Below are 230,686 nucleotides of genomic sequence, written 5' to 3' on the forward strand. Positions count from 1 at the left end.
TCGAAGGCCACGGCCGCGAGGATCTGTTTGACGGCGTTGACCTGTCGCGCACGGTCGGCTGGTTCACCACGATGTTCCCGGTCGTGCTGCCGGGGTCTGAGGACTGGGGTACCGCGCTCAAGTCCGTCAAGGAGAGCCTGCGGGCCATCCCGCGCCGCGGCATCGGGTACGGCGCGCTGCGGTACCTCGTCGGCGCCGACCTCGGTGGCGACGCGGAGGTGTCGTTCAACTACCTGGGCCGCTTCGACGGAACCGCTGAACTCGCCCTCGACGCGCACCCGGACGCCCGCCGCCCGCACGTGCTCGACGTCGTCGGCCAGGTGCTGCGGGACCAGCTCGCGATCACCGTGTACTACAGCGAGAACCTGCACCGCGCCACCACCGCGGCCACCTTCGCCGAGTCGATCGCCGACGCGCTGCGCCTGATCGTGCGGCACTGCGCCGAGGGCGGCCGCGGCCGAACCCCGTCGGACTTCCCATTGGTGCGGCTGAACCAGACCGCCGTGGACGCACTGGCCACTGTGGATGTCGAGGACATCTTGCCGCTCACACCCATGCAGGCGGGCATGGTCTTCCACGGGCTGTCCCAGCAGGGGCAGGGCGCGTACTTCCAGCAGACGGCCTTCGTCCTCGACGACATCCACGACGTGCGGCGCTTCGCCCTGGCGTGGCGGCAGGTGGTGGACCGGGCGGCGATCCTGCGCTCGTCGGTCGTCTGGGAGGGCGTGCCGGAGCCGGTGTCGGTGGTGCACAAGCACGTCGACCTCCCGATCTCCGTGCGGGACTGGACCGGCGGCCGCCGCGAGGCGTTGCTGGCGGCCCTGCTCGACGCCGACCGGCGCGCCGGGTTCGACCTGGCCGCCCCGCCGCTGATGCGCTTGACGTTGGCCGAGCTGGGCGGCGGTCGCGTGCAGGTGCTGTGGACCTTCCACCACGTCCTGCTCGACGGGTGGAGCATCTTCGGTGTTCTGTCCGACGTCGCCGAGGCTTACGCCGGTCGCGCGCTGCCGGACCGGCCGGACTTCGCCGAGTACCACCGGTGGCTGTCCAAGCAGGACAGCGGCGCGGCCGAGCTGCACTGGCGGGCGGTGCTGGGCGACCTGCAAGCGCCGACGCCGCTGCCCTTCGACCGGCCCCGGGCCTCGGTCGCGCAGCCGAGCACCTCGGCTCGCACCGAGATCGCGCTCACCGCCGAGGACACCGAGCGGCTGACCCGCTTCGCCAAGGACCAGCGGCTCACCCTCGGCACGGTCGTGCAGGGCGCGTGGGCGCTCATGCTCGCCCAGCACAGCCCGTTGCACGACGACGGGTCGCGCCAGGTCTGCTTCGGCGCCACCGTGTCCGGCCGCCCTGCGGAGATCCCGCGGGTCGAGGCGATCACCGGCATGTTCGTCAACACCATGCCGGTGGTGACCACTGTGGACGGCACGGTGGCCGGGTGGCTCGCCGAGCTGCAGCGCGCCCAGGTCGACTCCCGCGCCTTCGAGCACACCCCGCTCACCCGGCTGCACAGCTACAGCGCCGTCCCCGGCGGCGTCGACCTGTTCGACAGCGCGGTCATCTTCGAGAACTACCCGGCCGACGGCCCGAAGCTGGGCGAGCTGACCGCGGTGGAGAGCACCACCTTTCCGCTCAGCGTCACCGTCTACCCCGGCGCCGAACTCCGCCTGCTGTTCGGCTACGAGCCCGGTCTGTTCGACGCCGAGACCATTGACGTGCTCGCCGGGCAGTTGCGCAGGCTCCTCGGTGAGCTGGTCGCCGACCCGAACCGCGAGATCGCCGACATCCCCGCGCTGGACGGCGCCGACCGCACCCAGGTGCTCGAGACCTGGAACGACACCGCGGTCGAGGTCCCCGACACGACCCTGACCGCGCTGCTGGTCGAGCAGGCCGCGCGCACCCCGCACGCGCAGGCCCTGGTCTGCGGTGACCGCCGCTGGACCTACGCGGAGTTCGACGCCGAGGTCAACCGCCTCGCGAACTGGCTGGTCCACCACGGCGCGGGCCCCGAGCGGGTCGTCGCGGTGTCGCTGCCGCGCTCGGCCGAACTGGTCATCGCGCTGCACGCCGTCCTGCGGGCCGGTGCCGCCTACCTGCCGGTCGACCCGGAGCTGCCCCGCGACCGCGCGGCGTTCCTGGTCGCCGACACCGACGCGGTGCTGCTGCTCGACAGCATGCCCGACACCCTCGACCAGCCCGAGACCGCGCCGGAGGTGTCGATCACGCCCGCCAACGCCGCGTACGTCATCTACACCTCCGGTTCCACCGGGCGCCCCAAGGGTGTCGTGGTCGAACACGCGGCGATCGTGAACCGTCTGCTGTGGACGCAGGCCCAGTTCGACCTGGGCGCCGACGACCGGGTGCTGCAGAAGACCCCGGCGAGCTTCGACGTGTCGGTGTGGGAGTTCTTCTGGCCGTTGACCGTCGGCTCGACCCTCGTGGTCGCCAAGCCCGACGGCCACCGCGACCCGGCGTACCTCGCCGACCTGATCCGCGCCGAGCGGATCACCACCGTCCACTTCGTCCCGTCGATGCTGCGCGCACTGCTCACCCACGCCGACCTCGCCGGGCTCGACGGGCTGCGGCGGGTGCTGTGCAGCGGCGAGGCGCTGCCCGCCGAGCTGGCCGAGCAGTTCCACGGCAGGCTCGGCGCGCAACTGCACAACCTCTACGGCCCAACGGAAGCCGCTGTCGACGTCACCCACTGGGCCTGCCAGCCCGGCGAGTCGACCGTCCCCATCGGGCGACCCGTGTGGAACACCCGGCTCTACGTGCTCGACGCCGACCTGAACCCCGTGCCGGTCGGCGCGCCCGGGGAGCTGTACCTCGCCGGGGTCCAGCTCGCCCGGGGCTACCTCGACCGCCCCGGCCTGACCGCGGACCGGTTCGTCGCCGACCCGCACGGCCCGGCGGGTGTCCGGATGTACCGCACCGGCGACCTCGTGCGCTGGGACCGCTCCGGCGCGGTCGAGTACCTGGGGCGCACCGACCAGCAGGTCAAGATCCGCGGCATGCGGGTCGAGCCGGGCGAGGTCGAGGCGGCGCTCACCGCGCGCGCCGAGGTCATCTCGGCCGCGGTCATCGCCCGCGACGGCAAGCTCGTCGGCTACCTCACACCAGCCGATGTGGACACCCGGGCGCTGCGCGAAGCCCTGGGCCGGGAACTGCCCGAGCACATGGTGCCCGCCGCGCTGGTCGCCATGGCCGCCCTGCCGCTCACCCCGTCCGGCAAGCTCGACCGGCGCTCGCTGCCCGACCCGGACTTCAGCCAGGCCACCGGCTACGTCGCGCCCGAGACCGGCACCGAGGAGGCCCTCGCCGAGATCTGGGCCGAGGTCCTCGGCGTGCCGAAGGTCGGTGTCGCGGACAGCTTCTTCGACCTCGGCGGCGACTCGATCCTGAGCCTGCACGTCACCGCGCGCGCCAACGCCGCGTTCGCCGTCGAGCTCACCCCGCGCGACGTGCTGACCGCCCGCACCGTGCGCGCCCTCGCGGACGTGGTCGAAGACCACGTGCTGCGCGAACTCGAAGCCCTCGCGGGCGAGACCTTCTGAGCCCCCGGAGGCACCCCAGATGACCACTTCAGACTCCCGCAGAAGCCGCCTCGACGCCCTCCCGGCCCACCTCCGCGCGCAGATGGAGAAGCGCCTGGCGGGCAAGGCAGGCGCGCCCGCCAAGGTGGAGACGATCCCGCCCGCTCCCCGCGACGGCGCGCTACCGCTGTCCTCGGCGCAGCAGCGCCTGTGGTTCCTCAGCGAGTTCAACCCGGGCGGCAACGACTACAACTCCGGCACCGCCCTGCGCTTCACCGGTGACCTCGACACCGCGGCCCTGATCGCGGGCGTGCAAGCGCTTGCGGCGCGGCACGAATCGCTGCGCAGCACGTTCAGCGAGGTCGACGGCCGCCCGGTGCAGGTCGTCCACGACTCGGTCGACGTCCCGATCGCGGTCCTCGACTGCGCCGCGGAAGCGCTCGCGGACACCCTGCAAGCCGAGTTCTCCCAACCGTTCGACCTGCGCCAAGGGCCGCTGCTGCGCGCCGTGCTGCTCCGGTTGAGCGACCACGAACACGTCCTGCTGCTGACCGTGCACCACATCGCCGTCGACGGTTGGTCGCTCGGCGTGCTCACCGAGGAACTGGCCGAGCTCTACGCCGGGCGCGACCTGCCCGCCCCGACCCTGCACTACGCCGACTTCGCCGTCTGGCAGCAGGGCAGGCTCACCGGCCCGTCGATGGACAAGCACCTGGAGTACTGGCGCGAGGCGCTGGCCGGGACCGAGCCGATCGACCTGCCCACCGACCGCCCGCGCCCGCCGGTTCGGACCCCGGCGGGCGCGGCGCGCCACGTCACGGTGCCCGCCGCGCTCGCCGCTCGGCTCACCAACCTGGCCCGCGCCAACGACACCACGCTGTTCACCACCCTCATGGCGGCCTGCAAGCTGCTCGTCGCCCGCTACGGCGGTGTCGACGACGTCGCGCTCGGCACCGTCACCGCCGGGCGCGGCCGGGCCGAGCTGAGCCGGGTCATCGGGTTCTTCGTCAACACCGTGGTGCTCCGCTCCACTGTGGACCAGCGGACCTCGTTCATCGAGTTCCTGCGCGTGGTCAACGGCACCGCCCTCGACGCGTTCAGCCACGACGAGGTGCCTTTCGACCGGCTGGTCGAGGCCGTCGGCGCGCCGCGCGACCCGAGCCGCAACCCGCTGTTCGACGTCTTGGTGATGCTGCAGAACGCGTCGAAGGGCCTCCCGGAGTTCCCCGGCCTCACCGTGGAGGAGGTCGACCTGCGCCGGTGGGCGGCGAACTTCGACCTCAGCGTCGAGTTCAGCGAGCTCAGCGGCACCGGCGAGCTGGACTGCGTGCTGGAGTACAGCACCGACCTGTTCGACGCCGAGACCATCGACCGCCTCGCCGGGCACCTGCTGACCCTGCTCGACGCGATCGCGGCCGCCCCCGACCGCCCGATGGCCGAGCTGCCCTGGCTGACCGGCACCGAGCTGCGCGCCGTCACGGAGGGGTGGAACGACACGACCCTGCCCGTCGAGGCGGCCACCTTCCCGGCGGTCTTCGAGGAGCAGACCCGCCGCACCCCGGACGCCACCGCGCTGGTGTTCGCGGGCGAGTCGCTGACCTACGCCGAGCTGAACTCCCGCGCGAACCGAGTCGCGCACCACCTGATCGGCCAAGGCGTCGGTCGGGAACAGGTGGTCGCCGTCTCGCTGCCGCGCTCGGTCGCCGCCGTGGTCGCGCAGCTCGCGGTGTTCAAGGCGGGCGCGGTCTACCTGCCGGTCGACCCGTCGCTGCCCGCTGAGCGCCGCGCCCACCTGGTCGAGGACTCCGGCGCGGTCCTGGTCCTCGACGGGGACCTGCCGTTGACCGACCCCGATCACAACCCCGACACAGGGCTGCGGCCGGACAACACCGCGTACGTCATCTACACCTCCGGTTCCACCGGCAAACCCAAGGGCGTCGCCGTCGAGCACCGGGCCCTGGTGAACCTGCTGCGCAGCCACCTGGCCGACTTCGCGGGCGGCGACCGGATGCGGGTCGCCCTGTCGGCCGTGTTCTCCTTCGACACCTCGTTGGAGGGCCCGGTCCTGATGGCGGGCGGCCACGAGCTGCACCTGCTCGGCGACGACGTGCGCCTGGACCCCGACGCGCTGGTCGACTACGTGGTCGCGCACCGGATCGACTTCCTCGACCTCACCCCGTCGTACCTGCGCAAGCTGCTGCCCGCCGGGCTCCTCGCGCACCCCGAGCACCGGCCCGCCGTGCTGATGCTCGGCGGCGAGGCCCTCGGCGACGACCTGTGGCGCGAGCTGGCCGCACTGCCGGACACCGCCGTGCACAACTTCTACGGCCCCACCGAGACGACCGTCGACGCACTGTCCACTGTGGTCGACGGGGATCGGCCGACGATCGGTCGCCCGCTGCGCAACCTCAAGGCTTACGTCCTCGACGCCGACCTGCGGCCGCTGCCCGTCGGCGTCCCGGGGGAGCTGCACATCGCAGGCGCGCAGCTCGCGCGCGGCTACCTGCACCGCCCCGGCCTGACGGCCGACCGGTTCCTCCCCGACCCGTTCGGCGCGCCGGGTGCCCGCATGTACCGCACCGGCGACCTGGCCAGGTGGACCACCGAGGGCACCGTCGAGTACCTGGGCCGCACCGACGACCAGGTGAAGATCCGCGGCTTCCGCATCGAGCCGGGCGAGATCGAGGCCGCGTTGCTGGCCCGCCCCGGCGTCCGGGAGGCCGCCGTGGTCGCCCGCGAGGACGGCGGCCACCGCAGGCTCGTCGCCTACCTCGTTGCCGACCGCGTCGAGGCCGCCGAACTGCGTGCGGGGCTCAAGGAGACCCTGCCCGATTACATGGTGCCCGCCGCGTTCGTCCAGCTCGACCGGCTTCCCATGACCCGCAACGGCAAGCTCGACAAGAAGGCGCTGCCCGCGCCGGAGTTCAGCGCCGCCGCCGAGGCCGAGTTCGTCGCCCCGCGCACGGAGACCGAACAGCTGCTGGCCCAGCTGTGGGCCGATGCCCTTGGCGCGGAACGGGTCGGGGTCACCGACAACTTCTTCGCCCTCGGCGGCGACTCGATCCTCAGCATCCAGATCGTCTCCCGGGCCCGCCAGGCCGGTCTGCGGCTGACCTCGCGCGATGTGTTCGTCAACCAGACGATCGCCGAACTCGCGCTGGTCGTCACCGCGGAGACCGCGCCGACCGAGCGGGCCGCGCCCGAGGGGCCCGCGCCGCTGACACCGATCCAACGGTGGTTCTTCGACACCCACGGCGCGCGGGACCATTTCACGATGTCCGTGCTGTTCGACCTCGCCGAGGACACCGACCTCGGCGCGCTGGAAGGCGCGCTGCGGGCCGTCGTCGCCCACCACGCCGCGCTGCGCGGCCGGTTCCGCCAGGTCGACGGCCAGTGGCGGCAGGAACCCGCCGACGTCGAGGTCACCCTCGCCCGCGGCGGCGGCATCGAGGCCGCCCGCGCCGAGATCGACCTCGCCGACGGGCCGCTGCTGCGCGCCCTGCTGCTCGACGACGGCAGGCTGTTCCTCACCGTCCACCACCTCGTGATGGACGGCGTCTCCTGGCGGATCCTGCTCGACGACCTGGTCACCGCCTACACCCGGCTGCGCGACCAGCGCCCCGTCGAGCTGCCCCCGGTCGGCACCACCTACGCCGACTGGGCCCACCGGCTCGGTGACCTCGTCGCCGGTGGCGGCTTCGACCCCGCGCTCGAGCACTGGACCTCGGTGCCCGACCCCGCCCCGCTGCCGGTCGACCGGACCGGCAGCAACACCGCGGGGAGCACCGCCTCGGTCACCGTGCGGCTCGATCCCGCCACGACCGACGCGGTGCTGCGCGCGGTCCCCGAGCGCTACCGCACCCGGGTCAACGACGTGCTGCTCAGCGCCCTCGGCCGGGTCCTGGCCCGGTGGACGGGCGATGACACGGCCATGATCACCCTGGAGGGCCACGGCCGCGAGGACGTCGTCGACGGCGCCGACCTGACCCGCACCGTCGGCTGGTTCACCACGCAGTTCCCGGTCGCGCTGGACGTGCCGGGCGCCGACTGGGGCTCGGTGCTCAAGTCGGTCAAGGAGCGGCTGCGCGCGGTCCCGCACAACGGGCTGAGCTACGAGGCGCTGCGCTACCTCACCCCGGACAGCCCGCTCGCCGGTCGGCCGTTGCCGCAGATCGGGTTCAACTACCACGGCCGCTTCGACACCGATGACGCCGCTGGTCTGCTCAGCGGTCGCCACGAGGCCGGACCCGAGGTCGACCCGGCGGCGGAGCGCGACTTCGTGCTGGAGGTCATCGGGCTGGTCGAGTCCGACGAGCTCGTGCTCACCTGGGAGTACTCGACCGCGCTGCACCACGAGGCGACCGTGCGCAGGCTCGCCGACGCGATGCTGGCCGCTCTGCGCGAGATCGCCAAGCACTGCACCGCACCGGGTTCCGGTGGCCGCACCCCGTCGGACTTCCCGCTCGCCCGGCTCACCCAGTCCCAAGTGGACCGACTGGTGGGCGGTGGCGGCGGGGCGGTCTTCGACGATGCGGTCGAGGACATCTACCCGCTGACCCCGCTGCAGTCCGGCATGGTCTTCCACAGCCTCGTCGACCCGGACGGCGGCGCCTACGTCGACCAGGTCCGCCTCGTCCTCGACGGGGTCACCGACCCGGCCGCCCTGGTGGCCGCGTTCCAGGCCGTCATCGACCGGACCCCGGTGCTGCGCACGGCCGTGGTCTGGGAGGACGTCGCCGAGCCGGTGCAGGTGGTGCGCCGCTCGGTCCGGCTCGACGCCGACATCCGCGACTGGCGGGACCTGTCCGAGCGCGACCGCGACAAGGCCATGGGGCACCTGCTCGCCGAGGACCGCGCCCGGCCGTTCACCCTCGACACCGCGCCGCTGCTGCGCGTGGCCGCCCTGCGGGTCGCCGACGACCGGGTCGTGCTGGTGTGGTCGTCGCACCACGTGCTGCTCGACGGGTGGAGCACCGCGCAGGTCTTCGGGGAGGTCGTCGAGCGCTACACCGACCTGGTCGAGCACCGGTCGCCCTCGGCGCCCGCGCGCAGGCCGTTCCGCGACTACCTGCGCTGGATGTCCGAGCAGGACAGCGCGGCCGCCGACGCGCACTGGGCCGGGGTGCTCGGTGGGTTCGCCGACCCGGTCGCCGTGCCGTGGGACCACGCGCCCGCGCAGGCGCACCGCACCGAGTCGAGCGCGTCGGTCAAGGCCGACCTCGACCGCGCCGGGTCCGAGCGGCTGCGGCTCGCCGCCCAGCGCGCCGGGCTGACCGTCAACACCGTCGTGCAGGGCGCCTGGGCGCTGCTGCTGGCCAGGTGGGCGGGCACCACCGACATCGTGTTCGGCACCACCGTGTCCGGCCGCCCGCCCGAGTTGGCCGGGGTGGAGTCGATGGTCGGCATGTTCATCAACACCGTCCCGACCCGCGTGCTCGCCGACCCGGCCCGGCCCGCCGGGGCGTGGCTGCGCGAGATCCAGGCCGGGCAGAGCGAGTCCCGCAGCTTCGACTACCTCGCCCTGCCGCGGATCCAGGCGCACAGCGCCGTTTCGCCGGGCGCCGCTCTCTTCGACAGCGTCGTGGTGTTCGAGAACTACCCCTTCGAGGACGCTTCTCGCGAGGACGGCCTGCGGGTCGCCGAGGTCACCGCGATCGACACGACCAACCTGCCGCTGACGCTGGCCGCGCACGTCGACGACCGGGTCCACCTCGACCTCGGCTACGACCCGGCGCTGCTGGACCGCGCCACCGCCGAGCGGGTCGCCGGGTGGTTGCGCACGCTGGTGACCGAGCTGGTCGAGGACCAGGACCGGCCCATCGGCGCGCTGCCCTGGGTGTCCACAGAGGACCGGGCCCGGGTGCTCACCGGGTTCAACGACACCGACCACCCGCTGCCCTTCGAGCCCCTCACCGAGGTGTTCGAGCGGCGGGCCGCCCGCACCCCGGACGCGACCGCGCTGGTGTTCGACGGTCGTGCGCTGACCTTCGCCGAGGTCGAGGCCGCCGCGAACCGGTTGGCGCACAAGCTGATCGCCGACGGCGCGGGTCGGGAGAGCGTGGTCGCGCTGACGATGCCCCGCTCAGCCGACACCGTGATCTCGATCCTCGCCGTCGGCAAGGCGGGCGCGGCGTTCCTGCCGGTCGACCCGACCCTGCCCGCCGAGCGCATCGCCTACCTGCTCGACGACGCCAAGCCGGTGCTGGTGCTCGACGGCACCACCGACACCGCCGGGTTCCCGGACACCAGCCCGGGCAGGCGGATCCACGCCGAGCAGACCGCGTACGTCATCTACACCTCCGGCTCCACCGGCCGCCCCAAGGGCGTGGTCATCAGCCAGGGCAACCTGTCCGCGCTGCACCAAGACCACCGCGTCGACATCACCGGCGTCGACCGCACCCGGTTCGCGCTAACCGCGACCTTCTCGTTCGACACCTCGCTCGAGGGCCTGCTGTTCCTCGTGGACGGTCACGAGGTCCACGTGATCAGCGAGGACCTGCGGATCGACCCCGCCGCTTTCGTCGAGTACGTCAGCGCCAACGGCATCGAGTACGTCGACCTCACCCCCACCCACGCCGCGCACCTCGCGGCGGCCGGGCTGCTCGACAGCGGGCTGAAGGTCCTCATGCTCGGCGGCGAAGCCCTGCCCGAGAAGCTGTGGCGCGACGCGCAGGCCAAGGGCCTGCGGGTGGTCAACTACTACGGCCCCACCGAGACCACAGTGGACGCGACGGTCTGCTTCTCCGGCGACGCCGAGCGACCGCTCATCGGTCGACCGCTGCGCAACACCCAGGCCTACGTGCTCGACGAGAACCTCGACCCGCTGCCGCCCGGTGTTCCCGGTGAGCTCTACCTCGCCGGTGTCCAGGTGGCCCGCGGCTACCTCGACCGCCCCGGCCTGACCGCCGCCCGGTTCATCGCCGACCCGTACGGCCCGGCGGGAACCCGCCTGTACCGCACCGGCGACCGCGTCCGGTGGACCGAGCACGGCCTGCTGGACTACCTCGGCCGCGCCGACGACCAGGTCAAGATCCGCGGCTTCCGCATCGAGCCGGGCGAGATCGCCGCCGTGCTGCGGGAACAGGCTGGCGTGAGCGACGCCGCCGTGGTCCCGTTCACCGACGCGACCGGTACCCGCCTGGTCGCCTACGTCGTGGGCGAGCCCGTCGGCGACCTGCGCGCCGAGTTGGCCCGCGAATTGCCCGACTACATGGTTCCTGCCGCCGTGATGGCGTTGCCGGTGCTCCCGGTCAACTCCAGCGGCAAGCTCGACCGCCGCGCCCTGCCCGCCCCGGAGTTCACCGCCTCGGCCACGCACGTCGAGCCGCGCACCGAGGCCGAGCGGGTCGTGGCCGCTGCCTGGGCCGAGGTGCTCGGGGTGCCGAAGGTCGGTGCGCAGGACAACTTCTTCGCGCTCGGCGGCGACTCGATCCTCAGCATCCAGGTCGTGTCCCGGCTGCGCACCGCGTTCGGCACCCAGATCTCCCCGCGCGCTGTGTTCGACCACCCCACGGTCGCGGCCCTGGCCCGCGCGGTGCCGGGCGAGCGGACCGACGCGATCCCGGTCATCGACCACAGTGGACCGGTTCCGCAATCGTTTGCGCAGCGTCGGTTGTGGTTCCTGGACCAGTTCGAGCCCGGCGACACCGAGTACGTCAGCCCGACCGCGCTGCGGCTCACCGGCCCGCTCGACGAGACCGCCCTCACCTCGGCGCTCACCGCGCTCATCGCCCGGCACGAGTCGCTGCGCACCACCTTCGACGAGGTCGACGGCGAGGCCGTGCAGATCGTGCACGAGCCGTACCCGGCCGAGCTGACCCTGCTCGACGGCGACGCCGAGCAGGTCGTCGCCGACGAGAGCGCGCGACCGTTCGACCTGCGGCAGGGCCCACTGCTGCGCACCGCGCTGGTGCGCGAGTCGGCCACGTCGCACGTGCTCGTGCTGACCCTGCACCACATCATCACCGACGGCTGGTCCACCGCCGTCCTCACCGAGGACCTCGCCGCGCTCTACCGCGCCGAGCTGTCCGGTGTGGACGCCGACCTGCCCGAGCTCCCCGTCCGCTACACCGACTTCACCGCGTGGCAGCGCGACCAGGGCATCGACCTGGACTTCTGGAAGGCCGCCCTCGCCGGGGTCGAGCCGCTGGAGCTGCCGACCGACCGCCCCCGCCCCGCCGTGCGGACCACCGCGGGCGCCAAGCACGAGTTCACCCTGCCCGCGGCGACCCTCGACGCGCTGCGCGAGCTGGGCCGACGGGTCGACGGCACCCTGTTCACCACCCTGCTCGCCGCCTGCCAGGTGCTGTTCGCCCGCTACAGCGGCCAGTCCGACATCGCCATCGGCACCGTGGCCTCCGGTCGCGAGCGGGCCGAGGTCGAGCGGGTCGTCGGGTTCTTCGTCAACACCGTGGTGCTGCGCTCCACAGTGGACCTGCGGGCCCCGTTCACCGACGTGCTCGCCGGGGCGCGGGCCACCGCGCTGGAGGCCTTCGCCCACCAGGACGTCCCGTTCGAGCGGGTCGTCGACGCGGTGGCGCCCGAGCGCGACACCAGCCGCAGCCCGCTGTTCGACGTCATGGTGCTGCTGCAGAACACCCCCGACGAGGTCCCGGTCATCCCGGGGCTGACCGTCACCGAGGTCGACATCCCGGTCACCACCTCCACCAACGACCTCACCCTGGAGTTCCAGGAGTCGACCGGCGGCCTGCGCGGCGCGGTCGAGTTCAACCCGGACCTGTTCGACGCCACCACCGTCGAACGGCTCGTCGAGCACCTGTCCGCCCTGCTCACCGCCATCGCGACCGACCCGGCCAGCGCGGCGGCCGACATCGACCTGCGGCACGCGACCGAACGCGAGCGGATCGAGTCGTGGCAGGGATCCCGCACGGATGATTTCCGGTCAATCCTGGGTCTGATTTCAGACTCTGCGACGCGCGCGCCAGATGCGGCGGCCGTGGTGTTCGGTGCGGATCGGCGCACATTCGCCCAGGTCAACGCCACCGCGAACCAGCTGGCGCGGCACCTCGTCGACAACGGCGCCGGTCCGGAGCGGCTCGTGGCGCTGGCCTTGCCCCGCTCGGCCGACGTGGTCGTCGCGATCCTGGCCGTGCTCAAGTCCGGTGCCGCCTACCTGCCGATCGACACGACCCTGCCCCGCGAGCGGATCGATTTCCTGCTCGCCGACGCCGCCCCCACCGTCGTGCTCGACACCTGGCCGGACCTGACCGGCCGGGATGATTCCGACCTCGGGATCGACCCGCACCCGCGCTCGGCGGCCTACGTCATCCACACCTCCGGGTCGACCGGCACCCCCAAGGGCGTCGTCGTCGACCACGGCAACCTGGCCGCGCTCGCCGCTCACCAGCGCGCCGAGCTGATCGACCCGCTCGGCCCCGGGCTCGACTACGGCCAGACCTCGGTGTTCTCCTTCGACACCGCCGTCGAGGGGCTGCTGTTCCTCGCCGCGGGCCACACCCTGCACGTCCTCGACGACGACACCCGGCTCGACCCGCACGCCCTGGTCGACTACGCCACGGCCAACCTCGACGTGCTGGACGTGACCCCGGCGCACGCCCGCCGCCTGGTCGAGGCGGGCCTGCTCGACGCCGGTCTGCGCGCGCTGACCCTCGGCGGCGAGGCCATCGACCCGGCGCTGTGGCGGGAGCTGGCCGCCGCGGACCTGCTCGCGGTCAACCTCTACGGCCCCACCGAGGTCACCGTGGACGCCACCTGGGCCACGATCACCGGCGACCGCGCCACCATCGGCAGGCCGCTGTCCACCACCCGCGCGCACGTGCTCGACGAGGACCTGCGTGAACAGCCGATCGGCGTGCCCGGCGAGCTGTTCCTGGCAGGCCCGCAGGTCAGCCGCGGCTACCTCGGTCGCCCCGGCCTGACCGCGGACCGGTTCACCGCCGACCCGTTCGGCGCGCCGGGCACCCGCATGTACCGCACCGGCGACCGGGCGCGTTGGCTCGCCGACGGCACGCTCGAGTTCCTCGGCCGCGCCGACGACCAGGTCAAGATCCGCGGCCACCGCGTCGAGCCCGGCGAGGTCACCGCGGCCCTGCTGCGCCACGACGCGGTGCGCGACGCGGCCGTCGTGGCCCGCCCGCACGGCGGCCACCTGCGGTTGGTCGGCTACCTGGTCAGCGACGCCGCCGACTCTGCCGACGCCGACTTCGCGGCCTTCCTGCGGCAGACCCTGCCGGACTACATGGTGCCGTCGGCGTTCGTGCGGCTCGACCGGCTCCCGGTCACCCACAACGGCAAGCTCGACCACCGCGCGCTCCCGGAGCCCACCGCGGTCCCGACCAGCCACGTGCCGCCGCGGCCGGGTACCGAGACCACGCTCGCCGAGATCTGGGCCGATGTCCTCGGTCTGCCCGAGGTGGGGGCGTCGGACAACTTCTTCGCCCTCGGCGGTGACTCGATCCTGAGCATGCAGGTCGTGTCCCGGGCCAGGGCAGCGGGCCTGGCGATCACCTCCAAGGACGTGTTCGTCCGGCAGACCGTCGCGGAGCTGGCCACGGTCGCCACGGAGTCCACTGTGGTCAGCGCGGAGCCGGTGATCACCGGACCCGCCCCGCTGACCCCGATCCAGCACTGGTTCTTCGCCACCCACGCGCCCGAGCAGCGCGACCACTTCACGATGGCCATGTCCTTCGCGCTGGCGCCGGAGGTGGACCACGACAAGCTGCTCGCCGCGGTCGAGCGGGTCGTGCGCCACCACGCCGCGCTGCGCACCCGGTTCGTCGAGACCAGCACCGGTTGGGTCCAGGAGCCGACCGACGCCGAGATCGCCGACGAGATCACCATCGGCACCGGCCAGGTGGTCCGCGCGGTCATCGCGGACGGCCACCTGCACCTGCGGGTGCACCACCTGGTGATCGACGCCGTTTCCTGGCGCGTCGTGCTCGCCGACCTGGAACGCGCCTACCGCGGCGAGTTCCTGTCCCCGGCCGTCCCGTTCGGACACTGGGCGCACCGGCTCGCCGACTTCACCCTCGGCGGCGGTTTCGACGCCGACCTCCCGCACTGGCAGGCGATTCCGGTGACCCCGCAGCTCCCGGTCGACGGGACCGGCGACCCCGACGTGGCGGCCGGGTTCAGCGTCTCCCTGGACGCCCCGGCGACGGACGCGTTGCTGCACCAGGTGCCGGACACCTACCGCACCCAGGTCAACGACGTCCTGCTTGCCGCACTGGCCCGCGCCGTCACCGACTGGACCGGGCAGCCGCACGCCCTGGTGACCCTGGAGGGCCACGGCCGCGAGGAGATCATCGACGGCCTCGACACCGGCGGCACCGTCGGCTGGTTCACCAGCCAGTTCCCGGTGGCGCTGCCCGTTGCCGACGAGTGGTCGGCGACCCTGAAGTCCGTAAAGGAGGCCCTGCGCGCGATCCCGCACAAGGGCTTGGGCTACGAGGCGCTCCGCTACATCAAGGGCAGCCTCGACCACACGCCCGAGCCGCAGATCGCGTTCAACTACCTCGGCCGTTGGGACGCGGGCGACGAGTCCGGTTCGATCCTGCGCGAGCAGGTCGCCGAACCCGCTGCCACCGGGCCCGTGATGCCGCGCAGCCACCTGATCGAGGTCACCGCCGCGGTCACCGACGGTGTGCTGACCCTGGACTGGGACTACGCGCCCGGCGTGCACCACGAGACGACGGTTCGCGCGGTTGCCGAGCGGGTGGTGGCCGCGCTGCGCGAGATCGTCGCGCACTGCGCCGAGCCCGGCACCGGCGGCCGCACCCCGTCGGACTTCCCGCTCGCCCGCCTCACCCAGTCCGAAGTGGACGCACTGGTCGGCGACGGCTCCGACGTGGCCGACATCTACCCGCTGACCCCGCTGCAGGCCGGGATGCTGTTCCACGGCCTGCTCGACGCCGACTCCTACGTCAACCGCACCCAGGTCCGGCTGCGCGGCGTGACCGATGTCCGGCGGCTGGGACAGGCGTGGCACGAGGTCGCCGACCAGAACCCGGTGCTGCGCAGCAGTGTCGTCTGGCAGGGCGTCGCGGAGCCCGTGCAGGTCGTGCACCAGCGCTCCCGGGTCGCGGTCGAGTACGGGCCCGCCACCGAGACCGGCCTCGACCTGGCCACCGGGCCGCTGACCCGGGTGGTCCTCGACGAGGTCGAGCCGGGCGTGGTCGACCTGCTGTGGGTCTCGCACCACCTGCTGCTCGACGGGTGGAGCACCGCGCAGGTGTTCGCCGACGTCCTCGCCCGCTACGCCGGGGCGACCCCGCCCGCGCGCAGGCCGTTCCGCGACTACCTCGCGTGGCTGGCCGAGCAGGACGTGGCCGCCGCCGAGCGGCACTGGCGGGCCGTGCTCGACGGCGTCGAGGGCCCGACACCGCTGCCGTACGACCGGCCGCCGGTCGACGCCCACCGCGCCCGGTCGGGCTCCCACGTCCGCGCCGCGTTCCCGGTCGGTGACGTCGGCGCGCACGGGCTGACCCTGAACACCGTCGTGCAGGGCGCTTGGGCGTTGCTGCTGGCGCGCTACAGCGGTGAGCGCGAGGTCGTGTTCGGCACCACCGTGTCCGGCCGGCCTGCCGACCTGCCCGGGGTCGAGGACATGGTCGGCATGTTCATCAACACCGTCCCCAGCCGCGTGCTGGTCGAGGGCCGCGGCAGTGCCCTGACCTGGCTGCGCGGGCTGCAGGCGGGCCAGGCCGAGTCGCGCCGCTTCGACTACGTGTCGCTGGCCCAGGCGCAGGCCTGGAGCGGGGTCGGCTCGCTGTTCGACAGCGTCGTCGCGTTCGAGAACTTCCCCGACGGCGCCGAGACCGACGGCGCGCCGGACGTGGAGACCGTGGACGGCGAGGAGGCGACCACCCTCGGCCTCAGCCTGTCCGCGCACCTCGACGGCGACCGGCTGCGGCTGGAACTGGGCTACGACCCGGCGCTGTTCGACGACACCACCGCCCAGACCCTGGTCGACCGCTTGGTGGCCTTGGTCGACGCGCTGTCCCGTGAGCCGTCGCGGGACCTGGCGGACCTGCCGTGGTTGACCTCGGCCGAGCGGGAACTGGTTGTCGGCAAGTGGAACGACACCGCGGCGGCGGTTGAGCCGGTCGCTTTTCCCAGCCTGCTCGCGGGCGTGTCCGGTGTGGCGGTGGAGCAGGACGGTGTCCAGCTCACCTATGCCGAGCTGGACGCCGCCGCCAACCGGGTCGCCAACCTGCTGCGCTCGCTGGGCGCCGGGCCGGAGCGGATCGTGGCGCTACGGCTGCCCCGCTCCACCGACCTGGTGGTGGCGCAGCTGGCCGTGCTCAAGTCCGGTGCCGCGTACCTGCCGGTCGACCCGAACTACCCGGCCGAGCGGATCGCGTTCATGCTCGAGGACGCCCAACCGGTGATCACCCTCGACCGGCTGCCCGAGGCCAGCGGGTTCCCCGACACCGCGCCCGAGGTGGACATCGCGGTCGACGCACCCGCGTACGTGATCTACACGTCCGGGTCGACCGGGCGCCCCAAGGGCGTCGTGGTGACCCACCGCGGGCTGGCGAACTTCGCCACCGCCGAGATCGACCGGTTCGACGTGCGCGCCGGTGACCGGGTGCTGGCGTTCTCCTCGCCGAGCTTCGACGCGTCGGTGCTGGAGCTGTGCATGGCGCTGCCCGCCGGGGCGACGCTGGTGGTGCCGCCCGCCGGGCCGCTGGTGGGGGAGCCGCTGGGGACCGCGCTGCGGGACTTGCGGATCACCCACACGCTGATCCCGCCGGTCGCGCTGGCGACCGTGCCGGAGGTGGAGCTGCCGGACCTGCGGACGCTGATCGTCGGCGGGGACGCGACCTCAGCGGACCTGGTCCGGCGGTGGGCGCCGCGCACGGCGCTGATCAACGCGTACGGGCCCACCGAGGTCACCGTGGTCGCCACCTGGACCGCGCCGCTGTCACCCGGCGCGGGCGCACCGCCGATCGGGCGGCCGTTGCCGAACACCCGCGTGTACGTGCTCGACGAGGACCTCCGTCCGGTGCCGCCCGGTGTTCCCAGTGAGCTGTACGTGGCCGGGGTCGGGTTGGCTCGCGGGTACCTGGGTCGGCCGGGTCTGACGGCGTCGCGCTTCGTGGCGAATCCGTTTGGTGGCGGCCGGATGTACCGCACCGGCGATGTCGTGCGGTGGACCGCCGACGGCGAGCTGGTGTTCGTCGGCCGGGCGGACGACCAGGTGAAGGTGCGCGGGTTCCGGATCGAGCTCGGCGAGATCGAGTCGGTCATCGGGGCACGACCTGAGGTGTCCGCGGTGGCCGTGGTGGTCCGCGAGGACGAGCCCGGCGTGAAGCGGCTGGTCGCCTATGTCGTCGGCTCGACCGGCGGACTCCGCGACGCTCTGCTGACCGCGCTGCCCGAGCACATGGTCCCGGCCGCGTTCGTCGAGCTGGCCGCGCTTCCGCTGACCGCGAACGGGAAGCTGGACCGGCGAGCGCTGCCCACTCCCGAGTGGACGGACGCGGCCGGGTTCGTGCCGCCGCGCACCGACGCCGAGCGGGTTGTCGCCGCCGCCTGGGGTGACGTGCTCGGGATCGCCCGAGTTGGCGCCACGGACAACTTCTTCGCGCTCGGCGGCGACTCGATCCTCAGCATCCGGGTCGTGGCCCGTCTGCGCGACGCACTCGGAACCGATGTGTCGCCCCGAGTCCTGTTCGACAACCCGACTGTGGAGTCGCTGGCGGGTGCGCTCGGTGGGGCACCTGCGGCGGAGTCGATCCCAGCTCTGGCCGATGGCGCCGACTCGCCGCTGTCGTTCGCCCAGCAGCGGCTGTGGTTCCTGCAGGAGTTCGACCCGGGCAGCACCGAGTACGTCACGCCGCTCGCGGTGCGACTGCGCGGATCGCTGGACCTGGGTGCCCTGGGCGCGGCGCTGACCGCCCTTGCCGCGCGGCACGAGTCGCTGCGGACCACCTTCCACGGGGTCGACGGGCACGGCACGCAGGTCGTGCACCCGCCGACCGACATCGCGCTCCCGGTGGTGGACATCGCCGAGGACGGGCTCACCGGCGCGCTCGACCGGGTGGCGACGGAGCCGTTCGACCTGGCCGCGGGTCCCCTGGTGCGGCCGGTCGTCTTCCGGGTCGGCGCCGAGGACCACGTGCTCGCGCTGACCATGCACCACATCGTCACCGACGGCTGGTCGGCCGGTGTGCTCATGGCCGACCTCGCCGAGCTCTACCGCGCGGAGGTCGACGGCGACGAGCCGGACCTGCCCGAACTCCCGGTGCGCTACCGCGACTTCGCCGCCTGGCAGCGCGGCCGCACCGAGGTGCTGGCGACGCAGCTGGAGCACTGGAAGTCCGCGCTGGCCGGGGTTCCCGCACTCGAACTGCCGACCGACCGGCCGCGCCCCGCCGTGCACACCACCTCCGGCGCGCAGGTGCCGTTCGCGGTGCCCGCCGCGGTCGCCGACCGGTTGCGCGAGGTGGCGCGGGCGCAGGACGCCACGCTGTTCGTGGTGCTGGTGGCCGCGACCCAGACGCTGCTGCACCGGTTCACCGGGCAGGACGACATCGCGGTCGGCACGGTCGCCGCCGGTCGCGACCACCCGGACCTGCACAACCTGGTCGGCTTCTTCGTCAACACGCTGGTCCTGCGCTCCACTGTGGACTCGGCGGAGCCGTTCAGCGGGTTCGTCGGCCGGGTGCGCTCGACCGTGCTCGACGCGTTCGCCAACCAGGACGTGCCCTTCGAGCGGGTCGTGGACGCGGTGGCGCCCGAGCGCGACACCAGCCGCACGCCGCTGTTCCAGGCGATGGTCGTGCTGCAGAACGCCGTCGGCCGCGCCTCCGGCCTGCCCGGGGTCGAGGCGTCGGACGTCGGCTTCCCGGTGGTGACCGCCGCCTACGACGTCACCGTCGAGTTCCACGAGGCCGAGGACGGCGGGCTGCACGCGACGCTGGACTACAACACCGACCTGTTCGACGACGCCACCGCCCGCAGGCTCGTCGCCGGGTTGGACGCGCTCCTCGCGGCGGCCAGCGCCCACCCGGGCGCCCCGGTCGGCACCCTGCCGGTGTTGACGGCCGCGGAGCGAGAGCGGGTGCTGACCACCTGGAACGACACCGTTGTCCTCACCGAGCCGCGGACGCTGCCCGCCATGGTGCGCCGCCAGGCCGCGGTGCGACCGGACGCACCGGCGATCATCAGCGGGGACGCGGTGATCAGCTGGGGTGAGCTGGACGCGCGCACCGACCGGGTCGCGCGGGCGCTGGTCGCCGGGGGAGCCGGACCGGAGCAGGTCGTGGCCGTCCGGTTGGGGCGGTCCGCCGAGCTGATCGTCGCCGAGCTGGCGGCGACCAAGGCGGGTGCCGCGTTCTTGCCAATCGACCCCGACTACCCGGCCGACCGGATCGCGTACATGCTCGACGACGCCAAGCCGGTGCTCGTCCTCGACGGCGAACTCCCGGAGTCCGACTCCGGCTCGCTCGTGGAACCCGGCCTGGCCAACCCGGCGTACGTGATCTACACGTCCGGGTCCACCGGGCGGCCCAAGGGCGTCGTGGTCACCCACTTCGGCCTGGCGAGCTTCGCGGCCGCCGAGGTCCGCCGGTTCGACGTGCGCCCGGATGACCGGGTGCTGGCGTTCTCCTCACCCAGCTTCGACGCGTCGGTGCTGGAGCTGTGCATGGCCCTCGGTGGCGGCGCGGCGATCGTGGTGCCGCCGCCCGGACCGCTGCTGGGTGAGCAGCTCGGCACCGTCCTGGCCGAGCAGCGCATCTCGCACACGCTGATCCCGCCGGTCGCGCTGGCGACCGTCCCGGACATCGACCTGCCGGACCTGCGCACCCTGGTCGTCGGCGGCGACGCCTGCTCGGCCGAGCTGGTGGCCCGCTGGGCCCCCGGCCGCTCGATGATCAACGCCTACGGGCCGACCGAGTCCACTGTGGTCGCGACGTGGAGCGCACCGCTGGTGCCCGGCGGGGTCCCGCCGATCGGGCGACCGATCGAGAACACCCGCGCGTACGTGCTGGACGCGGACTTGTCGCCGGTTCCGGTTGGTGTTCCCGGTGAGTTGTACGTTGCCGGTGCCGGGCTGGCTCGTGGGTACCTAGGGCGGCCGGGGTTGACGGCGTCGCGGTTCGTGGCGAACCCGTTCGATGGTGGCCGCATGTACCGCACCGGCGATGTTGTGCGGTGGACCGCCGACGGTGAGCTGGTGTTCGTCGGCCGCGCCGATGACCAGGTGAAGGTGCGCGGGTTCCGCATCGAACTCGGCGAGGTCGAGTCGGCCCTGCGCGCCCACCCCTCGGTGGTCGACGCGGCAGCCGCCGTGCACACCGACCCCGCGGGCCACAAGCGCCTGGTCGGCTACGTCGCCGGACCGTCCCTGCCGGACAGCGCCGCGCTGCGCGAGTTCCTCGCCGAGACCCAGCCCGACCACCTGATCCCCACCGCGTTCGTCACCCTCGACGCGCTGCCGGTGTCCCCCAACGGAAAGGTCGACCGCAAGGCCCTCCCCGCCCCCGACCTCACCACCAGCACCACCGTCTACGTCGAACCCACCACCCCCGTGGAGCAGGCCCTCGCGAAGGTCTGGGCCGACGTTCTCGGCATGGACCGCGTGGGCCTGGCCGACAACTTCTTCGCCCTAGGTGGTGACTCGATCCTGAGCATCCAGGTCGCGGCCCGTGCCCGGCAGGCCGGTCTCAAGGTCGCCACCAAGGACCTCTTCCTCCACCAGACGATCGCCGACCTGGCGCCCGTCGTGACCTTTGTGGACACCGTGGTCGACCGCGCCCCGGTGACCGGTCCGGTCGAGCTGACCCCCATCCAGCGCTGGTTCCTCTCCGCGCCGCGCGCCGCACACCACCACTTCAACCAGGCCCACTACGTCGAACTGACCGCCGCCCCGGACGTCGCGGCTCTCCGCTCCGCGCTCGCCGCTCTGATGTCGCACCACGACGCCCTCCGCCTGCGCTACGCCGCCGACGCGGACGGCTGGCGCCAATGGAACGCCGAGGTGTCCGACGAGTCCATCTTGGACATCGTGTCGGTCGCTTCCGAGGCCGAGGCGGAGGAATTCGCTGACACCGTTCACGCGAGCTTCAACCTGGAGACCGGCCCGCTGCTGCGCGCCGTGCTCCTGCGCTTCCCTGACCGCCACCGCCTCCTACTCGTAGCCCACCACCTGGTCGTCGACGGCGTGTCGTGGCGAATCCTCCTGGACGACCTCGACACGGCGTACCACCAGGCCCTGCGCGGTGACATCGACCTGGGCGCGAAGACCACCTCCTTCCAGGACTGGTCGAGCAAACTGTCCTCCTTCGTCCACTCCGGTGGCCTGGACGAGGAGCTCCCGTACTGGGAGTCCATTTCCTGCGACGTATCCCTCCCGGTGGACCGCCCAGCTGGGGCCGCGTCGATGGACGCGATCTCGGTATCGCTGGACGCTTCAGTGACCGACGCACTATTGCGCGGGGCACCGACCGCCTATCGAACCCGGATCAACGACGTCCTGCTGGCCGCACTGGCCTGGTCGCTGGGTCGGTGGACCGGTCGATCGCGGGTTGGGGTGCACTTGGAGGGACACGGCCGCGAAGACGTCCTGTCCGATGTGGACCTCTCGCGCACGGTCGGCTGGTTCACGACGATGTTCCCGGTGGTGCTGGACGTGCCCGAGGGCAGCTGGCGAACCGTGGTGAAGGACGTCCGCAAGCAACTGCGGAAGCTGCCGGGGAACGGTTTCGGGTACAGCGCACTGCGGTACCTGGGCTCGCTGAACTCCGACGTGTCGCCTTCGGTGTCGTTCAACTACCTGGGACAGTTCGACTCCCGTGCTGCCGCGGCCGACGAGAGCCTGTTCGGGGAGACGTTGGGGGCTATTGGTGCGGATCACGATCCGGCCGATCGGACGGGGCACCTGGTGGACATCGTGGGGGAAACCTCGGACGGACAGATGACGTTCGTGTGGTACTTCGCGGCAGACCAGTTCGAGCGGGCGACAGTGGAGGCGGCGGCGCGCGAGTTCGAGTCGGCGCTGATCGCGATCGCGCAGGACTGCGCCCGATGAGAACACTGATCGCCGAGCCGCCGGCTGAACTGGCTGCTGCCGAGTTGGCTGCTGTCGAGTTGGCTGCTACCGGGCTGGCTGCTGTCGAGTTATCCACAAGGGCTTTGGTTGCCCACAGGGAGTTTGTGCTGAGACTGTTTTGTCGGTGTTCCTCGGTAGGCTGTATATCGGGGGCTCTTGGCGCGGATGATCTTGTGGGCGGTGGGTTGTCCACAACCTCTGCGGCTATCCACAGGGCCTTGCTTGCTGCTGCCGGTTTGTCGGTGCTGCGCGGTAGGCTGTGTATTTGGGGGCTTTCGATCAGGTTGATCTTGGCGTCAGCCGTTGCTGGGAGTGCGGGGCAAGGGATTTGGGCCTCCGCCTTCGGCTCCGGGGGTCGGCCTCGTCGCCTGGCGGCGAGCTCGGCGACCCGGGATCGGACGCCTCGTCGCCTGGCGGCGACATCGGGCCCGATCCGCGACAATGCGGAAAGCTCGATGGGGCGAACTTGTTTTGCGCGGGGCCCTTACGACACCCGTGGCAGAACCGCAAAGCAGGGGCCCAAAAGCAGGCCCTGCCGCGTGAACAACGCTACGGGTGCCGTCCCCCCACACAAAACAAGTCCGCCCCATCGAGCAGGCTTGGCACCAGCGAGTCCGACTGTCCAGGTGCTGGGTTGGCAGGGCCAACGAGGGCGGGCTGGGTTGGCACCGCTGGGTCCGAGTGTCCAGGTGCTGAGTAGGTGGGCTGAGGCCGGACCTGACGGGAGCTGGGCTGGCACCAGCGAGCCCGAGGAGCGCGGGGCTGGGTTGGCAGGGCTGACTCGGGTGGGCTGGCCCAACGCCGGTGGCGGCCGGTGGTCATCTGGGGGGTCGAGCCGGCGGAACCGGTCTGGCGCTGCGACCTTCGGGAGGTGCAGGATCGGTACGGCTGAGGCGACGCCGCTGCTTGTCGATTCGGTGGCTCGGACAGTGGTGCGATCGGGCTCGAACCGGGTACTTGGACAGGGTGGGGGTGCGGCATGACCGTTGAGCGCGAGGTTGACCAGGCGGTAGTGCCGCTCTCCCGCAACCGCAACTACACCCTGCTTTGGGTGGGCCAAGCATGCGCCGAGGTCGGCTTCAGCGCCTCGATGATTGCTTTCCCCCTCTTGGTCCTAGCCCTCACCGGATCCGCCGCAGCCTCCGGCTTAGTCCTCGCAGCCGACGCGGTTGCGCAGTTGGCAGTCGGGCTCCCCGCAGGCGCACTCGTAGACCGCTGGGATCGCCGGAAGGTGATGCTGGCCTGCGAAGCCGGGAACGTCCTGGCGTTGGCTTCCCTAGTGGTTGCCATCATCGCCGGGGTGGCGACTATTCCGCACATGGTCGCTGTGGCCGTAGTACTCGGTGTGTGCCGGGCGTTGTTCGAGCCAGCCGAAGATGCCAGCCTGCCGTCGCTGGTCCCCGAGGAGCAGTTGGCGACAGCGGTGTCGATGAATGCGGCGCGGTCGTCGATTGGGCAGATGGCGGGCAATGCCCTGGGTGGGGTGTTGTTCGCGATCGGGCGGTGGGTGCCGTTCCTGGTGGACCTCGTCACCCACTTCATCTCCCTCGTCGCGATCTCCTTCATCCGGCTGCCCCGTCGCAAGACGGTGCCCGTTGAGAACACGCACCTCGGTCGGGAGATCCTGGCGGGCATGCGGTGGGTGTTGGCGCACCGCGAGGTCAGGGTGACGGCCGTGTGCGCGTTGGCGTTGAACCTGTTCTTCAGCGCGTACTACCTCGTCGTCATCGTGCTCGCTGAGCGGGCGGGGGTTTCCTCGGCCGAGATCGGGATCATGGCGGCCATGCTCGGCGTCGGTGGGATCCTCGGGTCCCTCGTCGCGCCTTACCTGCACCGGGTGCTCTCGCCGTACGTCTCCATCGCGGGGGTGTTCTGGGCGTTGAGCCTTTTGGCCCCGTTGGCCGTGTTCATCGACAGCGGCCTGCTGCTCGGGGCCTTGTTCGCCGGGATGGCGCTGTTCGCGCCGACCGCGAACACCACCATCACCACCCACCAACTCCTGCTCACCCCCGACGCGTTGCGCGGGCGGATGAGCGGGGTGATGAGCGTTGTCGTCGGCGGGGCGGCGGCGTTGGGGCCCGCGCTGGGCGGGGTGCTCGTCGAGTTCGTGTCGCCCGACACCGCGGTTCTGGTGGCGGCGGCGGGAATGGTGGTGGTGACCCTGCTCGTGACAGTCAACCCGACGCTGCGTCGGTATCCAGGGAACAGAGAGGAAGCACAGTGAGGGACGACATCGCCTACCAGGTCCTGGTGAACGACGAGGACCAGTACTCCCTGTGGCCCGCCCACCGCGACATCCCCGCGGGCTGGCGCGCCGAGGGCACCACCGGCACCAAGGACGAGTGCTCGGCCCACGTCGACCGGGTGTGGACCGACATGCGGCCGCGCTCCCTGCGCGAGGCCATGGACCAGGTCTGACCCCGGCACCTGGCGGCGGCACCGGCCGCCGCCAGGGGTCAGCTCGACCCGCGCACCACCAGTTCCGTGGGGAGCACGATCGACTGCGGCAGGTCCTGCTCCCCGGCCAGGTGCGCCGCCAACCGCCACGCCGCCGTCGCACCGAGGTCCTCCGGGGACTGCCGGACGGTCGTGAGCGCCGGGGTGCACACCCGGGCGAGGCCCGAGTCGTCGAAGCCCACCACCGACACCTCCTCGGGTACCGTTGTCCCCACCGACCGCAGGTAGCGCAACGCGCCGATCGCGATCGCGTCTGACGCGCAGAACACCCCGTCCACTTCCGGCGCCGACGCCAGCAGCCCCGCCATCGCCGCGGCGCCCGCCTCGGCCGTCATCGCGCACCGCAGCACCGCCGCGGGGGGCTGACCCAGCGCGCGGCGCACCCCGGCCACCCGGTCCACGCACGCCGCCACGTCGGCGGGACCGGCCAGCACCCCCACCCGCCGCCGCCCGCGCGCGACCAGGTGCCTGCCCGCCAGCACGCCGCCGCCCAGGTTGTCGGAATCCACATAGGACATACCGGTGCCCAGCGGTCTGCCGACGAGCACGACCGGGATCGGCAGCCGACCGGGGAGCGGGTCGTGGCCGTTGAGGCTCAGCACGATCGCACCATCCACATCGGACACCTCGAACGGGTTCATCGCGACCACCACCCGCCGTCCGGCCAGGCCCGAGGTGATCCCGCGCAGCACCCCGGCCAGGAACTCGCCGTCGAAGCAGCGGTCGGGGTCCTCCGAGACCACCACCGCCACCGTGTCGGTGCGGGTGCTCGCCAGCGACCGCGCCGCCTGGTTCGGCCGGTACCGCAGCGCGGCCACCGCCGACAGCACCGCCGCGCGGGTCCGCAGGCTCACCCCGGGGGAGCCGTTGAGCACGCGCGACACCGTCGACCGGGACACACCGGCCAGCCGGGCGACCTCTTCCAGGTTCACCCCAGCGCGACCCCGTCGACCGAGCGCCGACCGAGCACGGCGAACACCACGAGTACCGGCACAGTGGCCAGTGTGGCGCCCGCGAGCACGAGCGGGTAGTCCACGTAATGCCCTGACTGCAACCGTTCCAGTGCAAGTTGCACGGTAGGGTGGTCGGCGTCGAGCACCACCAGCGGCCACAGGAAGTCGTTCCAGCTGGCCATGAACGTGAACATCCCCAGCGACGCCAGCGCCGGGCGCACCGCGGGCAGGCAGACGTGCCAGTAGACGCGCGGCAGCGAGCAGCCGTCCACCCTGGCCGCGTCGACCAGTTCGGCCGGTACCGCCGAGACCGTGTACTGCCGCATCCAGAACACCCCAAGCGCGGTGACCAGGTTCGGCACGATCACGGCCTGCGGCCCGCCTGCCCAGCCCAGTTCCGCCATCGCCAGGTACAGCGGGATGACCCCGAGTTGGGTCGGCACCGCCATCGTCGCCACCACGAACGTGAAGAGCCAGTCGCGACCGGGGAAGCGCACCCGCGCAAACGCGAACCCGGCGAGGCTGGCGAACACCACCGTCGACACGGTAACGGTGCCCGCCACGACCACGCTATTGCCCAGCGCGCGCCAGAAGGGCACCGTGTCGAAAACCCGCCGGACGTTGTCCAGGAAGTGCCCGCCCGGGGTGAACGCCGCGGCCGACACCTCGGCCCGGCTGCCGATCAGGAACCCCCAGTAGAACGGGAACAGCGACCCGGCGACGAAGGCGACGAGCAGTCCGTAGACCCACGCCCTCACCGGCCGGTGCCCGCCATCCGCCTGGTCAGCCGGTAGTTCACCCAGGCGAGGCAGCCGACGGCGACCAGCAGGACCCAGGCCACCGCCGAGGCGTAGCCCAGGCGCTGCGTCTCGAACGCCGACTGGTACAGGTAGAGGGTGACCGTCTGGAACTGCCCGGACGCGCCGCCGTTGGCCGAACCGGTTTGCGCGTCGAGCAGCTTGGGTTCGGTGAACACCTGCAGCCCGCCGATGGTCGAGGTCACCACCACGAACAGCAGTGTCGGGCGCAGCATCGGCAGTGTCACGTGCCAGAACCGGCGCAGCCGACCCGCACCGTCCACAGTGGCCGCTTCGTGCAGCGACGGCGGGATGGCCCGCATCGCCGCGAGCACCACGAGCGCGTTGTAGCCGGTCCAGCGCCAGTTCACCATGACCGCGATCGCGACGTGGCTCGCCAGCCGGTTGGCCTGCCAGTCCACGGTGTCCAGCCCCAGCGCGACGAGCAGCTCGTTGACCAACCCGTAGCGCGGCCCGAAGAGGTTGGCGAACACCACCCCCACCGCGACCGCGCTCATCGCCGTCGGCGCCAGCACCGCCACCCGCCACCCGGTGGCCCCCCGCGGCGCCGCGTCCAGCAGCGCCGCGAGGACCACCGCCACCACCAGCTGCGGGCCGGTGGTGAGCAGGAAGATGCTGAGGGTGTTGACCGCCGCGGTCCCCAACCGCTCGTCACCGAGCAGTTCCGCGTAGTTGGCCAGGCCGACGAAGCTGGGCGCGTCGTCGACCAGGCCCCAGGAGAACAGCGAGACGTACCCGGTGTAGAGCAGCGGGAACAGCCCGGTGATGACGAACAGCAGGAAGAACGGCGCGATGAACAGGTACGGCGTGAACCTCACCGGGCGATCTTCTTGGCGCCGTCGACCAGTTGCCGCCACCCCGCTTCCGGGTCGGTGCCCTGCTCCACCGCCCACAGCGCGGGGGTCGCCACGCTCTCCTGGATGCGCCCGTCGCCGGGCCCCTTGTACTGCGGGGCCGACACCTTGCGGGCCTGGGCGGCGAACAGCTCACCGGTCCTGGCGCCGCCGAAGTAGTCGTCGACGGTGCCGATCAACCGCGGCGAGGTGAGCGCGGCGACCTGGCTGGGGAAGTTCCCGGTGCGGGCGAACGCCCTGATCTGCTGCTCCGGGGCGGTCAACCAGGCGGCGAGCGCGGCGGCCTCCCCGGGGTGGGCGCTCTGCTTGGGCACCGCCAAGTACGACCCGCCCCAGTTGCCGCCACCACCGGGGAACGCGTCGGTGACCGCCCACAGACCCGCGTTGCGCGGACCGGCCTGGGCCTTGATCACCCCCAACATCCACGACGGGCAGGTCTTGGTGGCGAACCCGCCCGCGCGGAACCCGGCCTCCCACTCGGCGGAGAACGCGGTCAGCCCGGCGGACTGCCCGCGCGCGCCCGCGGCGGTCACCGCGTCCCAGTTGCGCTTGATCGCCGGGTTCGACGCCACCACCAGGGTGTCGTCGGTGTCGAAGTACCCGGTGGCGAGCTGGTTGTGCATGGCGTTGAAGATCTGCCCGGTCGAGTCGAACCACGGCTTGCCGGTGCGCGCGACGTACTCGTCCCCGGCGGCGAAGTAGGCCTCCCAGGAGGCGAACAGCGGCTTGACCGCCTCGGGCGCGGTCGGCAGCCCCGCCGCGGCGAGCAGGTCCACCCGGTAGCACATGGCGAGCGGCCCGATGTCGGTTCCATAACCGATGAGCGAGCCGTCCTTGGCCTTGGCGGCGGCGTACTTCCAGTCCAGCCACCGGTCGCCGGTCACCTCCCGGGGCCCGATCGCGGCCAGGTCGTGGAAGCGGCGGGCGGCGGCGAGCGCGTCGGCGAGGTGGCCCTCCTCGATCGCGACCACGTCGGCCAGCCCCGACCCTGCCCCCAACCGGGTGAACAACTGCTGGTGGTAGGGGCCTCCTTGACCGGTCCGCTGGTGCCGGACCTTGATCCCGGGGTGGGTCTGCTGGTACTCGATGAGCAGGTCCTCGTAACCGAACTCGGTGAACGTGGCGATGGTCAGTTCCAGCGGGGCACCCGGATCGTGCGCGACGACCCCGGTGCCGCAGGCGGACGGTGTGGTGATGAGGGCGGTTGCGGTGGCGATGGCGAGGGCGCGGACCCTCCACGGTTGACGGCGCACGGGACCCCTCAGCAGTCGAGTCGGGGTTTGGGAGCGCTCCCACTGCGGAGCTGATGATCAGTGTGGCCTGGGTTACACAGCGGTGTCAAGATCCCTGGAAATCCTTCCGCACAAAGGAAAACCGCTGGGAACGCTCCCGACTACGCGGGGTTGGTGCTCTAGACCACTCGTTTACAGTTCGCCCGCCGGAGGTTGCTCGCCGGTCGTCGCGGCACCCACCATGGGCGGGCGGCCCAGGAGCGGGCAGGCCGCGCGGCGAAGGGGGCCGAGGGTGGATGACACGTTGGAGCGGACGGCTTTCCGACGGGCCCAGCGGCGGGTCCCCGACCTGTTCGCCAGGACCGGCCCACCGCGCACCGTGGTGGTGGTACCCAGCCTGAGCATGGACAGCGCGGGGTTGGTGAAGATCCCCGGCATCGAGCACTACGAGGAACGGCTGCTGTTCACGCTGCAGCTGCTGCACGAACCCGCGACGCGCGTGGTGTACGTGACCAGCGAACCGGTGGCGCCCGAGGTGGTCGACTACGCGCTGGACCTGGTGCCGTCGCTGCCGCGCGCGCACGCCAGGGCCCGCTTGACGATGCTCGACTGCGGCAGCCGCGACCCGATCCCGCTGACCGCGAAGATCCTGCGCCACCCCGGTGTTCTGGCCCGGCTGCGCGCCTTTTCCCGCGACGACGCGGTTTTGGTGACCTTCACCAGCTCCGGCTTGGAGCGCACCCTCGCCGTGCGGCTCGGCGTGCCGCTCTACGCGCCGGACCCCGACCTGGCCGAACTGGGCACGAAAACCGGTTCCCGCAGGCTGTTCCTGGACGCGGGGGTACCGGTCGCCGATGGCGTAGAGGGCTTGCGGGACCTTGGTGACGTCGTCGACGCCCTGGTGTCGTTGCGCCGCGCGGACCCGACGATGGCGCGCGCGATCATCAAGCTCAACGAGAGCTTCGGCGCGGGCGGGAACGTGATCTTCTCCTTCGCCGACGCGCCGGTGTCCGGTCTGGCGGACTGGGTCCGCCGGGAACTGCCGCGCCGCGCGGTGTTCGCGACCCCACCGGACGAGTGGGACAACTACCTCGCGCAGGTCGAGGTCATGGGCGCGGTCGTGGAACGGTTGGTGGAGGGTGATGAGGTCACCTCACCATCGGCGCAGGTGCTGCTGGGCGTCGGTGGTGGCGTCGGCGTCCTGACCACGCACGACCAAGTGCTCGACGGGCAGATCTTCGCGGGCTGCGCTTTCCCCGCCCGTGCGGAATACCGGCTGGAGATCCAGGACCTCGCGCTGCGCACCGGGCAGGCACTGGCGTCGCGATCGGTCGTGGGGATCGCGAGTGTCGACTTCGTGTCCGTCCGCTCGGGTTCCCAGTGGCGGCACTACGCGTTGGAGCTCAACCTCCGCATGGGCGGCGGAACCGCGCCGTACTTCCTGCTGCACGGGCTCGTCGAGGGCGGATACGACCCGGTGACCGGGCGCTATCTCACGCCGGAAGGCGCTCCCCGCGCGTATTTCGCCACCGACCGGCTCTACCGCGGCGAGTACCGGGCACTGTCCCCTTCGGACGTCGTGGACACCCTCGTGCGCGAGCGGTTGCACTTCCGCACCGGGACGCGGACCGGCGCGGTGGCCTACATGCTGGGTGGGCTGGAGATCGGCCGCTTCGGTGTGGTCGTGGTCGAACGGGACACCGCGGCCGCCGAGCGGGGGTACCTCGAGATCGTCCGCGCCATGGACGCGCGGGTGAGCCGGATCGCCCAAACGGGCTGACTCTGCGCCGATCGGCCCGCCGGTGGTTGATCATGTCGAGATCCGGGTAGCCGCGCCGAAGGCACCCGCGACCCCGCTGGAGGCACCCGTGGTGATCACCTTGCCCGCTCCCGGTCCTGGCGCCACCGACGACCTGAGCGGCCTGACCGTCGGCGTGGAGGAGGAGTTCCTGCTCGTCGACCCGGACACCGGGTACCCGGTGCCCGCCGCGGCCGACGTGCTGGCCGACCTGCGGGTGGGGCCGTGGACCGGGCAGGCGGAGTTCTTCCCGACCCAGGTGGAGACGGCCACCGGGGTGTGCACCGAACTCGCCTGCCTCGGCGACGAGCTCACCGGGGCGCGCCGCGCCGTGCGCGAGGCGGCGGTGGCCCACGGGGTGCTGCCGATGGCCTCCGGGGTGCCGGTCGTGGACGGTCCACCGCCGCCGCGCTCGGACAAGGCGCGCTTCGCCGCCATCCACGAGCGGTTCACCGCCGTGCTGGAGGACTACCAGGCCTGCGGCTGCCACGTGCACGTCGGCGTGCCCGACCCGGACACCGCCGCCGCCGTGGTCAACCACCTCGCGCCGTGGCTGCCCACGCTGCTCGCGCTGTCGGTCAACTCGCCGGTCCGCAGTGGTCGCGACCGGCGGCACGAGAGCCTGCGGCTGCTGGACCAGGCCCGCTTCCCGGGCGCCGGGTTGCCGCCGTACTTCGCCTCGGGCGCCGACCACGACGAGCAGATCGCCCGGTTGGTCGATTGTGGCGTCATCGTGGACAACCGGATGACGTTCTGGCTGGCCCGCCGCTCCGCGCACCTGCCGACCGTGGAGGTGCGCGTCGCCGACACGGTGCAACACCCGTGGGAGGCGGTGCTGCAGGCCGCGCTGACCAGGGCCCTGGTGCGGGTCGCGCTCGACGAGCTGGACCGCGGCCGCGAGGGCCCGCGGCTGGACCCGCAGCTGGGTGCCGCCTCGCTCTGGTCGGCCGCCCGGCACGGCATCGGCGCCGCCATCGACCCGGTCGCTGGCGTGGCCACCACCGCCCGCGCCCGCATCGACGCCCTCCTGCGGCTGACCGCCCCCGCCCTGCGCGAAACCGGCGACTGGGCCTTCACCCGAGCAGCGGTCGACCGCCTGCTCACCAAGGGCACCGGCGCCAGCAGGCAACGCGCCGCGCTGCGCAGGGGCACGCTGATCGCCGAGGTGACGGGTGTGGGGATCACCGGATCGGGGTAATCGCCGGGCAGCAGCCCGAAAGGACCCCCATGCACCTGCCCGCTCCCCGCGGCGAGCTCTCCGCCGCCGTCACCGCCGCGCTCGGCGGCCACCGAGGCGCGCTCCCGCCGGTGCGCGGGGTCGACCCGCACGGCGAGGACCTGACGCTGGCGCTGCACGTGCTCTACGAACTGCACTACCGCGGGTTCGACGGCGTCGACGAGGGGTTGGAGTGGGACCCCGACCTGCTGCGCCTGCGGGCCGCGCTGGAGCGCCCGTTCCTGGCGGCGGTGCGCGAGGAGGTCGGCACCGCCGAGGTGGCCGCGGTCGTCGAGGACCTGCTGGTGGAGCGGCTGCCGGGCAGCGGGGTCTCGCACTTCCTGCGCGAGCGCGGTGAGTGGTGGCACTTCCAGGAGGTGTTCACCCACCGGTCCATCTACCACCTGAAGGAGGCCGACCCGCACGCGTGGGTGATCCCCCGGCTGCGCGGCCGGGCGAAGGCGGCGCTGGTGGCGGTGGAGTTCGACGAGTACGGCGGGGGCCGCGCCGAGCGGATGCACTCCCGGCTGTTCGCCGACCTGCTGGACGCCGCCGGTCTCTCCAGCGAGTACCTGCACTACCTCGACGTGGTTCCCGCGCCCGCCCTCGCGACGGTGAACCTCATGTCGATGTTCGGGCTGCACCGGTCGCTGCGGGGTGCGCTGGTGGGGCACTTCGCCGCCACCGAGATCACCACCGGGCCCAGCGCGCGCAGGATGGTGAGCGCGTTGCGCAAGCTGTCCGCGCCGCGGGAGTGCGTCCGGTTCTACACCGAGCACATCGAGGCGGACGCGGTGCACGAGCAGGTGTTGCGGCACGAGGTGATCGGCGGGCTGCTCGAAGACGAGCCGCACCTGGCAGGCGATGTCGCGTTCGGACTGATGGCGACGGAGTTGCTCGAGGACAGGCTGTCCAACCACGTGCTGGGAGCCTGGCAGGACGGCGTCTCGTCGCTGCGTGAGGCGGCTGATGTTCTTGTGTGAAAAGGTTTCCCGTGCCGCTTGGTGAGGTAGACGGGGTTGTGGAAGCAACTGTGCGGGTGACGAGCGGACCGGTTCTTGTGGATGGTCCTGTGGTGGTGCACGGCGAGGACGGCTCGGTGGTGCGGTCCGAGCGGTTCGTGACCGCGGTGTGCACGTGTCGGCGGAGCAAGATCTACCCGTTGTGCGACACCAGCCATCGTGAGGTCCGGCGCGAGGGGTGAATCCCCTGTGCCCCGTTGGCGGGACACAGGGGCAAGGGGTGCTACGGGAAAAGCGGTTTGTCGGCCTTGCAGCCTGTGGTCGGCAGCACGCCGTTGAGGAGGTAGCGCTCGTAGGTCTTGCCCACGCACGAGATCCCGATGGCGCCGTGGCCGTAGTTCGAGACGGGGAGCAGGGCCGAGTTCGGCATCAGCCGGTGCAACGCGCGTGCGCCGCTGATCGGGGTGGACGGGTCGTGGGTGTTGCTGACGATCAACAGGGGTGCTGAGGTCCGGACCCGCCAGGGGCCTTGGAAGGCGCCGGGGGAGTGGGCGGGCCAGTTGCCGCAGATCGCGCCGAGCCAGGACCACAACGGACCGAAGTCCGGTGCGGTGCGGTTGGTCCACGCCGCCGAGCGGGTGGCGGCGTCGCGGTCGGTCGGGTTGTCGGTCTCACCGCAGGCGACGCCCTCGAAGAACGGGCTCACCGGTGCCGCCTTGCTCCGCAACGCCGCCAGCGACGGCGCCGCAACTGCCTTGCGGGCGGTGATGCCCTGGTACAGCTCCTCGATAAGGTTCGTGAGGAGCGGGTAGAAGTCTGCGGCCGTGAGCGCGCTGTGCGCGAGGCTGACCAGGGTCTGGTAGGTCAGCGGCCCCTCGGCGGTGGTGAGCGGCCCCTGCTTGGCCCGCTCGACGACGGTGGTCCACTTGTGCAGGGCCGAACCCGAAGCGGCGCACCGGCTCGGGCCGACCCGGTCGCACTCGGCCAGCGCGCTGGTGAGCGCTTCCCAGGCGCCGTCGGCGCTGTTGATCCGGGCGGTGACGAGGTACCGGGAGTCCGCGCCCTTGCCGGTGCTCCACTGGACCGGGTCGACCACGCTGTCGACGATCATGTTGCGGATCCGGTTCGGGTACAGCGCGGCGTAGGTGGCGCCGACGATCGATCCGTAGGACAGGCCGTAGAAGCTGAACGCGCTGTCGCCGACGGCCCGCCGCACCAGTTCCAGGTCGCGGACGGTGTCCGCTGTGGACATGTGCCCGATGATCGGGTTGGCGCCGGTGGCGCACAGGGCGCGCAGGTAGTCCGCGTAAGCGAGGTGCCCGCGCAACTCCTCCGGACTGGCCGGGAACGGCTCCACCGGCTTGGCGACCTCGGTGGGGCCACCCGGCGTCGGTGCGCAGGTGATGGGTTCGGAGCCGCACCCGGCGGTGACGCAGTTGCGCGACCCGGCGATGCCGCGCGGGTCCACCCCGACCACGTCGTAGCGGGCGGTGACCTTCGTGCCGAGCAGCGCGGCGGCGGTGAGGGTGAAGTCGGCCGCGGAACCGCCGGGTCCGCCGTTGTTGATGAACAGGGTGCCGATCTTGCGGCTCTGGTCGCTCGCGGGGAGCTTCGTCGCCCGCAGCGTGATGGTGGGGCCCTTCGGTCGCGCGTGGTCGAGCGGGACCACGATGGCGGCGCACTGGAGCACTGTGTCATCCGGACACTGCGCCCACCGCACCTGGACCCCGCGCTCCGCGGCGGCGATGCCTGGTAACGCCATCGCGGCGAGCGTGGCTGTCGCTAAGACCGCCACTGATCTCTTGAGCATGTCGATCCCCTCTATTGGGCTTGACCCACTTCTACGGAAGGTGGGTGTTGCCCGGACTCACGCCCCGGGCTGGTCCTGCCGTCATCCTGTGGTCGTAAGAGGCGCGATACTGGTCGCATGTCTGAGCGCTGCCCTTGCGGAACAGGTCTCCTCTATGACGAGTGCTGCGGTCGTGCCCACGCGGGCACACCCGCCGCGACGGCGGAGGCGTTGATGCGATCCCGCTACAGCGCGTTCGCCCTGGGTGACGTCGACTACATCAACCTGACCTGGCACCCCGACACCCGGCCAGCGGACCTGGCGCTGGACGCCGACCAGCGGTGGACGCACCTGGAAATCGTGTCCACGCAGGGTGGTGGGCCGTTCCACGCGAAGGGCGTGGTCGAGTTCCGCGCGCATTACCGGCAGAACCGCCAACGCGGTGTCCTGCACGAGCGGAGCCAATTCGTCCGCGACGGCGGGCGGTGGCTTTACCTTGATGGCGTAATTGCCTGAGCGGGTGCCATGACACTTTACTGTCATGTTTTTGTCGCGACTTCACCGATTCGCTGCGCGTGAAGATCAGGCATCGTTGTCCGGGTGACTACTGCACGGGTGTTCCTGAGCTACGCCCATGGCGACGAGGCGACCGCCGAGCTCATCGAGGCGGCGCTGCTGGCTCGGGGTGTCCCGGTGTCGAGGGGGCGCGACCTGACCCTCTTCGACGGCGTCACCGACAAGCTGCGGCAGGCGCTCGACGAGGCCGTGGTGTTCGTTGCCGTTTGTTCGCCGACCTACCTCGACCACCACGTCTGCCAGTGGGAGTTCACCAGGGCGCTACTGGCCGCCGAACGGCTGGGCGCGCCCCGCGACCGGGTCGTGGCCGTGGGCTGCACGGATCCCACCGGACTGGCCGACCTGATCGGCATAGAGGCGGTTGGTGACGCTGTGGTCGGGAAGGTCAAGAAGACGCGTGGAGTGCCTCTAGGTGAAGGAGGCCTGCCAGAGCGCGTGACGCGACCCCGGCGGTTCGTCGGTGGGTACTCGACACTGTGGGACCTCCACCGCGCTGTTAAGCCTGTCGTTGTCACTGGAGAGGCTGCGACCGGTAAGACAACCTTCGCTGAGCAGTACGGGGTCCTCTTCCGAACCGCTTACCCCGGTGGCGTCGAGTGGACAGGACTTGACCACCTCGACCCGCTTGCCTGGTACGCGGCAGACCTAAGGCGCGTCGCGGCGGAGCGCTTCGGTGTCGACCTGGGCGGGCTGGAGTTCGAACAAGCCCGTGACACGCTTGCCGACTTGATGACCGTGGCCGGCGTCGACGTCTGCTGGATCATTGACGACGTGCCAGCGGACTTCGACGCGGCGCGGTTGGTCCTACCGTCGCCTCGCGTGCGGACAGTGCTGACAGCTCGTACCGCGAGCCGCCGGTGGGGCTTCAATGAGATCGCTGTGCCGCCGTTCACGCCCGAGGCCCGCCGTGCGGACGGCGAGCACGCCCGTGCCGTGTTGGCGTTCGCTGCCGTGCTCGACTCGGTTCCGTTCACCGGTGACCTCTTGGTCGAAGGGGTGGCTCCCGCGTTCGGCTGCTCTGCGCCGATGCTGGTGGCGCGAGTACTCGACGAACTCGATGGGGTCCTGCACGCCGTCGACAACCCGGGTTGCGCGGGCAGGCAAACCTGGCGGTTGCACCCGCTGATCGCCGCTGAGGTCCGTCGAGGAACAGACGTAACGACGATGGTGCAGCGAGCCGCGCTCGTCCTAGAGCGGGCCGTGGCCGACCCCAAAGTCGGGCTGGACACTCTCCGGCACGCGGTCCGGGTCGCGCGCGAGCAGACGTTGCCCGCCCGGACCAGGGAGGCACTACTGCGCGCCGTGGCCGACCGTCTTGAGGAACGTGGAGACGTCGCCGCGGCTTACACGGTCCGGGTGGCTCTTGGAGACAACCTCACCGCGGCGTGGATGGCACTGGCCGCAGGTGACGCCAACGCTGTCCTCGCCAATGTCGCGACGCTCACCGGAGACCCAGTCACGGAGTACCGCGCGCGGTTCCTCCGCGCCGCGGCTCATGACCTCCTCGGCGACCACAACTCCGCGAACGCCGTACTAGGCGATAGGGGGATCGAGCCTGTCTGGGTGTCCGAGCCCGAACGCGGTCGTATGGCGTTGATTCGGGTAAGAGCTCTACGACTGCGCGGCCAGCACTGGCTGGCACGCGATCTCGTAGAGGAACTGCTCCCCAGGATCCAGCGCATGACCCCGGGACTGACACACCGTGGCGAATGGTCAGTGGCAGCGGTAGAGCACGCTCACCTCTTGCTGCTCACCGGGAGCGTTGACGCTGCCCGGGAGAAGGCAGAGGAGATCGTGAACGCGTTCACCGCCGCAGGACTATCCCGGCACCGGCTGGCGCTAGAGGCCAACGCGATCGCCATTGAAGCCACAGCAGACGCCCAGGCCGCGTGTCGCGCCGCTGACCAGGTGGAGCGCTGGTACGGCCGCACCGACCCGCTCACCACCCGCCTACGTGACCTCTGTGGCCGTTTGTCGCCACGACCGGAACCCGAGGAACCCACCCAGCCGCGGTGGTCGCGCGCATTGCGCGCCTTCCTCGGCCGGGACACCGGCCGCCGTCGGCAGCGGCCGGTGGTGTTCGGTCAGGACTCCGTGCTCGCCCAGGAGGTGGGCGCCCACCCGATCCCGTAAGACCGCGCGGGCCGCAGGTTGGTGAAGTCCGCGCGCACCTCACCGGTGTCGTCGATGCGCAGCGGCTGGCGCACCGGCGTCGGGTCGGCGACCTCTTTGGAGAACTCGCCGTCGATCCGCCACACCCCGCTCGGGCGCCGCTTGGGCTCGAAGCGGATGTTGAGGGTGAACCGCTCGCAATCGAACTCCGGGGTGCAGCAGTAGAACGGCGCGATCTCACCGGTGCGCACCCGGAAGAAGAAGTCGTGCTCGTCGCCGGGCTCCAGCGGGTGCGGCGGCCGCAGCGTGAACGCCACCCGGTCGGCCGACACCATGGCCGGGGACCGCACCTCGCCGCCGGAGATCTCGTCGATGCCCAGCGCGGCCAGGTCGACCGACCCGCCCGCCAGCCCGAGCCGCCCGACCGAGATGGCGTGCCGCACGTCGGTCAGGCCGCGCTGGTGGCTGACGATCCGGCGCGTCTCGAAGACCTCCACCTCCGCGCCGCGCAGCACCAGCCGGACCTGCAACCGCTTGGTGTGCCAGGGAACGCCCGGGTCCCCGCCCTCGCGCGCCGCCGCCGCGCAGGCCAGCTCCGCGACCAGGTAGACGACCTCGTCGGCGCGCCGCTGGATGGTCCGCACGTCCCGGTCCGCCGCGCGCCCGAACTCGGCCAGGCGGGTCGTGTAGCCGGCGTTGGTGGGGTTGTCCAACCCGAACACCACCCGCGCCAACGCCCGCCGCCCCTGCGGCAGCCGCTCCACGAGCCCGCGCACCGCGGCGACCAGCTTGTCGCGCACCGCGCCCGGCGCGTCGTCCGCGCGCACCCCGGCCAGTTCGCGCAGCACCGGGCCCGCCGAGGCCGGTAGCCCGACCTGGTGCACCCCGAGGCCCTTGCGCACGTGCTTGAGTTCCTGGTTGAGGATCTCGAGCCGACGATCGGTGTCCACACCCCTCACCCCCATCTCCCCGGCGGGCACCCGAGTGTACCCAGCGCGCCACCGCGCGCGAATTCCGCACCCTATTTCACGTTCGGCTCCGGAAACGGCTCCAGGTGTTTCCTGGTACAGGAAAAACCAGGAAACAGGAAACCCCTGTCGCCACCGGCCCACCCCGGAAGACCATTGGTGTGTCGGATTTACCGGCACCAGGCGAGAACTTCACGACAATGGAGGGGGGAGACCGGTGCACACCCACTACGTCACCATTGTGCTGCTGGCCGTCGGTCTGCTCGGATGACCGCGACCACCCGGGGGCGGCCGGAACCCGCCCCCGGGTGCGCCCAGCCGCCGGATCGAGAACCAGGAGCCATGACCGAGTTCGGAACCGCGTTGCGCCAGCGCAGGCACGCCAGGGGCATGTCACTGACGGCGCTGGCCGAGGCCGCCTACATCAGCCGCGGCTACCTCAGCAAGATCGAGACCGGGAAGGCAAGGGCGAGCCGCGAGGTCGCGGCCGCCTGCGACGCCGCCCTGCAGGCGCAGGGCGGCCTGCTCGCCCTGCTCGACGAGCCGGGGCAGCAGCCCCGGCGCGCCGGGGGCGGCCTGCGCGGCCTGCCCGAGGCCACCGGCCACCTGGTGGGCCGCGCCGAGGTCCTCGACCAGCTGTCCTCGGTGCTGCACGGCGACTTCGTGCGGATGTGCGTCGTGCACGGGCTCGCCGGGGTCGGCAAGACCACCGTGGCGGTCAGCGCGGCCCGCGACGCCGAGGACGCCTTCCCGGACGGGTCGGTGTTCCTCGACCTGCGCGGCCACACCCCCGGCGCCACCCCGGTGCACCCGCTGGAGGCGCTGCACGCGCTGCTCAGCCTGCTCGGCGTCGCCCGCGAGCGCGTCCCGCCCGATGTGGACGGCCGGTCGAACCTGCTGCGCGACCTGCTGCGCGGGCGGCGGATGCTGCTGGTGTTCGACAACGTCGCCAGCGCCGCCCAGGTCCGCCCGCTGCTGCCCGCCGAGGACGGCTGCCGGGTGCTGATCACCAGCCGGGGCAGGCTGCCCGCGCTGGACGAGGCCTGGCCGATCCCGCTGGGCATGCTCGACCCCGCCGACGCGGTCACCCTGCTGCGCTCGGTCGCCGGTGACCGGGCCCCCACCGCCGCGGAGGCCGCGGAGATCGTGGCCCTCTGCGGGTACCTGCCGCTGGCGATCCGCATCGCCGCCGCCCGCCTGGTCTCCGGCACCGGCGCGCGCCTGCGCGACCGCCTCGTCGACGAGCGCACCCGCCTGCTCGCCCTCGACGACGGCGAGCGCGCCGTCGCCGCCGCCTTCGCCCTGTCGCACGCGGCGCTGACCGACGCCGAACGCGCCCTGTTCGGGCTGCTGGCCGTGCACCCCGGCCCGGTCCTGGAGATCCCGGCCGTCGAGGCGATGGCCGCGCTGCCCGTCGGCGAGGCCGAGGTCCTGCTCGACCGCCTGCACGACGCCAACCTGATCACCGTCGAGGCCTCCGGGCACATCGGCGTGCACGACCTGGTGCGCGCCTTCGCCGCCCGCCACGCCACGCCCGCCGAGGACGTCCGGGCCACCGCCGTGGTCCGGCTGGTCGAGTACGCCCTGGCCAAGGTCCTGGCCGCCGACCAGACCCTCGAACCCTCCCGCTACCGCCCGGCGATCGAGCACACCCCGCTGCCGCCCTTCGCCGACCCCGAGGGCGCGCTGGGCTGGCTGCGCGCGCAGTGGCCCACCCTGGAGCGCGTGGTGGACCTGGCCGCGAGCCACGCCCTGCACAGCGCGTGCTGGCAGCTCGCGTTCGTGCTGCGGGCGTTCTTCTTCCGCGACAAGCTGTACGAGCCGTGGCTGGCGACCCACACCAGGGCCCTGCACGCCACCGAGGCGCTGGGCGACCTCTCCGCCACCGGGATGATCCTCAACAACCTCGGCATGGCCTACATCGACGCGGGCCGCATCACCGACGCGATCTCCTCCCACGAGCGCGCCCTGGCCGCGTTCACCGCCGCGGGCAACGAGTGGGGCCGCACCGACGCGCTCTCCAGCCTCGCCTGGGCCCGCCTCTACCACGACGAACCGGAGGTGACCGCGCGCGACCTGGGCGTGGCCCTGGCGGCGTACCGCAGCGCCGGGCGGATGCGGAATGTGGCCATCGCCTCCCGCGGCATCGCCCTGGCCCTGACCATGCTCGAGCGCTACGACGAGGCGCTCGAGTTCGCGGAGAGGGCCCGCGCCCAACCGGAACAACAACCGGTCGACGTCCTGATGGCCATCAACTGCCTCGCCTGGATCCACTACAGCGCGGGCCGCCTCGACGAGTCCGTCCGGCTGTACACCGAAGCGTGCGGTTTGGCTGAACTGGCGGGCAGCGCGTACGAGCGAGCGCGCGCTTTGACGGGCTTGGGGAATGTGGCCGCTTCGCGAGGGGACGTGGCGGCTTCGCGGGCGCATTGGGGGGAGGCGGACCGGCAGGAGACGCGGTTGTTGCCGGAGGTGTTGCAGGAGGAGAGGGTTCGGCGCGAGTTAGGGGGATGAAGGTGCGGGATTCAGCGATGCCCTTTTGCGGCGGCTGCCTGTGGGGCAGCCACCTCTGGCGGGTGCGCCGGAGTTGTCCACAGGCCCTCGCTTGGCCCACCCGCGTTGTGGGTGGGACTCGGTAGGCTCGATTCGGGGGCTGCTGCGCACGGTTTGATCTTGAGGGGCCTGGGTCCTGTGCACCCACCAAGATCAACTGTCCTGAGCAGCCCCCGAATCCAAGTCTACTCAGGGGGACTGACAATTCGGGCGGAGCGAGCGGGGTGCCTGTGGACAACTTGGTGCCCGCCAAGCGATCCAGCCGCTGGCAAGCTTGCTGCGTCGAGTTGTCCACAGGTCCGCGTTCGCTCGGCTCGGTCGCTGCTTTCTTCGCGTAGACTTGATTCGGGGGCTGCTCAGGACGGCGTGATCTTGGACTGTCGCTTGCCAGGAGCCCCGGAATGGTTGCTGCTGCAGGGATCGGAAGGCCGGATTCAGGTCGCCTCGGATGCTCGCCCAAGATCGAACCACGCTGAGCAGCCCCCGAATCCAGTCTACCCGAGGGGGCCGACAATCTGGGTCGAGCGAGCGGGGTGCCTGTGGATAACTTGTTGCCCGCCAAGCGATCCGACCGCTGGCGGGCCCGCTATAGCGAGTTGTCCACAGGCCTGCGTTCGCTCGGCTCGGTCGCCGTTTTCTTCGCGTAGAATTGATTCGGAGGCTGCTAAGGACGGTGTGATCTTGGGCTGCTTGTCAGGAGCCCTGGAATCGTTGCCGCTGCAGGGATCGGAAGGCCGGATCTAGGTCGCCTCGGACGCTCGCCAAGATCGAAACGCGCTGAGCAGCCCCCGAATCCAGTCTACCCAAGTGGATCGGCGGCCGGGCAGGTCAAGCGGCAGGCTTGTGGACAACTCGATATCCGCGTCTCGTGTCGGGACCTTCGGGTGCTCGCCAAGATCAAAGCGGGCAGAGTCGCCCCCGAATCCAGCCTACCCCAAGGGGATCGGCGGCCGGGCAAGTCGAGCGGGACGCCTGTGGACAACTCGGCGCCCAGGGCGCGTACCGGGCTCGGGTGTGTCTCTCAAGATCAAACCGCGCGGAGCAGCCCCCGAATCCAGTCTACGCAAGGGGGACTGACAATCGGGCAAGTCAAGCGGGAGGCCTGTGGACAACTCGCTGGCCAGTGCCCGCAGGGGCCACGAGTTGTCCACAGCCCCACGCTCACCCGGCCCGCTCATCGACTCTCCTTGGGTAGACTGGATTCGGGGGCTGTTGAACGCGATTAGCGGGACAGCAACTCCGCCGCGCGTTCGCCGATCATGACGGCCGGGGCGTTGGTGTTGCCGGTCGGGACGGTGGGGATGATCGAGGCGTCGGCGACCGCCAGGCCGGTCAGGCCGTGCACGGCGAGGTCCGGGCCGACGACCGCGAGCGGGTCGGTGCCCATCTTGCAGGTGCCGACCTGGTGGTGGTACGTGATCGCGGTGCGGCGCACGTAGTCCTCGACGTCGGTGCCCGCCGACGGGTAGAGCTCGCGGGCGCCCCACTGCTCGGCGAGGGCGGGCGCGGCACCCAGGCGGCGGCACTGCTCGACCGAGGCGACCAGGCTGGCGAGGTCGTCGGGGTGCTCGAGGGCGGCCAGGTCGATCAGCGGCTCGTCACCGGCGCCCGGCCCCGACAGGCGCAGGCTGCCCCGGCTGCGCGGCGTCACCATGCCCGCCATCAGGGAGAACCCGGTCGGCGGTCCGGACATCCACGGCTCGTACATCGGCACGCTGAAGTGGATCGGCTGCGTGTCGGGCAGCGCCAGCCCGGGCCTGCTGCGCCAGAACAGGTGCGTCTGGGTGACCGAGCGGCCGCTGACCGGGGGCTCGACCTCGCGCCGGTCGGTCGCGAAGATCACCGGGGCCAGCAGGTGGTCGTGCAGGTTCTCGCCGACCCCGGCCAGGTCGGCGACCACGTCGATGCCCAGCGCGCGCAGCTGCGCGGCCGGGCCGACACCGCTGCGGAGCAAGATCGTGGGGGACGCCAGGGCGCCCGCGGACAGGACCACCCGGTCCGCGCGCAACTCCCGGAGCTCACCGTCGACCTCGGCGAGCACGCCGACCGCCCGGGTCCCCTCGAACAGCACCCGGTGCACCAAGGATCCTGTGTGGACAGTAAATTTGGGATCGCCAAGAATTGGCTCCCCGTAAGCGATCCACGTGTTGATGCGGCGGCCGTCGCGGGCGGTGATCTGCTCGACGGACACGCCGTCGAGGTCGCCGTCGTTGTAGTCCGGGTTGAACTCGATGCCGATCTGCCCAGCCGCGTCCAAAATAGACTGCTGGACCGGGTGCAGCGGCTGGTTGGCGGTGATCGGGAGCAGGTCGTTCTCGATCCGCTCGTACACCGCCCGCACGTCCGCCCACGCCCAGCCCGGCTGCCCCCAGCCGTCGTAGTCGGCGGCCGCGCCGCGGACCCAGATCATCGCGTTGAGCGAGTGCGACCCGCCGAGCACCTTGCCCCGCGGCAGGTGCAGGCGCCGGTTGGCCGCGTGCGGCTGGGGCACGGTGTGGTGGTCCCAGTCCTGCGGCCCGTGCCACAGCTCCCCCGCCCGCGCCGGGTCGTGGATCGCCGGGTTGGTGTCCGGGCCGCCCGCCTCGAGCAGGGTGACCCGCGCCCCCGCGTCGACCAGCCGACGCGCCACGACCGAGCCGGCCGAGCCCGCTCCGACCACGATGACGTCCATGCGCCCCGCCTTCCCTGTGTGCCTGGCCACAGCTTGGCAACGGCACGCCCGCCCCGGCTGCCCCCGGCGGCGATCGATTCGCCCGCAGTCAACGACAGTGCGGCGCCGGACAAACCAGCCGGTCACGCTGGGTCACGACAGGATGCCGAGCACCCACCCCGTGATGAACCCGATGACCAGCAGCCACAGCCCGAACCGGGCGGCCTGCCCCGGTGAGAACAACATCGCCATCTCGCCCCTCCTCGATCCGCGGATCCCGACCCCTCCCATGGTGCGGCCGCCCGGCGGGGGTGACGAGGGGTTTCCTGTCGCCTGCGCGGTGCCTGCCCGGGAAACCCGCCCGGCATGACAAGTACCGGACAACTCCTGGTCAACAGGACACGCGCGGGCCCGCGCCCGGTTCAATCGGACCGTGCACCCACTCGCCGCCGACCTCAAGGCCCTGCGCCGCGGCCGGGCCGTGCACACGACGCCGCTCCCGCCGCGCATCGGCCCGGCCCTGCGCACCCTCTGCGCGATCACCCCCACCGACGACGACGTCGCCGCCCGCACCAAGGTGGTCGACACGCTCACCGAGCTGGCCGAGAAGCTGCCCGAGGACCTGCGGCTCTGCTTCACCGCCGCGTTCGCGCTGACCGAGGAGACCCGCCACCCCTTCTACGTCGACCGCCTCGCCTGGGCCGGTGCGCAGCTCAGCCGCGAGAGCCGCACCATCCGCCGCCGCGTCGACGAGAGCATCCTGACCGTCACCCAGCTCGCGCACTCCCGCCCCCGCGCGACGTGGCACACCGAGGAGTTGCGCACGGTGGTGACGCTGACGGCCGAGCCGGAGGTGTTCGAGTTCCGCAGGCTGGTCGCTGACACCGAGATCACCGACGTCGACCTGGGGTGGTCGACGAAGGCGGGGGTGGAGGACCTGGCGATCGACCTGATCCACGGTGGCGTGCTGACCGAGCGGGTGCGCAAAGCCCGCAATCGAGTCGCAACAACTGTCCGGCTGCCGGTGCCGTTGCGGACGGGACAGGTCCACGACCTCGCGGTGCGATTGCGCCCGCAGCCGATGCACCGGCACTACGTGTGCACACCCCACACCCGGTGCCAGTTCTTCACATTGCGCGTCGCGTTCTCCTTGGCGGACCTGCCGGAGCGGGTGCTGCTGGTGGACGGGGTGCCGCCCAGCGAGGTGGAGGACGACCTGGCCGACCACCACCGGCTGGCGCTGGACGGAACGGGCCAGATCACGGTGACGTTCACGGACCTGACGCCGCACCTGTCGTATGGGCTTCGCTGGTAGTTTCCCTTTTGTCCACAACGGGTTGCGCTGTCCACAGTGCGAACTTGGTTCTGGGCCTTGCTGTTGCCGGCCCGGTAGGCTGGATTCGGGGGCTGCTGAGCGCTTGTGGATCTTGCGGCTCGCGGTGGGACACCTCGGGGCGGGCACCGGTTCGCAAGATCAAACCGCGCTGAGCAGCCCCCGAATCCAGTCTACGCAAGGGACGGCCACTCGCGGGCAGGTTGAGCGGGGGACTGTGGACAACTGTGGCGAGTGCCTGGGCAGCTCCACTCCGCGGCAAGATCGAATCGCGCTCGGCAGCCCCCGAATCCAGTCTACTCGGGGGAGGTCGCGAGTGGGGCGGGCGAGCGAGGGGTCTGTGGACAACTCGGCGCGGCCGGGCACTTCGCGCGGTCTGGGTCGTGGTCGGCGGAGTTGTCCACAGGCCGCCCGCTTGACTTGCTCGATTGGCAGTCCCCCTCGCCTAGACTTGATTCGGGGGCTGCTCAGCGCGATTTGATCTTGGCGAGCATGCGCGGCGTCGCGTGCCTCTTCCCGTCGATCCTTTGCGCAGTCTTGATTTCGCGGCTTTCTGTTGGGTGGGCGGCGGTCCGGTAAGATCAAACCGCGTCGAGCAGCCCCCGAATCAGTCTACGTGGGGGAGGTCGCGAACGGGACCGGCCAGAGGGGGCCTGTGGACAACTCGCTGTGGCGGGCCCGCCAGCGGTCGGATCGATTGGCGGGCACCCAGTTGTCCACAGGCACCCCGCTCGCTCGCCCCAGATTGTCGGCCCCCTTGGGTAGGCTTGATCCGGGGGCTGCTCAGCGCGGTTTGATCTTGGCGAGCATCCGAGGCGACCTGGATCCGGCCTTCCAATCCCTGAAGCGGCAACGATTCCAGGGCTCCTGGCAAGCAGCCCAAGATCGAACCATCCTGAGCAGCCCCCGAATCCAGTCTACGCGAAGAAAGCAGCGACCAAGCCGGGCGAACGCGGACCTGTGGACAACTCGCAGTGGCGGGCTCGGCGGCGGTCGAATCGTTTGAGGGCACCAAGTTGGCCACAGGGGCCCGACTCGCTCGGCCCGGATTGTCGGTCCCCTCTGAGTAGGCTTGATTCGGGGGCTGCCGAGCGCGGTTTGATCTTGACCGGGCATCCAAGGCTGGCGGGCTGCTGCACCGTCCTCGACTGGCCGATCCCGTCGATCCCCTGCGTGGTCAGGGCTTCCCGAGCCGCCCGGGTGCGAGGCAAGATCAAACCGCGCTGAGCAGCCCCCGAATCCAGTCTACGCAAGGGAAGCGCGGGAAGGTATCGAGCGAGCACGGGCCTGTGGACAACTCGCCGGGGCAGCGGAACCAGGTCAAGGAACCAGGCCAAGGGGCTAGGCCAGAGGGCTAGTTCGGGCAGGGGGGTTCGTAGGGCAGTCCCGGCAGGTAGCGCTCCCACTCGGTGCGGGAGATCGCCGGTTCGGCGAGTGCGCACACGCGGCGAGCGGCTTCTTCCGGGTCGGTGTCCCAGATGCGGGCCGTGAAGTCGTGGCTGGCGGTGACCACGTTGCCGTTCATCGGGTTGAACGCGGCCATCAGGACGCTGTGCGGGTGGCCGGTGAGGGTGGCCAGTTCCTGCGGGGTGCCGCTGACGTCCCAGAGGCGGGCGGTGTGGTCGGCGCTGGTGGTGACCAGCATGCGGCCGTCGGGGGTGTAGGCGGCCGAGTAGACGGCGTCGGCGTGGTCGGTGAGGATGGGGCCCGCCCGGGGGTCGGCGGGGTTGGTCACGTCCCACAGCCGGACGGTGCGGTCGACGCTGGTGGTGACCATGCCGCGCCGGTCGGGGCTGAAGCGCACGGAGGTGACCGCGTCCGGGTGGACCCGCTCGGCGAGCCGGGTGGGGGCCTGGTGCGGGTCGCCGAGGTCCCAGGTGACGACCAGGCGGTCGGCGCGGCCCGCGGTGGCCAGGTGGCGGCCGTCGGGGCTGAAGTCGGCGGAGGTGACCGGGCCGCGGTGCGCGATCGTCCAGACCCGCCTGGGGTGGCGCGGGTCGGCGACCGACCACAGGTGGACCGTGCCGTCGTCGCTGGTGGTCGCCGCGGTGCGGCCGTCCGGGCTGAACGCGACCGAGGTGACCGGGCCGGTGTGGCCGGTGAGCGCGGCGATCTCGTGGATGCTCGTCGGCTCGGTGATGTCCCACAGGCGGGCCGTGCCGTCGTCGCCCGCGGTGGCCAGCGTGCGCCCGTCCGGGCTGAACGCGACCCACCGCACGACCGCGTGGTGGCTGCTCAGCACCGCGATCTCCGCGCCCCGGCTCGGGTCGGCCAGCAGCCACACCCGCGCCGTCCCGTCGCGGCCCGCGGTGGCCGCGACCCGCCCGCTGGGGTGCACGGCCACCCCGTACACCGAGTCGGTGTGCCCGGCCAGCACCGACCCGGGCACGTCCCACAGCCGCGCCGTGTGGTCCTCGCTCGCGGTGGCCAGCGTCCGCCCGTCGTGGCTGAACTGCACCGACACCACGGGCGCGGTGTGCCCGGTGAGCGTCATCAGCCCGGACACCGGGTCGCCCTTGCCGGTGTAGCGCCACAGCCGCACCCCGCGGTCGCTGCTGGCGCTGGCCAGCGTCCGCCCGTCCGGGCTGAACGCCACCGCCCGCACCGCGTCGTCGTGCCCCGCCACCACCGCGAACGCCCGCTGCGGCGCGGCGAGCTCCCACAGCCGGATCGCGCGGTCGTCGCCCCCGGTGGCCAGGGTCCGCCCGTCCGGGGTGAACGCCACCGCGTGCACCGTCCCGGTGTGCCCGACCAGCACCCCCGCCGCGCGCCCCGCCGCGACGTCCCACAGCCGGGCCGTCCCGTCCAGGCCCGCGGTCGCCAGGGTCCGCCCGTCGGGGCTGAACGCCACCGAGGTCACCCAGTCGGTGTGCCCGACCAGCTCGTGCCCGCGCACCGCCACCCGCCCGCCGATGTCCCACAGCCACACCGACCGGTGGTTGCCGACCGTGGCCAGGGTCCGCCCGTCGGGGGAGAACGCGACCGCGCGCACCGTCCCCGGCAGGTCGTCGATGGACAGCCGCAGGGTCGGCCTGCCCGGGTCGGTGATGTCCCACACCCGCACCGAGTGGTCCGGGAAGCGCCCGCCGGTGGCCAGCAGCCGGTTGTCCGCGCTGATCGCCACGAACCCGTACTCCACCGCGGTCGTGCGCAGCGACGACAGCAGCACCGGGCGCCGCCGGTCGCCGATCAGCCAGAGCTTGGTGTACCCGTCGACCCCGGCGGTGGCCAGCACGTGCCCGTTGGGGGTCAGCGCCGAGACCGCGGTCGTGGTGTGCCCGTTGACCGACGTGGCGAACGGCGTCGCGAACAGGCTCAGCAGCCCGCCCCTGGCCGCCGCGGTCGGCGACACCCGGTACGCGGCGAGGCTGAGCTGCGCGGCCAGCGCCGGGTTCGCCGCGTGCAGCGCCGCGGCCTGCCCGGACACCTTCTCCGACAGCGCGTCGTTGCGCTGGCGGGTCACCATCTGCTGGGCGTTGACCGCGAACACCGTCGCCGCGGCCGCCAGCACCAGCAGCACCGTGAGCAGCACGACCAGTTGGCGCAGCCAGCGGGTGCGCCGCCGGTCGGTCGCCACCGCGTCCGCCGCCGCGGCCGCGGAGGTCTCCAGGAACACCCGCTCGCGGCCGCTGAGCACCGTGTAGTCGCTGCTCACCAGGTCTTTCGCCACCACGAGCCGGGCGCCCCGGTACAGCGCGCCCGGGTCCTTGCCCAGCGCCTCCCACGCCTCGGTCGCCTCGGTGAGCGCCCGGTGCGCGCGCAGCGCCTCGCGGTCCTCGGCGAGCCAGTCGCGCAGCCGGGGCCAGGACCGGATCAGCGCCTCGTGGGTGATCTCCACCGTGTCGCGGCCGCGCGCGATCAACCGCGCCGAGGTCAGCTTCTCCAGCACCACGGCCAGGTTCGGGTCGTCGAAGTCCAATTCGGACTGGCTGATCCGGCGCTTGGTGTCTTCGGTCCCCTCGCCGAGCGCGACCAACCGCAGCAGCAGCGTCCGCATCAGAACCCGTTGCCGCGAGCCGAGTCCGGAGTGGATGGATTCGGCCGTCTGCGCCAACGCCCCGTCGATCCCGCCCGCCGCTTGGAAACCCTGCAGCGTGAGCACTTTCCCGCGCCTGCGCCGCCAGGTCTCCAGCAGCGCGTGCGACAGCAGCGGCAGCACCGCCACCTCGCCGTCCGCGTGCGCGAGCAGCGTCGCCAGCAGACCGCTCTCCAGCACCAGCTCCGCGCGCGTCGCGGGCAGTGTGATCGCCCGGCGCAGCTCGTCCATGCTCATCGGACCCACGGTGACCTGGGCGTCGGCCAGCGCCTCGACCAGCGCCGCCGAGCGGGCGCAGTGCGCGTAGAAGTCCGCCCGGACGCCGAGCACGACCCGGCAGCGGCTGGTCTTGGTCGCGGTGGCGGTGATCAGCGCCTCGATGAACCAGGCCTGCTCGGCCGGGTCCGCGCACAGCGTGAACACCTCCTCGAACTGGTCGACGACCAGCACCACCTCGGTGTCGGCCGGTTGGTCGACCAGCGCCAACCGCACCGCGAGGTGCAGGTTCGCCGGGTCCTCGGCCAGCCCGAGCGCGCCTGCCGCGGTACCGGTGTGCTTGGCCAGCTGGACCGCGCACTCCTCCAGCGGGTGCGGGCCGGGGGTGAACAGCACGACGACCTTGCCCGCCGCGCTCAACCGGGTCAGCAGCCCGGCCCGCAGCAGCGAGGACTTGCCCGCCCCGGACGTGCCGAACACGCCGACGAACCGCTGCCCGGTGAGCCGCTGCACCAGGGCGTCGACCAGGTGCTCGCGGCCGAAGAAGCGGTGCGCGTCCTCGGGTTGCAGCGCGGCGAGACCCGCGTACGGGGGCGCGCCGGTCGGCTCCGCGGGCTCGGTGCGCGTGGCGAGCTCGGCGGCGAGGCGGTGCCAGCGCAGCTCCCACTCGGCCGCGTCGCCGCGGCAGGCCCGCACGTAGGCGAGGGTCACCGCCAGGCTCGGCAGCCTGCGCCCCGCCGCCGCCTCGGACAGGCTCGCGGCCGAGTAGTGCGCCTCCGCGGCCAGCTGCCGGTAGGTCGGGCTCCCCGCCTCTTCCCGCAGCCGCCGCAGGCCGCCCGCGAACCCCAACAACGGACTGTCGCCCGCCTCCAGCGGTCGTTCGGCCCGTGGCATGCGCCCACCCCCCGGTCAGCCGCGTCCATTGTTCAGGTTCGGTTGTCCAGCACCGGGCGCACGCGGGTGAACAACCCGTTCGGCGTAGGCGGACCGCGCGCCGGATAACCGGTTGGTGGCGGGCCGGGTCCGCGCTTACGGTGGTCGGCGATGGCTATCACCTGCACCGATCTCGTGTTCACCTGGCCGGACGACACCCCCGTGTTCGACGGGGTGTCGTTCACCGCGGGCACCGGGGCCACCGGGCTCGTCGGTGCCAACGGGGCCGGGAAGTCGACCTTGCTGAAGCTGCTCGCCGGGCAGTACCGGCCCAGTTCCGGGTCCGTCGTCGTCGACGGGGTCGTGGGGTACCTGCCGCAGACGCTGCCGCTGGGCGACGACCTCAGCGCGGGGCAGGTCCTCGGCGTCGACCGGGTGCTCGCCGCGCTGCGCGCCGTGGAGTCCGGCGACGTCCGCGACGAGCACTTCACCACCATCGGCGTCGACTGGGACCTCGAGGAGCGCACCCGCGCCGAACTCGCCCGGCTCGGCCTGGCCGACGTCGAGTTCGACCGGCGGATCGGCACCCTCAGCGGCGGCCAGGTCGTGTCGCTGGGGCTGGCCGCGCAGCTGCTCAAGCGCCCGGACGTGCTGCTGCTGGACGAACCGACGAACAACCTCGACGCGGGCGCCCGCGCCCGGCTGCACTCGGTGCTCGCCGACTGGCGCGGCTGCCTGGTGGTGGTCAGCCACGACCGGGAGCTGCTGGACCTGGTCGACCGGATCGCCGAGGTCGACCACGGCGAGATCCGCGTGTTCGGCGGCAACTACACCGAGTGGGACGCCGCCGCGCGGGCCGCCCGCGAGGCGGCCGAGCGGACCCTGCGCGACGCGGAGCAGGAGGTCAAGCGCGAGAAGCGGGAGCTGCAGCAGGCCCGTGAACGCGCCGCCCGACGCGCGGGCAACGCGGCGCGCACCCTCGACAGCGCCGGCCTGCCGCGGATCTTCGCGGGAAACATGAAGCGCCGCGCCCAGGAGTCCGCGGGCAAGGCGGACGGCACCCACGCGTCCCGGGTCAGCGGCGCCCGCGCCAGGCTCGACGCGGCGAGCCGTGCGGTGCGCGAGGACGACAAGATCGTCCTGGAGCTGCCGGACACCACCGTCCCAGCAGGACGGACCCTGTTCCACGGCGAAGGACTGCGGGCGCGCGACCTCTTCGCGGGCGCCGGGCTGACCCTGGACATCCGCGGACCGGAGCGCATCGCGCTCACCGGCCCCAACGGCTCGGGCAAGTCGACGCTGCTGCGGATGATCCGCGACGCCGTCCCCTCCGCCTACCTGTCCCAGCGCCTCGACGTCCTCGACCCGGACCTGACCGTCGCCGAGAGCCTTGCCGCTGCTGCCCCGAGCATGGCGCGTGCCGACCTGATGAACCTGTTGGCCCGCTTCCTCTTCCGCGGCGACCGGGCGCACCAGAAGGTGTCCACCCTGTCCGGTGGTGAGCTGCTGCGGGCCACCTTGGCGTGCGTGCTGTTCGCCGAACCCGCGCCGCACCTGCTGCTGCTCGACGAGCCGACCAACAACCTGGACCTGGTCAGCGTCGGCCAGCTGGAGAACGCGCTGAACGCCTACCGGGGCGCGTTCGTCGTGGTCAGCCACGACGAGCGGTTCCTCGACGAGATCGGCACCACCCGGCGGTTGGAGCTGGCGGGCGGGACCCTGCTCGGCTGACTCAGGAGTCGGCGGGGCGGTCCCTGGCGAAGCGCTGGCCGAGCACGTCGGGCTCCGGTGTGGACAGTGCGGCGCGCAGGAACCGGCGCATCACCGGGGAGTGCTCGTCCGGCCGCCAGCACACCGCGGACTCGACGATCTCGGTGTGCTGGCGCAGCGGCCGGGCGAGCAGGCCGGGCCAGACCTGCGGCACGTGCTCGGTGGTCAACAACACCACCCCCATCCCCGCCTGCACCAACGCCAACGCGTGCGAGACCGACTCCGCCCGGTGCCGGGTGCCGCCGGTCGGGGTGAACTCGGTCGGGGTGAACTCGGCGATGTCGGGCACCACCACCCGGTCGTCGGGCAACTCCGCCAGGTCCACCCGCTCGGCGTCGGCGCACGGGTGCGCCTGCGGCAGCACCACCACCAGCGGCGCCCGGCTCACCACCGCGACCTCCAGACCAGCCGCCCGCCGCGGCGACGACCGGGACTGGCTGAGCAGACCGGCGTGCGCCTCGCGGTGGTGCACCCGGTCGAGCACCTCGGCGTCGGACACCTCGACCAGCGCCAGGTCCACATCGGAGCCCACCGAGCGCAGCAGCCTGCTGAGCAGCCGCGGCGCGACCGAGTGCCCGATCGCCAGCGCCAACCGGCCCCGGGTGCCCAGGCCGACCGCGCGCACCGTCTCGGTGGTCGCGGTGAGGTCCGCCAGCAGCCGCCGGGCGTGGTCGGCCAGCAACCGGCCCGCCGCGGTCACCGTCACCCCGCGCCCGTGCCGGACCAGCAGCTCCACCCCCAGCTCCCGCTCCAGGGCGCGCACCCGCACGGTCAGCGGCGGCTGGGTCATGTGCAGGCGCTCGGCGGCCCGGCTGATCGTGCCCTCCTCCGCCACCGCGAGGAAGCACTCCAGATCCCGCACATCCATACCCGCAGGCTATAGCAGGCGTCTGCAAGACGTATTGGACGAATGGCCCCCGGGTTCGCATCATCAGACCCACCGTTCAGCAGACCCACCGTGCGCCGCACCACCGCGCACCGACCCGGTCCCCACCGAAGGCGAGGCGGCGTGAGCACCCTGACCACCGATGTCCTGGTGATCGGCAGCGGTCCCGCCGGGGCCTCCGCCGCACTGGCCCTGGCCACCCATGGCGTCGACCACATCGTCATCACGAAGTACCGCTGGACGGCGAACACCCCCCGCGCGCACATCACCAACCAGCGCACCGTGGAGATCCTGCGCGACCTGGGCATCGAGGACGACGTGCGCGCCCAGGGCACCCCGCAGGACCTCATGGGCGACACCGTCTTCTGCACCAGCCTCACCGGCGACGAGATCGGCCGGGTCCGCACCTGGGGCACCCACCCGGCGCGCCGCGCCGACTACACGCTGGCGTCGCCGTCGAGCAACTGCGACCTCCCGCAGACCCTGCTCGAGCCGATCCTGGTCGGGCACGCCGCCGAGCGCGGCAGCCGCGTCCGCTTCGACACCGAGTACCTGGGCCTGGAGCAGGACGACGAGGGCGTCACGGTCACCGTGCGCGACCGGCTCAGCGGGCACACCTACCCGATCCGGGCCAAGTACGTAATCGGCGCCGACGGCGGCCGCAGCCAGGTCGCCAAGGACGTCGGGCTGCCGTTCGAGGGGCAGATGGACCTCGCGGGCAGCATGAACATCGTCTTCCACGCCGACCTGTCCCGGCTGGTCGAGCACCGGCCCAGCGTCCTGTACTGGGTGCTGCAGCCCGGCTCCGACATCGGCGGCATCGGCATGGGCCTGGTGCGCATGGTGCGGCCGTGGGACGAGTGGCTCATCGTCTGGGGCTACGACATCTCCGGTCCGCCGCCCGCGGTGGACGACGCGATGGCCACCAAGATCGTGCACGACCTCATCGGCGACGACACGATCCCGGTCACCATCCGCTCCACCTCGTTGTGGGGCAACAACAAGATGTACGCGACCCGCTACCGCGCGGGCCGGGTCTTCTGCGCGGGCGACGCCGTGCACCGGCACCCGCCGTCAAACGGGTTGGGCTCCAACACCTCCATCCAGGACTCCTACAACCTGGCCTGGAAGCTGGCGATGGTGCTCTCCGGCGCGGCGGGTCCCGGGCTGCTCGACAGCTACGACGCCGAGCGCGCGCCGGTCGGCAAGCAGATCGTGTTGCGCGCCAACAAGTCCATCGAGGAGTTCGGCCCGATCTTCGAGGCGCTGGGCTTCACCGAGTCCGACGACCCCGCCGAGAAGGTCGCCAACATGCGGGCCCGGACCGAGAACACCGCCAAGGCCGCCGACCAGCGGGTCGCGCTGCGCAAAGCGCTGGAGCTCAAGGACTACGAGTTCAACGCGCACGGCGTCGAGCTCGGACAGCGCTACCGCTCGGGAGCGGTCATCGGCGACGGCACGCCCGAACCGGAGTACACCCGCGACCCGGAGCTGTACTACCACCCCACCACCTGGCCGGGCGCGCGCCTGCCGCACTGCTGGCTGGGCCACGGCGGCCAGAAGGTCAGCACCCACGACCTGGCGGGCAAGGGCCGCTTCGCGCTGTTCACCGGCATCTCCGGTGAGGAGTGGGTCGCGGCGGCGGAGATCGCGGCCAAGCAGCTCGACATCGAGATCGCGGCCTTCGTCATCGGCGCGGGCCGCGACCACATCGACCTCTACGACGACTGGGCGCGGCTGCGCGAGGTCGAGGAGTCCGGCTGCGTGCTGGTCCGCCCGGACGCGCACGTCGGCTGGCGGGCGTTGACGCTGCCCAACGACCCCGCGGGCGACCTCACCGCCGCGCTCGCCGCCCTCCTCGACCGGCCCGACCAAGGCGCCGGGGAACGGACAGGCGCAGAGTAGAGCCCTAATGCGTGCGGCTCGATGGGGCGAACGTGTCTGCGTGGAGCCTTGACGGCAGCCGTGGCAAGACCGCGAAGCACGCCCTGCGGCGACGCTACGGCCGCCGTCTCACACAAGTCCGCCCCATCGAGCAGTTGGCCCGAACCGCAGGACCTGGAGCCGTTGTGTCTGATTTCCGCTACACCGTCCACCCGGCCCGCGTCGTGTTCGGGTCGCACACCCTCGCCGACGTGCGGCCGGAGGTGGAGCGACTCGGTCGTGAGCGGGTCCTGGTCCTGGCCGACCCCGGGCTGCCCGAGTTGGGCGACCGGATCCGGGAGGCGTTGGGGCACCTCGCCGTCGGGCGGTTCGACGGCGCCGCCATGCACACGCCGGTCGCGGTGACCGAGAAGGCGCTCGCCCTGCTGCGCGAGGTGGCCGCGGACTGCGTGGTGGCCATCGGCGGTGGCTCCACGACCGGGCTGGCCAAGGCGCTGGCCGTGCGGACCGGCGTCGACCAGGTCATCCTGCCCACCACCTACGCGGGCTCCGAGGTCACGCCGGTGCTGGGCGAGACCGACGGCGGCGTCAAGACGACCCGCTCCTCGCCCGACATCCTGCCCGAGACGGTCATCTACGACGTCGAGCTCACCCGCGGCCTGCCGCTGGACATCACCGTCACCAGCGCGGTCAACGCCCTGGCGCACGCCGTCGAGGCGCTCTACGCCCCCGACGCCAACCCGGTCACCGACCGGCTCGCGCTGGAGGCCATCGAGCGCATCGCCCGCGCGCTGCGCCGGATCAAGGCCGACCCCGGCGCCGAGGACACCCGCGCCGACCTGCTGACCGGCGCCTGGCTCGCCGGGACCTGCCTGGGCGCTGTCGGCATGGGCCTGCACCACAAGCTCTGCCACACCCTGGGCGGCGCCTTCGGCCTCCCGCACTCACCCACGCACGCCGTCGTGCTCCCGCACGCCCTCGCCTACAACGCACCGCACGCCCCAGATGCCGTCCGCCGAATCGGCGAGGCCCTGGGCAGCCCCGACGCCCCGGCCGCGCTGTTCGACCTGCTGGTCGAGACCGGCGCGCCCACGTCACTGCGCGAACTCGGCCTGTCCGAGACCGACCTGCCCCGCGCGGTCGAGCTCGCGGTGGCCAAGCCCTACCCGAACCCCGCGCCGTTGACCGAGGACGGCCTGACGGGCCTGCTGCGCGCGGCGTGGGCGGGGGAGCGGCCCACCTCCGGCGGCGTGCCCCGGCTGGACTGGCTGACCGAGCAGGTCGTGAGCACCCTCGGCGGCGAGCCCCGGCTGCGGCAACTGGTGGGCGACCTCGTTCGGCGCCTGCACGGGTTCGCTGTGGACAACGACCTCACCCAGGCCGAATGGCAGGCGGGCATCGACTTCCTGACCCGCACCGGGCAGCTGTGCGACGACAAGCGGCAGGAGTTCGTGCTGCTGTCGGACAGCCTGGGCGTGTCCAGCGTGGTCGATGCGCTGACCAACTCGCGCACCCCGGATACCACGCCCTCGGCGGTGCTGGGCCCGTTCTACGTCGAGGGCCCGCCCGAGCTCGAGCACGGCACCGACGTCGCCGACGGTCTCCCCGGTGTCCCGCTGCACGTCGAGGTCACCATCACCTCGGTGGACGGGACACCGCTGCCGGGCGCGGTGGTCGACATCTGGCAGTCCAACGAGGACGGCTTCTACGACGTGCAGCTGCCCGAGTTGGAGGGCCCGGTGCTGCGCGGCCGCTTCCGCGCCGACGCGCACGGGATGGTCCGGTTCTGGTCGATCCTGCCCTCGGCGTACCCGATCCCGGCCGACGGCACGGTCGGTGAGTTGCTCGCCGCGACCGGCCGCCACCCGTACCGGGCGCCGCACCTGCACTTCATGATCGCCGCCCCCGGCTACCAGCGGCTCATCACCCAGCTGTTCGTGGCGGGCGGCGACTACCTGGACTCCGACGCCGTCTTCGGCGTGAAGTCCGACCTCGTCGTGGACTTCCCGGCGGGGGTCGGCACACCCCCACCGGGTCGCCACGTCACCGGCGACTGGCGCGACCTGGCGTTCACGTTCCGGATCGCGCCCGCGCGGTGAGCGCTCAGCCCAGCGCCGGGTCGTACTCCTCGGGGTGCACGGTGTTGCTCAGCAGCCGCCCGTGCGCCCCGAAGGTGAAGTGCGTCTGGCCGTCGCCGCTCTCGTTGAGCCCGAACAGGACCCCGTGCGAGCGCAGCCGGTGCACGTCGCGGTGGTCGGCGACGGTCACCGAGGCGCAGTGGATGACCTTCTCCCGCCAGGTGAACACGTAGATGCCCGGCCGCAGCTGGTACACGGAGTTCTCGTCGGTGTCGGCCAGGCCCTTCTCGGGGCCTGCCAGGCACTGCCAGGTGTACCAGTGCGGGCTCAGGTAGACGTGCTCGTAGGCGTGCTCCTGGCTGTAGACCCACATCGCGCGGCGCCCGATGAGCGCGCGTGAGGGGGCGGGGGCCTCACCGGTGACGTCGGCGCCCTCGATGGTGGCCGGGGTGAAGACCTGGGTCACCCGGGGCGTCCCGCCGCCGTTGATGGTCGTGGTGATCAGCAGCGCCCGCCCGGCCCGCAGGTCCAGGAACAGCGAAATGGCCTCGTCCGGCCGCTCGTTGGGGTGGAACTGGGTGTAGTAGAGGTCCTCGTCCACCAGGAACGTCTCGCAGTCGTCGACCCCGTGGTCCCACACCACCCGCGCCCCGGTGAACGACGCCGTCAGCACCGGCCCCTGGGCCCCGAGCAGCGTCACCGTCCGCCCGTGCAGGTCCCCCACGGTCGGCGCCTTGTTCTCGTCGAACCCGGGCGCCAACCCGTCGAGCGGCAACCACGTCGAGGTATCGGACAACGTCATCGGCGTTCCTTTCTCCGGGTAGACGGCAGTCTTGGCCCTGGGAGCCCCCCGGTGGAACCATGTCACCCCGCCCCGTGCGGCACCGGACAAGGATGGTGCGCCGGAGACCAACCGCCCGTGCCCGGCTGACCGCAGGATGTGGACATGGACCTCGCTCTGGCAGGCAAGAAAGCCCTGGTCACCGGTGGCGCATCGGGGATCGGCCAGGCCTGCGCGCGCGCCCTGCAAGCCGAGGGCGCCGCGGTCGCGATCCTGGACCGAGCCCCCACCGCCCCCTTCGTCGCCGACGTCACCGACTCGGACTCCCTCTCCGCCGCGGTCAGCTCGGCCGTCGAATGGCTCGGCGGTCTCGATGTCGTGGTCGGGTGCGCGGGCATCTCAGGCCCAGTGGGCGACCTGCTCGTCGACACGTCCCCCGCTGATATCGCCTCGGTGCTGGCGGTGAACGTGCTTGGCCAATTGCTGCTCGCGAAACACGTGTACCCACACATGGGCTACGACGGCTCGATCGTGCTGCTGGGGAGCGACTCGGCCTTCGTGTCAGTACCGGGGATGGTGCCTTATAGCGCGTCCAAGGGGGCTGTCGTTTCCATGACGCGGGCGTTGGCGGTGGAGTTCTCGCCGGTGCGGGTCAATTGTGTGTGTCCGTCCATTGTGGATACGCCGATGGCTCGGGGGGATCTTGGGGATCGGGCAATTGATGAGGCTGAGTTTCCGGTGCAGGAAGCTGGGGATGTGGCCAACCAGGTGCTGTTCTTGGCCTCTGAGCGGTCTCGGACTGTGAATGGGCAGGCGATCCTGACCGATTTCGGCTACTCCGCGCGGTCGGGATTCCCCGCCTGAACCCTCTAATGGGGGACCTAAGCCCCGGGTGCGCGCAAGGTCGTACGTGATACGCTGAATTCCCTTGCTGTGTGCGAGAGGGAGTCACCATGTCGGCACAGGTGTGGACGCCGGATCCGGGCGCGACCTTCCACCGGCGACTGGGGATCGCCCCCACCGACCCGGGCAGCGGGCGCGACCCGGACACCACCGGCAGCGGGGGTGAGGGCGGATGTCCTGATATCTGGGAGCTCGACAACGGTGATGTCGCGGTGATCGGGCGCGACCTCACGGCGCACTACGCGAGTCAGCTTCCCGCGGGTGTCTCCGTTGGTCCGGGCGAGAGTCTCGTCATCATTCCCAGAGGGATGGCGCGCGCGGCGAAGAGGGATATACCTGATGCGTGACTCTTCAGTGATTTCCACGCTGGCGGCTGCCGAGGGAACGCGATTGCTCGGGGATGCCTATCTCGATGACTTCAACGAACGTTTCTGGCGAACCGGACCATCGGGGTTCTGGAAGTTGGAGCGGCTCCAAGTCTTCCGTGAGCCCACTGATGACAGTTGGGTGGCGTTCGACCAGGGCCGGTGGCAGGACGCGGTGGACGCCTTGCGTGAGCGCAGGGGAGCGCTGACCGAGCACTACCGCAAGATCTCCGAACACGGGTTCGAGACGTGGCGGATCAGGGTTGTCGAGTGGCCGCTCACCGACTACCTGCGGTGGGAGTCGGAGTTGCTGGCACTGCGCGATGAACTGGGTGGGCACACCAGGTTCCTGGACGCGAGCAGGGTCGAACACCTGGAGACGTCGGGTGTGCTGCCTGAACTGATCACTCTCGGCGACGAGACCCTGTATCGCCTGCTCTATGACGAGACCGGACTGCAGCAGGGTGGTGTCCGCTACGACGATGAAGGCCTCACGGTCGCCGTGCGCGAGTTCATCCAAGGGCTGTACAGCGTTGGTACCACTACTGAGGGGTTCGTGGAACGCGCGGCCGCTGACCAGCGGTCACCCCTCCCGCATGGGTGACCGTGATCGGCGTGAGGATCAGGTAGCCAACACCTCGTCCGAGGTGTCTGGTTCCGCTCATGATGTCGTGCAGGCCAATGCGGTACACGGAGATATCCATTTCCACGGCGGGCATACCCGCAATCCCGTGCCCAGTCAGTTGCCGGGAGATGTCAGTGGATTCGTCAACCGTGGGCACGAACGCCGGGTGCTCGACGCCGTCCTCGACGGCGGAGCGGCCGCGGGTGGGCTGTATGTGATCACCGGGACCGCGGGTGTCGGGAAGACCTCGCTGGCCCTGCATTGGGCGCACAGTGTGCGGAGGCATTTCCCGGATGGTCAACTCTATGTCAACCTGCGCGGCTACGACCCCGGGGTGCCGGTTAGCGCGGCGCAAGCCCTGGACCGATTCCTCCGCGCATTGGGGTTGCCGCGAGAGGGAATCCCGAGTGCGACGGACGACCGTTCGGCGTTGTTGCGGTCACTGCTGGCGGATCGGCGTGTGCTGTTGGTGCTCGACAATGCCGCCACAGTGAGCCAGGTGCGGCCGTTGCTCCCGGCCACGGAGCGCTGCCTCGTGCTCATCACCAGTCGCAGCAGGCTCTCGGGGCTGGTGGCCAGGGACGGTGCGCATCGTCTCCTGCTGGACATGTTGTCCGAGCGCGACGCGGTGGACTTGCTGCGCGCGGTGACATCCGGGTACCGCAGTCCGGACAAGGACGAGGACCTCGTCGAACTGGCTCGGTTGTGCGCCCGACTCCCCCTCGCATTGCGCATCGCGGCTGAGCGGGCCTCGAGCAGGCCGTTGATGCCGTTGCGCGAACTGATCGAAGACCTCAGGGATGAGTCGGCGCTCTGGGACGCGTTGACCGTGGAGGACGATGACGAGTCCGACGCGGTGCGAACTGTGTTCGCTTGGTCCTACAGAGCGCTCCCCGAACAGGCCGCCCGGCTGTTCCGGCTGCTCGGACTGCACCCGGGCCCGGAGTTCGGGACCGGTGCGGCCTCAGTTCTCGCTGGGACGAGCACGGCCAAGACCCGGCGGCTGCTCGACTTCCTCGTGGGCGCTCACGTGCTGGAACAGCACGCGCAGGGACGCTTCCAGTTCCACGACCTGCTCCGGATATACGCGGCGCAACAGGCGGTACAGCAGGAGACCGAGCAGGATCGCGCCGCGGCCCTCGGCAGGGCACTGGACCACTACCTGCACACGCTGGCAGGAGCCATCGCGCTCATCGCCCCGTTGGACCGGCCCGTCCCGCTGGAGTCCGTCCCGCCTGACGCGATTCCCGAGGAGTTCGCTGATCGCGACGGTGCCTTCGCCTGGTACGAGCGTGAACAGGCCAACCTCGTCTCCGCCGTGCGGTCTGCCGCCGCCGGGGAGAGACATGACGTGGCCTGGCGGATAGCCGCGTTGTTGCGGAGCGTGTACGTCTCCCACAACCCTTTCGACGAGTGGTTCGAAACGGCTCGGATAGGGCTTTCCTCTGCTCGGACGCTCGGCGACCAGCGGGGAGAGGCTGAACTGCTGGACAGTCTTGGTAAGGCGTACCTGCAGTCCCAGCAACTCGACGACGCGGCCGCCGCGCACACTGCGGCATTGCGAGTGCGGCGCGAGATCGGAGACCGCTATGGCGAAGGCGTCGCCACCAACGCACTGGGGTTGATCGCGTGGCGCCGCCGCGCGCTTGTCGACGCCCAACAGCGGTTCACCGAGACCCTGGCCGTGTTCGACGAGCTCGCCGACACCCGTTGGCAGGCACTCGTCCGCACGAACATCGGCATGGTCAACTACGACCTGCTCGACCTCGAAGCCTCGGTGGACGTGCTGCGCGAGGCCGTACAGCTCTGCGAGCAGCGGGGCGACCGGGCGTACACCGGCAACGCACTCTTCTACCTCGCGATGCCCTTGCGGGAACTGGGCGAGTTCGACGCCGCACAAGCGGCGATCGATCGCGCCCTGGTGATCGCCGAGGAAGACGCGCTGGTGGCATGGGGCGCGTTCTGGCTGCTGGAACTCGCCAGGATCCGACGTGCCAAAGGCGACCCCGGACAAGCCCTGACCGCCTGCCAGCGTTCAGCGGTGGCGCAGCGCCAGATCGGGGACCGCAACCGCGAGGCGGGTGCTTTGGACGGTGCCGGTGAGGCCTACCGGGACCTGGGGCGGTTCGAGGACGCGGCCAAGTTCCACCGTCGAGCCATCGCGATCTACCGGGATACCGGGGATCGCTGGCTCCTCGCCAACGCACTGGCCAACTTGGCCGACGCGGTGCGTGCTGTGGACGCGACGCACGACACCTCTGCGCTGGTCGACGAGGCGACCCTCGCCCTGCGGGGCTTCGCGGACACCAGGGCAAGTCGGCTCCGGCTCCGCATACTCGGAGAGCGCTAGTGGCAGCCGGCGTCCAGCAGGAGGTGGCCGCCCTGGTACATGCGCATGTCCGGCGGATGGGGCAGATCGACCCGGCTGCTGCCGCCTCTCCGACGCTGGCTGATCCGCAGGTGCGCATAGGTGATCGGGATCTGCTCGCGGCCTGCGCCATCCGCGACCTCGTCTTCACTGAAGACAGCTACGAGGCGATGTGGGGAGCGTTGCACCGGCACGTCCTCACCGTCGCCCTGGCAGGTCCCGAAGCCGACGGCGCGTTCGAGCAAGCCCTCACCAGAGCAGTCGACCTCGTTGTCCGACGGCGGGTTGCCTCATCCGATCGCAGCATCAGCCTGACCTGGCCCAGCATGGATCCGGCAGGCGCGGGTCCACTCGTCCGGCACGGGTTCGCCCCGCTGACCGTGCTGGGCACCGTGGACCTCACCTCTGCCGAGGCAGGCTCCTGTCCGGTGGCACCCCCCGAGCGGATCTCCCAAGCCGGGGACGAGCACGTGGACCAGGTTCTGCTGCTGGCGGAGCACTTGCATCAACACGAGTCTCGACTGGGCGCCCTTCCACATCGACCTGGGACACGCACGAGGTTGCGGAACGAGATGGCGGCCGCCATCGAAAGCTCCACGCAGTCCGTGCTCATCGCCATGAATGGCGCCGATGTCGTGGGCTTCGTCCAGGCCCAGCCACCACAGGGTGCGTGGATCGAGAAACAGGTGGCGGCGAACCACGCGGGCTACGTGTCGCGGCTTCTTGTCGAACCTGGTGCGCGACGGCGTGGCGTAGCCAGGGCTTTGGTCGACGCCGCGCATGGTCTGCTCCGAGAACAGGGTGCTGAAGTCGCCTTGGTGCACTATTCGGCGCACAACCACCCTGCTGCTTCGATGTGGGTGAGGTTCGGGTACCGGCCTGTTCTGACCACGTGGACCCGGCGGCTGTCGCCAAGCCAGGCCTGAAAGTGGCTGGTGACGCCCCCAGGGCGTCACCAGCCGGTCTTATTCCCCCAGGTAGGCGGAGTGGAGGGTTTCTGGGGCGGCCAGCAGGTCCTGGGCCGATCCCTGGTAGGTGACGCGGCCGGAGGAGACCACGATCGCGTCCTGGGAGACGCCCAGGGCTAGGTGGGTGAACTGTTCCACCAGCAGGATCGCGGCTCCCTCGGACGCGAAGCGGGTCACCATCGGCAGGAGGCGGGTGAACACCACCGGGGCGAGGCCGAGGGACATCTCGTCGATCAGGAGGAACTTGGGGCGGGCGGCGAAGGCGCGGGCCAGGACGACCATCTGCTGTTCGCCGCCGCTGAGGAGGGCGGTGGGGGAGTTGCGGCGCTTGTCGAGTTCGGGGAACAGGGCGAGCACCTCCTCCACCCTCGGCCACGTGCGCGCGGTCAGCTTGAGGTTCTCCAGCACGGTCAGGCCGGGGAAGACCGCTCGGCCCTGTTCGATGTGCGCGAGGCCCAGCTTCGCCCGCGCCACCCGGGAGTGCTTGGTGATCTCCGTGGACCCGATCCGCACCGACCCGCGGGCGGCCGGGACGACGCCGGAGATCGCCTCCAGCAGGGACGTCTTGCCCGCGCCGTTCGGGCCGACCAGGGCGGTGATGCGGCCGGGCTCCAGGGTGAAGCCGACGTCGCGGATCACCGGGCCCGCGCCGCGGGTGACGGTGATGCCTTGTACCTGCAGCGCGTTCACAGGAGCTCCGTTTCGCCCATGTAGGCCTTGAGGACCTCGGGGTTGGCGAGGACCTCGGCTTGCGGACCGCTGGCCAGCACCTGCCCGAAGTCGAGCACGGTGATCGTGTCGCACACCGAGCGGACCAGGTCCAGGTCGTGCTCGATGAGCAGGACCGACACGCCGAAGCGAGCGGGGACCTGGCGCAGGCGCAGGCCCAGGGCGACGTGCTCCTCGTGCGGCAGGCCCGCGGCCGGTTCGTCCAGCAGCAGGACCTTCGGCTTGGCCAGCAGGTGGCCGACGACCTCCACCAGGCGGCGGGCGCCGACGTCGACGCGGCGCAGCGGGGTCCTGGCCGGGGGGCAGCCGAAGAACTCCAGGGCGTCGGTGATCTCGGCGGTGGACAGCCTGCGGCGGGCCACGAAGCGGACGTAGGAGCCGACGGTCAGGCCCGCGGGGACGCGGTCCTGCTGGAAGGTCCGGCGCAGGCCAGCGCGGGCCCGGCGGGTGGGGGAGAGCCCGTTGAGCTTGAGGCCGTCCAACTCGACGGATCCCGTTGCCTGGGGCAGGAAGCCGCTGAGGATGTCGACCAAAGTGGACTTACCGGCGCCGTTGGGGCCGATGACGCCGAGGACGCCGTTGGACGGCACCGATATGTCCACATGGGACAACGCCTTGACCTCGCCGAAGCTCACGCTCAGGTCGCGGACCACCAGCACGGGCTCGCCGGGGGTCGGTAGCTCCACATCGGACGGTGGCGCGCTCAGCTCGATGCTCGCCGCGCCCTTGGACCGCCGCCGCCAGAGCTCGCGCACGGCGGTGCCCAGGTTGCCGCCGGTGGCGAGGGCGTGCGTGCCGAGCAGGCCGAAGACCACGAAGCCCCAGTCCTGCGGCACGCCCCAGCGCTTGAGCAGCTCGGGGACCGCGACCCACAGCACGGCGCCGAAGATGGCCATGTCGATCAGGTGCGCGCCGGACATGATGGCCAGCACGTAGAGCGCCAGCGACTGCATCGCGGTGAAGCTCGCCGGGAACGCCAGGCCGACCTGACCGGTCAGCAGGCCACCCGCGACGCCGCCGAGTGCCGCGCTCACCGCGAAAGCGCTCAGCTTCGACGTGCGCACGGACGCGCCAGCCGCCGCGGTGCCGCGCTCGGAGAAGGCCACCGCCTGCCAGCCGCTGCCCCAGCGGGTGCGGCGCAGGAAGTGCACCAGCAGGCAGCACGCGGTCAGCACCATGGTGCCCAACCAGAAGTAGCCGCGGTCGTCGGAGAACGCCTCCGGGCGCTCCACCGACACCCCGTCGACGGTCCCGGGGAACTGGATCTGCACCAGCGTCAGGTCCGCCGCGGCCGCCAGGCCCAGGGTCACCACGGCCAGGTTGATCCCCCGCAACCGCAACGCCGGGAGGCCGACCAGCACCCCGACCAGGCCCGCGGCGATGCCGCCGCACAGCAGCCAGACCAGGAACCCGCCCGGCGCGCCTGCGCGGTTGAGGTAGGAGACCACCCACGCCCCGACCGCGGCGAAAGTGAGCTGGCACAACGAGACCATGCCCGCGCTGCCGGTCACCACGCCAAGGCCGAGCAGGGCGATGCCCGCCACGATCGCGCTCATGCCCAGGTACACGAAGTACCCGTCGAGCCCGACGCTGAACAGGTAGCCGACCACGATGGCCGCCCCGGCCACCACCAACGGGACCCCGAAGCGGGTCAGCGGGCCGGTTTCAGCGCGCGACATCCCACACCTCCTTGCGCTGCGACCACAGCAGAAGACCGACGATGACCAGGAACGGCAGGAAGTAGCGGACCACCGAGAGGCTGTCGACCTGCGCGACCGCGCCCTGGGCCATGCCGAGCACGAGCCCGCCGACCACGGCGAGGTCGAGCCTGCGGAACCCGCCCAGCAGCGCGGCCGCCGAGGCGGGCACCACCAGCATCGACAGCGACGTCGCGTCGTTGGACTGCGACGGGGCGACGATCGAGATCACCAGGGTGCTCAGCAACCCGGTCGCCGCCCACACCGCGACCGCCAGCGGCTTGGCCGGGATGCCCATCAGCTCCGCGGTCGTCGGCCGCTCGGACAGCGCCCGCAGCTCCAACCCGAACGAGGTCTTGGTGAGCAGTGCTCGGCAACCCAGCGCGATCACCACGGACAGCACCACCGTCACCACCGTCACCTGGCTGACCACCACGCCGTTCACCGAGAACGCGGGGCCGTCCAGGATCGGGTGGAACGGCTGCGGCTTGTTGCCGAACAGGATGAACGACAGCGAGATCAGCAGCAGGAGCACGGCGACGGTGACCGCCGAGCGGGTGCCGATGTCGGCCTCCGCCAGCCAGGTGGAGATGATCCACCCGAGCAGCGCGCTCAGCCCACCGCCGAGCACGATGCCCACCACCGTCGCCGCCCACGTCGGGAGTCCCACGTGGACCGACAGCCAGACCGCGACGTAGCAGCCGAACATCCCGGTCGCCGACTGGGCGAAGTTGACCACCCGCACCAGCCGCGACATGAGTGTCAGGCACACGGCGAGCACCGCGTACAGCCCGCCCGCGGCAAGACCTGCCAGCGCTCCTTGCAGCATCTAGGAAACTCCCTTTAGCCGGTACTGCACTAGTTCTTCGGGATCCGCAGCCAGTCCTCGGCGGCCAGCTCCCACTTGTTGGTGCCCGACATCAGCTTGATCGGCCAGCCCGCGGTGTTGTCGTGGTGGGTCTGGCCCTTGCCGAACACGTACGGGGTGCCGACCATCGGGTCGGAGATGGGCTGCATCTCCTGCAGCGCCTTGGTGACCGATTCCCGCGTGATGTCACCCTTGATGCCCTTGATGACCTGCAGGAAGTACTTCGCCGCCAGGTAACCGCCCTGGCTGAACGAGGTCAGCGGGATGTTGTTCTTGGTCATCAGCTCCCGCCACTCCTTGTTCTGGGCGCTGCCCGCGTCGGTGAACGGGTAGAACTCGGCCGGGACGTAGACGCCCGCACCGGCGTTGCTCACGGCCTTGGCGTAGTTCTCGCTGTACACGCTGGTCAGCAGCAGCCAGGTGACGTCGTTCCAGCCCTGCGCCGCGGCGGCCTTGAGCTGGCCGATGGAGTCCGGCTCGACCGGGTTCACCGTGATCGCCTTGCAGCCCGCCGAGCGCGCCTTGACGATGTAGGAGGTGTAGTCCGAGCCGCCGTAGGGCACGGTGGCGTCCATGTAGGTCAGCTTCTTGCCGGTGATCTTGGTCCACTCGTCGATCGCGGCCTGGTAGGAGGGCAGCGTGTTGCCCGCGATCTCCAGCAGCGCGCAGATGTTGTCGAGCTTGAGCACCTCGGACCCGTAGAGCAGGGTCAGCGTCATGTCGTGGTACGGGCCGACGTTGGCAGGCGAGATGTTGGGGCTGTTGAAGCACGCCGGGTCCACGCCGATGCCGGAGATGGACAGCACCTTCTGCTGCTCGTAGTACTTGCTGTTGATCTCGCACTCCAGCAGGCTCGACGAGCCGACCAGGGCGACCGCGTTGTCCGCGCCGACGATCTCGCGGGCCGCCGCCGCGGCTGCCGCCGGGTCGCCCTTGTCGTCGAGCGCCTTGTACTGGATCTGCCGCCCGTTCACCCCGCCGGAGGCGTTGGCCGCGTCGAAGACGGCCTTGGCCGCCGCCGAGGACTCCGGGAAGGTCGCCGCGCCGCTGAGCGCGTTGACCGAGCCGACCACGATCGGCCCGCTGCCACCGCCACTGCCGCTGCTGCCGCTGTCGGCACACCCGGCTGCGACGAGTGTGACCGCGGCGGCCACCGCCACGCTGCGCATGATCTTTCTCATAGCGGTCCCTGTCTTTCTCGGCTGCGGTCGCTTGCGCGCGCAGGGCATGGGATTCACTCAATTCTTCGAAGGTGGAACGGACCCTATGAGTGGTCTGGCCCACGCTCCTTGACTTTGCGGGCACGCGTGTTGTCGTGCGCAGCACGGGGTGCGATCCAGGTCACTCGCCGACCTTGCCCGCACACGGCGCAGGCCGCCTCCCGGAGCGCACGAACGTGCGCGGGGAGACGGCCTGCTACCGCGGAGGTGACAACTGCTCACCCCGTCGGTGGTGGGGACCTCGTGGTGCTGCTGGCGCTACTGCTGGCCAGTGCGGCCAGACGGTGGCGCGCCTAGTCGATGGCGGCGGCCACCGGCACGGAGTCGACGATCTGCTCGAAGCTGGCGACGGTGTCGCCCTCGAACTTCCACACGTGCGCGACCCGGGCGGTGAACTCGCGGCCGGACTGGCGGTTCTTGGCGCGGTAGTGACCCAAACCGATGACGGTCTGGCCGCCGTCGACGAGCTCGGCGAGGGTGAAGGTGTAGCCGTCCCAGTCCCGCCCGATGGCGATGAACACGTTCTCGCGCACCTCGTCGGGCCCGGTGTAGGTGCCCGCGTAGGGGAACCCGGCGGCCTCGGTCCAGGTGGTGGTCGCGGTGATCGGGGCGAGCATGCCGTCGAGGTCACCGCGGTCGCTCGCCGCGTAGTGGGCGGCGACGACGTCCACAGTAGACAATGGGTTCTCCTCTGCTGGTACGGGTCAGACGGGCTGGACGTCGGGGTAGACCACGGCGCCGAGCGGGTAGATGTGGCCACCGCCGGTGGAGTGCTCGGAGGTGCCCTCGCCGTTGAGGCCGAGGAACACCCCGGTGGTGCGCAGCGCGATGCTCAGGTCGTGCAGCCACACGCTGGCCACGGCGATGCGGAACTCGCGGAAGCAGAACAGGTACAGCCCGTCGGCGAACTTCCAGACCGTGGACAGGTCGGTGTCGCCGTGCCCGCGCTGGATGCCCTCCAGGCACTGCCAGGTGTAGCGCTGCGAGGACACGTAGACGTGCTCGTAGAGGTGGTTCGGGCTGTAGCGGTAGAGGTTGCGCTTGCCGATCAGGTCGCGCGAGGGGCCGGGCGCGTCACCGGTCGGTTCGCCACCGTTGGTGGTCCCCGCCCAGAACGACTGCCGGACCCGGGGCTGGCCCTCGACGTCCTCGGTGCCGATCACCGACAGCACGCCGAGCGCGCGGTGGGTGGTGGTCGAGAAGACCAGGGTCAGCGATTCGCCCTCGACGCTGGTCAGCGGCAGGTTCACGAAGAAGACGTCCTCGCGCACCGCCACCGCGTCGTACGGGTCGCGCACGCCGTTGCACGTGACGTGCGTGGCGTCCTCGAACCGCAGGTCGAGGACCGGGCCGTCCTCGAGCGCGATCACGATCTCGCGCCCGGTCAGGTCGGCGTTGGGCAGGCGGTAGGTGGCGATACCGTCGGCGAACTCGTCGTAGGTGCGCCACTCGTCCTCGGCAGGAGTCGACATGCGCCCATCGTGCGAGCCCACCGCCGGGTCGGCCAGCGGACGCGCCCCGGCCGAGCGCTGGGGGGCAAAAGCTGGTCGCTCCCGGTCAATAGACTGGGCGGCATGCGACGAGTGGGGGCTTGGAGCGCGGCGGTGCTGCTCAACCTGGGGCTGGGGTACTGCGCGGTGTTCCCGATGGCCCTGGTGGCGGTCGCGGTGGTGGCGCCGGAGGAGGCCGACGAGATGGGCGGCCTGGCGCCCTACCTGATCTTCGTCAGCCTGCTCCTGCTGCTGTTCGCGGCGGTGTTCTGGGTGGTGAACCACCTGGTCGCGGCCGTGGGGCGGATAGGAGGGCGAGCCTTCTGGTGGACGGCGGTGGCCGTGCTGCTCGTGCCCACCCTGTTCGCGATGCTGCGGTGGGACCTCTGGCGGGAGATCGCCCTGTAGAGACCTGGATCGCATTCGGCGTCCGTGCGTCCCGGGCGGGAGTTCTCGGCCAACTAGCGTCCGGGGCATGCGTCAACTGGGGGCTTGGACCGGAGCCGCGCTGCTCAATGCGGCGATCGGCTACTTCGCGCTGTACGCGCTGGACTTGACCTTGGTCCCGGGGGAGGCGGAGTCCGCCGAGGGGGCCGTGAACCTGTACGTCGGGGTGTACTACGCCCTGGTCCTGTTCTACTGGCTGGCGGTCGCTGTGGTGTCCGGGGCGCTGACCTACCTCATCGGGGTGGCCGGTCGGGTGCTCGGCTGGTGGTACTGGCTGGTGGCCGCGGCGTTGGTGTCAGCGCCGAGCGTGGTGGCGGTGGTGTTCTCGGTGGACCTGCGGCAGGTGTTCGGCTGGCCTTAAGGCAATCATTGCCGGCGTTCACCCGGGTCACTGCGGATATCGGCGAGCCGATGCCCAAACGGCCGCATTGGGTCTGGGCGTTGTGTCGCTTTCATTCCCGGTCGGCTAGGGATATAGAGCGGGCGGGCACCCGGAATCGGATGCCCGCCCAGTTGGCTCTACCTGGTCAGCCCAGGGTGAGGGCCAGGTCGTCGAGGACAAAGGACGTCTGCAGTGACGCATCCTCGGTGCCGGTGAATTTCAGGGTGAACGTCTGTCCGGCGAGGCTGGACAGGTCAACCGTCCGCTGGGTGTAACCGGCGGCCTTGTTGGCGTTCGAGTAAGAGGCGACAGTGGACGAACCGGCCGTCACGGTGAGCTTGTCGTAGACCGTCGAGCCGGTCTCCGCGGTGTCGATGTGCAGGTAGTAGGTCAGCGTGGCCTTGCAGCCCGCCGGGATGGTCACCGACTGGGCCACGCTGTCGGTGTGCGCCGAGCCGTACCCGTTCAGCCATGCCGAGTAGGTGCCACCGTGCGCGGGCTGGTTCTGGCTGGCGAACTGGCCGATCACGCCGGAGGTCTGGGTCCAGCCGGTCGCGCCGGACTCGAAGCCCGCGTTGGTCAGCTTCTGGCCCGAGCAGCCGCCGGTGGGCGGGGTCGTGGTCGTGGTGGGCGGGGTGGTCGTGGTGCTGCTCGGCGGGGTGGTGCCACCGGTGCAGGTCGGGTCCGCGGACTGGGCGGGCACGCTCACCGCGTCCCAGGCGGCCTTGACGGTGTTGAACTCGGAGCAGCTGCCCGGGTACAGGTTCTTGGCCGCCTGCAGCGTCCAGGTCCGGTACTTCAGGTAGGAGCTGGCCGAGGTCTTCATCAGCATCGCGTTGTACATGATCTTGATGGCGGACTGGATGCCCAGGCCGGTCACCGAGCTGTTGTTGCAGGTCGGGCTGGTCGGCTTGCCGCCGCCGGGGTTGTTGCCCTCGGCGAGCAGGTAGAACCAGTGGTTGCCGGGGCCAGCCGCGGCGTGCACCTCGCCGCCGGGGACGCTGCTGGAGTAGCAGTTGGCGTTGTTGTTGACCAGCGACGGGTTGTACATGTTGCGGATCGGGCCGCTGCCGACCAGGTTGATCTCCTCGCCGACCAGGTAGTCCGGCGGGTCGTACTGCGAGGGCTCGTTGGCGAAGGCCTCGGTGGCCGCGCCGAAGGTGTCGGCGACGAACTCCTGGGTGCCCGCCTGCGAGATGCCGCCGGGGGTGTGGTCGTCGATGCCGTGGCCCATCTCGTGGCCGACGACGTCGATCGAGCTGATCCAGCCGTTGGCCTGGTTGTGCCCGATCTGGACCTGGCTGCCGTCGTAGAAGGCGTTCAGGTCGTTGAGGCCGACCTTGATCGGCCACGCGCCGCCGTTGCCGTCCATGCCGTTGCGGCCCAGCCACTGGGTGAGCATCTTGCGCTCGGTCTCGGCGGCGAACAGCGCGTCGACGCAGCCGGTCTCCCGGCTGGTGGCCTGGCCGTTGCCCCAGGTGTCGGAGGTCTTGCTGAACGGGGTGGAGGCGCTGATGTCCTGGCAGGACAGGTTGGTGGTGTTCGGGTCGCGCATGACGTAGTTGCTGCCCGAGTGGGTGGTGTCGATGGTGACCGGGCCGCTGTAGGCGGAGCTGCCGCTACCGCGCGCCACGTGCTCCTGGGTCCGCAGCACCTTGCCGTCGGCGGCGTCGACGTAGACGCTGAGCCTGCTCGGCTCGCCCTCGGCGGTCTTGCCGTCGACAGTGGACTCCCACGCCAGCCGCGCGGTGCCGAGGGACACGATGACGAGCCTGCTCGCCTCGGTCTTCTCGACGGTCTTGAGCTGCCCGCGGGCGGTGGTCTCCGCCTGCTCCTTGGTCACCTTGGCCGAGGTGGCCACGCCCTGGATGGTCTGCTCCTGGGCGACGGAGGTGTACTTCACGGTGCCCGCGTTGTCGGTGACCACGACGAAGTCGCCGCCGACGACCGGCAGGCCCTTGTAGGTGCGGTCGTAGGACACGTACTGGGTCGAACCCGCCGCGTAGACCTTGCGCTGGACGAACGCGTCGTCGGCCGAGGCGTGCAGTGCCGCGGGACGGGAGTCGACCAGGGCCGCCGCGGCGTGCGCGGCGTTGTCTTGCGCCACCTGGGCGGATTGCGCGGTCGCGTCCTGCTGGTTCGACGTCGCCGCGACGGCGCTGCCGATCACCACCAGGCCGGACACCAGCGCGCCACCCACGGCGAGCAGGCGATGACTGGGCTTCATGGGGAAATGGCTCCTTTCCCGGCCGTGTTCGAACGCACGGACCGGAAAATGCAGGGAAATGCGCTCGTGGCGCATCAGGAATCCGCCCACCGTCGCGTCGGTCGAGTGAGGTCCCTCGCCGCTCGCCCGCCGCCGGTGCCGGACGAATAGACGTTAACTCCGGTGAACTTCACGCGGAACGTCCAGATATTCACATAGGGCAAGTGTTAACGCGTCAATTCGGGCGACAGTGCGCAGAAAGGGCGGCGGTGCGTCCGATTCCTCCGAAAGACCCGGGAAAAGGTATTCACCGGAAATGGGCGGAGAAATGCCGAAGGCCGGTCGGCGGCCGCGCGCGGGCACCCGGGGTAGGGTCTGCGTCGAAGTGGACACCCCCGCGTGCCTGGTCCGACCCGGTCGAGCGGGTGGGCCGGTGGCGGGGAGGCGTGAGCGCGATGGGGAGCACCGCACCGGGCTGGTCGGACGCCGCCGGGCTGCTCGGCGGGCTCCCCGTGGTCGTGTGGACCGCCGACGCGGGCACCGGGCGGCTGAGCTTCGTGTCCGCGCGGGTCGAGGCCCTGCTGGGGTACCCGCGCGAGGCCTGGCTGGCCGACCCGGGGTTCTGGGCGAGCGTGGTGCACCCGGAGGACCGCGCCGCCGCCGTCGCGGCCAGGGCCGCGCTCACCGACCACGAACTGGACCTGCGGGTGGTCGCCGCCGACGGCTCGGTGCTGTGGCTGCACGACGTCGTGCACGTGGAGCGCGCCGCCGACGGCACCCCGGTCGGCCTGCGCGGGGTCTCCCTCGACATCACCGCGCGCCGGGCCGCGCACGAGCGGGAGCGCTTCCTCGGTGCCGTGGAGCGCGAACTGCAGCCGCTCGACGACGCCGAGGAGGTCATCCAGACCGCGGCCCGCAGGCTGGGCGCGCACCTGGGCGCCGACCGCTGCGCGTACGCCAGGGTCGAGCCGGACGAGGACCACTTCGTGATGAGCGGCGACCACGCGACGGGCCTGCCGCCGCTGCCCGGCCGGTTCGCCATGTCCGCGTTCGGCGCGGGCGCGCTCACCGCCATGCGCGCGGGGCTGCCGTGGGTGGTCGTCGACGCCGAGGACGACCCGCGGCTGGTGGCCGCCGACCTCGACGCCTACCGGGTCACCGGGATCCGCGCGGTGACCTGCGTGCCGCTGCGCAAGGCGGGCCGGTTCGTCGCCGCGATGGCCGTGCACCAGGCGACACCGCGGGCTTGGACCGCCGAGGAGGTCGACACCGTAGGCGTGGTGGTCGCGCGCTGCTGGGAGACCCTGCAGCGGGTGCACGCCGGTCGTGCGCTGCGCGAGAGCGAGCAGCGGTACCGGATGCTGTTCGAGCGGGCCACCGACGGCGTGTGGGTCGTGGACGAGCAGCTGCGCTACGTCGAGGTCAACCCGGCCGGGTGCGCGTTGTTCGGCGCGACCCGCGTGGAGATCCTCGGTCGCACGATCCAGGACTTCGTCGCCGTCGAGGAGGCCGGGCGGCTGCAGGAGCTGTGGCGCAGGCTCACCGCCGGTGACGTCGCGACCGAGGTGTGGGAGGTCCGCCGCGGCGACGGCGGCGTGGTGGCGCTGGAGCTGAGCATCCAGGCGACCCCGGCCGGGGTGCAGGCCATCGGGCGCGACGTGACCGCGCGCAGGCGGGCCGAGGAGGAGCGCGAGCTGCTGCTGCGCCGCGAGCACGAGATCGCCGAGGCGCTGCAGCACAGCCTGCTGCCGCGCGAGCTCCCCGGTCTGGCCCGCTTGGCGACCGCGGCCCGCTACCTGCCCGCCGCCCGGCACGCCCAGGCGGGCGGCGACTGGTACGAGGTGCTGCCGCTGACCCACACCGTGGTGGCCCTCTCGGTCGGTGACGTCGTCGGCAAGGGACCGACCGCGGCGGCGGTCATGGGTCAGCTGCGCAGCGCGCTCGCCGGGTACCTGCTCGACGGCCACTCACCCGCCGCCGCCCTGGAGCGGCTGGACGCCTTCGTGGCCCGCACCCCGGGTGCCATGGGCTCGACCTGCGCGTGCCTGACCTTCGACTGGGCGAGCGGGCTGCTGCGCTGGTCGCTGGCCGGGCACCCGCCGCCGCTGCTGGTCGACGGGCAGGTGGGCTACCTCGCCGGGGCCGCCGGACCGGTGCTCGGCGTGGCCGGGCGGGGGCCGTACCGGGAGGGGGAGGCGACCCTGCGACCCGGCGCCTCGGTGCTGCTCTACACCGACGGCCTGGTCGAACGCCCCGGCACGGTGATCGACACCGGCCTGGCCCGGTTGGCCGAGGAGGCCGCCGCGGGGGCCGGGCTGGACCCGGAGAGCCTCGCCACCCGCGTCACGACCGCCCTGCTCGACGGCGGCCAAGGCGACGACGTGGCGCTGGTCGTCGCCCGGTTCATCCCGCCGCCGCTGCTGGCGCGTGACCTGCCCGCAGTGGTCGCCGAGCTCGGGCCGCTGCGCGCCGCCGTAGACCACTGGGCCGACGCGGCAGGTCTACCGCGAGCTGTTCGCAATGACCTTCACCTGGCCCTCGGCGAGGCTGCCGCCAACGCGGTGGAACACGCCTACCCCGGAGACGCGGGCACCTTCGACGTCGAAGTGTCCCGCGCCCCCGACGGCGCCATCGTCGCCGAAGTCCGCGACCGGGGCCGCTGGCGCCCCGAACCCCCCGACAACACCCACCGCGGCCGCGGCGTCGACATGATCCACGAACTCGCCGAAGCCGTGTCCTACAAACGAGGTCCCACCGGCACCACCGTCGGCTTCCGCGTCACGGGCGCGGGCACGCACCCGATGCTGCCCGTGGTCGACCCGCACGCGGCGGCGACCGCGATCGAACTCACCGGCTCGCTCGACTTGCCGGGCGTGTCCACCTGGCGATCGGCGTTGCTGGCCAAGGCATCGGCTGGGCCGGTCGTGCTGGATCTCTCCACTGTGGACTACATGAGCAGCGCGGGAGTGGCGTTGTTGCTGGAGGTGGCGGCTGTCGCCCCGGTGACTGTCGTGGTGGCGGAGGGGAGTGGTCCCGCCCGAATCCTTGCGGTGTCGGGGTTGGTTGAGCTCCTGGCTGTGCGGTACGCGCGTTAGGGCTGTGTTGTGCCGGCCAGGTGAGGGGTGCGGTGCCGGGCGGTCCAGAGGGCGGCTAGGAGACCGAGGACGGCGTAGGTGGTGAGGGCTAAGGGGATCGTCGTCGGGTGTTGGGGGCTGGCAACTAGGCCGACCAAGAGCGGGTGCAGCGCGCTGCCGAGCATGCTGCAAGTCAGCAGGGCCGAGCCCGCTAAGTGCGCGTGCGGGGTGAGGTGCGCCAGCCAGGCCAGGGCGGTGGGGATGATCGGGGCCAGGCCGAGGCCCGCGATGGCGTAGCCGACGACCGCCAGCGGCGGGTGGGTCGCCAGGAGGAGTCCGGCGGTGGTGACGGCGAAGGCGGTGGGGACGATCACCGCGGGCCGGGTGGCCACGAGCGGCACCAGCAGCCGACCGACCGCCAAGCCCGCCCAGAACAGGGCCGTCAGCCGCGCGGCCGTGTCCGGCGCGGTGCCGGTCCAGGTCAGGTGGGTGCCCGCCCACGCGCCCGCCGAGGTCTCCACCCCCGCGTACAGGAACCCGATCAGGGCGAACGGCGCGAGCAGCACGACCGTCGCGCGCCCCACCGGCGGTGTCGGGGGGCGTTCGCGGACCGCCCCGGACACCAGCGGCACCGACAGCGCGACCACGGCCGCGATCGACATCAGGGCGGTCGACGCGCTGAGGCCCGCCACCAGCAGCGGCGCCGCGATCGCGCCGACGCCGAACATGGCGTTGACCAGGTTCGCCAGCAGCACCCCGCGCGGTCCGGCGGCGTAGGTGGTGTTCAGGTGCAGCGCCACCCCGCCGAACCCCACCCCGGCGACCAGGGCGCTGACCAGCAGGAACCCCCAGTTCGGCGCCTGCGCCGCGCCCACCAGGCCGCAGCCGAACGCGGCCAGCAGCCCGGCCAGGGTCGGCCTCGGCGGTAAGTACCGGGCGGCGAGACCGCAGCCGAGGACCGCCACCAGCGCGCCGAGGTTGAACGCGCTGATGACCTCCTCGCCGCCGGTCGGCCCCAGGTCGTAGCGCTGCCGCAACTGCGGCAGCGCCGCACCCCACGCCGCCGCCGAGGCGCCGAGCGCCAGGAACACCGCGAACGCGGACGGCAGCGTCCACAGTGGTCGGCGCACCGGCTCACTTCCCTTTTTGTCCCAGGACTGGATAAAATCAGACATCGCCAACGGTAGGCGAAGGAGACGCCCGTGCAAAGCCCCGCTAGACCCACCGCGGTGACCCGGCTGCTGCGGCTGCTGCACGACGAGGGACCCATGAGCCGCGCCACCGCGACCGCCCGGCTCGGTCTCACCAGGACGGCGACCGGTGACGCGGCGAGCTGGCTCGCCGACGCCGGGGTGCTCGCCGCCACCGTCGCCGAGCCCGCGGGCCGCGGTCGCCCGTCGCCGACGCTGGGGTTCGCCGAGCACGGGCCGGTGGTGCTCGCGGTGCACCTGCGGCCGCGCCGGGCGGAGGTGGCGGTCGTCGGGCTCGGCTCGGGCCTGCTGGAGCAGTGCGGGTTCGCCCTACCCGCGCAGGGGCCGCGCGCCGTGCTCAAAGCCCTGGCCGGTCGGCTCGCGGCGCTGGCACGACAACACGCGCGACCGCTGGTCGGGGTCGGGATCGGCCTGGCCGGGATGACCCGCCCGGGCGGGGTGGTGCGCAACGCGGTGCACTTCGGCTGGACCGACGTCCCCGCGCAGGACCTGCTCCAGTCGATGCTGCCCGACGGCCCGGCGGTGCGGGTCGCCACCGACTCCGGCCTGACCGCCCTCGCCGAACAGCGCCGCGGCGCGGGCCGGGGCGAGGGCCCGGTCCTGGTTCTGGTCGGCGGGCACACGGGCATCGGCGGCGCACTGGTGGGCGCGCGCTCGCACGTCCTGGAACCCGGGCACCTGTCCATCGACCGCAAGGGCCTCCCGTGCCCGTGCGGTCAACGCGGCTGCCTGGAGCTCTACGCCGACGGCCGCGCGGTGGCCAGGAACGCGGGGGTCCCGGTGGACCACCTGCCGCACGTGCTGGCCCGCGCCGAGGCGGGTGCCGCCCGCGAGACCAGGGCGGTGCTGACCGCCGCCGACCACCTCGGCACCGGCCTGGTCAACCTGCTCAACGTCCTGTCCCCGACGAAGGTCGTCCTCACCGGCTTCCTGGCCGACCTGCACCGCCTCGGCGGCGACCGCATCCGCGAACAACTGGGCCGATCGGTGGTCGCCCGCGCGGACGCCACCCCGGTCGTGGTCGGCGAGGTGGCGGGCCCGGTTCTGGTCGGCGCGGCCGAACTGGCCTTCGAGGACTTCCTGACCCGGCCCGCTGACCACTGTGGACTCACCTGATCGTGGTTGAACCCGCGCCACCGGTGGTACGTGTCCCACATCTCGCCCTGTCGCCAACTCCCCGGAGTGCGCCATGCCGACCACCGCACCGACCACCCCCCACCCCACCACCCCCATGGACGACGCCGAATACGACGACCTCTGCGCCTGCCGCTGCGGTCGCCTACCAGGCACCCACTCCGCGGGCCAGTGCACCCAACGCTGACCTTCGATCGCGCGCTCGTCACGGGTCTGCAGCTCGCGGCTGAGGAACCCTAGCTACTGCGGGCGAGCGGGCCTGACGCCATGGCGCCGTCAGGGGACTCTGCTAGCGAACCGCTGACAGGGTCAGGTCGGCGAGCATGGCTACTGCGACCAGTACCAGCACGACGCCGAAGGCGCGGCGTAGTAGGACTGGGGATAGTGAGATCGACAGTCGTCGGCCGTCCCAGGCGGCTAGGACGGCGGCTGCGGTGAAGGGGGCGATCACCGACCACTGGGGGCCGGTGGGGCCGGTGGCCAGGCGGGCGCCGAGGGCGACTGCCGAATTGACCGCGATGACCAGCAGGCTGGTGCCGATCGCCACGCGCATCCGCAGTGAGAGTGCGCCCACCAGGGCGGGCACCGCGAGGAACCCGCCGCCGACGCCCAGTAAGCCGGTTACCGCGCCGAGTCCGGCGCCCGCCCCCACCGCCCGCGCCGCGCGCACCGGCCGTGGACCATCCACAGTGGACTCGGTTGGCGCGCCCCCGATCATCGCCACCGCCGCGGCGATGGCCAGCAGGGCGAAAGCCGCCGTCAGCGACCACGCGGGCAGGTGGGTCGACAGCACGGCGGCGCCCGCGGAGACCGGGACACCCGCGCCCGCGAACAGCAATCCCGTCCGCCAGCAGACGTCCCCGCCGCGGGCGTGCCGGGATAGCGCCGTCACCGAGGTCGCCGTCACGATCAACAAGCTCGCCGTGGCCGCCATCGAGGGCGTCATGCCGAGCAGGTACACCAACGCGGGTACGGCCAGCACACCTCCACCGCCACCGAGCGTGCCCATCGCGAACCCGACCACCCCGCCCGCCGCCAGCGCCGTGAGGATCATCCTCGCCCCCCGGAGGCCACTCTCAGCCGCTGGCCGGTAGGACTCGGGCCGAGTAGCCGTCCGCGCAGAACGCCACGGTGGGCTTGTCCTCCGCGTGTGTCGATGGTGAGTCCGACCACCCTGCCTGCCGCTAGCGTCGTGGGGGTCATCCGCGCTCCCCGGCAACTGTCGGTAAGTCGCTGTCTGTCCAGGCCGAGAAGCCGCCCGCCAGGTCTGCGACATCGGCGAAACCGTTGGCGCGCAATGTCGAAGCAGCGACCGAGGATCGGTAGCCGCCTGCGCAGAACACCACTGTTGGCCGGTCGCGGTCCAGTTCGTCCAGTCGCGCCAGCAACTCCGGTAGTGGGATCAGCACTGCCCCGGTGATGGTGCCCGATGACTCGACTTCACCCGGACCGCGCACATCCACCAACTGCCGCTCACTCGCCACCAGTGCCAACTCCAGCGCGCTCAACCGCGTGGCGCGGCGCACCGCTTGTGGGCGGGTGTATCCGCGGACTCGGTCGAATCCAATGCGTGCCAACCGGTTGCGGGACTCCATCGCTTGTTCCGGCTCGCACACCAGCACGATCTCGTCCTCGGCCCCCAACACCGTCCCCGCGATCTCCGCGTACCGCCCGCCGAGCCCAACGTTCACCGACTCTGGTAGGTGCCCGGCGGCGAACTCCTCTGGGTCTCGCGTGTCCAAAAACACCGAACCCTCCACAGCGGACACTTCAGGTACAGGATCGTGCTCATCGAAGATCGGCCGAGAAGCGCGGTTTCGGCCTGCCGCGTAAGCGAAGTAGCGCGGTGCCGTCGGCTGTCCCGCGCACACCGCGCGCACGAACTCCCGCTCCGTGGTTGACGCCAACGCGTAGTTGGTGCGCCGCTGCTCGCCGATGGTGCCGATCGTCGCCGTCGACAGGTTCTTCCCGCATGCCGACCCGGCCCCGTGACCGGGAAAGACCCGCGTCTCATCGGGCAGCTCCAACAACCGCCGCGTGGAACGGTAGAGCGCCGAGGCGAGTTCCCGTGCGCTCCACCCGTTGCTGGACAGCAGATCCGGCCGCCCGACGTCGCCCAGGAACAGGGTGTCGCCGGTCAGCACGCCGTAGGGCACTTCGTCGTCGGCGTGCTCGCGCAGGACCAGGCAGATCGACTCCGGTGTGTGCCCGGGTGTGTGCAGGACCTCCAGGTCCACCTCGCCCAACGAGATCCGCCGCCGGTCGACCAGGCGGTGCACCGGGAAGTCCAGCTCCGCCGCGCTCCCGTACCCGATCACCGCCCCGGTCGCCTCGGCCAGTTCGAGGTGGCCGGACAGGAAGTCCGCGTGCACGTGCGTCTCCAGCACCCACTCGATCCGCAGCCCCAGGGCCTTGGCGTCGGCGAGGTAGGTCCCGATGTCGCGGCGCGGGTCGATCACCGCGGCCCGCCTGCCGCGCCGGTCGCCGACCAGGTAGGACGCCTGGGAGAGGCACTCGGTGTAGTACTGGGCGAAGACCAGGTTCGAGGTCATGCGCGCCCGCGCAGCATCAGGTTCCAGTACAGGAACGGCAGTCCGTAGCGCTTGAGGTACCACATGTCCGTGCGCTCCCGCACCGTGTTGATCACCGGTATCGACGGCGTCGGGCGCATCGTGTAGTCGAACTCGGCCAGCAGCATCCGGCGGCGCGCGGTCGTCAGCGGGCAGGACGCGTACCCGCCGTAGCTCGCGGTGGGTTCCTGCCCGCGCCGGACCGCCAGCAGGTTCGCCACCACGACCGGGGCCTGCTTGCGGATCGCCGCCCCGGTCTTGGAGTTCGGCGTGGACCCGGCGTCGCCGAGGGCGAAGACCTCGGGGTACCGGACGTGGCGCAGGGTGTGCTTGTCCACCTCGACGTAGCCGTTCGCGCCTGCCAGCGGACCGCTCTTGATCCAGTCCGGCGCGCTCTGCGGCGGCACCAGGTGGGCCATCGCGTACGGCAGCGCCGTCCCGTCGCTGAGCACCACCGAACCGTCGCGGACCTCGGTCACCTCGGTGGACAGGTGCGTGGTGATCCCGTAGCGGCGCACCACGCCCGCCAGCACCTCGGCGAACTCCGGCACCCCGAACAGCGCGGGCGTCGGCAGCACCAGGTGGATGTCGATGTCGCGCAGCACGCCCTGCTCGCGCCAGTAGTCGGCGGCGAGGTACGCGATCTTCTGCGGCGCCCCCGCGCACTTGATCGGCCCCGACGGCATCGCGAAGACGGCGGACCCGCGCCGGGTGCGCCGGATCAGGTCCCACGTCCGGGGCGCCAGTTCGGCGCTGTAGTTGCTCGACGCCGAGCCGGTGAGCGAGTCGGTGAGACCGGGCACCTCGTCCCAGTCGAGCTGGATGCCCGGGCAGACGACGAGCTGGTCGTAGCCGAGGTCCGTGCCGTCGTCCAAGCGCACCCGCCGGGCGTCCGGGTCGATCCCCACCGCGGCGCGGCGCACCCAGGTGACCCCCTTGGGCACCACCGACGCCTGCGGCCGCGCGCTCTCCCGCAGCGGCGCCCGGCCACCGCCGACCAGCGTCCACAGCGGCTGGTAGTGGTGCGTGTCGGCCGGATCGATCAGGGTGATGTCGCGCAGCCCGGCCCGCCGCAGCCGCGCCGCCACGGTGATCCCGGCTGTGCCGCCGCCCACGATCACGACCATCGTGCCTCCCTCAATGTTCGGACATTTACGGTACGACCGGGCGGGTTCATCTCGGGACCAAAAGTAGGTACATTTAGCGGATGGATCACGGAATCCGGTGGCGGCGCGTGCAGGACGACCTCCTGCGCAGGCTCCGCGACGGCGAGTTCGACGGCTTCTTCCCCAGCGAGGCGGAGCTGGTCGCGCACTACGGGGTCAGCCGGACCACCGTCCGGCGGGCGCTGAGCAAGCTGCGGGCCGACGGGGTGGTGACCGCCGAACGCGGCAGGCGCCCCCGGGTCCGCGCCGAGCAGGGCGTCGAACAGCCGCTGGGCACCCTCTACAGCCTCAACGCCTCGGTCCGCACCGCCGGGCTCACCCAGTGCAGCGTCGTGCGCAAGCTGGAGGTGCACGCCGACGGCGTCGTCGCCGACCACCTCGGCCTCGACGGCTCCGCCCCGCTGGTGCACCTGGAGCGGCTGCGCCTGGCGGGCGACGAGCCGCTGGCCATCGACCGGGTGTGGCTCCCGGCCGAGCACGGCCGCTGCCTGCTCAGCGCCGACCTGACCGACGTCGGCGTCTACGCCGTGCTCGCCCGCACCGGTCTGCGCCTGGACCGCGCCCGCGAGAGCATCCGCGCCGTCGCGCTGTCCCCGGTGGAGCGGGCGGTCCTGGGCTGCGGCGTCGGGTTCTCCATCCACCGGCTCAGCCGCGCCCAGGGCCAGCCCATGGAGTGGCGGCACACCCTGGTCCGCGGCGACCGGTTCACCCTGACCGCGGCCTTCGGCGGTTGACCAGCCGCGGCCGGGCGTTGTTCGGAGGTTGTTGTTCAGCGTCGCGGGGACGACGCCGAACACCGCCGGTCGGGTAGGTGTTGTCCTGCATCCCGACACCGGGGCCGATCGGGGGCGGCCCAGCACCGACCGGGGGGCCGGTGCGCCGGTGTCGAACCGAGGGGGGAACGAGCGGTGACTGGGGGTCCGCGATGGCTCGGGGCGAGCCGTCGCGGTGACCGCGACCACCAAGGGGGGTGTTGGTGGTGGCGTCGCCGGGGGTCGGCGCCACCACCAAGTGGGGTTCACCCCGGCGCGGTGATCGCGCATCATGGACCGCGGCGGATCAGCACACGGGAGGGCGTGCACGGGGTAGCCGAGCCGAACGGAGCCGGGTGCGGTGGGGCGAGACGAGGCCGCGGAACGGGTGGCAGCCACCTTCGCCGCCCTCGCCGTACCCGAGTTGTCGCTCCCGCTGCTCGCCGACACCCTCGGCTGGCCGCTGGACACCACCCGCCACGTGGTCGCAGAGCTGACCGCCGCCGGTGGCCTGGTCCGCACCCGCCCCGGCTGGTTCGCCCCGGCCGGGCATGCGCAGTCCAGCGCGGACCCGGCGCTGCGGGCGCGGTTCGTGACCGTCCTGACGACGGCCGCCACCTCGGCCGACTGGGTCGCCGAGCACCGACCACACCTGTCCTCGGCCTTCCGCGCCGTTGCGCAGGCAGGTGTCTCGGCGGCGCAGTGCGAACTGGCGCTGGCCCTCTGGGACCTCACCGCCGAACCCCCGTTGCTGCACGACGCGGCGTGGCGCGGCGAGCTGGGCCAGTGGGGGGAGGGCGCCGCCCGGCAGTGGGGGAATCGAGCGGCCCTCGCGGTGCTGCACGAGCGGTCCGGCAGGGTCGCCGCGGCGGCGGGTGACGTGGCGGTGGCGGAGTCGCAGCTGGTACGGGCCTTGCTGCTGTGGCACGAGACCGCCGAACCCGCGGCTACGGGCGTCTTGACGGCCCTGCTGGATCTCTTCCGCCGGACCGGGCAGTGGCACCGTGCCCTGGACGCGGCCTTCGAACTACACGGCGAACAGCGACGGCGCGGTGAGCCCGTGGGGGAGACCTTGCTGGCGATCGGCGAGGTCATGCTGAGCGCGGATCGGCCCGGGGCGGCGGCCCGGTACCTCCAGCGGGCCGAACTCGCCCTGGGCCCGGCGGTGGACCTGCTGGTCTCCCGCGCGGCAGCCGAACGCGGCACGGGCGCCGACGCGGCCTCCCGGCGTCACCTGCACCGAGCCCTCGCCTTGGCGGTGGACGTGGACGACGTCGCCGCCGCCCGCATCCGCGCGCTGCTGCGAGCGTGAACCTGTCGCTGGTGTCCACATAAGTCCGCGCGCACAGGCGAACCGGGCTGCCCGACCACCCGGCGGACTAGGCGGGATCACGCGGTCTCCGCGTTCGGTGCCCACCTCGGCTGAACTCAGCCTGCCGCGTGCCTGCTCTGCCCGGGGCGCTTGGTCGCGGTCGAACTGGACTGCGCAAGAGGCTGCGCAGCCCGGTCGCCGAGCCCGGCTTGCTGAGGGTCTACAGCGCCGCTTCCGGCAAGGGCGGGGTGGGCAAGCGCGGTCACCCTCGCGGTTGCCGTGGTGCAGTCGGTGCCGAGGCAGCCCACCTCCGCAACCTGCTAAGACACGCACACGAGGCGATCTGGGTTCTTGCGGAACAGGACCTCCCGGCACGCGGCACCGGTGGGGTGCGGACCTCGCACCCCACCGACTGGCTAAGGGATCAGCCGCGTGTCCGGGTGGCAGGGGGAGGACCCGGCGAACAGGTGCCGGTCCCAGCCCTTGAGGTGCAGGTCGAAGAAGCCCGCCAGGTAGTCGCGCTGCGCCGCCACCGACCGGGTCGGGTTGACCGTGCCGATCACCCGCTCCTGGGCGCCCGCGGGTAGGTGCGCCCGCACCTGCGGGACGATGAACTGCAGGTCGGTGAACGAGAAGTGCGTGCTGCGGTCCAGGTGCAGGTCGCGCTTCCAGCCGCGCTGGGTGGCCCAGAAGTCGGCCCAGCTCGGGTCCAGGTCGCGGTCCACGTGCGAGTGCTCCAGCTCCCGGCCGGTCACCGGGTCCACGTCGTCCCCGCCGAACAGCAGGAACGGGCGGTCGAGGCCCTCGGTGACCACCCGCCCGGGCAGGTACTGGCCGACCCCGTGGCCCAGGGCGCCGTCGATGTTCACGCCCGCCTTGACTCTGCGGTCGACGACCATGGTCTCGCCTGTGGTGTAGCCGCCGTAGGAGTGGCCCGCCATGCCGATCCGGCTGGTGTCGGCGAACGACAGGTCCGCGAGGCGGTCGAGGACGAACCGGGTGTCGGCGACGCGGGTGTCGATCGCCTTCTTCTTGTCCGCGCCGTTGCCCACGTCGGCCCGCCCGTACTCGACCCGGCCGTCCGGGAACTGCACCGCGGCGGACTCGAACGTGTGCGACATGGACACCACGACGTACCCCCGGCTGGCCAGGTCGTCGACCTTGTCGGCGTAGAACTCGCGCGGGCCCGCGAAGCCCGGCGAGAACAGCACCACCGGCCAGCGGCCGCGCGCGGGTGCCGCGTCCAGCACGGCCCGGCGGCGCACCGAGGTCCAGTCGACGGTCCCCGCGGGCAACCCCAGGAACTCCGGGCTCGCGGCGAGCTGGGTGAACGCGGCGGCCACCCCGCTGGGCAGCCAAGGCGCCCGCGGACCACCCGCCCGCGCCGCCGGGTAGCTCACGGTGAGCATCAGCTCGCGGCGCCGCTGCGGCACCCACGGGTCGGCCCGGCCCGGGTCGACCGCGTGCACCTCCCGGGTCCCCACCGGGTACCGGCCGCTGAGGCCCGGCGTGCTCACCCCCTGGCTCGCCGTCGCGGGCACGGCCATGAGCACCGTCGCGGTCATCGCGGTGACGAGCACCGCGCCGAGCGTTCGCCGGTTCATTGTGGACAAACTCCCCCCTGTTGTGGACCTGACCATCGTCTCGGCGGGTCCCCGCGGCGGGCGTCCTCCCGATGTCTGACGACGGCCTCCTCCGTCCGGGGGAGGGCCGGTCATCCGGGATCGAGTTGTCTCAACTTCAACAATGCAGCAGGCTCACCCTGACCGGTGTGCTCGCCGCAGACGGAGGACGACGCGATGGCACTGCTCGAGGACGGCGCGTGGCGGGGAAAGGTCTGGACCGGGGCCTGGACCGAGGGCGGTGGCGGGACGTACACCGCCGTGGAGCCCGCCACCGGGGAGCCGCTCGGTGAGGTCGGCAAGGCCACCCCGGCCGACGTGCACGCCGCAGCCGAGCGGGCGGTCACCGCACAGCAGGCGTGGGCGGCGGCACCGCACGAGCTGCGGGCCGCGGTGCTGCGCGGCGCGGGTGACCTGCTGACCCTGCACGCCGAGGAGATCAAGGACTGGCTGGCCCGCGAGTCCGGCGCGATCCGCCCGTTCGGCGAGTTCCAGGTCCACACCAGCGCCCAGGAGTGCTACGAGGCCGCCGCGCTGCCCTCGCACCCCTACGGCGAACTGCTGCGCACCGGGGCGCCCCGGTTGTCCTTCGCGCGCAGGCTCCCGGTGGGCGTGGTCGGCGTGATCGCGCCGTTCAACGTCCCCACCATCCTGGCCATCCGCGCGGTCGCCCCGGCGCTGGCCCTGGGCAACGCGGTCATCCTCAAGCCCGACCCGCGCACCGCGATCTCCGGTGGCGCCATCTTCGCCCGGATCTTCGCCGAGGCCGGGCTGCCCGACGGTCTGCTCCAGGTGCTGCCCGGCGGGGCGGACGTCGGTGAGGCGCTGGTGACCGAGCCCGCCGTGCGGGTCATCGCGTTCACCGGGTCGACCAGGGCTGGGCGCGCGGTCGGCGCGCTGGCCGGTCAGCACCTGAAGCGGGCGCACCTGGAACTGGGCGGCAACTCGGCGCTGATCGTGTTGCCGGATGTCGACGTCACCGCGGCCGCGTCGGTCGGCGCGTGGGGCACGTTCACCCACTCCGGGCAGATCTGCATGGCGACCAGCAGGCACCTGGTGCACGAGTCGATCGCCGAGGAGTACACGGCTGTTCTGGCGGAGAAGGTGTCCGCGCTGCCGGTCGGCGACCCGTACCGCGAGCAGGTTGCGCTGGGCCCGCTGATCGACCAGGGGCAGCGCGATCGCGTGCACGGCCTGGTCACCGCCAGCGCCGAGGGCGGCGCGACCGTGCGCACCGGCGGCACGTACGACGGCCTGTTCTACCGGCCGACGGTGCTCGGTGACGTGCCGGTCGACGTGCCCGCCTACCAGGAGGAGATCTTCGGACCGGTCGCGCCGGTGACGCCGTTCGCCTCGATCGACGAGGTCGCCGCGCTGGCCGCCGGGTCCGAGTACGGGCTGTCGCTGGGCATCCTCACCCGGGACCTGCAGGCCGGGCTCGACCTCGCCGAGCGCGTCCCGTCCGGCCTGGTCCACATCAACGACCAGACCGTCAACGACGAGGCAACCGCCCCCTTCGGCGGCGTCGGCTCCTCCGGCACCGGCTCCCGCCACGGCGGCGCCCAGGCCAACATCGAGGCGTTCACCGAGACCCAGTGGGTCACCCTGCGCGGGGACCTGCCCCGGTACCCCTTCTGACTTCCGGGTGGGCGCCGAAGCCGCTCGGCGCCCACCCGGTCCCCTTGCCCTCGCACACCCCCCACCCTCACCCCCCCGCTCTCACCCACACACACACAGCCCCAACCCCGCCAACCTGCCCCTGCCCCCTCCCACCTGTTCCTGCTCGATGGGGCAGCTGTGCACACCCCCACCTCCCCACCAACCCCGCCTCCTGTTCCTGCTCGATGGGGCGGACTTGTTTTGCGTGGGGGGGGGCACCCGTAGCGTTTCCTCGCGGCAGGGCCAGTCTTTTCGGCCCCTGCTGTGCGGACCTGCCACGGGTGTTGTAGGGGCCCCACGCAAAACAAGTTCGCCCCATCGAGCCCACCGCACTAGCAACCACCGCGGACCCTGTCGATGCCGCGCGCCATCGAGCCCACTGCGTTCCGAACCACCGCAGACCCCGTCGACACTGCGCCCCATCGAGCCACCCGCTCCCCGCACACCAGTTCCCCGGTTGTGGAGGAATGGTGAGGGTGTGCGGAGTCTGTGTGCGCACCCGGTTCTCCCGATGATCTCCGGCTTAAGCTCCGAACGCCCACTGGGGGCCACGCGGGAGTTGCTGGGGGTCAGGCGAACCATGGCCGATGTCAAGGTGCTGGAAGCACAACGCTGGGTCAACGCGACGTACGGCGCTGTGCCCGGGTACGTGCGCTGCCCGGAGGACGGGAAGACGGCGTGGAGCACCATGTTCTCGCTCACCCGTGCGCTGCAACGGGAACTGGGCATCGCGACGCTGTCGGACAGCTTCGGTCCGACGACGTTGTCCCTGCTCACCCAACGCGGCAACGTCGGGCCGGGGTACGCCAACGCCAACATCGTCCGCATCGTGCAGCACGCCTTGTTCTGCAAGGGTTACTGGGGCGGCACGACCAACGGCGTCTACAGCCAGGCGACGCTCACCGCGGTCACCCAGCTCAAGTCGGACATGGGCGTCGGCGGTGACGGGACCCTGCCGCCGAAGGTGTTCAAGGCGCTGCTGACCATGGACGCCTACGTGCTGCTCTCCGGCGGCGACGAGCAGGTGCGGCTGATCCAGCAGTGGCTCAACAACCGGTACCTGGCCAAGTCCACCTTCTTCGCGACCCCTTGCGACGGGCACTTCTCGCGGGACGTGCAGAAGGCGCTGATGAAGGCGCTGCAGTACGAGTTCGGCATCCCCGAAGACCAGGTGACCGGCAACTTCGGCCCGGCGACGCAGAGCGGGTTGCGCGCGCACCCGGTGTCGCTGGGGCAATCCGGGGTGTTCGTGCAGTTGTTCAGCGCGGCTTGCGTGTTCAACGGCCCGGTGCCCGACGACACCATCCCGGGCAACAACACGATCCCGATCCGCACCGCCTTCAAGTCCATATTCGACCCCGCGCTCAAGCAGTTCGTCGAGTTCTTCCAACGGTTCTCCGCGCTCCCGGCCTCCGGCTACGGCGACTACCAGACCTGGTCGCAACTGCTGGTCTCCAGCGGTGACCCGGACCGGCCCGCGACCGCGTGCGACACCCGGTTCCACATCAGCATCACCCGGGCGCAGGCGCTGCGCGCGGCCGGGTACACCGTCGTCGGGCGCTACCTCGACGAGGACGCCACCAGCACCCTGGACAAGGAACTGCAGCCCGGCGAACTGGAGGCGATCTTCGCCGGTGGGCTGCGGGTGTTCCCCATCTCGCAGTACAACGCCCGCGAACTGCCCGACTTCACCTACGAGCAGGGCTACCAGCACGCGTTGCGCGCCCACGCGCGGGCCGTCGGCTACGGGTTCAACCGGGGCGCGGTGATCTACTTCGCGGTGGACTACGACGCGACCGACGAGCAGATCGACAGCAACATCCTGCCCTACTTCCGCGGTGTGCAGGCGGGTTTGGCCAACCAGGGCAAGCGCTACCTCGCGGGCGTGTACGGGTCGCGCAACGTGTGCTCGCGGGTGACCGACGAGGCCTACGCCCGGTTCTCCTTCGTGTCCGGGATGTCCTGGGGCTTCTCCGGGAACCTGGGCTTCCCGCTGCCCGCGAACTGGTCGTTCAACCAGATCAAGGAGTTCTCGTTCGTCTCCGGGACCGACCGGTTCGACCTGGACCGCGTGGTGCACCGGGTCGGCGGTGATCCCGGTGTCGGGCCGGAGGGTGTTGGCGGACAACAGTCCCCTGTGGACACCTACCTCCGGTACGTCGACGACCTGTACGCGACCGCGGTTCGCTACGGCAAGGGCGATCCGAACCTGCTCACCGCTGAGTACCTGCGTTACCCGAACTACGTCGACCTCTACTCCGGCTGGCAGAACCTCATCGGCGACGTCAACCGCGACTGGATCGCCTATGCCGATCGCGCCGGTCTGAGCAAGGTGACCCGCTACCTCGACCCCTGCTACGGCGTGGAGATCGGCGTCGACCACTTCGGCGCGACCGCGAACGCCGTGCTGCTGCGCGGAACCGGCTCGCGAAGATCAACGTGAGCTCCTCGTTCCCGTTCGCCGACCTGGTCGAGGACGTCGACGGCTACCTGGTCGCCGCGGCGGTGCTGGCGGGCACACCGATCAACGTCGCCGTGCGCGACCAGCTGACCAGCGGCCACTTGTCGCGCTTCCGCCGGTTCGTCGACCTGCGCCACGGTGGCCGCGCCGACCACGTGGTGTCGACCGCGCGCAACCTGCTGGGCAGCGCGGGCGACACCGAACTCGCTGCCCTGCGCACGGCGGCGATCAAGCGGACCGGCGGGTGGGACACGCTGCTGCCCGGCCACATGCCCGACAGCAAGCTCGACCCGTTCCTGCAGGGCTACGCCGACACGCTACTCGGCCTGGTCGGCCAGGAGAACGCCCGCAGGCTGCGGCTGGGCTGATGGTCGGGGCAGTCGTCACCGCGGTACCGCTGGTGGCCATCGCGGGCGCGGTGGTCCTGTTGGCGCACCGCGCAAGCAGGCGACTGCCCCGGTCCGTCCGCCCCTGGGTCGTCGCTGGTGTCCTCATCGGAGTGTTGACCGTCGCGACGTATGGGTGGGGCGCCGCTCATCTGTACACACCGGACATCAGTGAGACCTGCGCGCTGGTGCACGGGATCGCCTGGGACGCCCGCGTCGGCGGAACGACTTTACTACCACTGAGCAGACAATGTGCCGCAGGCGTCGACCTGGTGCCCGGCTACGTCAACCCGGCACTGGCCGGACTCGCACTGGCGGTGACCGCCTGCCTGGGGATGGCGGCCCGCGCGTGGACAAGAACTCTGGGAGGAGTCCGAACATGACAACACTGGGACGACGGGGTTTCCTCGCGGGCGTGGGCGGTGTCGCGCTCACCCTCTCCGTCGGCGCGACCGAGGCCACCGCCGCGCCAACCGAGTGGCGAGGCCGCGACTCGGCGAACGGCTGGCCCATCCGCACCCGCGGCATGACCGAAGTCCGCGTCGAGGGCTCCACCGCCACCATGACCGTGTTGGCAGGCCCTGCCGCCATCCTCTTGGCGCATGTGGCCCGCCGCTTCCACTACGAGATCGCCCCTCTCGGCCCCGGTGACATCCTCGGCCACACAACAGACCGCCGAGTCGGCGCGCTCCAGTCCAACCACCTCTCCGGCACCGCCATCGCCATCCTCCCCGCCGCTTACCCTCTTTCTGTTGCCGGCGGCCTCTACCCGCATGAGATCGCCACAATCCGAGACATCCTCGCCGATTGCAGCCCGGCTGTTCGTTGGGGTGGTGACGATCCCAGTGCTCCTCAAGAGGGCCACTTCGCACTGGACGCCACTCCTGCGGCTGCCGCTCAGGCGGTTCGGGCTCTGGTGGCCGCCGGAACAATCCCCGATCCGTTCACCCCGCTCCGGCGGGCCCGCGCGCTGGACCTGGCCCGCCGTCAACGCCGCCGGTAGCACCTGGTCGGCTTCGGGGGTCGGCCTCGTCGCCTGGCGGCGAGCTCGGCGACCCGGGATCGGACGCCTCGTTGCCTGGCGGCGACCTCGGCGCCCGATCCGCGACAATGCGAAAAGCTCGATGCGGTGGACCTGTTTTGCGCGGGGCCCCTACAACACCCGTGCTGGGCCTAAAAGCTGGGGGCCAAAGAGCCGGCCCAGCCAGCCGCCGAGCGAGGCTACGGGTGTTGTCCCCCCACGCAAAACAGGTCCACCCCATCGAGCATTTGGCACCAGCGAGTCCGACTGTCCAGGGGCTGGGAAGGTGGGCTGGGGCGGACCTGACGGCAGCTGGGTTGGCACCGCCAGGTCCGAGTGTCCGGGGGCTGGCCGGGTTGGGTTGGCGTGTGGTTGTCCACAACGTGTTCTGTTGTCCACAGGCATTGGTCGCTGGCCCGGTTCTGTCGGGCTCGCTCGGTAGGCTGTATATCGGGGGCTCTTGCAGCGGATGATCTTGCGTGGGCGGGCAGGTCTCAGCGGCTTCCGGGTGTCCAGGGGTCGGCTAGGTGGTTGGGGCGGGTCGGGTTGGCGCCGCTGGGTTCTGGTGTCCAGGGGCTGATTCGGTGCCCAAGGGCTGACCTGACGGGAGCTGGGTTGGCACCGGCGGGTCCGAGTGTCCAGGCGCTGGGCAGGTGGGCGGTTGTCCACAACGTGTTCTGTTGTCCACAGGTCGCAATCGCTGGCGCGGTTCTGTCGGGGTTTCTCGTTAGGCTGTGTATCGGGGGCTCTTGCGGCAGATGATCTTGCGAGGCGGGCGGGACCCAGCGGCGTCCGGGTGTCCAGGGGCCTAAGTGCGGTAGGGCAAGGGGTCGGTGAGGCTGAGCAAGCGCAGGAGGTCTGGGGCGTAGTAGGCCTTGGCGTAGGGCTTTTCGTCCAGGCGGTGTAGGACTCCGGCGTCCACTAGGCGGGCGCAGAGGTCGCCCGCGTTCTTCGTCGTGATGCCGTGCAGTTCGGCGATCTGGCGGTGGTTGGTGACGGGGGTGGCGATGAGGCTGGTGAGGACCTTGCGGATGTTGCCGGTGCGTCGACCGGGGAGGCGGTGGTGCAGGGCTTCGTGCGCGGCCTCCAGCTTGGTGATCAGCAACAGCTCTTCCCTTGACACGGTGCGGATGCCGTTCGCGAAGAACGCAATCCACTGCTCGTAGTCGCCCTCGTCGGCGAGTAGGCGCACGCGTGCTCGGTACTCGCCGAGGTTGCGATCGATCCAGGTGGACAGCGGCAACACCTGGCCGCGCAGGACACCGGAGCGGGCCAGCTCCAGGCCGACGTAGAGCCGGGCGATGTGGCCGTTGCCGTGCCGGAACGGGCGGACGACCTCGTGGAAGAAGTGGCCGAGGGCGACCTTGGCCAGCACCGGGACCTCGGTCTCGCCGACCGACCACGCGGCGAACTGCTCGAACGCCGCCCGGCTCGCCGCCCCCGGCGGGCTCGCGAGCAGGAACGGGTCGCTGCCGCCGAGCCAGGAGTGGTGGGTGCGCCAGACCTCGGTCTCGCTGCCGCCGAACGCGGTCGCCACGGCCGACATCAGGGCGACGTGGTCGGTCACCCCCGCGCGCACGGCCGCGAACCCGGTGTCACCCGCGCGCAGGTAGCTGGTGATGGCAGGCTCGACCGCGGTCTCCGGCCGCACGCCGGGCAGTTGCGACACCAGCACCTCCAGCAGCGCCGTGCTGATCCCGTCCAGCCGGGCCGACCGCTGCACCTCGCGGACCTGCGTCGCGCGCACCAGTGCCGACGGGTCGAGCAGGCGCACGGTGGCCTCGTCCAAGCGCCCCAACGCTTCCTGCGCGTCGGCGAGTCCGCGGTGGGTGCGCGAGGACAGCAGCACGTCCGAGGGCAGCGGCTTGGGCAGGAACGCCCCCTCGGCCACCAGCCGCCGCGGCACGGTGTCCCGCCCGTCGCGCACCGGGATCCACATACCCGCGGGGGAAGACCGCACCGGGGAAGACCGCGTCGTCTCCATGGCCGGGAAGCCTCCAAGACGCGGACTGATATCCACAAACGGTGCGATCTCGGCTTCCTTGATCGACACCTGGCCCCGGCGGCGGGGATTGGTCCACTCGTCGACCGGTCGATTCGCCAGATCAACACGGCTGCGGGCAGGCGGCGCGCGCGTCCTGGCCCCGTGGTGGTCCACTCCCGTTGGGCGTTTTCCGGACAAAGGCGCGCGCGTCGCCGCCACCGCGTCCGGTGCAACCACCGAAGTTCACCCGAACGACGCAATTGTCCCCGGGCTGCTGGGCGAGCGCGCGGAAACGGCGCACCCCGTTCGGCTTATCGCAGCACCGGACGCCCCGCTCAGCGGACCAACCGGTCGAGGGCGTCGAGCGTGTAGCGGCCCACCTTCCGGCCCAACTCGACCCCCACCTCGTCGGCGACCCGCGTGTGGATCCCCGACCACACCCGAGCGTTCACGTTGTCCCGGCTCAACTCCCGCCAAGCCTGGTAGCGGAACACCACACCGGGCGCCGTCGGGCTGGTCAGCTCGAACGGTTCCCGGGTGCGCGGTCCGGTCAGCGCGGTCAGCACCTGCTCGGCCACCCCCGCGTACGTCCCGTGCCCGCTCGGGTAGTCCGGGTGCGCGGGCGTGACGTGCAACGGCGTCCAGTCCGGCAACCCGCCCGCCCGCAACGCGGTCACCGGCCGCCAGAGCAAGTAGGTGTACTTCGCGTCGGAAGTGGCGATTTGTGTGTCGACCGCGGCGATGTTGAACACGGCCACCAGGGTCACCCGGTCGGTCAACGACCCGCGCGACTCGGTCAGCGCCACCCGCAGCGGGGTCAGGAAAGCGGGCTGCGAACCCTGGTACCAGAACGACGCCACCGTCGTCTGGGCCTCGGTGCGGACCGTGCTCGTGCTCGACCCGAAGTCGCGCGCCTCGGCGAGATCGCGCTGGTAGCGCGCCGAGTCCAGCGCGGGTGGCGGGGCTGGCCGGAACTGGTCGGCCCGGCGCAGCGCGAAGGGCTTGGCCGCGCGGTTGCCGTACTGGATCGCGGGGGAGTACGCGGGTGGTGTCGGCCGCCAGGCGCCTGGTGCGGCGGGTGGTACTACGAATGGCGCGTTCACTGACGCGGGGTCTAGGCCGTCGCCTGAGCGCTCGGTCAAGATTCGCTTCGCTTGCGCTGAACCTTCGCTTGTGCCGCGGGATTTGCTTGGGCCGTTGGGGATTCTGGCGAGGGTGGTGGCTAGGGCGCGGTCTACTTCGGGGGCTTGGCTGGGTACCAGGTTGATCAGTGTGTCGTGCACGGCGGTGGCTACGGCTGCTTCGGTGAAGGTGCGGTCGTGGCCGTGGCGGGCTGCCCGGGCTGCGGCTAGCCAGCTGATGGCCCATGTTCGATTGTTGGTTATCTGGGTGGGGGCGGGTGCGGCGGCGATGGTTCGAGCGGTGATGTCGTACCACTCTTGGGCTAGGTCGATGCGGGTTGCTTGGGCTTGTGGTGGGGAGATGAGGGCGGTGGCTGCTGTTAGTGCTGCTAGGGCTGCTAGGTGGGATCGCATGGTTTGTTCAACCATGGTGGGTTGGGGGGTGTCTAGGTTGCCCAACAGGTGAACGGGGTTGTGGGGTCTACAAAGGACTGGGGTCGGCCTCGTCGCCTGGCGGCGAGCTCGGCGACCTGGATCGGACGGCCTCGTTGCCTAGCGGCAACCTCGGCGTCCGATCCGCGGCAATGCGAAGAGCTCGATGGGGCGAACTTGTTTTGCGTGGGGCCCCTACAACACCCGTGGCAGGACCGCAAAGCAGGGGCCCAAAAGCAGGCCCTGCTGCGAACGACGCTACGGGTGTTGTCCCCCCACGCAAAACAAGTCCGCCCCATCGAGCCGGCCTGGCACCAGCGAGTCCGACTGCGCGGGGCTGGGAAGGTGGGCTGGGGCGGACCTGACGGGGGGCGAGTTGGCAGGGCCGACGAGAGCGGGCTGGGATGACACCGACGGGTCCGAGTGTCCACGGGCTGATCAGGTGGGCTGGGGCGGTCCTGACGGGGGGAGGGGTTGGCACCGCTGGGTCCGAGTGTTCCGGGGCTGGCCAGGGTGGGCTGGGGCGGTCCTGACGGGGCTGGCATCGCTGCGTCCGAGTGTCCGGGTTTGGGTGGGTTGGATCGGTGGGTTGGGGTGACGCCAGCAGGTTTCGTGGGTCCAGGGGCGGAGTCGAGTTGGGGTGGCCTGGCGGGTGGTTGTCCACAACGTGCCCTGTTGTCCACAGGCCTTGGTCGCAGGCCCGGTTCTGTCGGGCTTTCTCGTTAGCCTGTATATCGGGGGCTCTTGTGGCAGATGATCTTGCGGGGGCGGGCAGGTCCCAGCGAATGCCGGGTGTTCAGCGGTCGGTCAGGTGGGTGGGGCGGCCCTGGTGGGCTTTCCTGCAGTTGGGTGGCTGAGCGGGTGGTGACGCCCGATGGGGGGTGGGGTGGGGGGAATGGCGGACGTGGGGGTGGGGCGGTGGGTAGCATCGGTCGGCCTTGGAGTGGCTGGCTGGTGTGGGGGAGAGGGGCGGGTGCGGGATGGACGAGCGGCCCGCGTTCAACCCGTTTGTGCCGCCTCAGCGGTGGGTGAGCAAGGCCATGCTGTCGCTGCGTCCCATTGACCACCCCGAGCACGATGACCACTACGTGGACGTGTGTGGTAGCGCGCGGGCTTATCAGCGGTTGGTGGGCTCTCCCGATGTGGTCGAGGACATTGTGACCACCGGGAGTTACGTGCTGGCGTTCGGTGAGTCCGGCTGCGGCAAGACCGCGCTGGTCAACCGGTGCGCGCATTGGGTGCGGGAGGCCCTGCGCGAGGCGCTCGATGCCCGGGTTGTGGTCGTTGACCTGCGCAAACACGCTCTTGCGCTGGAGTCATCCAGCGTGGCGACGCGGATCGGGTGGGCCTGCCAGCGGCTGGTCAGGGCCTTGCGCGACGAGAAGGCCCTGGTCGACCCGGCCGCCCCCGAGTTGGACTCCGAGGACCCCGATCAGATCCTGCCCGAGCTCGACTCCCTGCTCGACCCGAGCCTCGCGCTGGTCGTCCTGCTGCCCGACCACCTGGACCTGGTGCGCGAGGTGCTGCTCTACGCCAGCGGCATGCTCAGCCCGCGGGTGCTCTACCTGGCCGAGTCCGCCCTGCTCACCGACGCGCAGGTGCGCAAGATCGAGCTGGACCTGGAGGACACCCGGCCGCCGACCGTGCTGCGGTTGCGCACCCTGACCCGCCCCGACGTGCTGCGGTTCGTCGACGACCGGCTCGACCGCCACCGCGGGGCCGGGCGCTACCCGGGGCTCACCGAGGCCGCGGTGAGCGAGCTCGTGTCCACCAAGTCGGTCAAGACGCTGCAGCGGACCCTGCTGCGCACGTTCGAGATGTTGCGCGGTGAGGCCGTGAACTACATTGAGTCCTACGCGGTGACCGTCGAGGATCTGAATCGATACACCAAGGGAATCCAGTCATGAGCGGCGTCGATCCGACCCGGAGGCGGGAGCGCAGGCGCAACCCGTACAACGCGATGGCGGTCGCCACCACCTCGGTGGTCGGCGGGGACGCGGCCACCGCTGACGTCACCGTGGTCACCGACGCCATGCGCCGCGCCTACCGGCTGCTCGACGACTACCTCGACGCCGATGCCGACCCCGCCTCCGCCGGGGTGGTCGTCGCCCTGCTGGGCAACTACGGCATGGGCAAGACCCACCTGGCGGTCCGGCTGGTCCGGCACGCCCGCGCCGTGCTGGGCGGCCCGACCAAGGCGATCTACCTCGACGCCAACGCCGAGGACTTCCTGTCGTTGTACCTGCGGTTCATGCGCGAGGTCGGCGAGGACGCGCTGGTCACCCAGGTCCGCGACTACTACGCCGACGTGGTCGCCGCCGCGCTGCAGGAGACCGGGCTCTCCGGCGACGCGCTGCGGGCGCTGACCGCGGGGCAGGTCACCCCGCAGCGGGTCATCCGCGAACTGGGCATGCTGGAGAGCGCGCTGCTGCGGCGGGTGCAGGAGACCCTGGTCGGGGTCACCGGCGAGCACGACTTCAGCACCGTGCTGACCCTGCTGCTGCGGTCCGGGTTCGACGAGGCCGTCTGGCGCTGGCTCACCGGCGGCGAGCCGGACGAGATCCTGGTCGACCGGGGGATCACCCGGCGCATCGACAACGAACTCGCCGCCCTGGAGGCGATGCGGGTCATCGCGCTGCTGTTCGCCGGGCTGCGCAACCGGTTCGTGCTGGTGATCGACGAGCTGGACAAGATCTTCTCCACCGGGCACCGGCCCAACGACACGCTGATGGCCCGGTTCCAGGACCTGCTCGCGGTCAGCGCCAGCACCGGCGCCTGCCTGGTCCTGTGTGGACTGCCCGACAGCTGGGAGGTGCTGACCCCGGCGGTGCGGGCGCGGATCCCGGTGCGCCTCGACCTCGCCGGGCTCACCGACGACGAGATCACCGAGTTCGTGCTCCAGTCGCACCGGCAGGTCCTGGGGTACGACGGCATCCAACCGTTCACCCCGGTCGCCATCCGCATGATCGGCAGGCTGACCAGAGGCCACGCGCGCGACGTGATCCGGTTGTGCCGCAAGGCATTCCGGCTCGCCGACAACGCCTCGACCGCCGCGGGACACGAGGTGCTCGTCGACGAGGCGATCCTGCAGGCGGCCGCGGCCGACGAGTTCGGCGCCCCCAACCTCGACGACGTCGTCGGCCAGGTCTGGCGGCTGGCCGAGCGGCGGGGTTGGGACCCGCGCCGCGACCACATGCTCGACGCGGCGCCGTTGGCGCGCGCGGACTTCTGGATCACCTTCCCCGAGTTCGACAGCGGGGCCGCCCTGCTGATCGCCCCGTCGCTGGTCGAGGACGCCGAGGTGGCCAGGCTGCTCGACCGGATCACCGCCCTGCGCGCCGCCGCTCCCGCCGCCGAGATCGTGGTGGTCGTCGTCGGTGTGCCCACCGACCTGGCCGTGGTCCGGGTGCGCGACGCGCTCGAGCGCGACCTGCTCGTGGTGCGCCCGCACAGCTTCACCGAAGACCTCACCGCGGTCCTGGAATCCGCCCGCACCCGGTTGCCGCGCGCCGCGTCCGACGATTCGCTCGGCGGGGTCCGCAGGCAGCTCGACACCTGGCTGGCCCGCATCGCCTCCAGCCAGCGGGAACTCGCCGAAGCCCTCACCCGCCGGGTCGACGACCTCGCCGCGACCGTCCACATCGGAGAGACCGCCCGCGTCCAGGACGACACCCTGCCCGCCGCCCTGGCGGAACTGTTCGACGAGGCCGCCGCCTCCCTCGACGACCTGGCCCACATCCGCGTCGACCCCGGCGTCTTCGCCCACGACGTGATCGCCACCGCCGACCCCCTGGTCATCCGCCTGCGCGAACCGTCCATTGTGGCCGCCACCGGCTCTGCCGTGCTCCTGCGCCAAGTCGTGGAAACCTTCCGCGTCGTGCTGACCGAGTGGTACGGCACCCACAAGTCCCGAATGGACTCCGCCGCACGCGACCTGCTCGACCGCATGTGCGACACCTACGACAACATCACCGACGCCCTACCCGCCCGCGGCGCCCTCGTCGACCTGGTCCGAGCTGGCCTGCTCGCGGGCCCGGTGCGCCAGCGGGCGGAACGGGCGCTGTCGGACTTCAGCTTCCGAGTCCGCGAAGCAGTCCTCGAGTCAGTTGCCAACCGCTGACCCACCCGGCAACCACGTCACCGGGAGCACAGTCCACGGCCCCGTCGTGCAAGCCCAGCAGTTGGTCGTCGAACTGGTCGTGCACTCCTCGGACCTCGCCGAAGCACCACCGGACCGGACACGGCTCGCCGAGTGGGTGGTGGACCTGTTCCGGCGCGATCCCGAGCTGTGGAGCCGGTTCAACCAGGCCGCCGCCGCGGCGGAGGGCGACCTGTCCGACCCGGTGCGCCGCGAGTTCCGCGGCTTGCTGGGCCAGGTGGGCCAGGCCGCGGCGGGGATGAGCACAGCGGTGTCCGAGCAGTGGAACCGTGGCCTCGCCGAGATGGTCGGTGTCCGGCAACGGATGCGATCGGCCCGCTCTGAGGCCGGCCAGCTCGACTGGGGAGCCGATGGCCCGTACCCCGGCCTGGCCGCCTACACCGACCGGCACGCGTCGGTGTTCTTCGGCCGCGAACGCACGTTGGCACGGTTGCTGGCCGAGCTGGGAAAGCCCCGCACAGAGCCACTTTTCGTCATTGGCGTGTCGGGCGTGGGCAAGTCCTCGCTGCTGCGCGCGGGACTGGTCCCGGCGATCGAGCGGGGTGAGCTGCTGGTTCCCGGATCGGCGTCGTGGCCCCGGGTCGTGTTCACCCCGCGCGGTGCGCCGTTGACCGGATTGCGGGCCGTGCTGGGGGATGGCAGGACGGCGCTGGTGATCGACCAGTTCGAGAACGCCCTGCTGGAGCGCGACCCCGAACGCGGCGCCTTCCTCGCCGCGGTAAGGGAAGCAGCTCGTGACCACCTGGTCGTGATCGGCCTCCGCGCTGACGCATACGCCCTGTGCTCGGCGGCGTTCTCCCTACAGGGCAACACATTCACCGTCGGTCGGATGAGCGAGCAGGAACTCGCCCGCGCGATCACCGCCCCAGCGGGTGCCGCGGGCGTAACCCTCGCGGACGGCCTCGCCGACCTGATGATCGAGGACCTGCGCGACCTCGGCCCGGACCCGCACTACCACCCCGGCGCCCTGCCCCTGCTCGGCTACGCCCTGCACGCCACCTGGCACCGCCACCGCGGCACCACCCTCACCCTCGCCGACTACCACGCGTCCGGCCGGGTCCGCGGCGCCCTGGTCGAAGCCGCCGACCAGGTCCTGGAATCCCTCCCCGAACCCGACGTCCGCGCGGTCCTGGTCGCCCTGGTAACCCTGGGCGAAGAAGGCGCCCACCGCCGCCGCCGAGTCCCCGTCGAGCTCATCGCGGGCCCCGTCCTGACCGAACTCCACGCCGCTCGCCTGGTCACCATCACCGACAACCAAGCCGAAATCTCCCACGACGCCTCCTCCGCTCCTGGCCCCGCCTCCAGACCTGGCTAGCCGAAGCCGCCGAATCTGCCCCCTTCCTCGACAGGCTCTCCAAAAGAGCCCACACCTGGCTAGACCTCTCCCAAGACCCCGGCAGCCTCGACCGCGGCGCTCAACTGACCCTTACTCAGGCCTGGCTGCTCGCCGAACCAGGCAGGATGGCCTTACTAGGCCCAGCAGAAAGCCGCTTCGTCCACGCCTCTCGCTCCGCGGCTGCTACCGAGTCACATCGCGAGTCCCTTCGATTGCGTCGCTTCAAACGGTTGCTCGGCTGCATGGCCGTGATCCTCGTTCTCACCCTGGCAGCGGGCTCCGTCGCTGCATATCAATGGCACCGTGCGCAGACGAGTGATGCGATGGCGATCTCCCGCCAGTACGCGGTCCTCGCTAACTCCGCGGTCTCCGGTGATCGCGCGGCCATGTATGCCCTGCGCGCCTTGCAGGCAGCTCCGACCGCGGAAGCCAGGGGTGCGCTTCTGAAAGCCGCGATGACCGGTTTGGACGGCACGATCGGGGACGTGGGCGTGGACGACGTGGCGGTCAACCCGGACGGCACGATGGTGGCCACGGGGCGCGGGGGCGAGCCGCCACAGGTGTGGCGCACGCGCGAGCGCACGCGGCTGTCCACGAACCTGCCCGCTGAACCGCATTCCGCGATGAAGTTCTCGCCGGACGGCCGATGGCTCGCCATCGCCTTGCCGGTTAGCGACCGGGTGTGGATCTGGGATGCCCGCATGGGGCGCAATGTCGCTCAGCTCAGCGGTTCGGGGGCAATCGCTTGGCAACTCAACGGCGAGAGCCTGGTCGTGCACTCGGGCACTCAACGGGTGCTGCGCTTCTGGAGCACGGATGGTTGGCGCGTGACGCGGGAGATGGCTGTGCGTCGGGCGGACTCCATCGCCGTGAGCCCAGATGGGGGTGGAGTCTTGGTGGGCGACCACCTGGTCGGGGAGCTGTCGCTATTGTCCGCCAACGGTCAGCTGCTTTGGCGGGTACCCGGCCGTGGGCCGTGGTACACGGCGTGGAGTCCCGACGGCGCGATCGTGGCGATGGCGAACGGCGCGCAAGCCAAGGTCTCCCTCCGCGACTCGGCGTCGGGAGACCTCCGAGCCGAGGCGAACGCCTGGAACCCGGGGAAGCTCGCATTTGGTCCTGACTCGCGGCTGGCGATCTTGAGCCGCTCCGGCTCGATCCAGGTCTGGGATCCGCGGTACGACACGTGGTCTTCGGAAGACATCCTTACCGGGACCGCGGTGGTGGGTGGCGACATCTCCGCGGATGGTCGGACAGCCGCGCTCGTGTCGCAGGGGCGAGCGGTGGTGTTGTGGCGACGAGATCACGGGTGGATCGCGTCCCGGCCGTCCGGCGCCGCGCGCTTGGAGCGCCTCGGTGATCAACTGACCGTCAGTGCCGACACGGGGGACTTCGCCGTGTGGCAGTTGTCCTCGCGGTCGCGGACGAAGACCGGGGCCTTCCACGCTCCTGGCCGAGTCAGGCGGAGCGCGGATGGGTTGATCGCGCGGAAGGTCTCTCCGGCTGCCGTCCAGGCGAGCGATCTGGCAGGAAAGGTACTGCAAGACATCCAGTTCTCTCGAAACATCGGTCCACTTGCCTTCACCGCTGATGGCAAGTACTTAGCCATCAGCGGTGGACCCGTTCCTGGCACCGCGCAGCGCGGGATGTCAGACTTGGCGTTGATCGATCCGCTTACCGGGCAACAGTCGGCGCGGGTCGGATTCGACTACATGGGTCAGGTGCTGGCTCTTGAATCGGTGCCCGCTCAGGCGCGGCTGGTTGTTGTGACCGCGGGCTCATCGGAGGAGCCGGCGGTGGCCTCTATGTTGCGCGTGTTGGGACTGCCTGATCTCCGTTCGGAACGGGTGATCAACCTGGGTTCCGGCACGACGAACGACCTCGCGATGATGTCGGGGAGCCGAGCTGCCACCGTGGGGCCCGGGCGGGACATCGACGTGTGGGACATCGATACCGGTGCCCGGGTGGCATCCTTCGGTGACCACCCGATCCCGCCGACCGTTGTTGCCGCCTCGTCCGACTCGCGCCTGATCGCCACCGGTGAGAACTCGGTTGTACGGCTGTGGGATCCCGACAGCGGTGATCTGTTCGCCGTTTTCACCGCCCACAGTGGACCGATCTCTGATGTCGAGTGGACCGCGGACGGGGAGCTCATCACCACGGCCGAGGACGGGAAGATCGGGATCTGGGACGTTGACACCGAGCGCGTTGTGCAGCGGCTTTGCCGGGTGGTTGGTGAGCAAGCGGATTGGCGGGCTGTTGGGGTTGCGCCTGAGGATGTGCCTTGTCCTAGCTGAGTTGGGCCACCAACGCGTCCATTTCGTGGTCTGCTCGCCGTACTCGGGTCTGGTCGAGGGTGATTCCGACCAGGTAGTGCTGGCGGGGGAGGCGGCGGTAGTAGATGGCGCCGGATTGGACGTCGAGGATTATTCGTTGGAGGCGGCCGCCCAGGGCTGGGGAGATGGCTTGGTTGAGCTGGTTGGCGAGGGTGGACAAGCCGCGGCCGAGGGTGTCGTACAGGGCTCGGCGGTGGGCCGGGGTGGCCAGTTCGTGGAAGGGCGCCAGCGCGGGGGCGTCGAAGCAGTCGACCTCGGCCAGCTTCTCGGTGCGGGTGAAGTAGGACAGCGCGTGCAGGCCGTCCAGCCGGATGGCCGGGGTCAGGGTGGCCAGGGCGGCCCCGTCGCCGGTGGTGTGCAGGGGGTCGGGGGCGTCCGGGATCGGGGTGCCCTCGTCGGCGAAGGAGCCGTGGTTCTGCGTCGGCAGGTTCTCCTCGACGCGCAGGTGGTCGACGACCTGGGCGAGGGCCGCGTCGGCGCGTTCGCGGTCGTGCGGGGTGGCGCTCGCGGTGACCGAGCCGATCACGTGCCGACCCGGGCGCACGGTCTCGCAGAACACCGCGCCGCCCTCGGCGTCCAGGACCGTGCGGATGAGCCTGCCGGTGCGCATCGGCTGCAGGTCGCGGTCGAGCGCGCGCCACGCGACCGCCAACCGCACCCCCAGGCGCAGCAACGCGTCCCACCGGCCGCTGCCGGGCACCCGGCTCAGCCCGTACACGAAGTCGTCGTGGTCGAAGAAACCGACGCTGTCGAGGCCGGGGGCGGCGACCGTGGCCGCGCGCAGCCGCCGCGAGAGCTCCGGGGGGACCTCGGCGCGCTCGTCGGCGGTCTCGATCCGCCAGGCCTGCTCAGATCTGGGGGATGTCGACATCGATCACCTTCCAGGTCCCGGTGCCCGCCTCGGCCACCCGCGCGTTGTCCCCGGCCGCCCTGGTGAACGGGTGGTCCAGGTCCAGGTACTCCTCGCAGTCGACCAGCGCGGTGGCCGCGATCCCGACCGCCCCCGGTCGGTCACCGGCCGACGCGGTCGCCGCGGCCAGGTCCACCGCCGCCGCCAGCGTCCACGGGTGCGCTCCGCCCAGCCGGTCCAGCAGCACCTCATAGCCCGCGCGGACCTCCACCAACCCGTCCTCGGCGGCACCCCGCGCGCGCAGTGCCAACCCCAGCCCCACCCGGCCCAACCCGACGAACGGGTGGTCCTCGGTCAACCCGATCGTGTCCACCAGCCCGGTGAGCGCCGACTTCGCCAGCCGCACCGTCTCCGCCGGTTCCCACTCGTAGACCCGTTGCGTCGCCGCTAGCGACAACATGCACGCGAACCGGTCCGGGTGCGTGTCCCGGCGGACCGTGGTCAGGTGCCGCAGCGCGTTGTTGATGTCCGCTCGCGCCGACCGTGGATCCCGGCCCCGCTTCGCGATACCGAGGTGCCACTCCATACCGCCACGCAACTGCAGGTCATTCCAATGCGAGTGGCGGGCCTGCCGGTCCGCTTCCTCCAGGTACGCCTCGGCTTCCGGCAGGCCCAACTGCGACGCGTAGATGCCGGCCTTACCCAGCGCCCACACGGTGTCCTTGTGGTAGTCGCCATAGAGGCGCAGCAACCGCTCTAGGTGCGAGCGTTGGGTGCGTAGTGCCGTGCGCGGGTCGCCTGCGAGGAACTGCGACACCGCGAGGTTGTTGGCCGCCCACTGCGTCTCCGGGTGGTCCGGCCCCAGTACGTCGACGTGGCGCTGCCAGGTGAGCGAGTCCTGCACCAGCGCGTCGGCGAAACGCCCCAACCCGCGCAGGTTGCCGCCCCGGTCGCGGGCCGTCGCGAGAGTGCGCGGGTCGGCGACGCCGTGCACCCGTTTCTGCACCCGCACTACGGCCTCGTCCATCGCCAACGCGCCCTCGCGGTCACCCAGCTCACGGCGCAAGTTCGCCAGTTGCGTCCCCAGCCGCAGCCGCAGTTCGTCCTCTTCGCCGAAGCGCTCGGTCCACGCCTCGAACAGCTGCAGCCCGGACTCCAGCGCGGCCCGCCGCACCCCGACCCCGCCGAAGGAGAAGAAGAACCGGGCCTGGTTGACCAGCCACCGCCGCACCGCCGGGTCGTCGCTGAGCATCGCGCCCGCGGGCTCGATGTGCGTGCCCAGCTCCACGAACCGCTTGCGCTGCGCCGCGGTCACCTCGAACGGGGCGTACCCGGCCAGCGCGCGCAGCACCGCCAGCCTGCGCGCGTCGCGGCTCGGCGGGTCGATCAGCTCGGCGATGGTGGAGCGCAGCACGTCGCCGACGCGCACCCACTCCCGGCCCCAGTCGACCTCGAAGAGCCCGTACCGCTCGCCCAGCCAGAGCGCCCGGTCGATCAGCGGCGGGAACACCAGCAGTTCCGGTGCCGCCACCTCGGCGCCCAGCTCGGCCCGCCACGGCAGCGACCGGACCAGGTCCAGCGCCGCCCCCAGCGGCGAGAGGAACGCGCCGTACTCGGCCACCAGGGCCGCGACCGCGCCCAGCCGGGCGTCCACCGGCGCCGCGCTGGTCTGCCCGTCGGCGCCGTGCGCGCGGGCGGTGGCCAGGGCCAGCCGCACCATCCGGTGGATCGCGGTCGGCCCGGTCGTGTCGGCGCGCAACCGCGCCAGCAGGTCCGCGCCCGCGACCTCGGCGGCCTCGTAGATGTCCAGGTAGGTCTCCCGGGTGCCGTCGGTCAGCACCCGCACCCGCTCACCGAGCCAGCTCGCGGCCAGGTTCAACGCCAGCGGCCAGTTGCGCAGCTCCTCGGCGATCTCCGCCGCCAGAGCCAGCGGGAGGCCGTCCGCGCCCTGCCCGACCAGGACCGCCGCGTGCTCGGTGGACAGGCCGGACACCGGCAGCACCGTGTCGACGAGGTCGTCGGTCGCCGCGGGCACGGTGATCAGCACGTGGCCACGGCCGCCCTTGGGCAGGACGTCGGCCAGCTCCGCGACATCGCCGACGCCGTCGTAGACCAGCAGGAACCGCAGGTCGGGGTTACCCGCCAAGCGGTCGAGGGCGGCGAGGCTGCCGTAGTGCTCCGGCTCCGCGCGAAGGAGCGACGCCAGTTCCGCTAGCTGCACAAGCGTTGCCTGGCGCTCTTGCGCGGGGAGCCACCACACCACGTCGTAGGCGAAGGCATAGCGGTGGGCGTAAGCGAGAGCCAGCTCCGACTTGCCCACCCCGTGCTCACCGGTCAGCGCGACCGTGGTGATCCCCACTTGGCCCTCAGTGAGCGCGCTGCGCAACTGGCCCAGCTCAACATCGCGGTGCCCGAAACGGGTGCTCGACTCCGGTAGGCCAAACAGTGGTGACGGCAGACCGGGAATCTTCGGTGACGCGTCCGCGGCCAGCGGCGGCGTCGGGTAGCCCAAGCCGGAGAACAGCCGCTCACGCACGACATCTACCCGGTCTCGCACCGCCTTCAGCATGGAATCGCTGATCCGCCCACCCGGCACGGTCACCGGATGCAGGATGACGTCGGCGTGCCCGGTGGGCGAGTTCGCCGTCGCCACCCGCACCACCGGTAGGTCTGCCGCGTCCGGCGAATCGGCCGCGCACACCCGCACATTGACCTCGGCCAGCTCTGATGCCACCCAGTCCACCCAGGGTCGCAGTGCGGGCTCCGCGGTCACTACGACCCGTTGCTCGTCGCCCACGTCCACCCCCGCGACCCGGCGATATCGGTCGCGCACCAACGCACTGACCCGCTCCGGTGCGATGCCCCGGTCCGCGTCGATCATCGTTGCCAGTCGCGTGTACCGAGACCACAGATCGTCGGCATCCTCCGCAACCACGGCAAGCAATGGCGCCGGGGTGACGTAAGACAGCTCAGGTAGCTCCACGTACGGATCGGTCAGCCGGGAGCGCGGTGGCAGTACCGGGCCAAACGCCTGCCGGATCGCGGTTCGCAAGCCGTTGACCCTGCGCTCGGCGTCATCGAGGCGGAACCGGGTGGCCGCCACCACGATGTCCACCCGCAGCGGGGCGCCCCGGCGCACACCGTCGACGATGTCGACCGCCGCGCCCAGAGTCGGGATCAGCGGCTCGAAACACACCACGACCGTGTCGCCCAGGACACCCGCCACGCGCAACGTCGTGGAGTGCCCGCCGGAAGGTAGTGCTACCAGCACGTCGTCGTACTCGGCAGAGGTAAGAGCGGCCCGCAAGTCCGTGAGCGCGCGCTCGTCCAGGCCCGCGTGGCGGAGCGACGGCAGCCCATCGGCGACCGAGAGCACCTCGACCAACCCGCTCAAGCCGGGGATGACGTGCGTCGCCAGTTCCCGTTGCTCACGCGGACGGGTGACCACCGAACCGGTCATGGCCTGCGCCGCGGTCCACACCCCGTCCGGGCAGGCCCGCCGACCGACGTGGAAGACCCGCAGGTAGTCGCGCACCGAGGTCAGCTCGTCGGACCAGTCCAGCACGAGTACCCGCCGCCCGGCGCCCGCGAGCACACCGCACAGGTTGGCGACCGCGTCCACCCGACCCGCGTTGTCCACAACGGACACGAACACGGTCAGGACGGCCTGTCCGCCTGTCGTGGGCCGACTCATCGCGCTCCCATCCGCCCGTGCTCCACTCAAGCTCTTGCGCTACCGGCCGCCGATCACCCTGACGCGCCGCCCGACAGCGAGCTCTGGTGCGCCTGATAGCGGTCGGGCACCGCGGCGAGCCTGCCGAGCACCCCGGCCAGCGACTCCCGCAGCACGCACTCCGGCAGCGCGGCGAGCTTCGCGAAATCGATATCGGAAACGTCGAGCAAGTGTGAGCGCAACACGCCCGATTCCACCGGACCCGAATCCGCGGACGCGGTGTCCGGCGCGATCCCCGAACCGTCCATCCGCACCCCCTTCGGCGAACGCCGCTCGACGTTCGACCCGTCCGAGCCCCCGATCGGGTGGCCTACTTCCCCGACCCTATCGGCCGGTGCGTTGCGCTGTGCCCGTGCGGGCCGAAGATACACCGATCAGCCGACACCCCGACCCGCCGCCGCCGTGTTACATGGAACGGGAAACCCGGTCGGGGCCACCGGGGGTGGACGGGGACGGGGAGCGCAGATGCGGGTACGACCGCCGACGCGCCAGTTCGTCGTCAAGCTGCACAGCCGCTGCGACCTGGCGTGCGACTACTGCTACGTCTACGAGATGGCCGACGCGCGCTGGCGCTCGGCACCGGCGGTGATGTCCGAGCGCACCGCCGATGACCTGGTCGGACGGCTCGCCGAGCACGCCGCGGCGCACCGGATCGAGCACCTGGACGTGGTGCTGCACGGCGGTGAGCCGCTGCTGGCGGGCCCGGCCCGGATCGGGGCGCTGGTGCGCGCGGCGCGGGCCCGCGTCCCGGCGTCGATCGGATTCACCGTGCAGACCAATGGGATGCGGTTGGACGAACCATTCCTGCGGTTGTTCGACGAGTTGAATGTCCGGGTCGGGGTGAGCCTCGACGGGACAAAAGCAGGACACGACCGACATCGGAAACGGCACAACGGCGCCGGAACTCACCACATCGTGGCCGCCGCGGTGCGGAAACTGGCCGGACCGGATTTCCGGCACCTGTTCGCGGGCCTGCTGTGCGTGGTCGACCTCGCCGAGGACCCGCTCGCCTGCTATCGGGAATTGCTCGACTTCGACCCGCCGGTGCTCGACTTCCTGCTCCCGCACGGGAGCTGGAGCGCACCCCCGCCCGGTCGACACCCCGGTGACCCGGCGACCCCGGTTCTCGCGACCCCGTACGCCGATTGGCTGATCCCGGTGTTCGACGAGTGGTACGCCGCGTCACCACCGACCACCGTGGTGCGGCAGTTCGCCGAAATGGTGACCCTCTGGCTGGGCGGGAGCTCCGGGGTCGAGGGCCTCGGTGACCAGACCTCGCCACCGCTGGTCGTCGCCACCGATGGGTCTATAGAGCTGTCGGACATCATCGCCGCCGTTGAGCCTGACGCGGTCGACACGGGCCTCAACGTCGCCACGGACCCCTTCGACGCGGTAGTGCTACCGCAGGAGAAGCTGGCCGCTGAGTGCCAAGCTTGCCCGGTGCTGGCGGGTTGCGGAGGAGGGCATCCCGCGCACCGCTACCGCGCCGGTCACGGATTCGAGAACCCGTCGGTGTATTGCCCCGACCTCTTCCGGCTGACCAGCCACGTGCGGGCACGGCTCGCACACGACCTCGCCGCGCTGAAGTGACGGTCGAACCAACCCAGCACGCGGTGTCCGAGGAGCTCTTCGACGACTTGGCCGCTGGTGGTGGAGGTGAGGCTGCCGCCAGGCTCTTGGTGTCCGCGCGCCGCAGCCGGACCTTGTCGTTCATCCGCCTCTTGGCCAACGACAGCGAGGCGTTCGCTGTGCTGGGCGAACTGCGCCAGCACGCGCCGGACGCCGTCAACCGCGTGTTGGATGACCCGATGGTGGGCCTATGGGCAACCGCGACCCTCTTGCGCCGCGAACGCGGTCTGGCCACCGTGGGCTGCTTGGCGCAGGTAGCCGCAGCGGCCGCGATTCGGGCGGACGTTCGGGTAAGCCTGACGCTCCCGGAAGAGATCCGCGTCTTGCCGTCCCTAGGACCAATTGATCCTGTCAGCGGTCGGGTTCGTACCGACCAACTCCGGTGGCGCCCGTTCCCCGCGCTCGTCCCGGCCCCAGGATTGCGCTGGACCTTCGGCGGCTGGCCACCCGGACTGCTGCCGGACGGCCTAGGGCTGTCGCAGGCCCCTGATCTGCCGCTCTGGGCGGAGCGCGTGACGCGGGCCTGGGAGCTGATCGCCGCCGACCACCCGGTGCTGGCTGGGGAGTTGGCGGTGGTGGTCACCGCTGTGGCGCCGCTGGACCCCTCGGACGCGGGGGAGATGAGCGCGACCGTGGGCGACGCGCTCGGGTGCGTGTTCCTGTCCCTGGGCCCCGACGCCGAATCGGTCGCGGTGACGTTGGCGCACGAGTTGCACCACGCCAAGCTCGCCGTGCTGATGGACCTGTTCCCGCTGTTCGACGTCGACGACGACCGCCGCTTCTACGCGCCGTGGCGCACCGATCCCCGGCCCGTCGCGGGGCTGCTGCACGGCATCTACGCGCACCTCGCCATCGCGGCGTTCTGGCGTCGGCGCAGGCAGGTGGCCGAGAGCTCTCGAGCGCACCAAGAGTTCGCCCGGTGGCGCACCGCGACATGGTCGGCGAGCCAAGACCTGCTTACGAGCGGCGCGCTGACACCACTGGGCTATAGGTTCGTTGAGCGGATCAGCGCGCAGGTGCAAGGTTGGCTTACCGAGTCGGTACCTGCTGCGGACCTAAGAGCCGCTACCGAGCTCCTGGCTGAGCACCGCGGTCGCTGGTCTAGGGGACCGGCGGCATAAGAAGAGTTGCGATCCACGCACGCCTGGCCGGCACGTTCACTGGGATCTTAGGGCCGTTGTCGACCTGGTCCAGGATGTGCCGACTGGCCGTAAACAACAGGTAAGTCACCACGATCGCCGGGGCCACCACGGCGACCGTGCCGGGGAAGCTCGTCTCTAGCAGCAACGACAGCACTATCGCGGTCAGGCCGTTTTGCTGACTCAACGCCAGACACCACCGGTCATAGCGGCTCAGCCGGGCCGCGATGAGCGATCCCACCGCGATCTGCGCCACGAACGCCGTCAGACCCAGCAGCATCCCCTTGAGTACCAAGTCCAAGGACCCTGGCCCCACCGCGCCCGCGAGCACCACACCGAGCGCTACCCCTGCCAGCAACAGCGCCCCCGTCAACGCCTTCTCGACGACCCCTTCCGCCCGGGGGTTGCCTTCGAACGGCCGGACTACCAAGCCCGCCAACGCAACACCCAGCATCAGCCCTTGCGTCACAGCGACCACGGCGAACCCGATAGCCACAACTGCCGCCAAGAGGACTAGCGCACCGGATATCCGTGGCCTGCCGTACCGCACATAGAGGGACCACAGCGCTGCCGCGGCCACAGCGAAGACGGCGTTGTAGAGCAGGCTGGTGCCGAAGTCCGCCAAGCCGGTCGACAACACACCAGGCGTGTCCATGGCGAACGCCGACAAGTACACGACGAGCAACACCGTCACCGGGTCGTCAAACGCCGCCCAAGCGGACAGAATCGCCTTGGCCCGGTCCGACATCCGCCTGTTCATCGTCGCGGCCACCGACAACGGGTCGATCTGCGCGACCGCGACTCCCAGCACGAGGCTTACCGGCCGCGAATCGACCAGGTACATCACCCCGGCAATGAGTGCGGTCTTGGCCAGCACACCCACAGTCACCGCGAGCACGACGACACCGATGTTGCCGCGCAACTCCGACAGCACAATGCCGCGCGTGCTCCCGTAGAGCCCTACGGCGAGCAACACCATGACGGCCAGGTGATACCCGCCCGCGGTGTGCACATCCGCCACACCTATCAAGTCCGCGAGAGCCCAGCAGACGACGGTGATGGCCAACAGGGCCAGCGGCAGGCGACTACCGCTCGTAGGCGGCGATGCCACCGATAGCTGAGACATGACGTCCCCCTGGGCGACCCTCGTTGGTCGCTTCGCGGTACCAGACTACCGATGGTATCGCGACCAGGCCCGCCACCGTTGCCCCCGACGGGTGGTGACCCGACCGGCCGAACAGGTGATCGGCTTCCCGGTGCTCCCGGGACCCCAGCGTCGATCCTCTGTCCATAGAGGACCTATGTTGGCTGCGGGCTTAGGGTTGGTCGAGCAGCCTGCGCAGTCGGCTCGCCATGATCCCGTCCAGGTCGACCTCGCCAGCGCCACGGTGACGGACGTCCTCGTATGCCTCGAACAGCAACTGCCGCAACGCTTCCGCCGACAGCCCTATAGGCGCCCAGCGCTGCTCGATCCACTCAATGGCGGCCGGGCTCAGCGCTGGCACATCCTTGGGAGCACCCGCTAAGCGGGCCTCGACGAACCGGCCGACATCCCCGGGCAGCAGCGGGCCGAGCGTCAACACCACCGCGTCGCGGTCGGCCTCGCGTAGGTGGGATGACTCGGTGAGCAGAACAATTCGTGGTGGAGCTGCCGCCGCGTACCAGCGTAGTTCGGCAGTTAGCTCTACCGGAGGTAACAGCACCACAAGCAGCGAGTCATCCGGCAACTTGCCCGCGAGCTCGTCAAACACCTGCCGAGGGTCATTGCGAGCCAGACCCACCTCTTCAGCCAATCGGCCGCACACGACGTCTATGCGCTCCCGCACCGTTAGAGCTGCCGGTTCCTCGGACAGATCCACGCACCTCACGCTGGCGAAGGTGTCGAGAAGCCACCGCGCACATCGCTGCACCAATGTTGACTTCCCGCACCCTGACGGACCGGTGACCAGCACCAATCGAGCGGGATCGCGGGTGAACACCGAGGTGAACCGGGCGAACTCGATCGCGAAGTGGTCGAGCTCGGCGAGCAGCGCGGCCAGTTCCGGTCGGCGGACCAGGGGGAGGGGCGCTGACGTGGGCGGGGCCGGTGGGGGCACGGTGATCAGGCTGGGGTCGGGCGGTGCGGGGTTGGACGGGCCAGTGGTGAACAGGGCCGTGGTGAACGGATTGGTCCACCGCGCGTGGGTCATCTGCCCGTCCCTCGTCCGCCGAGCGAGCCGTCTGGCCGATCCAATACCACCGAGGACCGGTGATCAAGGGCTGTCCGGCCCATCCACAGTGGACCAGCTGAGGCTCGCCGGGCACTTGGCGGACGGGCCGTCGTGTGCCTGGCCGGTACCGCACTCCGTGCTCAGCCGGGTAGGAGGTCCGCCGCGTGGTTGAGCAGGCGGTCGTAGACCGAGGGGTCGTCTGAGTCGATCACTGGGAAGCCGGTGCCGAAGTCGCCGTTAAGCCATCTGGCGGATACGCCTGGGTTGGCTTCGTTAGTGCCGTCGTACAGGAAGACGTGAGGGCTGCAGTTGACCCTGCCTTCGCCCGCTATCGCGAACTGGTCCATCACCGTCCGGCGGGCTCGACCGTCGTCCAGAGCCTCTGCCAGGGCGGACACGTCCACCGCGCCCGTCTCCTTCGCTACGTCGAGGATGACGTGACGCATTGAGATGGTTCTGCCTTCGGCCCAGAACGCCCATCGCAGGGCCCGATCCAGCGCCTCGCTAGCGGCAAGGCCCTGCGCTTTAGCCGCTTGGACCGCCTCCAACGCGGGCAGCGTCGTCACCGGGTATGTCCAGTCTGGCCCCTGCCACAGTCGCCAGCCCGCGTCCGGCGCCAAGGCCCCCACTACGGCTATCTCCGAGTCCACCCCCGGCCGTTCGTTGACCGAGTGGTTGAACAGTTCCAGCGGGAACGCCCGGTGGTCGAACCACAAGCGCCCCTCTAGTCCCAACCGGCGCCGTGTTTCGTGCAGCCGGTAGACCCCTAGATGGGCGAACGAGCAGTTCAGGTCCGTGAAGACCACCACGGCGTTCGGGCTCTCAGGCAGCCGCGGGTCCTTACGCGGGTCGACCGTCATGTCTCCTCCTTCGCTGGGTCGCAGGCGCCCGGACGGTGGGCGTGGGCGACCTTGAGCAGGGCGGCGGCGGTGACCTGCTTCTCGTCATCGGTCAGGTGGGCGGCGAAGTGCTTCTCGATGCCACCTAGGTACACCGGGACGGTCTTGCGGAAGGCAGTCCTGCCTTCATCAGTTAGCACCGCCCAGACCACTCGACGGTCCTGGCCGTCGGTCTCCTTGCGCACCAGCCCGGCCGCCGCCATCTCGTCGACGAGCCTGCTCACGCGGGTGCGGCTGAGCACCACCCGGTCGGCCAGGTCGCGCATGCGCAGCCCCGGGGCCTCGGCGGCCTGGAGTTCGAGCAGGACGTCGTACCAGGTGAGCGGGACGGTGCCCGCCCGGTCGAGTTCGGCCTCGATCGCGCGCAGGGCCGCGTTGTACGCGAGCAGCACGGACCGCCACGCCTCGATGCCGAGTTCGTCGGTGCGCAGTGGGAGTCGCATGCGTCGAGTGTAAGCGATTGCGTGCGTCCGCACATATCTGTTATGGTGCGTGCAGACGCACATTTATCCAGAAGGGGGCCCGCCATGGCTCGCGTCATCGACACCGACGAGGTCAAGCAGCGCATCGACGCCGGTTCGGCGGTCGTGCTGGAGGCGCTACCGCACTCCTACTACGCCGAGGCCCACCTGCCCGGCGCACTCAACCTGCCGCTCGACGACGTCGAGGACCGCGCGGCCGCGCTCATCCCGAGCAAGGACGCCGAGGTGATCGTGTACTGCTCGGACGACACCTGCGCCAACTCCGGCATCGCGGCCGACCGGCTGGTGGAACTGGGCTACACCAACGTCTTCAAGTACACCGCGGGCAAGCGGGACTGGGTCGGCGCCGGGCTGCCCACCGAGACCGATTAGTGGCTCGACTCAGAACGTTGGCCGTGTATCGGCGGGTCCACGGCGTGGCCGGCAAGGCGCCGCAACGTCCTCGTACTGGATGTACTTGGGCGCTTCCGGCAACGCCGCCAGGCGCGTCGTGGGCGGGTCGAGACACGGTCGACGTTCTGGGTCGCGCCACTAGTCACCCGTTCGAGCGCGAGAACCACACTGGAGGGATATCCATGACCAACACCGAGTCAACCAGCGCGGGCGCGACGTCAACCAGCGCGGGCGCGACCCGGGTCGTCGGCGGCGTCGAGCTGCCCGCGGCGGGCGTCTGGAAGATCGACCCCGGCCACGCCGAGGTCGGGTTCATCGGCAGGCACTTCATGCTGACCAAGGTCCGCGGCCGGTTCACCGGTGTCGATGGCGCCGTCACCGTCGCCGAGCGGCCCGAGGACAGCGCCGTCCTGGTCACCATCGACATGACCTCGGTCACCAGCGGCGACCAGACCCGCGACGACCACCTGCGCTCCGACGACTTCTTCGACGTCGCCGCGCACCCCACCGCCACCTTCAGCTCGACGTCGGTGTCCTGGATCGGCTCCGGTGGCGTCCTCGACGGCGAGTTGACCATCAAGGGCGTCGCCCGGCCGGTCTCGCTCAAGGTCGAGCACCTCGGCGTCGTGCGCGACCCGTGGGGCAACGACCGCGCGGTGTTCTCCGCCAAGGGCCGGATCAACCGCGAGGACTGGGGCCTGAGCTGGAACATGGTGCTCGAAGCAGGCGGCATCCTGGTCTCCAAGGAGATCGACCTGGAGCTCGAGGTCGAACTGGTCCGCGAGACCGCCTGACCCGCCACCGCCGACCGGGGCGCCACGCCGAGGGGGCGTGGCGCCCCGGTCGGCGGGTGTGGGCGCGGGGCCCGCGGGGGCCGTATCGCCCACGCCAGCCGCGGTGTGAGGGTGTTCGGCCGATCGGCCGGAACAATCAGCCATTCGAAACGGAGCGCACAGCCGGTCGCGCGAATTACCAGAACGCGGGCGGCATCCGTTCTCTTGCGGGTTTGGCACGGTGTTGTCACCTGGATGTCCCTATTGCGGAAAGTGTCGTGGTGGAGCCGAGGCGTCCTCATGGAGTGAATTACCGACCATTGGTTGCTCCGCGCCGCCGGGGTGTGGCATCGTCGGGTCCATCGAGGTCAACTCGATCACGTGGGGGTCGCCGGTTCGACCGGCGACGAGTGATGAACGGTTGCAGCTCCACAACATCACGTCCAGGCCGCCGTGTTCGGCCGACGCACAGACGTGGTGCGGTGGTGGCCGAGGGGGTTTGGACACCACATCGCGGGTGTGCGCGGAATTCGCCATTGGCGCGCACACCGGGACGGTCGAACGGATCGCGGCCGCCCTGATTCCGCGCGCGGTGTTCCTTTCACCCGGGCCGCCACCGGCCACAGGGGGAGGAATATCGCTGTGAACACCGTGCCCGCCACCGCTGAGGTGTTCTCGACCGGGTTAGTGGACCTGACCCAGCACGAGATCCAGGCGCTCAAGACCGAGTTCAACCTGGCCGACGCGCACACCCACCAGCGCCAGTCACCCAGCCAGCGCGCGATCGTCGCCCGGCTGCCGCAGTTGTGGTACGAGGCCGAGGACGGCAAGCAGGCCGACCACGAGCGGCGGTTCACCGACGCGTTCTTCCGGCTGCACGGCCAGCACACCGCCCGCACCCTCGACCGGACCCTGCTGTCCTACGCGGCGTCCGTCTCCACCCTGGTCGCCGCCCTCTACCTCAAGCGGCACCGGATGTCGGTCTCGCTCATCGAGCCGTGCTTCGACAACCTGCACGACGTGCTCGGCAACGTCGGCGTCCCGCTGTACCCGGTCGACGAGTCGCTGCTGGCCGACGTCGGCTCCATCTACGACAACCTCGCCGCGCACGTGCGCACCGACGCGCTGTTCCTGGTCGACCCGAACAACCCGACCGGCGCCACCCTGCTGCGCCACGGCAGTCGCGGGTTCGCCGAGGTGCTGCGGTTCTGCCGCGACCACGACAAGGTCCTGCTGCTCGACTTCTGCTTCGCCGCGTTCACCCTGTTCGACGACGAACTCGAGCGCTTCGACGTCTACCGGATGCTCGAGGACTCCGGCGTCTCCTACATCGCGCTGGAGGACACCGGCAAGACCTGGCCGGTGCAGGACGCCAAGTGCGCGCTGCTCACCAGCAGCCGCGACATCTGGCTGGACGTCTACAACATCCACACCAGCGTCCTGCTCAACGTCTCGCCGTTCGTGCTGACCATGCTCACCCAGTACATAGAGGACTCCGCCGCGGACCGGATGGCCTCGGTCCGCTCGGTGCTCGACACCAACCGGCGGACCGCGATCCGCGCGTTGGCCGGGTCGCCGCTGCTCTACCAGGAGCCGGTCGCGAAGGTGAGCGTCGCGTGGTTCCGGGTGCTGTCTCCGCTGTCGACGGCCACCCGGCTGCAGAACCTGCTCGCCGACGAGGACCTGTACCTGTTGCCGGGCAGGTACTTCCACTGGAGCGAGCCCAGCCGGGGCGAGGAGTTCGTGCGGCTGGCGCTCGCGCGCGACCCGGGCATGTTCGCCCAGGCCATGACCCGACTGCGGTCCGTCCTCGACGCCCACACCCGATGACGGGGGCACTCCTGGTCCGCTCGGCCGAGTTCGTCGACGCCACGCTGTTCATGGGCATGCACAGCGCCGACGAGCGGATCCGCCGTGCCTGCAAGGGGTTCTTCGTCGACCGGCTCGCGACCGGTGTGGTGATGAGCCTGGAACAGGTCGGCCGCTGCGACGACATCGTGTGGTCCTACCCGCGCGAGGTCCAGGACGCCTACTACCCGTTCATGGACAACCTGCACACCGACATGGCCGTCGCGCGCGTCGGCTACACGGCCGAGGACCTCGCCAGGGCGCTGGAGGCGATCACCCTGGCCCACCTGCCGCTGGCCGTCCGGTTGACCCTGGGCCAGGCCATCGGCCGGGGCGGCACGCTGTTCACAGTGGACACCCGGTACCCGGTGAGCGCGGCGGTGCGGGGGCCGGAGCCGGTCGAGGTGGAGCCGCGGTTCCCGGACGGGCTCGAGCGGCTCTACCGCGAATCGCTGGCACTGCGGGTGGACGACGTCGCCCGCGGAGGGTGGTGAGCCCGAGGTGGAGTGGCTGCGCCCGGGAGTGATCGTCCCGCTCGTCACACCGGTCACGACCGGCGGTCTGGTGCCCGAAGTGGACCTCGATCGGCTGATCGGTCGGGTGGCCGACGATGTCGTGGCGCTGATCCCGGGCTTGAGCACCGGCGAGGGCTGGGCACTCGACGACCAGCAGTGGGTGGCCGCGGTGGCCCACACCGTCGCCCACGCCCGAGGGCTGCCCGTCCTCGCCGGTGTGCAACGACCCGGCACCGCCGAGATCGTCGCCCGGGCCGCCCGGGCGGTCGCCCTCGGCGCCACCGCCGTCGTGGTACCCACCCCCAGCGGCCCGGAGATCACCCAGGACGAGATGTACGACCACTACGTGGCGGTCACCTCGGCGATCCCCGCCCCCGTCATCGTCTACCACGAGTCGATGGTGTCGGGAAACCTGCTCGACCCGGCCACACTGGCGCGAGTGTCCGCATTGGACCAGGTTGTCGCCGTGAAGGACTCCGCGGGTGACCCGGAAGCCACCCGGGCCCTGCTGGCCACCTCGCCCCCGGTCGGGGTGTGGCAGGGCCACGAGCACCTGGTCGAACACACCCCGGGCGTCGACGGGTACGTCCTGGCCTTGGCGAACCTGGAGCCGCGCTTGTGCGCCCGCCACTTCGCGGGCCACGCCGACCCGGCCGAGCTGGACGCGGCATGCGCCCGCTACCGGCTCACCGAGCCGGACTGGTACCGCCACGTGAAAGCCCACCTCTGCCGCCAAGGCGTCCTCTCATCGGCAGCGACTGTGGAGGAATCATGACCGCTGTTGACCTGTCCCGGCTGCGTACGGGTGATCGTCCGCCGCGAGATCTGTTCCTGGACAATCGAACTGTGCCGGATGCTGCGCGCTATGCGCGGATCGAGGCCGCCGAGACCGACTGGATTGTGCCCCTGGTGGCTCGGATCACCGCGGAGACGCCACCCCTGGCGAGCCGGCCGGAGTGGGTCGGGGCGCTGGCGGAGATGCTCGATCAGGAGCGTGGCGGGGCACCGAGTAGTCGGTACTTGGCTGAAGAGGCGACCGTGGAGCAGTTCGCCGTTGTGGTCGAGGAGTTCGCGCCGGATGGGTTGACCGAGGCGCAGAACTTCTTCCCGGCGGTGGCGCGGTTGCCGATCCGGGCGCAGATGGCGGTCATGCGGGTGATGATCGACGAGTTCGGGTGCGGGAACATCGGGCAGGCGCACTCGCAGCTCTACCGGCTGTTGCTCGCCGAGCTCGGCCTGCCGACCGAGCTGCCAGAAGTCCTGCGCGACACCAATGACGAGACCTACCACTTCCTGAACTCGTTCTACTGGATGGCCTCGCGAGCGCGAGATGTGGAGTACTTCCTGGGCGCCCTGGCCTACCTGGAAGCCGCGATCCCCGACGCTTTCGCCTTTCAGGCGCGGGCTTGTGAGCGGCTCGGGGTCGCCAACGGCCGCTACTACACCGAGCACATCCACATCGACGACTTCCACATGCGGGAGATGCAGACCGCGATCAAGGAGTACGAGGCGGCGCTGGGCGTCGACCCGACCAAGTTGTTGGTCGGCGCCAAGTTGCTGTCGTCGCTGCTCGGCGCCGCCATGGACGCCGCGGTGGACAAGGCCGTGCGCGTGGCCGCGGGGAGCGCGCGGTGAACGAGCCGGTCATCCGCCAACCGTCGATGGACGAGGTGGTGATCACAGTGGGGGAGCGGGAGTTCCGGATCGCCGCCGAGTGTCCACACCGGAAAGGGCGACTGGTGCACGCGCACGTCAACCCGCGCACCCTGCGGATCACCTGCCCGCTGCACAAGTCGGTGTTCGACCTGGCCACCGGCTGCCGGGTCGCGGGTCCGGTCAGCGGCGACCTGCCGGTGACCGAAGGGCAAGCACAACGGGGAGAGACTCGACGATGAGCCAGACGTACTCCGCCGAGGAGGTGTGGCTGCCCGCCTCGGAGCTGATCGCGGACTGGGATTCCGGTTTCCACGACCTGCTCCTGGGCGACCGGCTGCGGATGAGCGCCTACGCCGAGGCGATCGCCGAGGTGGTCCGGCCCGGCGCGACGGTGCTCGACCTGGGTACCGGGACCGGGATCCTGGCCCGGTGGGCGCTGGAGGCGGGCGCGTCGCGCGTCTACGGCCTCGACTTCGCTGAAACAGTCCTGGCCACCGCGGCGGCCCGGCTCGCCGAGGCCGGGTTCGGGGACCGGTTCGTGCCGGTAGCGGGGCTGTCGTTCGACGTCGCGCTGCCCGAGCGGGTGGACGTGATCATCTCGGAGACCCTGGGCAACCTGGTCGACAACGAGGGCTGCGGGACGATCCTGGCCGACGCGCGGCGCAGGTTCCTCGCTGACGGAGGGGTCGTGCTGCCCATCTCCGCGCAGTGCTACCTGGCGCCTGTCGCCGCGTTGACCGCGCACGGCCGGGTGGCCGCGGGCGAGGTCCACGGTGCGCGCGCCGTCGCGGGCAGCGACCTGGGGTTGGCCGCGCGCGACCCGTTCACGCTCTACTACGACACCATCATCCCGATCGCGACGCACCTCGCCTCACCGCGCGCGGTCACCACGCACACCTTCGGTGACGAACCCATCTCGCCAGCTTCTGTGTCCACTCCGTACACAGTTCGCCGCGATGGGGTGTTCACCGGGTTCAAGGGGTACTTCGTGTCCACATTGTCACCCTCGATCGCGCTGGACCTGTCCGGCGACGACATCGACGCCGGATCCACTTCAGACAGCTGGAAGCACGCGTACCTGCCGGTGCGGGAACCGGTCGAGGTGCGCCAAGGGGATCGGCTGGTGCTGGACTTCGGCTGGACCCCGCGCGGGTCGCTGGGCAACGACTACCGGTGGAGCGGCCGGGTGCTGCGCCGCGGTGAGGTGGTCGCCACGTTCGACCACGGCACGGCGAGCCTGGTGGGAGGTGCGGCATGAGCGAGTCCCGTGTCCGTGAATACGACGTCGTCGCACTGCGGGTTCCCGTCGCCTACAACAGCTTCGGCGACCACGACCGCCATGGCGCGTTGTACGTCCTCGCCGAGAACGCGCCCGCGCTGCGCGAAGTGGCCCAGACCTGGCCCGATCCGTTCCCCAGCTTCCTCACCGACCCGGACCTGGTGCCCAAGCCGCACCCGCTCGCCGTGCCGCTGGTGTTGCGCGCCAGGCGCGGCGAGCGCGTGCGGGTGCGGCTGACCAACGAGCTGCCCCGGCCGGTCGGCATCACCGCGCAGGGCGTGCGCTACGACGCCCGCCGCCACGACGGCCTGGAGGCGGGGGCGAACCCCGACACCTCGGTGCAGCCCGGCGACTCGCGGGTGTACGAGTGGCTGTGCGAGCACGAGGGCGTGTTCCACTTCGGCGACATGGCCGACGTGCGCGGTGAGGGCACGCAGAGCCACGGCCTCAACGGGGCGCTTGTGGTCGAGCCGCGCGACGCGACCTGGACCGACCCGCGCACCGGCGGCCCCCTGGCCAGTGGCATCTCCGCCGATGTGCACACGCCGGGGCGCAGCTTCCGCGAGCACGTGATCGTGATGATGGAGTACCCGAGCAACGACAACCCGGTCACCCCACCCGTGGCGCACGACCACGGCGGTCACGGCGCGCCGATGCTGTCCGGCCAGGCGCCGTTCGCGCTGCCGTCGGATGAGCGACCGGATGACATCGGTGACCTGGAGCCGGTCAGCAATGCGATGCTGCCGGTGAACTTGCGCATCGAACCGCTGGGGTGGCGCCAGTACGTCTACAACCAGCTGCTGGAGCAACACCGGCTGGATCCGTTGCGCGATGCGCAGACCGGCGAGGAGTTGCACCACAGCTCCTGGGTGTACGGCGACCCGGCGACCCCGGTGTTCTTCGGCTACCGGGGTGACAACGTTGTGCTCCGCCTGCTGCACGGCGGCATGCGGGACACGCACGTCTTCCACACGCACCTGCACCAGTGGCGGGTCGACCCCGACGACGACCGGTCGCCGCTGGTCGACTCGGTCAGTTTCGGCCCGCAGCAGGGGTTGACGCTGGACCTGGTCGGTGGTGCGGGCTCGGTGCAGCACGCGGTCGGCGACGCGGTGTGGCACTGCCACCTCTACCCGCACTTCCACATGGGCATGTGGGGCCTGCTGCGCGCGTTCGACACCCGGCAGGACGGGTCCGGCCGCTACCCCGACGGCACGGTGATCGAAGCGCTGGTTCCCTTGCCGGGCAACGATCCGCCCGCTCCCACGACCGAGCGGCCGGGCTGGCCCGCGTTCATGCGAGAGGCGGCCACGTTCCCGCAGAAGTCGCCCCGGCCGCCGCGCACCCCTGGCATGCCCGCCGGGATGGGGCGCGAACCGACGTCGTTGGAAGCGGCGGCGTTCGTGCCGGACGCGCAGCCGGGTGAGGCGTTCACCAAGGTCGGGCCCGCTGACGCGCCGGTGCGCCGGTACCACCTGGTCGTCACCTCGGCGACGATCGTGCACACCGGTGACCCGCACGACCACCACCGTCCACTGTGGCATGACCACAATGGACACTTCTTCGCGCTGCACTCCGATGTCGATGCGGCGGGCGGGATCGAGGAGTTCCGGCGACAGGTCAACGCGGGGGAGCGGACTGTCGAGCCGCTGGTGATCCGGGCGCGCAAGGGCGAGGTCCTGGAGATGACGCTGACCAACGGGTTGCCCACGGGGGCGCGCGAGGGCAGTGCGTTCGACCCGCCGCTGCCGTTCCAGCCCGAGTGCGGTCTGCATTCGCACCTGGTCAAGTACGACCCGCTGGTGTCCGACGGCGCCTGCATCGGGTGGAACTACCTGTCCGCGACGACCACCGCGGACCTGCACGATCCCGGGGCCGACGGGTACCGGTCATGGGTCTTCCGTTGGTATGTGGACGAAGACTTCGGCACGGTGCTGTTCCACGACCATCTTTTGCCCAACTACCGCCAACGGCACGGCCTCTACGGCGTGCTCGTCGCCGAACCGGAGGGCGCGCGGTGGGTCGACCCGGCCGACCACAGCCGGGAGTTGCCCTCGGGGAGCCAAGCCGTGGTGCTGCTGGCGGACGGGTCGGCCGTTCGGGAACAGGTCCTCGCGGTGGCCGACTTCGTCCCCGCGTTCGAACACACCGCCCACGGCCACGGCGGCGCGATCAACCCACCGCCATCGCCCGGCAGCATGGACGAACAGGGCGTCATGGCCGTCAACTACCGCGCCGAACCGCTGGACCTGCGCGGCGGCGACCCGGCGGACTGGTTCGCCACCGAGGTCCACGGCGACCCGACCACACCGCTGCTGCGCGCGTACCCGGGTGAGCGGATCCGCATTCGGTTGGTGGACGGGTCTTTCGACAAGCAGCACAGCTTCACCACGCACGGCCTGCGCTGGCGCGAATGGCCCGATCGCGCCGACACCCCGTGGCGCTCCCAGCAGACCCTGGGTGTCTCCAACGCCGCCGACCTGCACTTGGAGCCCACGGCTGGTCCTGGTGACCACCTCTGGTCTTTCGCGGCGGCCGACGATCTGTGGCTGGGCTGCTGGGGCTTGATCCGCGTGCACGACGGCCCACGTGACGACCTGCCCGCGTTGCCTGGTGTCAGGTCCGCTGCTTTGCCCGCCCGAAGCCAGGTTCGCCGCTATACGGTGCGAGCTCGGGCGCGGACTCTGGAATATAGCGGGGAACGGTATGATCCGTACGGTTTGGTGTATGAAGTGGATGGTGTGCCATTCACCGGTCCGCTGGTGTTGCGGGCCAGGGCGGGCGAATGGGTGGCCGTGACGTTGATCAACGAACTCGACGGTCCACCACCGGCCAGCGAGTTCGATCCCGTCCTCCTCACCCGCGACATCCCCGGCCGCCGCACCGTGTCCGGCCGCGTCTCGCTCCACCCCGTCGGCCTGCGTTACGACACCGCACTGCACGACGGCACCCGCGTCGGCACGAACCCGGACAGCACCGTCAAACCCGGCGGCACGCACACATACTGGTGGCACACCGACGAACCAGGCGTCGTCCTACTCCGCGACCACGCCGACCCGATCACCCACCTCCGCCGAGGCCTCATCGGCGCCCTCGTCGTCGAACCCGCCGACTCGACGCCCGAATCCTGGACCGGCACCCAAACCCGCCTCCGCCGCCCGGGCAAGCCCGCCACCGTGGAGCAGGTGCTCATCACCCAAGACGCCCTCCGCCTCTACCACGACGGCGACCTCACCCAACCCGTCCGAGACCTGGTGTCCGAGGCCAAGGACGACCTCGGCCAGAAGGCGTACAACTACCGCTCCGCCCACCTCCACCCGGTCAGCCCCTCCCTCGCCGACCACACCCCGCCGACGCCGCTGGTCCGGGCCAAGGTGGGGCAGGAGGTCGTGCTCCACCTGGCGGTCGCGGGCTCCCGGATCCGAAACCAGGGCTTCACCATCCACGGCCAAACCTGGCCCCTCACCGACCACGGCCCGCACGTCTCCACCCTGGGCGCCCTAGCCTCCGGCGCGACCCGCACCATCCGCTTCACCCCCCACCACCCCGGCGATTACGTGTACCGGACTCCCAACCTCCACTGGGGTGTGAGCGAGGGCTGGTGGGGCTTGATCCGAGTGACCTAGCCCCCCACCCGCCGTTTCGCCCGGGAGTTGTCCACAACCCGCTCAGCCATCCACAGTTTCGCCGGAACCCCCTTGACAGCCGCCGGCTTCGACTAAGCTGGATGTGGGTGGCCCCCCGGGTGGGCGGGGGTCTGCCGTCGCCCGGGTGGGCGTGACTTGATCCACCAACACAGCCCCTGGGCACCAGGAAGATGCTGGTGCCAGCCTGCCCCCGTCAGGTCCGGGCCCGGCCCACTGCTCAGCGCCTGGACACTCGGACCCGGCGGTGCCAACTCGCCCCCCGTCAGGTCCGCCTCAGCCCACCTACTCAGCGCCTGGACACTCGGACCCGGCGGTGTCAGCCCAGTCCGCTCTCGGTTGCCCTGCCAACCCAGCCCGGCGGCCGTCGGAGTCGCTGGTGCCAAGTGCTCGATGGGGTGGACCTGTTTTGTGTGGGGGAGCGGCACCCGTAGCGTTTCCGCGCGGCAGGGCCTGCTTTTGGGCCCCTGCTTTGCGGTTCTGCGTCGGGTGTCGTAGGGGCCCCGCGCAAAACAGGTCCACCGCATCGAGCAAAGACCCAAAGTCGCGGATCGGGCCCGATGTTGCCGCCAGGCAACGAGGCGTCCGATCCCGGGTCGCCGAGCCAGGCGACGAGGCCGACCCCCGGAGCCGAAGGCGGAGGCCCGAATCCCTTGCCCCACACTCCCAGCCCGGGCATGCGCCAAGATCAACCTGATCGAAAGCCCCCAAATACACAGCCTACCGAGCAACACCGACACAACGGCAGCAGCAACCAACGCCCTGTGGACAACCAGAACCGTTGTGGACAAACAAACCACCACAACCAGGTCCGCAAGATCATCTGCCACAAGAGCCCCCGATATACAGCCTACCGAGGAAGCCCGACAGAACCGCGCGAGCGACCAAGGCCTGTGGACAACCGAAGACGTTGTGGACAACAGAACATGCTGAAGATCCGCCGCACGAACCTCGAGTACAACCCCGTTCCCCCCAATGTCCCCCGCATCTTCTCGTGGGTCCCGCTAGAAGCCACGCAGTACCGCACCCCAGCGGCGTCGAGTGCGTCCAGCACGTCCGACACCCCCGGCACCGCGGTCAGCTCGGTTGCGAGTGCCGCGGTGTGCAGCTCGTGGAACCGCCGCTCCCACACCGCCGCCGCGGGTCGGCCCAGTCGGTCGGCGATCACCTCTGCGATCGAGGTCGCGGACCGTCCCACGAAGCGGTTGATCACCTCGGCTTCGGTGATGGGCCAACCCAGGTCCGGGCCCACTGCCATGTTCGCGCGGATCGCGATCGGCTCGCTGTCGACCAGTACGCCGTCGCAATCGAAGATCACTAAGGCTGGTTGCACGCCCTGATCTTGCCCCAAACCCAGGCGCTACAACTGGTCCGTCTCCTTGCGCGGCTGCGGCGCCGAAGGCATGGCGTTGCGCCGCAGGACCGCTTCCAGTTGTTCCCGGCGGAGCGGCTTCGTCAGGAAGTCGTCCATCCCTACGTCTCGGCAGCGTTTCTCGTCGGAGGCCAGTGCGGAAGCCGTCAAGGCGATCACCGGTACCTGGTTGCGCGGCGCGGGCAGTTGGCGGATCTGGGTCGTTGCCTGGTATCCGTCCAGGATGGGCATTTGGCAGTCCATCAGCACGACGTCGTAGTCGCCGGTGCTGACCATGTTCAGTGCTTGCTCGCCGTTCTCCGCGATGTCCGCGCTGTAGCCGAGGGTGCTCAGCATCTGCACCACGACCTGCTGGTTGATGTCGTTGTCCTCCGCCACCAGCACCCGTCCGGCAGTGGGTCGGTCCGCGGGGATCACCGGTCGCGGGGGAGGTGTTTCCTGTTGGGGCACAACAGGTCCGACCGCGAGCAGTCGGCCCAGCGCGTCCCGCAGCGCCGCGGCGCGGATTGGTTTGGCCAGGTAGACGTCGACGCCCATGCGGCGGACGCGGCGGGCTTCTTCGGCGTCGTTGGTGGAGGTGAGGATGCCGAGGCGGGGGGCGCCGGTGGTGTGGTCGGCCTGGATCCGGGCGACCAGTTGGATCCCGTCGAGGTCCGGCATCCGCATGTCCAGCAGGGCGGCGTCGAACGGTTGGCCCGCCTCGGTCGCCGCGCGCAGGACGGCCATCGCCTCGGCGCCGGTGGACGCGGTGGCGACCTCGGCGCCCCAGGTGCGCAGGAGTTGGGAGACGATCTGCAGGTTGGTGGCGTTGTCGTCGACCACCAGGATCGCCGCGCCGGAGACGGCGCCGCTGGGGCGGGTCGAGGGCAGCGGGGCGGTCGCGGGGGCCAGCGGGAGGGTGAAGTGGAAGGCGCTGCCCTTGTCCGGGGCGCTGCGCATGCCGATGGTGCCCTCCATCAGGTCCACCAGCTGCCTGCAGATCGCCAGGCCGAGGCCGGTGCCGCCGTATCGCCGGGTGGTGGACACGTCGACCTGGGTGAACGCGTCGAACAGGTGCTCCTGGCGGTCCTCCGGCACGCCGATCCCGGTGTCGGTGACGGTGAAGGTGACCGGGTGGCGGCCGTCGGCGTCCGGTGCCGGGATGGACACCCACACCACGACCTCGCCAGCCGGGGTGAACTTGATCGCGTTGGACACCAGGTTGATCAGCACCTGCCGGATCCGGTGCGCGTCGCCGTGCAGGGCGGGCGGGATGGCCGGGTGCACGACCGCGGCGATCTCCAGGCCGGGCTTGCGCGCGGTCGGGGCCAGCAGGCTGACCACGTCCTCGACCAGCGCGCGCGGGTCGAAGTCGACCGGGTCGATCTCCAGCTTGCCCGCCTCCATCTTGGAGAAGTCCAGGATGTCGCTGATGACCTCCAGCAGCGCGTCCGCCGAGCGCTGCAGCGTGGACACGTAGTCGCGCTGGCGCTGGTCGAGCTCGGTGTCCAGCAGCAGGGTGGCCAGGCCGAGCACGCCGTTCATCGGGGTGCGGATCTCGTGGCTCATGTTCGCCACGAACGCCGACTTCATCCGCGACGCGGTCAGCGCCTGGTCGCGGGCGTCGGCCAGGTCGCGCTCGTTCTGCTTGCGCTCGGTGATGTCGCGCACGAACGCGCTGAACACCAGCTCGTCCTCGTCCCCGGAGCGCCACATGGTCAGCTCGGCCGGGAACACCGACCCGTCCCGGCGCTGGGCGAGCACCTCGCTGGTGGTCCCCAGCAGGTGCGGCTGCCCGCCGTCGACGATCCGGCGCACCCCGGCGACGTGCGCCTCCTTCGCCTCGGCTGGCACGACCAGCTCCACCAGCGGTACCCCGAGCGCCTCGGCCGCGGTCCAGCCGAAGATCGTCTCCGCCCGGGCGTTCCAGTAGGACACCCGGCCGTCCGGGCGCATGGAGATGAACGCGTCGCCCGCCGCGTGCAGGATCGCCCGCACCTGCTCACCCCGCGCCGCCAGCCGCACCTCGGCCAGCCGCTTGCGCCGCTCGTTGCGCGCGGCCAGCACCAGCGCGCCCAGCAGCACCTGCACGATGAGCGTGGTGATCGCGATGATGCGCCCGGTGAGCATCGCGGTGCCCGCGTACGCCTGCGTCGCGTCGACCCGCGCCACCACCGCCCAGCCCAGCGCGGGCGCGGGCCGGTAGCTGGACTGGTACTCGGTCTCCCCCACGGTGCTGGTCGTCGACCCGCTCATCCCGCGCAGCCCCGCCTCGATCCCGGCGAACCCCAGCGCCGAGGTCAGGCCGGGCGCGGTGTCGTCGCCGACGACGTTGCCGCGCGCGTCGGACACCACCAGGTCCACGTCCTGCGCGTTGGACACCCGGTCGACCAGGTCGGTCAGCGGCCCGACCGGGTAGCTCACCGCGAGCACCCCCAGCAGGTGGCCCCGCCCGTCGGTGACCGGGGCCGACACGGCGATGACCTCGGGGTGGCCGAGCACGGCGGACTCGAAGGTGTTGGAGACGTACGGCCTGCCGCGCCGCACCGCGCCCTGGAAGTAGTCGCGGTCGGCGAAGTCGGTGCCCTGCACCGCGAGCGTCGACGGGGCCATGGTGATCAACCGGCCGTTGGCGTCGAGCGCCCACGCGGCCAGGAACGGCGGCCGCTGCTCCTGCAACGACCGCACCGCCTCGGCCACCGCCGGTTCGGTCGCGGTGGAGGTGAACGCGGCCGCGCGCAGGCTCGGCCGTTGCGCGTAGGCGTTGACCAGCGACCCGATCCCGCTCAACCGGTCGTCCAACTCCGCGGCGACCGCGTCGGCGCTGTGCGCGAGCCTGCGGTCGATCTCGCCGCTGGTCATCCCGGTGGCGACGCTGATGGAGACATACGCCAGCAGCACCACCGGCAGCAGCGCCAGCAGCACGAACCCGGCGCACAGCTGGGTCAGCCGTTTGCGCAACTCCCGGCGCAGCACCGGATCGGTGCGCACCTCGCGGTGCGAGACCGACAGCCTCAGCAGCAGCAGCGCGGTCACCACCAGCGAGCCCGCCGCGATCACCACGATGTCGCGGGTGGTCGCGTGGGAGGCGCGCAGCAGCAACACCACCGGCAGCAGCACCACGCACACCGTCAGCGTGACCTCTTTGGCCCACCGGAAGCCCCGCTGCAGCTTGCGCAGCCGCGATTCCAACCGCGCCGAGACCAGCACCGCGCCCGACAGCAGCACGCAGCCGAGCTGACCGCCCAGCCCCGCGCGCAACAGCACCGCGTACAGCAGCCAGGAACCCGCCCAAGCCAACAACCACGTCGACGCCCGCCACCCCGAGTGCGCGAACCCGGCCGCCATCCCGGCGAACACCGGGACCCACAACCACAGCGGCGTCGCCGGTCCGGCACCGGGCACCGTCCACACCAGAGCGCCCGCGGCGACGGCGACCACGCAGGCGTCGAGGACCGACACCACCCCCGGTCGCCCGCGCACCGCGCCGAGCAGGATCACCGCGCCGATCGCCGGGACGGCCGCCGGGGCGAGCAGGGCGTCGTCGACCGCCCACGCCGCGGTGGCCAGCGCCTGGGTGAGCAGCAGCGGTCCCCAGGGCCCGCGCCAGTCCCGGTCCTTGGCCATGATCGCCAGCGCGTCCACCCCGAGCAGCGCGAACACCAGCGCGACCCGCGCCCCGTCGCTGGGCAGCAGCACGGCGACCACCACCGCGAGCCCGTGCAGCAGGACCCAGGTCCACTGCAGCCCGCGCACCCGCTTGAGCGGTGATGCTTTCACCACCCGAGCGTGCGCCAAGCCCGCCTGCACGGCAGGTGACATCACCCGACAGAGTGAGACATTCACACCGTGAGGCGCGGTGCGGGTGATGTCCCACCTAGCCGGTCCGCCGTCCAGGGGACCACACTCGCCTGCCCGGTGGTGGTCAACACCAGGACTCCACCCGAGGAGGTGACGGTTCGCCGGGGTCACCGTTCGCGCGTTCGGGCAGCTCAGGGCTGCGTTCCCTGTCACATGGACCCGAACGACGTAGCGGTGTAAGCAGGAGCCAACCCGAAGACTGGAGAACCCGAGATGCGCTACCTGATGATGTCCAAGGCAGGCGGCCAGGCCCCCGACGAGCGGCTGTTCGCCGAGATGGGCAAGTTCGTCGAGGAACTGACCGCGGCCGGGGTGCTGCTGGCGACCGGGGGACTGGCCCCCGCGAGCATCCGGGTGGCCTCGGTCGACGGCGAGATCACCGTGACCGACGGCCCGTTCGCCGAGGCCAAGGAGGCGGTCGCCGGGTTCGCGCTGGTCGAGGTGCGCTCCGAGGCGGAGGTCATCGAGCTGGCCAAGCGCTTCCGCCGCATCGTCGGCGACGGCGAGGGCTACATCCAGCAGGTCTTCTGAGCCCGGTGGAGGTCAACCGGACACTCGACGCCGTCTGGAAGCTGGAGGCGGCGCGGGTGGTCGGTGCGCTGACCAGGATGGTCGGCGACGTCGGCCTCGCCGAGGAGCTGGCCCAGGACGCGCTGGTCACCGCCCTGCGGCAGTGGCCGCGCGACGGCGTCCCGGACAACCCGGCGGCGTGGCTGACCGCGGTGGCCAAGCGGCGCGCGGTCGACCACCTCCGACGGGCGCGCCGCGAGCGCGCGGTGGCGGTCGAACCCGAGCAGGAGCGGCCCGCCGAGGACGACGTGCTGCGGCTGGTCTTCCTGGCCTGCCACCCGGTGCTGCCCACGGTCGAGCGGGTCGCGCTGACCCTCAAGCTCGTCTGCGGGCTCACCACCGAGGAGATCGCCCGGGCGTTCCTGGTCGACACCGCGACCGTCGCCGAGCGCGTCGCCCGGGCGAAGCGGACCCTGGCCGAGCACCCGCCGCGCACGCCGGGGCAGCTCAGCTCGGTGTGCGAGGTCATCTACCTGGTGTTCAACGAGGGCTACTCGGCGACCTCCGGTGACGACCTGCTGCGCCCCGGGCTGTGCCTCGAGGCGCTGCGGCTGGGCCGGGTCCTGGCCGAACTCGTCCCGGCCGACCCAGAGGTGCACGGGCTGGTCGCGCTGATGGAACTGCAGGCATCCCGCGCCGCCGCCCGGACCGGCCCCGACGGCGAACCGGTCCGGTTGCACGAGCAGAACCGCGGCCGCTGGGACCCGCTGCTCATCCGCCGAGGGTTCACCGCCCTGCTCCGGGCCCGCGGTGCCGGACCACCGGGGCCCTACGTCCTGCAAGCGGCCATCGCGGCCTGCCACGCGGGCGCCCGCTCGGCCGAGGACACCGACTGGGCCCAGATCGCCGCTCTCTACGACGCCCTCGTGCACCTGCTCCCGACCCCGATCGTCCACCTCAACCGCGCCGTCGCGATCGGCATGGCCCGCGGTCCCGAGGCGGGCCTGGAACTCCTCGACGCCATCGCCGCCGACCTGCGCGACTACCACCTGCTGCCAAGTGCCCGCGGCGACCTGCTGTTGCGCCTCGGGCGGGGCGTGGAAGCCCGTCGCGAGTTCGAACGCGCCGCCGCCCTCACCGACAACGCCGCCGAACGCGCCTTCCTCCGCCGCCGCGCCGACGAGGCCGCGACGCCGGTCGGTCGCACGGTGGCCGAGGTGGTCGCGGAATTCCTTGCCAGGGAAGACTTCGACCGCTCCACCATCCGCTCGTACGGCCAGACCCTGGGGCGCCTGCGCCGCGCGGTCGGCGACCGCACCCCGCTCGATTCGGTGACCACAGAGGACATCGGTGAGATGTTCACCGCCGTGTGGGAATCGGCATCGGCCAAGACGTGGAACCGCCACCGATCCGCTATTCGATCCTTCTGCGCGTGGGCAGAGATCCCCGACCTTTCGACCTCTGTGGACCGACGGGCGGAGACTCGTCGCGCTGCCGCGCCGATCGTCGGGCAACCATGGGAAGAGGGGGCGCCGATCCGCGAGCGTCTGTTGTGGACTCTGCTGCGCGAGTCCCGGTCGCCGGTGCGGGCAGTGCTCGACTTGGACGTCGAGCACCTGGACTTGGCGCACCGTCGCGCTCTCGGTGGGGTGAGGTGGCGCGAGGAGACCGCGCGGCTGCTGCCGGAGCTGCTCGGGGGACGTGACCGCGGCCCGCTGTTCCTGGCGGATCGCCGCCCTGGCCCGGGGCGGGTGCCGCGCCCGGAGGACTTGTGCCCGGTGACGGGACGGGGGCGGTTGTCGTACGAGCGGGCGGAGTACCTGTTCAAGCGCGCGACTGGGCTGACATTGGGGCAATTGCGAAACGCCCGGAAGTAAGCGGGGCTCGCGTTTGGCGCGGTCGCGTAGGACCCACCGCCGGTAGGGGTGTGGGAGCCGGGGAGCTACTACACCCCTACCGGGGGGCGCCGCAGGCGGGCGGCGGCCTTTCGGTGGGTCATTCCTGGCGGCAGGTCTTCAGTGCCAGGCGACTATCGGTGGTGCGTCACTCGTCGAGGAAGTCGGGCTGTTCGGCGACGATCTCGTCGTAGAGGAGTTGGAAGCTGAACCAGCCCAGCTGCGGGTCGCCGAAGCCGTCCTTGGCCGCCACGGCCTGCTCGTGGGCCATCGGCTTGGGATCGCCAGCAGACAGCGCGAGCAGCTGGACCTCGGCGCAGCTGTCGAAGGTGAAGAACCAGTGCACCGCCTCCTCCAGCGACCCGCCCACCGTGATCAAACCGTGGTGGCGCAACAGGATCGCGCGGTTGTCGCCCAACTTCTCGGCGATGTCGCGACCCTGCTCCACCGCGATCGACGGACCGCGGTAGTCGTCGTAGAGGACCTGGTCCTGGTAGAACGCGGCGGACTCCTGGTCATAGGGCTCCAGCAGCCTGCCCAGAGCGCCGAGGGCCCGCGAGTGCGCGGTGTGCGCGTGCGCGGCCGCCTCGGCGTGCGGGCCGAGGTCGTGGATCGCCGAGTGGATGACGAAGGCGCTCGGGTTGACCGGGTGCTTGCCCTGCACCACGGTCCCGTCGCTGTCGACCAGGATCAGGTCGCTGACCTTCACCAGCTTGAACGACACGCCGAACGGGTTGACCCAGAACAGGTTCGGGTGCTCGGGGTCGCGCACCGAGATGTGCCCGGAGATCCCCTCGCCGAACCCGTACTTGCCGAACAGGCGCAGTGCCGCGGCTAAGCGCTGCTTGCGGTGTCTGCGTTCAACGGCTGGGTCGGAGAAGGTCTCCGCCGAGGGCATCGGCAGACCGGTGTGCGTGTCGGCCAGGTAACCCGGCTTCGCTTGCTCCACAGTAGACATATCAGGTACTCCTCGCTTCCGGGTTCTCAGGCTGGCAGCAGCTCGTCGTCGGTGCGCACCGCGCCTGCGCTGCTGTGCTCGCGGATCGCCGCGACGATGTCCACCGCGCGGTCCACAAGGGACTGCACGCCGAAGGTGAAGAACAGGCTGCCCAGGGTCGGGTCGCCCAGGCCGTAGAGCCGGGGGTTCGCCTTGCCGTCCACGGTCAGCCTGCTGGTCGCCCGCTCCACGTGCAGACCACCGCGCGGGTGCGGCTCGGCGACACCGGTCGAGACCAGTGAGCTGAACAGCGGGGTGGCCTTCTCGGAGAGCTTGCGCAGCCGCGCGTTCACCCCGTTGACCACCACGTCGGCGCGGTGCTCGGTGGCGTGCTCGCCGCGGGCGGTGGCGAGTCGGAAGCCGTGTCCGGTCGGCTCGATTCCCACCAGCCCGCTGACCAGTTCCACCTGGCCCGAGTCGATCAGCCGCAGCAGCGCGGCTGCGTTGCCCGGTGGCATCGGGCAGCACAGGCTCATCAGCGCGCGGTCGTGCTCGGCGAGCACGAGGTTCTTGTCCTGTTCGGTCAGCAGCGGCCAGATGTCGGGCCCCGCCTCGGGTACCGCCTGCTGCACGACGCGCATCGCGACGCTCGGCGAGTCCACCTCGGCCAGTTGCCTGCGCAGCCGCTCGACCGCGTCCTCGGTGCGCACCGAGTCCAACTCCCGGCTCACCGTGGCGATGTCCTCGCCGACCTCGGCCAGTTCCGCCGCCATCACCGCGATCAGATCGCTGAGCGTCAGCCGGGCACCGCCTGCGGCCAGCGCCCGGAACCGCGCCGGGGTGAAGTGCCGCAACACGTGGTGGATCGGGCGCTGGCGCACCGCGGGCAGCACGTTGCGCCGGGAGAACACCCGGATCTTGCCCTGGTGACCGCGCGCGGCTAGCGCCAGGACCACGTCCACCGCGGTCAGGCCCGCGCCGATCACCGCGACGTCGGCGTCGGCGGCGATACCGCTCAGCGAGTCGCGAACCGGATATGGTTCACCGATGAATCCGGCGTGTCCGGAAAGCGCGTACAGGTCGGCCGGTCGGCCCGCGCCCACGCTGAACACAGCGTAGTCCACTTCGTGGCGCACACCCCGGTCCGTCCACATGGTGAGCCCGTCGGCGCCGGGCTGGGCGCGTTCGACCCGGTTGCGCACCAATTCCACCCGCCAGCCCTTGCGCACTAGTGCTAAAAGCGCAGCGCGCGCCGACTGTTCGAGGTAATCCCCGTAGACCGCGCGGGGGACGAACTGCGCCCCCGACAAGGGGTCGGTATAGACCGAACGTGAACCGGTGAACAGGTCTCGCCCGGCCAACCACTCGAACATGTGGTGATCATCACCCGCGCGCACCGACATGTCCTCCGGTGTCGCGTTGACCCGGACGACGTCGAGGTCGGGCTGGTACGGCCTGCCCCGCCACAGGTGCTTGGACGGCTCGAACACGGTGATCGTGCCCGGCGCCAGGTCGGTCTCGGCCGCGATGGCGTCGAGCAGGCACACCGCTGACGCGCCGCCGCCGACCACGCCAATTCTGGATAAGGACGACATGTCCCCCCTTTGATATCCGAACCCCCGGTGGTGTCAAACGCCAAGCCGGCGTAATCAGTGCGCGCAAAAAGAGCATCGTTGTCGCACTGTTCGGCCTCACATTACCGTCGGTGTTCGGGTCTAGTTAGCGATCTCGCGCGCAGTCAGTTGCGAATTAGCGCAGCCGAACCCCTGGTAGACGATAAGTGACCCCCTGTATACCTACAGTGATCATATTGTGATGCATCTGGCTGTACGGTTTTGGGTGATTCTCAAAACCAGCTCACCTGGTTAGTCAGCTCCGGTACGCTCGCGTGCGGAGTTTGCCCGGCCATGGTCCGACAGAAGATCCCGGGGGGTCCCGCAGTGGCCAGTGCGTCCGTCGCGGAGGTTGCCACGACGCCGGTCGTCGAACCGGCGCGCGCGTTCGACCTGTGGGAGGACGAGGTCCGCCGGGTGTGCGGCACGCTGCAGGTCCTGGGCGACCGGGACCGCTTCGGCAGCGGCACCATCGCCACCCGCGTGTTCGGCACCATGCGCGTCTCGCGGATCACCGCCGACCCGCACGCGGTGGTGCGCCACGACCGCGTCGCCAGCAACGAGGGCGGGCACGTCTACGTGGTGACCCTGCTCAACGGCACCGCCCGGCTGTGCCAGGACGGCACCGACATCACCGTCCGCACCGGTGACCTGGTCGCCTTCGACAGCAGCAGGCCCTACACGCTGGCGATGCCGCAGCCCTTCACCATGGTCGGCGTGCGCGCCCCGCACCGGGCGCTGGGGGTCACCCCGCAGAAGACCAGCTCCATCACCGCCGCGCCGTGGAACGGCAAGACCGGGGTCGGTGCCCTGGCCAGCCACACCTTCGCCGCGCTGGGCTACCACCTGGCCGAACTCGACGAGGCCGCCCGCGAACCGCTGGGCACGACCGTCGGCGGCATGATCACCACGCTGTTCGCCGAGCGGCTGTGCTCGGCGGTGGTCGACCCGGCCGCCGCCCGCCAACTGCTGGTGCTGCGCATTTGCGGATACGCGCAGGAGCACATGGGCGACAGCTCGCTCGGCCCGGCGATGCTGGCCCGCAGGCACAACATCTCCCTGCGCTACCTGCAGGTCCTCTTCGCCGAGCAGGGGTCGAGCCCGGCGCGCTGGATCCGCGACCAGCGGCTCGAGCGGCTGCGCACCGACCTGGTCAACCCCCGCTACGACCACCTCACCGTCTCGGCCATCGCCGAGCGCTGGGGGTTGGTCGACGCCTCGCAGGTGAGCAGGCTGTTCCGGATGAAGTACGGGGTCTCACCGCGCGAGTACCGCAGGACCCGGGGCGAGACCGCCAACCTCACCCCGCTCGGCCGCGCCGCGCCCGGCTGGCGCTGAGCCGTCAGGGCGGATGTCCTGTTGCCACTGAGCGGCAACGGATCTGGGAAGTCCGCGTTTGGGAAAGTGTTGCGGTGCGGGGGTGTCGCGTGCCCGGCCCGCCGCGCCAGGTGGCGCGGCGGGACCATTCGGCTCAGTCCTCGCGGTCGTGCGGGGTCGGGTTGCTGGTGAACCGGTCCGGGCGCACGAACACCGCGGCGCGCCGGTCGGCGGCCATTTCCCGGTCGTAGACCGCGAAGTCGTCGTGCTGCCCGCCCGCCGCGGTGTAGATCTCCCGCAGCAACGTCGGCAGCCGTTCGGCGGACACGCCCGCGTGCGCGTCGTCCGGTCCGGCGATCTCCACCGCGCCGGTCACCGAGATCCAGTCCCAACCGGAGCGGAACACCAGCGTCGCCTTCGGCGTGCGCCGCAGGTTGCGAAGTTTCGTCGTGTTCCCCCGCGAGACCAGCGCGAGCACCCGTTCGCCGGTCACCGGGTGCGCCACCAGGCCGACGTTGACCACCGAGGTGGCCGGGTCGCCGTCGGCGCGCTGGGTGACCAGCACCGCCAGCCAGTCCTGTGTGGACGCGAGCGCGGCCACCTTGGCCAGTCCGGTCTCCGTGTTGAACCCCTTGCCAGCCATGGCTGAGCACCCCTTGGTCCTGTGCGTGAAATGAGCAGAGAGCGTGCGCGCAAGCACGACGGCAGGCGCAACCGCCCGGATACTATCGCTTCCAGCGGGGCAGAGGTGGCCACCGGTGCTGGGGATCTCCGGTCGCCCGCCGCCTGCCTGGAGCGCGGCCCCGCCCAACGGCATCGACCGAACCACGAATCTTCCGACAGGAGCCTGCGGTGGGCGTTGACTTGCGCGTAGCCATGCGGAACTTCGCCACGGGGGTGTGCGTGATGACCACCCGCGTCGATGGTCCGAACGGACCTGTGCACGACGCGGTGACGGTCAACTCGCTCACCTCGCTCTCGCTCGACCCGCCGCTGGTGTCGGTGTGCCTGCGCAGCGACTCGGTCTTCCTGGCCGACCTGCTGGTCAGCGGCCACTGGGCACTGTCCATCTTGGACATCGGGGCGTCCGACGTGGCCAGGGCGTTCGCCGCCGGGCGCGAGCACCGGCGCACCGCGCTGGCCACGGTGTCCGCGGTGGCCGGTGAGCACACCGGCGCGCTGGTCCTGGACGGGCCCGGCTGGCTGGAGTGCGGGCTGCGGCAGGCCGTCGAGGTCGGCGACCACACGCTGCTCATCGGCGACGTGCTCGCCACCGGCTCGCAGGACCGGCGGCCACCACTGGTTTTCCTGCACGGGGAGTACCACGCCGTGGGCGCAGGCGGCGCCGCGCGGCTCGACAGGGAGGTTCGCACCCGATGACCACATCGCAGACCACCGACGCGGGCGCGGCGCTGGCCGCCGTCGAGGGGATCGTCGGCGCCGACCGGGTCACCCGGGGCGGGCTCGGCGACAACACCGGCCTGTTCCGCCAGCGCGACGTCCTGGCCTCGGTGAAGCCGGGCAGCGCCGAGCAGGCCCGCGAGGTCGTCTCGGCCATCGCCGCGGCTCGCGGCGCGGTGTCGGTGCACGCGTTCAGCACCGGCCGCAACTGGGGCCTTGGCTCCCGCGAACCCGCCACCGACACCGTCGTCGCGCTCGACCTGTCCGACCTGACGGCCATCCGCGACATCGACGTCGCCGCCGGGTGGGCCGTCGTCGAACCCGGGGTCACCCAGGGCCAGCTCGCCGGTCTGCTCGCCGACACCGAGCGCATGGTCAACGTGACCGTCTCGACCGCGCACTCCAGCGTGCTCGGCAACGCGCTCGACCGCGGCGTCGGCCTGCGCCACCAGCGCGTCGAGGACCTGGTCGGCCTGGAGGTCGTGCTGCCCGACGGCGAACTGGTGCACGTGGGCTGGTGGCCGGAGCAGGACCGCAAGACCCCGGTCTACCCGCACACCCTCGGCCCGTCGCTGGTGCAGCTGTTCGTCCAGTCCAACCTGGGCGTGGTCACCGGCGCGACCATCCGGTTGCTGCCGCGGCCGGAGGCGCTGCGCGTGGTGCGGCTCAACTTCACCCCGGACAACCTCGGCGCGGCCACCGACCTGCTGCGCCGCTGGGTCACCCAGGGCCTGGCCGCTGGCGTGCCGAAGTTCTACAACCCGACCGCCGCGCGCGGCTACGGCAGCGCGCCGGGGCAGTTCCTGCTGCACGTCCCGGTCGACGGCACCGAGGCCGCGGTCGCCGCGCTGAGCGCGATCATCGCCGAGGAGGCCACCCGCTCCGGGGTGTTCACCGAGGTGTCGACCACCGACGCCACCGACCCGACCGCCGAGCACCACGCGGTCACCAGCCTCGTCGAGCGCTCCTACCTGGGCGATCCCGACGTCACCGACCGGGTCTTCGAGCAGAAGATGGGGATGCGGGCCGACCAGCTCGACTCCGACCTCGGCTTCCTGTTCTTCCTGCCGCTGCTGCCGTTCACCGCCGAGGCCGTGGTCAAGGCCGAGGAACTGCTCGCCCGGGTGCACGCCGACACCGGGATCCTCGCGGGCGGCACCGGCAACGTGCTCGGCGCCGACCTGGTCGACCTCGTCGTCGCCATGAAGTTCGACCGGGCCGACGCCCGAGCGGCGCACCGCGCGCTGGACCGGTTGTACGAACTGTTCTCCGAGCAGGGCTTCCTGCCCTACCGGCTCGACGTCGACCACCACGGGTGGATCGACCGGGTCGGGGGCCGACCGAGCGCCCGGGCGTTCGCCAGGCGGCTCAAGGACTCCCTCGACCCGACCGGGGTCATCGCGCCCGGTCGCTACCTCTAGGCCAGGAAGGGCACGCAATGACCATTGTCGACACCGTAGAGACCACCGCGCCGCTGACCGCGCAGGACGTGCTCGCCAGGGCCCAGGCCGCCGTGCCGCTGCTGCGCGAGCGGTCGGTGGACATCGAGCGGGAGCGCCGCCTGCCCGCCGACGTGGTGGCGCTGCTGCGCTCGACCGGCGCGTTCCGCGTCGCGCTGCCCAAGGACAAGGGCGGCCCCGAGCTCAACCCGATGGAGCAGACCCAGTTCATCGAGACCCTGGCCACCGGCGACACCTCGGCCGCCTGGTGCGCCATGATCGGCATGGACACCCCGCTGTACGCGCAGTTCCTCGGCGCGGAGGTGTCCGCTGAGCTGTTCACCGACCACGACACGGTCACCGCGGGCCTGATCCTGCCCATCGGCCGCGCCGACCGGGAGCCCGGCGGGTTCCGGCTCAACGGCCGCTGGGGCTTCGGCAGCGGCATCACCCACGCCGACTACGTCGTGGCGGGCGCCTTCGTGCACACCGACGGCGAGCCGGAGGCCAGCCCCACCGGGCAGCCCATGCACTGGCGCATCTTCATCGCCCGCCGCGACCAGTTCACCGTGCACGACACCTGGCACACCACCGGCCTGGCGGGCAGCGGCAGCCGCGACTACGAGGCGATCGACCTGTTCATCCCCGAGGCCCACTCGTTCAGCTTCGCCACCGCCACGGTCACCGGCCCCAACTCCACCCCGGACGCCATCCTGCGCAACATGCCCGGCGTCCCGCTCGGCGTCGCCCGCGCCGCCCTGGACTTCGTCCGCGACCTCGCGGTCAACCGCACCGACCGGATGAGCGGCGTGCCGTGGTCGGAGATCTACCGCATCCAGTACACCATCGCCGAGGCGGAGATGGAGCTCGGCGCGGTCCGCGAACAGGTGTACGGCTCGCTGCGCACCCAGTGGGAGCTGCTCAACGCGGGTATCGAGCTCACCCCCGACCAGCGCGTGGCCACGGTCCTGGCCCGCACCAACTCCTTCCGGGTGGCCCGCGACATCGTCGCCAAGCTCTGCGACCTGGTCGCCACCACCGCCATCTACAAGCCGTCCCCCCTGGACCGCTGGCTGCGCGACACCCAGACCATGCGCCAGCACGTGATCGCCCAGGACCAGGTCCTGCAGTCGGTCGGCGCGCACCTGCTGGGCGGCACGCCGCAGAACCCGTTCAGCTTGGGCATCGTGCAGTAGTTGTCAGGTAGCGCAAGGGCCCCGGGATGAACGTCCCGGGGCCCTTGCGTCATCTGGCTGGGGTCTGCCTCGTTGCCTGGCGGCAACCTCGGCGACCCGGGATCGGACGCCTCGTCGCCTGGCGGCGACATCGGGCCCGATCCGCGGCAATGCGACGAGCTCGATGGGGCGAACTTGTTTTGCGTGGGGCCCCTACAACACCCGTGCTGGGCCTAAAAGCTGGGGGCCAAAGAGCCGGCCCAGCCAGCCGCCACCGAGGCTACGGGTGTTGTCCCCCCACGCAAAACAAGTCCGCCCCATCGAGCAGGCCTGGCACCAGCGACTCCGACTGTCCAGGCGCTGGGAAGGTGGGCTGGGGCGGACCTGACGGGGGGCGGGCTGACACCGCCGGGTCCGAGTGTCCAGGGGCCGGCACTGTGGGCTGAGGCGGACCTAACGGAGGCGGGTTGGCACCGCTGGGTCTGAGTGTCCGGTGGTGCTGAAGCCGCTGTCCTCGTCCCGCGTCAAGATCAACCGGATGAAGATCCCCCGAATGCACAGGCTAGCGGCGCAGCCCGACAAGACGGGAGCGGTGAGCGGTGGCCTGTGGACAACTGAACCTGTTGTGGACAAGTGGGTGTTGAGCGGGCGCTGCCCCGGCGGTGGGTTGAGTCGCCCCGGCGACTCAACCAGCCCAGCGCCCTTGCTCGTCAGCCGCCGACGATGACCTTGGGGTCGCCGGTGTACCAGACGTTGTCGATGCGGACGTGCTTGATGCGCCAGCGCTGGCCGTCGCGGACCAGGGTGGCCGCGTAGAGGTTCTTCAGGAGGGCGTGCCTGCTGTGGTCGTCGGCGGGCAGGTGCTGGGCCTCCACGATCGCCGACAGGCTGGCGGTGTCGCCGTCGACGCTCACCCGGGTGTTCGTGACGCTGTGCGTGGTGTGCAGGCGCGGGTCGAGGACGATGCCCGCGATCATCTCGATGCCCTCGAACAGCGGCACCTCGAGGCCGCACTTGGTGGCGGCGGGCCGGAAGTCGAACTCGGCGTCGGTGGTGAACGCCGACTCGAACAGGGCGCGGTCGTGCAGGTCGCGGCCGAAGGCGAAGCGGTGCAGGGTGTCGACGATCTCCTGGCGGTCGACCAGTTCCCGCAGGGCGGACGCGGTGTCGGCGCTGAGGGCCTGCTCCGTGGTGACGTACACGATTCTCCTCATTCAGTGGGGGTGTGTTGATGACAGACTGTCGCTTGTGGAGGTCAATTCGCGCAGTGCGGCGCGGCGCGGCTTTCCGGTGCGGGTCTTGGGGAACTCGCCGTCGGCCAGGTAGCGCAGGCGGGCGGGGGTGAGGCCGTGCGCGGCCGAGACCGCCGCGCGCACCTGCGCGGGGTCCGGGTTCCCTTCCAGCAGCAGGACAAGGCCGTCGTCGCCGAGGGTGGCGCCGACGGAACCCTTGCGGGCGCCGGGGAGTTCGGACACGGTGGCTTCGATCGCGCTCGCGTGGTGGGTCGTCCCGTCGACGGTCAACGCTCCCGCGAGCGTGCCGGTGATGGTGAGCAACCCACCGCGCACCACGGCGAGGTCGCCGGTGTCGAGCCAACCGTCCTCGGTGAACGGCGTGGTGGGGCCGTCGATGTAACCGCGGGTGACCGACTCACCACGGATCTGCAATCGTCCTTGCGCGCCAACGGGAACGATCCCACTCGCGTCGACCACCCGGACGGCGATGCCCGCGTGCGGCTTGCCGACCGGGACCGGGTCGGTGAGCTCCGCCGGGTCGACGCGGTGGTCGATGACGCCCGCGGCCGTCTCGGACATGCCCCACCCGGGCCGCACCGCGGTCGCGGGCAGGCCGAACGGCGCCAAAGCGGCGGTGAACCGGCGGATCGTCGCCGCCAGCACGGGTTCGCCGCCGTTCATCACGTACCGCAGCCCGGACAGGTCCCACGCGCCGGAGCCCGCCCGCGCGGCGATCGCCTCCAGCGCCGAGGTCGTGCCCCAGGCCAGGGTCACGCCGAACCGGTCGGCGATGTCGAGCCAGCGCGCCGGGTCGCCGCTGATCCACAACCGGTGCGCGTGCACCTGCGTGCAGGCCAGTTGCACGTCCCGCAGGTGGAACATGACCAGCCCGCCGACGTGGTCGAGGGGCATCGAGTTGAAGGTGACCGCGTGCTCGTCGAGGTCGTTGTCCTCGATGGTCGCCGCGGACCGGCTCAGCACCGCGCGGTTGGTCAGCGCCACGGTCTTGGGCGCGCCGGAACTCCCGGCCGTGCTGCTGAGCAGGACGACGTCGTCCAGTTCGGTCTGCACCCAGTCCTTGTCCGGCGCGTTGTCCCGCAGCCGCGCCACCGAACCGGCCCACCGCGGTCCGCGCGGCAGCGGCTCGTCGGCGACCAGCCACCGGTAGTCCCGGCCGAGCCCGCTCGGTGCCGCTCCGGTTGGCACGGCGACGAATCCGCCCAGCACGCACGCCCAGAACGCGGTCAGCAGGTCCTGGTTGTCGGCCTGGTGGACCACCACCCGCTCACCCACGCGCACGCCCGCCGCGCGCAAACCGCCCAACACGCGCGCGGCCGCGTCGAGCAGGTCGGCGTAGGACAGCCGGGTCTGCGCGCCGTCGGCGGCGATCAGGTGGATCGAGGGCTCGATCGAGCGGGCCGCGGCCCTGGGCAGCAGCTCACCCAGGCACTGCGCGTCCAGCCGCGGGGCGGGCCCGCCGTCGAGGACCGACAGCTCGGACATGGGAAACCTCCTTCTGGGGCAAGCGGGCGAACCCGGGGCGGGTGGGACGACCTCGCCGAGCGGGGGCACAGCAGTGGAGCGGGCACAGCAGTGGAGCGGGCACAGCAGTGGAACTGGGCGCAGCGGTGAAACGGGGTGAAGCGGTCGAGCGGGGCGAAACGGGCACACCCGGTCGCGAGTGCGGGGCGCGCCCGAAGGCACGCCCCGCACCGGGTTGTCCTGCTAGGCGGCGACGCGCTTCTTGCGCAGCGCCGACACCAGGGTCGCGAGCAGCGTGAGCGCCGAGACCGCGGTGATCACGTACATGCCGTTGTGGTAGCTGTCAATGGTGTTGGTCGCGCCAGCACCACCGGTGCCCGCCGCCATGGTGGCGGTGACCACGGCCAGCAGCAGCGCCGCGCCGACCTGGTAGCCGGTCTGCAGCACACCCGCGGCCAGGCCCTGCTCCGCGTCGGCCACACCGCTGGTGGCCTGCACGTAGGAGCCGGTGAACGAGAGCGGGAAGGCGACGCCGATCAGCAGCATGGTCGGCAGCAGCACCGCGACGTAGCTGGAGTCGGTGTCGATGCGCAGGAAGGAGATGTAGGCCAGGGTGTAGGCCACGAAGCCCGCGAACATCATCCACTTCGGGCCGAACTTGCCCAGCAGACCACCGGCGCGCGGGGCGATGATGGCGATCAGGATGCCGCAGGGCAGGAACGCCAGCGCCATCTCCAGCGGCGACCAGCCCCGGCTGTCCTGCAGGTACAGCGAGCCGATGAACTGGAAGCTCATGTAGGTGCCCAGGATGGCCGCCGCGGTCAGCGCCGCGCCGATCAGGCCGCCGTTGCGCAGGAAGCCCAGCCGGATCAGCGGGTTGGCGGTGCTGCGCTCGATCAGCACGAACGCCACCACCAGCACGATCACGCCCGCGAACTGCAGCAGCGTCTGCGCCGACGCCCAGCCGACCTCGGGGGCGCGCACGATGGTGAAGACCAGCAGCAGCATCGCGCCGGTGACGCTGATGGCGCCGGGGATGTCGTAGTGGCGCTTGCCGGTGGCCGCCTCGTCCTTGCGGACCAGGATGGAGGCGCCGACCAGGATGGCGAGCGCGATCGGCACCGGCAGCAGGAAGGTCCAGCGCCAGCCGATCTCGGTGAGCAGACCACCGGCGACCAGACCGAGCGAGAAGCCGAACGCGCCGCAGGCGGTGTAGATGGCGACGGCCTTGTTGCGCGCGGCGCCCTCGGGGAACTGGGTCAGGATGATCGCCAGACCCGCTGGTGCGGTGAACGCCGCGGCCACACCCATGACGAACCGGGCCGCGATGACCAGGAAGCCGTCGGTGGCCAGGCCGCCGATCAGCGAGGCGATGCCGAAGATGGCGACCGCGACCAGGAACACCTTGCGCCTGCCGACCAGGTCGGCCATCCGGCCGCCGAGCAGCAGGAACCCGCCGAAGCCGAGCACGTAGGCGCTGACCACCCACTGCACCGAGGAGGTGGACATGCCCAGCTCCTGCTGGATGGGCGGCACGGCGATGCCGACCATGGCGTTGTCGAGCGCGTCGAGGAACATCGCGCTGCACAGCACGATCAGCGTGGCCCAGAGCTTGCCGGTCCACTTCTCGCCGCTGGTGTCGGTGCTCGAGGTCGTGACCTCGGCCTTCGGGTCCACCACCGGCGGCGGCGTCTCCTTGGGCGTCGCTTCCTGTGACGCAGTCATGCTTCTTTCCCCACTCCAGGTTGAACAAACAGGGCTCGGACGGGCAACATTTTTTGAACTTGAGGTACAAAACTCCGGCGCGGCCTGCCGCCCCGGTGGCCGGGGTCGGTCGGGGTCAGATCGCCATGACGGCCGCGTCGATGGCCGCGTCGAACCGGGAGCGGTCCACCCTGGCCTTGGCCAGCACCCGCAGCCCGATCATCGTGCTCTGCATCAAGCACGCCAACGCTTTCGGGTCCTTCTCCGGCGCGATCTCACCGGCCTGCTGGGCGGCGATGAACGCGGCGTGCAGCACCGCCTGGCTGGAGTCGAAGGAGCGACCCAGCAGCCGGGCGGCGTTCTCGTCGTGCGGACCGATCTCGACCGCGCTGTTGACCACCAGGCAGCCGCACCGGTCCGGGTCGGCCAGGTCGGCGTCGACGAACCCGGTGAGCAGCGCCTTGATCCGGTCGCGGATCGGTTCGTCGGTGTCGAGCACGGCCCGCAGGTCGTGCAGCGACACGTCGGCGTAGTGCTCCAGGCTGCGCAGGAACAGCTCGTGCTTGCTGCCGAAGGCGTTGTACAGGCTGCCCTTGCCGATCCCGATGCTGTCGGCCAGGGCCTGCGGGGACGTCTCGGCGTAGCCGTTGACCCGGAAGGTCTCGGCAGCCTGCGCCACCGCCTGGTCCTGGTCGAACTTCCGGGGTCTCCCCATGGCCGGGAACGGTAGACTGTTTTAGACCTTGAGGTCAAGTATTCGGCGAGGAGAGCGCTCATGACGCACACGTTCGGCGACCGACCCGGCTGGAACACCATGTTCCGGCAGGGTGAGTTGACGCTGGGGCTGATGTACCCGCTGGAGTCCTACAGCGGCGCCGTGCCCAGGCTGGACGTCGCCGAGCAGGTCGAGCAGTCGGTGCTCGCCGACCAGCGCGGGTTCGCCGCGCTGTGGGCGCGCGACGTCCCGCTGCTGGACCTGTCCTTCGGCGACGGCGGCCAGCTGTTCGACACCTGGGTCTGGCTGGCCACCATCGCCGCCAGGACCACCCGCATCGCGCTGGCCACCGGTTCCACGGTGCTGCCGCTGCGCAACCCGATCGACGTCGCGAAGGCGGCCGCCTCGCTCGACCAGCTCAGCGGCGGCAGGCTCGTCATCGGCGCGGCGACCGGCGACCGGGGGGTGGAGTTCCCCGCCTACGGGCTCAACCGCGACCACAGCGGCGTGCTGTTCCGCGAGTCGGTCGAGGTCATCCGGCGCCTGTGGGCCGAGGACTTCCCGGACGTGGACTCGGTCTACGGCACCCTGCGCGGCACCGACCTGCTGCCCAAGCCGCTCGGGCGGCGGGTACCGCTGCTGATCACCGGCAACAGCCGCCAGGAGATCAGCTGGATCGCCGAGCACGGCGACGGCTGGCTGATGTACCCGAGGCCGCTGGTGCAGCAGCGCATGATCACCACGTCCTGGCAGCAGGCGACGCCGCGGTGGAAGCCGTTCGCCCAGTCGCTCTACATCGACATCGAGGAGGACGCCGGTGCCGCGCCGAAGCCGATCCACCTCGGGTTCCGGTCCGGGTGGCGGCACCTGTTGGACCACTTGGGGCAGTTGCGCGACATCGGCGTGAACCACGTGGCGCTCAACCTCAAGTACGGGCGCAGGCCCGCTCCCGAGGTGTTGCAGGAGATCGCCGAGAACGTGTTGCCGCACTTCCCGACCGTTTACCCGGAGCCGGCCGAGGTGCACTGAGCTCGGCGCCCGCCGGGGTTGTCCGACGGGGATTCGCATTCGCGGGCAGTGGCGCCGGTCACTCTCCGCGAATGCGAATCCCCGTGCACGACCGCGTCCATTCCCGTCTTTTCTTCCACCGCTGAAAACAACGACCGTGGCCCGCTTGGTGCTTCCTTTCCGCCGCGCTCTGGCCGAGCGCGACGTCCGCCTGCTCGTCGCCGCCCGGCTGATCTCACAACTGGGCAACCAGGCCGCGGTGACTGTCACCGGTCTCGCCGTGCTCGACATCGGCGGCGGGGTTGCCGGGATCGGGGTTGTGCTGGCCGCGGGCGCCCTGGCGATGGCGGCGTTCCTGCTCGTCGGCGGCGTGCTGGCCGACCACGTCCCCCGTCGGCGCGCGATGGTCGCCGCCGACCTGGTCCGCTTCGCCGCGCAGGGGCTGACCGCGCTGCTGCTGCTCACCGGCACGGCCGAGGTCTGGCACCTGGCGCTGGCGCAGTCCGTCGCCGGGGTGGCCGCCGGGGTCTACCTGCCCGCGGTCACGGCCATCGGCGCCGAGGTTTCTTCCGCTCAGCACCGAAAGGAAGCCAACGCGCTGCGCGGCCTGGTGAACGCGCTGTCGGCCGTCGTCGGCCCCGCGATCGGCGGTCTGCTGGTGGTCGCGGTGGGACCGGGCGCGGCGCTGGCGGTCGACGCGGTGACCTTCCTCGCGAGCGCGGGGTTGGTCGCGGCGATGCGATCGGGTTCGGCGGCGTCCGGCGGGCGGCCAGGTCTGCTGGTGGGCTGGTCGGAGTTCCGCTCGCGGCGGTGGCTGTGGAGCGTGACCGTGCTCGCCGGGGCGTGTGGGTTAGTTGTCTTCGCGCCGATCACAGTGCTAGGGCCGGTCGTGCTGGGCGCTACCTGGCCCGCGGTGCTGACGGCTCAAGGTGTTGGTGCGTTCATCGGCGGCGTGCTGGTGACGTGGCCGCGCCCGCGGCGGCCGCTGGTGTGGGTGGTGTTCGGCGCACTGCTGCTGTTGCCGTTGCCACTCCTGGTCGCCGCAGCCGCGCCGTTGCCGCTCGTGTTGGCGGGCGCGTTCGTGTGGGGAGTCGAGCAGTCGGCCCACTGGACGCTGTGGCAGACAGCCCTGCAGGACGGCGTTCCCGGTGACGTCCTGGCCCGAGTGTCCTCATTCGACTGGTTAGTGTTCACCGCCGCCGGTCCGCTTGGGTATCTCCTCGCCCCTCTCGGTGTAGCAGCTATCGGGGCGGCGGGGACGCTGGTGGTCGGATCGGTGCTTGTGTCCATTGTGGTCTTATTGGTGCGAGCAGGTCTTCCTCGCGACCCCTGCGCGCGATGACCTGAAGCCCGACCGGGCACCCGTCTTCGGTGAACCCGGCGGGAATGCTCGCGGCGGGGTGGCCGGTGAGGTTGAACAGCCAGGTGAGCGCGGTGCTCATCGTCGCGCCCGGCCCATCGTGCCCGTGCGGCGGATTCGGCGTCGTGGGCGTGAGGATGAGGTCGACCCGTTCGAAGATCGCCGCCAACCGCCTCAGGTTCTCGCTCACGTCGACTCCCTCGCCCGCGCGGTGCCGGAACCACGCCTCCTGCGGATCCACCAGATCGACCGCGATGTCCTCGAGCGGCACCCGGATCGACTCCCTGGCCACGGCCGCCTGCTCCGGGTCGGTCGTGGCGAACCCGAGGTCGCCCGACCACACCCCCGCCGCGGCCCGGGGGTCGAGCTCACGTCCAAGAAGGACTTCCGCCGCCGCTTTCGCGTCCTGTGGCCAAGCCGCCAGAACCCCCGGCGCCACAACGTCCCCCGACGTCACCTTCACCCCGATCACCCCGCACCACGCCGCCGGGATCCGCACCGACCCGGCTCCATCCCCACCCGTCGCGATCGGCACGACGCCCGTCGCCACCGCCACCGCCGACCCGGCCGACGAACCCCCGGGACTGCGCTCCGAGTGCCACGGGTTGAGCGTCAGCCCTCGGTCGTTGCGCCCCCAAGTCCGCCACGGCGTTCCCGGCCCGGGAACGCTCGTCGTGCCCAACACCACGCAGCCTGCCCGCACGAAGGCCGCACGTCCGGTCTTCGCCTTCACCCCGATCGGCACTCCCGCCAACGGAAGCACCGCACCGGAGGCCACCAGGCGGTCGACCTGGCGCGCCGCGACCACGGCGCCTTCACGTTCCACTGTGCGGAAGGCGTTGGCCCAACCGTCCACTTGGTCCAGTCGAGCCAACGCCATCCGAGCGATCTCGACCGCCGTGACCTGGCCGTGGTTGACCATCCGGGCGATCTCGACCGCGGCGGTGGCCACGTAGTCGGCGATCATCTAGCCCCTCTCCCTCGTACGGGGCCAGATCCTGCCATTCGACTGCGCCGTGAACCCGCAGCGGTCGCCAACCCGCGCTCGTCAAGATCCAGCGGTTGGCAACGCGCGTACCCCGTTCTCCCGCGTCCGGTAGTTCAGTTCCGCGTCAGCCTCGGTCAGCAGCGTCCGCACCGCGCGCAAGCGGGCCGCCACCGCGTCCCGGTGCCGGTGCAGGACCCGCACCTGTTCCACCGCGCCCGCCACCAAGTCGTTGGCTTCGGTCTCGGCGGAAGCGCGCAGTGCGGCCAGTTCCCGGGTCTGTTCCGCGCGCCGCGCCGCCATCGCTGTGGTGAAGTCGGTTTGCACCTGCTCGCGCAGGGCGCTCGCCTGCTCGTCGAGTTCCCGGCGGCGGTGTTCGGCCAGGTAGGACTGCGTGGTGATCAGGTCGTGCGTGCGTTTAGTCAACGCCTGGTGTTCTACCTCGGCCTTGCGCGCCAGGCGTTCGTGCCGGTCGCGGGCGGCGGTCTCCATGGCGCGCACCGTGGACCAGGTGCGCTCGGCCACCGCCCGCGCCCTGGCCAGCACCTCCTCCGCCTCGGCGTTGGCCAGCTCGATCACCCGCCGCGCGCGGACTTCCGCGCCCACCAGGTCCACCGGCGCCCGGCAGAGGCGGTCGATGCGGTCGCGCAGCACGAGGGCTTCCCGCCGGGCGCGTTCCAGTTCGCCCGCGAGCCGTTGCGCCTTCGCCACGGCCGCGTCGCGGTCCTCGGTCAGCGTGCGCAGGTCGGTTTCGACGCAGGTGACGTAGTGCTGCACCTGCCTTGTGCGGTAGCCGCGCCAGGCGAGGTCGAACCCGGTCGACAGCGGCACCATCTCGGTCATCTCGGTTCCCTCCACCAGGGAGCGGGGACCGGTGGACAGGTCCCCGCTCCGGTGCCGGCGCCCGGCGCCGACCGCCGTGGTCTTCCCAGGTCACCATGCTCGCCCGCCGCCAGCCGGGCCGACTCCTCCGCGGCAGGTGAAGATTCCCATGCAACGCCGGTGATCAATTCGGCGTTTTCCCCTTGTGAGCGGCGAACAGCGCCGCGTACCCGGGGGAGATCCCGCATGACACCTCGACCGAACCGACCCCGGACCGGGGTCGTCGTCGCCGCGGCGCTGGCCGCCGGGGCGATCGCGACCGGGCCGGTCACCGATGCCAGAGCCCAGGCCGCGCCGAGCGGCACCGCACCGAGCAGCGCCGCGCCTGCAGGCCAGCGCGGTGAAGTCACCCTGATCACCGGCGACCACGTCGCGTTCACCGGCGGGCAGGCCGCGGTCCGCCCGGGCCCCGGCCGCGAGCGCGTCGCCTTCCACCACCGCGTCGACGAGCGCGGCGACCTCACCGTCTACCCGACCGACGTGCTGCCCGACCTCGCCGCGGGCAGGCTCGACCGGCGGCTGTTCAACGTTTCCGCCCTCGTCCGCGACGGCTACGACGACCGCTCGTCCTCGACCACCCCGCTGATCGTCACCTACGACGGCGCGGCTCCCCGCATCGCGGCCGCCACCGACGTGCGCGCGCTGCCCAGCATCAACGGCGCGTCCTTCACCGTCGCCAAGGGCACCCCGTTCGCCACCGGCGGCGCGCGGGCCGCCGGACTCGCCCGGGTCTGGCTCGACGGCAAGGTCACCGCGTCGCTGGACCGGAGCGTGCCGCAGATCGGCGCGCCCGCGGCGTGGCAGGCCGGGCTGACCGGCAAGGGCGTGACCGTCGCGGTGCTCGACACGGGCATCGACCAGACGCACCCCGACTTGGCAGGCGCCGTCACGCAGTCGCGCAACTTCAGCTCGTCGCCGGACACCGACGACCGCGTCGGCCACGGCACCCACGTCGCCGCCACCATCACCGGGTCCGGCCGCTATCAGGGCGTCGCACCCGACAGCGCGCTGCTGGTCGGCAAGGTCCTCGACGACGAGGGCAGCGGCGCGGAGTCCGACGTCATCGCGGGCATGGAGTGGGCGGCCGGAGCGGGCGCCGACGTGGTCAACCTCAGCCTGGGCTCCTCGTGGCCCTCCAAGGGGGACGACCCGGCCTCGCTCGCGGTCAACCGGCTCACCGCCGAGACCGGCACGCTGTTCGTGGTCGCCGCGGGCAACACCGGCCGCGAGATCGGCTCGCCCGCCGCGGCTGATGCGGCGTTGACCGTCGGTGCTGTCGACCGCGTCGAGGCACTCGCCTCGTTCTCCTCCCGAGGACCCCGGGCGGGCGATGGCGCGATCAAGCCCGACATCACCGCGCCAGGCGTCGACATCGTCGCCGCGCGAGCCGCGCACGGCGTGATCGGCGATCCGGTGGGGGACAAGCACGTTTCCCTGTCGGGTACCTCTATGGCTGCCCCGCACGTGGCTGGGTCAGCGGCGCTCCTCGCGGGTAAGCACCCGGACTGGAAGGCAGACCGCCTTAAGTCGGCTCTAGTCGGCAGCGCCAAGCCCAACCCGGCATTGACCCCGTTCGAGCAGGGTGGTGGCCGCGTTGACGTTGCCCGCGCGGTTGTCCAAGAGGTGACCGCGGATGCGGCATCGCTGAGCCTGGGTGTTGCGTTGTGGCCGCACCACGACGATGCCGTCATCACGCGGACTCTTACCTACCGCAACACGGGTACCTCGCCAGTGGCTCTTGACCTCACCGTGGATGCTCGCGGTCCTTCTGTGCCGCCTGCGGGCGCCTTCACGATCTCGCCAGCGCGGGTTGAGGTACCTGCCGGTGGGCAAGTTCCCGTCACAGTTAGCGCTGACACCAGGTTCGCGGGTGCTGACGGCATCTACACGGGGGCGGTAGTGGCGACCGGCGGCTCTACCGTGGTCCGCACGCCTCTCGCGGTCGACAAGGAGGGGGAGAGCTACAACGTCACGGTCGACTTCAAGGACCGGCCTGGTCAGGTCAATGCCCGCTTCCTCGCCTTCGGCGATCTAGACCGGCTGTGGTCATCGGGGAACTTCGTCAACTCCGCTAAGAACGTCGTCCGGCTCCGCAAGGGAACCTACTTCTTCGAGGGCGTGACCTTCGGCGACCACGACGTCTTCGCTTGGGAACCCCGGATCGTCGTCACCAAGGACAGCACCTTGGTCGTGGACGGGGCCAAGGGTGTCAAGCCAGGGGCGTCCATCGACCGCAAGGACGCGAAGGTCGGCGCCGTCGAACTCAGGCTCAATGTGGTCTTGAAGAAGGGCTCCATGGGGTCAGGCATCATCGCCCCCGACTTCGGATCCATCCTCTTGGTGCCGTCGACGACCAGCGCGCCGAAGGGCACGGCCACCTTCAGCCTGCGCGCCCGGCTGGCCAAGCCCGACGCGGACGGTGGGTTCACCAACAGCCCTTACGACTACGCGGTCGGCTACGAGCACGACCAGGTAGTACCCGCCAAGCTTCAACGCCACTTCGCCGACCGGGACCTAGTGGTCGTGCGGACCGAGGTCGCCACCCAGAGCGCCGGTGCCATCGGATGGTTCAACGACCTGACGACCCGCCCGCTGCCCGCGAAGTTCGACCGGCACTACAGCCCAGGCCTGTCGTGGCTGGAGGTCTTCAGCGAAGGGGCCACCCAGGACAACTACGACAGCACCTCGGTCACCGAGGAGCCGGTCGTTTACGAGCGCGGTAGGCCCGCCGTCCAACGGTGGAACACCGCCGCCTTCGGCCCCACCTTCACTCGCTCAGAGTTCGCGGGGATCGTCCGTATGGGGAACGAGCTCGACATCTCCATTCCGCTGTACGGCGACCAAGACCCCAACCACGCAGGCCGCTCCCGCACCGCGACAGCGAGCACTGAGCTCTACCGAGGCACCGAGTTGGTGGCCAAGAACAACAGCAGCGGTTCCCTGTTCGCCGCTCTCCCGGCGGAGAAGAGCACCTACCGGCTCCGCACGAGTGACACGCGGGAAGCGCCGTTCACGCTTAGCACCAAGCTGACCGCCGAGTGGAGCTTCGCGACGGAGCGCACCCCCGAGGACAGGTACACCCAGATCCGCCTACCGGTGGTTCGGTTCTCGCCTACCTTGGACGACCACAACAAGGCCAAGGCCGGGAGCCTGTTTGTCCTGCCGCTCTACGGTCAGCGCTCTGGCGGGGACAACGCGGGCATCTCCACGCTCACGCTTCAGGTCTCTTACGACGACGGAGCCACTTGGCGTCCTACGCCGGTCATCGCCAACGGTGGCAAGTGGTTCGCCCTGCTCCACCACCCGGCATCGGCGAAGTACGTGTCTCTTAAGACATCCGCCAAGGCCGTCGACGGCGCGACCGTCGACCAGACCGTCATCCGCGCCTACGGGCTCAAGTAGGTCCTTCCCCAGGGGCCGTGGTCGGTTCGCCGACCACGGCCCCTGCTCGTCCGCGGCGGGCCCGCTGGCGCCCGCGGTGGCCGAAATGGGCGCGTTCCCACATTCCGCGCACCTGGTTGACACGCTCGGTACGGTCGAGAAAAAGCATTCTCCGCGCGCTGCGGAACAACTGCCGAAAGGCCCTATCGAAGCACAAAACCCCAGGTGAGGCAGGTAGTTAATGGACCATCCCGGATTGTTCGACCACGGCGGCCCGCGGCCAACCGGGGCGCCCGCGAAATCTGATCACTATCCCGACAGCCAGCGGTGCGCCGCCCCGACCGCGATCACCACATTCGGCGACACGGTTCTCACCATCGAGCGGCCCGGGGTCGTTCGCAGGGACGGGGCCACCCTCCTCGACAGCACGTGCGCCTTCCTCTGCTCGACAGGCCCAACTGTCGTGGCAGGCGGTACCTGCGGAGGCCTGTTCGACGCCATCACCGGCAGCGCGGTCTACCGACACCCGTCAGCGCTAACGAGTGCAGCTGCGTTCGCCGACAACGTCGTACTGGGCACCAGCACGGGCGAAGCGGTGCTGCTATCAGCAGACTTCTTGCCTATCACCACACTCAGGCTCCACGACGCCGCCGTCGTCGATGTGGCCGTGGCAGGCGACGTCCTGTTTGCACTATCAGCCGACGGTGCCGCTACCTGGTGGGACCTCGCCACCCACGAACGGCTGGGCCAGGTGCGCCACGCAGGCGCAATCGCTTGCATTGCCCTACCGGACAACCGATTCGCCACAGTCGGCGCGGACCTGCGCCTGTGGTCGGAGTCGGAGGTAGTGACAATCCGCGCGCCGCACCCACTCGCCGCTGTAGCCGTCACCGACGACGGGATGCTCATCGCCGCAGGTTCCCCTACCGGCCCGCTCGCGGCATATGACCTACCCACCCGCCGATGGCGCAGCGCCCCCATCACCGGTATCACTGCCTTGCATTACGCGGCCGACCGCTTCCTCGCGTGCACCACCGATGGCACCATCCGCGAGATCCCCGCGGACGACCTCCTCAACTGACGCGACTCAACGCTTACCTGAGCACGGGCCCGGAGCTGGGCCCGTGCTCGCCACCTGCTTAGCCCCGGAGTCGCAGGCGCTATCCCGGCTTCCGTCAGGTCCGCCCCACCTAGCCGACCTCTGGACCCCCGGAAGCCCTGGGTCCTGCCCGCCCCGCAAGATCATCTGCCGCAAGAGCCCCCGATATACAGCCTAACGAGAAGGCCCGACAAAACCGGGGCAGCGATCACGGCCTGTGGACACCAGAACACGTTGTGGACAACCACCCGCCAGCCCACCCCCGGACACTCAGAAGCCACGGTGCCAGCCCAACCCCGCCAGGCCGACTCCCGGACTCTCGGACCCGGCAGTGTCAGCTCGCCCCCGTCAGGTCCGCCCCACCCCACCTGCCCAGCCCTGGACAGTCGGACCCTGCGGTGCCATCCCAGCCCCGTCAGGTCCCGCCTCAACCCACGTGCTCAGCCCGTGGGCAGTCGGACCCGGCGGTGCCATCTCAGCTGCCGGCAGGTCCGCCCCAGCCCACCTGTTCAGCGCCTGGGCACTCGAACCCCGAGATGCCATCCCAACTCCCGCCAGGACCGGCCCCAGCCCACCTAGCCAGCCCCGTGGACACTCGGAAGATCCGGTGCCATCCCAGCCCCGCTCTCGTCGGCTCTGCCAACCCAGCACCTGGACACTCGGACCCGGCGGTGTCAACCGGCCTGCCGCCAGGCCGCCCCAACCCACCTACTCAGCGCCTGGACACTCGGACCCTGCGGTGCCGACTCGCCTTCCGTCAGGTCCGCCCCAGCCCACCTACTCAGCCCCTGGACAGTCGGAACGGCCGGTGCCATCCCAGCCCGCTCTCGGTTGCCCTGCCAGCTCAGCCCGGCGGCCGTCGGAGTCGCTGGTGCCAGGTGCTCGATGGGGTGGACCTGTTTTGTGTGGGGGGACGGCACCCGTAGCGTTTCCACGCGGCAGGGCCAGTCTTTTCGGCCCCTGCTTTGCGGTTCTGCCACGGGTGTCGTAGGGGCCCCGCACAAAACAGGTCCACCGCATCGAGCTTTTACGCATTGTCGCGGATCGGGCCCGATGTTGCCGCCAGGCAACGAGGCGTCCGATCCGGGTCGCCGAGCTCGCCGCCAGGCGACGAGGCCGACCCGCCTGGTCACGAGGCCGACGGCGAGCTCAGCCGCCAGTCAGTGCGCCAACGCCTCCAGCGGCGTCTTCTCGCCCGCCTCCACCGCGAACGACAGCCGGTTCCCCTCCGGCGGCAGTGGGCAGGTCGCGTAGGTCGTGAACGCGCACGGCAGGTTCGTCGCCCGGTTGAAGTCGAGCACCACACCGCCGTCCGCGTCCGGATCGGCCACCGCGAGCGATCGGTTCGCCGCGTAGGTGGTCACGCCGCTGGTCTCGTCGGTGAACAGGATGCTGAACCCGCCCGCCTTCCCGTTGAACGCCGTCAGCGTGTGCTCCACCCCGTCACGGGAGAACCGCACCACCCCGGGCGCGGTGTAGACGTGGCTCAACCCCGCGACCACCGCGCCCACGGTCGTCGGCTGCGGCTCGTCGAACGGCTCGTACACCCCGCGCAGCACCCAGGCCGGGTCCGGCTCGTACGAGGGCACCCCCCGGAACCCGCGCACCGCCTCGGCCGCCGGGTCGTGCACCCGCACCAGGTACCCGCTGCGCCTGGCGAGCTCCACCTCGACCTCACCGATCCGCACCCGGGTCCCGGCGCCGCTGTTGACCAGCTCGAACCGCTTGACCCCGACGATCAACTCACCGTCGTGGCTCAGCGCACCCCCATCGGGGTCGACGTAGGCCGCCTCCTCGTCCTGCCACCACAACCCGGGCAACCCGTGGTAGGCCGTCGGCCGCTCGGTCAGCCAGTCGAGCGAGACCAACGCCAACCACCCGAGCGGGTCGGCCAGGTTCCGCTCCCGCTCCCGCTTCCAGTCCTGCCACAGCGCCGTGAACTCCGCGTCACCCATGTCCGTGTCCCGTTCAGCCAGTGTCCGCCCTCGTCACCAGGTCGAACACCTGCGCCCAAGCCCTATTCCCCCTCCCAAATAGCGGGAGCCCGCTGACCTCGAAGCGGCAACCACTAGAAGCGCGGCACCGCCACCGCCGTGTACCTAGTCCCCGCCACCGGCACAACCGAGAACCGGGCGTTCACCACGTACAACCGATCCCCAAACGCCGCGACCGTGCTGGCGTGATCGAACCGGTGGTCCGTGAGCGCCCGCTCAACCAGCCCCACCGCCCCATCGGCGCGCAATCCCACCTTGCTCACCCGTCCACCGTCACCCTCCACCACATAGAGGTCCCGACCGACCCGCAACAGCCCATCAGCGCCAGGCAACGTCGCACCCCCGAGGTCGACCACCGACGCCACCCCCGTGCCTGGGTCGACCCGGAACAACGCCCCCGCAGCGCTGTGGCCGACGAGCAGCGCCCGCCCGTCAGGTGTCGTCGCGATGCCGTTGGCGTTGAACGAGTCCGGCAGGTTCTGCCACTGCCCACCCAGCGTGACGGTCTCGAGAGCAGAGGGCAGCTCACCGCCGGGACCCAGCGACAGCTTGTAGAGCCGTGGCTGGAACGAGTCGGTCAGCCACACCGCGTCGCCCGCGATCACCACGTCGTTGACGTACGACCCGCTCGCGGCGACGGGGTAGTTGGCCAGCAGCGCGCCGTCGCGGGTGTCGATGACCCGGACCTCCCCGCTGGTGCCGCCCGCCACGAACAGCCGGTGCCGCGCCGGGTCGACCGCCAGCCCGGCCGACGGCCCACCCGCGGGCGCGCTGAGCTGCCTGCCCGCGCCCGTGCGCAGGTCGACCTGGTGGATCCGGCCATCGGCGAGCGAGCCGAAGTACGCGACCGGCCGGGTCCCGATCGCGATCCCCTCCGGCCGGAACCCGTCCGGCAGCCGCAGCTCCGCCGGGAACCGACCCGCCGCCGCGGTGCCCCCGCCGAGCAACGCCGCGGACAGCGCGGCGGCGAATGCGGCCGCCAAGTACACCCGTGTGCGCCTCATGCCGCGGAGTCTGCTCGCGCCCACCGGCCACGGCCACCTCACATCGGGTGATCCCACCCTCGCCAACCCGATAGAGGACAAAGTCGTGACAACACCGCCAAGACCATTCCATTTGGCCGGGAATAGGCGCGGATAATCGACGATCTGAGCGGGGTCGTGGCCGGTCGACCTGTTTCGCGGACGCGCCCCCGGGTGCCAGGTGGCGGACCGGTCCATTTCGCTGGCGGTTTCGCGTCATGCCCCGCGGCGGCGACCCCGTCGGCAGGTTGTCGGTTACCGGGAAACTCGGCCACTTGGCCGTCGGCCGAGTGCCAAGGCCCACGTCGCGATCGGCTCGCCAGCAGCGGAGATGATCATCGGATGGGGTTGTCCGTTCCGTCATACCCTTGGGGGAGCACGAAGTCGGGACATCCTCGGTTGACCGGGCGCGGCCGACCGTGGGAGACTAAATCAATTAGTTGACTGGTATAAGGGATTATCAGTGAGCGTCCAGTTCTTTAACGACCGCCCCGGGTGTCGCACAGCGAGACGATGTAGCGAAGTGTCGTGAGTTCACCCGAGACCGCCCAGGAGTGGGGTGGGCAGTCGCATTCGGCTGGTGGGTGCGGGCGCCGGGGAGCGGCGCCGGTGGTGGGACCCGGCGGGACCCGGTGGGGGAACCGGCCCGGCGAGGTCTCGGCCGCCGTCGCGGTGTCGTTGTGCGGGTGCTCGAGCGCTCGGCGGTCGGGGCCGCCGGGCGCGGACGAACGGCAGGGGAGAACCGTGCACGACCACAGTGGGGGGACCGAACGTGGGGGTATATGACTTCCGCCCCGAGGACGGGGGCGGCGCGGCGTTACCGCGGGTGGACGAGGAGACGCTGGCGCTCTACCGGCGGGTGCTGGAGATGGACTGCCTCGACGCGGTGGCGCTGGAGCGGGAGTTCGGCCAGGACGGGGCCAGGCGGGTGGTCCGCAAGCTCGCCGAGGCGCACCTGGTGCGCGAGGCGCCGGAGCTGGGCGGCATGGCGGTGCTGCACCCGGACGTCGCGGCCTCGACGATGATCGAGCCGCTGGAGACGACCATCCGCGACGCGCAGCGCCGGATCGAGCGGATCTCCGGGGAGTTCGACCGGCTGATGGCGGTGTACAAGTCCGCCGTCGAGCAGCGCAACCGCCAGTACGGCCAGATCGACACGATCACCGACCGGCACACCGCCGCGGTGCTGGTGCACGAGCGCATCGCCAACGCCCGCAAGGAGGTGCTGGTGATGTGCGGCACCGACCCCAAGGCCGCCGACCGGTTCGAGTCGATCCCGGTCACCGACGGCGGCCCCACCCGCGACGGCGTCCGGCTGTGCGTGCTGCACCAGCACGCCGCCAGGTACCACCCCGCGGTGCAGGACCACGCCGCCGCGATCACCGGCGCGGGCGGCCAGGTGCGCACCATCGAGAAGCTGTGGAACCACATCTGCGTCGTCGACCAGGAACTGGTCTTCGTCTTCGACCACAGCGGGGTGGTGGCGATCTGCCAACCCGCCGTCGCCGCCTCCGTCGCCGCCCTGTTCGAACACGTCTGGAGCCAGGGCAGACCGTTCCAGGGCCACACGGTGACGCGGACCGAGGGCATGCAACTCAGCGAAGACGTGCGACGGGCGATCATCTACTTCCTGGCCGAGGGGATGCGCGACGAGCGGATCGCACGGCGGATCGGCGTGTCGGTGCGGACCTGCCGTCGGCATATAGCGGAGGTGCTGGGGCAGATCGGGGCGGAGACGAGGTTCCAGGCGGGGTACTTGACGGCGAAGTTGGGGATGCTGGAGACGCCGTCGGTGGAGATGCTGGCGGAGGAGGAGTTGGCACGGGTGGAGGCTCGGTCGGAGCGGATCTGAGGGTGCGGGGGTGGCTCGGCTACGACTTCGCGACGTGCGGGTCGGCCTCGTCGCCTGGCGGCGAGCTCGGCGCCCGATCCGCGACAATGCGAAGAGCTCGATGGGGTGGACCTGTTTTGTGTGGGGCCCCTACGGCACCCGTGGCAGAACCGCAAAGCAGGGGCCGAAAAGACTGGCCCTGCCGCGTGGAAACGCTACGGGTGCCGTCCCCCCACACAAAACAGGTCCACCCCATCGAGCATTTGGCACCAGCGAGTCCGACGGCCGCCGGGCTGGGTTGGCAGGGCAGCCGACAGCGGGCTGGGATGGCACCGGATTTTCCGAGTGTCCAGGGGCTGGGTAGGTGGGCTGGGGCGGACCTGACGGAGGGCGGGTTGGCACCGGCGGATCCAAGTGTCCAGGGCTGGCACTGTGGGCTGGGGCCGGTCCTGACGGGGGCGGGGTTGGCACCGCCGGGTCCGAGTGTCCACGGTTGGCCGGGTGGGCTGGGGCCGGTCCTGATGGGGCAGACTGGCACCGCCGGGTCTGAGTGTCCAGGGGCTGCCAGGTGGGCTGGCGGGTGGTTGTCCACAACGTGTTCTGGTGTCCACAGGTCGTGATCGCTGCCCCGGTTCTGTCAGGTCTCCTCGTTAGGCTGTATATCGGGGGCTCTTGTGGCAGATGATCTTGCGCATGCCGGGGTGAGGGCGCGGGACCGAGGATTCGGGCCTCTGCCTTCGGCTGTGGGTGTGCCTTGTTCGCCGCCGGTGTGGATCCGCGACGGTGCAGCTCAATGGGGCGAACTTGTTTGCGTGGGTTCGTGCTGCACCCGTGCTGGTCTCAAAGCTGGGGGTTGAAGGGGTAGCCCAGCAGACGCCAACGCGGCTATGAGTCCGCCCCATCGAGCGCCCAGCACCAGCGACTTCCTAGTCCCCATGGGCCGGGTTGGCACCGTTGCTGCCGGGAGTCAGCGGCAGGCGTCGCCATCTAGGGCTGGAACGGCAGCTGCGGTGTCGCGAACAGGGGTGCGTCGGTGCTGGCTGGAAGGCGTGCGCGCGTTCGTGCGGGGGGATTGCTCGGAGCGGCGCCTACAATTCGCCGTTGGTGAGGTGGCCGCATCTGGGTGGCAGGCAGGCCCCTGGCAGGTCCTGGTGCGGCGGTGGTCTTGCCGAGCACGGCTCATCGTGCCGGCTGGGGGGTGGTTGCCGGGGTGGTGGCAGGAAGTTGTCGTGCCTTCGCCGCGGTGGGGCGGGGCGACCTCGGCGGTCGTTGGTGCGTACTTACCTTTACGAACCTACCTCGTCACAGCGGATGTCGCCGAGACGAGGAGTGGATTCCTTGTCACACCGGCAAGTGGCCCACCGGGCGCGGTGCGCCGGACCCGGCGGCCCAGGCGGGATCGGTTGGCGCGCGGGCGAACTCCCGCGGCGCTGCGGGATCTGCTGGCGGGCGCGCGAATGGTTCCCGTCCGGGCGTGCGGTGTCCACCGGTGTAGGGGATCATGTTGTTGCACGACTACAACGTGCTCGCCACGGTGCGCTCCCCTTGTTGCCATGCAACAAGTTGACGGGCGCCGGGGATGGCCAACGCCGAATCCGCTGTGCCAGCATCGGAATCGTTGGAGCACCTCGACGCACTGATGAAGCACGCCAAGGGGGACGATGTGCTGATCACAACCGCGCGACGGCGGCGTACCGGGGAACCGCGCCGCGCCGCCCTGGGCCGCCGGGGCGCAGCGGGTTCGCAGCTCGGTCGTTGGTGAGCGGGCCAGGCCCGCGGTTCGGGCTGCCGCGGTGAGCGGCGAGCGCCACCGGTAGGCCGCGCGGGGTGGGATCGGCGGGATCCGACCACGTTCCACCGCGCCGATCCGCACCACGCGGCGGGCTTCGCGGCAGCGCGCCCGGCCGCACGGTCGATCCACACTCGACGGCGGCCGCTGGCCCGCCGGGAGCGCACGTGTGCCCACGACCGCGTCCGGTTCCACACGCGGTCACCACGCGGGCCTCGACGCCGTCACCCTCGTCGCGCCAGGCCGCGCGACCGGGGTGCGGCGCGGGTGCCGGGCGCGTACCCCGCGAGTGACCGCGCGTCCCGCCGGCGCTCGTTCGAAGTGTCAGACCTACATCCGAGATCATCGATTCAGGAGGGGTTGTTCAGTTATGCCTTCGTTGTCTGTGGGTAGTGCCCGGGTGAGTTACTCGGTGGTGGGGTCTGGCCCGGTTTTGGTGTTGGTGCACGGCGTGGGCAAGGGTGGTCAGTCGGCGTTCGGGCATTTGGTGGATCAGTTCGCGGAGCGCAACACGGTGGTAATACCTGACTTGTCGGGTAGTGAGGCTGCTGTGGACGATGGCGCGGCGCTCACGATCGAGCAGTTGGCCGAGGAGGTCTCGGCTGTCATCGCTGATGTGACCAGTGATCCCGTTGACTTGGTTGGTTTCTCGCTGGGTGGTTCGGTAGTGGTCGCGACCGCGGGGTTGCATCCGGAGCAGGTGCGTCGGGTGATTCCGGTGGGCGGGTTGGTTGAGACTGATTTGTATATGCGGAATTTGATTGGTTTGACGTTGAGTTTGTCGCATGATGCGGTGGCGTTTGGTCGGGTGTTGACGACGACGGCGTTTAGTCCGCGGTTTGTGAATGGGTTGTCTGGGTTGGCTGAGGTGGATGGGTTGGGGGCGGAGTTGTCTCCGTCGTCGGGTCGGCTTCGGCAGTTGGATTTGTTGGTTCGGGTGGATATCCGGGGTTTGGCGGAGAAGGTTCAGGCGGAGGCTCTTGTGGTGGGGTGTTCGCCGGATGCGGCGGTGCCGACGGAGCATTCGCGTGAGTTGGCGGCGACGATTCCTGGTGCGTCGTACGTGGAGATGGACAGCGGCCACATGGTGCTGTTCGAGAAGCCCGTGGAGTTCGTGGAGCTGGTCAACGACTTCATCCACAAGCCCTGACCAGCACTGACGGACTAGGGCGGTGGGCGTGGCCCGATCCGGGCGACGCGCCGATGACGGCGACCCCGCGCGCGGTCGCGCCCACGCCCGCTGTACCACCGGAATTCGATGGAGTGCACAGCACGCGCTTTTTCAGAACACGTGAAACGTAAGTCCCCTGGAGGGAAAGATGGCCAAGATCCTGCTCGCGGTCAGCAGTCATGACACACTGGGCGACACCGACAACAAGACCGGGTACAGCGTTTCCGAGGCGGCCCACCCGTATTACGTCTTCGCGGCGGCCGGGCACGAGGTGGACTTCGTGTCGGTGCTGGGCGGCGAACCGCCCGCCGTCGTGTTCGACGGCGAGGAGAACGACCCCGGGATCGTGGCCTTCCTCGCCGACGCCGAGGTGCGCGCCAAGCTCGCCGCGACCAAGCCCGCCGCCCAGGTGGCCTCGGCCGACTACTCGGCGATCTTCTACGTCGGTGGGCACGGCGCCATGTGGGACTTCCCCGACTCGCCGGACCTGGCCCGCCTCGCCACCGAGATCTACGCCGACGGCGGCGTCGTGTCCGCGGTGTGCCACGGCCCGGCGGGCCTGCTCAACCTGCGCCTGCCCGACGGCTCCTACCTGGTGGCGGGCAAGCGGATCAGCTCGTTCACCAACGAGGAGGAGGCCTCCCTCGGCCTGGTCGAGGTCATGCCCTTCCTGCTGGAGGAGCGGCTCAAGGAGCGCGGCGCGCGGCACGCCAAGTCCGCCAACTACGTCGCGCACACCGAGAGCGACCAGCGGGTGATCACCGGGCAGAACCCCGCGTCCGCCGCCGTGGTCGCCGAGCTCGTCGTCGAGGAGCTCAAGCGGGCAGCCGACCGCTGACCCACCGTCCACACCGGACCCGGCAACGGGCGCCGCGCACGGATCGCCGCGGGGTCGGCCGACCCGGCTCCCGCGGTCGTCATCACTGGTCACCACTGGTCGTCACCACGAGGAGAGCACCATGCACGGTTTGATCCAGGTCGCCGGAATCATCGACCAGGCCGAAGCGGACATGATCATCGAAGAGGGCGCTGACTGGCTCGGCTTCGCGCTCCGGTTGCCCGCCAAGAACGAGGACCTGTCCGAGGCCGACGCGGCCGCCATCGTCAAGAAGATCCAGCCCGCGCACAAGGGCGTCATCATCACCTACCTGACCGACGCCGACGAGATCAAGGCGTTCTGCGCCGAGATGGGCGTCGACGCCATCCAGCTGCACGGCGACATCACCCCGGCCGAGCTGCGCAAGCTGCGCGGCATCGCCCCGGAGCTGTACCTGCTCAAGAGCCTGGTGGTGAAGACCGACAACATCGGTGAGCTCACCGGGGTCGTCGAGCACGCCGCGGAGTGGGTCGACATGTTCATCACCGACACCTTCAACCCGGCCACCGGCGCCAAGGGCGCGACCGGCCTGGTGCACGACTGGGACATCAGCGCCGAGCTGGCACGGGTCTCGCCCCGGCCGCTGATGCTGGCGGGCGGGCTGACCCCGGACAACGTCGCCGCGGCGATCGAGAAGGTCCGCCCGGCCGCGGTGGACGCGCACACCGGCCTGGAGAACGCCACCCGGCGCAAGGACCGGCTGAAGGTGCGCAAGTTCGTCACCGAGTCGCGCAAGGCATTCGCCCACATCGCCGCCCAGGTCTAGGCGGGGCGATGACCAACGTGATCCGCTCGGTCGAGCACGTGGTGCACCTGCTGCCGCAGACCAAGCAGTTGCGCGCGCTGCACGCCAGCATCCGCGACCGGCACGCCCAGCGCGAGGACTTCGTCTTCAACGCGAGCCGGATCATCCGCCTGCTCGTCGAGGCCGGGCTGGAGCTGCTCCCGTTCGAACCGCACGACGTGCAGACCCCGGTGGGGCGCACCTACCACGGCCTGCGGGTCAGCTCGCAGATCTGCGGGGTGTCCATCGCCAGGGCGGGCGAGAGCATGGAGGTCGAACTGCGCGCGGTCGCGCCGGGGGTGCGGATCGGCAAGATCCTCATCCAGCGCGACACCACCACGAAACTGCCCCACCTGTTCTACGCCAAGCTGCCCGACGACATCGCCGACCGGCACGTGCTGCTGCTGGACCCGATGCTGGCCACCGGCGGCACCGCCCTCGCCGCCATCGAGGTCCTGCTCGGCCGGGGCGTGCCCCAGGAGCACGTCGTGTTCATCAACCTGCTGTCGGCGCCGGAGGGCATCGCCGCGGTGCACGAGAGGTTCCCGCTGGTGCGCATGGTCACCTCGTCCATCGAGGAGCGGCTGAACGAGAACGCCTACATGCTGCCCGGCATCGGCGACTTCGGCGACCGGTACTTCGGCACCGACGTGCTGGTGTGAGCGGGCGCCGACCCGGCTGAAGACGTTGTCCCACTAGCCAAGGAGCACCACGACCCATGTCAACCGCGGTCATCGACGGCGCCACCAAGGTCGCCATCGTCTACTACTCCGGAACCGGCAACATCCACCGACTCGCCACGGCGGCGGCCGAGGCGGCGGAGGCCGACGGCGCGCGGGTCCGGCTGCGCCGGGTGCCCGAGTACGTCAACGAGCCGCTCGCCCCGGAGTTCACCGAGTGGACCGCGGCGTGGGCCGAGCACGCCGCGGCGGTCGCGCACCTGCCGACCGCGACCGTCGATGACCTCGACTGGGCCGAGGTGGTCCTGTGGGGCAGTCCCGGTCGGTTCGGGCTCATCGCCGCGCCGCTGAAGCACTTCATCGACCAGGCGTGGCCGCTGCACGCCCGCCGGGGCCTGGTCAACAAGGTCATGTCGTCGTTCACCTCGACCGGGTCCCCGCACGGCGGCCAGGAGAGCACGATCCTGTCGCTCAACAACGTCTTCTACCACTGGGGCGCGGTCATCGTGCCGCCCGGCACCGCCGACGACATCCAGCTCGCGCCCAGCAACGGCAACCCCTACGGGGTGAGCTCGGTGTCGGGGCCGAAGGCGGTCGCCGGGCGGCTGGCCGAGAACGTCACCGACGACAACCTCGCCGCCATCGCCTACCAGACCCGGCGGGCGGTCGAGATCGCCACCCGGCTGCGCCTCGGTCTCGCGGTCGGCGCGTCGCGATGAGCACGGCCTGCCGACCGGCGCGCCAGCGCGTCGGCGCGCGGGAGCTCCACCTGTGCCACTTATCCATTGGGGGCGAAGTGAAACTCCTTTGGGGGAGATATGAAACGGCTCGACAAAACGAGGAACACGTCGTCGGCGCTCACGGGGCTGACCGAACTGCTCCTTGAGCAGTCCAGGGCGCGGCCGCACGACACGGCCATCGTGTCCGACGTGGACATCCTGACCTACCGCGAACTGGTCCGGCGCTCCAGCGAGCTCGCGGGCCTGCTGGAGCACCTGGGCGTGGCGGCCGACGACTGCGTCGGCCTGTTCGTCGAACCCTCGGTCGGACTGATGGTCGGGGCGTGGGGGATCCTGTTCGCCGGTGGTGCCTACCTGCCGCTCTCGCCGGAGTACCCCGTCGAGCGGCTGCGCTACATGATCGAGGACTCCGGGACGAAGGTCATCGTGGCCCAGCCGGACCTGGCGGACCGGCTGGCCGAGTTGGCCACAGAGGACACCACGATCGTCACGCTCAACGACGCCGCGAGGTTCGCCGCCGAGTCCACGGTCCCGCCGCCCGCGCCGGGCAGCCTCGCCTACGTCATCTACACCTCCGGCAGCACCGGCAAGCCGAAGGGGGTGATGATCGAACACCGCAGCATCGCCAGCCAGATGTCCTGGCTGGCGGCCAGTTACGGGATCGACCGCGACAAGACCGTGCTGCAGAAGACGCCGATGAGCTTCGACGCGGCGCAGTGGGAGATCCTGGCGCCCGCGTGCGGGGCGACGGTCGTCATGGGGATGCCGGGGATCTACCGCGACGCCGAGCGGCTCATCCGGACCATCCGCGAGCACGGGGTCACCACGCTGCAGTGCGTGCCCACGCTGTTGCAGGCGCTGCTGGACACCGACGAGCTGGCCGGGTGCACCTCGTTGCGGCAGATCTTCACCGGCGGCGAGGCGCTGCCCAAACCGCTGGCCAAGTACTGCCTCGACACGCTGCCCTGGTGCGAGCTGGTCAACCTGTACGGGCCGACCGAGTGCACGATCAACTCCTCGGCGTTCACCGTCAGCAGGGCGACCGTCGAGGACGGGCCGAACGCGGTGTCCATCGGCACGCCGGTCGCCGACACCGAGTACCACATCCTGGCCGCGGACGGGGCCGAGGCGGCCGTCGGCGAGATCGGCGAGCTGCACATCGGCGGGATCCAGTTGGCGCGCGGGTACCTGCACCAGCCGGAGCTGACCGCGCAGCGGTTCGTGGACAACCCGTTCGGCGCGGGCCTGCTGTTCAAGACCGGTGACCTGGCGTACTGGAACGCCGACGGCACCGTGCAGTTCATGGGCCGGGCCGACAACCAGGTGAAGCTGCGCGGCTTCCGGGTCGAGCTCGACGAGATCAAGCTGGCGATCGAGACGCACGACTGGGTCAAGCACGCCGCGGTGGTCGTCAAGCCCGACTCGCGTACCGGCTTCCAGAACCTGATCGCCTGCGTCGAGCTCAACCCCAGGGAAGCGGCCCTGATGGACCAGGGCAACCACGGCGCGCACCACCAGTCCAAGGCGAGCAAGCTCCAGGTCAAGGCGCAGCTGTCGAACGCGGGCGCGCGCGACGCCGCGGAGCTCGATGGCAAGCCGGTCGTCGACCTGCCGGGCCGGGTGGCCACCGACGGCCAGCGGCGGCAAGCGTTTGCGCGCAAGACCTACCGGTTCTACGAGGGCGGCGAGGTGACCAAGGCCGACGTCCTCCAGCTGCTCGGCAGGCGGCCAGCCGCCGGGGCGCCCCGCGACCTGACCGAAGTGGACCTCTCCGAGTTCGGCGAGATCCTGCGCTACCTCGGGCAGCACCTGAGCACGGAGCGGTTGCTGCCGAAGTACGCCTACGCCTCGCCGGGTTCGCTCTACGCGACGCAGCTGTACCTCCAGATCACGGGGATCGGCGACCTGCGGCCGGGGATCTACTACTACCACCCGGTGACCCACCAGCTCGTCCTGATCACCGAGACGGTCGGTGCCGCCGAACCCGAGGTGCTGCTGCACTTCGTGGGCAAGAAGCGGGCGATCGAGCCGGTGTACAAGAACAACATCCAGGAAGTGCTGGAGATCGAGACCGGCCACATGGTCGGCCTGCTCGAGGAGGTCCTGCCCGGCCACGGGCTCGACGTCGTCGACGCCGCGTTCGAACCGGCTACAAAGGACAGCCTGGAGGTCGCCGACGAGGACTTCTACCTCGGCACCTTCGCGCTGGTCCGGCACGGCGGCCCGCGTCCGCGCGACGAGGTCGACATCTACGTCCAGGCCCACCCCGGCAAGGTCGCCGACCTCCCGGCGGGCCAGTACGCCTACACCGGTGGACGGCTGGAGCGGATTTCCGCCGAGCTCGTGCTGCGCAAGCAGGTCATCGCGATCAACCAGGCGGTCTACGACCGGGCGAGCATCGGGATCTCGGTGATCAGCCGCACCGGGCAGGGCTGGCGGCGCTACGTCGACCTCGGCCGGGTGCTGCAGCGGCTGTCGATGAACGAGGTGGACCTCGGCTTCATGTCGTCGGGCTACAGCTCCAAGAGCGGCGACGACCTGCCGTCGCACACCCGGATCGACGCGGTCCTGCGCGGGCTCGGCAGGCCGAGCGGGCCGTCGTACTTCTTCGTCGGCGGTCGTGTCAGCGCGCAGCAACGGCTGCACGACGGCATGAAGGAGGACGTCGTGCACATGCGCGGCCCGGCCGAGATGATCCGCGACGACCTGATCACCCTGCTGCCCGACTACATGATCCCGAACAAGGTCCTGGTGCTCGACCGGCTGCCGACCACGGTCAACGGCAAGATCGACATCAAGGCGCTGGTCGAGTCCGACGCGATCGCCGCCGACAGCTCCGACCGCCCGTTCGTCGCGCCGCGCACCCGCGTCGAACGCCGGATCGCCGAGCTGTGGCAGGCGGCGATGAAGCGGGAGGGCGCCTCGGTGCTCGACGACTTCTTCGCCTCCGGCGGCAACTCGCTGATCGCGGTCGGCCTGATCAACAAGCTGAACCGCGAGTTCGGGTCCACCCTGCCGCTGCAGGTGCTGTTCGAGTCGCCGACCATCGAGCAGCTCGCCAAGCGGGTGGAGGGGGCGGACTCGATCCGGTCCTCTCGGTTGGTTCCCTTGCAGCCAGCGGGATCCGGCGCGCCGGTGTACTGCTGGCCCGGGCTGGGCGGCTACACCATGAACCTGCGCACCCTCGCCGGGAAGGTGGGCACCGACCGGCCGTTCTACGGTGTCCAGGCGCACGGCATCAACGAGGGCGAGGTCCCGTACGCCACCATCAAGGAGATGGCGACCGAGGACGTCGCGGAGATCCGGCGGCTACAACCGCAGGGGCCCTACACGTTGTGGGGTTACTCCTTCGGCGCGCGGGTGGCGTTCGAGGCCGCTCACCAGCTCGAACAAGCGGGGGAGCGGGTGGAGAACCTCTTCCTCATCGCGCCCGGATCGCCGAAGGTCCACACGGAAGGGACGCGGGCGGAGGAACGCGTTGCCACGTACGACAACCAGGCGTACGTGACGATCCTGTTCTCGGTCTTCTCCGGCACGATCAGCGGATCCCTGCTGCGGCAATGCCTTGAGGTCGCCAAGGACGACAAGAGCCTGGCGGAGTTCCTCAGCGCCAATTTCACCAACCTCGACATCGACCTGGTCGCCCGGATCATCCAGGTGGTGGGCACGACGTTCGAGTTCAGCTACACCTTCCGCGAGTTGACCGAACGGCGGATCAGCGCGCCCATCACGATCTTCAAGGCCCGCGGCGACGACTACTCGTTCCTCGAGGGCGCCAGCGGGTACGCCGCCACGGCGCCGACCGTCGTGGAGTTGGTGGCCGACCACTACTCGATGCTCAAGGACCCCGACATCGACGAGCTCACCGCGGCCATCCGGCTGCGCGGCGAGACCCAGCGCGCGACCCTGGACGACACCCGGGAGGACACCATCATGCCGCACGTCAACATCAAGCACTTCCCGGTGTCGCTCAGCGCAGAGCAGCAGTCCGAACTGGTCTCCGCCGTCACACGGGCGATGACGAACGCCTTCGGGTGTGACGACGGAGCCGTCTCCATAGCCTTCGAACCGATAGCCAAAGAGGTGTGGAACGAACAGGTCTACTTACCGGAGATCGTGAACCGCAGGCACACCCTGGGCAAGGTGCCGAACTACGGCGCCGACTTCAACTGATGGCTGGGACGACCATGACCCCCCTTCTGCACGACGACATCCCGCTGGTCTTCCGGGCCGAGGTGGCCGACGCGATCAACGAGGGCCGCCCGGTGGTCGCCCTGGAGTCCAACGTCATCACGCACGGCCTGCCCTACCCCGACAACGCCGCGACCGCCCGCAAGGTCGAGGAGGCGGTGCGGGCGGGCGGCGCGGTGCCCGCCACCCTGGCCATCGAGGGCGGCGAGATCGTGGTCGGCATGACCGAGGCCGACATCGAGCGGTTCGCCTCGACCCCGGGCATCCCCAAGGTCAGCAGCCGCGATCTGCCGATCGTGCTGGCGCAGGGGCGGATGGGCGCGCTGACCGTGGCGTCCTGCCTGGTGGCCGCCGAGCTCGCGGGCATCCGGTTCTTCGCCTCGGCCGGGATCGGCGGGGTGCACCGGGGCGCGGAGCGGTCCATGGACATCTCCTCGGACCTGGTGCAGTTCACCCGGTCGCAGGTCGCGGTGGTGTGCGCGGGCGCCAAGAAGATCCTCGACCTCGGCCTGACCCTGGAGTACCTGGAGACCCAGTGCGTGCCGGTGGTGTCCTACCGGTCCGACGACTTCCCGGCGTTCTACTGCGTGTCGAGCGGTCTGCGCAGCCCGGTCCGGCTCGACGACGACGCGGTGATCGCCCGCGCGATCGAGAACCACTGGGGGCTGGGCAACAACAGCTCGTTCCTGATCACCACCCCGGTCCGGGAGGCGGAGGCGATCGACGGCGACGAGGTCGACGCCGCCATCGCCGAGGCGATCACCGCGGCCGAGCGCGACGGCATCCGCGGCCAAGCGGTCACGAAGTACCTCATGCGCGCGGTGGACGCGGCCACGGGTGGCCGCTCCGCCAAGGCGAACATGGCGGTGCTCATCAGCACCGCCGAGGTCGGCGGCAGGCTCGCCGCGGCGCACGCCCGCTACCGCAAGGAGGTGTGGGGCTGATGGTCGCCAAGAACCTGATGCTGTTCGCCGGGCGCAGCCACCCGGAACTGGCCGAGGAGGTCGCCAAGTACCTGGACGTACCGCTGACCCCGCAGTCGGTGTACGACTTCGCCAACGGCGAGATCTTCGTGCGGTTCGAGGAGTCGGTGCGCGGCTGCGACGCGTTCGTCATCCAGAGCCACTGCGCGCCGATCAACAAGTGGCTGGTGGAGCAGCTGATCATGGTGGACGCGCTGAAACGGGCCAGTGCCAAGCGGATCACCGTGATCATGCCGTTCTACGCGTACTCGCGGCAGGACAAGAAGCACCGCGGCCGGGAACCGATCTCGGCGCGGCTCATCGCCGACCTGTTCAAAACCGCCGGTGCGCACCGGATCATGACCGTCGACCTGCACACCGCGCAGATCCAGGGCTTCTTCGACGGCCCGGTCGACCACCTGTTCGCGCAGAACCTGTTGGCGTCCTACGTCAACGACAAGTACGGTGGCGCTGACATCACCGTGGTCTCCCCGGACTCCGGCCGCACGAAGCTGGCCGAGAAGTGGGCCGACCACCTGGGCGGTCGGCCGATCGCGTTCATCCACAAGTCCCGCGATCCGCTGCGGCCCAACGAGGTCGTCGCCAACCGGGTGGTCGGTGACGTCGAGGGGCGCACCTGCGTCGTGGTCGACGACATGGTCGACACCGGCGGCACCATCGCCAAAGCGGTGCGGCGGCTGCTCGAGCACGGCGCGCTGGACGTGGTCATCGCGGCCACGCACGGCGTGCTGTCCGCGCAGGCACCGACCGCGCTCGCCGAGTCCGGGGCGCGCGAGTTCATCGTCACCAACACGCTGCCGATCCCGGAGGAGAAGCGGTTCCCGCAGTTGACCGTGCTGTCCATCGCCCCGCTGCTGGCCAGGGCGATCCACGAGGTGTTCGAGGTCGGTTCGGTGACCAGTCTCTTCGATGGGCACGCGTGAAGACCGCTATCGCCAAGCTGTTCCCACTGTTTCCGGATTCAGGAAGGGTTTTCAGCCATGCCTTCGTTGTCTGTGGGTAGTGCCCGGGTGAGCTACTCGGTGGTGGGGTCCGGGCCGGTCCTGGTGTTGGTGCACGGCGTCGGCAAGGGTGGCCAGTCGGCGTTCGGGCACCTGGTGGATCAGTTCGCTGAGCGCAACACCGTGGTGATACCTGACTTGTCGGGTAGTGAGGCCGCTGTGGACGATGGCGCCGCGCTGACGATCGAGCAGTTGGCGGAGGAAGTGTCCGCCGTGATCGCGGATGTGACGTCGGATCCTGTTGACCTGGTTGGGTTCTCGCTGGGTGGTTCGGTTGTGGTCGCGACCGCGGGGTTGCATCCGGAGCAGGTGCGTCGGGTGGTTCCGGTGGGTGGTTTGGTTGAGACTGATTTGTATATGCGGAATTTGATTGGTTTGACGTTGAGTTTGTCGCATGATGCGGTGGCGTTTGGTCGGGTGTTGACGACGACGGCGTTTAGTCCGCGGTTTGTGAATGGGTTGTCTGGGTTGGCTGAGGTGGATGGGTTGGGGGCGGAGTTGTCTCCGTCGTCGGGTCGGCTTCGGCAGTTGGATTTGTTGGTTCGGGTGGATATTCGGGGTTTGGCGGAGAAGGTTCAGGCGGAGGCTCTTGTGGTGGGGTGTTCGCCGGATGCGGCGGTGCCGACGGAGCATTCGCGTGAGTTGGCGGCGACGATTCCTGGTGCGTCGTATGTGGAGATGGACAGTGGCCACATGGTGCTGTTCGAGAAGCCCGTGGAGTTCGTGGAGCTGGTCAACGACTTCATCCACAAGCCCTAGTTCGGAGAAAGCCAATTCCCGTTCGCGGGATCCGTTGATCGTGAGAGGAACAGCACCGTGGTTCTGAATGACCCGAAGAGCGGCACGACCGAGGCCTACCGCCCGCTGATGTCCGACGAGCGCGTCGAGCAACTGCGCGGGCTGCACGCCATGCTCACCGACTCCAGCGGCGGCCCCACCGAGGTGGAGACCCGCGAGTTCCTCGGCCTGACCCTGCAGGTCCCGCCGCAGGTGATGACCCCGTGCCCGGTGTCGCACCTGTTCGGCCAGGCGATCCTCGCCGAGGTCAAGGAGGGCGACCGCGTCCTGGAGATGGGCACCGGCAGCGGTGCGCACGGCATCCTCGCCGCGGGCAAGGCCGCCTCGGTCCTGGCCGTCGACATCAACCCGCACGCGGTCCTCACCGCCCGCGCCAACGCCGCCAGCAACGGCGTCGCCGACCTCGTCGAGACCCGCCAGAGCGACGTCTTCACCGCCGTCGACGGCCAGTACGACCTGATCATCTTCAACCCGCCGTTCCAGTGGTTCCCCGCCCGCGACGTCGTCGAGTCGGCGACCACCGACGAGAACTACGGCGCCCTGACCAGGTTCTTCCGCGAGGCCAAGCAGTACCTCGCCACCGACGGCCGCATGATGATCTTCTTCAGCACCGCGGGCGACGTCGAGTACCTGCGCAGGCTCATCGAGGCCGAGGGCTACGAGCGCGAGGTCGTCTTCAAGCACACCGGTGACTTCGCCGGGATGCCCGCGGACTTCTTCACCTTCCGCGTGACCCTCAAGTAGCACCCACCGCCGAAGGCCCCCGCCTCCGGGCGGGGGCCTTCGCGCACTCCACTCTGGACAAACGCTCAGCCCGCCCCCAACGCCCCCTTGTCCACCAACGCCCGCCGACATTGCACACACGTCACCGTCCCCAGCGGCTCAGCGTCCAGCCGGGCCTTCACCTTCCGCTTCCTCGACTTGTCGCACAGAGTCCAGTTCTCCCTGCGCGTCTTCGCGCCACGCCGGTGGACCGCGGCGGCGTGGCGCGACTCAGATGTGGGAGCGGTGATCGTCACCGGCACATACTTGACCACATCGTCCTGCTGGGAGGGAGTCGAGCTGGCCGGGTTGGTGTTCTGGACGAAGAGGACATAGCCATCCCGATCTATCCGCACGATCTCCCCCGGCGCGGGAAGCTCCCGGTGGACAAGCTCGATCCGCAAGTCAGACATCACGTGCCCCTCTCGGTAGCCCCTTCATCACGCGACATCGCTCCACTGTGGTCACGAGCTACACCTACGCCTCGGGATACACCAGAACGGGTGCACTTCAGCCCAAGACCTTGCGCGCGACCTCATCCACGTCCAGGTGCGGCGCCGTGCACGCCTCCGCTGGTCGCTTGCCGTCACCCGGTCGATCCGCTCCGGGCTACTGCTGCCCGAGGGGGATGTCGAGGATCGCGAGGAACGCGGTGGCCGCCGGTGTGCGGCTCACCCGGCTCCAGATGATGTACTCGACCCGCGCGGGGGCGTCGACGACCTCGATCGTGGTCACGCCGGTCAGCTGGGGTACGTACGCCGACGGCAGCATGGCCACCCCGAGGCCCTGCCCGACCAGCCCGGCGATGAGGTAGGCGCTGGTCACCTCGAACGCCACGTCCCGGGTGAGTCCCGCGGCGGCGAACGCCTGGTCGGACTGGGCGCGCCCGGCGGTCTTGGGCGGCAGGTCCACGAACATCTCCGAGGACAGCGTGCGCAGCGTGATCGCCCGCTCGTTGGCCAACCGGTGGTCCGGCGACACCACGGCGACCAACCGGTCGCGGGCGAGCTCGTGCGAGAACACCCCCTCCGGCCGCTGGGTGGTGGGCAGGCCGAGGAACGCCACGTCGATGCCGCCCTCCTTCACCTGCTCGACGAGCTCCTCGCTCGCCCCGACCCGCAGGCTGATGCGCACGGAGGGGTAGTCCTGGCGGAACTCGCCCAGCGCGCGCGGGATGTCGACCGCCGCGACGGTCGGGATCAGGCCGACCGCCAACCGGCCGCGGACCTCCCCGACGGCGGCGGCGACCTCGGCGGCGGCCCGGTCGGCGGCGTCGAGGCACTGGCGGGCCGCGGTGAGGAACGCCGCGCCAGCCGGGGTCAGCCGGACCCGGCGGCTGGTCCGCTCGAACAGCTTGGCCCCCAGCTCCCGCTCCAGCCGGGCGATCTGGTGGCTGAGCGCGGACTGCACCACCAGGCACCGCTCCGCGGCGCGGGTGAAGCTGCTCGTCTCGGCGACCGCGATGACGTAGCGCATCTGCTGGAGTTCCACCGATCCATCTTGCATCGAGATGGAAGGGGTGACAAACATGTGTTGGACTCATTGATCGCCTGGCGTGAGACTGCGAACGTGACAAGTCCGGCACGGACGGTTTCCGACGGAGCCCACACGGGAGGCTCCCGCGGGAAATCGCCCCACGCCACGGCGTTTCCCCCCTCCTGTGGCGTGGGGCGGCCCGCGCCCACGCTCGTCACCGGGCCAGGTGGCCCGCAGGGAAGTTCACTCGAGAGGACAGGCACACCATGAGCGACACGCCGCAGCCGGAGGCGACCACCACCGCCGATGTGTGGGTCGACCCCCGCTGCCCATGGGCGTGGATCACCTCCCGCTGGCTGCTGGAGGTCGAGCAGGTCCGCCCGGTGGCGGCCCGGTTCCACATCATGAGCCTCTCGGTGCTCAACGAGGGCCGCGAGGTCCCGGAGAAGTACCGCCAGGGCATGATCGACGGCTGGGGCCCGGTCCGGGTGTGCATCGCCGCCGAGCAGCAGCACGGCAACGACGCACTGCGGCTGCTCTACAACGCCATGGGCACCCGCATCCACAACCACAAGGAGGGCCTCGGCCGGGACATGATGCTCGGTGCCCTCGCCGACGCGGGGCTGCCCGCGGAGCTCATCGACGCCGCCGAGCAGACCGAGCTGGACGTGCCGCTGCGCGAGAGCCACCACGCGGGCATGGACCCGGTCGGCTCCGAGGTCGGCACCCCGGTCATCCACGTGCCCGGGCCCGACGGCGAGCTCATCGCGTTCTTCGGCCCGGTCCTGACCCCCGCGCCGCGCGGTGACGCCGCCGGTCGGCTGTGGGACGGCGTGCTCGCCCTCGCGGGCACCGACGGCTTCTTCGAGCTCAAGCGCACCCGCGACCGCGACCCGATCTTCGACTGACCGACGGCTCGCGAAACACCTGGGCGGTGCTCCTGCACGTGGGGTGTGTCGTCGATTTCGGCGACCCCCGAATCCGAAGTGACCACCGCCGAACCGAGGAATGGCTCACCGTGAACGCACATCTGTTGTCCGACACCGGTTCCCGGTCCCAGCGCGAGGAGGGCGGCGCGGTATGAGGAACGGCAGGCTGCTGCTCACCGCCGGGGTGACCGCGCTGGCCCCCGCGATCTGGGGCAGCACGTACCTGGTGACGACCGAGTTGCTGCCACCGGACCGGCCGCTGCTGGCGGCCACGGTGCGCGCGCTCCCGGCCGGGCTGATCCTGCTGGCCTTCGTCCGCACGATGCCGGTCGGGATCTGGATCTGGCGCTCGCTGGTGCTCGGCACGCTCAACATCGGCGCGTTCAACTTCCTGCTCTTCGTCGCCGCCTACCGGCTCCCCGGTGGTGTCGCGGCGATCATCATGACGGCGCAACCGATGCTGGTGCTGGTGCTGGCGGCGCTGGTCATCGGGGACAAGATCAGATTCGTGCACGTGCTGGCCTGTGTGCTCGGCGTCGCGGGCGTGATGCTGCTGGTGTTCAAGGCGGCGAACGCGCTCGACCCGGTCGGTGTCGCCGCCGCGGCGGCGGGTGCGGCGAGCATGGCCGCGGGCATCACGATGACGAAGAAGTGGGGCAAGCCCGCCGGTGTCGGGCTGCTCCCGTTCACCGGGTGGCAGTTGGTCGCCGGTGGCCTGGTGCTGCTGCCGTTCACCGTGACCCTGGAGGGTGTGCCGAGCAGCATTTCCTGGCCCAACGTCATCGGGTTCGTCTACCTCATGAGCTTCGGCGCGGTCATCAGCTACGCGATCTGGTTCCGCGGCATCGAGCGGCTGCCCGCGCTGGCGGTGTCGGTCCTGGCGCTGGGCAGCCCGATCGTGGCGACCCTGCTCGGGTTCGTGTTCCGCGACGAGACGCTGTCGGTCCTGCAGCTGGTCGGGGTCGTGGTGACCATCGGCGCCGCGCTGCTGGCCCAACCGAGGCCGCCCAAGGCGGCCAAGCCGGGTCCGGACGCCGACCCCGAGCCCGACGACGACCCGGGTCCGGACGAGGACACCGGTCAGGCGCGGTCGACTCAAACGTCCACAGTGGAAGGGAGACGTGCGTGAGCGGATCCAGATCCGTCCGCTGAGGACGTTCCCCACTCAACCGGTAGCTCTAGAACCCAATACAGTTAGCGAGAAACAGATGTCCACAGAGGAAGAAAGCCAGACCTCGACGTTCCGCGCATGGCTGGGTGTCGCCGCGATCACGGCCAGCTTGTTCGTCTTCCTCACCACCGAGCTGATGCCCATCGGCCTGCTCACCCCGTTGAGCACCAGCCTGGGCATCACCGTGGGTGTCGCCGGGCTGATGGTCACGCTGCAGGGCATCTCCGCCGGTCTCGGCGTGCCGTTCATCGTGGCCTGGACCAGGCGGATCAACCGGCGGGTCCTGCTGTCCACGCTGCTGGCCATCCTGGCCGTCGGCAACCTGATCACCTCCATCTCGCCCAACTACGCGCTGATCCTCACCACCCGGCTGGTCATGGGCTTCGCCAGCGGCGTGTTCTGGGCCATCGGCGTGAGCATGGCGATCCGCATCGTCCCCGACCGGCACGCCACCAAGGCCGCCGCGGTCGTGATGTCGGGCATCTCGATCGCCACGGTCGTCGGCATCCCGCTGGGCACCGTGCTGGAGAGCATGACCGACTGGCGCACCACGTTCCTCATCTGGGCCGGGCTGAGCGTGGTCGTCTTCCTCGCCGTCACCATCACCGTCCCGTCGCTGCCCTCGGCGAACGCGGTCTCGGTCCGGGAGGTCTTCTCCCTGCCGTTCAAGAACATCCCGCTGCGCCTGGTGCTGTTCACCGTGGTGCTGTTCGTGCTCGGCCACTTCGGCGCTTACACCTTCGTGCGCCCGTTCCTCGAGCAGAGCGCCGGGGCGACACCGATCTTCATCACCGTCGTGCTGATCATCTTCGGTGTCGGCGGCGCGGTCGGCAACTTCATCGCGGGCTACACGGTCAACAAGAGCATGCGCGGCAGCTTCATCGTCGGCGCCATCGGCCTGGTCGTCTCGCTGTTGCTCCTGCTCACCCTGGGCAGCGGTGTCGCGGGCGTCATCATCGCCCTGGTCCTGTGGGGCGTCTCCTTCGGCGTCGTGCAGCTCTCCCAGGTCAACATGACCCTCGCCGCGGCCCCCGACAAGTTCGAGGCGGCGATGTCGCTGAACACCATGGCCTACAACACCTCCATCGCCCTGGGCGCCCTCTTCGGCGGCCTCTTCGCCGACAACCTGGGCGTCACCAGCGTCGTCTGGTTCGGCGTCGCCCTGACCGCGGCCTCACTCCTGCTCACCCTCGTCACCGGCAGGCGGTCCACCACCCCCGCCACCGCCACCGACGAACTGGCGACCAGCAGCTGAGTCCCACCCGATCCCGAGTCCGGGATCGCGGGACACACCCCACCCGGTGTCCGTCCCCCCGCCGATGAGGTGCGCGCTGTCCGGCGCGCACCTCATCGGCGTTTTCGTCTCCGGTGCCGACCCAACCCCCGCACCCGCCATTCGGCATTCCCGGTGAATCATTCCCGTAGGGCGCACGGCTAAAGCCCTGAATCGGTGTTCGCGGCCAACCGGCAGAAAGAACCCCCTCGGGTTGCGCCTGGTGGGTGACCACGCCCTCCGCCTTTCGGGCCAGTGACCGGCGTGTCGCGGCGGTTCGGCCGTGTGTCGGGTTGTTCGGGGTTCCTGCCGCTCTGCCCGTCTGGTTGAGTTCCGATTCGTTTGGGGCTTTCTGGGGTTTTCGGCACACTGGGGTGGGTTTCATGGCCGATGGGTCGTTGCGCAGCCATGCCGTTTTTCGGCGGGTTCGGTTGTTCGTGTTCGGTCTGGTGTTCGTGGTCCTGTTCTCGGGGGTCGCGGCGCTCGAACCGCCCCCTTCGGCGGCGACGCCGTCGCGGTTGCCCAAACCCCGTGCGGAGAAGGTGATCCCGCACAGCGACGTCGCGCTGAGCGGGCGGGTGCCCCCGGCTGTGGACCAACCGGCCGCGCGGGCCGCGACGACGTGGCCCGCGGCCGGATCCGCCGAGGTCGTGCTGGGTGGCGACAAGCCAGCCGCGACGGGGGAGCCCGCCAACTCGGCTGAGCGCGGTGCGCGGGTTCCGGTGGCGCGCCAGGCGGGTTCGCTGCCGGTGCGGATCGCCGCACCCGCGATCGGGCGGACGCCCACGGCGCGGGTCGAGCTGGCCCAGCGGTCCGTGGTCGAGCGCGCGGGCGTGTCCGGTGTGCTGCTGGCCGTCCGACCGACCTCGGGTCCGATCGACTCGGCCACCATCACCGTGGACTACTCGTCGTTCCGCCACGCGGGCGGCGCCGACCTGGGCAGCCGCCTGCGGTTGGTGCGGTTGCCCGAGTGCGTCCTGAGCACCCCGCACGTGCCCGCCTGCCAGGTCCAGACGCCGGTGGAATCCCGCAACGACGGCGTGGCCCAGTCCGTGTCGGCCACCGTCGCGGTCAAGACCGCGACGGTCCTCGCCGCCACCGCGGGCTCCTCGGGCCCCGGCGGGGCGTTCACCGCCAGCTCCCTCGGCCCGTCCGGCAGTTGGGGCGTGACCGGTGCGACCGGCGCGTTCACCTGGTCGTACCCGATCACCCTGCCGCCCACCGCGAGCGGCACCAGCGCGATGCCCGAGGTCGCCCTGTCCTACAACTCGGCCGGTGTGGACGGTCGCACCGCCGCGACCAACAACCAGGGGTCGTGGGTCGGCCAGGGGTGGGACTACGCGCCGGGCCACATCGAGCGCACCTACCGCTCCTGCTCGGACGACACGACCCTGCCGCAGGCGCAGCAGACCGGGGACCTGTGCTGGGCCGGGCACATCGTCACGATGAGCCTGGGCGGCAGGGCGACCGCGCTGATCCGCAACGACGCCGACGGCACCTGGCGCCCGGCCTCCGACGACGGTGCCCGGGTCGAGCTGGTCTCCGGTGGCACGCCCGCGGGCGACCACTGGCGGGTGACCACAAGGGACGGTGTGAAGTACCACTTCGGCCGCAACGAGGGCCCTGGTCGGACCAGCCAGGACACCACCGGTTCCAGGTGGACGGTCCCGGTCTACGGGCCGCGCAGTGGTGACCCCTGCTACAACGCCGCCGGGTTCGCGCAGTCCAAGTGTGACCAGGTGTGGCGGTGGAACCTCGACTACGTCGAAGACCCGCACGGCAACGCTTCGCTGTACTACTACACGCCGGAAACCAACTTCTACGGCGCCAACACCGGAACCACCGGCGTCCAGTACACCCGCGGCGGCACCCTCAAGCGCATCGACTACGGCCTGCGCCTCACCTCGGGCTCGGTCTACGGCTCCACCCCCGCCCAGGTCGTCTTCGACGTGGCCGAGCGCTGCACCCCCGCGGGTGCGATCACCTGCGCCCCGGCCCAGTTCACCGCCGCCAACGCCGCGTCCTGGCCGGACACACCCCAGGACCAGCAGTGCCTCTCCAGCGCGACCTGCAACAACCACTCACCCAGCTTCTGGTCGACGAAGCGGCTGACGACCATCACCACCAAGTACGACACCGGTTCCGGTCCGGTCAAGGTCGACTCCTACGCCCTGACCCAGTCCTTCCCCACCCTGACCGACCCGAGCCTGCGGTTGGACCAGATCGTCCGCACCGCTTGGGAGTCCGGCACCACCGGGACCGCGCTGCCCGCGGTCACCTTCACCAGCCAGGTGTTCGACAACCGGGTCAGCGGCTACAACAACCAGCCCGCCATGGGCCACTGGCGGCTCACCAACGTGGCGACCGAGACCGGCGGCCAGGTGTCGGTGACGTACTCGCCGACCGAGTGCACCTCGACCACCGTGCCGACCGACCTGCCCAACAACACCAAGCGCTGCTACCCGGTCTACTGGCGCCTGCCGCTGAACCAGAACCCGACGCTGGACTTCTTCCACGTCTACCCGGTCACCCAGGTCCAGGTGCAGGACGGCAACGGGATCTCCCCGACGCAGCAGACCGGCTACACCTATCTCGGCACCCCCGCTTGGCACCACGACGACAACGAGGTCGTCAAACCCGCGAACCGCACCTACGGCCAGTTCCGCGGCTACGGCCAGGTCGAGACCCGCACCGGCGCGGGCACCGACCAGCGGACGCTGTCGAAGACCACCTACTTCCGCGGCATGCACGGCGACACCCTGCCCGGCAACCAGCAGCGCACCGCCACCGTCACCAACTCCCTGGGTGAGGTCCGCAACGACGACAACGTGCTGGCGGGCAGCGCCCACGAGGTCCAGACCTACCTCGGGGCGGGCGGCGCGCAGTTGCGCACCTCGATCACCGAGACCACCGACCTCGCCACCACCGCGACCCGGGCCCGCACCGGGTTGCCCGCGGCCACCGCGCGCATCGTCGCCCCCACCCGCACCCGCGAGATCACCACCCTCGCCGCGGGCGGCGTGCGGACCAGTTCGGCCACGCACCGCTACGACGCCACCGGCCGCAAGGTCTCCACCACCGAGTCCGCCGACGGCGTCACCGACACCTGCGCCACTACCACCTACGCCGACAACACGACCTCGTGGATCCGCGACCGGCCCGCCGAGGTCTGGCAGTCCACCGCCGCCTGCCCGACCTCCGGCCCGGCGACGCCGCCCAGCCCGGTCGTCGGCGCGAAGCGCACCTACTACGACGCGGCCACCACCCTCGGCGCCGTTCCCGGGGTCGGCAACCCGACCCGGACGGACTCGGCGACCGCGAACACCGGTGGCACGCTGACCTTCCAGACCACCGAGTCGGCGACCTACGACGCCTCCGGCCGCATCCTGTCCAAAAAGGACGCGCTCAACCAGCAGACCACGACCGCCTACACCCCCGCCCTCGGCGGCATCGTCGCCGACGTCACCACCACCAACGCCAAGGGGCAGGTGTCGTCGGTGGCGCTGGAGCCCGCCCGGGGCGCGGTCGTCAAGGGCGTGGAGATCGGTGGCCGGATCACCGAGGCGACCTACGACAGCTTCGGCCGGTTGACCGCGCTCTGGAAGCCCGGCCGCTCCAAGACCGCCGGTGACCTGCCCAACGCCAAGCACAGCTACCTGGTGCGCAACAACGGCCCGCTGGCCGTGACCACGCAGAGCCTGGTCGACTACGGCACCGGCACCAACTACGTCACCTCGATCACGCTGCACGACGCCCTCGGCAAGCCGCGGCAGACCCAGGCCGACGACGTCAGCGACCCCGCGGGCGTCAGCAACCGCGTGGTTGGCGAGATCTTCTACGACTCCCACGGCTGGGTCATCGGCTCGCACAACCGCTACGTCACCACCGGCGTGCCCGCGACGACCCTGATCACCGTCCCCGACGCCTCCGTCGACGACCGGACGACCACCGCGTTCGACGGGGCCGGGCGCACCGTGCAGAGCGTGTCGCACCAGGGCCCCACCGCGAAGGCCACGGCGACGACCGTGCACGGCGGCGACCGCGTCACCACCCTCCCGCCCCCGGGCGGGGTCGCCAAGACCACGGTGGTCGACCCGCGCGGGCGCACCACCGAGGTCCGCGAGTACAGCGCGCCGCCGACGGTCAGCGGCAACGTCGTCACCGGCGGCACCTACCGCGCCAGCACCTACGAGTACAACTCGGTGGACCAGTTGACCCGCACCGTCGACGCGGCGGGCAACGACTGGGAGTACCAGTACGACTTCCTGGGCAGGCAGACCGGCCTGACCGACCCGGACGCGGGCCAGACCACCCGCGGCTACGACCTGCTCGGCCAGTTGACCTCGGTCACCGACGGCCGCGGCCAGGTGCTCAGCTACGACTACGACGCGATCGGTCGCCGGACCGCCGAGTACGACGGGGTCGGCGCGGGGCGGACCACCCTGGCGACCTGGACCTACGACACCGCGACCGGTGGCCTCGGCAAGCTCGCCTCGACCACGCGCGTGACCGCCAACGGCAACTACCAGGTCGGCGTCAGCGGGTACAACGCGCAGGGCCTGCCGGTCAACAACGTCATCGGCGTGCCCGCCTACGAGACCGGGCTCAACGGCTTCTACACGACCACCTACTCCTACACCACGACCGGCCAGCTCTCCGGGGCCGCGCTGCCGACCAAGGGCGGTCTGCCGGGTGAGGCGCTCACCTACGTGGTCAACAAGTACGGCAACCGGTCCGAGACCCGCAGCAACGTGTGGGACTACGTCTCCGGCAGCACGCACAACGCCGCCGGGGAGGCGACCCAGTACCGGCTCAGCTCGGGCAACAACGCGGGCACGCTCGACTTCGAGCGCGACGCGCGCACGCACGCGGTCACCGGGACGGCCCTGTCGGTGCAGGCGGCGACCCCGCTGGTCGACGACCTGCGCTACACCTTCGACCCGGCGGGCAACCTCACCAAGATCGTCAACGCCCGACCGGGCGGCACCCGCACCCAGTGCTTCGGCTACGACCCGCTCAACCGGCTGAACGAGGCGTGGACCGCCACCGACAACTGCGCGGGCCAGCCGAGCACGGCACCCGGCGCGACGACCGTCGGCGGGCCCACCCCGTACTGGACGTCGTGGACGCACAACACCATCGGGCTGCGCACCGGTGAGACCAAGCACGGCATCGGCGCCGCCAACACCACCACGTCCTACACCTACCCCGCCGCGGGCGCGGCCCGCCCGCACAGCCTGACCTCGACGGCGACCACCGGCCCCGCGGGGACCAGCGGGAATACCTACGCCTACGACAACGGCGGCAACACCACCACCCGCGACATCAACGGCGCCGTCCACACGCTGACCTGGGACAAGAACAACCGCCTCGGCCAGGTCCAGTCGCCCGCGGGCGACACCCGGTATGTCTACGACGCCGACGGCAAGCAGTTGGTGCGCCGCGAACCCGGCAAGGTGGTCCTCTACCTGCCCGCTCAGGAGTTCGCCCGCGACACCGCCACCGGCACGGTCACCGGGACCCGCTACTACGAGCACAACGGCACCGTCGTCGCCCGCCGGGTCGGCTCCGCCAACCCCGAGTACCTGCAGTCCGACCACCACGGCACCGCCCAGGTCTCGGTGTCGGGCGTCGGGTTCGCGCTCACCCGCCGCGAGTTCGACCCCTACGGCAACCCGCTGGGCACCGGCGTCGGGACCTGGGCGGACAACCACGGGTTCCTCGACAAGCCCACCAACCCCGCGACCGGGCTGACCGACGTCGGCGCCCGCCAGTACGACTCGACCACCGGCCGCTTCCTCACGGTCGACCCGCTGCTCGGCCTGGACGACCCGCGCACCTGGACCGGGTACGCCTACGCCGCGGGCAACCCCACCACCTTCACCGACCCCAGCGGCCTCTACCAGGAGTGCGGCCCGGCCTGCTTCTACGAGGGCCCCGGCTGGGACACCGACCCGGTCAAGTACCAGAAGATCAACGACGACCGCAGGTCCCGCGCCGAGGGGTCGGTCCGCAAGTACCCGAACCAGACCGTCGTCATCAAGTCCCCGCACGGCAACTACATCAACGGCCGCAAGATCCCCAGCGGGGGACCGGACCTGTTCGCCCTCGGCCAGCGCTTCGACGACAAGACCGTGGAGTTCGCCAAGAAGGACTCCAGCGCCTGGCTGTACTTCGACGGCATCTGGACCGAGCGCGACGTCCACGAGCTGCTGGTCGCGATCTGCGGCCCGGACGAGGACTTCTGCGGCAGCGGGTTCCTCATCGACGCCCTCGCCCCGCGCCGCGCCGAACTCCCGTTCAGCGGCAACGACCGCGGCTGGAGCGTGAAACCGGGCGCCGGGGGCAAGCACCGGACCAAGTTCGACCTCGACGACCACACCGCCGACCAGTTCACCCAGCTCCCGTCCTGCAACAGCTTCGTCGCGGGCACCCCGGTGCTGCTCGCCGACGGCAGCACCAAGCCGATCGAAGAGGTGCGCGTCGGCGACGTCGTCGCCAACTCCGCGCCCGGCGGCGACGGGCTCGAGGCGCACCCGGTCACCGACCTGCACGTCACCGACAAGGACACCACCTACGTCACCCTGACCGTCGCCAACGAGACCGGGGTCGGGCAGGTCGTCGTCACCGACCACCACCTGTTCTTCGACACCGACAGCCGGGTGTGGACCAGGGCGGACGAGCTGGCGGCGGGCAGCAGGTTGCGCACCCCGCGCGGCACCGCGGTCGTCGCCGGGGCGCGCGTGCACACCATGACCACGCGCACCTACGACCTCACGGTCGAGGCGGTGCACACGTACTACGTGCTCGCGGGCGCCGCGGCGGTGCTGGTGCACAACTGCCGCACGATCACCATGGACGAGGCGCTCGACCTCGCGGCCGACCACGTCGGCGACAACCCGAGCGTCGTGCGCTCCGGCAGCGGGGCCGTGCAGTTCATGAAGTCCTACACTGACGACCGCGGCCGGGTGATCACCCGCATCGCCCGCTTCGACGTCAACCCCAACAGCCCGCACGTGCGCGACCTCGGGCCGCACCTCAACCTGGAGATCCAGGTCAACCGCAAACCGATCGCCAAGACCGAGTACGCCGACCCGCACTACCCGATCGCCGCCTCGACGATCCGACAAGGGGACTGGTGGGAATGACCGAGCGCTCGGGTGTCCGGGTCCGCGAACACGTGGCGATGCCGTTCCTGGAGATCTCGGGCACCCGGGCCGCCCTCGGGTCGCTCGGCGCGCACCTGCGCGCCGAGCGCGGCACCCTGGACCTGACCCGGGACGAGGACCCGACCCCGTACGACCACGCGCTCGCCCAGCTGGAGCACGCCCGCACGGAGGACCTCCTCCTGGTGACCGTGTCCCCGGACCACCGGGCGCTGCGGGTCACCGGCTCCCGGCCCGCGCTCGACTTCCTGGCCGACGAGCTCGTGGAGTTCGCCCGCGACGCCACCGACGACTACACGGTGCAGTTCGAGCACCTGCCCGACGACCCCTACATCCACCCCGGCACGATCCCCTTCCTGATCCGCTTCCGCTGAGCCGGCGGGAGCGGCGACCAGGTGGTCTGCGAACAGCCGTGGAGCCCGTGATCGGCGAGGCGATCACGGGCTCCACGGGTATTTCAGTGGGCAGCGGTCCCATCCTCGTGGACCGCCGGTCCGGGGTTAGCGGACCGTCAGGGTGATTTCAGCGGTGCCGGTCTTGCCGGTGCTGTCCGTCGCGGTGATGGTCACCTTGTAGGTGCCGCGCTGGTAGGGGCCCGCGACCGTCAGCCGCGAGGTGCCGCCGGGCTTGGTGATGGTCGGCGGCGAGAACGACGGGCCGGAGAGGCCGCCGGTGCCGGTGAGCTTGACCGTGCCGGTGCCGCCGGTGACCGAGACCGTCGCGTTGGCGTAGCCGCCGGGGCCGACGGTGGCGGTGTTGGGGGAGACGGTCACCTTGAGGCCGGTGGTGTTCCCGCCGTCACCGACGGTGAGGGTGTACTCGGCGGTCTTGGAACCGGAGGTGCCCTTGGCGGTGACGGTGACCTTGTAGGTGCCCGACGGGGTGGTCGCGGCGGTCTCCAGGGTCAGCTTGGCCACGCCGCCGGAGGTGACCGACGTGGGCTGGAAGGTCGCCGTCGCCCCGGCGGGCATGCCGGACGCGCTCAGGTCCAGCTTCTCCGCGCCCTGGTCACCCGCCTTGGTGGTGACGCTGGTGGAGACGTACTTGCCCGCGTCGACCTTGCCGGTGCTCGGCGACAGCGCGACCGAGAAGGTGCCGTCGGTGGGCGGGGTGCCGCCACCGATCTCGCCCTTGGCCCAGTCGCCCATCGCGTTGGTCAGCCGCCCGAAGATGCTGTACCGGTCGCAGTTGGTGGCGCCCCACGAGGAGACGCCGATGATCACGCCGTCCACGATGAGCGGACCGCCGCTGTCACCGGAGCAGTTCGCCGTGCGGCCGTCGTTGTAGCCGCTGCACACCATCAGGTCGCCGTTGACCTTGATGTCGAACACGTTGCAGGTCGACGGGTCGTTGACCGGCAGCGTGGTCTTGCGCAGCTCACCGGAGCCGCCACCGGAGGAGGTCTTGCCGTACCCCAGCGACAGGGCGGACTTGCCGGGCGCGCTGAGCGCCGCGTCGCCCGACCCGGCCACCTTGGCCCACTGGGCCTCCGGCACCGGCAGGTCGTCGGCGGTGGTGACCACCGCGACGTCGTAGCCGGTCCGCCAGCCGCCGTTGCCGGAGTAGTTCGGGTGCGTCTTGAACGAGACCACCTTGGTGCGGAAGGTCTCGTCGCCCGGGGAGTTCAGGTCGTCGTCACCGTAGATGTAGCTCTTGTCACCGACCGCGTCGATCATGCAGTGCGCGGCGGTGATGATCTTGCGCTTGGCCACCACGGACGCGGTGCAGGACTGCCCCTGCGGGCCGCCGCCGCCCACGCGCATGCCCGCGATGATGAACGGGTGCTCCTTGACGGTGGTCTTGGTCCCGTTGACGATCTGGGCACTGGCGTCGGGCCCGCGCAGGTCGGCGGTCGGGTTCGCCGCGATGCTGATCCGCTCGGGCTGCGCGGCGCCCGCGCTGGTGGTGATCGCCACGGTCACCGAGGCGAGCGCCAGGGTCACCGCCGCGGCGAGGTGTCGTTTCCTCATCGTTCTCCTTCAATGGCAGGGATTGCCGGACTTGGGACGGTCCGGTCAGAACGTGATCGACCAGCCGGTGAGCGTGCCGGTGTCGAAGCGGTACACGTCGCGCACCGCGAGCTTCCAAGTACCGTTCGCGTCCTCGCTGGAGGCGTTGACGGTGAAGCTCTTGTGGACACCGGACTCGCCGACGTCGCCGGACTTCTTCAGCGAGTAGGCGGTACCGCTCGGCCCGACCAGGTCGATGGCGAGGTCACCGGTGTAGGCGTGGTCGATGTCGACCTTCACCTGCAGCGCCGCCGAGGCCTTGCCGGGGCAGCCGCTCTGGCTCACCGAGGTGCCGACCGCGGTGCCCGCGTCCGGGATGGCCACGTCCTCGTCGTTGGTCTTGACGCCGCACTGCGACGGCGGGGTGCCGCCACCGATGTCGCCGACGTAGAGCAGCTTGTTCGGCGAGTCCGTGCCGGGGTTGCTGACCAGGTCCGGGGTCGCGCTCTGCACCAGCGCGTCGCGGACCTGCTGCGGGGTCGCGCTCGGGTTCGCCGACAGGTACAGCGCCGCGGCGCCCGCGACGTGCGGGGAGGCCATGGACGTGCCGCTGGCGTTGCGGAACTGTCCGGTGTGGTCACTGGAGTAGATGTTGCCGCCCGGCGCGAAGAGGTCCAGGCACTTGCCGTAGTTCCCGCCGCGGGTGCGGTCCTTGTTGAACCAGCCGACGGTGATCACCTCGGGGACGCGCGCCGGGCTGACGCCGCAGGCGTCCTGGCCCGCGTTGCCCGCCGAGACCGCGACCACGATCCCCTTGGCCACCATGGCCTTGGCCTGCTCGTCGCCGACGCCGACGGTGTCCATGCCCAGGCTCAGGTTGACCACCGCGGGCTTCACCGCGTTCTTGGCCACCCACTCCATGGCGCTGACCGTGGCCGAGTCCGGGCCGGAGCCCTTGCAGTCCAGCGAGCGGACGGCCACGATCTTGGCCTTCTTCGCCACGCCGACGGTCTTGCCCGCGATCGTCCCGGACACGTGCGTGCCGTGGAAGTAGCAGTCGGCGGCGTCGGTGTCGTTGTCGAGGAAGTCGTAGCCGTAGCTCGCCCGGCCCTCGAACTCGGAGTGCTGGGCGTTGACCCCGGAGTCGATGACGTAGGCGGTCACGCCCTCACCGGAGTTCGGGTAGGTGTACTTCTTGTCCAGGGTGGCCGTCTTCTGGTCGATCTGGTCCAGACCCCACGACGGCGGGTTCAGCTGGTCGACCGTCGCGGTCGTGGTGCCGTCCTGGTGCACCGCCTTGACCGACGGGTCGGCGGCCAGCCGCCGCGCCTGCTGCTCGGACATGCCGTGGACCGAGAACCCGTTCAAGGTCACCGAGTACGTGTCGGTCACCGAGCCGCCGTAGCGCTGGGTCAGCGCCGAGGCCTGGCCCGCCGCGGCCGCCTGGGCACCGCTCTTGAGCACCACGATGTACTGTCCGGGGTAGGGCTTGGCCGCCGGGACGACGGCCCCTTCCGCCTGCTGCGCCACGGCGACGCCCGCCGTGGCGGCCACCGCCGCGGCCGCGATCGCCACCGCGAACAGACTTGATGTCCAACGCTTTCCGCGTTCTTGCATCGCTTCCTCCATCGTGCGGCCGCCTGCAGGGTGTTGGCGCGTCCGGCCGCTCTGGAATCACCCTTCGGCCTGGCAGATGGGGGAACAAGCGTGGTCGCGACCCGTATGGGTACGGGATCGTGGGCGGGGCGCGGGTGCCGTACCCCGCGGGGGTTCCGCCGCCGCCCGCGCCGACCTACCCTTTCGGGCAGTCAGCCGCGGCACCGACGGGAGCGAGCATGGGCGACGGTGTCGCGACACCCCGCTACGTCCGATCCGGCTCGTCGCCGATGATCGGCCGGGACGCGGAACTGGCCGCCCTGCTCGCCGCCGCGCGGGACGCGCCGTCGGTGGCCTTCGTGGAGGGTGAGGCGGGGACGGGCAAGACCAGGCTGGTCACCGAGTTCGCCGCCGCCGCCCGGGCCGCGGGCGCGTGGGTGGTCACGGGCTCCTGCCAGCCGCTGCCCGAGCCGTTCCCGTACGGGGTGCTGCTGGACTGCCTCAGCCAGTGCGGTGAGCGACTGGGCGAGCCCGGTCCGGTGACCGGCGCGCTGCGCGACCACCTGCCCGAACTCGCCGACCGCCTGCCACCTGCCCCGCGCGCCCTCGGCGATCCCGAGGCCGAGCGGCACCGGGTCTTCCGCGCCGTGCGCGACCTGCTCGGCGCCCTGGGGCCGACCGTGCTCGTGCTCGAGGACCTGCACTGGGCGGACGAGGAGACCCGCCGGGTGCTGCGGTTCGTGCTGGGCAACCCGCCGCCCGGTCTGTCGGTCGTGGCGACCCACCGGCGCGCGGACCTGCCAGCCGGTGCCCCGCTCGGGCACGCCTTCCACGCCCCGCCCGGGGTCACCGGGATCAACCTGGTCCTGCGCCCGCTCGGCGCCGCGGACGTGCGCGCGATGGTCGACACGCTCGTCGGGGCCGCGGTGACCTCGGCGGGGTTCGCCGAGGTCGTCGTGCGCGAGACGGCGGGGATCCCGTTCGTGGTCGAGGAAGCGGTGCGGGCGCTGCGCGACCCGGTGCGCGACGTGCGCACCGAGGGGGTCGCGGCGCAGCGGGTGCTGGCCGCGATCGACGTGCCGGTGCTGGTGGCGGACGCGATCCAGGAGCGGATGGCGGCGCTGCCCGCGGCGGCGCGGTCCATCGCCGAAGCCGCCGCGGTGCTGGAGGTGCCCGAGGCGGTCGAGGTCTTGGACGCGGTAGCCGGGAAGGCCTCGCCGGAGGACCTGATCGCGCTGGTGCGCTCCGGGGTGCTGGTGGAGGCGGCGCCGAACAGGTACGGTTTCCGGCACGCCATCGGCAGGCGCGCGGTGTGCGCCGCCCTGCCCGGGCCGCGGCGGTGGGAACTGCACGAGCGGGCGGCGGCCGTGCTGTCCACTGTGGATCACCTGCCGCTCGTCCGGTTGTCCCGGCACGCCAAGGCGGCTGGCATGACCGCCGAGTGGTTGCGCTACAGCGAACTCGCCGCCGAGGCCGCGGAGGACGCCAAGGACGTGCCCACGGCGGTCGACCTGCTCTCGCAGGTGCTGGCCGATCCGCTGATCGGCGCCGAGGACACCAACCGGCTGGCCACCAAGCTGTGCGGCTACGCGCTGACCGGGCTGCCCGGCGGGGAGTTGACCGCCCGGGTCGAGGGCCTGCTGGCCGACCCGCGGCTGGCCCCGGACGTCCGCGGGGAGGTGCACCTGTGGTTCGGGTTGCTGCTGCAGCGCGAGACCGAGGGGGTCGACCGCGGCGCCGAGGAGATCGCCCACGCCATCGACCTGCTCGGTGACCAGCCCGAACGCGCCGTGCGCGGGCTGGCGGCGATGGCCGGGCCGTACCTGGGCAGCACGTCCATCGCCGAGTACCAGGCCTCGCTGGGGCGGGTCGAGGAGATCATCGAGCACCTGCCGACGCTGGCGCTGCGCACCGCCATGCTGGCCACGACGCTGGGCGGGCGGCTCATCGTCGGCGACCCGAGCACCTGGGAGCGGATCGGCCAACTGCCGTCCCCGTCGGAGGTCCACGAACCGGAGGAGATCCACCACCTCGCCCGGGCGCACTGCAACCTGGCGGACGCGTGCTCGTGGATCGGGCACTACCCGCAGGCGCGGAAGTTCTTGCGCACCGGTATCGCCCTGGCCGAGCGGGTCGCGGCGTCCTATGTGGTCGGTACGGCTGAGGCGACCGCGGTTCGGCTCGACTGGCTCAGCGGGCGGTGGTCGGGGCTGGAGCAGCGGATCGACCGCCTGGTGGGGAGCTACGGGAACCTGTTGCTGGCCACCGACCTGAACCTCACGCGCGGGTGGCTGGCGGCCGCACGCGGTGACTGGATGCGGGCTGAAGGTGCGTTCGAGGCGGCCGCGGGCTCCTACCCCGTGGGCATCTCGGCGGCCGGGGGGATGGCGGGCATGTTGCTGGGCCGCGGGGAGACCGCCGCCGCGGTGGGCCACGTCGACCGCGGCGTGGCGATGCTGCGGCGCAAGGGCGCGTGGATGTGGTCCGGCGACATCCTGCCCCAAGCCGTCGACTGCTACCTGGCGACCGACCGCGCCCAAGACGCGCACCTGCTCGTCGCCGAAACCGCCGCGGGCCTGAACGGTGTCGAGGCCCCGCTCGCCCAAGCCGCGATGACCGCCTGCCACGCCAGGTTGGCGGCCGCGGCGAACAACGACGAAGAGTCCGATCGCTTGTACCAGCAGGCGATCGACCAGTACCGTGCCCTCGGCCTGCCGTATCGCGTCACCCAGCTCGCCGAACAAGCAGCCCGGGCCGACCCCGCGGTCCTCGACATGCTCGCCCAGTCCTACGACACCCTGGGCGCCACCGTCGACGCTGCCCGCTGCCGCCACCACATCCGAGGCTCCGGCACCCCCACCCCCTCCCGTCGCGGCCGCCGCGGCTACGGCAGCGAGCTCTCCCCTCGCGAGAAGGACGTGGCGCGACTCCTGGCAGGCGGCCACACCAACCGCGAAATCGCCCAAGCCCTCTTCATCTCCCGCCGCACGGTCGAGGAGTACGTGGTGAAGGTCCGCCGCAAGCAGAACGCCCCCTCCCGCCACGACGTTCACAGCTGACGAGGTTCTCGCGGTCCACTCTGTCGCCGGATGGGCCGCGAGCGCGGGACCGGACAGACTGGTGGAGCACGTCCACGACTCCTGGAGGCCGCCGTGTCCCGCTCCAGCGCCACCCTGCTCTTGGTCGTCCTGCTCGCGTTCGCCGGGCTGGTTCCGCCCGCTGCCACGGCTTCGCCGGTGCCGAGCGACTTCAGCATCGGCCTGAACGTCAGCTCGGTGTCCTTGTACCGCGGGAACGGCTACACGGCGCAGATCTCGACATCTGTCACCAACGGGGCCGCCGAGGCGGTGTCGTTCACCGCGTCAGGCATGCCGCCGGACGTGTCGATCGTGTTCAACCCCAGCTCGGTGACCGTCGGGACCACAGCAAACGCCACCATCACCGTCGGATCCGGCGCCACAGCGGGGAGTTACCCGATCCAGATCACCGGGCAAACCAGGAGTGCCCGGCATTCCGTCTCCTGCACCCTGGACATCCTGGTGCCGGACGAGGCGTGAGCGCCGCCAGGGTCACTCGCCAGACACCTGTGCGGCTAAGCCGTGGCGGCGGTCGCCGAGGACCCGGGTCGTGACCTCGGCCTCGGTGCGCGCGTCGAACGGCGCGCGCACGGTGTCTTCGCGGACGAGCTCGGCATTGATACCCGCCGCCGCTGTAACTCCAGCCGCCGCAGCGACAACCACGTGCGCGGCCAGATCGGCTGCATTGCCCGCGACCCACACCCCCGGCACGTCGGTGCGGCCAGCGGCGTCCGCGGCGAGGTGCCGACCCATGGGGTGTTCGACGGGGGAGAGGCCGAGTCCAGCCAGGAAACCCACACGCGCCACCATGCTCGGCGCCACGACGATCGTCTCCCTGGCGATCGAGGTGCCATCGGCCAACCGCACTCCGGTGATCTTGTCCTCACCGACCACCGCGACCACTTCACCGTCGACCACCCGAACGCCCCGCGCGGCGAGCTCTTGGCCCTGCTCGTCGGAGATCTCGACGCCGTTGCGGAAGAACACGAGGTCGGGTGTCCACTGTGTCCACAGCAGGGCCTGGTGCACAGACATCGGCCCCGTGGCCACCACCCCGACCGCCCCGCCGCGAACCTCCCAACCGTGGCAATACGGGCAGTGCAAGACATCCCTACCCCAACGTTCGCGCATCCCCGGGATGTCCGGAAGCTGGTCCACCAACCCCGTCGCGACCAACAGCTTGCGGGCCCGAACCACCCCACCGCCCGCCAACTCGGCCACGAAGCCACTCACCGTGCGCCTCATGGCCCGAACCTCCCCGGCGACCACTCGCCCCCCGTACCGCCGAACATCGGCCCGGCCCCGCTCAAGCAACTCCGCAGGCGCTATCCCATCCATACCAAGCAACCCATGCACCCCACCAGCAACCGCATTGCGCGGTTCCCCCGAATCAACCACCACCACATCCCGCCAAGCCCGCGCGAGTGTCAACGCCCCACTCAACCCGGCAGCACCACCGCCGACGACCAACACATCGCAGTCAAGAACCTCGGTCACCGTGACCACCTCCACGACCACCATGCGCGCCAACCCGCCAACTCGGCAAAGTCTGTTGCTGTTTCGGCAAGCCTGCGGCTAGGGCGCGCACCCCGCCGCTCGGCTCAGCAACAGGTCGCGTTCGCGCTCGTTGTCGGTCAATCCAGCCGCCCGTTCGAACTCCACCCGGGCCTCGTCAGGTCGTTCGAGCTTGACCAGCAGGTCGGCCCGCACCGCGGGCAGCAGGTGGTAGCGAGCCAGCGAGTTCCCCGCGACCAGCGCGTCCACCAGCTCCAACGCCGCCGCGGGCCCGTCGGCCATGGACACCGCGACCGCGCGGTTCAGTTCGATCACGGGGGATGGCGCGACCTGGGCGAGCACGCCGTAGAGCGTGGCGATCCGGCCCCAGTCGGTCGAGTCGGCTGTACGGGCGCGGGCGTGGCAGGCGGCGATCGCGGCTTGCACGGTGTACTTCCCGGCGGCCCCGCCCAGCTCGACCGACCGGTCCAGCGCGGCCAGCCCGCGCTGGATCAGCAGCCGGTCCCAGCGGGCGCGGTCCTGCTCGAGCAGGGTGACGATCTCGCCGGACGCGTCGGTGCGGGTGGGCAGTCGGGATGCCTGCAGTTCCATCAGCGCGATCAGCCCGTGCGCCTCGGGTTCGGTCGGGACCAAGGCCGCCAGGACCCGACCCAGCCGCATCGCCTCCGCGCACAGCGCCGGGCGGACGAGATCGGGGCCCGCGGTGGCCGAGTAGCCCTCGTTGAACAGCAGGTAGACCACGCCGAGGACGGACGCCAGCCGGGGTGCGAGCTCCGCGCCGGTCGGCACCTCGAACGGCACCCGCGCGTCGGTGAGCGTCTTCTTGGCCCGGACGATGCGCTGGGCCATCGTCGTCGTGGGGACGAGGAACGCGCGGGCGATCTCCTCGGTGCGCAGCCCGGCCAGCATCTTCAGGGTCAGCGCGGCGCGGGCGGGCGGGGTGAGGACGGGGTGGCAGGTGGTGAACATCAGCCGCAGCACGTCGTCCTCGACGTGCTCCTCGACGTCGATCTCCGCGGTGGTCCTGATCGTGCGGCCGAGCTCGGCGACCTTGCGCTCCAGCCGGATCTCGCGCCGGAGGCCGTCGACCGCGCGGCGCTTGGCGACGGTCATGAGCCACGCGCCCGGGTTGTCCGGGATGCCGGACCCCGGCCACTGCTCCAGCGCCGCGACCAGCGCGTCCTGCGCCAGGTCCTCGGCCAGGCCGACCTCGCCGACCACCCGGGCCAGGCCCGCGATGAGCCGGGCCGCCTCGATCCGCCAGACCGCGTCGACCACCCGGTGGGCGGCGGGCATCTCGGCGGGCGGCACGCCCGGACTCAACCGCACCGGGCGGGCGCACGCAACCGGCGCGCGCCCGAACCGGGACCGGACCGACGTCAGCTCCCGTCCCGCTCAGCGCGCCACCGGGCCGCGTCCGCCTGCCCCCGCTCGCCCACCCCGTCGACGAACGCGCTCACCTCGGGCGTGGCGACCTCGGCGAAGTCCTCAGCCGTGAAGATCCGCCGGATCTCAACCTCGCCCACCTGCCCGTCGGCCACGTTGGGCGCCCGCTTGACCCACTCGATGGCCTCCTCCAGGGACGCCACCTCCAGGATCGAGTACCCCGCGATCAGCTCTTTCGTCTCCGCGAACGGCCCGTCCACCACCGTCCGGTCGTCGCCGTCGAAGTGGACCCGGGCACCCCGCGAACTCGGGTGCAGCCCGTCGGCGGAGAGCAGAACACCGGCCTTCACCAGCTCCTCGTTGTACCGCCCCATCGCCACCATCGCCTCGGTACTGGGCAACACCCCGGCCTCGGACTCCGCCGTCGCCTTCCCGATCACCATGAACCGCACCCGCAGCCACCTCCGCAACACCCGGAGCCCCAGGCCATCCACCCGGTCCCAACCCCGATCCGCCAGAGCGTCGAACGGGCCACCCCGGTTTCGACATCGGCTCCCAAGATTTTCCGCACGACTTTGGGAACCCGACTATTCGGACGCGGGGAGGCGACCGTCCTAACGAGCCGGGGCGTGCACGCTGAGAGCGACCCGGTCGTCACTGCCGGTCTTGGTGATGAGGCTGGCGACGTGCTTCTCGACGGTACGCGGCGAGATGTGCAGGCGGGCCGCGATGGCTTTGTTGCTCATGCGGTCCGCGAGCAGCACCAGCACCTCGAACTCCCGCACCGTGACCCCCGCCATGCGCAACGCGCGCGGAACCTGCTCATTGCCGGTGCGGCGCTGGGAAATGGTGGCACCGAGACGGCGGAGAATCGCACGACAGGCAGAGGCAACAGGGATGATGCCCGCCGTGTGGAAGTAGTCGTCGGCGGCGCGCAGCCAGGAGATCGGGGCACCCCACCCCGCGGCGTGGGCTTCGTCGGCCACGAGGCGCAGACCGAGGTGGCGGGCGAGGGGATAGGGCGCGGCTGCCGCCAAGGCGGCCTCGCACTTGGCATTGGCCTCGGTGAGGTGGCCGTCACGGCCGAGCAGGACCGCCTGTGCCAATAGGACGAACTGTCGGTTCCACCGCATGGTGCTGGGGGAGGCGGATTCGGCGATGTGCGGCGCGCCTGTCCGCCCGGCTAAGACACCCAGCAGGAGAGCCAGACCGTACCTCCCCGAGAGGTGGAACGTGGTGGGGTTCTCGGCTTCGTAGGCAGCCGCCTTGGCGAGTTCGGTCTCGGCGAGGTCGCGATTTTCTTCCAGTAGCGCGCAGAACGCGCGAGCGAGGCCCAAACACAGTGGTAACTCAGGCAAACCGCCACGGGAGTGCTCGGCCAGCGCGTCGATGGCCTCGTCCATCTCGTTACGCTTGCCTTGGTGGGCAAACAGAGTCGCCTTCGTCATCAGGACGTAGCCGACCAGACTGCCCAGTTTCAGTTGCGCCACCGCGTTCGACACCGGTTCCAGCTTCCGCGCGGCGGTCGCGTACTCGCCGCACAGCACGTGTTGCAGCACCTCGATGGCGTCCACGTTGTACGCCAACGTGATCGCCCCCACGCGCAGCGCCTCCTCTCGCGCGAGGTCGAGGCTCTCGGTGCTGCCCAGGCGCAGCCAGTCGTTGCCCGCGGCCCGAACCAGCGCGTAGATGCGCTGGATCGGGATGTTCTCCCGTTCGGCGAGGGCCAAGGCGTGGTCGAAGCACCGGTCTGCCTCTTCGAGGTCCGCCTCGCGCGCGATCACGCCCAACATCTGCCACGCCTCACAGGCGACCGCGGCGACACCCGCGCGGTCAGCGGCGTCGGCGGCGCGGCGGGCGAGGACCGCGGCCGCCGCGACCCGATCCGGCGACGGGGTGTTGAGCGTGAGGTAGGCGTCGATCACATCGATCGGGGCGGTGTGCTCGTCGGCCGCGTCCGGCCCCAACAACGCGCGGGCATCACGGATCTGTGCCCCGCATTCGGGCCACCGTCCCCCGAGGCAGGCGACCCGAGCGGCACGGGCGTGCAGGGAGGCCCGTCTCGTGGCGGACAGCGTGGTCAGCTCGGCGATGGATTCGCCCAGCTGCAACGCGCGTTCGAAGTGGCCTGCCTCGGACAGGGCTGGTAGCAACGCGTCCAGCACGTCCGCCCGCGTCTCGGCTGACGTCGCCAGCAGGTACGCCTGGTCCAGCAAGTGGACGGCGGAGTCGGCGGCACCGGCGTGCATCGCGCGCTTGCCCGCCTCGGCGAACAGCGGTCCCGCCTGCTCGGGTAGACCCGCCTCGGTGAGCAGCGAGGCCGCCATCGGGCACCAGTCACCGGGCAGGCCGGGCATGAGGGCGGTGATCGCCGACGCGGCGCGCCTGGCCAAGTCGGACCGCTTCAGGGGTCCCAGTGCGGTGCGCAACGCCTCGGCCGTCAGCGGATGGCGGAAGGCGTACCAGTCGGGGGCGGGCTCGTCGGGCGTGACGAGCCGGGAGGCGACGCCCGCGTGCAGGTGGCGCACCAAGTCGCGGTCGTCCATCGTGGTCACGGCGCGGACCACGTTCAACGGGAAGCGGTGCCCGAGCACGGCCGCCACGGACAGCAGTTCGCGCCCTTGCGGCCCGAGCCGGTCGGCGCGCGCCACGATGCTGGACACCACCGCCTCGGGGACCTCGACGCGCAGTTCGCCGTTGACGTGCCAGCCGTCCGGCCCGGAGACGAGCAACCCGGTGGACACCAGGCCGTGCAGCATCTCCTCGACCACGAAGGGATTTCCCGCGCTGTCGGCCCACAGCCGCTCGACGGCCGCGGCGGGAACCTCGGCGGTGTCGAGGTGGCCCGCGGCGAGTAGCCCCACCTCCGAACGGTCCAACGGCTCCAACTCCAGCAGCACCCCGGCCCCGTGCCGGACGAGGCGGCGGGCGACCTCGAGCGCGGTGCCCGGGTCGGGGCGGATCGTCGCGAGGACCAGCACCGACTGGTCGGCGAGGTTGTCGACCAGGTACTCGACCACGGCCAGGGTCTCGGGGTCGGCCTCGTGCAGGTCCTCCAGCACCACCAGGCACGGCTGGGTCCTGCCGACCAGCGACAGCAACCGCAGCACGGCCTCGGCGAGCACGACCAGCGACTCGGTGGTCTGCCTGAGGTCGGCCCACTCCGGCACGAGCCTGCCGAGCACTTGCCGGTAGGGGCCCAGTTCCCCGGCGACGGCGATGTCGCCCCCGCGCAACAGCGACAGCAGCGCCTCGGCGATCGGCCGGAACGGCACCATCGGTCCGACGGGTGTGCCACGACCGCGCAGCACGCGCATGCCCCGCTCGAACGCCACCCCGGCGGTGTGCCGGGCGAGGCGGGATTTGCCGATTCCCGCCTCGCCCGCGATGAACACGCCCAGCCCGCGACCCCCGCCGGTGTTGTCCAGCGCCCGCCCGAGCGCTACGACCTCCTGGACACGTCCGATCATCGGAGGCACGCCAGTCTGCATGATCGCCGACCCTAGTCGGCGATCGATGCGGTGAAAACCCGGTCAGGCTATCGTCTGCGACACCGTGGCCGAGGTTTCGTTGCCGAGCAGCCAGGTCGTGGCGATGGTGACCGGTAGCCCGGCCAGCGCGCACATCCTCGCCGTCACCCGGGACAACGCCGGTAGACCCAGCTCACCCACCGGGTTCTCGGTGTCGCCCGCGTCGTCGATCCCGTTCAGCGCGCGGTCATCCGGTACTCGGTTCATTCCCACCCATCTTCCCCTCTTCTTCGGTTCCACCGACTCCGTTCGGCCGATGGCGCGAGGGACAGCACGGACGGAACGCCAAAACCCAGGCGCAGCAGTCCGTATCCGATCCCCGCGAGTCCGGTCAGCAGTCCCGGTGAGGGCACCCCGCCGGGTGTGCCGCACCGCGGACCGCGTTGGTCCAGTGTGCCCAGCAGCAGTCCCGTCCGCCGGGTCAACAGCGATCGCGCGTCGTCACGCCCACGCTCGGCTAGAAGTACCAGTGCTTCTAGCACACCCAGCTCGCCGTGGCACAAGCTCATGTCCCGCAACGGTTCCGGCCCGGGAAGCCTGTCCGCGCCCGCCAGCACCATACCGGCCACCCCGGAGCACCAGCCCATATCCACGCCCACTGCGCCGCGCGCGGGTATCCCCAGCGCCCAATCGGCCCCCGCCACCCCTCGGGCGAATCCGCCTTCGGACAAGGGAATCCGGCTGAGCTGATCGGTGTACCGCTCCGCCAATCGGGCGGCCTCGGTCGACCCGGTCTCCGCGTGCACCGAGCGCATCGCGACCGCGGCGCCCGCGATCCCGTCGACTACGGCGAACTCCGCACAATCGGGCATAAGCGACACTGTGCCGTCGACGAGGTTCGTGTCCATGTCCAGCAGCGAGGCCATTCTGGCCAGGGCGTAAGCGATTCCACCGAGACCGTGGAAGCCGCCGGGGCCCACCGCGCGCACCAGGTCAGGCGCGGCGGCGAAAGACCGGAGCAGACCTGAGATCGGCCGCAGTGCCGCGTGGGCAGCATCGAGGTAGCGGGTACCACCGGTCAGTTCGCCCAATTGGGCCAAGAACAGCGCGACACCGGTGTATCCAGTGGAGAATCCCGCGCCGAGGGACATGACCGCCCAGTACCGGTCGTCGACCAGTTCGAGGCCCATCCAGTTCGTCCGATCGGGGCCCACGCTGGCGTGCGCGAGGATCATGTCGCCGATGCCGCACGCCGCGGTGAGCAGCCTCTGCTGGTCGGGCGGCACGACAGTGTTCGCGCAGTGCCGCCTCTCGTCGCCGCTGTGGCGAACCGGACCCGATCTGCTGCCGAGGGCCGCGCGGATCACCCACCGCTGGTCGCACCGGTCGATGTCGCCCATCGCCGCGATCTTGGTGCGCACCGCGGTGAGCCCGTCGTGCGGCAACAGGTCCGGCAGGCGCTCACCCGTGCTGGTCCACAGGTCGCGGGACCCCGGCCGGGTGGTGAACAGCGGGATGTCACCGGCCCACAGTTCGCGCGTCTCGTGCCGCACCAATGCGCGCAACAGCGGGTGGTCCTGGGATAGATCGTCTAGGGTGCTGAAGAAGCGGTCGCGGTCGGCGGGATCGCGCAGCACCTCAGGATGGGTGGACTCGTCCAACAGCGTGGCGTACAGCCGGGTCGGTCGAGCGATGACCCTGGTCTCGTCGTCCGTGCACGCGCCGATGAGATCGAGCAATTCGTCGCGGTGCAAGGCGATCGCGTCGTAGGCGAGGTCGAACCCCGCTAGCAGGGCGACTTCGTGGTCGGTCGGTTCAACGGCCTTCCCGTCGAACACCGGCCGGTTGTGCCTTCCCGCCGCTGTGCCGGGGACGCGAGCCAGTCGCATCCGATCGGTCCCGGCGTCGACCCAGCTGACGACGTCCACGGGAAGTGGGGCACCGTCGTCGCCACCAACACCGGAGATGTCGACGGCTCCGTTGTCGCCGAGCATCACCAGTGGCAGCAAAGCCGTGCGCTGCACCGAACGCGCCAGCGCGAGGTTGGCCGGGTCGTCGGTGATCGGCAAAGTGGGGTGGAACAGGGTTTCGACGTCCACGAGCACCGGTTGATCGCCGCACGCGATCAGGTTCTCGCAGTGCATGTCAGTGCCGTCTAGGGCGTATACCAACGCCAGCAGCGCGCCGAGCCTGCGGTAGAAGGCGTTCACCGCGGCCACATCGGCGCAAGGGGTGGGCGCGACGAACTCCAGCCACCCATAGCCGTCGCGCGGCAGTAAACGCAGTGAGCGCAGAGTGATCGACGTGCGTTCGCTCAACCAGGCGAGCTGGTCGTTGAAGTGCGCGTGCAGGGTGATGGGCCGCGGTCGATAGACCAAACGCCGACCATCGGCGAACCGCAGGACCGACACCGAGCGCCCGCCCCGATGGGCGTCACCCTGCCCGGTCTCGATGGCCACCGGGTCACCGGGATCGACCCCGTCGAACAACGTCTCGGTGATCAGCGCGCGGTCAGCGGCGAACCGGTCGGCCAACTCACGTCCGCTGTCGGTGCTCTGCTGCGCCGCTTGGACCAGCAGCTGCGCCAGAACCGGATAGCGCGCGAACAGGTCGTCGCGGTCGAGTGTGCGGCAGAAGTACGCGAAGCGCTCCTGCGGGGTGTCACCGCGCAACGCGTTGCGGCCCCGAGCTCGGCCGAGCTCGAGGACGAGGGTGCGCACCGCGATCCGGACGTGCCCGGTGTCGATGCCGACGGATTCCCCGAGCGCTACTTGCCAACCCTGGCCCGGGACGGTTGCTGTCACCCGAACAACATGCTGGGGCAGACCAGGTCGCGCATGGGTAACCGGTACCCATCTTTGCCTGCCCGGGGCGGCCGGGAAACTGGGGGCGCGGCACCCGTGCGCGCGAACCCCCGCCTCGATGAATCTCTTGCAGACGAACGGTGGCGTTGTCCGTCGGACCGCTGTTCGGTCGCCACTGCGGCCTGATCCGCCACCGATTCCCCACATCCCGGCAGGACGTCTCGACCCGTGGTCGACGGCCGGGTTTCCCAAGAGAAGGAGTTCCATGAGTTCGTTCATCAAACGTGTGGCCGCGATCGTCGCACTGGTGCTCGCGCCGATCCCGGCGATGACCGCGTCGGCCACCGCATCCACCGAATCGGCGGCGGGCATCGGGCCGGTCACCGCCACCTACCGCATCTACAACCACGACAACCGCCTGGTCTGCCTGGACATCCCCCGCGGCAGCACCGCCAACCACAAGCCGGTGCAGGTCTACAACTGCAACGGTGGTCTCAACCAGCTCTGGGACTACGTCTCCGAGCCCGGGACCCCGTTCCCCGGTTACGGCTACCTGGTCAACCGGGCTTCCGGCAAGTGCGCCGATGTCAAGCGCGCCTCCACCGTCGCCGGTGCCCCCGTGGAGCAGTACACCTGCTACCCCGGTACCAGGAACCAGCTGTGGACCTACGACATCATCACGCTGCAGTGGCGTGTGCTGCACAGTGGCCAGTGCCTCGTGGCGAGGGTGCCCGGCCCGGACGTCGACCTGATGCAGGACAACTGCACCGGTCCCTTCAGCAAGCGCTGGGACCTGTTCTGACCGACCGTGGACCCCGCCGACGTCGGCGGGGTCCACGGACCGGGGTGCTACGAGCCCACAGCGGGCGCCCACTCGTCTAGTCTGATGTGGACACATGTCTCGAGTTCGGCCGCACTACGGCGCCGAGGCCCGTGCTACTTGCTCACAAGCAGATCCCAGCCGGTGAAGCCGGACCGGCACGTGTGGCTGACCCACGCGATGGGGGAGGGGGTGTCGCCGTTGTCGCCCGCGTTGTCGCAGGCGGTGTTCGTGCCGAAGGTGGCGATGTAGACATCGGTGTACGTGCCGGTGGTCTTGGGCTCCCCGAGCAGGTCGTACCCGGCAACCCCGTTGCGGCAGTCGTAGTCGACGAAAACCCCACCCGCCACCGCGCGGTTGCCCGCGTCGGTGCACTGGCTCAGCGTCGGGAAAGTAGCGATGTAGACGGTAGGGGTGGGGGTAGCAGTGGCAGGTGTCCCCAGCACGAGCGCGGCGGCGGCACCGGCCACGGCGGCGAGGGCGATCCGAGAGGTTGTCGACATACGAGTACCTGCGGACATGGTGTTCTCCAGTCTTCGAGGTGCTTCCCGCCGCGGACATGTCTGTGTTGCCACACGGCGTCACCGACGTTAACCGGTCCCCAAAGACCCAAATGGACTGTTTGCGGGTCGCCGCCGCCCACACTCCGTGATCTTGACGCCCGCCCACCGCCCCACCACCACCCCCGGCGTGCGACGATCCCCAACGGAGTAACGACCTCCACCGCCACCCTCCGCACTCGACTGTGTCCCCAACCACGACGCCGCGCACCCGCCCCGCGTGCCCCGTTCGGTGGCACGACATGCAACCACCGCGCCAGTCCAAGAGGCGACCTACTCGGCCCGCGGTCGACTTCGAACGTCCTCGCAGGCCTCGGGTTCGCGGCTATCGCGCGTCAGTCGGCTTCAGCGAGTCTGAAACCAGGGTGTGGGTTCCGATGCGCTCGGCCTCCTGCAGGATGTCCGGTCCCCACCTCTTCCAGAGGCCGCGCAATCGAGAGGTGACGATGACGAGGTCATGCGAAGCGGTCCTGAGCGGGGTGCGGATTCCCAGCGCATGCACTCTCGGTGATGGTGAATGGCCTTGAAGGTTGCCGATGAACTCGGCATCGAAGTCGATGAGGGTGTACGCGGAGTCGCGGGGAAGCATGTCTTCCAGAACCGCTCCGCAACCGATCACCGCGACCCGGGCGGCAGCCGAGCGGGTCGCGGTGATCGCGGCTCGCACCTCGTGCCGCACATCGATGGGTGCGGCTGCTTCGCGCCAGGCCAGGAAGGTGGCGTACTCGTGCTCGAAAGACGGCTCGATCCGGCCTGAGCCGTACATCGCGCCGAAGATCTCGGTCTCGGGCGCGGGGTGCCTGTCCCAGACCTTCCACGAGTTCGACCTGCCTGCGAGGTCGTTCGCCGCCTGGTCCCGATCGTGGGGGATCTCGATGCACCAAGCGTCCGCGGCCACCCGCATCGCGAGGCCCGCCTTGGTGAGGCGGTAACCCAGTTCCAGGTCCTCGCCTCCCCAACTCTCGAAACTCTCGTCAAAACCACCTGCTGATGTGAAGTCGGTGGTTGAGACCGAGAGATTCCCCGACCAGCAGTCAACCCACGGTGCGACCAGACCGCTCAAGTCGAACTTGAGGCGTTCATAGCGTGAATAACGCAGGTCTTGGAAGCCGGCATCCCCTAGACATCGGCGCATCGTCTCGTCTGGGCCGAGCTCCTCAAGGAGATGCGCGAGCGGGCGATATGGTTGCCAAGGGTTGTAGCCGTGCGTGAAACCCACTGCGAACTTTCGGTCGTCATCAGCGTGGGCGTCAATATGACTCTGGACAAAGTCACGTCCAGTCAACGTACCTGCGTCGAGGAATATCAGCAGGGGCGATGTTGCCGCGCGGGCTCCGAGGTTTCTCGCGCGAGCGACGCGGAATCCCCGGTCCTCTTGGTAAACGTAGTTGATCCGGAGGAGCCGAGTGAACTTTCGGACCACATCCCGGGTCTCATCGGTTGAGCCGTCATCGGCAACGATGACCTCGAACTCTTCGCGGTCCAGGTGCTGGCCCGCCAGGCTGCGCAGTTGGCGCTCGAGGAACGGCGCGCGGTTGTACGTCGGGATGATGATCGACGCCTGAGGTCGTCGCTGATCAATCACGACTGGTTCACGCCAGGGTGTTGATCAGGGTGGTTACGTAAGTGTCGAGCCGCTGCTCCAGGTCTCGCGTCGTCAGGTCCGTCCGTCCCGCTCCCTGCCACGCCTGCGCCCACAAGTGCACTTCCTCGGAGCACGACAACCCGTCGCGCACCAGCCAGTACAGTCGCTCGCTCGCTACCGAGGCCAGCACTCCACCCGCTTCCTCGTACGCCTCGACAAACCGCAGACCCCAGTGCGGGCCGTGCAGCAGCGCGAGATTGGTGCAGCAGTGCGCGACATCGAGGTCCGCGGGGCCCCAGGAGGTCGCTGCCCAGTCGACGACCGCGGTGATCCGGGCGTCCGCTGGGCGTGCGGGCGGCACGTCGAACAAGACGTTCCCAGGTTGGAAGTCTCGGTGCAGGAACCGTCCCTCGTAGGGCGGCGCGGGCTCGCGGATCACATCGATCGCAGCGGCCCACGCCACAGCGTCGGCACCTTCCGGTACCACAACACTCTCGGGAGTCGTCAACGTCTTGAATTCCCGCGGCTGTTCGGCGGGCCGCAGTGCGTGGATCGACACGAGTTGACGAGCGAGCAGAGGAACGCGCGACTCCACGCCTTCGTCATCGAGGATCGAGCGCCCCGCCACATGTGTCATCAGCAGCGACGGATACTCGCACCGCACAGCGGTCGGATCGACGGCAACCAGCCCAGGAGCCAGTACATCCGTGCCCGCGAGCAGCGTCAGCGCGTCGGCTTCCCTGGTCAGCGCGTCCTCGGCTTGCTCGACGTAGATCGGGTCGACGAAACTCCGCAGTACGAGGTGACGAGTGCCCCCGTCCGGTGTGCCGATGGTCAGCCGCCGCATTTCGGCCGTGATGCCGCCGTGCAACACCTCTGCCCGGAGGATCCGTTCGCCTGCCCCCAAGTGCTCGCTCACCCAAGCCAGGGTTGTTGGTCGGACAATTGCTTCCTGATCATGGTTGGCCACCGCTCCATCTGACCACGCGGCGGCGATACCCGCAAATGCCCTGCCGAGTACTCGGTTGCCCACTGGGCTCCCGGTCCGCGGGATCGGCCACACACCGAAATGCGCACGCGACCGACACGCATCTCTCGTCACCACTCATACAACTCGTCAGTGGTGTGATCGTTCATCGAATCCCCGCGATAACCGCTGGGTGCGCGCGATTGGTCAGCCGGTCGTGTTCCCGAAGTCGATGCGGATCACGATCGCGGTGGTGTTGTCGGCGTGGTGGCCCGCGACGCGGATGGCATCGTCGACCAGGCGGTTGGCTGTCGCCTGCGGGTCGGCACCCAGGAGGTGCACTTTCTCGGTGATCTCGGCGGTGGTCAGTGTCTTGTGGACGCCGTCACTGGTGAGCAGCACGTGGTGGGGTGTGGGGTCGGTGGCGGGGATCAGTCCGGTGGCGACGGTGGTGGCTGTGGCGCCGACAAGGGTGGTCAGGACGTAGTCGTCGAGCTGATCGAGCACTGGACCGGGCGCCAAACCCATGTGGGACGCCTGGGAACCGACGGTGTGGGCGGGGGTCCAGTGCGTCAGCCCGGTGTCGGGGCGCCAGGTGTGCACGGCGGCGTCGCCGACGTGGGCGATGTCGATCCGCCCCTCGTGGTCGACCGTGACGACCGCACCGACGGCGTCGGGTGGGCCCGCGGGGTGGGGGTAGAGATCGGCGGCGGCGAGCAGACCGGTCAGGGCCTGCCGGTGGCTGCCGACACGGGCGGCGACCTGCGCGGCCAGCACGGCGGTGTCGACCACCACCGGATCGCTACCGATCCCGTCGACCAGTGCTGCACCGAAACGGCCGTCGGGCAGGTGGTGCACGGCGGCGGCGTCGGCATTGGTGGGCTTGCCCCCGAGACGGGTGGCGATCGCGGCGGTGAGGATCATCGACTCCCTGCCCCATTCTGCTTAACCCGGCTCACGAGCAACAACAGCACACCGAGAGCGGACATCACCAGACTCATCAGGTACGCCGTGCGGTAGCCGAGCTGCTGGGCGAGCCCGAGGAGCGGCCCGGCCACCATGATGCCGATGGTGATCGTGTTGACGTACAGCGTCGTCGCGAACCCCGGCCGATCCGGTGCCATGGCTTGGAAGTAGGAGATGCCGATTCCCATCACCGAGGAGATCACCACCGCGCTGAGCACCTGCGCGGCCGCGATCTGCCACACCGCGTCCGTGGCCAGCATGACGCTCTGGTAGGCAAGGGCCACAACGGCGCCGAGCACGATGATCCGGTGCTGGTCCACTTTGACCGCCAGCACTCCGAAACCGAGCATCAGCGGGATCTCCAACGCGGCGCACAGGCCGAGCACCAGTCCCGCGTCGCCAGCCGTGCCACCCAGTACGTCCGTGATGAACAGCGGCATCGCGTTCACACCCAGCGCCGAGCCGCCTTGCAGCAGAGCGAAAGCAGGCGCGGCGAACGCGAACTGGACGCCGAGCCCGCCCCGCCGCTGCTCCGGCCGCGCTGACCCCGTGCTGCCCAGTTCCGGCAACCGGACCGCCAGCAGCGCGACCACGAGGTAGAAAGCCGTTGCCGCGAGGAACATCCCGCCGAACCCGGTCTTCGCCACGAGCAACGCGCCGACGGGTGGCCCGGCGACCCACGTCAACGAGATCAACGTCCGCAGGATGCTGATCACCAGCGGTGCCCGCGCCGAGTCGGTGCGCTCCAGCGACTGACGCGCGTAGGCGAACATCTGCGCGATCAACGACGACGACACCGCCAGCAGGGTCACGGACACGGCCAGCAACACCCAGTACGACCGGACCACCGCGAAAAGCGCGGATCCGGTGGCACCGGCCACCGCCCCGATCACGAGCAAGTTCCGGCGCACCGCGCGCCGGTCGGAGACCCGTGCCAGCAGCGTGCTCGCGACCAGACCGGCGGCGGGGGAGATGAACAGGAACGCACCGAGCGCGGCCGGACTGGCCTTGACCCCGTCGGCCAGGAAGAGCCCCGTGAACGGCATCGTCAACGCGGTCGGCAGCCCGACCAACACGCTGAGCGAGGCCAACGGGAGCAGCGCTCGGGGGCTCAGCGGGGAGCGGGTCGCGCTCGGGGCCTTCACCCGGTCCCCCTCGCCGCCATCCGGACGTTTATCGACCATTCTCCCGCCAGGTGAACTCGGTGATTCCGTGCACGATCAGCCGAGGTCATTGATGACAACGGGTCGACGGAGGTGAAAGGCGTACCCTTGTGCCACCAGTTTCTCGACCAAGCTCTTCGGCAGCGTACACGTGTCCGTGGATGGGCACAGGGTGACATCCACCGGCTCGGGGATTTCTGGGTCGATGGTGAAACTCTGCTGTCCGCGATGGGGGTCGTCGATGCGCAGGACTTGATCCGAGTAGCTCACCCACGGCGCGAGGACGTAGGACGCCCCGTCTTCGAAAGCGAGTGGGTTCTTCATCCCGTATGCCTCGAAGAAGAGTTGCGCGGTGGGGTCGTCGTAATCCGCGTAAATCTTGCGCTCGCTGCCGAACCGCACCCTCTGCTTGTCGAGGTGCTGGAGAACCGGCGACTTCCGCAGCGGTACGGGATCTCCAAGTGGGCTGTCGAGCAGTTCGGCCGCGCGGGTCACCGCGGCACGCTCGGAGAACTCTGTGCGCGCCCTGTCGAGGGTGGCGTCGTCCACGGCGAGGGTCGCCATCCTGTCCGTCGCGGTCAGGATGGCGTTCGCCAGTGTGCCGGGGTCGACGACCGGTCCCCTGGTCGACCTGCGGACGGGAACCAGTGTCAGGTGCGGGAACCACTCCTGCCACCCGCGGGGACCGCCCCACTCCGTCGTCACCACCTGATGACCGTTGACCAGGGACGCCAGCACGGACGAGCCGAAGTTCTCGTCGGAGAGCAAGGTCGGGTGCACGAAGATGTAAGGCTCCGAGTGCACGTTGTAGAAGAGCCAGTCGCGCGGTTTGGTCCCGTGCCACGTCACCGCGTCCGCCAGGCCCAGCGATTCGGCGAGCTCTCGCAGGTAGCCGCCGTAGTCCGGGTATTCGAAGCCCATCATCGGACTCCCGGGGTTCGCCTCGCCGCCGAACACGTCCAGCGTGATCCGCGGAGCGCTGTCGTGGGCGGTGCGCAGGATCCACATGGCGAACAGCAGGGTGTGCAGGTTCTTCTGCTCCGCGACGCGCCCGACGTAGGCCAACCGCGCCGTTTTGAACTTCGTGCCGCGCTCCGCGCCAGACACCTTGAACTGGTCCACCAGTGGAAAGGGAATAACGCTGATCCGGGCGTTCGGGAAGCAGAGGCGGGTCGCGGCGGCTTCCGATCCGGAGGCCACGACGAACACGTCCCGCTCGGTCAGCAGGTCCGGAAGCGCACCGAAAGCGTGAAAGCCCTCGGTGGAGTCGCCGTGCACGTAAACGATCATCGGCGCGTCGACCGCCAACCGCGACCGCAGGTGCAGAGCGATCTCCACGGTCCCCGGCGTCACGGTGGCCAGAACGATCATCTTCACCCGTGCCGCGAGAGCCTCGACGTCCTGCCTGATCCCCGGCAGCAGGGGCGCGCACAGCACGCGGACCCGCTCCCGCTCCCGCCGGGCGATGCCGGTCCAGACCCGCTCGATGGCCGGAAAGATCTCCTGCATGCTCCACCACCAGTCCTTCTCCCGGGTGGTCAGCACCAAGATGTCATCGTTGTTCGACATGTACCCTTCCCATGATCTGATACCGGCACCGTCAGGCTCAGACGCGCGTGGATCGCGACTGCTCGGCTTTGTTCAGCGCACCGCGCCCGTTGTCCACAGCAGCGCCGCCGCGGCGGCGGAAGCCTTGTGGTAGGCCTGCCGCTGCACGAGCGAGGTCACGCTGTTGCCGTCCAGGACATCGGAAGTCACCTCCTGCCCCCGGACCGCGGGGAGGTCGTGCATGAACACCGCCTCGGTCGATCCGCTGAAGCGCCGCACCAAGTCCTTGGTGACAGCGAAGTCCGCGAAACGCGACAGCCAGTCCGGGTCTTGGCGGGCGGCGCTCATCGAGTGCCACCGCGTCGTGTAGACGGCGTCGACCGGGTCCGGTGTGGACGGTATCTCGTTGTACTGGCGCACGACGTCCCCGCCGCGAATGGCGTTCAGCGACTCGACCTCCTTCGCGGAGAAGCCCGAACCATCTGGGCTGTAGACGTCGAGGCCGCGGAACGGCAGCTTGCAGACGAGCAGCGCCAGCGCCCGTGCGGTGTTGTTCACCTCGCCCAGATAGGCCAAACGCAGATCCTTGACATCACCGAAGTGTTCGCGCAGCGCGCAGAGGTCCGCGATCGCTTGGGTGGGGTGCTCCTCGTGGGTCAGGGCATCGATCGTGGCCGGTACGTGCACCGCCAACTCAGCCAGGTCGCGCTGCGGGCCGTTGGTGCGCGCGACGACGACGTCGAGGTAGTTCGCCAGCATGGCGCCGGTGTCGCCCCATGTCTCACCGGTGGAGAGCTGCAGATCGGCCTGACCGAGGTTCAGCACGTCGCACCCCAGGGTCTGCGCCGCGCTCCAGAACGAGATCCGGGTCCTGGTCGACGGCGCGGTGAACACCAGGCCCACCCGCGTCCGGGCCAACCGGTCCGCGAAAGCCTCCGGTTCCTGTCCGTAACGGAACGCGATGTCGCCGAGGTCGGTGATGTCCTCCGCGGTCAGGTCCGCCAGGCTCAACAACGGTCGTCTGTTCTTACGTCCTGCAGTCACTGAAATCCCTTCGTTCTCTGATCAGTCCAGATAGCGTTCGGGTCCACCCGCGCGCACTGTGTCCAATGTGACGCAGTGGAATCCACCACCGAGCACCCGCGAGTGGCGCAACCGGCGCGGAGCGACCGTGATGCCCTTGGACTCCAGCAACCGGATCAGCTCGGGCTGGTTGCGATCGACGATGGCCAGGTCCTGGCTGACCATCAACAGGTTCATCCCCACCCACGGCGTGCTCAACGTACGGGGGAGCAGTGGCGCCACTGGCTCGTTGATCGGCGGGCACCACAGCACGTCCCACCCGCGCAACACATCCGGGATGGTGTCCGGCTTCACGCGCGAGGGGTTAAGCAGCACCAGACCCGGCCGCAGGAAGCAGATCGTGCTGTCGATGTGGGTGCCCTGGTACAGGCCGCGCAGCGGGTGCACCCGGATGTCGCCCAGCAGCCGCAACGTCGACTGCAACCAGCGCATACCGATCTCGTTGCCGCTGCGGGAGACCTGGTAGAACACGTCACGGCCCAGGCGCAGGACGTTGGCCGCCTCGAACGCGGGCTCCGCCTCGCCCAGCGTCGGGTTACCCGCCTCGTCGGTGCGGAACAGCTCGTCGCGCAGTTGCGGCCGCGGGGCGCCCAGCCAGTGCGCGCCGCGCACCAGGTAGTCCTGGAACAACTCCCGCAGGTTGGACAGCTCGAAGTACCGGCCGCGCGACGGGCTCGGCGTCTCGATGATCGTCGAACCCACGACGAGGGCGAGGTCCCGGGGGCAGTACGAATGACGTCCCCGGGTGCGCCAGCCGGGTCCGCCGAACTCCTGCTCGTGATCGGAGGCGGGCGGCTGGTGGACCACCACACCCATCTCGCGCAGCGTCGTCACGAGATCAGCCAGGTCCTCGTTCGTCTCCTCGATCACCCGCTCGGGGAACTGCCCGCCGACCTGTTCCCGTTCCGGTGCCGAGAGCTCGGGGTAGTCGTTGAGCCAGGCCGAGAGATCGGTCTGCGCCGGGACGCCCGCGCGGGTGGCGTCGCCGACGATGACCTCCCGCAGCGGGGTGAACTCGTCCCACGAGTTCACCGCCTTCAGCGGGTACTCCGGTGATGTCGCGCCATTGCCGTTCATGTCCACTTCGGACCTTGTGCTGGGCCGCACTGTCACGTTTCCGTCCTCCTCTGTCCTTCGACTGTCCTGGTGGGTTAGTCCGGTATGCGCGTGCCCCAGCGGCGGAAGGTGAGCGCGGATCCGCAGATCATGGTCCGCATCAGCCAGCGGTCGGTGCCGTCGTAGCGCGCGGTGAACGGCGTGCGGGCGTGCACGACCCGCTTGTTGTCGAAGATCAGCAGGTCGCCCCGCGCCATCACGTGGGAGATGGCGGCCTCGTCCAGCGCCGCGCCGAGCTCGCGCAACGCCTCCGCCGCCTCGGTGTCGGCCTCGTCCAGGGGCTCCAGGTGGTGCGTGTCGTAGGCGATCTCCGGTGACGACGCCGACCCCGACAAGATCGGGAGGCGGCGCATCGACACCTCACCCGCCAGCACGTGCGCGGGGTCCGGCCGCACGTGGTAGCGCGGCTGGCGGAGAACGGCGATGTGGGCGGGTGCGAGGTCGACGTCCCTCGCCTGGGAGTACTTGGACGCCGCGGTGGGATCACCCCGCAGGCACAACAGGCCCGCGTAGTCGCAGCGGTCATCGCGGAAGCTGTCCTCGCAGTGCCAGTCGAGCATGCCGGTGCTGCTCTGGCTCGTCTGGGTGAACTCCATCTTCCGCACCGGCACCATGTTCTGCACGACACGGCCGTGGTAGAGGCTCGCGTAGTTGAACGGCTCGCCGAGCATGGTCGTCACCGACGCCAGCAGCAGGGAAGCCCGCTGCGCCTGCCCGGGCGGCGGCGGCGCGTACGGCGCCTTCGCCGTCTCGGGGAACTCCGCGCTATCGGGCAAGAGCCCGCGCACGAGGATCACGTCCCCTTCCGGCGCGTAGCGCCGGTATTCGATGACGCCGCGGCGCAGGTCGGCGGGCAAGAGCGGTGTGGCCGCGAGTGCCAGATCGACGAACTCGTCCGGCGTGCACGTCTCAAGGTCTCTGTCGTCGATCAATCGACCAAGCGCGGACCACAGTTCTTCAGCATCGTGCGGCCGCACCTCAATCGTTGAGGTAGGTGACTTCGTGATGGCCTTCACTCCGAGTCCTCCTGTTCAGCCTTCATCTCCGATGTGGACACACTTGACGGCATACGCCAGTAGCCTCCCGTTGGTTGATCTCATTCGACGGCTGCCTGCCAGGCGCTGTGGCCGCGCTCCGGACTCGGGCCGTCCGCACCACGTGCCCGAGGTCAACCAGTCTGCTTGAGTCGGTTCCTGAACCAGGCGATCGTTCGGCGGAGCCCTTCTTGGATCGAGATCTCGGGTTGCCAATCGAGCAGGTTCTTGGCGAGCGTGATGTCGGGCCTGCGCAGCCGCGGGTCGTTCTGCGGCAACGGGACGTGGCGCACCGGCGAGTCCGATCCGGCGAGCCTGCAGATGCGGTACGCGATCTCCAGCACGCTCAGTTCGTACTCGCTGCCGATGTTGACCGGCCCGCTGTGACCGGAGTGCAGCAAGCGCACGATGCCCTCCACGGTGTCCTCTACATAGCAGAGCGACCTGGTCTGGGTGCCGCCCCCGGCGACTGTCAGCGGCTGCCGCAGCAACGCTTGTTTGATGAAGGTGGGGACCATGCGCCCGTCGTCGACGCGCATCCGTGGGCCATAGGAGTTGAACAACCGCACGATCGTCGTGTTCAGGTCGTGGGTCACGCGGTACGCCGTTGTGACGGCTTCGCCGAATCGTTTTCCCTCGTCGTAGACGCTGCGTGGGCCGATCGGGTTGACGTTGCCCCAGTACTGCTCCGGCTGTGGGTGAACCTCCGGATCGCCGTAGACCTCACTGGTGGAGGCCAGCATCATCCTGGCGTCCTTCGCCCGGGCCAGGTCGAGCATGTGCATGGTGCCGACCGAGCTGACCAGCAGGGTCTCGATCGGCCTGCTCAGGTAGTCCGGCGGCGACGCGGGCGAGGCGAAGTGCAGCACGGCGTCCACCGCGCCGTCGACCCGCCAGGCGTTGGTCACGTCGACGTCGACCAGGCGAAACCCGGTGCGGCCCATCAGGTGTGCGACGTTCTCCGGTCGACCGGTCGAGAAGTTGTCCAAGCAGACGACGTCGTGGCCGTCGTCGAGCAGCCGCGTGGCCAGGTGGGAGCCGAGGAACCCGGCCCCACCGCTGATGACCACCCGCAGGCCGTTGCGCACAGAGTCCTCCTCATGTCCGGCCGGAACTCACTGGTTTGATCGCTCGGGATCGGTGCTGAGTCGCGCCACCAGGGGCATGTTCAACCGCCGAGAACCGGCGGTTGAACGTCTCGCGGGCGCAACCGCGGGCATCAACCGTGCTGGCGATGTCGTGGCGCCGTCGGCGTCGGACACAAATCCCCCAGTGAGATTTATCTGTACCCAGGCTTCGTTTGAAACAACCCGGCAGAACGGGAATCCATTTCGCGTTGTTGGTCGCGTCGGGTACCCAGTTCGCTGGCTGAATGTTTGGTTCGCGGCACTCAATGGCCTTCATCGATGAAAGCACGGCTTCACTGCGTGGTCAAACGGGTGCGGAAGTTGGCGGCGTGCGGACTTGGAATGACTCGATTATCGAAAGAATGCCAGACGCCCAGTACCTCGTTCTGGGACGAGTCAAACATGATTCTCGTGCTGACGCGAAAAGCTGCCGCACTGGGCGCCCAGCCCAATCGCGCGCCGAGGCAACGGCTGCCGCGTGTGCGTTACCTCTGCTACGGTCGTGGGGAATTCCTCAGGCCAGACAAGCAAAGCGGACCTGGTCACGGCAATATGAACGGAGGCCATCGTGGCACGTTGGGGGAATGTGTTCATCGCGGCAACCGCTGTAGATTTCCCGCCCGCCATCCCGGTGTCGCGAGCAGTGGCCAACGGCGATTACCCGGCGAAACTCGCCGAGCGCACCGAACAGCGTTCCGTCACCGTTGCCCCGGCGGACGAACCTCCGGGCGCGTTCGCCGCCCGAGCGGCCAGGTCCGCTCTCGCCAACTCGGGGTACGACTTCGACGACGTCGGACTCTTCGTCCACACCTCCGTCCTGGACCCGTCCCCCCGCATGTCGAACCCCGCGTCATGGCTTGAACGGGAACTCGGCCGAGGCGGATTCCGCGACGTCGCGCAACTGATGAACGGCTGCGACGGCGTCATGACCGGGCTCCGCTGGGCCGCCGCACACCTCAGCTGCGACGACGAGAACCCGGCCGCACTGATCAGCGCCGCCGAGAGTTGGCAACCGGCCGAGGTCATCGACCGTTGGACAGTGGACCCGGACGCGCCGTTCGGAGACGGCGGAGCCGCCCTGGTCCTCGCCAAGGACCACGGAACCGCCCGCCTGCTCGCGGCGACGACGTACACCCAGCCCAGCCTGGAAGGGGTCCACCGCGGCCCGCGCGTGTTCGGTCACGGCGCGAGCCTGCCGGTCACCCTCACCGACCGCTCCCGCGCCTTCTACACGACATCCGCCATCTCCCGCGAAGAAGCCTGGAAGATGCGCGGAACCGGAATCCGCGTCGTGATCGAGCGGGTGTTGGCCCACGCAGGCATCGAACGCAAGCGGATATCCCGCGTCGTACTCCCCTTCAAGGGCCGCCAAGTGCTGGACCAGGAGTACCTGCCCTACCTCGACAAGCTCGAGCCCGCGCAATCCAGCATCGAGCGAGGACTGGAGATCGGCCATCTAGGCGGAGCGGACCCCATCGCCTCTTTCCACTTCGCGACCACCTCCGGCGAGCTCACCTCCGGCGACCTGGCCATCATCTACAGCGAGGGCGTGGGCATCGTCCAATCCGCCGCCCTCGTGGAGATCGTCTGAGTAGCCGCACAACTCCCCGAACACCTCGATCGGCAGGGTGCGACAGCGCGAGGGACCGAAGGCCGCCTAGGCCAGCAAGGTCTGTCGCGGGTCGGATGCGGGGAGGAGGAAGAAGTAGCCGCCGCCGAAGGGGAGGGTGTAGCGCTCCAGGGCTTCGCCTGCCAGGCGGGACTGGATGGTGGCGAAGCCTTTGACCAGGTCTCGTTGGTAGCAGATGAAGACGTGGCCTTCGTTGTCCGGGGTGAGGCGGTAGGTGTAGCCGCGGCGGAGGATGGGGGTGGCTGCTTGGTTGGCCCGGCGGATGTGGGAGTCGAAGGGGATCGTGCTGCCGTGGGGGTCGGCGGGGTAGTTCGGGAGGTCGTGCTCGCCTTGTTGGCCGAGGGGGGCGCCGGTGGCTTTGTGGCGGCCGAAGACGCGTTCCTGGGCAGGAACGGAGTCGGCGTTCCAGATGGGCATGGCGAGGCGGATCAAGCGGACCACCTGGTAGCTGCCGCCCACGGTCCAGGGGGGTTCGGGGTCCTCGGGGTGGATCCGGATGTGCGGGTCGGGGTCCGCGGGGTTGGCGGTGCCTTCCTTGAAGCCGAACAGGTTCCGGTCGTGGCGGGCGGCGGTCATCTGCCAGCGCGGGGTGAGGTCGGGGATGTCGGGCACGGTTCCGACCGGGTGGTCGGCCGTCAGTTGGACGAGCACATCGCCGTGGCACCAGGCCGGGTCGAGGACGTCGTTTCGGAAGGCGGGCATGGGGGTCAGGAGGCGGGGGCGGGTCAGGCCGAAGCGGGCATCGAACAGCGAGGCGCCGACGGACACGGCGGCACCTGGGAGCGACCGGGCGGCCTCTAGCGCGGTGGCGAGGCCTGCCCGGTCGCGAGCGGTGACGTCGAAGGCGTGCAGCGCGGTGTGCGGGGCCGAGGACACCGGCGGGTGCGCGGCAACCTCGGGAGCCGCGCAGCTCGCGACGCCCAAGGTGCCGACCGCGGCCAGGAACGACCGCCTGTCCACGGTCACGGTGTTCGCGCCACCCCGACCGCCATCGCGCCGGTCCCCGCCACCGCCGGGTCGACGATGACCACGTAGCTCCCGGCCACGGCCAGTTCCGGCAGGTCGTACGGGGTCAGGTCGGTCCGTACTACGCGGTCGACCAACCGGGTGCCGTCCGGCCGCAGGACAGTCAGCGCGAAGGTCTTGTTCGCGAAGGTGTTGTTCGCGAACGTCACCCGCAACCTGTCGCCCACGACCCCGCTGAACGACACCTGCCCGTCCTGTCCCGCCCGGGTCACCGACAGGTTCACCGCCGCACCGCCGATAGTGACCAGGCCGCCGTCTACAGGTGTCGACAGCGTCGTGAGCACCGACCCGGTGACCGCACTCGCGGGGTTCACCGCAAGCTCGTACGTCCCGGTCGCGGGCAGCACTTCCAGTTGCAGACTCCCCGGCGCACCGACCGACACCAGTTCGCTGACCGTCCCATCTGGACGAACAAGCTGCACGTGCTGACCGTCGATTCCGGCTCCCGGGTTGGTGAACCCGACGTTGAGCCGTTGCCCTGCCGTGCCCGTGAAGGTGAACCTGGTGCGCTGCCCCGGCCTACCCGCGCTGGCTGTGCGTCCGGAGCCGGTGGTCGTGATCGCACCGCCCGCGGTTTCCTGCGACAGCCACACAGCGAACGACCCCGTCCCGGAGCCACCGTTGACGACCACCTCATAGGCACCCGTAAGCGTCAGCCTCGGCATTGCCGTGGTCGCGCCGAGGCCAGTCGGGGTGATCACGGCGCCAGTGGGGTCGATGACGTACCCGCCCGGTGTGCCCGCGCCGAGCGAAACGGTGGTGTACGCCAAGCTCAACCGCTGCCCGGCGGTGCCGGTGAAGGTGAACCGACCCTGCTGCCCCGGCCGCGGGAGGGAAGCGAGCCTGCCTGTGGTGCCGGTGGTGAGCTGGCCACCGAGGAACTCGTTGGACAACCACACCTTGCCCGCGGCCGCTTGACCGGAGTGCACGCCCACCAGGATGCGGTGGCGGCCCGCTACCTGCGCCTGGAACCGGCCCACGCCGTTGAGCAGCAGAGTCTGGCCAACCCGCGTGCCGTCCGCGTCGAAGACGTCGATCGAGCGGGGCGCCGTAGATCCGGTCAGGTCGGTGAAACCGATGTTGTACCAGGCTTTCGCGGCCGCGTCGAACGTCACGTCGGCGAACTTGCCCGCCGACGAGAATGAGAAGGCGTGGCCCGGAGCAGCGGTGTCAGTGGTGCCCGCTGCCGCGCGCGATACCGAAACCGTGGCCGAGCCTGCCCCGGAACCGTCAGGATCGACCACGATCTGGTACGTCCCAGCGGAAGTGGCGATCGGCAACGGGATCGAGCGCCCGGCTCCCGTGGCCGCGTACGACGGCTCCTGGTTGGGCTCGACGCTGAACGCGCGCCCCGCCGGGTCCGTCACCCACACCCGTGTCGCCGCGTTGAAAGTGTTGTCGTCCAAGCCGATCCCCAGCCGGTCGCCTGCCGCGGCGGTGTACCTCAGGCGCACGGACTTGTCAGCCGCCGCGGTCGCCGTGATCCCCACGCCGTCGATCGTGAGGTCGCCCGCTTCGACGATGTCAGCCGGACCCGCGACGACGAAGAAGTGGGTCGTCGGCGGTGAGGCGGTCAGCCCGTTGTACGAGCGGACCGTCAGCGTGCGTGACCCCGCACCCGGGGCGATGCTCACCTTGACCTCGCCGCTGCCCACAACCTCCTTGGGCTGGCCGTCGGTGTCGAGCTGGTAGGTGTAGCGAGTCACCTGCCCCGCACCCCCGGGCCGGAACGAGAACGTGCCCGCACCGCCCGCCACGCCGTTCGGGTGCCCATCCGCCGGGTAGTCCGAAGAGGACACTACCGGTGCCTGCGGTGCGGGCTCGGTGACCAGGAAGTCGTACCGCGTCGCGGCTGACGGGTCACCCGCGGCGGTGTACGCCCGCACCGTCAAGGCTCGGCGACCACCCGCCGTCGGGGTGACGGTCACCGTGGCCTCGCTGCCCGCCACCTCGATGGGCGCCGCCGTGTCGAGTTGGTAGGCGTACTTGACGACCGGCACGGCGTCGCCCGCCCGGAGGGTGAACGTGCCCGGCACACCGATCCCACCGTGCGGCTGACCGTCGGCGGGGTAGACCGTCGACGACACGACCGGTGGCGCCGGTCGCGGATCGGCCAAGGTCAGCGTCCAACCCAGCAACGCGCCCTCGTCGAACCCGAAGCTGTCCTGCACGACCAGCTTCCACTTGCCGTTGGCGTCCACCGCCGTCAGGTCGCCGATCGGGAAGGTCTGGTCGAGGTCGGCGACTGAGTCCCCGCTGTCCGGCGACTTGAGCACCCGCTCGGCCCCGTTGGGCGCGATCAGGCGCACCGCCAGGTCACCGCGGCAGGGGTGCTGCGCCCGCACGGCGACGCGGGCGGTGCTGGACACGGCGCGGTCGCACGCGGTCACATCCAGGGTCGCCTCGACGCTGCCCAGATCCGGGATCGGGCGCCGGGTGCTGTCACCGAGGACGCACTGCCCACGCGGCGGCGGCGAGGTGTGCAGCAACCTGTTGGGCGAACCCGGCTTGAGCGTGTCCGGCTTGAGCGCACCGGCGGTGGCGTTGTTGACGATCGCGGCGGTCACCTGGTCCGGCTCCAAGTTCGGCGACTCCGACAGCAGCAACGCCGCCGCGCCAGCCACGTGCGGCGCCGCCATCGAGGTGCCGAACAGGGTCACCGTGGCGTTGTCGGTGGCGTTGTGCGCGGACTTGATTGCTTCACCGGGCGCGAACAGGTCGAGGCACGGGCCGTAGTTGGACGCGCGGGTGATGCTACTGCCCGGGGTGCGCCACTCGGCGCGCTCGTCGACCGGGTTGCTGGCGCCGACGGTGATCGCGCGCGGCGTGCGGGCGGGACTGACGTCGCAGGCGTTGCGGTCGTCGTTGCCCGCGGCGAGCGCGTAGCTGAACCCGGTGCTGATGGACTTGGTGACCGCGGAATCCTGCAGTTCCGAGACGCCACCGCCGAGGCTCATGTTGACCACGGCGGGCGCCTGCCCGTTGGCGGTCACCCAGTCGACGCCCGCGACGACCTGGCTGGTGGTGCCGAAGTCCTCGCAGCCGAGCACCCGGACGGAGACGATCTTCGCCTTCTTGGCCACGCCGTAGGTCTTGCCCGCGATGGTGCCCGCCACGTGCGTGCCGTGGCCGTTGATGCTGCAGTCGCCGCCGTTCCAGCCGTCGTCGACCGCGTCGAAGCCGATGCTGGCCCGGCCCTCGAACTCGCTGTGCGTGGTGCGCACACCGGTGTCGAGGACGTAGGCGGTCACGCCCGCCCCGGCCGTGTCGTGGTAGCGGTAGCTGTCGTTGAGCACCGTGTCCCGTTGATCGATCCGGTCGAGGTCCCAGGGCGGCAGCACTTGATTGCCCGACGCGCGCACGACGACGTCGGCCTCGACCCGCGCGACCCGGGGGTCCGCGGCCAGCCGCTTCGCCTGCTCCTCGGTCGCGGTCATGGCGAACCCGTTGAGAGCGGCCCGGTACGCCCGATCCACCCGACCGCCGTGCTTGCCCACCAACGCTTTCGCCGCGCCGCGCTGGTCCGGCTTGAGCGCCACGATGTACTTGCCCGGCACGGCTTGCGCGCCCGCGGCCTTGTGCACCACGCCTTCGGCGGCCGCTGCCGCCTGCGTCGTGGTCACCACCCCGGCCGCGAGCACCGCGGCCACAACGGCCAGACTCCGCCACCTGATCGTCACTGCCACTTCCCCCAGTCGTCCGGTCGAACCGCGTCGCTACGGCACGACGATCACGCCACCCGCTCGCCTACCTCCAGCTCGCGCACCACCGGCAACCCCTCAGGAGCCGTGCGCGACGAGCAGCCGCTCCCGGGACACCCGCTGGTCCTCGGCGCGCCGCCGGAGCAGTTCCGGCGGGCTGACGGTGTTCGCGAGCGCCTGCCGCTGTTGCTCCAACTCGGCCTCGGCCAGCGCCGAATCAGGCAGGTTCTCGTCGAGCAACCCCATTGCCGTCCACACCGCGTGGGCGCACGCCTGCGCCTCCGCCACGTCCCCGCCGGTCCGGTACGACACCGCGTGCCACAGCGCCAGGACGGCGTAGAAGGAGTCGATGTCGTCGTCCTCGACCAGTGGTTCCTGCTCGGTGTCCAGCTCCGGCCACCGCGCCATCGCGGCGGCCACCTCGTCGAACTCCGTGCTCGGCGCACTCACGTCCCACAGCAAGTCCAGTCCGCGCAGGTAGGTGTCCACGTCGTCGGCGCGTTCCGGGTCATCCCCGCGCAGGCCGGTGAACAGTTGGGCCACCCGCTCCGCGCACCCCGCCACGAACGCCGCCACCTCGGTGGGCCCGCGCGTCACCAGCTGCGCGCTCACGTCTGCGGCCATATGAAGCTCCTCCTGCGGGTTGTCGGCTTCGGTCCGGCCGGATAGATGGGGCCGGTCATCTGGCCACCGCTGCCTCGGATCCAGGGGGCGCAGACCTCGAGGCAGACGTTACGGGAGGTGCCGCCCGCGATCGGGGTCCACCCTTGCTTGTTGGCGAACAGGAAGGCGTTCTGCTCGGCGTGCGTGCCGGGGATGTTGGGCACGTGGACCTCGCCCGGGCGCAGGGGAACCGCGAGCTGGTCCTTGGTCAGGCCGCGACCGCTGCCCGCGATCAGGTCGCGCGGGCCGTTGGGCGTCATCACCCGTACCACCGCGACCGTGCTGTACCGCTCGCGCACGATCTGGCTGCGCTCCGCCGCGTGGATCTGCGCCGCCCGGTCGGAGTACTGGCAGTTGTGGACCAGGACCGGGGTGGTCCCGGCGAGCACGTAGTAGGTGTGCGGACCGTCGACGGTGAGGTTGTGCACCCGTTGCGCCTGGCTGCGCTGGGCCACCGCGACGACCTGGACGTAAGTGCCCGCCGAGGTGCGCAGCAGTGCCCCGACGTGGAGCTTGCCCGCCTCTACCCAGGTTCCCGGCGCGATCCAGAACGGGTGCCCCGAGGTCGCGGTGACCGAGGCGTCGGCGCGGCCGTCGGCGTTGGTGTCGACGGAGATGTCGACCAGGTCCTTCTGCCCGTCGCCGACGATGGTCGCGGTGACCGGGCGTCCGTCGGTGCGGCCCGTGGCCGGGTCGGTCGCCAGGACCCGGTCGCCGAGTTCGACCTCGCCGATGGCCTTGCTGGAGCCGTCGGCCAGCACCACCTGCGTGTCGGGGGTGAAGCTGTTGCCGTAGCAGTTGCCCGCCGAGGTCGGCTTGGTGCCCATCGGGTCGGCCAGGTCCGCCGGGTCGTTGGCGACGTAGCCGTAGAGGTTGGTGCCGCCGTCGAAACCGATCGGGTCCTCGCTGATGAACCGCTGCAGGACCGGGCTGTAGTAGCGGGCCCGGTAGTAGTACAGGCCGGTGGCGTCGTCCTCGCGCCCGGTGAAGCGGTGCGGGTTGCCCGCGTCGGAGCCCGTCACGTAGGTGCGGCCGAAGGGCTCGTAGCTGTAGGACGCGCCCGCGCCCGCCCCATCGACGAGGCTGACGGTGCTACCGCGCGCGTCGGTCAGGTACCGGCGCGTCGTGCCACCGGACTCCCTGAGGTGGAAGCCGTCCACGCCCGTCGCGGTCATGGTCGCGGTGACTGAACCGTTTACCTTCTCCTGCAACGGGTTCTGCCCGTCGTAGAGATAGCCGGTGGTCTGACCGTTGACCGTGCGCCCCTGCCTGCGGCCGTCCGGACCGTAGGTGAAGCCCGCGTTCACCCCGGGCGCGGACACGCTTGCCAGCTGGCCCTTCGAGTTCCAGGTGTAGCTGGCCTGGCCATCGGAGACGAGGTTGCCGTCCAGGTCGTGGCCGACCACCTTGCCGTTGACGCTGCTCGTGCGGTTGGCCAGGTCGTAGGCCGCGGGCCCGAAGGCTTCCGGCAGAACCGTCCGCGAGTGGCTGCCCGTGGTGCGCGCTTGCCTACCGGCGCGGTCGTACTCGTAGTTCAGGTCACCGAGAACCGTTGTGCCCGAGCGGTAGGTGAGCGTGGTGACCTGTCCCGCGTCGTCGTAGGCGTAGGTCTGCGACACACCACCGCCCTGGGCGCCGACCCGCAGTGCACGGCCGACCGCGTCGCGGCTGACGGTGGTGACCGCCGTACCGCCCTGCTGGACCTCCGTCAGCGCGCCCACCGCGTCGTAGACGTGGCGCACCACCGGCTTGCCCGGCACGGTCATCGTGCGGTCGCGCCCGGAGGTGTCGTAGGCGTAGGTGACCGTGCCCTGCGGGGTTGTCTCGGTCGTGATCCGGTCGAAGTCGTCGTAGTCGGTGGTCTGCACCCCGGTGACGGAGTCCTCGGCGCGGCGTATCCTGTCGGCCGAGTCGTAGGTGTAGGTGACGACACCCTCGGTGCCGTAGCGCAATTCCTTGCGGCGCCCCAACTCGTCGTAGGTGTAGCTGGTGAGCACGCCGCGCCTGCTGGTGTAGCGCTTGAGGCCGCCGTTGGCGTCGTACTCCGCCAAGTCGGACCGGCCGAGCGGGTCGGTGACCCGGTCGACGCGGTCGAACGCGTCGAACCGGTAGCCGGTGCGACCACCGCGCGGGTCGACGACCAGTGTCTGGTTGCCGTTGGGGTCGTACTCGTAGGACATCGCCCGGCCGAGGGGGTCGACCGTGCCCGCGATCTGCCCGGTCGGGGTGTAGGAGATCTCGCTGACCGTGCCGCGCGGGTCGACCGCGGCCACCTTCCGACCGATCGCGTCGTAGTACGCGCGGCTCTCCCGGCGCAGCGCGTCCGTCGTCAGGACTTCGTCGGCGCCCGCGAACTCGGCGGTGGTGTACTTGCCCGCCGGGTCGGTGATCCTGGTGACCAGCCCGCTCGCGTTGGTCTGGTAGGTCGTCGTGCGGTTGGCCTGGTCCGTTGTGGACTTGAGCGCGCCGCGGGTGTCGTACTGGTGGACCGTGTCCTTGCCGTAGCTGTCGGTGTACTTGCTCAGCTGGGCGAAGGGCCCGTTGTACTCGAGCCGCTCCGTGCGCGCCCGCGGGGTGCCTGCGAGCTGGGTCTTCTCGTTGATCTGCCCGACGGCGTTGTAAGCCAGGGTCGTCCGGCGGCCGAGCGAGTCGGTGGAGGCGGTGAGGCGGACGCCGTTGGGCTCGTACTCGTTGGTCGTGGTCGACGCGATCGGGGTGCCGTGGGCCGAGGTGTCGGTGAGGACGGAGCCCTGGGCGTTGAAGGTGAACCGGCGGACGTGGTTGAGCGGGTCGGTGACGCGGGTCTCGACGATGGCGTTGCCGGACTCGACGTAGTCGAAGGTGGTGACGCCGTTGTCGGCGGCGGTCTGCGTCTTGACCCGGCCCTTCTCGTCGTAGGTGTTGAGCAGGTACCGGGTGCCGCGGGCGTCGGTGATGCTCTTGAGGCGGCCGTTCTCCCAGCCGTAGCGGGTGATCCCGCCGCGCACGTCGGTGACGGTCTCCAGGTGGCCGGTCGACAGGTAGGTGTAGGAGACCCGGCGGCCGATGTTGTCTTCGACCGCGGCGACGCGCGGTGGGTTGGCCTGGTCGTAGGCGAACCGGACCCAGCGGCCGCTGGGCGAGGTGATCTGGGTGATCGGGCCGTTGGCGCGCACCTTGCCGTCGGTGCCCGGTGGGGCGATGGCGCGGGTGATGGTGGTCGTGTTGCCGAACTTGTCCCTGACCTCCTGGACCGGTGCCTCCTCACCGATGACGATGGTGGTGCCGTCGCGCAGCGACACGTCCCAGCCGCTGTCGACCCAGCGCACGGTGGAGCCGTCGTATTTGGTGGGTGTCGGGTCGGCCTTGAAGACCGCGCCCGCGTAGTCCTCGCCCGGGCTGGTGCGCCGGTAGTGGATGCGGCTGCCGTCGGGTTGGACGAGGTCGAACTCCTGGAAGGTAAACTGGCCGATCACACCTGGGGACCACGGGTACTCGCCGTAGTTGATGCTGGTGCCCACACCGAAGGCGCGGATGTCCTGGTCGCCCTGCTGGTAGGTGCGCTTGATCTCGATCGGCGCGATGTCGTCGACGACCAGGTCGGTGGCCTCGTCGACGAGCAGGCCGGTCGACGGGTCGACGGGGTCGCCCACGCGCATGCCGTTGGCGCGCGGGGCCAGCAGCGGCGGGTTCATGCCGGGGACGGCGGTCATGGCGCCGGTGAGGCGGTAGAACCGCACGCTCGGGTCGGGCACGATCTGCTTGCCGTCGGCGGAAACGGTGCCGTGGCCGTAGACGTGCCAGCCCTTGCCGTCCGGGTCGTAGTTCCAGAACTCGGTGCGGGTGCCCGGCGCTTCCTTGGTGTAGTTGGGGTAGATGATCCGCGCGCCCTCGGGGAACAGGTAGCTGCCGCCGGGCTGGACGGTGAAGTAGACCGGGACCTTGGTCGGCGGCAGCGGGAACGGCGGCCGGTCGATCGGGATCGGGGTCAGGCTCAGCTCGGTGGCCACGGTGCCCTCGGCGTCGCGCACGACCGTGCCCGCGGGCAGCCGCACCTCGAGGCCGGGGATGGCCTTCGTGGTCAGCACGGTCTCGGCCGTGGTCGGGCTGGCGACGCGCACGGTGCTCGCGGCGTCGACCTCGGGCAGGAACACGGTGTGCGGCAGCACGAGCACCTTGCCGGGCTTCAGGTCGACGCCGATGTCGAAGGCGGCGTGCCTGCGCCCGGTCTGGTTGCTGGTGCCGTCGACGCGGACCGCGACGTGCCCGCCGGGCAGGTCGGCCAGCACGAAGGCGCCCTTGGCGTCGGTGGTGGCCCGCCGGTCGCCCACGCTGACCCGCACGCCGGCCAGCGGCTGGCCGCCGGTGGACTGGACCTTGCCGACCAAGCCGGTGAAGCCGAGGTCGAACTCCAGCGGCCGCTCCCGGCCGGGGGCCGGGTCGTAGCGGGTGCTCCAGTCGGCGCCGTCGAGGTTGGCGGCGTCGGGCTGCCAGGCGCAGGTGGACGCGGGCGGCTGCGGTAGCGGCTGGGGGTCGGGTTCGGTGCTGCCCTGGGCCCTGGCGACCTTGGCCGTCGGCGGCACCGGGTCACCGGGCACGCACTGCGGTGTGATCGGGGTCGGCGGGTCCAGCACCGGTCCGGCCGGGGCCGCCGCCGCGGTGGCGGGCCTGCTGATGGCGACGCCGATCGAGCCGACGACGGCACCGGCCGGGTCGAACACCAGCGTGTAGACGCCGGTCTCGGCCAGCGCGGGCAGCCGGAACTGGTCGGTGCTCATCCAGGTGCCGCGCGGCGCGACTGTCCCGCCGGGTGCGATGAGGCTGTAGTAGGCGCCGAGGTTGCTGGGGAAGTCGCGGGTCGCGTTGACCTGCAGCACCTCGCCCGCGGTGCCGTCGAAGGTGACCTTCGCGTTCTGCGCCACGCGGGTGATCACGGCAGTGCGGGCTGGCCCGCCGATGGTGACCTTGCCGCCGTCGGCCTCGGTGGACAGGGCAATGGTGAGCTCGCCGGTGGCGCCCTGGCTGGAGCTGTCGAGCGGCTCGACCGCGACCGTGTACTCCCCGGCCACCGGCAGGGTCGTCAGGTCGACACCGAGCGGCGCGCCCGCGGCGGCGGGGTTGTCCAGGACGGTCCCGTCCGGCTTGGTGATCTTCGCCCGCAGGACTGGGGTGCTCGACCCCCCGGTGGCACCGAGGCTCAGCCGCTGCCCCACCTGGCCGTTGACCTTGCCGACCAGGGTCTGGCCGGGGATGACCGCGCTCGCGGTCACCAGCGGTCCGTCCGGTTGCAGGACACCGAGGTCGACCGGTTCGCTCGCCGCGAGGGTCAGCTGGCCGGTGGTGGCGTAGGCGGGGTCGAGGTGCACGCGGTAGCGCCCGGTCTCGGGCAGCGCGCCGATATCGATCTTGCCGTCGTTCGCGGTGGCCAGCAGCCCGCCGGTGCCGGGCCGGTACACCCGGGTGGTGACCACGCCGGGGATGCTGCGGTCGCGGGAGAGCAGCTTGAGCGGGCGACCGGCGACACCGTCGTAGTCGAACCACACGTCCCGGCCCGGTCGGTCGAAGGTGACCCCGGTCTGGGCGTTGAGCGGCAACTGCCCGCGTTCGGTGCGGGAGGTGAGCCAGCCCCGCGCGGCGCCGACCGCCTCCCAGCCGGTGAGGAACAGGTTGTGGTCGCCGTCCTTGGCCACCGGGATCGACTTGATCTCCTGGGTGCCGACGCGCAGCTCGACCTGCTTGTCGTCGGGCTCGCTGAGGATGCCGCCGAGGTAGCCGGGGCGGCCGTTCTCGCGCAGCGTGTTCTCGGTGATGGCGAAGCGCAGCGGCGCGTTGCGCACCCCGGCGAAAGTGATCTTGAGCGACTGCCCAGGCCGGTTGACCTTGAGCGGGATGCCCGGTCCGTCCGCGGTGACCCGGCCCGCGTCGACCACCCCGGAGAGCCACACCTTGCCCGCGCCCAGCTGCCCGGCGCCGAAGGTGACGCCGACCTTGTAGGTGCCGCTCTGCTTGGCCTTGAACACCATCGTCGGGATGTAGGCGTTGAGCGAGGCCTTCCAGGTGTTCGCGCCCTGGCCGCTGGGGTCGGTGACCAGCACGTCGAAGGTGTGGCCGGGCATCGACAGGTCGGTGAGGCCGAAGCTGAGCCATTCCCCCGCGGTGGCGGTGAAGGTCATCTCGCTGCGCTGCCCGGCGACCGAGACGGTGAACGGCACGCCCGCGCCGTCACGGGTGAGCTTGTCGCCGGTGAGGTTGTGCGACGCGGTCACCCGCACCGAGCCCGCGGCGTCGTCGTCGGGGGCGACGACGATCGCGTACGTGCCGTTGGCGACGAAGACCGGGATGTCCTGGCGCAGCGTGCTGCCCGCCCACAGGTCGAGCGGGTCGCCCATGGTGCGGCGGGCGAAGTCGCCGCCGTGCGGGGTGAACATCCACATCGCCGAGCGGACCGGGACGGTGTTGTTCTCCAGGTCCAGGTGGACGCGCTCGCCGACGGTGCCGTCGATGAGCACGACGGCGTCCTTACCGGCCGGGATGGTCAGGTCCAGCGGTTGGCCCAGCTGGAGGCGGCCGCCGAAGACGAGCTTGTCGGTGCGGAACCCGCGCGGCGCGATGAGGAAGTCGGTCGTGCCGGTCGCGGTACCACCCGGGGTGCGCACGCTGACCTTGCCGGAGGCGGCCGCGGCGGGCACCTCCACGGTCAGCGTCGTGGCCCCGACCTGCAGCACGCGCGCCACCGTCTGGTGGAACAGCACGACGTTGTGCGTCGGGTCCGGGTCGAACCCGGTGCCGGTGATGGTCACCGTCTCGCCGGGGTTGGCGCGGTCGGCGGAGACCGAGGCCAGCGTCGGCACGGGCAGACCACGGGTGACGGTGAACGGGGTTCTGCTGGTCGCGGTCTTGCCACCCGCGACCACCTTCACCGCGCCCGCTGTAGTGCCCGCGGGCACGACCACGCTCAGCCGGTTCGCCGAGGCGGCGGTGACCTGGGCGGTTACTCCGTCGAAGGTGACGGCGTTGCCCGCGGCCTGGGTGGCGAACCCGGTGCCGCTGATCTCGACGGTGCCGCCGACCGGGCCGCGCGCCGGGACGACCGCGAAAACCGAGGCGGTGTCGGTGCGGTACCGGTCGGTGGCCTCCAGGTTCCCGGCCGCGTCGTAGCGGTAGGCCGCGGCCTCACCGGAGTTGTTGGTGACGCCCACGAGCTGGCCCGCCGCGTCGTAGAAGTACTCCCGCGGCCCGGCCGGGGCACCGACGACGAACGTGTACGTCGTGGCGGGGGAGAGCACACCGGAGCTCAGCTTCGCCCACACGGTGAGCGTGCGTTGCCCGGAGCGGACGGGCGTGATCGACACGGCGGCGGTGCCGGTGCCCGCGGGCGTCTCGGTGGCCGTGGCGTCGGTGTCGAGTTGGTAGCGGAAGACGTCGGCGGCGACGCTGCCCTGCGTGCGCAGCGTGAAGGTGCCCGCCTGGCCCAGGCTGCCGTGCGGCTGCCCGTCGGCCGGGTAGTCGGTGGCGGACACCAGCGGCGCCGAGGGCGTCGGGGTGGGGCCGACGACCAGGAACGTGTACGTCGCCGGGGCGGACGCGTTGCCGCCGAGGCCGAGCGCCCACACGGTCAGGGTGTGCGAGCCACCGGTCGTCGGCGTCAGGCGGACTGCGGTGTCCCCAGTGCCCGGGACGTCCGTGGTCGGGCCGTCGTCGAGCGTCCATCGGAACCCGGTGATCGCGGTGGCACCGGTGGGCCGGAGCGTGAACACGCCCTCCTGGCCCGCGTTGCCGTGCGGTACACCATCGGCCGGGTAGTCCACAGAGGACACCTGTGGCGCGTTGGGTACCTGTCCGGGTGCGACGACGAACTGGTAGGTCGCTGCAGCGGAGACCAAGCCCGCGGCGGTGTAGGTGCGCACGGACAGCGTTTGCGGTCCGGCGGTGGTCGGGGTGATCTTGACGATGGCCTTGCCGGTCGCGGGCACCTCGGTGCTCTGGCCGCCGTTGAGCTGCCAGCGGTACCCGGCGATGGCGACGGACCCGGTGGGGCGGAAGGTGAACGCCCCCTCCTTGCCCGGCGCGCCGTGCGGGGCGCCACCGGCCGGGTAGTCCAGCGACACGACCTGCGGGGCACCGGGACCGTTCGGTGGGTCGGCGACCACGAAGGTGTGCGTCGTCGGCGCCGACACGAGGTTCTCCGCGCCCAGCGCCCACGCCGTCAGCGTGTGCTGGCCCGGGGTGGTCGGGGTGGCGCGGACGGACACCTCGCCGGAGCCCGCCACGTCGGTGGCCGTGCCGTCGTCGAGCTTCCAGCGGTAGCCGGTGACCGGGATGGCGCCGACCGGCTTGAGGGTGAACACGCCCTCCTGACCAGGCAGGCCGTGCGGTTGGCCATCGGCGGGGTAGTCGCTCGAGGAGACCTGTGGCGCGGCGGGTGCCTGCGCGGGTGCCGCGACGACGAAGGTGTGCACGGCGGGTGCCGACGCGAGCCCGCCCGCTGTGACTGATCGGACGGTCAGGGTGCGGGTGCCTGCCGCGGTCGGGGACAAGGTCACCGTGGTCGGGCCGGTGGCGGCGACCTCGCTGGGCAGCGGGTCGGTGTCGAGCTGGTAGGTGTACTTGGCGATCGCGACCGCGTCGCCCGGGGTCAGGGTGAACGCGCCGGGGCGGCCGGGGGCGCCGTGCGGCTGGCCGTCTGCCGGGTAGTCCGTTGAGGACACTAGCGGCGCCGCGGGCGGCACCGGTGCGGGCGTGCCGGGGCCTGCCGGGAACAGGCTCGGCCGGGGGAGTTCGGCGCCCAGCGCGAAGTGGCCGTGCCACTGCGCCGTGGCACCGAAACTCGTGCCGTTGGAGGTGGCGACCAAGGCTTTGCCGTCGGTGCCACGGGTGTAGGCGACGATGTCGAACTTGCCGTCGCCGGTGAAGTCGCCGACGCCGGTCAGCTCACCGCCCGCGGCGAAACCGCTGTGCCACTGCCGGGCCGCGCCGAACGCGCTGCCCGTGGACAGCGCCACGTTGACCTGGCCGTTGCCGAAGGTGAGGACGTCGTCCTTGCCGTCGCCGTCGGTGTCGCCGAGCGCGACCTTGGTGGCGTCCTGGCCGAAGGTGTCGTGCCACTTCTGCGGTGTGGTAGCGAACTTCGTGCCGTCGGAGAGTGCCACGTAGACGTCGGCTGCCTCGCCACCGGTGAAGTAGACGATGTCGTCTTTATCGTCGCCGTTGACATCGCCCACTGCGGGGATCTCGGTGCCGTGCGCGAACGATGCCTGCCATTGGACGGGTGTGGCGGCGAACTTGGTGCCGTCGGAGAGCGCGACGTGGACCGCGCCGGTGGTGTCGCGGGCGACCGAGGCGATGTCGTCGCGGCCGTCACCGTTGAAGTCACCGACCAACGGGATGTCCGTGCCGGTGGCGAAGGTGGACTGCCACACGCCGCCGGTGGTGAGGAACTTGGTGCCGTCCGAGGGGGCGACGTAGACGGTGCCCGCCGAGCCGCGCACGAAGGTCGCGGCATCGGACTTGCCGTCGCCGGTGAAGTCGCCGGTCAGCGGGATCTCGTTGTCGACGCCGAAACGGGCGTGCCACTGCCAGCCGTCCTGCACGAACTTCGTGCCGTCCGACAGCGAGGTGTAGACGGCGCCACCGGAGCCCCTGGTGAAGGTGACGGTGTCGTCCTTGCCGTCGCCGTTGAAGTCGGCCTTGGTCTTGCGGTGTCGCGGCGATTCCGCGACGACGAATGAATAGACGACCGCGGGGGAGGACACGCCGTTCGCGGTGATCGCCCGCACGGTCAGGGTCCTGGTGCCGGACGCGGCGGGGGTCAGGTTGACCGTGACCGGACCGGTGGCGGGGACCTCGGTGGGATTGGTGTCGGAGTCGAGCTGGTACGCGAACTTGGCGATGCCCACGCCGTTGCCGGGGGAGAGGGTGAACGCGCCCGCCCGACCGGGGGCGCCGTGCGGCAGACCGTCGGCCGGGTAGTCCACAGAGGACACCGTGGGCGCGGCAGGCGGCGCGGGCGGGGTGCCGAGGTAGGACACCGCGAGGGTCGGGCGCAGCAGCGGCTCGGGCGCCTCGTCGGTGAGCAGCAACACCCGCTGCTGGGCACCGGCCTCGTCGCGCAGCTTCACCGCGAAACCGTGGTTGGTGGCCGGGTTGTCGACCCAGCCCTGCACCATGGCCGCGTTCTCCCAGATGTGCCAGGTCGGCCGGTCGGTGATGCCGGAGACGAAGTCCGAGCGGGTGGCCGCGATATCGCCGCCTGCCGCCGTCCACGCGGTCGCCGTTGACGCGCGGTTCCAGGTGACCTGGTTCTCCACGAAACCCCGGCTCAGGGTGTGGCCGTCGAAGGTCGCGCCGGAACCGTTGCTGTAGAAGGCCCACACCGACAGGTCGGCGTCGACGACAGTGGTGCCAGCGGGGATCGCGGTGAGCCCGTCGAAACGCAGCAGCGCGCGGGTCTTGCCGTAGGTACCGCTGCTGTTGCCGACCATCAGCCAGGGTTGGCCACCGATGGCGTCGAGGTTGGTGGTGGCCTGGTTGGCCGACACGGTGGCGTCGGCGGCGCCGCGGAAGACCTGCCGCACCTGACCGGCCTTCGGTGTGCGGGTCAGCTGCGTGGCGCTCGGGATGAGCTGCCCGTCGCGCGTCTTGACGACGACCGAGTAGTAGTAGGCGTTCCAGCCCAGGTCGGGAGCGTTGTCCGGCGTGGCCTGCGCGGTGGTGTCGACGAACCGGGTCGCCTGCGCGCCCACCGCGGTGACCAGCGTGGCGGCCGACGGGGTGTAGACCTGCGAAACGGAGCGGTGGACCTGGTACTCGACGATGTCGTCAGCGGTGTTGCCCGCGTCCGGGTCGGCGTAGGGGGTCCAGACCAACTCGGCGCCGGTGGCGTAAGTCTTGGTGATGGGCTGCAGCACGGCGCCCTGGCGGCCGTAGGTGAGTATGAGCTTGGGGAAGCTTTCAGTGTCACCGTTGTAGTCGAACTCGCCCGCTTGGTAGACGGCCCCACCGCGGCGCAGGGTCTCGTCGGTGGCCTTGACCATCAGGCCGTGGTTGGGCGCCGACCCGGAGACCCAGGACTGGGCGATGTTGCGGACGTCCCACTCCGACCAGGAGTGCGCGACGTTGGCGCGCTTGATCGCGGTGTCCAGCCCGGCCTCCGCGAACAGGGTGCTGGAGTTGTTCCAGGTAGCGGTGTTCTCGGCCCACGCGGCGGTGACCCGGCGGGCTTCGAGGGTGACGTCGTTGGCATTGGTGTAGAGCTCGTTGTCGTAGTAGGTCCGCAGCTTCGCCGCGGTGAGGTTCGTGCCCGCGGGGACCACGGAGGTGTCGAACTTGAGGAGGCTGCGCGCGACACCGGTGTCGTCGGTGCCCACCGACAGCTGGAACAGCGCGCCATCGGCGCGATCGGGCGAGTCCGACCAGATCTGCGCGTCCTGCCCGCCGGTGGAGGTCGGCTCGACCTTGATGGTCGGGTCGATCACCACGGGGTAGCGGCGCGCGGGATCGGCCAGCCACCCCCGGTCCGCCGCGATGGTGACGGTGATGTCGTCACCACGCTGCTGCACGGTCTGGGTTACCTTGTCGCTCCAGGCTTTCCCGTGCGGCGACTTGGCGTCCGGTGCGGCATCGGTCATGAACGGCTTCGGCATCGTGTACAGCGGCGGACCGCCGTCCGGCCCGTGGAACGCGATGGAGCCATCGGGCATCGCCTGCGCGGTGACACCGTTGAGGCGCAACCGGAACCGGTACACCGCCTCCCGAGGAGGGGCCTGGAGGACGATCTCCTCTTTCAGCGCCGACGGGGTGACGCGGTAGCGCAACTCCGCCCCAGCCAAGACATCGTTGTAGCGAACACTGTTGCCGCCCTCAACCGCCGTGGCCGCCCGCGACGGCCCGTCCAGGCCCATGCCGACGCTGGTACCCGCGAAGCCGAAGGTGGCCAGCTCGGCGGTGTTGGTGCCGAACGAGGAGGTGAAAGTGTTGGTCTCGTTGCGCAGCCCCCGCACGGTGGTGTCAACGTCACGCCACTCGCCCTGGTGCCGGAAGTGCAGTGGCTGAGCGGAAAGCTCGACCTCGTGGCCCCCGTCGGACAGCTGGTAGTCCTTGGTGCCCGCGGTCCTGCGCTCCACCACCTCCCGCACCCGCACCGGCGGCCCCTGCGGCGCGGCGGCCGCGACCTCGCCCCCGGTGGGCGGCGGAACGGGCGACAGGTCCACCGCCAGGAAGACGAGGACGAGGGACAGGACCAGGAACCGAGCCACTACAGCAAACCGACGCACTGGATCCCCCAAGACCCGTGGGCCCGCCATCCCCCCAGTCGAGATGGCGCCGAAGCCGCACCCCCAAACTAACCGGCACCCACTGACGGAGAACAGGTCTGATCAGTTGATCCCCACCAACCCGCCGGTCCCGTCACCCGTTGTCGGCCGCGCCCCGAAGACACCCGGTGATCACTTCCCGCCCGCGCTCACCACCCCCAACCTGCCCCAATTCCCCACCATCCAGGAACGCCCGCACCTGCTCAGGGCTGGCGTACTCCATGTACCAATCCGCCACACAGTCCACAACCCGCTTCGGCGCATCCTTAGTCCTGGGATCTGCCACCAACTTCGCCACCACCTCCTCCCGCCGCAGCTCCCCCTCCGCCGAACAAGCCCCCACCAGCCCCACGCCCACCACGAGGATCACCTTGAGCACCAAGGACTTCTTGTGCACAACACCACCCATACCAACACCCTACGGCCCGATCAGCCCTGCGGCGTTGCCCTCCTGCACAGCCCATCGCCCGCAGCGGACCTCGCTCGACAGGTTGTCCAGCGTCAGTTGATACTCGGTGTTGTACCTGTCGAGGAACTAGCGCTCTCAACGGCAGGCCGCTGACGCCGTTCGCTGCGGTGCAACAGGAGCCGCAGCACCTTCAACGCAGCAGTGCGCCGCCCGGCTTGACGCGAGTACACCGCAGCCACGACCACCAGCAACACCACCGCCGATCGCAAGCCGACGGCAGCGGCAACAGTCAGCAAGAAGAAGTTCGACACTCGGCTCGGCCTCCGGTCCAAGAACAACACCCTTGACCGAAGGTCTCTTCCGCCAGCAAGCCGCCGACCGCCCCAGACAATCATCGTGCGCTGCCGTGCTGTTGACACCGCCGCGAAGAACGCTTTCCCTCATTCGCGCCTGAGTTTACATGTGAGTTGGAGTCTCTGATGCCATCTCACGAGCGCTGCACCCACCCGCGACCCGGTGTCGCACGCCCCAAGAGACAGCGCGACGAACTAACGACTCAAGCATGGAACACGCTGAGGAGCGCAGTCCGCCTTGGCAGTAGCGGGATACGCGTTCAAACACCAACGCCCCTACCACCCGGTCGGCGTCAGTAGTCCAGCCCACCCCAGCAGACCCCCGCTCGCGGAGTCCTCCGCGCCCGCGCATCGAGACGGCTGGTGCCTTCGCCGTGGTGCCTGGCAGCGTGGTGAACGCAGTTCTCGTTCCCGCCCATGGAGCCTGCATGTGGCCGTA

The 230,686-nt window shown here is 70.6% G+C and carries 145 protein-coding genes and 1 pseudogene (1 of these 146 cut by a window edge); 77 read left to right on the plus strand and 69 right to left on the minus strand.

The genetic code is table 11. The annotated features are described in order from the left end of the window. The 4 genes and pseudogenes from LV75_RS01235 to LV75_RS01250 form a co-directional block, all read left to right on the plus strand. A pseudogene (locus LV75_RS01235) lies at positions 1 to 3,554 on the plus strand (amino acid adenylation domain-containing protein); its annotated part reaches 3,976 nt to the left of the window's first position; the annotation flags it as partial. A gap of 19 nt (positions 3,555 to 3,573) precedes the next feature. Continuing rightward, positions 3,574 to 22,551, plus strand: coding sequence for a non-ribosomal peptide synthase/polyketide synthase (locus LV75_RS01240; protein ID WP_253884683.1), 18,978 nt, complete (start codon positions 3,574 to 3,576; stop codon positions 22,549 to 22,551). A 1,000-nt stretch (positions 22,552 to 23,551) separates the two neighbouring features. Continuing rightward, on the plus strand, positions 23,552 to 24,796 hold the full coding sequence (locus tag LV75_RS01245; protein WP_253884684.1) for an MFS transporter: 1,245 nt from the start codon (positions 23,552 to 23,554) through the stop codon (positions 24,794 to 24,796). Then, a complete protein-coding gene (locus LV75_RS01250; RefSeq protein WP_253884685.1) occupies positions 24,793 to 24,990 on the plus strand; it encodes an MbtH family protein in 198 nt (65 codons plus the stop codon). Before LV75_RS01245 ends, LV75_RS01250 begins: the two co-directional genes overlap by 4 nt. Positions 24,991 to 25,028: 38 nt before the next feature. Here LV75_RS01250 and LV75_RS01255 read toward each other — a convergent pair whose 3' ends face one another. The 4 genes from LV75_RS01255 to LV75_RS01270 are packed head-to-tail and all read right to left on the minus strand — an operon-like array spanning position 25,029 to position 28,907. Next, entirely contained in the window at positions 25,029 to 25,961 is a 933-nt protein-coding gene (locus tag LV75_RS01255; protein ID WP_253884686.1) for a LacI family DNA-binding transcriptional regulator, read from the minus strand. Further along, positions 25,958 to 26,740, minus strand: coding sequence for a carbohydrate ABC transporter permease (locus tag LV75_RS01260; RefSeq protein WP_253884687.1), 783 nt, complete (start codon positions 26,738 to 26,740; stop codon positions 25,958 to 25,960). Before LV75_RS01260 ends, LV75_RS01255 begins: the two co-directional genes overlap by 4 nt. Next, on the minus strand, positions 26,737 to 27,657 hold the full coding sequence (locus tag LV75_RS01265; RefSeq protein WP_372504116.1) for a carbohydrate ABC transporter permease: 921 nt from the start codon (positions 27,655 to 27,657) through the stop codon (positions 26,737 to 26,739). The genes LV75_RS01260 and LV75_RS01265 overlap by 4 nt, the downstream gene beginning before the upstream one ends. Continuing rightward, positions 27,615 to 28,907 carry an extracellular solute-binding protein gene (locus LV75_RS01270; protein ID WP_372504117.1) on the minus strand — a complete coding sequence of 431 codons (1,293 nt, stop codon included), beginning with the start codon at positions 28,905 to 28,907 and terminating at the stop codon, positions 27,615 to 27,617. The genes LV75_RS01265 and LV75_RS01270 overlap by 43 nt, the downstream gene beginning before the upstream one ends. 271 nt (positions 28,908 to 29,178) lie before the next feature. Here LV75_RS01270 and LV75_RS01275 point away from each other — a divergent pair, with 271 nt between their 5' ends. From LV75_RS01275 to LV75_RS01290, 4 genes are all read left to right on the plus strand, one after another. Then, complete coding sequence (locus tag LV75_RS01275; RefSeq protein WP_253884689.1) at positions 29,179 to 30,666, plus strand: hypothetical protein; 1,488 nt, start codon at positions 29,179 to 29,181, stop codon at positions 30,664 to 30,666. Between the two features lie 22 nt (positions 30,667 to 30,688). Beyond that, complete coding sequence (locus LV75_RS01280) at positions 30,689 to 31,882, plus strand: carboxylate-amine ligase (protein ID WP_253884690.1); 1,194 nt, start codon at positions 30,689 to 30,691, stop codon at positions 31,880 to 31,882. A gap of 29 nt (positions 31,883 to 31,911) precedes the next feature. After that, positions 31,912 to 32,883, plus strand: coding sequence for an iron-containing redox enzyme family protein (locus LV75_RS01285; RefSeq protein WP_253884691.1), 972 nt, complete (start codon positions 31,912 to 31,914; stop codon positions 32,881 to 32,883). A 77-nt stretch (positions 32,884 to 32,960) separates the two neighbouring features. Beyond that, the gene (locus tag LV75_RS01290; protein ID WP_372504125.1) at positions 32,961 to 33,104 is read left to right on the plus strand and encodes a CDGSH iron-sulfur domain-containing protein; all 144 of its coding nucleotides are present in this window, start codon (positions 32,961 to 32,963) and stop codon (positions 33,102 to 33,104) included. A gap of 41 nt (positions 33,105 to 33,145) precedes the next feature. On the opposite strand, the gene LV75_RS01295 is transcribed toward LV75_RS01290, so the two are convergent. Further along, entirely contained in the window at positions 33,146 to 34,672 is a 1,527-nt protein-coding gene (locus tag LV75_RS01295; protein ID WP_253884692.1) for an alpha/beta hydrolase, read from the minus strand. 117 nt (positions 34,673 to 34,789) lie between these two features. Between LV75_RS01295 and LV75_RS01300 the strand changes: the two genes are divergently transcribed. Both LV75_RS01300 and LV75_RS01305 read left to right on the plus strand, forming a co-directional pair. Continuing rightward, complete coding sequence (locus LV75_RS01300; protein WP_253884693.1) at positions 34,790 to 35,167, plus strand: YchJ family protein; 378 nt, start codon at positions 34,790 to 34,792, stop codon at positions 35,165 to 35,167. 84 nt (positions 35,168 to 35,251) lie between these two features. Continuing rightward, entirely contained in the window at positions 35,252 to 37,360 is a 2,109-nt protein-coding gene (locus LV75_RS01305) for a TIR domain-containing protein (protein WP_253884694.1), read from the plus strand. Here LV75_RS01305 and LV75_RS01310 read toward each other — a convergent pair. Then, positions 37,312 to 38,289, minus strand: coding sequence for a hypothetical protein (locus tag LV75_RS01310; RefSeq protein ID WP_253884695.1), 978 nt, complete (start codon positions 38,287 to 38,289; stop codon positions 37,312 to 37,314). The two genes, LV75_RS01305 and LV75_RS01310, sit on opposite strands and share 49 nt — an antisense overlap. 360 nt (positions 38,290 to 38,649) lie before the next feature. Between LV75_RS01310 and LV75_RS01315 the strand changes: the two genes are divergently transcribed. Then, complete coding sequence (locus tag LV75_RS01315) at positions 38,650 to 40,821, plus strand: helix-turn-helix domain-containing protein (RefSeq protein WP_253884696.1); 2,172 nt, start codon at positions 38,650 to 38,652, stop codon at positions 40,819 to 40,821. 1,261 nt (positions 40,822 to 42,082) lie between these two features. Here the strand turns inward: LV75_RS01315 and LV75_RS01320 are convergent. Next, positions 42,083 to 43,531 (minus strand): GMC family oxidoreductase, encoded by a 1,449-nt coding sequence (locus tag LV75_RS01320; protein ID WP_253884697.1) that lies wholly within the window; start codon positions 43,529 to 43,531, stop codon positions 42,083 to 42,085. 412 nt (positions 43,532 to 43,943) lie between these two features. On the opposite strand from LV75_RS01320, the gene LV75_RS01325 reads away from it, so the two are divergent. Continuing rightward, positions 43,944 to 44,825 carry a hypothetical protein gene (locus LV75_RS01325; RefSeq protein WP_253884698.1) on the plus strand — a complete coding sequence of 294 codons (882 nt, stop codon included), beginning with the start codon at positions 43,944 to 43,946 and terminating at the stop codon, positions 44,823 to 44,825. Between the two features lie 1,372 nt (positions 44,826 to 46,197). Here LV75_RS01325 and LV75_RS01330 read toward each other — a convergent pair. Next, the gene (locus tag LV75_RS01330; RefSeq protein WP_253884699.1) at positions 46,198 to 49,989 is read right to left on the minus strand and encodes a WD40 repeat domain-containing protein; all 3,792 of its coding nucleotides are present in this window, start codon (positions 49,987 to 49,989) and stop codon (positions 46,198 to 46,200) included. 150 nt (positions 49,990 to 50,139) lie between these two features. Here LV75_RS01330 and LV75_RS01335 point away from each other — a divergent pair, with 150 nt between their 5' ends. Next, on the plus strand, positions 50,140 to 51,699 hold the full coding sequence (locus LV75_RS01335) for an ABC-F family ATP-binding cassette domain-containing protein (protein WP_253884700.1): 1,560 nt from the start codon (positions 50,140 to 50,142) through the stop codon (positions 51,697 to 51,699). A gap of 1 nt (position 51,700) precedes the next feature. Here the strand turns inward: LV75_RS01335 and LV75_RS01340 are convergent, their stop codons facing one another. Next, positions 51,701 to 52,606: a LysR family transcriptional regulator gene (locus LV75_RS01340; protein WP_253884701.1), complete on the minus strand. Its 906-nt coding sequence runs from the start codon at positions 52,604 to 52,606 to the stop codon at positions 51,701 to 51,703. A gap of 141 nt (positions 52,607 to 52,747) precedes the next feature. On the opposite strand from LV75_RS01340, the gene LV75_RS01345 reads away from it, so the two are divergent. Beyond that, a complete protein-coding gene (locus tag LV75_RS01345) occupies positions 52,748 to 54,529 on the plus strand; it encodes an FAD-dependent oxidoreductase (protein WP_253884702.1) in 1,782 nt (593 codons plus the stop codon). 164 nt (positions 54,530 to 54,693) lie between these two features. Then, on the plus strand, positions 54,694 to 56,607 hold the full coding sequence (locus LV75_RS01350; RefSeq protein WP_253884703.1) for a maleylacetate reductase and hydroxyquinol 1,2-dioxygenase domain-containing protein: 1,914 nt from the start codon (positions 54,694 to 54,696) through the stop codon (positions 56,605 to 56,607). 4 nt (positions 56,608 to 56,611) lie between these two features. Here LV75_RS01350 and LV75_RS01355 read toward each other — a convergent pair whose 3' ends face one another. After that, positions 56,612 to 57,388 carry a molybdenum cofactor biosynthesis F family protein gene (locus tag LV75_RS01355; protein ID WP_253884704.1) on the minus strand — a complete coding sequence of 259 codons (777 nt, stop codon included), beginning with the start codon at positions 57,386 to 57,388 and terminating at the stop codon, positions 56,612 to 56,614. 144 nt (positions 57,389 to 57,532) lie between these two features. Between LV75_RS01355 and LV75_RS01360 the strand changes: the two genes are divergently transcribed. From LV75_RS01360 to LV75_RS35360, 5 genes are all read left to right on the plus strand, one after another. After that, positions 57,533 to 58,231: an SDR family NAD(P)-dependent oxidoreductase gene (locus LV75_RS01360; RefSeq protein WP_253884705.1), complete on the plus strand. Its 699-nt coding sequence runs from the start codon at positions 57,533 to 57,535 to the stop codon at positions 58,229 to 58,231. An 89-nt stretch (positions 58,232 to 58,320) separates the two neighbouring features. After that, positions 58,321 to 58,617 carry a hypothetical protein gene (locus LV75_RS01365; RefSeq protein ID WP_253884706.1) on the plus strand — a complete coding sequence of 99 codons (297 nt, stop codon included), beginning with the start codon at positions 58,321 to 58,323 and terminating at the stop codon, positions 58,615 to 58,617. After that, positions 58,610 to 59,239: a DUF6879 family protein gene (locus LV75_RS01370; protein ID WP_253884707.1), complete on the plus strand. Its 630-nt coding sequence runs from the start codon at positions 58,610 to 58,612 to the stop codon at positions 59,237 to 59,239. Before LV75_RS01365 ends, LV75_RS01370 begins: the two co-directional genes overlap by 8 nt. 127 nt (positions 59,240 to 59,366) lie before the next feature. Further along, positions 59,367 to 61,610 (plus strand): ATP-binding protein, encoded by a 2,244-nt coding sequence (locus tag LV75_RS01375; protein WP_253884708.1) that lies wholly within the window; start codon positions 59,367 to 59,369, stop codon positions 61,608 to 61,610. Beyond that, complete coding sequence (locus LV75_RS35360) at positions 61,610 to 62,554, plus strand: GNAT family N-acetyltransferase (RefSeq protein WP_253884709.1); 945 nt, start codon at positions 61,610 to 61,612, stop codon at positions 62,552 to 62,554. The genes LV75_RS01375 and LV75_RS35360 overlap by 1 nt, the downstream gene beginning before the upstream one ends. A gap of 39 nt (positions 62,555 to 62,593) precedes the next feature. On the opposite strand, the gene LV75_RS01385 is transcribed toward LV75_RS35360, so the two are convergent. The 6 genes from LV75_RS01385 to LV75_RS01410 form a co-directional block, all read right to left on the minus strand. Beyond that, a complete protein-coding gene (locus tag LV75_RS01385) occupies positions 62,594 to 63,286 on the minus strand; it encodes an ABC transporter ATP-binding protein (protein ID WP_253884710.1) in 693 nt (230 codons plus the stop codon). Then, complete coding sequence (locus LV75_RS01390) at positions 63,283 to 65,004, minus strand: branched-chain amino acid ABC transporter ATP-binding protein/permease (RefSeq protein ID WP_253884711.1); 1,722 nt, start codon at positions 65,002 to 65,004, stop codon at positions 63,283 to 63,285. The genes LV75_RS01385 and LV75_RS01390 overlap by 4 nt, the downstream gene beginning before the upstream one ends. Then, on the minus strand, positions 64,991 to 65,851 hold the full coding sequence (locus LV75_RS01395) for a branched-chain amino acid ABC transporter permease (RefSeq protein ID WP_253884712.1): 861 nt from the start codon (positions 65,849 to 65,851) through the stop codon (positions 64,991 to 64,993). The genes LV75_RS01390 and LV75_RS01395 overlap by 14 nt, the downstream gene beginning before the upstream one ends. Positions 65,852 to 65,880: 29 nt before the next feature. Next, positions 65,881 to 67,071: an ABC transporter substrate-binding protein gene (locus LV75_RS01400; RefSeq protein ID WP_253884713.1), complete on the minus strand. Its 1,191-nt coding sequence runs from the start codon at positions 67,069 to 67,071 to the stop codon at positions 65,881 to 65,883. A gap of 332 nt (positions 67,072 to 67,403) precedes the next feature. Further along, positions 67,404 to 67,781, minus strand: coding sequence for a nuclear transport factor 2 family protein (locus tag LV75_RS01405; protein ID WP_372504126.1), 378 nt, complete (start codon positions 67,779 to 67,781; stop codon positions 67,404 to 67,406). Positions 67,782 to 67,814: 33 nt separating this feature from the next. Further along, positions 67,815 to 68,582: a MoaF C-terminal domain-containing protein gene (locus tag LV75_RS01410; protein ID WP_253884715.1), complete on the minus strand. Its 768-nt coding sequence runs from the start codon at positions 68,580 to 68,582 to the stop codon at positions 67,815 to 67,817. A 102-nt stretch (positions 68,583 to 68,684) separates the two neighbouring features. Between LV75_RS01410 and LV75_RS01415 the strand changes: the two genes are divergently transcribed. Both LV75_RS01415 and LV75_RS01420 read left to right on the plus strand, forming a co-directional pair. Beyond that, positions 68,685 to 69,008: a hypothetical protein gene (locus LV75_RS01415; protein WP_253884716.1), complete on the plus strand. Its 324-nt coding sequence runs from the start codon at positions 68,685 to 68,687 to the stop codon at positions 69,006 to 69,008. Between the two features lie 67 nt (positions 69,009 to 69,075). Then, positions 69,076 to 69,408 (plus strand): hypothetical protein, encoded by a 333-nt coding sequence (locus LV75_RS01420; RefSeq protein WP_253884717.1) that lies wholly within the window; start codon positions 69,076 to 69,078, stop codon positions 69,406 to 69,408. Positions 69,409 to 69,574: 166 nt separating this feature from the next. Here the strand turns inward: LV75_RS01420 and LV75_RS01425 are convergent, their stop codons facing one another. Then, positions 69,575 to 71,656, minus strand: coding sequence for a M4 family metallopeptidase (locus tag LV75_RS01425; RefSeq protein WP_253884718.1), 2,082 nt, complete (start codon positions 71,654 to 71,656; stop codon positions 69,575 to 69,577). A 434-nt stretch (positions 71,657 to 72,090) separates the two neighbouring features. Between LV75_RS01425 and LV75_RS01430 the strand changes: the two genes are divergently transcribed. Beyond that, positions 72,091 to 74,730 carry a SpoIIE family protein phosphatase gene (locus tag LV75_RS01430; protein ID WP_253885003.1) on the plus strand — a complete coding sequence of 880 codons (2,640 nt, stop codon included), beginning with the start codon at positions 72,091 to 72,093 and terminating at the stop codon, positions 74,728 to 74,730. On the opposite strand, the gene LV75_RS01435 is transcribed toward LV75_RS01430, so the two are convergent. Further along, positions 74,727 to 75,839 (minus strand): MFS transporter, encoded by a 1,113-nt coding sequence (locus LV75_RS01435; RefSeq protein ID WP_253884719.1) that lies wholly within the window; start codon positions 75,837 to 75,839, stop codon positions 74,727 to 74,729. The genes LV75_RS01430 and LV75_RS01435 overlap by 4 nt on opposite strands. Positions 75,840 to 75,911: 72 nt before the next feature. Here LV75_RS01435 and LV75_RS01440 point away from each other — a divergent pair, with 72 nt between their 5' ends. Both LV75_RS01440 and LV75_RS34690 read left to right on the plus strand, forming a co-directional pair. Then, positions 75,912 to 77,036 (plus strand): ROK family transcriptional regulator, encoded by a 1,125-nt coding sequence (locus LV75_RS01440; protein ID WP_253884720.1) that lies wholly within the window; start codon positions 75,912 to 75,914, stop codon positions 77,034 to 77,036. A gap of 73 nt (positions 77,037 to 77,109) precedes the next feature. Further along, positions 77,110 to 77,241 carry a hypothetical protein gene (locus LV75_RS34690; protein WP_301318441.1) on the plus strand — a complete coding sequence of 44 codons (132 nt, stop codon included), beginning with the start codon at positions 77,110 to 77,112 and terminating at the stop codon, positions 77,239 to 77,241. 102 nt (positions 77,242 to 77,343) lie between these two features. Here LV75_RS34690 and LV75_RS01445 read toward each other — a convergent pair whose 3' ends face one another. The 3 genes from LV75_RS01445 to LV75_RS01455 form a co-directional block, all read right to left on the minus strand. Further along, the gene (locus tag LV75_RS01445) at positions 77,344 to 78,108 is read right to left on the minus strand and encodes a sulfite exporter TauE/SafE family protein (RefSeq protein WP_253884721.1); all 765 of its coding nucleotides are present in this window, start codon (positions 78,106 to 78,108) and stop codon (positions 77,344 to 77,346) included. A 145-nt stretch (positions 78,109 to 78,253) separates the two neighbouring features. Then, complete coding sequence (locus tag LV75_RS01450; protein WP_253884722.1) at positions 78,254 to 79,606, minus strand: MBL fold metallo-hydrolase; 1,353 nt, start codon at positions 79,604 to 79,606, stop codon at positions 78,254 to 78,256. Beyond that, complete coding sequence (locus LV75_RS01455; RefSeq protein WP_253884723.1) at positions 79,603 to 80,751, minus strand: NAD(P)/FAD-dependent oxidoreductase; 1,149 nt, start codon at positions 80,749 to 80,751, stop codon at positions 79,603 to 79,605. The genes LV75_RS01450 and LV75_RS01455 overlap by 4 nt, the downstream gene beginning before the upstream one ends. An 80-nt stretch (positions 80,752 to 80,831) precedes the next feature. Here LV75_RS01455 and LV75_RS01460 point away from each other — a divergent pair, with 80 nt between their 5' ends. Both LV75_RS01460 and LV75_RS01465 read left to right on the plus strand, forming a co-directional pair. Next, complete coding sequence (locus LV75_RS01460; RefSeq protein ID WP_253884724.1) at positions 80,832 to 81,524, plus strand: GntR family transcriptional regulator; 693 nt, start codon at positions 80,832 to 80,834, stop codon at positions 81,522 to 81,524. Positions 81,525 to 81,903: 379 nt separating this feature from the next. Beyond that, entirely contained in the window at positions 81,904 to 82,854 is a 951-nt protein-coding gene (locus LV75_RS01465; RefSeq protein ID WP_253884725.1) for a hypothetical protein, read from the plus strand. Positions 82,855 to 83,270: 416 nt separating this feature from the next. Here the strand turns inward: LV75_RS01465 and LV75_RS01470 are convergent, their stop codons facing one another. Beyond that, positions 83,271 to 84,458, minus strand: coding sequence for an alpha/beta hydrolase family protein (locus tag LV75_RS01470; protein ID WP_253884726.1), 1,188 nt, complete (start codon positions 84,456 to 84,458; stop codon positions 83,271 to 83,273). Between the two features lie 195 nt (positions 84,459 to 84,653). Here LV75_RS01470 and LV75_RS01475 point away from each other — a divergent pair, with 195 nt between their 5' ends. The 5 genes from LV75_RS01475 to LV75_RS01495 all read left to right on the plus strand — a co-directional run bounded on the left by LV75_RS01475 (position 84,654) and on the right by LV75_RS01495 (position 89,985). Next, complete coding sequence (locus LV75_RS01475; protein ID WP_253884727.1) at positions 84,654 to 86,114, plus strand: benzaldehyde dehydrogenase; 1,461 nt, start codon at positions 84,654 to 84,656, stop codon at positions 86,112 to 86,114. Positions 86,115 to 86,715: 601 nt separating this feature from the next. Continuing rightward, on the plus strand, positions 86,716 to 88,578 hold the full coding sequence (locus tag LV75_RS01480) for a glycoside hydrolase domain-containing protein (protein WP_253884728.1): 1,863 nt from the start codon (positions 86,716 to 86,718) through the stop codon (positions 88,576 to 88,578). Continuing rightward, positions 88,575 to 88,964, plus strand: coding sequence for a hypothetical protein (locus LV75_RS01485; protein ID WP_253884729.1), 390 nt, complete (start codon positions 88,575 to 88,577; stop codon positions 88,962 to 88,964). Before LV75_RS01480 ends, LV75_RS01485 begins: the two co-directional genes overlap by 4 nt. Continuing rightward, positions 88,964 to 89,365, plus strand: a complete 402-nt coding sequence (locus LV75_RS01490; RefSeq protein WP_253884730.1) for a hypothetical protein — start codon at positions 88,964 to 88,966, stop codon at positions 89,363 to 89,365. The genes LV75_RS01485 and LV75_RS01490 overlap by 1 nt, the downstream gene beginning before the upstream one ends. Next, complete coding sequence (locus tag LV75_RS01495) at positions 89,362 to 89,985, plus strand: M15 family metallopeptidase domain-containing protein (protein ID WP_253884731.1); 624 nt, start codon at positions 89,362 to 89,364, stop codon at positions 89,983 to 89,985. The genes LV75_RS01490 and LV75_RS01495 overlap by 4 nt, the downstream gene beginning before the upstream one ends. Before the next feature lie 826 nt (positions 89,986 to 90,811). On the opposite strand, the gene LV75_RS01500 is transcribed toward LV75_RS01495, so the two are convergent. Together LV75_RS01500 and LV75_RS01505 are read right to left on the minus strand one after the other, a co-directional pair. Next, a complete protein-coding gene (locus LV75_RS01500) occupies positions 90,812 to 91,987 on the minus strand; it encodes a Fic family protein (RefSeq protein ID WP_253884732.1) in 1,176 nt (391 codons plus the stop codon). A gap of 335 nt (positions 91,988 to 92,322) precedes the next feature. After that, entirely contained in the window at positions 92,323 to 93,090 is a 768-nt protein-coding gene (locus LV75_RS01505; RefSeq protein WP_253884733.1) for a vanadium-dependent haloperoxidase, read from the minus strand. A 1,430-nt stretch (positions 93,091 to 94,520) separates the two neighbouring features. Here LV75_RS01505 and LV75_RS01510 point away from each other — a divergent pair. The 4 genes from LV75_RS01510 to LV75_RS01525 all read left to right on the plus strand — a co-directional run bounded on the left by LV75_RS01510 (position 94,521) and on the right by LV75_RS01525 (position 101,332). Beyond that, on the plus strand, positions 94,521 to 95,447 hold the full coding sequence (locus LV75_RS01510; protein WP_253884734.1) for a hypothetical protein: 927 nt from the start codon (positions 94,521 to 94,523) through the stop codon (positions 95,445 to 95,447). After that, positions 95,444 to 97,660 carry a hypothetical protein gene (locus tag LV75_RS01515; RefSeq protein WP_253884735.1) on the plus strand — a complete coding sequence of 739 codons (2,217 nt, stop codon included), beginning with the start codon at positions 95,444 to 95,446 and terminating at the stop codon, positions 97,658 to 97,660. Before LV75_RS01510 ends, LV75_RS01515 begins: the two co-directional genes overlap by 4 nt. Next, complete coding sequence (locus LV75_RS01520) at positions 97,647 to 99,014, plus strand: ATP-binding protein (RefSeq protein ID WP_253884736.1); 1,368 nt, start codon at positions 97,647 to 97,649, stop codon at positions 99,012 to 99,014. The genes LV75_RS01515 and LV75_RS01520 overlap by 14 nt, the downstream gene beginning before the upstream one ends. Before the next feature lie 344 nt (positions 99,015 to 99,358). Continuing rightward, positions 99,359 to 101,332: a WD40 repeat domain-containing protein gene (locus tag LV75_RS01525; RefSeq protein ID WP_253884737.1), complete on the plus strand. Its 1,974-nt coding sequence runs from the start codon at positions 99,359 to 99,361 to the stop codon at positions 101,330 to 101,332. On the opposite strand, the gene LV75_RS01530 is transcribed toward LV75_RS01525, so the two are convergent. Genes LV75_RS01530 through fxsA form a run of 3 tightly spaced genes read right to left on the minus strand, consistent with a single transcriptional unit; the run spans position 101,325 to position 106,202 of the window. Continuing rightward, positions 101,325 to 102,242: a hypothetical protein gene (locus tag LV75_RS01530; RefSeq protein ID WP_253884738.1), complete on the minus strand. Its 918-nt coding sequence runs from the start codon at positions 102,240 to 102,242 to the stop codon at positions 101,325 to 101,327. The genes LV75_RS01525 and LV75_RS01530 overlap by 8 nt on opposite strands. After that, complete coding sequence (gene fxsT, locus LV75_RS01535) at positions 102,220 to 105,915, minus strand: FxSxx-COOH system tetratricopeptide repeat protein (RefSeq protein ID WP_253884739.1); 3,696 nt, start codon at positions 105,913 to 105,915, stop codon at positions 102,220 to 102,222. The genes LV75_RS01530 and fxsT overlap by 23 nt, the downstream gene beginning before the upstream one ends. Before the next feature lie 53 nt (positions 105,916 to 105,968). Continuing rightward, on the minus strand, positions 105,969 to 106,202 hold the full coding sequence (fxsA, locus tag LV75_RS01540; RefSeq protein WP_253884740.1) for an FxSxx-COOH cyclophane-containing RiPP peptide: 234 nt from the start codon (positions 106,200 to 106,202) through the stop codon (positions 105,969 to 105,971). Between the two features lie 217 nt (positions 106,203 to 106,419). On the opposite strand from fxsA, the gene LV75_RS01545 reads away from it, so the two are divergent. Continuing rightward, positions 106,420 to 107,544, plus strand: coding sequence for an FxsB family cyclophane-forming radical SAM/SPASM peptide maturase (locus tag LV75_RS01545; RefSeq protein WP_253884741.1), 1,125 nt, complete (start codon positions 106,420 to 106,422; stop codon positions 107,542 to 107,544). Between the two features lie 23 nt (positions 107,545 to 107,567). Then, a complete protein-coding gene (locus tag LV75_RS01550; RefSeq protein ID WP_253884742.1) occupies positions 107,568 to 108,704 on the plus strand; it encodes an aKG-HExxH-type peptide beta-hydroxylase in 1,137 nt (378 codons plus the stop codon). On the opposite strand, the gene LV75_RS01555 is transcribed toward LV75_RS01550, so the two are convergent. From LV75_RS01555 to LV75_RS01570, 4 genes are all read right to left on the minus strand, one after another. Continuing rightward, positions 108,685 to 109,848: a cation:proton antiporter gene (locus LV75_RS01555; RefSeq protein ID WP_253884743.1), complete on the minus strand. Its 1,164-nt coding sequence runs from the start codon at positions 109,846 to 109,848 to the stop codon at positions 108,685 to 108,687. The two genes, LV75_RS01550 and LV75_RS01555, sit on opposite strands and share 20 nt — an antisense overlap. 190 nt (positions 109,849 to 110,038) lie before the next feature. Further along, positions 110,039 to 110,911, minus strand: coding sequence for an ATP-binding protein (locus LV75_RS01560; protein WP_253884744.1), 873 nt, complete (start codon positions 110,909 to 110,911; stop codon positions 110,039 to 110,041). 161 nt (positions 110,912 to 111,072) lie between these two features. Beyond that, positions 111,073 to 111,792: a DsbA family oxidoreductase gene (locus LV75_RS01565; protein ID WP_253884745.1), complete on the minus strand. Its 720-nt coding sequence runs from the start codon at positions 111,790 to 111,792 to the stop codon at positions 111,073 to 111,075. After that, positions 111,789 to 112,274, minus strand: a complete 486-nt coding sequence (locus LV75_RS01570) for a MarR family winged helix-turn-helix transcriptional regulator (protein ID WP_253884746.1) — start codon at positions 112,272 to 112,274, stop codon at positions 111,789 to 111,791. The genes LV75_RS01565 and LV75_RS01570 overlap by 4 nt, the downstream gene beginning before the upstream one ends. Before the next feature lie 84 nt (positions 112,275 to 112,358). On the opposite strand from LV75_RS01570, the gene LV75_RS01575 reads away from it, so the two are divergent. From LV75_RS01575 to LV75_RS01615, 9 genes are all read left to right on the plus strand, one after another. Next, complete coding sequence (locus LV75_RS01575) at positions 112,359 to 112,685, plus strand: rhodanese-like domain-containing protein (protein WP_253884747.1); 327 nt, start codon at positions 112,359 to 112,361, stop codon at positions 112,683 to 112,685. Between the two features lie 203 nt (positions 112,686 to 112,888). Further along, the gene (locus tag LV75_RS01580) at positions 112,889 to 113,500 is read left to right on the plus strand and encodes a YceI family protein (protein ID WP_253884748.1); all 612 of its coding nucleotides are present in this window, start codon (positions 112,889 to 112,891) and stop codon (positions 113,498 to 113,500) included. A gap of 621 nt (positions 113,501 to 114,121) precedes the next feature. Continuing rightward, positions 114,122 to 115,309 (plus strand): aminotransferase class I/II-fold pyridoxal phosphate-dependent enzyme, encoded by a 1,188-nt coding sequence (locus LV75_RS01585; protein ID WP_253884749.1) that lies wholly within the window; start codon positions 114,122 to 114,124, stop codon positions 115,307 to 115,309. After that, positions 115,306 to 115,821, plus strand: coding sequence for a DUF6190 family protein (locus LV75_RS01590; RefSeq protein WP_253884750.1), 516 nt, complete (start codon positions 115,306 to 115,308; stop codon positions 115,819 to 115,821). The genes LV75_RS01585 and LV75_RS01590 overlap by 4 nt, the downstream gene beginning before the upstream one ends. Positions 115,822 to 115,828: 7 nt before the next feature. Beyond that, positions 115,829 to 116,617, plus strand: a complete 789-nt coding sequence (locus LV75_RS01595) for a dihydrodipicolinate synthase family protein (RefSeq protein ID WP_253884751.1) — start codon at positions 115,829 to 115,831, stop codon at positions 116,615 to 116,617. After that, positions 116,614 to 117,477, plus strand: coding sequence for an iron-containing redox enzyme family protein (locus LV75_RS01600; RefSeq protein WP_253884752.1), 864 nt, complete (start codon positions 116,614 to 116,616; stop codon positions 117,475 to 117,477). The genes LV75_RS01595 and LV75_RS01600 overlap by 4 nt, the downstream gene beginning before the upstream one ends. Continuing rightward, positions 117,474 to 117,737 (plus strand): Rieske (2Fe-2S) protein, encoded by a 264-nt coding sequence (locus tag LV75_RS01605; protein ID WP_253884753.1) that lies wholly within the window; start codon positions 117,474 to 117,476, stop codon positions 117,735 to 117,737. Before LV75_RS01600 ends, LV75_RS01605 begins: the two co-directional genes overlap by 4 nt. Beyond that, positions 117,734 to 118,756 (plus strand): methyltransferase domain-containing protein, encoded by a 1,023-nt coding sequence (locus LV75_RS01610; protein ID WP_253884754.1) that lies wholly within the window; start codon positions 117,734 to 117,736, stop codon positions 118,754 to 118,756. Before LV75_RS01605 ends, LV75_RS01610 begins: the two co-directional genes overlap by 4 nt. Beyond that, entirely contained in the window at positions 118,753 to 122,403 is a 3,651-nt protein-coding gene (locus LV75_RS01615) for a multicopper oxidase domain-containing protein (protein ID WP_253884755.1), read from the plus strand. The genes LV75_RS01610 and LV75_RS01615 overlap by 4 nt, the downstream gene beginning before the upstream one ends. Positions 122,404 to 123,271: 868 nt before the next feature. Here the strand turns inward: LV75_RS01615 and LV75_RS01620 are convergent. Both LV75_RS01620 and LV75_RS01625 read right to left on the minus strand, forming a co-directional pair. Beyond that, complete coding sequence (locus LV75_RS01620; RefSeq protein ID WP_253884756.1) at positions 123,272 to 123,754, minus strand: HAD family hydrolase; 483 nt, start codon at positions 123,752 to 123,754, stop codon at positions 123,272 to 123,274. A 27-nt stretch (positions 123,755 to 123,781) separates the two neighbouring features. Beyond that, positions 123,782 to 127,552 (minus strand): response regulator, encoded by a 3,771-nt coding sequence (locus LV75_RS01625; protein WP_253884757.1) that lies wholly within the window; start codon positions 127,550 to 127,552, stop codon positions 123,782 to 123,784. Between the two features lie 294 nt (positions 127,553 to 127,846). Between LV75_RS01625 and LV75_RS01630 the strand changes: the two genes are divergently transcribed. Together LV75_RS01630 and LV75_RS01635 are read left to right on the plus strand one after the other, a co-directional pair. Beyond that, complete coding sequence (locus LV75_RS01630; protein ID WP_253884758.1) at positions 127,847 to 128,164, plus strand: YciI family protein; 318 nt, start codon at positions 127,847 to 127,849, stop codon at positions 128,162 to 128,164. Positions 128,165 to 128,169: 5 nt separating this feature from the next. Beyond that, positions 128,170 to 130,020, plus strand: coding sequence for a sigma-70 family RNA polymerase sigma factor (locus LV75_RS01635; protein ID WP_253884759.1), 1,851 nt, complete (start codon positions 128,170 to 128,172; stop codon positions 130,018 to 130,020). 166 nt (positions 130,021 to 130,186) lie between these two features. On the opposite strand, the gene LV75_RS01640 is transcribed toward LV75_RS01635, so the two are convergent. Together LV75_RS01640 and LV75_RS01645 are read right to left on the minus strand one after the other, a co-directional pair. Beyond that, the gene (locus LV75_RS01640; RefSeq protein WP_253884760.1) at positions 130,187 to 130,996 is read right to left on the minus strand and encodes a class II aldolase/adducin family protein; all 810 of its coding nucleotides are present in this window, start codon (positions 130,994 to 130,996) and stop codon (positions 130,187 to 130,189) included. 26 nt (positions 130,997 to 131,022) lie between these two features. After that, a complete protein-coding gene (locus LV75_RS01645) occupies positions 131,023 to 132,570 on the minus strand; it encodes an FAD/NAD(P)-binding protein (RefSeq protein WP_253884761.1) in 1,548 nt (515 codons plus the stop codon). 345 nt (positions 132,571 to 132,915) lie between these two features. Here LV75_RS01645 and LV75_RS01650 point away from each other — a divergent pair, with 345 nt between their 5' ends. Further along, positions 132,916 to 133,926 (plus strand): AraC-like ligand-binding domain-containing protein, encoded by a 1,011-nt coding sequence (locus LV75_RS01650; RefSeq protein WP_253884762.1) that lies wholly within the window; start codon positions 132,916 to 132,918, stop codon positions 133,924 to 133,926. Positions 133,927 to 134,059: 133 nt separating this feature from the next. Here LV75_RS01650 and LV75_RS01655 read toward each other — a convergent pair whose 3' ends face one another. Further along, positions 134,060 to 134,548 (minus strand): pyridoxamine 5'-phosphate oxidase family protein, encoded by a 489-nt coding sequence (locus LV75_RS01655; RefSeq protein ID WP_253884763.1) that lies wholly within the window; start codon positions 134,546 to 134,548, stop codon positions 134,060 to 134,062. Positions 134,549 to 134,781: 233 nt separating this feature from the next. Between LV75_RS01655 and LV75_RS01660 the strand changes: the two genes are divergently transcribed. From LV75_RS01660 to LV75_RS01670, 3 genes are read left to right on the plus strand one after another with little or no spacing between them, the layout of a single operon-like run. Then, positions 134,782 to 135,285 (plus strand): flavin reductase family protein, encoded by a 504-nt coding sequence (locus tag LV75_RS01660; RefSeq protein WP_301318543.1) that lies wholly within the window; start codon positions 134,782 to 134,784, stop codon positions 135,283 to 135,285. Beyond that, positions 135,282 to 136,727, plus strand: coding sequence for an FAD-binding oxidoreductase (locus LV75_RS01665; protein ID WP_253884765.1), 1,446 nt, complete (start codon positions 135,282 to 135,284; stop codon positions 136,725 to 136,727). The genes LV75_RS01660 and LV75_RS01665 overlap by 4 nt, the downstream gene beginning before the upstream one ends. Before the next feature lie 17 nt (positions 136,728 to 136,744). After that, positions 136,745 to 137,941 (plus strand): acyl-CoA dehydrogenase family protein, encoded by a 1,197-nt coding sequence (locus LV75_RS01670; RefSeq protein ID WP_253884766.1) that lies wholly within the window; start codon positions 136,745 to 136,747, stop codon positions 137,939 to 137,941. Between the two features lie 689 nt (positions 137,942 to 138,630). Here LV75_RS01670 and LV75_RS01675 read toward each other — a convergent pair. The 4 genes from LV75_RS01675 to LV75_RS01690 form a co-directional block, all read right to left on the minus strand. Further along, positions 138,631 to 139,134, minus strand: a complete 504-nt coding sequence (locus LV75_RS01675) for a nuclear transport factor 2 family protein (RefSeq protein WP_253884767.1) — start codon at positions 139,132 to 139,134, stop codon at positions 138,631 to 138,633. Next, entirely contained in the window at positions 139,135 to 140,658 is a 1,524-nt protein-coding gene (locus LV75_RS01680; RefSeq protein ID WP_253884768.1) for an AMP-binding protein, read from the minus strand. 222 nt (positions 140,659 to 140,880) lie between these two features. Beyond that, positions 140,881 to 142,362, minus strand: a complete 1,482-nt coding sequence (locus tag LV75_RS01685; RefSeq protein WP_253884770.1) for an MFS transporter — start codon at positions 142,360 to 142,362, stop codon at positions 140,881 to 140,883. Between the two features lie 115 nt (positions 142,363 to 142,477). Then, positions 142,478 to 143,056, minus strand: a complete 579-nt coding sequence (locus tag LV75_RS01690; protein WP_253884771.1) for a TetR/AcrR family transcriptional regulator — start codon at positions 143,054 to 143,056, stop codon at positions 142,478 to 142,480. 60 nt (positions 143,057 to 143,116) lie between these two features. Between LV75_RS01690 and LV75_RS01695 the strand changes: the two genes are divergently transcribed. Further along, positions 143,117 to 144,085 carry an LLM class oxidoreductase gene (locus LV75_RS01695; RefSeq protein ID WP_253884772.1) on the plus strand — a complete coding sequence of 323 codons (969 nt, stop codon included), beginning with the start codon at positions 143,117 to 143,119 and terminating at the stop codon, positions 144,083 to 144,085. Positions 144,086 to 144,233: 148 nt separating this feature from the next. Continuing rightward, a complete protein-coding gene (locus tag LV75_RS01700; RefSeq protein WP_253885004.1) occupies positions 144,234 to 145,406 on the plus strand; it encodes an MFS transporter in 1,173 nt (390 codons plus the stop codon). On the opposite strand, the gene LV75_RS34695 is transcribed toward LV75_RS01700, so the two are convergent. Further along, positions 145,306 to 146,391 carry an amidase gene (locus LV75_RS34695; protein WP_301318445.1) on the minus strand — a complete coding sequence of 362 codons (1,086 nt, stop codon included), beginning with the start codon at positions 146,389 to 146,391 and terminating at the stop codon, positions 145,306 to 145,308. The genes LV75_RS01700 and LV75_RS34695 overlap by 101 nt on opposite strands. An 81-nt stretch (positions 146,392 to 146,472) precedes the next feature. After that, positions 146,473 to 147,252: a coiled-coil domain-containing protein gene (locus LV75_RS01715; RefSeq protein ID WP_253884773.1), complete on the minus strand. Its 780-nt coding sequence runs from the start codon at positions 147,250 to 147,252 to the stop codon at positions 146,473 to 146,475. A gap of 225 nt (positions 147,253 to 147,477) precedes the next feature. On the opposite strand from LV75_RS01715, the gene LV75_RS01720 reads away from it, so the two are divergent. Further along, a complete protein-coding gene (locus LV75_RS01720) occupies positions 147,478 to 150,693 on the plus strand; it encodes a S8 family serine peptidase (RefSeq protein ID WP_253884774.1) in 3,216 nt (1,071 codons plus the stop codon). Positions 150,694 to 150,913: 220 nt separating this feature from the next. Further along, positions 150,914 to 151,753 (plus strand): WD40 repeat domain-containing protein, encoded by an 840-nt coding sequence (locus LV75_RS01725; RefSeq protein ID WP_253884775.1) that lies wholly within the window; start codon positions 150,914 to 150,916, stop codon positions 151,751 to 151,753. A 1,178-nt stretch (positions 151,754 to 152,931) separates the two neighbouring features. Here the strand turns inward: LV75_RS01725 and LV75_RS01730 are convergent. Beyond that, positions 152,932 to 153,726, minus strand: a complete 795-nt coding sequence (locus tag LV75_RS01730; protein WP_253884776.1) for a DUF1684 domain-containing protein — start codon at positions 153,724 to 153,726, stop codon at positions 152,932 to 152,934. A 113-nt stretch (positions 153,727 to 153,839) separates the two neighbouring features. Beyond that, complete coding sequence (locus LV75_RS01735) at positions 153,840 to 154,769, minus strand: NHL repeat-containing protein (protein WP_253884777.1); 930 nt, start codon at positions 154,767 to 154,769, stop codon at positions 153,840 to 153,842. A 790-nt stretch (positions 154,770 to 155,559) separates the two neighbouring features. On the opposite strand from LV75_RS01735, the gene LV75_RS35365 reads away from it, so the two are divergent. From LV75_RS35365 to LV75_RS01790, 11 genes are all read left to right on the plus strand, one after another. Then, positions 155,560 to 156,639 carry a helix-turn-helix domain-containing protein gene (locus tag LV75_RS35365; protein ID WP_253884778.1) on the plus strand — a complete coding sequence of 360 codons (1,080 nt, stop codon included), beginning with the start codon at positions 155,560 to 155,562 and terminating at the stop codon, positions 156,637 to 156,639. 2,168 nt (positions 156,640 to 158,807) lie between these two features. Then, the gene (locus LV75_RS01745; protein WP_253884779.1) at positions 158,808 to 159,557 is read left to right on the plus strand and encodes an alpha/beta fold hydrolase; all 750 of its coding nucleotides are present in this window, start codon (positions 158,808 to 158,810) and stop codon (positions 159,555 to 159,557) included. A gap of 169 nt (positions 159,558 to 159,726) precedes the next feature. Continuing rightward, positions 159,727 to 160,416: a type 1 glutamine amidotransferase domain-containing protein gene (locus LV75_RS01750; protein WP_253884780.1), complete on the plus strand. Its 690-nt coding sequence runs from the start codon at positions 159,727 to 159,729 to the stop codon at positions 160,414 to 160,416. Positions 160,417 to 160,537: 121 nt separating this feature from the next. Next, positions 160,538 to 161,221: a phosphoribosylanthranilate isomerase gene (locus tag LV75_RS01755; protein ID WP_253884781.1), complete on the plus strand. Its 684-nt coding sequence runs from the start codon at positions 160,538 to 160,540 to the stop codon at positions 161,219 to 161,221. Between the two features lie 8 nt (positions 161,222 to 161,229). Beyond that, positions 161,230 to 161,901, plus strand: coding sequence for a uracil phosphoribosyltransferase (gene upp / locus LV75_RS01760; protein ID WP_253884782.1), 672 nt, complete (start codon positions 161,230 to 161,232; stop codon positions 161,899 to 161,901). 56 nt (positions 161,902 to 161,957) lie between these two features. Beyond that, entirely contained in the window at positions 161,958 to 162,638 is a 681-nt protein-coding gene (locus tag LV75_RS01765) for an NAD(P)H-dependent oxidoreductase (RefSeq protein ID WP_253884783.1), read from the plus strand. Between the two features lie 99 nt (positions 162,639 to 162,737). Beyond that, positions 162,738 to 166,832 (plus strand): amino acid adenylation domain-containing protein, encoded by a 4,095-nt coding sequence (locus LV75_RS01770; protein ID WP_253884784.1) that lies wholly within the window; start codon positions 162,738 to 162,740, stop codon positions 166,830 to 166,832. 14 nt (positions 166,833 to 166,846) lie between these two features. Next, positions 166,847 to 167,794, plus strand: a complete 948-nt coding sequence (locus LV75_RS01775; RefSeq protein WP_253884786.1) for a pseudouridine-5'-phosphate glycosidase — start codon at positions 166,847 to 166,849, stop codon at positions 167,792 to 167,794. Continuing rightward, positions 167,794 to 168,756, plus strand: a complete 963-nt coding sequence (locus LV75_RS01780; RefSeq protein WP_253884787.1) for a ribose-phosphate diphosphokinase — start codon at positions 167,794 to 167,796, stop codon at positions 168,754 to 168,756. Before LV75_RS01775 ends, LV75_RS01780 begins: the two co-directional genes overlap by 1 nt. Positions 168,757 to 168,843: 87 nt before the next feature. Continuing rightward, entirely contained in the window at positions 168,844 to 169,593 is a 750-nt protein-coding gene (locus tag LV75_RS01785; protein WP_253884788.1) for an alpha/beta fold hydrolase, read from the plus strand. Positions 169,594 to 169,650: 57 nt separating this feature from the next. Continuing rightward, positions 169,651 to 170,376 carry a methyltransferase gene (locus LV75_RS01790; protein WP_253884789.1) on the plus strand — a complete coding sequence of 242 codons (726 nt, stop codon included), beginning with the start codon at positions 169,651 to 169,653 and terminating at the stop codon, positions 170,374 to 170,376. 65 nt (positions 170,377 to 170,441) lie between these two features. On the opposite strand, the gene LV75_RS01795 is transcribed toward LV75_RS01790, so the two are convergent. Both LV75_RS01795 and LV75_RS01800 read right to left on the minus strand, forming a co-directional pair. Continuing rightward, entirely contained in the window at positions 170,442 to 170,807 is a 366-nt protein-coding gene (locus tag LV75_RS01795; RefSeq protein ID WP_253884790.1) for a hypothetical protein, read from the minus strand. 196 nt (positions 170,808 to 171,003) lie between these two features. Then, entirely contained in the window at positions 171,004 to 171,885 is an 882-nt protein-coding gene (locus LV75_RS01800) for a LysR family transcriptional regulator (RefSeq protein WP_253884791.1), read from the minus strand. A 251-nt stretch (positions 171,886 to 172,136) separates the two neighbouring features. Here LV75_RS01800 and LV75_RS01805 point away from each other — a divergent pair, with 251 nt between their 5' ends. The 5 genes from LV75_RS01805 to LV75_RS01830 all read left to right on the plus strand — a co-directional run bounded on the left by LV75_RS01805 (position 172,137) and on the right by LV75_RS01830 (position 182,783). After that, a complete protein-coding gene (locus LV75_RS01805) occupies positions 172,137 to 172,778 on the plus strand; it encodes a mycothiol-dependent nitroreductase Rv2466c family protein (protein WP_253884792.1) in 642 nt (213 codons plus the stop codon). Between the two features lie 172 nt (positions 172,779 to 172,950). After that, positions 172,951 to 173,928: an EamA family transporter gene (locus LV75_RS01810; protein ID WP_253884793.1), complete on the plus strand. Its 978-nt coding sequence runs from the start codon at positions 172,951 to 172,953 to the stop codon at positions 173,926 to 173,928. Between the two features lie 79 nt (positions 173,929 to 174,007). Further along, on the plus strand, positions 174,008 to 175,225 hold the full coding sequence (locus tag LV75_RS01815; RefSeq protein WP_253884795.1) for an MFS transporter: 1,218 nt from the start codon (positions 174,008 to 174,010) through the stop codon (positions 175,223 to 175,225). A gap of 401 nt (positions 175,226 to 175,626) precedes the next feature. After that, positions 175,627 to 182,391 carry an RHS repeat-associated core domain-containing protein gene (locus LV75_RS34705; protein WP_301318449.1) on the plus strand — a complete coding sequence of 2,255 codons (6,765 nt, stop codon included), beginning with the start codon at positions 175,627 to 175,629 and terminating at the stop codon, positions 182,389 to 182,391. Further along, positions 182,388 to 182,783, plus strand: a complete 396-nt coding sequence (locus LV75_RS01830) for an Imm32 family immunity protein (RefSeq protein ID WP_253884796.1) — start codon at positions 182,388 to 182,390, stop codon at positions 182,781 to 182,783. Before LV75_RS34705 ends, LV75_RS01830 begins: the two co-directional genes overlap by 4 nt. 126 nt (positions 182,784 to 182,909) lie before the next feature. On the opposite strand, the gene LV75_RS01835 is transcribed toward LV75_RS01830, so the two are convergent. Together LV75_RS01835 and LV75_RS01840 are read right to left on the minus strand one after the other, a co-directional pair. After that, positions 182,910 to 184,379, minus strand: a complete 1,470-nt coding sequence (locus LV75_RS01835) for a trypsin-like serine protease (protein ID WP_253884797.1) — start codon at positions 184,377 to 184,379, stop codon at positions 182,910 to 182,912. A 45-nt stretch (positions 184,380 to 184,424) separates the two neighbouring features. Beyond that, positions 184,425 to 185,975 (minus strand): S8 family serine peptidase, encoded by a 1,551-nt coding sequence (locus LV75_RS01840; protein ID WP_253884799.1) that lies wholly within the window; start codon positions 185,973 to 185,975, stop codon positions 184,425 to 184,427. A 218-nt stretch (positions 185,976 to 186,193) separates the two neighbouring features. On the opposite strand from LV75_RS01840, the gene LV75_RS01845 reads away from it, so the two are divergent. Next, the gene (locus LV75_RS01845) at positions 186,194 to 189,013 is read left to right on the plus strand and encodes an AAA family ATPase (RefSeq protein WP_253884801.1); all 2,820 of its coding nucleotides are present in this window, start codon (positions 186,194 to 186,196) and stop codon (positions 189,011 to 189,013) included. Positions 189,014 to 189,106: 93 nt separating this feature from the next. Further along, positions 189,107 to 189,511: a hypothetical protein gene (locus LV75_RS01850; protein WP_253884802.1), complete on the plus strand. Its 405-nt coding sequence runs from the start codon at positions 189,107 to 189,109 to the stop codon at positions 189,509 to 189,511. 12 nt (positions 189,512 to 189,523) lie between these two features. On the opposite strand, the gene LV75_RS01855 is transcribed toward LV75_RS01850, so the two are convergent. From LV75_RS01855 to LV75_RS01880, 6 genes are all read right to left on the minus strand, one after another. Beyond that, positions 189,524 to 190,552, minus strand: coding sequence for an NAD(P)/FAD-dependent oxidoreductase (locus LV75_RS01855; protein ID WP_253884803.1), 1,029 nt, complete (start codon positions 190,550 to 190,552; stop codon positions 189,524 to 189,526). A gap of 54 nt (positions 190,553 to 190,606) precedes the next feature. After that, positions 190,607 to 191,842, minus strand: coding sequence for an RNA polymerase sigma factor (locus LV75_RS01860; RefSeq protein ID WP_253885007.1), 1,236 nt, complete (start codon positions 191,840 to 191,842; stop codon positions 190,607 to 190,609). 83 nt (positions 191,843 to 191,925) lie between these two features. After that, entirely contained in the window at positions 191,926 to 192,384 is a 459-nt protein-coding gene (locus LV75_RS01865; RefSeq protein ID WP_253884804.1) for a YciI family protein, read from the minus strand. A 162-nt stretch (positions 192,385 to 192,546) separates the two neighbouring features. Beyond that, the gene (locus tag LV75_RS01870; RefSeq protein WP_253884805.1) at positions 192,547 to 195,402 is read right to left on the minus strand and encodes an ATP-binding protein; all 2,856 of its coding nucleotides are present in this window, start codon (positions 195,400 to 195,402) and stop codon (positions 192,547 to 192,549) included. A 63-nt stretch (positions 195,403 to 195,465) separates the two neighbouring features. Beyond that, on the minus strand, positions 195,466 to 195,669 hold the full coding sequence (locus tag LV75_RS01875; RefSeq protein WP_253884807.1) for a hypothetical protein: 204 nt from the start codon (positions 195,667 to 195,669) through the stop codon (positions 195,466 to 195,468). Then, complete coding sequence (locus tag LV75_RS01880; RefSeq protein WP_253884808.1) at positions 195,666 to 198,206, minus strand: type 2 lanthipeptide synthetase LanM family protein; 2,541 nt, start codon at positions 198,204 to 198,206, stop codon at positions 195,666 to 195,668. Before LV75_RS01880 ends, LV75_RS01875 begins: the two co-directional genes overlap by 4 nt. Before the next feature lie 265 nt (positions 198,207 to 198,471). Here LV75_RS01880 and LV75_RS01885 point away from each other — a divergent pair, with 265 nt between their 5' ends. After that, complete coding sequence (locus LV75_RS01885) at positions 198,472 to 199,008, plus strand: RICIN domain-containing protein (protein ID WP_253884809.1); 537 nt, start codon at positions 198,472 to 198,474, stop codon at positions 199,006 to 199,008. 134 nt (positions 199,009 to 199,142) lie between these two features. On the opposite strand, the gene LV75_RS01890 is transcribed toward LV75_RS01885, so the two are convergent. The 10 genes from LV75_RS01890 to LV75_RS01935 form a co-directional block, all read right to left on the minus strand. Continuing rightward, positions 199,143 to 199,529, minus strand: coding sequence for a hypothetical protein (locus tag LV75_RS01890; protein ID WP_253884811.1), 387 nt, complete (start codon positions 199,527 to 199,529; stop codon positions 199,143 to 199,145). Between the two features lie 382 nt (positions 199,530 to 199,911). After that, positions 199,912 to 201,171 (minus strand): glycosyltransferase, encoded by a 1,260-nt coding sequence (locus LV75_RS01895; protein ID WP_253884812.1) that lies wholly within the window; start codon positions 201,169 to 201,171, stop codon positions 199,912 to 199,914. A gap of 7 nt (positions 201,172 to 201,178) precedes the next feature. After that, positions 201,179 to 202,090, minus strand: coding sequence for a phosphotransferase family protein (locus LV75_RS01900; protein ID WP_253884813.1), 912 nt, complete (start codon positions 202,088 to 202,090; stop codon positions 201,179 to 201,181). Between the two features lie 255 nt (positions 202,091 to 202,345). Then, positions 202,346 to 203,062 carry a hypothetical protein gene (locus tag LV75_RS01905; RefSeq protein WP_253884814.1) on the minus strand — a complete coding sequence of 239 codons (717 nt, stop codon included), beginning with the start codon at positions 203,060 to 203,062 and terminating at the stop codon, positions 202,346 to 202,348. Next, positions 203,059 to 204,249: a sugar efflux transporter gene (locus LV75_RS01910; protein ID WP_253884815.1), complete on the minus strand. Its 1,191-nt coding sequence runs from the start codon at positions 204,247 to 204,249 to the stop codon at positions 203,059 to 203,061. The genes LV75_RS01905 and LV75_RS01910 overlap by 4 nt, the downstream gene beginning before the upstream one ends. Positions 204,250 to 204,324: 75 nt before the next feature. Further along, positions 204,325 to 205,836 (minus strand): glycosyltransferase, encoded by a 1,512-nt coding sequence (locus LV75_RS01915; protein WP_253884816.1) that lies wholly within the window; start codon positions 205,834 to 205,836, stop codon positions 204,325 to 204,327. A 72-nt stretch (positions 205,837 to 205,908) separates the two neighbouring features. After that, complete coding sequence (locus LV75_RS01920) at positions 205,909 to 206,859, minus strand: ornithine carbamoyltransferase (protein ID WP_253884817.1); 951 nt, start codon at positions 206,857 to 206,859, stop codon at positions 205,909 to 205,911. Positions 206,860 to 206,880: 21 nt separating this feature from the next. Then, on the minus strand, positions 206,881 to 207,975 hold the full coding sequence (locus LV75_RS01925) for an inosamine-phosphate amidinotransferase 1 (protein ID WP_253884819.1): 1,095 nt from the start codon (positions 207,973 to 207,975) through the stop codon (positions 206,881 to 206,883). Positions 207,976 to 208,049: 74 nt separating this feature from the next. Further along, positions 208,050 to 208,946 carry a TauD/TfdA family dioxygenase gene (locus LV75_RS01930; RefSeq protein WP_253884820.1) on the minus strand — a complete coding sequence of 299 codons (897 nt, stop codon included), beginning with the start codon at positions 208,944 to 208,946 and terminating at the stop codon, positions 208,050 to 208,052. 236 nt (positions 208,947 to 209,182) lie between these two features. Beyond that, positions 209,183 to 210,136 (minus strand): UDP-glucuronic acid decarboxylase family protein, encoded by a 954-nt coding sequence (locus LV75_RS01935; protein WP_253884822.1) that lies wholly within the window; start codon positions 210,134 to 210,136, stop codon positions 209,183 to 209,185. Between the two features lie 607 nt (positions 210,137 to 210,743). On the opposite strand from LV75_RS01935, the gene LV75_RS01940 reads away from it, so the two are divergent. After that, positions 210,744 to 211,766: a hypothetical protein gene (locus LV75_RS01940; RefSeq protein WP_253884824.1), complete on the plus strand. Its 1,023-nt coding sequence runs from the start codon at positions 210,744 to 210,746 to the stop codon at positions 211,764 to 211,766. 66 nt (positions 211,767 to 211,832) lie between these two features. On the opposite strand, the gene LV75_RS01945 is transcribed toward LV75_RS01940, so the two are convergent. From LV75_RS01945 to LV75_RS01965, 5 genes are all read right to left on the minus strand, one after another. Continuing rightward, positions 211,833 to 212,771: a Dyp-type peroxidase gene (locus tag LV75_RS01945; RefSeq protein ID WP_253884825.1), complete on the minus strand. Its 939-nt coding sequence runs from the start codon at positions 212,769 to 212,771 to the stop codon at positions 211,833 to 211,835. Then, positions 212,768 to 216,511, minus strand: a complete 3,744-nt coding sequence (locus LV75_RS01950) for a S8 family peptidase (RefSeq protein WP_253884826.1) — start codon at positions 216,509 to 216,511, stop codon at positions 212,768 to 212,770. The genes LV75_RS01945 and LV75_RS01950 overlap by 4 nt, the downstream gene beginning before the upstream one ends. A 99-nt stretch (positions 216,512 to 216,610) precedes the next feature. Further along, positions 216,611 to 217,156, minus strand: a complete 546-nt coding sequence (locus LV75_RS01955) for a hypothetical protein (protein WP_253884827.1) — start codon at positions 217,154 to 217,156, stop codon at positions 216,611 to 216,613. After that, positions 217,141 to 229,428 (minus strand): DNRLRE domain-containing protein, encoded by a 12,288-nt coding sequence (locus LV75_RS01960; RefSeq protein ID WP_253884828.1) that lies wholly within the window; start codon positions 229,426 to 229,428, stop codon positions 217,141 to 217,143. Before LV75_RS01960 ends, LV75_RS01955 begins: the two co-directional genes overlap by 16 nt. A 151-nt stretch (positions 229,429 to 229,579) precedes the next feature. Then, a complete protein-coding gene (locus tag LV75_RS01965) occupies positions 229,580 to 229,894 on the minus strand; it encodes a hypothetical protein (RefSeq protein WP_253884829.1) in 315 nt (104 codons plus the stop codon). Between the last annotated feature and the right edge of the window lie 792 nt (positions 229,895 to 230,686).

Origin of the sequence: Actinokineospora diospyrosa, assembly GCF_024171925.1 — a bacterium.
Lineage (GTDB): Bacteria > Actinomycetota > Actinomycetes > Mycobacteriales > Pseudonocardiaceae > Actinokineospora > Actinokineospora diospyrosa.

What these genes read in the sequence shown, in the direction of transcription:
- LV75_RS01240 (WP_253884683.1), top strand. Translation starts at nt 3,574, where the DNA reads ATGACCACTTCAGACTCCCGCAGAAGCCGCCTCGACGCCCTCCCGGCC.
- LV75_RS01245 (WP_253884684.1), top strand. Translation starts at nt 23,552, where the DNA reads ATGACCGTTGAGCGCGAGGTTGACCAGGCGGTAGTGCCGCTCTCCCGC.
- LV75_RS01285 (WP_253884691.1), top strand. Translation starts at nt 31,912, where the DNA reads ATGCACCTGCCCGCTCCCCGCGGCGAGCTCTCCGCCGCCGTCACCGCC.
- LV75_RS01295 (WP_253884692.1), bottom strand. Translation starts at nt 34,672, where the DNA reads ATGCTCAAGAGATCAGTGGCGGTCTTAGCGACAGCCACGCTCGCCGCG.
- LV75_RS01300 (WP_253884693.1), top strand. Translation starts at nt 34,790, where the DNA reads ATGTCTGAGCGCTGCCCTTGCGGAACAGGTCTCCTCTATGACGAGTGC.
- LV75_RS01315 (WP_253884696.1), top strand. Translation starts at nt 38,650, where the DNA reads ATGACCGAGTTCGGAACCGCGTTGCGCCAGCGCAGGCACGCCAGGGGC.
- LV75_RS01320 (WP_253884697.1), bottom strand. Translation starts at nt 43,531, where the DNA reads ATGGACGTCATCGTGGTCGGAGCGGGCTCGGCCGGCTCGGTCGTGGCG.
- LV75_RS01330 (WP_253884699.1), bottom strand. Translation starts at nt 49,989, where the DNA reads ATGCCACGGGCCGAACGACCGCTGGAGGCGGGCGACAGTCCGTTGTTG.
- LV75_RS01335 (WP_253884700.1), top strand. Translation starts at nt 50,140, where the DNA reads ATGGCTATCACCTGCACCGATCTCGTGTTCACCTGGCCGGACGACACC.
- LV75_RS01340 (WP_253884701.1), bottom strand. Translation starts at nt 52,606, where the DNA reads ATGGATGTGCGGGATCTGGAGTGCTTCCTCGCGGTGGCGGAGGAGGGC.
- LV75_RS01355 (WP_253884704.1), bottom strand. Translation starts at nt 57,388, where the DNA reads ATGACGTTGTCCGATACCTCGACGTGGTTGCCGCTCGACGGGTTGGCG.
- LV75_RS01360 (WP_253884705.1), top strand. Translation starts at nt 57,533, where the DNA reads ATGGACCTCGCTCTGGCAGGCAAGAAAGCCCTGGTCACCGGTGGCGCA.
- LV75_RS01365 (WP_253884706.1), top strand. Translation starts at nt 58,321, where the DNA reads ATGTCGGCACAGGTGTGGACGCCGGATCCGGGCGCGACCTTCCACCGG.
- LV75_RS01370 (WP_253884707.1), top strand. Translation starts at nt 58,610, where the DNA reads ATGCGTGACTCTTCAGTGATTTCCACGCTGGCGGCTGCCGAGGGAACG.
- LV75_RS01390 (WP_253884711.1), bottom strand. Translation starts at nt 65,004, where the DNA reads ATGTCGCGCGCTGAAACCGGCCCGCTGACCCGCTTCGGGGTCCCGTTG.
- LV75_RS01395 (WP_253884712.1), bottom strand. Translation starts at nt 65,851, where the DNA reads ATGCTGCAAGGAGCGCTGGCAGGTCTTGCCGCGGGCGGGCTGTACGCG.
- LV75_RS01400 (WP_253884713.1), bottom strand. Translation starts at nt 67,071, where the DNA reads ATGAGAAAGATCATGCGCAGCGTGGCGGTGGCCGCCGCGGTCACACTC.
- LV75_RS01410 (WP_253884715.1), bottom strand. Translation starts at nt 68,582, where the DNA reads ATGTCGACTCCTGCCGAGGACGAGTGGCGCACCTACGACGAGTTCGCC.
- LV75_RS01415 (WP_253884716.1), top strand. Translation starts at nt 68,685, where the DNA reads ATGCGACGAGTGGGGGCTTGGAGCGCGGCGGTGCTGCTCAACCTGGGG.
- LV75_RS01420 (WP_253884717.1), top strand. Translation starts at nt 69,076, where the DNA reads ATGCGTCAACTGGGGGCTTGGACCGGAGCCGCGCTGCTCAATGCGGCG.
- LV75_RS01425 (WP_253884718.1), bottom strand. Translation starts at nt 71,656, where the DNA reads ATGAAGCCCAGTCATCGCCTGCTCGCCGTGGGTGGCGCGCTGGTGTCC.
- LV75_RS01430 (WP_253885003.1), top strand. Translation starts at nt 72,091, where the DNA reads ATGGGGAGCACCGCACCGGGCTGGTCGGACGCCGCCGGGCTGCTCGGC.
- LV75_RS34690 (WP_301318441.1), top strand. Translation starts at nt 77,110, where the DNA reads ATGCCGACCACCGCACCGACCACCCCCCACCCCACCACCCCCATGGAC.
- LV75_RS01445 (WP_253884721.1), bottom strand. Translation starts at nt 78,108, where the DNA reads ATGATCCTCACGGCGCTGGCGGCGGGCGGGGTGGTCGGGTTCGCGATG.
- LV75_RS01450 (WP_253884722.1), bottom strand. Translation starts at nt 79,606, where the DNA reads ATGACCTCGAACCTGGTCTTCGCCCAGTACTACACCGAGTGCCTCTCC.
- LV75_RS01455 (WP_253884723.1), bottom strand. Translation starts at nt 80,751, where the DNA reads ATGGTCGTGATCGTGGGCGGCGGCACAGCCGGGATCACCGTGGCGGCG.
- LV75_RS01460 (WP_253884724.1), top strand. Translation starts at nt 80,832, where the DNA reads ATGGATCACGGAATCCGGTGGCGGCGCGTGCAGGACGACCTCCTGCGC.
- LV75_RS01470 (WP_253884726.1), bottom strand. Translation starts at nt 84,458, where the DNA reads ATGAACCGGCGAACGCTCGGCGCGGTGCTCGTCACCGCGATGACCGCG.
- LV75_RS01475 (WP_253884727.1), top strand. Translation starts at nt 84,654, where the DNA reads ATGGCACTGCTCGAGGACGGCGCGTGGCGGGGAAAGGTCTGGACCGGG.
- LV75_RS01480 (WP_253884728.1), top strand. Translation starts at nt 86,716, where the DNA reads ATGGCCGATGTCAAGGTGCTGGAAGCACAACGCTGGGTCAACGCGACG.
- LV75_RS01490 (WP_253884730.1), top strand. Translation starts at nt 88,964, where the DNA reads ATGGTCGGGGCAGTCGTCACCGCGGTACCGCTGGTGGCCATCGCGGGC.
- LV75_RS01495 (WP_253884731.1), top strand. Translation starts at nt 89,362, where the DNA reads ATGACAACACTGGGACGACGGGGTTTCCTCGCGGGCGTGGGCGGTGTC.
- LV75_RS01500 (WP_253884732.1), bottom strand. Translation starts at nt 91,987, where the DNA reads ATGGAGACGACGCGGTCTTCCCCGGTGCGGTCTTCCCCCGCGGGTATG.
- LV75_RS01510 (WP_253884734.1), top strand. Translation starts at nt 94,521, where the DNA reads ATGGACGAGCGGCCCGCGTTCAACCCGTTTGTGCCGCCTCAGCGGTGG.
- LV75_RS01515 (WP_253884735.1), top strand. Translation starts at nt 95,444, where the DNA reads ATGAGCGGCGTCGATCCGACCCGGAGGCGGGAGCGCAGGCGCAACCCG.
- LV75_RS01525 (WP_253884737.1), top strand. Translation starts at nt 99,359, where the DNA reads ATGGCGATCTCCCGCCAGTACGCGGTCCTCGCTAACTCCGCGGTCTCC.
- LV75_RS01530 (WP_253884738.1), bottom strand. Translation starts at nt 102,242, where the DNA reads ATGTCGACATCCCCCAGATCTGAGCAGGCCTGGCGGATCGAGACCGCC.
- fxsT (WP_253884739.1), bottom strand. Translation starts at nt 105,915, where the DNA reads ATGAGTCGGCCCACGACAGGCGGACAGGCCGTCCTGACCGTGTTCGTG.
- fxsA (WP_253884740.1), bottom strand. Translation starts at nt 106,202, where the DNA reads ATGGACGGTTCGGGGATCGCGCCGGACACCGCGTCCGCGGATTCGGGT.
- LV75_RS01545 (WP_253884741.1), top strand. Translation starts at nt 106,420, where the DNA reads ATGCGGGTACGACCGCCGACGCGCCAGTTCGTCGTCAAGCTGCACAGC.
- LV75_RS01555 (WP_253884743.1), bottom strand. Translation starts at nt 109,848, where the DNA reads ATGTCTCAGCTATCGGTGGCATCGCCGCCTACGAGCGGTAGTCGCCTG.
- LV75_RS01560 (WP_253884744.1), bottom strand. Translation starts at nt 110,911, where the DNA reads ATGACCCACGCGCGGTGGACCAATCCGTTCACCACGGCCCTGTTCACC.
- LV75_RS01565 (WP_253884745.1), bottom strand. Translation starts at nt 111,792, where the DNA reads ATGACGGTCGACCCGCGTAAGGACCCGCGGCTGCCTGAGAGCCCGAAC.
- LV75_RS01570 (WP_253884746.1), bottom strand. Translation starts at nt 112,274, where the DNA reads ATGCGACTCCCACTGCGCACCGACGAACTCGGCATCGAGGCGTGGCGG.
- LV75_RS01575 (WP_253884747.1), top strand. Translation starts at nt 112,359, where the DNA reads ATGGCTCGCGTCATCGACACCGACGAGGTCAAGCAGCGCATCGACGCC.
- LV75_RS01580 (WP_253884748.1), top strand. Translation starts at nt 112,889, where the DNA reads ATGACCAACACCGAGTCAACCAGCGCGGGCGCGACGTCAACCAGCGCG.
- LV75_RS01590 (WP_253884750.1), top strand. Translation starts at nt 115,306, where the DNA reads ATGACGGGGGCACTCCTGGTCCGCTCGGCCGAGTTCGTCGACGCCACG.
- LV75_RS01600 (WP_253884752.1), top strand. Translation starts at nt 116,614, where the DNA reads ATGACCGCTGTTGACCTGTCCCGGCTGCGTACGGGTGATCGTCCGCCG.
- LV75_RS01610 (WP_253884754.1), top strand. Translation starts at nt 117,734, where the DNA reads ATGAGCCAGACGTACTCCGCCGAGGAGGTGTGGCTGCCCGCCTCGGAG.
- LV75_RS01615 (WP_253884755.1), top strand. Translation starts at nt 118,753, where the DNA reads ATGAGCGAGTCCCGTGTCCGTGAATACGACGTCGTCGCACTGCGGGTT.
- LV75_RS01630 (WP_253884758.1), top strand. Translation starts at nt 127,847, where the DNA reads ATGCGCTACCTGATGATGTCCAAGGCAGGCGGCCAGGCCCCCGACGAG.
- LV75_RS01640 (WP_253884760.1), bottom strand. Translation starts at nt 130,996, where the DNA reads ATGTCTACTGTGGAGCAAGCGAAGCCGGGTTACCTGGCCGACACGCAC.
- LV75_RS01645 (WP_253884761.1), bottom strand. Translation starts at nt 132,570, where the DNA reads ATGTCGTCCTTATCCAGAATTGGCGTGGTCGGCGGCGGCGCGTCAGCG.
- LV75_RS01655 (WP_253884763.1), bottom strand. Translation starts at nt 134,548, where the DNA reads ATGGCTGGCAAGGGGTTCAACACGGAGACCGGACTGGCCAAGGTGGCC.
- LV75_RS01660 (WP_301318543.1), top strand. Translation starts at nt 134,782, where the DNA reads ATGCGGAACTTCGCCACGGGGGTGTGCGTGATGACCACCCGCGTCGAT.
- LV75_RS01665 (WP_253884765.1), top strand. Translation starts at nt 135,282, where the DNA reads ATGACCACATCGCAGACCACCGACGCGGGCGCGGCGCTGGCCGCCGTC.
- LV75_RS01670 (WP_253884766.1), top strand. Translation starts at nt 136,745, where the DNA reads ATGACCATTGTCGACACCGTAGAGACCACCGCGCCGCTGACCGCGCAG.
- LV75_RS01675 (WP_253884767.1), bottom strand. Translation starts at nt 139,134, where the DNA reads ATGAGGAGAATCGTGTACGTCACCACGGAGCAGGCCCTCAGCGCCGAC.
- LV75_RS01680 (WP_253884768.1), bottom strand. Translation starts at nt 140,658, where the DNA reads ATGTCCGAGCTGTCGGTCCTCGACGGCGGGCCCGCCCCGCGGCTGGAC.
- LV75_RS01685 (WP_253884770.1), bottom strand. Translation starts at nt 142,362, where the DNA reads ATGACTGCGTCACAGGAAGCGACGCCCAAGGAGACGCCGCCGCCGGTG.
- LV75_RS01690 (WP_253884771.1), bottom strand. Translation starts at nt 143,056, where the DNA reads ATGGGGAGACCCCGGAAGTTCGACCAGGACCAGGCGGTGGCGCAGGCT.
- LV75_RS01695 (WP_253884772.1), top strand. Translation starts at nt 143,117, where the DNA reads ATGACGCACACGTTCGGCGACCGACCCGGCTGGAACACCATGTTCCGG.
- LV75_RS34695 (WP_301318445.1), bottom strand. Translation starts at nt 146,391, where the DNA reads ATGATCGCCGACTACGTGGCCACCGCCGCGGTCGAGATCGCCCGGATG.
- LV75_RS01715 (WP_253884773.1), bottom strand. Translation starts at nt 147,252, where the DNA reads ATGACCGAGATGGTGCCGCTGTCGACCGGGTTCGACCTCGCCTGGCGC.
- LV75_RS01720 (WP_253884774.1), top strand. Translation starts at nt 147,478, where the DNA reads ATGACACCTCGACCGAACCGACCCCGGACCGGGGTCGTCGTCGCCGCG.
- LV75_RS01725 (WP_253884775.1), top strand. Translation starts at nt 150,914, where the DNA reads ATGGACCATCCCGGATTGTTCGACCACGGCGGCCCGCGGCCAACCGGG.
- LV75_RS01730 (WP_253884776.1), bottom strand. Translation starts at nt 153,726, where the DNA reads ATGGGTGACGCGGAGTTCACGGCGCTGTGGCAGGACTGGAAGCGGGAG.
- LV75_RS01735 (WP_253884777.1), bottom strand. Translation starts at nt 154,769, where the DNA reads ATGAGGCGCACACGGGTGTACTTGGCGGCCGCATTCGCCGCCGCGCTG.
- LV75_RS01750 (WP_253884780.1), top strand. Translation starts at nt 159,727, where the DNA reads ATGGCCAAGATCCTGCTCGCGGTCAGCAGTCATGACACACTGGGCGAC.
- LV75_RS01755 (WP_253884781.1), top strand. Translation starts at nt 160,538, where the DNA reads ATGCACGGTTTGATCCAGGTCGCCGGAATCATCGACCAGGCCGAAGCG.
- upp (WP_253884782.1), top strand. Translation starts at nt 161,230, where the DNA reads ATGACCAACGTGATCCGCTCGGTCGAGCACGTGGTGCACCTGCTGCCG.
- LV75_RS01765 (WP_253884783.1), top strand. Translation starts at nt 161,958, where the DNA reads ATGTCAACCGCGGTCATCGACGGCGCCACCAAGGTCGCCATCGTCTAC.
- LV75_RS01770 (WP_253884784.1), top strand. Translation starts at nt 162,738, where the DNA reads ATGAAACGGCTCGACAAAACGAGGAACACGTCGTCGGCGCTCACGGGG.
- LV75_RS01775 (WP_253884786.1), top strand. Translation starts at nt 166,847, where the DNA reads ATGACCCCCCTTCTGCACGACGACATCCCGCTGGTCTTCCGGGCCGAG.
- LV75_RS01780 (WP_253884787.1), top strand. Translation starts at nt 167,794, where the DNA reads ATGGTCGCCAAGAACCTGATGCTGTTCGCCGGGCGCAGCCACCCGGAA.
- LV75_RS01795 (WP_253884790.1), bottom strand. Translation starts at nt 170,807, where the DNA reads ATGTCTGACTTGCGGATCGAGCTTGTCCACCGGGAGCTTCCCGCGCCG.
- LV75_RS01805 (WP_253884792.1), top strand. Translation starts at nt 172,137, where the DNA reads ATGAGCGACACGCCGCAGCCGGAGGCGACCACCACCGCCGATGTGTGG.
- LV75_RS01810 (WP_253884793.1), top strand. Translation starts at nt 172,951, where the DNA reads ATGAGGAACGGCAGGCTGCTGCTCACCGCCGGGGTGACCGCGCTGGCC.
- LV75_RS01815 (WP_253884795.1), top strand. Translation starts at nt 174,008, where the DNA reads ATGTCCACAGAGGAAGAAAGCCAGACCTCGACGTTCCGCGCATGGCTG.
- LV75_RS34705 (WP_301318449.1), top strand. Translation starts at nt 175,627, where the DNA reads ATGGCCGATGGGTCGTTGCGCAGCCATGCCGTTTTTCGGCGGGTTCGG.
- LV75_RS01830 (WP_253884796.1), top strand. Translation starts at nt 182,388, where the DNA reads ATGACCGAGCGCTCGGGTGTCCGGGTCCGCGAACACGTGGCGATGCCG.
- LV75_RS01835 (WP_253884797.1), bottom strand. Translation starts at nt 184,379, where the DNA reads ATGAGGAAACGACACCTCGCCGCGGCGGTGACCCTGGCGCTCGCCTCG.
- LV75_RS01840 (WP_253884799.1), bottom strand. Translation starts at nt 185,975, where the DNA reads ATGCAAGAACGCGGAAAGCGTTGGACATCAAGTCTGTTCGCGGTGGCG.
- LV75_RS01845 (WP_253884801.1), top strand. Translation starts at nt 186,194, where the DNA reads ATGGGCGACGGTGTCGCGACACCCCGCTACGTCCGATCCGGCTCGTCG.
- LV75_RS01855 (WP_253884803.1), bottom strand. Translation starts at nt 190,552, where the DNA reads ATGGTGGTCGTGGAGGTGGTCACGGTGACCGAGGTTCTTGACTGCGAT.
- LV75_RS01860 (WP_253885007.1), bottom strand. Translation starts at nt 191,842, where the DNA reads ATGCCCGCCGCCCACCGGGTGGTCGACGCGGTCTGGCGGATCGAGGCG.
- LV75_RS01870 (WP_253884805.1), bottom strand. Translation starts at nt 195,402, where the DNA reads ATGATCGGACGTGTCCAGGAGGTCGTAGCGCTCGGGCGGGCGCTGGAC.
- LV75_RS01875 (WP_253884807.1), bottom strand. Translation starts at nt 195,669, where the DNA reads ATGAACCGAGTACCGGATGACCGCGCGCTGAACGGGATCGACGACGCG.
- LV75_RS01885 (WP_253884809.1), top strand. Translation starts at nt 198,472, where the DNA reads ATGAGTTCGTTCATCAAACGTGTGGCCGCGATCGTCGCACTGGTGCTC.
- LV75_RS01890 (WP_253884811.1), bottom strand. Translation starts at nt 199,529, where the DNA reads ATGTCGACAACCTCTCGGATCGCCCTCGCCGCCGTGGCCGGTGCCGCC.
- LV75_RS01905 (WP_253884814.1), bottom strand. Translation starts at nt 203,062, where the DNA reads ATGATCCTCACCGCCGCGATCGCCACCCGTCTCGGGGGCAAGCCCACC.
- LV75_RS01915 (WP_253884816.1), bottom strand. Translation starts at nt 205,836, where the DNA reads ATGTCGAACAACGATGACATCTTGGTGCTGACCACCCGGGAGAAGGAC.
- LV75_RS01925 (WP_253884819.1), bottom strand. Translation starts at nt 207,975, where the DNA reads ATGAACGGCAATGGCGCGACATCACCGGAGTACCCGCTGAAGGCGGTG.
- LV75_RS01955 (WP_253884827.1), bottom strand. Translation starts at nt 217,156, where the DNA reads ATGGCCGCAGACGTGAGCGCGCAGCTGGTGACGCGCGGGCCCACCGAG.
- LV75_RS01965 (WP_253884829.1), bottom strand. Translation starts at nt 229,894, where the DNA reads ATGGGTGGTGTTGTGCACAAGAAGTCCTTGGTGCTCAAGGTGATCCTC.